190 protein-coding genes, 1 tRNA gene, 1 other RNA gene and 4 pseudogenes are annotated in these 210,973 nt (G+C 58.4%); 92 read left to right on the plus strand and 104 right to left on the minus strand.

Annotated features, from left to right (window positions below; genetic code table 11):
- Window positions 1–114: 114 nt before the first annotated feature.
- Window positions 115–1,200: a threonine-phosphate decarboxylase CobD gene (cobD, locus tag EDF75_RS18450; protein ID WP_133600441.1), complete on the minus strand. Its 1,086-nt coding sequence runs from the start codon at window positions 1,198–1,200 to the stop codon at window positions 115–117.
- 15 nt (window positions 1,201–1,215) lie between these two features.
- Window positions 1,216–2,469: an N-acetylmuramoyl-L-alanine amidase AmiC gene (gene amiC, locus EDF75_RS18455; RefSeq protein ID WP_133600442.1), complete on the minus strand. Its 1,254-nt coding sequence runs from the start codon at window positions 2,467–2,469 to the stop codon at window positions 1,216–1,218.
- Between the two features lie 229 nt (window positions 2,470–2,698).
- Here amiC and argA point away from each other — a divergent pair, with 229 nt between their 5' ends.
- Window positions 2,699–4,030 (plus strand): amino-acid N-acetyltransferase, encoded by a 1,332-nt coding sequence (gene argA / locus EDF75_RS18460; protein ID WP_041147023.1) that lies wholly within the window; start codon window positions 2,699–2,701, stop codon window positions 4,028–4,030.
- A 68-nt stretch (window positions 4,031–4,098) separates the two neighbouring features.
- Here argA and recD read toward each other — a convergent pair whose 3' ends face one another.
- From recD to rppH, 12 genes are all read right to left on the minus strand, one after another.
- Window positions 4,099–5,937, minus strand: a complete 1,839-nt coding sequence (recD, locus tag EDF75_RS18465; RefSeq protein WP_133600443.1) for an exodeoxyribonuclease V subunit alpha — start codon at window positions 5,935–5,937, stop codon at window positions 4,099–4,101.
- Window positions 5,934–9,479, minus strand: a complete 3,546-nt coding sequence (recB, locus tag EDF75_RS18470) for an exodeoxyribonuclease V subunit beta (RefSeq protein ID WP_133600444.1) — start codon at window positions 9,477–9,479, stop codon at window positions 5,934–5,936. The genes recD and recB overlap by 4 nt, the downstream gene beginning before the upstream one ends.
- Window positions 9,476–12,361: a pitrilysin gene (ptrA, locus tag EDF75_RS18475; RefSeq protein ID WP_133600445.1), complete on the minus strand. Its 2,886-nt coding sequence runs from the start codon at window positions 12,359–12,361 to the stop codon at window positions 9,476–9,478. Before ptrA ends, recB begins: the two co-directional genes overlap by 4 nt.
- A 127-nt stretch (window positions 12,362–12,488) precedes the next feature.
- Window positions 12,489–15,860: an exodeoxyribonuclease V subunit gamma gene (gene recC / locus EDF75_RS18480; protein ID WP_133600446.1), complete on the minus strand. Its 3,372-nt coding sequence runs from the start codon at window positions 15,858–15,860 to the stop codon at window positions 12,489–12,491.
- Between the two features lie 12 nt (window positions 15,861–15,872).
- Window positions 15,873–16,196 carry a prepilin-type N-terminal cleavage/methylation domain-containing protein gene (locus EDF75_RS18485; RefSeq protein ID WP_133600447.1) on the minus strand — a complete coding sequence of 108 codons (324 nt, stop codon included), beginning with the start codon at window positions 16,194–16,196 and terminating at the stop codon, window positions 15,873–15,875.
- Window positions 16,181–16,588: a DUF2509 family protein gene (locus EDF75_RS18490; protein WP_133600448.1), complete on the minus strand. Its 408-nt coding sequence runs from the start codon at window positions 16,586–16,588 to the stop codon at window positions 16,181–16,183. The genes EDF75_RS18485 and EDF75_RS18490 overlap by 16 nt, the downstream gene beginning before the upstream one ends.
- The gene (locus tag EDF75_RS18495; RefSeq protein ID WP_133600449.1) at window positions 16,585–17,148 is read right to left on the minus strand and encodes a prepilin peptidase-dependent protein; all 564 of its coding nucleotides are present in this window, start codon (window positions 17,146–17,148) and stop codon (window positions 16,585–16,587) included. Before EDF75_RS18495 ends, EDF75_RS18490 begins: the two co-directional genes overlap by 4 nt.
- Window positions 17,139–17,606, minus strand: coding sequence for a prepilin peptidase-dependent protein (locus EDF75_RS18500; protein ID WP_133600450.1), 468 nt, complete (start codon window positions 17,604–17,606; stop codon window positions 17,139–17,141). Before EDF75_RS18500 ends, EDF75_RS18495 begins: the two co-directional genes overlap by 10 nt.
- A 311-nt stretch (window positions 17,607–17,917) precedes the next feature.
- Window positions 17,918–18,712: a thymidylate synthase gene (gene thyA, locus EDF75_RS18505; protein WP_095098874.1), complete on the minus strand. Its 795-nt coding sequence runs from the start codon at window positions 18,710–18,712 to the stop codon at window positions 17,918–17,920.
- Between the two features lie 6 nt (window positions 18,713–18,718).
- Entirely contained in the window at window positions 18,719–19,594 is an 876-nt protein-coding gene (gene lgt / locus EDF75_RS18510; RefSeq protein ID WP_076945951.1) for a prolipoprotein diacylglyceryl transferase, read from the minus strand.
- A gap of 240 nt (window positions 19,595–19,834) precedes the next feature.
- Window positions 19,835–22,081 carry a phosphoenolpyruvate--protein phosphotransferase gene (gene ptsP, locus EDF75_RS18515; RefSeq protein ID WP_045857431.1) on the minus strand — a complete coding sequence of 749 codons (2,247 nt, stop codon included), beginning with the start codon at window positions 22,079–22,081 and terminating at the stop codon, window positions 19,835–19,837.
- A gap of 12 nt (window positions 22,082–22,093) precedes the next feature.
- Entirely contained in the window at window positions 22,094–22,624 is a 531-nt protein-coding gene (gene rppH / locus EDF75_RS18520) for an RNA pyrophosphohydrolase (RefSeq protein WP_041147036.1), read from the minus strand.
- Window positions 22,625–23,077: 453 nt separating this feature from the next.
- Between rppH and EDF75_RS27655 the strand changes: the two are divergent.
- The 5 genes and pseudogenes from EDF75_RS27655 to EDF75_RS18550 form a co-directional block, all read left to right on the plus strand.
- Window positions 23,078–23,218 (plus strand): annotated as a pseudogene (locus tag EDF75_RS27655) (hypothetical protein); the annotation flags it as partial.
- Window positions 23,219–23,306: 88 nt separating this feature from the next.
- Entirely contained in the window at window positions 23,307–24,002 is a 696-nt protein-coding gene (mutH, locus tag EDF75_RS18535) for a DNA mismatch repair endonuclease MutH (RefSeq protein ID WP_045857426.1), read from the plus strand.
- 63 nt (window positions 24,003–24,065) lie between these two features.
- Complete coding sequence (locus EDF75_RS18540; RefSeq protein ID WP_041147038.1) at window positions 24,066–24,779, plus strand: TerC family protein; 714 nt, start codon at window positions 24,066–24,068, stop codon at window positions 24,777–24,779.
- 125 nt (window positions 24,780–24,904) lie between these two features.
- Window positions 24,905–25,123: a YgdI/YgdR family lipoprotein gene (locus tag EDF75_RS18545; protein WP_004867116.1), complete on the plus strand. Its 219-nt coding sequence runs from the start codon at window positions 24,905–24,907 to the stop codon at window positions 25,121–25,123.
- 233 nt (window positions 25,124–25,356) lie between these two features.
- The gene (locus tag EDF75_RS18550; RefSeq protein WP_133600452.1) at window positions 25,357–26,397 is read left to right on the plus strand and encodes an NADP(H)-dependent aldo-keto reductase; all 1,041 of its coding nucleotides are present in this window, start codon (window positions 25,357–25,359) and stop codon (window positions 26,395–26,397) included.
- Window positions 26,398–26,455: 58 nt separating this feature from the next.
- Here EDF75_RS18550 and lplT read toward each other — a convergent pair whose 3' ends face one another.
- Together lplT and aas are read right to left on the minus strand one after the other, a co-directional pair.
- The gene (lplT, locus tag EDF75_RS18555; RefSeq protein WP_133600453.1) at window positions 26,456–27,649 is read right to left on the minus strand and encodes a lysophospholipid transporter LplT; all 1,194 of its coding nucleotides are present in this window, start codon (window positions 27,647–27,649) and stop codon (window positions 26,456–26,458) included.
- Complete coding sequence (gene aas, locus EDF75_RS18560) at window positions 27,642–29,801, minus strand: bifunctional acyl-ACP--phospholipid O-acyltransferase/long-chain-fatty-acid--ACP ligase (RefSeq protein WP_133600454.1); 2,160 nt, start codon at window positions 29,799–29,801, stop codon at window positions 27,642–27,644. The genes lplT and aas overlap by 8 nt, the downstream gene beginning before the upstream one ends.
- 770 nt (window positions 29,802–30,571) lie before the next feature.
- On the opposite strand from aas, the gene galR reads away from it, so the two are divergent.
- The gene (gene galR / locus EDF75_RS18575) at window positions 30,572–31,588 is read left to right on the plus strand and encodes an HTH-type transcriptional regulator GalR (protein ID WP_041147042.1); all 1,017 of its coding nucleotides are present in this window, start codon (window positions 30,572–30,574) and stop codon (window positions 31,586–31,588) included.
- On the opposite strand, the gene EDF75_RS18580 is transcribed toward galR, so the two are convergent.
- The 4 genes from EDF75_RS18580 to EDF75_RS18595 all read right to left on the minus strand — a co-directional run bounded on the left by EDF75_RS18580 (window position 31,549) and on the right by EDF75_RS18595 (window position 35,638).
- Window positions 31,549–32,028: a GNAT family N-acetyltransferase gene (locus tag EDF75_RS18580; RefSeq protein ID WP_133600456.1), complete on the minus strand. Its 480-nt coding sequence runs from the start codon at window positions 32,026–32,028 to the stop codon at window positions 31,549–31,551. The genes galR and EDF75_RS18580 overlap by 40 nt on opposite strands.
- Window positions 32,025–32,798: a GntR family transcriptional regulator gene (locus tag EDF75_RS18585; protein WP_041147044.1), complete on the minus strand. Its 774-nt coding sequence runs from the start codon at window positions 32,796–32,798 to the stop codon at window positions 32,025–32,027. Before EDF75_RS18585 ends, EDF75_RS18580 begins: the two co-directional genes overlap by 4 nt.
- A 67-nt stretch (window positions 32,799–32,865) precedes the next feature.
- On the minus strand, window positions 32,866–34,293 hold the full coding sequence (locus EDF75_RS18590; RefSeq protein WP_133600457.1) for a glycoside hydrolase family 1 protein: 1,428 nt from the start codon (window positions 34,291–34,293) through the stop codon (window positions 32,866–32,868).
- A 7-nt stretch (window positions 34,294–34,300) separates the two neighbouring features.
- Entirely contained in the window at window positions 34,301–35,638 is a 1,338-nt protein-coding gene (locus EDF75_RS18595) for a PTS sugar transporter subunit IIC (RefSeq protein ID WP_133600458.1), read from the minus strand.
- Window positions 35,639–35,950: 312 nt separating this feature from the next.
- Here EDF75_RS18595 and EDF75_RS18600 point away from each other — a divergent pair, with 312 nt between their 5' ends.
- Complete coding sequence (locus EDF75_RS18600) at window positions 35,951–36,949, plus strand: LacI family DNA-binding transcriptional regulator (RefSeq protein WP_166646214.1); 999 nt, start codon at window positions 35,951–35,953, stop codon at window positions 36,947–36,949.
- Between the two features lies 1 nt (window position 36,950).
- Here the strand turns inward: EDF75_RS18600 and lysA are convergent, their stop codons facing one another.
- On the minus strand, window positions 36,951–38,213 hold the full coding sequence (lysA, locus tag EDF75_RS18605) for a diaminopimelate decarboxylase (protein ID WP_133600460.1): 1,263 nt from the start codon (window positions 38,211–38,213) through the stop codon (window positions 36,951–36,953).
- 135 nt (window positions 38,214–38,348) lie between these two features.
- Between lysA and EDF75_RS18610 the strand changes: the two genes are divergently transcribed.
- Window positions 38,349–39,275: a LysR family transcriptional regulator gene (locus tag EDF75_RS18610; protein WP_133600579.1), complete on the plus strand. Its 927-nt coding sequence runs from the start codon at window positions 38,349–38,351 to the stop codon at window positions 39,273–39,275.
- Here the strand turns inward: EDF75_RS18610 and EDF75_RS18615 are convergent.
- A pseudogene (locus EDF75_RS18615) lies at window positions 39,262–39,357 on the minus strand (aspartate/glutamate racemase); the annotation flags it as partial. The gene EDF75_RS18610 and the pseudogene EDF75_RS18615 overlap by 14 nt on opposite strands.
- Before the next feature lie 147 nt (window positions 39,358–39,504).
- On the opposite strand from EDF75_RS18615, the gene EDF75_RS18620 reads away from it, so the two are divergent.
- From EDF75_RS18620 to EDF75_RS18640, 5 genes are all read left to right on the plus strand, one after another.
- Window positions 39,505–39,831, plus strand: a complete 327-nt coding sequence (locus EDF75_RS18620) for a cupin domain-containing protein (protein ID WP_133600461.1) — start codon at window positions 39,505–39,507, stop codon at window positions 39,829–39,831.
- Window positions 39,832–40,364: 533 nt separating this feature from the next.
- Window positions 40,365–41,255, plus strand: coding sequence for a carbohydrate ABC transporter permease (locus tag EDF75_RS18625; RefSeq protein WP_041147051.1), 891 nt, complete (start codon window positions 40,365–40,367; stop codon window positions 41,253–41,255).
- Window positions 41,248–42,150 carry a carbohydrate ABC transporter permease gene (locus EDF75_RS18630; protein WP_045857405.1) on the plus strand — a complete coding sequence of 301 codons (903 nt, stop codon included), beginning with the start codon at window positions 41,248–41,250 and terminating at the stop codon, window positions 42,148–42,150. The genes EDF75_RS18625 and EDF75_RS18630 overlap by 8 nt, the downstream gene beginning before the upstream one ends.
- A gap of 12 nt (window positions 42,151–42,162) precedes the next feature.
- Window positions 42,163–43,290: an ABC transporter ATP-binding protein gene (locus EDF75_RS18635; RefSeq protein WP_133600462.1), complete on the plus strand. Its 1,128-nt coding sequence runs from the start codon at window positions 42,163–42,165 to the stop codon at window positions 43,288–43,290.
- 16 nt (window positions 43,291–43,306) lie between these two features.
- Window positions 43,307–44,593 carry an ABC transporter substrate-binding protein gene (locus EDF75_RS18640; RefSeq protein ID WP_041147054.1) on the plus strand — a complete coding sequence of 429 codons (1,287 nt, stop codon included), beginning with the start codon at window positions 43,307–43,309 and terminating at the stop codon, window positions 44,591–44,593.
- Between the two features lie 117 nt (window positions 44,594–44,710).
- Here EDF75_RS18640 and EDF75_RS18645 read toward each other — a convergent pair whose 3' ends face one another.
- From EDF75_RS18645 to EDF75_RS18655, 3 genes are all read right to left on the minus strand, one after another.
- The gene (locus EDF75_RS18645; RefSeq protein WP_133600463.1) at window positions 44,711–46,054 is read right to left on the minus strand and encodes a carbohydrate porin; all 1,344 of its coding nucleotides are present in this window, start codon (window positions 46,052–46,054) and stop codon (window positions 44,711–44,713) included.
- Between the two features lie 251 nt (window positions 46,055–46,305).
- Window positions 46,306–47,739: a glycoside hydrolase family 32 protein gene (locus EDF75_RS18650; RefSeq protein WP_133600464.1), complete on the minus strand. Its 1,434-nt coding sequence runs from the start codon at window positions 47,737–47,739 to the stop codon at window positions 46,306–46,308.
- 18 nt (window positions 47,740–47,757) lie between these two features.
- Entirely contained in the window at window positions 47,758–48,999 is a 1,242-nt protein-coding gene (locus EDF75_RS18655) for an MFS transporter (RefSeq protein WP_045857395.1), read from the minus strand.
- 245 nt (window positions 49,000–49,244) lie between these two features.
- Here EDF75_RS18655 and EDF75_RS18660 point away from each other — a divergent pair, with 245 nt between their 5' ends.
- Window positions 49,245–50,240 (plus strand): LacI family DNA-binding transcriptional regulator, encoded by a 996-nt coding sequence (locus EDF75_RS18660; RefSeq protein WP_133600465.1) that lies wholly within the window; start codon window positions 49,245–49,247, stop codon window positions 50,238–50,240.
- Here the strand turns inward: EDF75_RS18660 and araE are convergent, their stop codons facing one another.
- Together araE and kduD are read right to left on the minus strand one after the other, a co-directional pair.
- Window positions 50,241–51,659 carry an arabinose-proton symporter AraE gene (araE, locus tag EDF75_RS18665; RefSeq protein ID WP_045857390.1) on the minus strand — a complete coding sequence of 473 codons (1,419 nt, stop codon included), beginning with the start codon at window positions 51,657–51,659 and terminating at the stop codon, window positions 50,241–50,243.
- A gap of 307 nt (window positions 51,660–51,966) precedes the next feature.
- Window positions 51,967–52,728 carry a 2-dehydro-3-deoxy-D-gluconate 5-dehydrogenase KduD gene (gene kduD, locus EDF75_RS18670; RefSeq protein ID WP_133600466.1) on the minus strand — a complete coding sequence of 254 codons (762 nt, stop codon included), beginning with the start codon at window positions 52,726–52,728 and terminating at the stop codon, window positions 51,967–51,969.
- A gap of 545 nt (window positions 52,729–53,273) precedes the next feature.
- On the opposite strand from kduD, the gene EDF75_RS18675 reads away from it, so the two are divergent.
- A complete protein-coding gene (locus EDF75_RS18675; protein WP_133600467.1) occupies window positions 53,274–54,449 on the plus strand; it encodes an oligogalacturonate lyase family protein in 1,176 nt (391 codons plus the stop codon).
- A gap of 213 nt (window positions 54,450–54,662) precedes the next feature.
- Here EDF75_RS18675 and EDF75_RS18680 read toward each other — a convergent pair whose 3' ends face one another.
- The 3 genes from EDF75_RS18680 to EDF75_RS18695 all read right to left on the minus strand — a co-directional run bounded on the left by EDF75_RS18680 (window position 54,663) and on the right by EDF75_RS18695 (window position 57,778).
- Window positions 54,663–55,358 carry an oligogalacturonate-specific porin KdgM family protein gene (locus EDF75_RS18680; protein ID WP_123708688.1) on the minus strand — a complete coding sequence of 232 codons (696 nt, stop codon included), beginning with the start codon at window positions 55,356–55,358 and terminating at the stop codon, window positions 54,663–54,665.
- A gap of 255 nt (window positions 55,359–55,613) precedes the next feature.
- On the minus strand, window positions 55,614–56,792 hold the full coding sequence (locus EDF75_RS18690; protein ID WP_133600469.1) for an acetyl-CoA C-acetyltransferase: 1,179 nt from the start codon (window positions 56,790–56,792) through the stop codon (window positions 55,614–55,616).
- Between the two features lie 116 nt (window positions 56,793–56,908).
- Window positions 56,909–57,778 (minus strand): LysR family transcriptional regulator, encoded by an 870-nt coding sequence (locus EDF75_RS18695; protein ID WP_133600470.1) that lies wholly within the window; start codon window positions 57,776–57,778, stop codon window positions 56,909–56,911.
- A 140-nt stretch (window positions 57,779–57,918) separates the two neighbouring features.
- Between EDF75_RS18695 and EDF75_RS18700 the strand changes: the two genes are divergently transcribed.
- The 6 genes from EDF75_RS18700 to mrkJ all read left to right on the plus strand — a co-directional run bounded on the left by EDF75_RS18700 (window position 57,919) and on the right by mrkJ (window position 63,304).
- Window positions 57,919–58,380, plus strand: coding sequence for a multidrug/biocide efflux PACE transporter (locus EDF75_RS18700; RefSeq protein WP_133600471.1), 462 nt, complete (start codon window positions 57,919–57,921; stop codon window positions 58,378–58,380).
- Window positions 58,381–58,515: 135 nt separating this feature from the next.
- Complete coding sequence (locus tag EDF75_RS18705; RefSeq protein ID WP_133600472.1) at window positions 58,516–59,745, plus strand: amino acid permease; 1,230 nt, start codon at window positions 58,516–58,518, stop codon at window positions 59,743–59,745.
- A 117-nt stretch (window positions 59,746–59,862) separates the two neighbouring features.
- Window positions 59,863–60,729 (plus strand): aldo/keto reductase family oxidoreductase, encoded by an 867-nt coding sequence (locus EDF75_RS18710; protein WP_133600473.1) that lies wholly within the window; start codon window positions 59,863–59,865, stop codon window positions 60,727–60,729.
- Between the two features lie 406 nt (window positions 60,730–61,135).
- Entirely contained in the window at window positions 61,136–61,840 is a 705-nt protein-coding gene (locus EDF75_RS18715; protein WP_133600474.1) for a flagellar brake protein, read from the plus strand.
- A 4-nt stretch (window positions 61,841–61,844) separates the two neighbouring features.
- Window positions 61,845–62,429 carry a LuxR C-terminal-related transcriptional regulator gene (locus tag EDF75_RS18720; RefSeq protein ID WP_166646210.1) on the plus strand — a complete coding sequence of 195 codons (585 nt, stop codon included), beginning with the start codon at window positions 61,845–61,847 and terminating at the stop codon, window positions 62,427–62,429.
- 158 nt (window positions 62,430–62,587) lie between these two features.
- A complete protein-coding gene (mrkJ, locus tag EDF75_RS18725; RefSeq protein WP_133600476.1) occupies window positions 62,588–63,304 on the plus strand; it encodes a cyclic-di-GMP phosphodiesterase MrkJ in 717 nt (238 codons plus the stop codon).
- An 89-nt stretch (window positions 63,305–63,393) separates the two neighbouring features.
- On the opposite strand, the gene EDF75_RS27125 is transcribed toward mrkJ, so the two are convergent.
- The 8 genes from EDF75_RS27125 to EDF75_RS18770 all read right to left on the minus strand — a co-directional run bounded on the left by EDF75_RS27125 (window position 63,394) and on the right by EDF75_RS18770 (window position 70,863).
- Complete coding sequence (locus tag EDF75_RS27125) at window positions 63,394–63,990, minus strand: fimbrial protein (protein ID WP_227544463.1); 597 nt, start codon at window positions 63,988–63,990, stop codon at window positions 63,394–63,396.
- Between the two features lie 68 nt (window positions 63,991–64,058).
- Window positions 64,059–65,054, minus strand: a complete 996-nt coding sequence (locus EDF75_RS18740; RefSeq protein WP_133600477.1) for a fimbrial protein — start codon at window positions 65,052–65,054, stop codon at window positions 64,059–64,061.
- Window positions 65,045–67,531, minus strand: a complete 2,487-nt coding sequence (locus EDF75_RS18745) for a fimbria/pilus outer membrane usher protein (RefSeq protein ID WP_076945915.1) — start codon at window positions 67,529–67,531, stop codon at window positions 65,045–65,047. Before EDF75_RS18745 ends, EDF75_RS18740 begins: the two co-directional genes overlap by 10 nt.
- A gap of 11 nt (window positions 67,532–67,542) precedes the next feature.
- A complete protein-coding gene (locus EDF75_RS18750; RefSeq protein WP_041147074.1) occupies window positions 67,543–68,244 on the minus strand; it encodes a fimbrial biogenesis chaperone in 702 nt (233 codons plus the stop codon).
- Window positions 68,245–68,338: 94 nt separating this feature from the next.
- Window positions 68,339–68,947 (minus strand): fimbrial protein, encoded by a 609-nt coding sequence (locus EDF75_RS18755; protein WP_076945914.1) that lies wholly within the window; start codon window positions 68,945–68,947, stop codon window positions 68,339–68,341.
- Between the two features lie 499 nt (window positions 68,948–69,446).
- On the minus strand, window positions 69,447–70,148 hold the full coding sequence (locus EDF75_RS18760) for an ArsR/SmtB family transcription factor (RefSeq protein ID WP_133600478.1): 702 nt from the start codon (window positions 70,146–70,148) through the stop codon (window positions 69,447–69,449).
- Window positions 70,149–70,154: 6 nt separating this feature from the next.
- A complete protein-coding gene (locus tag EDF75_RS18765; RefSeq protein WP_133600479.1) occupies window positions 70,155–70,544 on the minus strand; it encodes an amino acid-binding protein in 390 nt (129 codons plus the stop codon).
- Window positions 70,537–70,863 carry an antibiotic biosynthesis monooxygenase family protein gene (locus tag EDF75_RS18770; RefSeq protein WP_133600480.1) on the minus strand — a complete coding sequence of 109 codons (327 nt, stop codon included), beginning with the start codon at window positions 70,861–70,863 and terminating at the stop codon, window positions 70,537–70,539. The genes EDF75_RS18765 and EDF75_RS18770 overlap by 8 nt, the downstream gene beginning before the upstream one ends.
- 384 nt (window positions 70,864–71,247) lie before the next feature.
- Between EDF75_RS18770 and EDF75_RS18775 the strand changes: the two genes are divergently transcribed.
- Entirely contained in the window at window positions 71,248–71,460 is a 213-nt protein-coding gene (locus tag EDF75_RS18775) for a YdgH/BhsA/McbA-like domain containing protein (RefSeq protein WP_015585822.1), read from the plus strand.
- Between the two features lie 95 nt (window positions 71,461–71,555).
- Here EDF75_RS18775 and EDF75_RS18780 read toward each other — a convergent pair whose 3' ends face one another.
- Complete coding sequence (locus tag EDF75_RS18780) at window positions 71,556–72,428, minus strand: EamA family transporter (protein ID WP_133600481.1); 873 nt, start codon at window positions 72,426–72,428, stop codon at window positions 71,556–71,558.
- Window positions 72,429–72,509: 81 nt separating this feature from the next.
- Here EDF75_RS18780 and EDF75_RS18785 point away from each other — a divergent pair, with 81 nt between their 5' ends.
- On the plus strand, window positions 72,510–73,016 hold the full coding sequence (locus EDF75_RS18785) for a MarR family winged helix-turn-helix transcriptional regulator (protein WP_115191966.1): 507 nt from the start codon (window positions 72,510–72,512) through the stop codon (window positions 73,014–73,016).
- Here EDF75_RS18785 and EDF75_RS18790 read toward each other — a convergent pair.
- Window positions 73,013–73,969, minus strand: coding sequence for a nickel/cobalt transporter (locus EDF75_RS18790; RefSeq protein ID WP_133600581.1), 957 nt, complete (start codon window positions 73,967–73,969; stop codon window positions 73,013–73,015). The two genes, EDF75_RS18785 and EDF75_RS18790, sit on opposite strands and share 4 nt — an antisense overlap.
- 150 nt (window positions 73,970–74,119) lie before the next feature.
- Here EDF75_RS18790 and EDF75_RS18795 point away from each other — a divergent pair, with 150 nt between their 5' ends.
- The 12 genes from EDF75_RS18795 to EDF75_RS18850 all read left to right on the plus strand — a co-directional run bounded on the left by EDF75_RS18795 (window position 74,120) and on the right by EDF75_RS18850 (window position 84,195).
- Window positions 74,120–74,596, plus strand: a complete 477-nt coding sequence (locus EDF75_RS18795; RefSeq protein ID WP_133600482.1) for a MarR family winged helix-turn-helix transcriptional regulator — start codon at window positions 74,120–74,122, stop codon at window positions 74,594–74,596.
- Window positions 74,597–74,955: 359 nt separating this feature from the next.
- Window positions 74,956–76,101: an amidase gene (locus EDF75_RS18800; RefSeq protein WP_133600483.1), complete on the plus strand. Its 1,146-nt coding sequence runs from the start codon at window positions 74,956–74,958 to the stop codon at window positions 76,099–76,101.
- 131 nt (window positions 76,102–76,232) lie between these two features.
- Window positions 76,233–77,399, plus strand: a complete 1,167-nt coding sequence (locus EDF75_RS18805; RefSeq protein WP_133600484.1) for an acyl-CoA dehydrogenase family protein — start codon at window positions 76,233–76,235, stop codon at window positions 77,397–77,399.
- A 19-nt stretch (window positions 77,400–77,418) separates the two neighbouring features.
- Window positions 77,419–77,763 carry a hypothetical protein gene (locus EDF75_RS18810; protein WP_041147083.1) on the plus strand — a complete coding sequence of 115 codons (345 nt, stop codon included), beginning with the start codon at window positions 77,419–77,421 and terminating at the stop codon, window positions 77,761–77,763.
- Window positions 77,764–77,766: 3 nt separating this feature from the next.
- Window positions 77,767–78,294, plus strand: a complete 528-nt coding sequence (locus EDF75_RS18815; RefSeq protein WP_133600485.1) for a nuclear transport factor 2 family protein — start codon at window positions 77,767–77,769, stop codon at window positions 78,292–78,294.
- Between the two features lie 23 nt (window positions 78,295–78,317).
- Window positions 78,318–79,625: an aromatic ring-hydroxylating oxygenase subunit alpha gene (locus EDF75_RS18820; protein ID WP_208113325.1), complete on the plus strand. Its 1,308-nt coding sequence runs from the start codon at window positions 78,318–78,320 to the stop codon at window positions 79,623–79,625.
- Window positions 79,622–80,101 (plus strand): aromatic-ring-hydroxylating dioxygenase subunit beta, encoded by a 480-nt coding sequence (locus EDF75_RS18825; protein WP_133600486.1) that lies wholly within the window; start codon window positions 79,622–79,624, stop codon window positions 80,099–80,101. The genes EDF75_RS18820 and EDF75_RS18825 overlap by 4 nt, the downstream gene beginning before the upstream one ends.
- 7 nt (window positions 80,102–80,108) lie before the next feature.
- A complete protein-coding gene (locus tag EDF75_RS18830; protein WP_133600487.1) occupies window positions 80,109–80,849 on the plus strand; it encodes an SDR family NAD(P)-dependent oxidoreductase in 741 nt (246 codons plus the stop codon).
- 24 nt (window positions 80,850–80,873) lie between these two features.
- Window positions 80,874–81,842: a PDR/VanB family oxidoreductase gene (locus EDF75_RS18835; protein ID WP_133600488.1), complete on the plus strand. Its 969-nt coding sequence runs from the start codon at window positions 80,874–80,876 to the stop codon at window positions 81,840–81,842.
- An 11-nt stretch (window positions 81,843–81,853) separates the two neighbouring features.
- Window positions 81,854–82,360, plus strand: a complete 507-nt coding sequence (locus EDF75_RS18840; RefSeq protein ID WP_045857321.1) for a flavin reductase — start codon at window positions 81,854–81,856, stop codon at window positions 82,358–82,360.
- A 123-nt stretch (window positions 82,361–82,483) separates the two neighbouring features.
- A complete protein-coding gene (locus tag EDF75_RS18845) occupies window positions 82,484–83,749 on the plus strand; it encodes an MFS transporter (RefSeq protein ID WP_133600583.1) in 1,266 nt (421 codons plus the stop codon).
- 200 nt (window positions 83,750–83,949) lie between these two features.
- Window positions 83,950–84,195, plus strand: a complete 246-nt coding sequence (locus EDF75_RS18850) for a hypothetical protein (protein ID WP_076945902.1) — start codon at window positions 83,950–83,952, stop codon at window positions 84,193–84,195.
- Window positions 84,196–84,285: 90 nt separating this feature from the next.
- Here the strand turns inward: EDF75_RS18850 and EDF75_RS18855 are convergent, their stop codons facing one another.
- Window positions 84,286–84,759: an Lrp/AsnC family transcriptional regulator gene (locus EDF75_RS18855; RefSeq protein ID WP_166646211.1), complete on the minus strand. Its 474-nt coding sequence runs from the start codon at window positions 84,757–84,759 to the stop codon at window positions 84,286–84,288.
- Window positions 84,760–84,910: 151 nt separating this feature from the next.
- On the opposite strand from EDF75_RS18855, the gene EDF75_RS18860 reads away from it, so the two are divergent.
- Both EDF75_RS18860 and EDF75_RS18865 read left to right on the plus strand, forming a co-directional pair.
- Entirely contained in the window at window positions 84,911–85,522 is a 612-nt protein-coding gene (locus EDF75_RS18860) for a LysE family translocator (RefSeq protein WP_133600490.1), read from the plus strand.
- A gap of 937 nt (window positions 85,523–86,459) precedes the next feature.
- Window positions 86,460–87,065 (plus strand): tyrosine-type DNA invertase, encoded by a 606-nt coding sequence (locus tag EDF75_RS18865; protein WP_133600491.1) that lies wholly within the window; start codon window positions 86,460–86,462, stop codon window positions 87,063–87,065.
- Window positions 87,066–87,349: 284 nt separating this feature from the next.
- Here the strand turns inward: EDF75_RS18865 and EDF75_RS18870 are convergent, their stop codons facing one another.
- Window positions 87,350–87,535: a hypothetical protein gene (locus EDF75_RS18870; protein WP_133600492.1), complete on the minus strand. Its 186-nt coding sequence runs from the start codon at window positions 87,533–87,535 to the stop codon at window positions 87,350–87,352.
- Between the two features lie 179 nt (window positions 87,536–87,714).
- Here EDF75_RS18870 and fimE point away from each other — a divergent pair, with 179 nt between their 5' ends.
- The 12 genes from fimE (at window position 87,715) to EDF75_RS18930 (ending at window position 107,622) form a co-directional block, all read left to right on the plus strand.
- Entirely contained in the window at window positions 87,715–88,311 is a 597-nt protein-coding gene (fimE, locus tag EDF75_RS18875) for a type 1 fimbria switch DNA invertase FimE (protein WP_133600493.1), read from the plus strand.
- A gap of 495 nt (window positions 88,312–88,806) precedes the next feature.
- Window positions 88,807–89,355, plus strand: coding sequence for a type 1 fimbrial major subunit FimA (fimA, locus tag EDF75_RS18880; RefSeq protein WP_045857312.1), 549 nt, complete (start codon window positions 88,807–88,809; stop codon window positions 89,353–89,355).
- Window positions 89,356–89,425: 70 nt separating this feature from the next.
- Window positions 89,426–89,965, plus strand: coding sequence for a type 1 fimbrial minor subunit FimI (gene fimI / locus EDF75_RS18885; protein ID WP_045857310.1), 540 nt, complete (start codon window positions 89,426–89,428; stop codon window positions 89,963–89,965).
- A gap of 56 nt (window positions 89,966–90,021) precedes the next feature.
- A complete protein-coding gene (locus tag EDF75_RS18890) occupies window positions 90,022–90,726 on the plus strand; it encodes a fimbria/pilus periplasmic chaperone (protein WP_463671436.1) in 705 nt (234 codons plus the stop codon).
- Window positions 90,727–90,800: 74 nt separating this feature from the next.
- Window positions 90,801–93,437 (plus strand): fimbrial biogenesis usher protein, encoded by a 2,637-nt coding sequence (locus tag EDF75_RS18895; RefSeq protein ID WP_133600495.1) that lies wholly within the window; start codon window positions 90,801–90,803, stop codon window positions 93,435–93,437.
- Between the two features lie 13 nt (window positions 93,438–93,450).
- A complete protein-coding gene (gene fimF, locus EDF75_RS18900) occupies window positions 93,451–93,978 on the plus strand; it encodes a type 1 fimbrial adaptor subunit FimF (RefSeq protein WP_241782649.1) in 528 nt (175 codons plus the stop codon).
- Between the two features lie 12 nt (window positions 93,979–93,990).
- Window positions 93,991–94,494 carry a type 1 fimbrial minor subunit FimG gene (gene fimG / locus EDF75_RS18905; RefSeq protein WP_041147097.1) on the plus strand — a complete coding sequence of 168 codons (504 nt, stop codon included), beginning with the start codon at window positions 93,991–93,993 and terminating at the stop codon, window positions 94,492–94,494.
- A gap of 17 nt (window positions 94,495–94,511) precedes the next feature.
- Window positions 94,512–95,417 carry a fimbrial protein gene (locus tag EDF75_RS18910; RefSeq protein WP_133600497.1) on the plus strand — a complete coding sequence of 302 codons (906 nt, stop codon included), beginning with the start codon at window positions 94,512–94,514 and terminating at the stop codon, window positions 95,415–95,417.
- A complete protein-coding gene (locus EDF75_RS18915) occupies window positions 95,404–96,888 on the plus strand; it encodes an EAL domain-containing protein (protein WP_463671437.1) in 1,485 nt (494 codons plus the stop codon). Before EDF75_RS18910 ends, EDF75_RS18915 begins: the two co-directional genes overlap by 14 nt.
- Window positions 96,889–97,065: 177 nt before the next feature.
- Window positions 97,066–98,745 (plus strand): ShlB/FhaC/HecB family hemolysin secretion/activation protein, encoded by a 1,680-nt coding sequence (locus EDF75_RS18920; protein ID WP_208113322.1) that lies wholly within the window; start codon window positions 97,066–97,068, stop codon window positions 98,743–98,745.
- A complete protein-coding gene (locus EDF75_RS18925) occupies window positions 98,745–99,293 on the plus strand; it encodes a toxin-activating lysine-acyltransferase (protein WP_133600499.1) in 549 nt (182 codons plus the stop codon). The genes EDF75_RS18920 and EDF75_RS18925 overlap by 1 nt, the downstream gene beginning before the upstream one ends.
- Window positions 99,286–107,622: a hemagglutinin repeat-containing protein gene (locus tag EDF75_RS18930; RefSeq protein WP_133600500.1), complete on the plus strand. Its 8,337-nt coding sequence runs from the start codon at window positions 99,286–99,288 to the stop codon at window positions 107,620–107,622. Before EDF75_RS18925 ends, EDF75_RS18930 begins: the two co-directional genes overlap by 8 nt.
- 300 nt (window positions 107,623–107,922) lie before the next feature.
- Here EDF75_RS18930 and EDF75_RS18940 read toward each other — a convergent pair whose 3' ends face one another.
- Complete coding sequence (locus EDF75_RS18940; protein ID WP_133600502.1) at window positions 107,923–108,384, minus strand: SymE family type I addiction module toxin; 462 nt, start codon at window positions 108,382–108,384, stop codon at window positions 107,923–107,925.
- Between the two features lie 575 nt (window positions 108,385–108,959).
- Here EDF75_RS18940 and EDF75_RS18945 point away from each other — a divergent pair.
- From EDF75_RS18945 to EDF75_RS18955, 3 genes are all read left to right on the plus strand, one after another.
- Window positions 108,960–110,693: an ABC transporter ATP-binding protein gene (locus EDF75_RS18945; RefSeq protein WP_133600503.1), complete on the plus strand. Its 1,734-nt coding sequence runs from the start codon at window positions 108,960–108,962 to the stop codon at window positions 110,691–110,693.
- A gap of 197 nt (window positions 110,694–110,890) precedes the next feature.
- Window positions 110,891–111,436: a GNAT family N-acetyltransferase gene (locus tag EDF75_RS18950; RefSeq protein ID WP_133600504.1), complete on the plus strand. Its 546-nt coding sequence runs from the start codon at window positions 110,891–110,893 to the stop codon at window positions 111,434–111,436.
- A 157-nt stretch (window positions 111,437–111,593) separates the two neighbouring features.
- On the plus strand, window positions 111,594–111,998 hold the full coding sequence (locus EDF75_RS18955) for a nuclear transport factor 2 family protein (RefSeq protein WP_133600505.1): 405 nt from the start codon (window positions 111,594–111,596) through the stop codon (window positions 111,996–111,998).
- A 310-nt stretch (window positions 111,999–112,308) separates the two neighbouring features.
- Here the strand turns inward: EDF75_RS18955 and attM are convergent, their stop codons facing one another.
- Window positions 112,309–113,103 carry an AttM family quorum-quenching N-acyl homoserine lactonase gene (attM, locus tag EDF75_RS18960; protein ID WP_166646216.1) on the minus strand — a complete coding sequence of 265 codons (795 nt, stop codon included), beginning with the start codon at window positions 113,101–113,103 and terminating at the stop codon, window positions 112,309–112,311.
- 159 nt (window positions 113,104–113,262) lie between these two features.
- On the opposite strand from attM, the gene EDF75_RS18965 reads away from it, so the two are divergent.
- The gene (locus EDF75_RS18965) at window positions 113,263–114,147 is read left to right on the plus strand and encodes a LysR family transcriptional regulator (protein ID WP_076945878.1); all 885 of its coding nucleotides are present in this window, start codon (window positions 113,263–113,265) and stop codon (window positions 114,145–114,147) included.
- A 260-nt stretch (window positions 114,148–114,407) separates the two neighbouring features.
- Here the strand turns inward: EDF75_RS18965 and EDF75_RS18970 are convergent, their stop codons facing one another.
- A complete protein-coding gene (locus EDF75_RS18970; RefSeq protein ID WP_076945877.1) occupies window positions 114,408–115,319 on the minus strand; it encodes a LysR family transcriptional regulator in 912 nt (303 codons plus the stop codon).
- Window positions 115,320–115,431: 112 nt separating this feature from the next.
- On the opposite strand from EDF75_RS18970, the gene EDF75_RS18975 reads away from it, so the two are divergent.
- From EDF75_RS18975 to EDF75_RS18985, 3 genes are read left to right on the plus strand one after another with little or no spacing between them, the layout of a single operon-like run.
- Complete coding sequence (locus EDF75_RS18975; RefSeq protein WP_133600507.1) at window positions 115,432–115,878, plus strand: ester cyclase; 447 nt, start codon at window positions 115,432–115,434, stop codon at window positions 115,876–115,878.
- Window positions 115,879–115,901: 23 nt separating this feature from the next.
- Window positions 115,902–116,822, plus strand: a complete 921-nt coding sequence (locus tag EDF75_RS18980) for an NADP-dependent oxidoreductase (protein ID WP_133600508.1) — start codon at window positions 115,902–115,904, stop codon at window positions 116,820–116,822.
- Window positions 116,823–116,870: 48 nt separating this feature from the next.
- On the plus strand, window positions 116,871–117,797 hold the full coding sequence (locus EDF75_RS18985) for an SDR family NAD(P)-dependent oxidoreductase (RefSeq protein ID WP_133600509.1): 927 nt from the start codon (window positions 116,871–116,873) through the stop codon (window positions 117,795–117,797).
- Window positions 117,798–117,976: 179 nt separating this feature from the next.
- Here the strand turns inward: EDF75_RS18985 and EDF75_RS18990 are convergent, their stop codons facing one another.
- The 4 genes from EDF75_RS18990 to EDF75_RS19005 all read right to left on the minus strand — a co-directional run bounded on the left by EDF75_RS18990 (window position 117,977) and on the right by EDF75_RS19005 (window position 121,799).
- Window positions 117,977–119,050: an alpha/beta hydrolase gene (locus EDF75_RS18990; protein ID WP_133600510.1), complete on the minus strand. Its 1,074-nt coding sequence runs from the start codon at window positions 119,048–119,050 to the stop codon at window positions 117,977–117,979.
- 194 nt (window positions 119,051–119,244) lie between these two features.
- Window positions 119,245–119,880: a hypothetical protein gene (locus EDF75_RS18995; protein ID WP_133600511.1), complete on the minus strand. Its 636-nt coding sequence runs from the start codon at window positions 119,878–119,880 to the stop codon at window positions 119,245–119,247.
- Between the two features lie 166 nt (window positions 119,881–120,046).
- Complete coding sequence (locus EDF75_RS19000) at window positions 120,047–120,748, minus strand: NlpC/P60 family protein (protein ID WP_076945871.1); 702 nt, start codon at window positions 120,746–120,748, stop codon at window positions 120,047–120,049.
- 646 nt (window positions 120,749–121,394) lie between these two features.
- Window positions 121,395–121,799: a winged helix-turn-helix transcriptional regulator gene (locus tag EDF75_RS19005; protein WP_208113323.1), complete on the minus strand. Its 405-nt coding sequence runs from the start codon at window positions 121,797–121,799 to the stop codon at window positions 121,395–121,397.
- 31 nt (window positions 121,800–121,830) lie between these two features.
- Here EDF75_RS19005 and EDF75_RS19010 point away from each other — a divergent pair, with 31 nt between their 5' ends.
- The gene (locus EDF75_RS19010; protein WP_133600512.1) at window positions 121,831–122,640 is read left to right on the plus strand and encodes an SDR family NAD(P)-dependent oxidoreductase; all 810 of its coding nucleotides are present in this window, start codon (window positions 121,831–121,833) and stop codon (window positions 122,638–122,640) included.
- Between the two features lie 24 nt (window positions 122,641–122,664).
- Here the strand turns inward: EDF75_RS19010 and alaE are convergent, their stop codons facing one another.
- Entirely contained in the window at window positions 122,665–123,102 is a 438-nt protein-coding gene (gene alaE, locus EDF75_RS19015; protein WP_241722818.1) for an L-alanine exporter AlaE, read from the minus strand.
- A gap of 227 nt (window positions 123,103–123,329) precedes the next feature.
- On the minus strand, window positions 123,330–124,355 hold the full coding sequence (locus tag EDF75_RS19020) for an alcohol dehydrogenase catalytic domain-containing protein (protein ID WP_208113324.1): 1,026 nt from the start codon (window positions 124,353–124,355) through the stop codon (window positions 123,330–123,332).
- A 160-nt stretch (window positions 124,356–124,515) separates the two neighbouring features.
- Here EDF75_RS19020 and EDF75_RS19025 point away from each other — a divergent pair, with 160 nt between their 5' ends.
- On the plus strand, window positions 124,516–125,457 hold the full coding sequence (locus tag EDF75_RS19025; protein WP_208113326.1) for a LysR family transcriptional regulator: 942 nt from the start codon (window positions 124,516–124,518) through the stop codon (window positions 125,455–125,457).
- 187 nt (window positions 125,458–125,644) lie between these two features.
- Window positions 125,645–126,886 (plus strand): MFS transporter, encoded by a 1,242-nt coding sequence (locus EDF75_RS19030; protein ID WP_133600514.1) that lies wholly within the window; start codon window positions 125,645–125,647, stop codon window positions 126,884–126,886.
- A 195-nt stretch (window positions 126,887–127,081) separates the two neighbouring features.
- On the opposite strand, the gene EDF75_RS19035 is transcribed toward EDF75_RS19030, so the two are convergent.
- Entirely contained in the window at window positions 127,082–127,354 is a 273-nt protein-coding gene (locus EDF75_RS19035) for a GNAT family N-acetyltransferase (protein WP_041147122.1), read from the minus strand.
- A gap of 11 nt (window positions 127,355–127,365) precedes the next feature.
- Window positions 127,366–127,596: a 4Fe-4S mono-cluster protein YjdI gene (gene yjdI / locus EDF75_RS19040; RefSeq protein WP_041147123.1), complete on the minus strand. Its 231-nt coding sequence runs from the start codon at window positions 127,594–127,596 to the stop codon at window positions 127,366–127,368.
- Window positions 127,597–127,868: 272 nt separating this feature from the next.
- Here yjdI and EDF75_RS19045 point away from each other — a divergent pair, with 272 nt between their 5' ends.
- Genes EDF75_RS19045 through EDF75_RS19060 form a run of 4 tightly spaced genes read left to right on the plus strand, consistent with a single transcriptional unit; the run spans window position 127,869 to window position 132,589 of the window.
- The gene (locus EDF75_RS19045; RefSeq protein WP_133600515.1) at window positions 127,869–128,141 is read left to right on the plus strand and encodes a YtcA family lipoprotein; all 273 of its coding nucleotides are present in this window, start codon (window positions 127,869–127,871) and stop codon (window positions 128,139–128,141) included.
- A 6-nt stretch (window positions 128,142–128,147) separates the two neighbouring features.
- Window positions 128,148–129,176, plus strand: coding sequence for a multidrug transporter subunit MdtN (gene mdtN / locus EDF75_RS19050; protein ID WP_115191934.1), 1,029 nt, complete (start codon window positions 128,148–128,150; stop codon window positions 129,174–129,176).
- Between the two features lie 9 nt (window positions 129,177–129,185).
- Window positions 129,186–131,126 carry an FUSC family protein gene (locus EDF75_RS19055; RefSeq protein ID WP_133600516.1) on the plus strand — a complete coding sequence of 647 codons (1,941 nt, stop codon included), beginning with the start codon at window positions 129,186–129,188 and terminating at the stop codon, window positions 131,124–131,126.
- Window positions 131,123–132,589, plus strand: coding sequence for an MdtP family multidrug efflux transporter outer membrane subunit (locus EDF75_RS19060; RefSeq protein WP_133600517.1), 1,467 nt, complete (start codon window positions 131,123–131,125; stop codon window positions 132,587–132,589). The genes EDF75_RS19055 and EDF75_RS19060 overlap by 4 nt, the downstream gene beginning before the upstream one ends.
- A 57-nt stretch (window positions 132,590–132,646) precedes the next feature.
- Here the strand turns inward: EDF75_RS19060 and EDF75_RS19065 are convergent, their stop codons facing one another.
- Complete coding sequence (locus EDF75_RS19065) at window positions 132,647–135,388, minus strand: LuxR C-terminal-related transcriptional regulator (protein WP_133600518.1); 2,742 nt, start codon at window positions 135,386–135,388, stop codon at window positions 132,647–132,649.
- 275 nt (window positions 135,389–135,663) lie between these two features.
- Between EDF75_RS19065 and EDF75_RS19070 the strand changes: the two genes are divergently transcribed.
- The 3 genes and pseudogenes from EDF75_RS19070 to EDF75_RS19080 all read left to right on the plus strand — a co-directional run bounded on the left by EDF75_RS19070 (window position 135,664) and on the right by EDF75_RS19080 (window position 138,519).
- On the plus strand, window positions 135,664–136,443 hold the full coding sequence (locus EDF75_RS19070) for an acetoin reductase (protein WP_123708737.1): 780 nt from the start codon (window positions 135,664–135,666) through the stop codon (window positions 136,441–136,443).
- 238 nt (window positions 136,444–136,681) lie between these two features.
- Window positions 136,682–137,269: pseudogene (locus EDF75_RS19075) on the plus strand (TetR/AcrR family transcriptional regulator); the annotation flags it as partial.
- Window positions 137,185–138,519 carry a TCR/Tet family MFS transporter gene (locus EDF75_RS19080; protein WP_463671440.1) on the plus strand — a complete coding sequence of 445 codons (1,335 nt, stop codon included), beginning with the start codon at window positions 137,185–137,187 and terminating at the stop codon, window positions 138,517–138,519. The pseudogene EDF75_RS19075 and the gene EDF75_RS19080, both read left to right, overlap by 85 nt.
- A 63-nt stretch (window positions 138,520–138,582) precedes the next feature.
- Here the strand turns inward: EDF75_RS19080 and EDF75_RS19085 are convergent, their stop codons facing one another.
- The 7 genes from EDF75_RS19085 to EDF75_RS19115 form a co-directional block, all read right to left on the minus strand.
- Window positions 138,583–140,136, minus strand: a complete 1,554-nt coding sequence (locus EDF75_RS19085; protein ID WP_133600521.1) for a peptide MFS transporter — start codon at window positions 140,134–140,136, stop codon at window positions 138,583–138,585.
- A gap of 449 nt (window positions 140,137–140,585) precedes the next feature.
- Window positions 140,586–141,632 (minus strand): ferric ABC transporter ATP-binding protein, encoded by a 1,047-nt coding sequence (fbpC, locus tag EDF75_RS19090; protein ID WP_045857214.1) that lies wholly within the window; start codon window positions 141,630–141,632, stop codon window positions 140,586–140,588.
- A 4-nt stretch (window positions 141,633–141,636) separates the two neighbouring features.
- Window positions 141,637–143,715: an ABC transporter permease gene (locus tag EDF75_RS19095; RefSeq protein WP_133600522.1), complete on the minus strand. Its 2,079-nt coding sequence runs from the start codon at window positions 143,713–143,715 to the stop codon at window positions 141,637–141,639.
- Between the two features lie 60 nt (window positions 143,716–143,775).
- On the minus strand, window positions 143,776–144,807 hold the full coding sequence (locus EDF75_RS19100; protein ID WP_133600523.1) for an ABC transporter substrate-binding protein: 1,032 nt from the start codon (window positions 144,805–144,807) through the stop codon (window positions 143,776–143,778).
- An 11-nt stretch (window positions 144,808–144,818) separates the two neighbouring features.
- A complete protein-coding gene (gene uhpC / locus EDF75_RS19105) occupies window positions 144,819–146,120 on the minus strand; it encodes an MFS transporter family glucose-6-phosphate receptor UhpC (protein WP_133600524.1) in 1,302 nt (433 codons plus the stop codon).
- Between the two features lie 85 nt (window positions 146,121–146,205).
- Window positions 146,206–147,747, minus strand: a complete 1,542-nt coding sequence (locus tag EDF75_RS19110) for an MASE1 domain-containing sensor histidine kinase (RefSeq protein WP_133600525.1) — start codon at window positions 147,745–147,747, stop codon at window positions 146,206–146,208.
- Window positions 147,744–148,376: a response regulator transcription factor gene (locus EDF75_RS19115; protein WP_132512864.1), complete on the minus strand. Its 633-nt coding sequence runs from the start codon at window positions 148,374–148,376 to the stop codon at window positions 147,744–147,746. The genes EDF75_RS19110 and EDF75_RS19115 overlap by 4 nt, the downstream gene beginning before the upstream one ends.
- Before the next feature lie 203 nt (window positions 148,377–148,579).
- Between EDF75_RS19115 and EDF75_RS19120 the strand changes: the two genes are divergently transcribed.
- Window positions 148,580–149,158, plus strand: a complete 579-nt coding sequence (locus EDF75_RS19120) for a cytochrome b (RefSeq protein ID WP_133600526.1) — start codon at window positions 148,580–148,582, stop codon at window positions 149,156–149,158.
- 36 nt (window positions 149,159–149,194) lie between these two features.
- On the opposite strand, the gene EDF75_RS19125 is transcribed toward EDF75_RS19120, so the two are convergent.
- The gene (locus EDF75_RS19125) at window positions 149,195–149,773 is read right to left on the minus strand and encodes a YceI family protein (RefSeq protein WP_133600527.1); all 579 of its coding nucleotides are present in this window, start codon (window positions 149,771–149,773) and stop codon (window positions 149,195–149,197) included.
- A 164-nt stretch (window positions 149,774–149,937) separates the two neighbouring features.
- On the opposite strand from EDF75_RS19125, the gene EDF75_RS19130 reads away from it, so the two are divergent.
- A complete protein-coding gene (locus EDF75_RS19130) occupies window positions 149,938–150,357 on the plus strand; it encodes a GNAT family N-acetyltransferase (RefSeq protein ID WP_133600528.1) in 420 nt (139 codons plus the stop codon).
- 37 nt (window positions 150,358–150,394) lie between these two features.
- Here EDF75_RS19130 and EDF75_RS19135 read toward each other — a convergent pair whose 3' ends face one another.
- Window positions 150,395–151,129, minus strand: coding sequence for an SDR family oxidoreductase (locus EDF75_RS19135; RefSeq protein WP_133600529.1), 735 nt, complete (start codon window positions 151,127–151,129; stop codon window positions 150,395–150,397).
- 96 nt (window positions 151,130–151,225) lie between these two features.
- Here EDF75_RS19135 and EDF75_RS19140 point away from each other — a divergent pair, with 96 nt between their 5' ends.
- The 4 genes and pseudogenes from EDF75_RS19140 to bla form a co-directional block, all read left to right on the plus strand.
- Window positions 151,226–152,047, plus strand: coding sequence for a LysR family transcriptional regulator (locus tag EDF75_RS19140; RefSeq protein ID WP_133600530.1), 822 nt, complete (start codon window positions 151,226–151,228; stop codon window positions 152,045–152,047).
- A gap of 665 nt (window positions 152,048–152,712) precedes the next feature.
- Entirely contained in the window at window positions 152,713–153,003 is a 291-nt protein-coding gene (locus tag EDF75_RS19145) for a hypothetical protein (RefSeq protein WP_133600531.1), read from the plus strand.
- Complete coding sequence (locus EDF75_RS27660) at window positions 153,000–153,287, plus strand: E492 group microcin (protein WP_463671438.1); 288 nt, start codon at window positions 153,000–153,002, stop codon at window positions 153,285–153,287. The genes EDF75_RS19145 and EDF75_RS27660 overlap by 4 nt, the downstream gene beginning before the upstream one ends.
- A gap of 107 nt (window positions 153,288–153,394) precedes the next feature.
- A pseudogene (gene bla, locus EDF75_RS19150) lies at window positions 153,395–154,156 on the plus strand (subclass B3 metallo-beta-lactamase); the annotation flags it as partial.
- Window positions 154,157–154,237: 81 nt separating this feature from the next.
- On the opposite strand, the gene EDF75_RS19155 reads toward bla, so the two are convergent.
- Window positions 154,238–155,488: an MFS transporter gene (locus tag EDF75_RS19155; RefSeq protein ID WP_133600533.1), complete on the minus strand. Its 1,251-nt coding sequence runs from the start codon at window positions 155,486–155,488 to the stop codon at window positions 154,238–154,240.
- A 464-nt stretch (window positions 155,489–155,952) separates the two neighbouring features.
- Here EDF75_RS19155 and leuC point away from each other — a divergent pair, with 464 nt between their 5' ends.
- From leuC to EDF75_RS19180, 5 genes are all read left to right on the plus strand, one after another.
- On the plus strand, window positions 155,953–157,374 hold the full coding sequence (leuC, locus tag EDF75_RS19160) for a 3-isopropylmalate dehydratase large subunit (protein WP_133600534.1): 1,422 nt from the start codon (window positions 155,953–155,955) through the stop codon (window positions 157,372–157,374).
- 3 nt (window positions 157,375–157,377) lie between these two features.
- Window positions 157,378–157,986 (plus strand): 3-isopropylmalate dehydratase small subunit, encoded by a 609-nt coding sequence (leuD, locus tag EDF75_RS19165; protein WP_133600535.1) that lies wholly within the window; start codon window positions 157,378–157,380, stop codon window positions 157,984–157,986.
- 36 nt (window positions 157,987–158,022) lie between these two features.
- Window positions 158,023–158,898, plus strand: a complete 876-nt coding sequence (locus tag EDF75_RS19170) for a fumarylacetoacetate hydrolase family protein (protein WP_133600536.1) — start codon at window positions 158,023–158,025, stop codon at window positions 158,896–158,898.
- 23 nt (window positions 158,899–158,921) lie between these two features.
- Window positions 158,922–159,845, plus strand: a complete 924-nt coding sequence (locus EDF75_RS19175; RefSeq protein ID WP_133600537.1) for an alpha/beta fold hydrolase — start codon at window positions 158,922–158,924, stop codon at window positions 159,843–159,845.
- Between the two features lie 65 nt (window positions 159,846–159,910).
- Window positions 159,911–160,891, plus strand: a complete 981-nt coding sequence (locus EDF75_RS19180; protein WP_133600538.1) for a LysR substrate-binding domain-containing protein — start codon at window positions 159,911–159,913, stop codon at window positions 160,889–160,891.
- 26 nt (window positions 160,892–160,917) lie between these two features.
- On the opposite strand, the gene EDF75_RS19185 is transcribed toward EDF75_RS19180, so the two are convergent.
- From EDF75_RS19185 to EDF75_RS19220, 8 genes are all read right to left on the minus strand, one after another.
- A complete protein-coding gene (locus EDF75_RS19185; RefSeq protein ID WP_133600539.1) occupies window positions 160,918–161,715 on the minus strand; it encodes a transporter substrate-binding domain-containing protein in 798 nt (265 codons plus the stop codon).
- Window positions 161,716–161,757: 42 nt separating this feature from the next.
- Window positions 161,758–162,483, minus strand: a complete 726-nt coding sequence (locus tag EDF75_RS19190; RefSeq protein ID WP_045857196.1) for an amino acid ABC transporter ATP-binding protein — start codon at window positions 162,481–162,483, stop codon at window positions 161,758–161,760.
- Between the two features lie 10 nt (window positions 162,484–162,493).
- Window positions 162,494–163,186: an amino acid ABC transporter permease gene (locus EDF75_RS19195; RefSeq protein WP_133600540.1), complete on the minus strand. Its 693-nt coding sequence runs from the start codon at window positions 163,184–163,186 to the stop codon at window positions 162,494–162,496.
- A 12-nt stretch (window positions 163,187–163,198) separates the two neighbouring features.
- On the minus strand, window positions 163,199–163,876 hold the full coding sequence (locus EDF75_RS19200) for an amino acid ABC transporter permease (protein ID WP_123708752.1): 678 nt from the start codon (window positions 163,874–163,876) through the stop codon (window positions 163,199–163,201).
- 14 nt (window positions 163,877–163,890) lie between these two features.
- Window positions 163,891–164,799: an NAD(P)-dependent oxidoreductase gene (locus tag EDF75_RS19205; RefSeq protein WP_133600541.1), complete on the minus strand. Its 909-nt coding sequence runs from the start codon at window positions 164,797–164,799 to the stop codon at window positions 163,891–163,893.
- 21 nt (window positions 164,800–164,820) lie between these two features.
- Window positions 164,821–165,267 (minus strand): ribose 5-phosphate isomerase B, encoded by a 447-nt coding sequence (gene rpiB, locus EDF75_RS19210; RefSeq protein WP_045857187.1) that lies wholly within the window; start codon window positions 165,265–165,267, stop codon window positions 164,821–164,823.
- A gap of 14 nt (window positions 165,268–165,281) precedes the next feature.
- The gene (locus EDF75_RS19215) at window positions 165,282–166,034 is read right to left on the minus strand and encodes a FadR/GntR family transcriptional regulator (RefSeq protein WP_133600542.1); all 753 of its coding nucleotides are present in this window, start codon (window positions 166,032–166,034) and stop codon (window positions 165,282–165,284) included.
- A 360-nt stretch (window positions 166,035–166,394) separates the two neighbouring features.
- The gene (locus EDF75_RS19220; RefSeq protein WP_241722797.1) at window positions 166,395–167,174 is read right to left on the minus strand and encodes a helix-turn-helix transcriptional regulator; all 780 of its coding nucleotides are present in this window, start codon (window positions 167,172–167,174) and stop codon (window positions 166,395–166,397) included.
- Between the two features lie 14 nt (window positions 167,175–167,188).
- On the opposite strand from EDF75_RS19220, the gene EDF75_RS19225 reads away from it, so the two are divergent.
- The gene (locus EDF75_RS19225; RefSeq protein ID WP_133600543.1) at window positions 167,189–167,587 is read left to right on the plus strand and encodes a VOC family protein; all 399 of its coding nucleotides are present in this window, start codon (window positions 167,189–167,191) and stop codon (window positions 167,585–167,587) included.
- A gap of 98 nt (window positions 167,588–167,685) precedes the next feature.
- Here EDF75_RS19225 and EDF75_RS19230 read toward each other — a convergent pair whose 3' ends face one another.
- The 5 genes from EDF75_RS19230 to actS form a co-directional block, all read right to left on the minus strand.
- Window positions 167,686–168,561: an AraC family transcriptional regulator gene (locus EDF75_RS19230; RefSeq protein ID WP_133600544.1), complete on the minus strand. Its 876-nt coding sequence runs from the start codon at window positions 168,559–168,561 to the stop codon at window positions 167,686–167,688.
- Window positions 168,562–169,037: 476 nt separating this feature from the next.
- Window positions 169,038–169,367 (minus strand): DUF1493 family protein, encoded by a 330-nt coding sequence (locus tag EDF75_RS19235; RefSeq protein WP_133600545.1) that lies wholly within the window; start codon window positions 169,365–169,367, stop codon window positions 169,038–169,040.
- Window positions 169,361–169,819: an STM2901 family protein gene (locus tag EDF75_RS19240; RefSeq protein WP_041147136.1), complete on the minus strand. Its 459-nt coding sequence runs from the start codon at window positions 169,817–169,819 to the stop codon at window positions 169,361–169,363. Before EDF75_RS19240 ends, EDF75_RS19235 begins: the two co-directional genes overlap by 7 nt.
- 587 nt (window positions 169,820–170,406) lie before the next feature.
- Window positions 170,407–170,480 (minus strand) — tRNA-Gly (locus EDF75_RS19245).
- Window positions 170,481–170,560: 80 nt separating this feature from the next.
- Window positions 170,561–171,280 carry an amidase activator ActS gene (gene actS / locus EDF75_RS19250; RefSeq protein ID WP_133600546.1) on the minus strand — a complete coding sequence of 240 codons (720 nt, stop codon included), beginning with the start codon at window positions 171,278–171,280 and terminating at the stop codon, window positions 170,561–170,563.
- A 269-nt stretch (window positions 171,281–171,549) separates the two neighbouring features.
- Between actS and idi the strand changes: the two genes are divergently transcribed.
- Complete coding sequence (gene idi / locus EDF75_RS19255; protein ID WP_133600547.1) at window positions 171,550–172,095, plus strand: isopentenyl-diphosphate Delta-isomerase; 546 nt, start codon at window positions 171,550–171,552, stop codon at window positions 172,093–172,095.
- 126 nt (window positions 172,096–172,221) lie between these two features.
- Here the strand turns inward: idi and lysS are convergent, their stop codons facing one another.
- The 5 genes from lysS to xerD form a co-directional block, all read right to left on the minus strand.
- A complete protein-coding gene (lysS, locus tag EDF75_RS19260) occupies window positions 172,222–173,739 on the minus strand; it encodes a lysine--tRNA ligase (protein WP_041147139.1) in 1,518 nt (505 codons plus the stop codon).
- Window positions 173,740–173,748: 9 nt separating this feature from the next.
- Window positions 173,749–174,847, minus strand: a protein-coding gene (prfB, locus tag EDF75_RS19265; protein WP_115191916.1) for a peptide chain release factor 2 whose coding sequence is annotated in 2 segments (ribosomal slippage) — window positions 173,749–174,771 and window positions 174,773–174,847 — 1,098 coding nt in all. Because the reading frame shifts where the segments join, the coding sequence is not laid out codon by codon here.
- A 122-nt stretch (window positions 174,848–174,969) separates the two neighbouring features.
- Complete coding sequence (gene recJ / locus EDF75_RS19270; RefSeq protein ID WP_133600548.1) at window positions 174,970–176,703, minus strand: single-stranded-DNA-specific exonuclease RecJ; 1,734 nt, start codon at window positions 176,701–176,703, stop codon at window positions 174,970–174,972.
- 5 nt (window positions 176,704–176,708) lie between these two features.
- Window positions 176,709–177,422, minus strand: a complete 714-nt coding sequence (gene dsbC, locus EDF75_RS19275) for a bifunctional protein-disulfide isomerase/oxidoreductase DsbC (protein WP_045857161.1) — start codon at window positions 177,420–177,422, stop codon at window positions 176,709–176,711.
- 23 nt (window positions 177,423–177,445) lie between these two features.
- Window positions 177,446–178,342 carry a site-specific tyrosine recombinase XerD gene (gene xerD / locus EDF75_RS19280; RefSeq protein ID WP_133600549.1) on the minus strand — a complete coding sequence of 299 codons (897 nt, stop codon included), beginning with the start codon at window positions 178,340–178,342 and terminating at the stop codon, window positions 177,446–177,448.
- Window positions 178,343–178,500: 158 nt separating this feature from the next.
- On the opposite strand from xerD, the gene fldB reads away from it, so the two are divergent.
- Window positions 178,501–179,022, plus strand: coding sequence for a flavodoxin FldB (gene fldB, locus EDF75_RS19285; RefSeq protein WP_045857157.1), 522 nt, complete (start codon window positions 178,501–178,503; stop codon window positions 179,020–179,022).
- Window positions 179,023–179,052: 30 nt separating this feature from the next.
- Here the strand turns inward: fldB and EDF75_RS19290 are convergent, their stop codons facing one another.
- Both EDF75_RS19290 and sdhE read right to left on the minus strand, forming a co-directional pair.
- Window positions 179,053–179,463, minus strand: coding sequence for a protein YgfX (locus EDF75_RS19290; RefSeq protein ID WP_133600550.1), 411 nt, complete (start codon window positions 179,461–179,463; stop codon window positions 179,053–179,055).
- Window positions 179,444–179,710, minus strand: a complete 267-nt coding sequence (gene sdhE, locus EDF75_RS19295) for an FAD assembly factor SdhE (RefSeq protein WP_045857153.1) — start codon at window positions 179,708–179,710, stop codon at window positions 179,444–179,446. Before sdhE ends, EDF75_RS19290 begins: the two co-directional genes overlap by 20 nt.
- A 370-nt stretch (window positions 179,711–180,080) precedes the next feature.
- Here sdhE and ygfZ point away from each other — a divergent pair, with 370 nt between their 5' ends.
- Window positions 180,081–181,064 carry a tRNA-modifying protein YgfZ gene (gene ygfZ, locus EDF75_RS19300; RefSeq protein WP_133600551.1) on the plus strand — a complete coding sequence of 328 codons (984 nt, stop codon included), beginning with the start codon at window positions 180,081–180,083 and terminating at the stop codon, window positions 181,062–181,064.
- Window positions 181,065–181,170: 106 nt separating this feature from the next.
- Here ygfZ and trhA read toward each other — a convergent pair whose 3' ends face one another.
- Window positions 181,171–181,830, minus strand: coding sequence for a PAQR family membrane homeostasis protein TrhA (trhA, locus tag EDF75_RS19305; protein WP_133600552.1), 660 nt, complete (start codon window positions 181,828–181,830; stop codon window positions 181,171–181,173).
- A gap of 160 nt (window positions 181,831–181,990) precedes the next feature.
- Window positions 181,991–182,302, minus strand: a complete 312-nt coding sequence (gene yqfB, locus EDF75_RS19310; protein ID WP_133600553.1) for a N(4)-acetylcytidine aminohydrolase — start codon at window positions 182,300–182,302, stop codon at window positions 181,991–181,993.
- 49 nt (window positions 182,303–182,351) lie between these two features.
- On the opposite strand from yqfB, the gene EDF75_RS19315 reads away from it, so the two are divergent.
- From EDF75_RS19315 to EDF75_RS19340, 6 genes are all read left to right on the plus strand, one after another.
- A complete protein-coding gene (locus tag EDF75_RS19315; protein ID WP_045857150.1) occupies window positions 182,352–183,080 on the plus strand; it encodes a MurR/RpiR family transcriptional regulator in 729 nt (242 codons plus the stop codon).
- Between the two features lie 120 nt (window positions 183,081–183,200).
- Window positions 183,201–184,634 (plus strand): 6-phospho-beta-glucosidase, encoded by a 1,434-nt coding sequence (locus EDF75_RS19320; protein ID WP_133600554.1) that lies wholly within the window; start codon window positions 183,201–183,203, stop codon window positions 184,632–184,634.
- 137 nt (window positions 184,635–184,771) lie between these two features.
- Entirely contained in the window at window positions 184,772–185,131 is a 360-nt protein-coding gene (locus EDF75_RS19325) for a copper resistance protein (protein WP_133600555.1), read from the plus strand.
- Window positions 185,132–185,179: 48 nt separating this feature from the next.
- Window positions 185,180–187,189, plus strand: coding sequence for a cytochrome c biogenesis protein CcdA (locus tag EDF75_RS19330; protein WP_133600556.1), 2,010 nt, complete (start codon window positions 185,180–185,182; stop codon window positions 187,187–187,189).
- Between the two features lie 2 nt (window positions 187,190–187,191).
- Entirely contained in the window at window positions 187,192–187,803 is a 612-nt protein-coding gene (locus EDF75_RS19335; RefSeq protein ID WP_133600589.1) for a DsbA family protein, read from the plus strand.
- Window positions 187,793–188,293, plus strand: a complete 501-nt coding sequence (locus EDF75_RS19340; protein WP_133600557.1) for a protein disulfide oxidoreductase — start codon at window positions 187,793–187,795, stop codon at window positions 188,291–188,293. Before EDF75_RS19335 ends, EDF75_RS19340 begins: the two co-directional genes overlap by 11 nt.
- 50 nt (window positions 188,294–188,343) lie before the next feature.
- Here EDF75_RS19340 and EDF75_RS19345 read toward each other — a convergent pair whose 3' ends face one another.
- From EDF75_RS19345 to EDF75_RS19380, 8 genes are all read right to left on the minus strand, one after another.
- Window positions 188,344–189,087, minus strand: coding sequence for an SDR family oxidoreductase (locus EDF75_RS19345; protein WP_133600558.1), 744 nt, complete (start codon window positions 189,085–189,087; stop codon window positions 188,344–188,346).
- 60 nt (window positions 189,088–189,147) lie between these two features.
- A complete protein-coding gene (gene gcvP, locus EDF75_RS19350) occupies window positions 189,148–192,021 on the minus strand; it encodes an aminomethyl-transferring glycine dehydrogenase (protein ID WP_133600559.1) in 2,874 nt (957 codons plus the stop codon).
- A 174-nt stretch (window positions 192,022–192,195) separates the two neighbouring features.
- Window positions 192,196–192,585, minus strand: a complete 390-nt coding sequence (gene gcvH / locus EDF75_RS19355; protein ID WP_133600560.1) for a glycine cleavage system protein GcvH — start codon at window positions 192,583–192,585, stop codon at window positions 192,196–192,198.
- Window positions 192,586–192,608: 23 nt separating this feature from the next.
- A complete protein-coding gene (gene gcvT / locus EDF75_RS19360; protein ID WP_133600561.1) occupies window positions 192,609–193,703 on the minus strand; it encodes a glycine cleavage system aminomethyltransferase GcvT in 1,095 nt (364 codons plus the stop codon).
- A 421-nt stretch (window positions 193,704–194,124) separates the two neighbouring features.
- Complete coding sequence (gene ubiI / locus EDF75_RS19365) at window positions 194,125–195,327, minus strand: FAD-dependent 2-octaprenylphenol hydroxylase (RefSeq protein ID WP_133600562.1); 1,203 nt, start codon at window positions 195,325–195,327, stop codon at window positions 194,125–194,127.
- A gap of 10 nt (window positions 195,328–195,337) precedes the next feature.
- A complete protein-coding gene (gene ubiH, locus EDF75_RS19370; RefSeq protein WP_133600563.1) occupies window positions 195,338–196,516 on the minus strand; it encodes a 2-octaprenyl-6-methoxyphenyl hydroxylase in 1,179 nt (392 codons plus the stop codon).
- On the minus strand, window positions 196,513–197,829 hold the full coding sequence (gene pepP, locus EDF75_RS19375) for a Xaa-Pro aminopeptidase (RefSeq protein ID WP_133600564.1): 1,317 nt from the start codon (window positions 197,827–197,829) through the stop codon (window positions 196,513–196,515). The genes ubiH and pepP overlap by 4 nt, the downstream gene beginning before the upstream one ends.
- A 23-nt stretch (window positions 197,830–197,852) precedes the next feature.
- On the minus strand, window positions 197,853–198,431 hold the full coding sequence (locus tag EDF75_RS19380; protein ID WP_133600565.1) for a YecA/YgfB family protein: 579 nt from the start codon (window positions 198,429–198,431) through the stop codon (window positions 197,853–197,855).
- Between the two features lie 166 nt (window positions 198,432–198,597).
- Here EDF75_RS19380 and zapA point away from each other — a divergent pair, with 166 nt between their 5' ends.
- The 3 genes from zapA to EDF75_RS19395 all read left to right on the plus strand — a co-directional run bounded on the left by zapA (window position 198,598) and on the right by EDF75_RS19395 (window position 199,877).
- A complete protein-coding gene (zapA, locus tag EDF75_RS19385) occupies window positions 198,598–198,927 on the plus strand; it encodes a cell division protein ZapA (protein WP_041147162.1) in 330 nt (109 codons plus the stop codon).
- Between the two features lie 41 nt (window positions 198,928–198,968).
- Window positions 198,969–199,152, plus strand: a non-coding RNA gene (ssrS, locus tag EDF75_RS19390) — 6S RNA.
- Window positions 199,153–199,277: 125 nt separating this feature from the next.
- Window positions 199,278–199,877: a 5-formyltetrahydrofolate cyclo-ligase gene (locus tag EDF75_RS19395; protein ID WP_133600566.1), complete on the plus strand. Its 600-nt coding sequence runs from the start codon at window positions 199,278–199,280 to the stop codon at window positions 199,875–199,877.
- A gap of 1 nt (window position 199,878) precedes the next feature.
- On the opposite strand, the gene EDF75_RS19400 is transcribed toward EDF75_RS19395, so the two are convergent.
- The 3 genes from EDF75_RS19400 to rpiA all read right to left on the minus strand — a co-directional run bounded on the left by EDF75_RS19400 (window position 199,879) and on the right by rpiA (window position 202,689).
- Window positions 199,879–200,490 (minus strand): DUF2238 domain-containing protein, encoded by a 612-nt coding sequence (locus EDF75_RS19400; protein WP_133600567.1) that lies wholly within the window; start codon window positions 200,488–200,490, stop codon window positions 199,879–199,881.
- Window positions 200,491–200,527: 37 nt separating this feature from the next.
- Window positions 200,528–201,760: a phosphoglycerate dehydrogenase gene (serA, locus tag EDF75_RS19405; protein ID WP_133600568.1), complete on the minus strand. Its 1,233-nt coding sequence runs from the start codon at window positions 201,758–201,760 to the stop codon at window positions 200,528–200,530.
- Between the two features lie 269 nt (window positions 201,761–202,029).
- A complete protein-coding gene (gene rpiA / locus EDF75_RS19410; RefSeq protein WP_045857130.1) occupies window positions 202,030–202,689 on the minus strand; it encodes a ribose-5-phosphate isomerase RpiA in 660 nt (219 codons plus the stop codon).
- A gap of 167 nt (window positions 202,690–202,856) precedes the next feature.
- On the opposite strand from rpiA, the gene argP reads away from it, so the two are divergent.
- Window positions 202,857–203,750 (plus strand): DNA-binding transcriptional regulator ArgP, encoded by an 894-nt coding sequence (gene argP, locus EDF75_RS19415; protein ID WP_041147167.1) that lies wholly within the window; start codon window positions 202,857–202,859, stop codon window positions 203,748–203,750.
- Window positions 203,751–203,803: 53 nt separating this feature from the next.
- On the opposite strand, the gene EDF75_RS19420 is transcribed toward argP, so the two are convergent.
- The 7 genes from EDF75_RS19420 to EDF75_RS19450 all read right to left on the minus strand — a co-directional run.
- Window positions 203,804–204,562 carry an oxidative stress defense protein gene (locus EDF75_RS19420; protein ID WP_133600569.1) on the minus strand — a complete coding sequence of 253 codons (759 nt, stop codon included), beginning with the start codon at window positions 204,560–204,562 and terminating at the stop codon, window positions 203,804–203,806.
- A gap of 83 nt (window positions 204,563–204,645) precedes the next feature.
- Window positions 204,646–205,287 (minus strand): arginine exporter ArgO, encoded by a 642-nt coding sequence (gene argO / locus EDF75_RS19425; protein WP_045857126.1) that lies wholly within the window; start codon window positions 205,285–205,287, stop codon window positions 204,646–204,648.
- A 155-nt stretch (window positions 205,288–205,442) separates the two neighbouring features.
- Window positions 205,443–206,300 (minus strand): small-conductance mechanosensitive channel MscS, encoded by an 858-nt coding sequence (gene mscS / locus EDF75_RS19430; RefSeq protein WP_133600570.1) that lies wholly within the window; start codon window positions 206,298–206,300, stop codon window positions 205,443–205,445.
- Between the two features lie 188 nt (window positions 206,301–206,488).
- On the minus strand, window positions 206,489–207,568 hold the full coding sequence (gene fbaA / locus EDF75_RS19435; RefSeq protein WP_041147171.1) for a class II fructose-bisphosphate aldolase: 1,080 nt from the start codon (window positions 207,566–207,568) through the stop codon (window positions 206,489–206,491).
- Window positions 207,569–207,770: 202 nt separating this feature from the next.
- On the minus strand, window positions 207,771–208,934 hold the full coding sequence (gene pgk, locus EDF75_RS19440; RefSeq protein WP_041147172.1) for a phosphoglycerate kinase: 1,164 nt from the start codon (window positions 208,932–208,934) through the stop codon (window positions 207,771–207,773).
- Between the two features lie 48 nt (window positions 208,935–208,982).
- Window positions 208,983–210,002: an erythrose-4-phosphate dehydrogenase gene (gene epd / locus EDF75_RS19445; RefSeq protein WP_041147173.1), complete on the minus strand. Its 1,020-nt coding sequence runs from the start codon at window positions 210,000–210,002 to the stop codon at window positions 208,983–208,985.
- Between the two features lie 326 nt (window positions 210,003–210,328).
- Window positions 210,329–210,973 (minus strand): transketolase-like TK C-terminal-containing protein (locus EDF75_RS19450; RefSeq protein ID WP_279538258.1); only part of this gene is annotated, 645 nt, incomplete at its 5' end.

Raw genomic sequence — 210,973 nt, forward strand, 5'->3', positions numbered from 1 at the left:
TGGCTCCCGTCGCTGGCACCCGTTGGTTGATATCGCGAAAGCATCCTGAAGCTCTGCCGTTCGCGCAATAAGGAACGGCATTATGCCACACCGATGCGCCGGCGGCTTGCGAAGTCAGACGCCGACGGGCAGGATCTTCGCCAGCGCCGCAAGCAGCCGCTGATTCTCTTCCGCGCTGCGGATCGCCACGCGGAAATAGCCCGCCCCGAGGCCGGGGTAGTTGGCGCAGCTGCGAATCAAAATATGCTGCTGCAGCAGGGCATACTGCAGGTCGATACCCGGTATATCGGCGCGCAGAAACAGATAGTTTGCCTGGCCCGGATAGACCGTCAGGCCGGGAAGCTGGCGGAGCTGCTGGTAAAAACGTCGGCCTTCTTCCGCCAGCCAGCGCCAGGTCTTCTGCTGGTAGGCGCTATCCTGCAGAATAATTTCCCCTGCCAGCGCGGCAAACGCGTTTATTGACCACGGCATCTGCCGCTCGCGCATCCTGGCGACGGCGCGTTCATCGCCGTTGACCAGATAGCCCAGCCGCAGGCCGGGGATGGCATAGAACTTGGTCAGCGAGCGCAGTACCCAAATATGTGGGTTATCGCGCAGCAGAGGAATAAACCCCGGCTGGTCGGGAATGAAATCGATAAAGGCCTCATCGAGGATCAGCGCGATGTCTAGCGCCTTGCAGCGCGCGGCAATCGCCGCCAGCAGCTGGCTCTCCGGCAGCAGTCCGGTTGGGTTGTTGGGCGTACAGAGGAACAGGCAGTCGAGGTCCGGCATCAGGGCCGTGAGAAGGGCCTCGGTCAGCTGCCAGCCGTCCTCTTCACGCAGCGCGAACTCGCGGATCGCACAATCCACCGTGCTCAGCGCGCGGCGATATTCGGCAAAACCGGGCACCACAATCATCGCCTGACGCGGCTTCAGGCCGCTTACGACGGTGAAAATAGATTCGGTTTCGCCATTCCCCGCCACGATCCACGAGGCGGGAATATGGTGATGTTCCGCCAGGGCCTCGTGCAGCTGCTGATAGTCCACGTCGGGATAGCGCTCCGCGCGGTCAAGATTAGCGATCAGGGCGCGTTTGAGGCTTTCAGGCATGCCCAGCGGATTAATATTGGCGCTAAAATCGAGCAGCTGCTCGGGCTGAACGCCCAGCAGCGCCGCCGCCTCCCGCGTATTGCCGCCGTGGGCGCTCTTTAACAGGGCCATCTTCCGCTCCTTTTATCAGCCGAGCCTTGCCAGGGTTGCGCCATCGGCGAAGTAGGCCTTAATCCCCGCCAGTATCGACTCGGCAACCTGCTGCTGGAAGGCCGCCGTTTTCAGCTTCCGCTCCTCCGCCACGTTGCTGATAAACGCGGTTTCGACCAGGATCGACGGAATATCCGGCGCCTTCAGCACCGCGAAGCCCGCCTGCTCGACCTGGTTCTTATGCAGATCGTTAACCCTGCCCATTTTTTGCAGCACCGCTTTGCCAAACTTCAGGCTATCGGAGATGGTCAGCGACTGCACCATGTCGAACATCGTATGGTCGACGTAGCGGTCGCCGCTCTTGCTGACGCCCCCCACCAGGTCGGAGGCGTTCTGGGTTTGCGCCAGGTATTTAGCCGCGGTGCTGGTAGCGCCTTTGGTTGAGAGCGCAAACACCGACGAGCCGCGCGGCTGGCGGCTGGTAAAGGCATCGGCATGAATCGAGACGAACAGGTCGGCACGCTGCTTTTGCGCCTTGGCGACGCGCACCTTCAGGGGAATAAAGACATCTTCATTGCGGGTCATATAGGCCTTCATATTTCCCTCTTTTTCGATCAGCGCCCGCAGCCGACGGGCGATCTGCAGTACCACGTCTTTCTCGCGGGTGTGGTATTTGCCAACCGCACCGGAGTCTTCCCCGCCGTGTCCCGGGTCGAGCATAATCACAATCGGCCTGTCGCGTCCGGCCTTACCCGGCTTCGGCCCGCTTTCTGCCGGCGGCACCTGACGATCGAGATCGCCCTTATTGTAATCCTCCAGCAGCGCCAGCAGCGGATCCTGCACGTCGGTCGCCGTAGACGGATAGAGATCCATCACCAGACGCTCTTTAAAGCCGGCAACCGGCGCGAGGGCAAAGAGCTGCGGTTTCACGTTCTGCTTGAGCTCAAACACCATGCGCACCGTCTGCGGATCGAACTGGCCGACGCGGGCGGACTTAATATAGGGATCGTCGTCGCGAATGCTGGTTCCCATGCCCTTCAGCACGGAATTAAGGTTAACCCCTTCCAGATCGACCACCAGCCGCTCCGGATTGCTCAACGCAAACTGCCGATATTTCAGCACATGGTTGGATTCCACCGTCACGCGCGTATAGGTTGACGACGGCCAGACGCGCACCGCGACGACCTGTGCAACGGCAGCTAAACCAACCGGACTGACGCTCATTAACCACATCGCGCTCGCCCCCTGTAAAAAACGGCGACGGCTTAATCCTGACTTGTATCCCGGCATGCCACTCCCAAGCAATAAAAACGCATTCGTATCCAAAACAAACAGATTGACCAGAAACTTTAACGAAAGCCGTATAACCTGTCATCAATAAAAGGGTAAACAATCTTTGGTAGCACGCGTTAAGTCACAGTTCTTTCGCATATTCGTGACAAATTTTGGCTTGCGTTTACGCGCAAAACAGAATAAAAATACACTTATTACGAATAATCATGCATTGAGGGTTGTGGTCATGGTGAAGGAACGTCGCACCGAACTGGTAGAAGGATTCCGCCATTCAGTTCCCTATATTAACGCCCATCGGGGAAAAACCTTTGTCATCATGCTGGGCGGCGAAGCCATCGAGCATGAAAATTTCTCCAGCATAGTCAATGACATTGGGCTGTTACATAGCCTGGGCATTCGCCTGGTGGTGGTCTATGGGGCGCGTCCTCAGATAGACGCCAACCTGGCCGAGCATCATCACGAGCCGCTTTACCATAAGCAAACGCGCGTGACTGACGCCAAAACCCTCGAACTGGTTAAACAGGCCGCCGGCATGCTGCAGCTGGAAATTACCGCGCGCCTGTCGATGAGCCTCAACAACACCCCGCTGCAGGGCGCCCACATCAACGTCGTGAGCGGCAATTTCATTATTGCCCAACCGCTTGGCGTTGATGATGGCGTCGATTATTGCCACAGCGGGCGCATTCGTCGTATCGATGAAGAAGCGATCCACCGCCAGCTTGATAACGGCGCCATCGTGCTGATGGGCCCGGTTGCGGTATCGGTCACCGGCGAAAGCTTTAACCTGACTTCCGAAGAGATTGCCACCCAGCTGGCCATCAAGCTGAAAGCGGAAAAAATGATCGGCTTCTGCTCTTCGCAAGGGGTGTACAGCCAGGAGGGCGAGATCGTTCCCGAGCTGTTCCCGAACGAAGCCCAGGCGCGGGTTGAAGAGCTGGAAGCGGAAGAGGACTACAACTCCGGTACCGTGCGTTTCCTGCGCGGCGCGGTGAAAGCCTGCCGCAGCGGCGTGCGTCGCTGCCACCTGATCAGCTACCAGGAGGATGGTGCCCTGCTGCAGGAGCTGTTCTCGCGCGACGGTATCGGTACCCAGATCGTCATGGAGAGCGCCGAGCAGATCCGCCGCGCCACCATCAACGATATTGGCGGTATTCTTGAGCTGATAAGCCCGCTGGAGCAGCAGGGAATTCTGGTGCGCCGCTCCCGCGAGCAGCTGGAGATGGAAATAGATAAATTCACCATCATTCAGCGCGATAACACGACAATTGCCTGCGCCGCGCTCTATCCGTTCCCGGAAGAGAAAATCGGTGAAATGGCCTGCGTGGCGGTCCATCCGGACTACCGCAGCTCATCGCGCGGGGAAGTCCTGCTGAACCGCATCGCGACCCAGGCAAAACAGATGGGGCTAAGCAAACTGTTCGTGCTGACCACCCGCAGCATTCACTGGTTCCAGGAGCGCGGCTTTACGCCGGTGGATATCGACCTGCTGCCGGAAAGTAAGAAAGAGATGTACAACTATCAGCGCCGCTCCAAGGTGATGATGGCCGACCTTGGCTGAGCGAGCGCTCCCCTTCGCCGGCCAGGCGTAGCGCAGGCTGGCAAAGGGGAAGCGGCTGAACGCCGAGGCTACCCGCCGCTGGCGAAGATGTCCGCCAGCCCGCTGCGCCGTTCGGTGCGCGCCGCGATAGCCTGAGTCAGCACCTGCTCATCGGCGTAAATCGACAGCTGCCGTTTGGCGCGGGTTATCGCGGTATACACCAGCTCACGCGTCACCAGCGGCACGCTGCGGGAAGGCAAAATCAGGGCCGCGTGGTCAAACTCCGAGCCCTGGGATTTATGCACCGTCATCGCCCAGGCGGTATCGTGCTCCGGCAGGCGGCTGGGCTGCACCGACTTAATGCTGCCATCCGGCATCGGGAACCAGACGCGAAGCCCGTCTCCCCTTTCCAGCGCAATGCCAATATCCCCGTTAAACAGCCCCAGCGCGCTATCGTTGCGCGAGATCATCACCGGCCGGCCTTCATACCAGCGCGAATGCCGCGGCAGCGCAATCGCCCGCTTACGATTGAGCATCAGCTCCAGCTGTTCGTTCAGCCCGCTGACGCCGTAGGGCCCCTCGCGCAGGGCGCACAGCAGCCGGAACTCGCCGAAAGCGGCGATCGCCGCCTCCGGATCCGCCCGCTCACGCAGCAGCCGGAGATAGCGATCGTAGCCGGCCTGCGCCTGCGTCAGCATCGCCTCATACTCCTCGGTGGTGCTTAGCGGGCGCAGCACGATGTCGTCGAACGGCTGGCGCAGGGTCGTCTTGACCCCGTGCCGATCGCCGGCGTTCACCGCCCGGGCCAGGCTACCGATGCCGGAGTGGCTGCCAAAACGATAGCTTTTTTGCAGCAGGCACAGGCTGTCGCGCAGGGCGCCCGCCGCCTCGCCCTCGCCGGCAGGCACCGGCAGGCCGGTCAGCCGCTTTAGCTGCGCCGCGCGCTCGGCGGTATAGCCCGCACTCACCCAGGCGCAAATATCCCCCAGCACCGCACCGGCCTCCACCGACGCCAGCTGATCGCGGTCGCCGAGAAAAATCACCCGACCGTGCGCCGGCAGGGCGTCAATCAGGCGAGCCATCATCGGCAGGTCAATCATCGAAGCTTCATCCACCACCAGCACGTCGAGGTGCAGCGGGTTGCCGGCGTGATAGCGCATACGCTGGCTGCCCGGCTGCGCGCCCAGCAGGCGGTGCAGGGTGCTGGCCTCCGTCGGCAGCAGCGCCTTCTGCTCATCCGTCAGCGGCAGCTGGCGCAGTGCGCTGCCCAGCGACTCGGTCAGGCGCGCCGCGGCTTTGCCGGTGGGCGCCGCCAGGCGGATGCGGCAGCGGGGCGTATCCGTCGTCTGGATCAACGCCGCCAGCAGCCTGGCGACGGTAGTCGTTTTACCGGTGCCTGGACCGCCGGAAATAACCGAAATCCGCCGGGTCAGCGCCACCGCCGCCGCCACCTTCTGCCAGTCAATATCGTCCCCGGCGGGGAAGAGCGCATCCAGCGTCAACGCCAGGCGCGTTTCATCCACGCTCAGCACCTGATTAGCTTCGTTAAAAAAGCGCGCGACGGTCAGCTCGTTGCGCCACATGCGGTTAAGGTAAAGCCGTTCGCCGCAGAGGATCATTGGCGTCGGACGCTCCCCGCGGCTCACCGCCGCTGAAGAGAGCAGCAGCGCCGACCAGTCATCGGGCGCGCCGGCCTGCGCCAGCAGCTGCTCGCGCAGAGCGGCGACCTTTCCGCTCAGCACGTCGTCAGCGGCAAGGCGCGAGAGCGGCAGGCAGACGTGCCCTTCGCCGGCGTCGCGGCTCAGCACCGCCGCCGCCAGCTTCACCGCCGGGTGCGCATCCCGGGCGACCATCAGCGCAAACTGGACGTCAAGCGGACGTAATAAACGCTGGTTTGCTGCCTCAAGCAGCAGCTCATCCATGGTCATGAAGCGATCTCCTGAACTTCGCCGGCAAACAGGGCGTCCAGGCCGTCAATCAGCGGACGCTCAGGCCGCGTGGTAAATATCCCCTGCCCTCCGTCCTGCCCGTCCATTCCGCGTAAAAAGAGATAAATGACGCCACCAAAATGGCGCTCATAGTCGTAGTCAGCAACGCGATGGCGTAAATAGCGGTGCAGCGCCAGGCCGTAGAGCTGGTATTGTAAATCATAGCGGTGCGTGCACATCGCCTGCGCCATTGCCTGCCGGGTGTAGGCTTCGCGATCGTCCCCCAGCCAGTTGGATTTGTAATCCAGCAGGTAGTAGCGGCCGTTATGCCGAAACACGAGGTCAATAAACCCTTTCAGCATTCCGCGAACCTGACGGAAATCAAGCTCCGGGCACTGGGCCGAAAGCGGGTCGTAGCGGCGAGCCAACGCATCCAGGCGCCGCGCGTCCAGCGGGGCCTCAATGGGTAAATAAAACGCCATCTCAACCTGCTTGTCCGCCGCCGCGAGCTGATTCAGCGCGATATCGGCGCCCGGTAGCGGCGTGCGCAGCACATCATCCAGCCATTGGGTCAGCACCGGCGTCCAGTGCTCGGCAAATCCGCCGGACCGCAGCTTTTCCGCCATCCAGTCGGCGGGGACCGGTTGGGTAAAGTCGAGGTCTTCAAACAGGCCGTGCAAAAATGTCCCCGGCGACGCCCCGCGCGGGAACTGATGCGGGGTGAGCTGCGGCTCCTCCGCCACCTCCCCCACGCCGGCGGCGTCAACGTCAAGACGGGGCAGTAAATCCTGCGCCGGGCTGTGGCCATGCTGCTGTAGCCCGGAGTAGCTGGTGACCCGCCAGTCATCAACGATCGAACGTCCCAGCATCCGCGCCGACAGCGGCGGCAGCGCCTCCTGCGGCGCCTGCCAGGGCTGCCGATCGGCAACGCCGGGGGTTTGCAGCGCAATATCCGCGCAGCAGAACGCCTGCAGGCGGGCCGTCAGCCCCGCGGCGTCCATCGCTTCGCCTCCCTGCAGAAGGCGCCCCAGAGCGCTGTGGTGAAAATCGCTGTCGCCCGGCTTGTCGCTGCGTCGGGTGCTGAGCGGCGCCACGCCGAGGCTGCAGTGCCAGACCGCTCGCGTCAGGGCCACGTACAGCAGGCGTAAATCTTCCGCCAGACGCTCCGCCTCCGCCAGCTCGAGGCTCCCCTCATTCTGCTCAAGGTCAAGCACCGCCGCAAAAGAGTCGCGATCGTGATAAAACGCCTGATCCTGCTTGCGAAAGCGGGCGATAAACGGCAGCCACACCAGCGGGTATTCCAGCCCTTTCGATTTATGTACGGTGACGATCTGCACCAGATGCTTGTCGCTTTCCAGGCGCATCTGCTGGCTGGAGGCGTTGCTGTCCGGCTCGGCGATGCGCTGCGTCAGCCAACGCACTAACGCATGCTCGCTCTCCAGCTGGTTGGCCGCTTCCTGCAGCAGTTCACTGATATGCAGGATATCGGTTAAGCGCCGCTCGCCGCCGCTCGTCACCAGCAGGTTTTCGGCAATATGTCGGGCGGTCATCAGCGCTCTTAGCATCGGCATCACCCCGCGCTGACGCCAGATGTGGCGGTAGTCGCTAAACTCTTCCACCAGCGCATCCCACGCGCGCTCATCCTTGTTGAGGTTTTCAATATCGAGGGCGTTCAGGCCGAAAATCGAGGTCGCCAGCGCGCTGCGCAGCGTGTTTTCACGTTCGGGCGCCAGCGCCGCCTGGAGTACCCACAGCAGCTCCTGCGCTTCCGGCGTTTCAAATACGCTATCGCGGTTGGAGAGATAGACCGATGGAATGGCCAGCGCCTGTAGCGCATCGCGGATCAGCGACGCCTCCTGGCGATTACGCACCAGCACCGTGATATCGGAAGCCTGCACCGGCCGGGCGCGATCGTCGCGCCACAGCAGCGCCCGCCCCTGCTGGCCGGCGCTAAGCCAGTCGCGGATCTGCGCAGCGCAGAGCTGGGCCATAAAGGCTTGATAATCCCCCGCGCCCACCGCTTCGCCCGGCATCAGCCAGATGTTCATAGCCGGAACCGCATCGTCGTCAACGGTGAAGCGCAGATGCTGGTTTTTCGGCGCCGGCTTTACCGGCAGGAACGGGATTTCGCGGAACATAAACGGATTATCGCTGAGGCTGAACAGGCGATTGACGCTCTCCACCATTCCCGGAGCGGAGCGCCAGTTGGTATCCAGCGTGTAGTGCGCGGCAACGTCGCCGCGCGCCTTCATATAGGTAAAAATATCCGCGCCGCGAAAGGCGTAAATGGCCTGTTTAGGATCGCCGATAAGCAGCAGCGCCGTCTCCGGCTGCCGCCGCCAGATGCGGCGAAAAATGCGGTACTGCTGCGGGTCGGTATCCTGGAACTCATCGATCATCGCCACCGGAAAACGCTGCCGGATCGCGCTGGCCAGCGCTTCGCCGCTTTCGCTGCGTAGGGCATCATCGAGGCGGCTGAGCATGTCATCAAAACCGAGCTCGCCGCGGCGACGTTTTTCGCGCGCTACCGCTTCGCGGATCTCCACCATTGCCCGGGCGATCACCAGATCCGTCAGGGTCAGCGGCGCAGAGAGCAGCGCCTCAATCGCGCTAAACAGCGGGTGAAGCGGCGGTTCGCCATCCGCTTTGGTACGTTCGTGAAGGAACGGCTGGGAGAATTTCTCCAGCGCCTCCGGCAGCCGGTAGCTCAGGGTCTCTTCCTGCGCCCAGAGGCTGACTTTCTCTATCCACTTCCCCTGGTTACCGCGGTTGAATTTGCGCCGGTCGAGGCCGGAGTTTTCCAGCACGCTTTCAATCTCGCTCACCTGCTCCCGCCACTGCCGCTTCACCGCGTCAATGCGCTCGATGATTTGCTGATGGCGTTCGGCCAGCGTCTCCTCCTGTGCAGGCGGGGATTTAAGCTGCGGGGCTTCGCCCTGCAGCCAGCGGTCGAGGGATTTCAGCAGGTCGCGCGGGCCTTTCCAGGCTTCGTGGATAACCGCGGCTATTTCGCGCGGGAGCGGGTAGCAGTGGCGGCGCCAGAAATCGGCGCAGGCCTGATAGCGGAGCCGGGATTCGTCCTCGATCAGCTGCTGTTCAAAGAGCATGCCGGACTCAAACGCGTTGAGGCTGAGCATGCGCTGGCAGAAGCCGTGGATGGTGAACACCGCCGCTTCGTCCATCTGCCGCTCCGCCAGCATCAGCGTTTGTGCGGCCTGGTTTTTGTCCGGGATTTCCGCCAGCAGCGCGGCGTAGAGAGGGTCGGAGGCCGTTTCGCGCAGGCAGGCGATGCGCAGCCCGTGGATGTTGCTGCGGATACGGCCGCGCAGCTCCTCGGTCGCCGCCTCGGTGAAGGTCACCACCAGCAGCTCCTCCACGCTCACCGGCCGCGGAAAGGCGGATTCTCCGCCCAGCCCCAGCAGCAGCCGGAGGTACAGCGCCGCGATGGTAAAGGTTTTTCCGGTGCCCGCAGAGGCTTCTATCAGGCGCTCGCCCGTCAGGGGCAAGCGCAGGGGGTCAAGAGGCTCGGCGGTTTCGGTCATTCATTCTCTCGCATCAGGGGTAAGGATTTCTGCAATGCGCTGACGTTTTCCCAGACTTTGCCGCCCTGCGGCAGGGCGTAATCCGTTTTACCATTCTGGCTACCGGATACCTGGGATAATATCGCCATGCCCTGCGGATCCACCACCGTCTGATGGAAGAAGTCGGCAAGCTTTTGCGGCGTCAGCAGTTTAATCTGAGCCACTACTTTATCACGCGAATCGAAGCGCATATTACCGCGATCGAAATCTTTGCTCAGCTGCGAGGCTTCACCGCCCAGCGTTTGCGGCGCCTGCATCATCTGGGCAATCGTCGCCTGCTGAATTTGCGCAAACTCTTCCGGGGTCATCGCCCTCAGCTTTGCCTCCGCCGTCGGGAAGAAGGCCTGGAAACGCTGCCACAGGAAGGCGGGCTGCTTATCGCTGCTTTGCAGCAGGAAGCCAACGCCCCACTGGCGACCGACGTTCATCGAAAACGCGAACACCGCATAGCCCAGCTGTTCTTCAGTACGCAGCTGGTTATAGAACCACGGCTGGATAATTTGGCCCAGTAGGGAGCTGGCGGCGGAGCTGCTGTACTCATCGATATTGGGCGGCGCAAAGACCGCAGCCAGCGCCGAGTCGGTGCTGCTGCCGGTTTTTTCAAAAATAGCCAGCTGCCTGCTGTTCACCAGCACGTCTTTATTCCGGCACCATTCGTTGCCGTCTGACCCCAGCTGTTGCTGGATCTGGCGAGCCATATCGGTGGATTGCCCGGCGGTCAGGTTGCCAATCACCAGCAGCTCCGGACGCCCTTTCGCTTTCAGGTTGTCACGGTAGGCCAGAACCTCTTTGAGGGTGATTGACGGCAGCAGCGCCCGGCGCTCTTCACGCTGGAAGTAAGGCACCTGCGACACCATCTGGGCCGGCATAATCGCCTGATCGTACGCTTTGCCTTTATCCGCCGAGTCCATCATCTGCGCGTACCAGGATTTCGCCTGTTCCAGCTGCTCCTCGGTCGGGGCATAGCTGAAGTAGCCGTCCAGCAGCGCGGTGAACAGCTGCGGCAGCCGCTGGGTGTAGCCGTTGGCGTTGACCATCAGCCCGTTGTTGGCGCCGGTAGAGAAAGTGATGCCTCCCACCGCGGCCTGGTTGCTGAGCTGGTCGAGGGCAATCCCCGCCAGGTAGTCATTCAGCGCAAACATCACCTGGCTGCGGGCGCTGTCCATGGCCTGCGGATTACGCAGCACCAGCGACACGTCGGCCTTAGGCTCGCTGGCGAAGTACTGGCTCGGGGCGTAGACCACCCGCAGAGTCGGCTCATCGACGATCAGCTGCGGGTGCGGATAGGCTTTATCGCTTTTGATCAGCGTAAAATCGTCAGGAATATAGGGGTTCAGCGTCGGCAGCTTAAGGTCAATCGCGCTGGCTTTCTGCTGCCAGTCGGCGAAGGTCTGCGGGCTGATTTTATCGACCTGGTAAGGCGCATTGACGAAATAGGCCGTTTTGTTATGTGGCTCCTGCGGGCTGATGTACCACACGCGCGCGTTTTGCGGGGTCATCATCGCCAGGCGGTCTTTAATCGCCTGCGGATCGTAGCGATCGGCAATATTCACCACGTCGAGAGTATGCTCAACCGGCACGCGGATCATGGTGTCCGCCAGCCATTCAACGTAGTCCATATCGCGGTTGATTGAGGGATAGCGGAAGTCGAGCGCCAGGACATGCGCCAGCTCGTCGAAATAGCGCTTATCGATGCCCTGGGTACGCAGCAGGTTGAGGTAGCTGAAGATGGCCGCAGCAACCTCGTCGCGATGCGCCAGGCCCTTATCGGTCAGGGTTGCGGAAATGGCCAGCACCCCGCTGTTGCCGTTCACCACCGGATCGGAGTCCGCGCGGATACCTTCCACCAGCCCCTGCTGCTGCAGCCAGTCAGATAATGTCCCCGGACTGCGGTTGCCGATCATATAGGTCACCAGCTCGTCGGTCTTGCTGCGGAACTGCTCGCTGTTGTTATCGATGCGGAATTCAACGCGCAGCACCTTGCGAGGCATCGCCGGCACGTAGTGGATGATGATGCCCTTTTGCGCATCGGTCACCACCGGAACGGTAATTACCGGCCGGTCGATATTATGATTCGGCACCCGGCCGTAGGTTTTGGCGGCAATGCTCGCCAGCTCCGGCAGCGGCTTATTGCTGTAAATGACCGCCTTCATCAGGTTAGCGGAGTACCAGCTGTCGCGGAAGGTATGCAGCGCATCAAGCACCGGTTTTCCCGGCTTGTCGCTCAGCGTTTCAAGGTTACCGCCGGAAAAATGCGCCGCCGGATGCGCCGGGTTTATGGTTTCGGCGCTCACCTGAGCCATGCGCATCCCGTCACGGGTCCGCGCCATGGTCAGCTCGGCGTTGACCGCATTACGCTCACGATCGGCATATTTTTTATCCAGCAGCGGAGAGGCAATGGCATCCGCGAGGCGATCGACCGCCCCGTCCAGCGCGTCGTTCTCGACTTCCAGATAGAAGGCGGTGCGATACGGCGCGGTGCTGGCGTTGTGGCTGCCGCCGTGCATTTTCAGGAACTCTGCGAGGCTGTCGGGCTGCGGATAGTTCTTCGAGCCCATTAACGTCATGTGCTCGAGGAAGTGCGCCAGGCCCTGATGCGCTTCCGGGTCCTGCAGCGATCCCACCGGCACCACCAGCGCCGAGAGTGATTTTACCGCCTGCGGATCGGAGACCAGCAGAACGATCATGCCGTTATCGAGGTGAATCGCCTGATACTGACGCGGATCTTTTTCGCTTTTGCGGATGGTTTCCTGAACGGGCTGCCATCCGCTATCTGCCTGACTTAACGGCGCCCAAAGGGCAGCCAGCACTACAATAACCTTGAACCATAAACTACGGGGCATTCACGGACCTCATCATTAACAAACTTTTCGCTGTACAGAGCCAGCGTTGATAAAACATCAGTCCGTGATTCGTTGCGCATGATAATTGAAGAGCCGTCACCTGCGCAATTTTTATACTATTACAATTTTATTCGGACTGATGGAAACGAAATACCGGCAACAGATAACGCTGCGCCTGAGCAATGATTTCGTCATAGTACGCAGGCTCAAGGGTGCGCCACAGGCGCTGGTACCAGACATCGCTACCCTCACCGCTAATCACCATATTGCCTTCGTACGCCTGCATAAACTTGCTGCGCGCTTTTTGTTGCGTCTCGTCGTCCATTAACATGACATCCTTTTCAGCGTCATAACAGGCTTTTAGCCATGCCCCCGCGCTTTCAGGTAGCAGCAGCAGCGGTTTTGACATGCCCTGCAGATAGCCGTCAACCAGCTCATCAAGATAGGCCTTCGCCTGCTCCTGCGCCAGCGGCGGGAAACGCCATTCGCCTTCCTTGCGCACCAGCAGACGGCTGGTGCCGGTTCCGCCGCCAGCACAGTAGACAAGGTGCTCCAGCCAAAGTTGCATTCCCTGCGCCACGCTGAGCAGCGAAGGCCGCCAGCGCAGCAGACCGTCAGATTGTACCTGCTGCAGCCACCCGGTAATGTTGACGCCGTTACATTGCAGATCGATTTCCATGCTTTGTCCCGGCTGGCGGCTGGCGATCACCCGTTCCGCGAGATTCTGCATCTCCTGGCGCTGGGTCTCCCAGGCCAGTTCGCCAAAGGCGCCATAGGGCAGCTCGCCCGCCGCGCGGAAGCGGCGGTACATCACCGAGGCATCCTGCTGTTCAATGAGCGTATTCAGCAGCTGCTGGTTGAGCTGGTAGCGGCTCAGCCCTTCGAGGGTGAACGGCTCATCGTCCGGGATCTCGCTCTCCTCGGAGCGGAAGTTGACCCGCAGCCGCTGCTGGAAGAAGGCGCGAACCGGGTGCTGCCAGAAGCGCAGCAGCTGCTCAAACGGCAGGCTTTCGATTTCCGCCGCCGGCAGCGGCTGGATAAAGTCGCCGTGCGCCTCCCCCTGCTGGCTGGCGGCGGCCAGCCACTCCCGGGCGTAGCTTTGATCTTCGTCGTCGCGGAAGTTGGCCGTATCGAAGGGCATGCGGCTATGCAGATGGGTAATATGCGCTTTGACCCGCCGCTCGCTGGCGTCGCAGTCCAGCTCCTCATCGCCCGCCAGGCAGTGGCTCTGGCCGATATAATCCGCCAGCTCCTGTACCAGCACCGAAGGGTAGCGTTCGCTGTTGTCCTGGATTGAACGGCCGATATAGCTGATATAGAGCTTCTGCTCGGCCGACATCAGCGCTTCCAGGAACAGGTAGCGGTCATCATCGCGGCGGCTGCGGTCGCCGCGCTGCGGCTTCTGGCTCATTAAGTCAAAGCCTAGCGGCGCCAGGGCGCGGGGGTAAACGCCGTCATTCATCCCCAGCAGACAGACGACTTTGAACGGAATAGAGCGCATTGGCATCAGGGTACAGATGTTGACCGGCCCGGCGAGGAAACGCTGGCTGATGCGCTGCTGATCGAGGCGCTGCGCCAGCTCATCGCGCAGTAAAGAGAGCGGCACCGTCTGCGCATACTGCGCCTGGACGCCTTCGCCGATCGCCGCCTGCCACTGCTGTTCAATCAGCGCCAGCGCGGCTTCCGTTTCGCTATCGGGCAGGAAGAAGTCGTCGAGCAGATCGCGACAAACCGGCAGCCACTCCGCCAGCGGGCGCTCCTGCGCCAGGCCGCGCCGCCAGAGGTTGAGCTGCATCAGCAGCGACGCCAGGTTGCCCACCAGTTCGGCAATCAGCCCGCTGGACTCATCGTACGGCAGCACCGACTGCCATTCGCCCTGGCTGCTGTCCATCGCGTAGCCCAGCAGCATCCTCGTCAGGCCAAAGCGCCAGGTGTGCTGCCCGGTGGCGGGGAGATCCAGCTCGCGCACGTTATCGTCATCCATGCCCCAGCGCACGCCGGATTCGTTGACCCACTGACGCAGGTAGCGCAGCCCTTCTTCATCAATATTAAATCGTGCCGCCAGCACCGGAACATCCAGCAGAGCCAGCACGTCTTCGCTGGCAAAGCGGCTGTCGGGCAGGGAAAGGAGCGTAATGAAGGCCTGCAGCGCCGGGTGCGATTCACGGGCGCGGCGGTCCGAGATGGCCCACGGCAGCCAGCGCTCGCCGCTGGCGGCACCGAACACCGCCTGTATGTAGGGGCTGTAGCTGTCGATATCCGCCACCATCACGATAATGTCGCGCGGCGTGAGGTCGGGGTTCTCCTCCAGCATCGCCAGCAGCCGGTCATGCAGCACTTCCACCTCGCGCTGCGGGCTATGGCAAACGTGGATGCTGAGGCTGCGATCGTTCGGGGCCAGCAGGCGCTTGCTGCGGCTATGGGCAAACTCTTGCGCCGTACGCCCGGCCACCGCCGCGTTGCGCAGCTCGAGGATGTCAGACTGCAGGTTATGCAGCAGGTTATCCGGGGCGATATCCACGAATGCGTCCAGCTCTTCGTAACGCTCCAGACCGGCCAGCAGGTAGATGTAGTCCCGTCCCAGCTTGCCCCAGGAAGCCAGCAGCGGGTTGCCGACATCCTGCTCGCCGTCGTCGTTAAACAAGCCGGGAGCCTGCTCTGCATCGCGAAATAGCGGCAGCTCTCGCGGCTCGCGATGGTGACGGCGCTGGCGCGACATCAGCTTAGCCAGAAAAGCGGGATCTTTGATATCCCCCCAGTAGTAGCGGCACGGGTTGGTGAAAAGGACATAAACATCAACGTGTTTGCCGAGCGCCTGCAGCGCCTGCAGGTAGACCGGCGGCAGCGCTGAGATGCCGCATATAAAGACCCGCGACGGCAGCCCGGCCGGCGGCTCATCCGCGGCCTCAAGGGCGCTGATAAACCGCTGATACAGGTTGGCGCGGTGCCACTGCTGCTGCCCCAGCTCGGCGGTATGCTCGACTAACGCTTTCCACAGCGGCGCCTGCCACTGCTGGGCGTCTCCGAGGCCGTCAACGCGCTCGTCGGCTTCCCAGCGCATCAGCCATTCCGGACGATAGACCAGATACTGGTCGTAGAGATCCGCCACCCTGGCGGCCAGCTGAAATAGCTTACGCTTGTCGCTGTCGTCGCTGAGGTAGTGGCGCAGCAGGGTGAAGGCGTCGTCATCCAGGCGCTGCGGCAGCAGGGTCATCAGCTTCCAGCTCATGCTCTGTTTGCTAAACGCGCTTTCGCCGGGGATATCGGAGAGCACGCGCACAAACATATCCCAGATAAAGCTCGCCGGGAGAGGAAACTCGATGTTGGCGGCAATACCGAAGCGTTTTGCCAGCGTCATCTGCAGCCATTGCGCCATGCCGGTACTTTGCACCAGCACCATCTCCGGCTTGAAAGGGTCGTCCAGACGCTGGCGCTCGACGATAAACTCCATCAGCGCTTCAAGTACGTCCAGACGGTTTGAGTGGTACACCCTTAACATATTCGCTCCTGACTACTGGCTGACCGGGCAGTGCAGCCGGGTCATCTGTACCCGCTTTTCCAGCGGCATGGTGATCGTTACCCTGATGCTGACACATCTTGCTGTCGATGTCTGCAGGCGGGTGACGCTCCCGCCTGCCGGGGATTCTGGCGGCTTGAGCTGCCCATAGCGCCACGCGTCTCGCCACAGCTGGCGATACTGGTTTAGCTGAATAAAGCCGCCGGCCAGCCCCCGCTGGTAGCCGCTAAGGGCGGTAATAACCATCACCAGCAGCGCCGTTGCGAGGATCGTTTCCGGCAGGCTAAAGCCCCGCTGGCGGTTCAGGGTATCTGACATAGGCTCAGCTCCTTCAGCGGGCAAAAATCGCTCCAGCCGTGGGGCGAGAAGCGCACGCTTCCCTGTTCCACCCGGCCAGACTGCCACAGCAGCACGCGGCCGCTGGCGGCGATCAGCAGCGCCGACGCATCGCTAAATACCCGCAGACAGACGTGCCAGCCTTCGGCGCCCGACCGTCGACACGCCTGCGCCTCCTGCGCTGACCAGGTTAGCGTTTTCCCCCACTGCAGGGCCGAATGCGCGCCAGCGGTATCGCGCAGCGCCCGGGTTTCGCCGGCGGTTTGCGCCAGCAGCGAGCGCTGCTGCTGGTTGAGCCCCTGCAGCAGCAGGCTGCCCAGCGCCAGCAGGAGCAGCACCATCAGCAGCGAAGAGAGCCCGCGCTGGCGGTTCACAGGTTGTACCCCGTTACGCTGTATTCCGCCTGCGCCGCGATGCGGGGATCCCGCGCCGAACGCGCGGCCAGCACGATGCTAAGCTCCGGGGCAAAGCCGGTAATATCGAGGCGCTTAACCTGAAAGCGGGTCACCTCGATGGCGCTGGGGTTGGTCATGCGCTCCCAGCCTTGCTCGCCGCAGCTGGTCGCGCCGCGCCGCGTTTCGAGCGCGCCATTGCGTAACCGAAACCCCGTGGCATCGGACATCGCCTCCGGCGAGGTATTCCAGACGCCGTCGCTCGCGCTGTCCCAGCGGACAATGACGCAATCGCCGCTGCCGGCAATGTGCAGCGGCTGCCCAACGCAGCTGCCGCGACAGTAGCCGGCGCGCTGCAGGTGCTTCGCGACCGCGTACAGCCGCTGCCAGAGCTCGTTATCGAGGGCCTGCTGCTGCGTCTGCTTCAGCACCTGCCGCTGCAGCGCGGGCAGAAAGCGCGCGGTTCCGAGCAGCAAAACGGAGCCAATGGCCATCGCAATCAGCGTCTCCGGCAGCGAGAACCCTCGCGCGTCTACAGACATGATGCCGTCTCCATCCCGCGACAAAGGCGGATACGCCCCCAGTTAGAGACGATGATATTCCAGCCATCGCCGGCGCTTTGCAGACGGATATGCCCGGCCCAGGCGCTGTTGCGCAGGCCGTAAAAGCCCAGGCCCGGCGTGATATTAGCCAGCGAGACTTCTGGCCACTGCGGGCGCAGCGTAAAGGGCCCCTGCGCTGCGCAGTCGGCCGGGGTATCAGCGGCGCTCAGGCACCAGCCCAGCTCCGCCTGCCCAACGCTCAGCAGCCGATCGCGGTTGTGCCAGTTGGCGTCATCGCGCAGCAGCACCAGATAGTCGCGGACCTGAACGGCGGTTTGCCACAGGCGCTGCTGCTGCTGCCAGCTCTTCCAGCCGAACGTCCCGCTGGCACCGAGAATCATCACCAGCGCCAGCGTCGCCAGGGTTTCAATCAGGGTATAGCCACGTTGTCTGTTCATAGGGCGAGTATGGGTATGATCCGCCTCGGGTACGAGAGGCAAATCCGCGGTTAGCGCAGCGCGTCGAAGCGTATCGGGATATTTGCAGGAGGTTGCAGAAAATCAGGAAGCAGGCGAGCAAAAGCGGCGTTCAGCGGCGACGGCCGCCCCGAGAAATCAGGAACGCAACGCGCGTCATAGCGGACAGTTAAGAGCCGCTCCGCTCAGCCTTGATTATCGCGGCCGAGGGCAAAAAAAATGCCGGTCAGGGGTAACTGACCGGCATGGATGCGCCGGGCGTCGGCCCGGCTTACCGCGAGATAGCCGCAGAATTAAATTGCCACCGGCGCTTTAATTCCCGGGTGCGGATCGTAGCCTTCGATGTCAAAGTCTTCAAAGCGGTAGTCAAAAATCGACGCCGGTTTGCGCTTAATCACCAGCTTCGGCAGCGGACGCGGCTCGCGGCTCAGCTGCAGATCGGTCTGCTCAAGGTGGTTGCTGTAGAGGTGCGTATCCCCACCGGTCCAGACAAAATCACCCACTTCCAGGTCACACTGCTGCGCCACCATATGCACCAGCAGCGCGTAGCTGGCGATGTTGAACGGCAGGCCGAGGAACACGTCGCAGGAGCGCTGATAGAGCTGACAGGAGAGCTTGCCGTCCGCGACGTAGAACTGGAAGAACGCGTGGCACGGCGCCAGCGCCATTTTATCCAGCTCGCCGACGTTCCACGCCGAAACGATGATCCGGCGCGAGTCCGGGTCGTTTTTCAGCTGTTCCATCACGGTGCTAATCTGGTCGATATGGCGGCCGTCCGGCGCGGGCCAGGAGCGCCACTGTTTGCCGTATACCGGCCCCAGATCGCCATTTTCATCCGCCCATTCATCCCAGATGGTGACGTTGTTTTCGTGCAGATAGGCCACGTTGGTGTCACCCTGCAGGAACCACAGCAGTTCATGGATGATGGAGCGTAAATGACAGCGCTTGGTCGTCACCAGCGGGAATCCTTCCTGCAGGTTAAAACGCATCTGATGGCCGAAAATGGAAATCGTGCCGGTACCGGTGCGGTCATTTTTTTGCGTGCCCTCGGCGAGCACTTTCTGCATCAAATCAAGATACTGTTTCATGGTTCCTCAAGAAGTTTGTTGCTGCGGACGACGGCGGTACGCCCAGACCATCATAATGATACCCGCAAGCACCATTGGAATCGAAAGAATCTGCCCCATGCTGATGTACTGGACCCATTCGCCGGTGAACTGCTGATCCGGCTGGCGGAAGAATTCAACGATGATACGGAACAGACCGTAGCCGATCAGGAACAGGCCTGAGACCGAGCCGGTCGGGCGCGGTTTGCGGATAAACAGGTTCAGGATCAGGAACAGCACGATACCTTCCAGCGCCAGCTCGTACAGCTGCGAGGCGTGTCGCGGCAGGGCTCCGTAGGTGTCGAACAGCGATTGCCACTCCGGGTGCGAAGGCAGCAGCGCCATATCTTCCGCCCGCGAGCCGGGGAAGATCATCGTGTAGTGGAAGCTCGGATCGACGCGGCCCCACAGCTCGCCGTTAATGAAGTTGCCCAGACGACCGGCGCCGAGGCCAAACGGGATCAGCGGCGCAATGAAATCAGCAACCTGGAAGAAGGTGCGCTTAGTGCGTTTGGCGAAGATGATCATCACCAGAATCACCCCGATCAGGCCGCCGTGGAACGACATCCCGCCGTCCCAGACCCGGAACAGATAGAGCGGATCCTGCAAAAACACCGGCAGGTTGTAGAACAGGACGTAGCCGATACGCCCGCCGAGGAAGACCCCGAGGAACCCGGCATACAGCAGGTTTTCAACTTCGTTTTTAGTCCAGCCGCTGCCAGGACGATTGGCCCGACGGGTGGCTAACCACATCGCAAAAACAAACCCGACCAGGTACATCATGCCGTACCAGTGAAGGGCGACTGGCCCAACGGAAAATATTACCGGATCAAACTCCGGAAAATGCAGGTAGCCACTATTCATCTGTCACCATAAAGACTTGTTATTCCGCTGGAAGTGGACAGCGGTGATCTTGCGCACTCGCAGAAAACGGGCGCTCCAAAGGTTGCGAATGATAGCATAAGCGCCAGGCGCGATCCGCGCCGGGCATGTAAAAGATATGTATACGAATGCGAATAAGCGGCGGAGCATTCCCGGCAGGCGGCGCGCGGCGCCCCTTCGGGCCGGGAATGGCCGAACAGCGGCGCAGGCGCTATAGCATAACTAGCGGCCGCCGCGGATCAGGCCGCCCAGCCCTCGACGCTCCATAAAGGCCGCCACCTGATGGCGAACCTCCGTCGTCATCTGCGCCTCCAGGCTACGCCGTGAAAGCTCCTGGGCCTCTTCGATGTCAATGCGGCGCAGCAGGTATTTGACCCTTGCTACCGACCGGCCGTTCATCGACAGGTGGCGATAGCCAAGGCCAATCAGAATGGTGACGCACATTGGATCTCCGGCCATTTCGCCACAAAGCCGCAGGTCGATGCCGAAACGTTCGGCGTCGCGGGCAATCATCGCCAGCGCCCGCAGCACCGCAGGATGCAGGCTGTCGTACATATTCGCCACCCGGGTATTGTTGCGATCGACGGCGAGGATGTACTGCGTCAGGTCATTGGTGCCGACGGAGATAAAATCGACGCGGCTGGCGAGCTGCGCCAGCATGAAGACCATCGACGGCACTTCCAGCATCACGCCGATGCGCGGGCGCGGAATGGCGTAGCCAATCATCTCTTCAACTTCGCGGCTGGCGCGGTCGATCAAACGGCGCGCCTCGTCGACCTCATCGAGGCTGGTGATCATCGGCAGCAAAATGCTGAGGTTGCCGGTGGCGGCATTCGCGCGCAGCATCGCCCGCACCTGAATAAGGAAGATCTCCGGCTGATCGAGCGTGATGCGGATCCCGCGCCAGCCGAGGCACGGATTCTCTTCGCTGATCGGCATATAGGGCAGCTGCTTGTCGGCGCCGATGTCGAGGGTGCGCAGCGTAACCGGCTTCTCGTTAAACATCTGCAGCATGCCCTGATACTGGGCAACCTGCTCCTCTTCTGACGGAAAGCCGCTCTGCAGCATAAAGGGAATTTCGGTGCGGTACAGGCCGATACCGTCAATAAAGCCGCCGAGCTTCTCTTCATGGCCGAGGCTCAGGCCGGCGTTCAGCATGACCTTTACCCGCTCGCCGCTTTTCAGCTCTGAGGCGCGCTCAAGATCGTCTTCCGCCAGGCGGCTGAGCTCGTTCTCTTCGCTGATCAGGCGCTGATACTCTTTTAGCAGCGCCGGCTCCGGGTCGACCAGCAGCTCGCCGCGGTAGCCGTCCACCACCAGGGTGCGACCATGCAGCAGTGAAGGCTGAATATCGGCCCCCATCACCGTCGGGATCCCCAGCGCGCGCACCATGATGGCGGCATGTGAGTTTGCCGCCCCGTCGCGCACGACAACGCCTACCAGCCTGTCCTGAGGGACCTCCGCCAGCGTCGTCGCCGAGAGCTCGTCGGCAACCAGAACGATGCGCTCCGGCCAGGTGTTTGGCCCCTGGGTGGTGTCGTCAAGATGAAACAGCAGCCGCTGGCCGAGCGTGCGCAGATCGCCGGCCCGCTCTTTAAGATAGCCGTCGCTGAGCGCCGCAAACTGCTCGGCGAACTTCTCGATAATTTTTTTCACCGCCCATTCGGCGACGGCCCCTTTGTCGACTTCCGCAAAGAGTTCGCGGCGCAGGCGCGCGTCGGAGAGCAGGTGGGAATAGAGGTCGAAGATAGCCGACGTCTCTTTTTGCGCCCCGGCGGCGTAGCGCTTGCTGTAGCGACGAAACTCGCTGGCCGCCTCTTCCAGCGCGCCGGTCAGGCGCTCGCGTTCGGAAGCGGTGTCCAGCGTCGAGGCTTCGTACACCTGCTCCATCAGCGGCAGGCTGACGTCCATCCAGCCTTCGGCGATTGCCACCCCCGATGAGGCGGGCAGCGCGCGGATCCGCGTCTGGCGATACTGGCCAAATAGCGCGGTCAGCTGCGACTGGGAGAGAATGGCGGCCATCTGCGTCGCCAGGGTTACGAGGAAGGACTCCTCGCTTTCATCAAACTGACGCAGCTCGCGCTGCTGCACCACCAGCACGCCCAGCAGCTGCCGGCGCTGGATAATCGGCACGCCAAGAAAAGCGCGGAAGCGGTCCTCTTTTACGGCCGGAATGTATTTAAAGCTGGGGTGTTTATGCGCATCGGCAAGGTTGATGGGCTCCGCAAGGCGCCCGACGAGGCCGACGAGGCCTTCGTCAAAAGCGAGCGCAACGGTGCGCCCGCGAGGTTTTTTCAGCCCGCGAGTCGCCATCAGGTAATAGCAGCGTCTGTCGTGGTCGGCCAGATAAACCGAGCAGACTTCCGTTTCCATCGCTTTACAGATATCCGTGACCAGGATATCCAGCGCCTCGTTTAAACGCGGCGCACTCGCGACCTTCTCGACGATTTCTCGTAACCGAGTGAGCATAATGTGCGTGGCTTAACCTCTTTTACGTCGATATGCAGGCGCGCTTTGCGGCTTAGGTGCGGTTTCGGCCAGCGACATGGTGACGCTGGCGAACTCTTTCATCACCCGGCGGTAAACGTCGCGCTTAAACGATACCACCTGACGAACCGGATACCAGTAGCTTACCCAGCGCCAGCCGTCGAACTCGGGCGTGCTGCTGGTTTGCATATTGACTTCCGCATCGCTGCCGATCAACTGCAGAAGAAACCACTTCTGTTTCTGGCCGATACAAACCGGCTTCGTATCCCAACGCACCAAACGTTTAGGCAATTTGTAACGCAACCAGTTACGGGTAGAGGCCAGAATGCGGACATCTTTACGACTTAGCCCAACCTCTTCAAACAATTCCCGATACATTGCCTGCTCGGCTGATTCTCCTGGATTAATGCCCCCTTGCGGGAACTGCCACGAGTGCTGGCCATAGCGCCTGGCCCACATAACCTGGCCCTGGCGATTACAGATTACAATACCGACATTTGGGCGGTAGCCATCGTCATCAATCACCGGACTACCTCAAAATAATCTTCAATGTGAACGATTGTTTCACACTCGCCGGAAACGGTAAACCACTCTGTTGCCACAGGGCTCACGAATAACATTTGAATAACTCACAGTTATCAGCAGAGTTATAAACAGCGTTAGCTATCTCAGCGCTATTTTATTCACTTTTTCTGTGGATAGAGTTGTGAAGAAGTATGGAATTACCCAGGGAAAACCCGGAGTAGTCCGAAGCGCTTACCCGTAGACATATTTAATAATGGCATTATATTCATTAAGTTATAATGCATTATTTTCATAAATTACAGCATAACGTGATGATCATCACACATGCGATCCTGGAACTGATGAAAGATCGAACAATGTCGGTTTTATCCACAGATTACGCGAGCTCATCGGGCATATTTTGTCTAAAAATTCGATTTTCGTCGCACGTCAAGGCTGTAAATGGAAACAGTAGTGAGGCTTTTCCCCAGTTATCCCACTTTTCTGTGGATAACATGGTGTAAGATCCTGTTCATTGCCAGTGACCAGTTCTGGAAAACCCGCCGCGGTAATTTTTTTCGCGGCAAAAAAGCAAAAAAAAAGTCATATGAATCATCAAATTGTCATACTTACCCAGGAAAAGGTAAACTCTATCCACAACGCACAAAAATAGCGCTCATTTTTTAACCAGAGGTTTCATCTTATGCCAGCCCTTTCGCCCCTGCTTGCACCGCCGCAAACTCAACAGCAGCTTTTAGCCCAGGCCCAGCGGCTGGCCGGCTATTCGCTGGGCGAGCTGGCCGCGCTGGCGGGGATTCCGATTCCGCGCGATCTGAAGCGCGATAAAGGCTGGACGGGCATCCTGCTGGAGATTTGGCTGGGCGCCAGCGCCGGAAGTAAGCCCGAGCAGGATTTCGCCGCGCTGGGCGTCGAGCTGAAAACGATCCCCGTAGACGCTCAGGGACGGCCGCTGGAAACCACCTTTGTCTGCGTCGCTCCGCTCACCGGCAACAGCGGCGTCACCTGGGAGAGCAGCCACGTTCGCCATAAGCTCAAGCGCGTGCTGTGGGTGCCGGTAGAGGGCGATCGCGCGATCCCGCTCGCCCAGCGTCGGGTCGGGGCGCCGCTGCTTTGGACCCCCAGCGAAGAGGAGGATCGTCAGCTGCGGATGGACTGGGAAGAGTTAATGGATCTGATCGTGCTGGGCCAGGTCGAACGCATTACCGCCCGCCACGGCGAAGTGCTGCAGCTGCGCCCGAAAGCCGCCAACAGTAAAGCCTTAACCGAGGCTATTGGCGCGCACGGCGAACCGATCCTCACCCTGCCACGCGGTTTCTACCTGAAGAAAAACTTTACCGCCGCCCTGCTGGCCCGTCATTTTCTGCTTACCCACGATTAATTTTTTGTTCTGCCCTCCGGGTTGCATATAATTGCGACTTTCTTTTTTGCAGGACTTTGAACAATGTTATTTGCATGGATAACCGATCCTAACGCCTGGCTGGCGCTGGGTACGCTGACGCTGCTGGAAATCGTACTCGGGATCGATAATATTATTTTTCTCTCTCTGGTTGTTGCCAAACTGCCCACCGCCCAGCGCGCCCACGCGCGACGCATCGGGTTGATGGGCGCAATGCTGATGCGTCTTGGGCTGCTGGCCTCCATCGCCTGGGTCGTTAAGCTGACCAACCCGCTATTTAGCGCGTTCGGCCACGACATCTCCTTCCGCGATCTGATCCTGCTGCTCGGCGGGCTGTTCCTTATCTGGAAGGCCAGTAAAGAGATCCACGAATCGATCGAGGGCGAAGAGGAAGGGCCGAAGACCAACGTCCACTCGTTTATGGGCGCCATCGTGCAGATTATGCTGCTGGATATCATTTTCAGCCTCGATTCGGTGATCACCGCCGTTGGGCTCTCGGACCATCTGTTCATCATGATGGCCGCGGTGGTTATCGCGGTGCTGGTGATGATGTTTGCCGCCCGCTCGATTGGCGACTTTGTTGACCGCCATCCGTCGGTGAAAATGCTGGCGCTGGCGTTTTTGATTCTGGTTGGCTTCACCCTGATGCTCGAAAGCTTCGGTATCCATATCCCGAAAGGCTACATCTACTTTGCGATGTTCTTCTCGATTGCCGTCGAAAGCCTCAACCTGCTGCGTAATAAAAAAAATCCGCTGTAGCCCGCAAAAATGCAGCCCAAACCTGGGCTGCAATCTTTTTTAAGACTTTACTGCTTTTTATGTCTCACAAATCAGGCTATTAATACACTGGTGTGAGGTGCGACCATCAAGTAGAGGTGTTAACGATGAAAAAATGGGCAGTGTTGATTTCCGCCGTAGGACTGGCCTTCTCGGTTTCAGGTTGCAGCAGCGATTACGTTATGGCGACAAAAGACGGACGCATGATTTTGACCGACGGCAAGCCGGCGGTTGACGACGATACCGGTCTAATCAGCTACGAAGATCAGCAGGGTAATAAAATGCAGATCAATCGTGACGACGTTTCACAAATTATTAAGCGCTAAAGATTGCCGCGGCTAACCGTCTGCCGGCAATCGCCTGGCAACGCGTCCTCTGCAACAAATCACGGTATTGAGAAAAGAGTCGGGTAAACCTGATACGTCCGCTGCAGCAGCCTGCGGACCCCACCAGCCCGGCTTTTTTGATCTTTTTACTTCCTCTTTTTCCTCCCCTCTGCCATTTTGATACTCCTTTGTCGGGGAAAGCCTGACCTTGTCGATAAAAAAGGAAGCCGGCTATGCAGTATCACCGTATCCCACACAGTTCTCTCGAAATCAGCACGCTGGGGCTGGGCACTATGACCTTTGGTGAACAGAATAGCGAGGCCGACGCTCACCAACAGCTCGACTACGCTGTCAGCCAGGGCATCAACCTGATTGACGTTGCTGAAATGTATCCCGTCCCGCCGCGCCCGGAAACTCAGGGGCTGACGGAAACCTACGTCGGCAACTGGCTGGCGAAACACGGCAGCCGCGAAAAGCTGGTTATCGCCTCCAAAGTCAGCGGCCCTGCGCGTAACAACGACAGCAGCATCCGCCCGAACCACGTCCTGGATCGCAAAAATATCCGCGACGCGCTGCACGATAGCCTGAAGCGTCTGCAGACCGATTATCTCGATCTCTACCAGGTTCACTGGCCGCAGCGCCCGACCAACTGCTTCGGCAAGCTGGGCTACACCTGGACCAACTCCGCGCCGGTGGTCACCCTGCTGGACACCCTGGAAGCGCTAACCGAATTCCAGCGCGCCGGAAAAATCCGCTACATCGGCGTCTCCAACGAGACGGCGTTTGGCGTGATGCGCTATCTACACCTTGCGGATAAGCACGATCTGCCGCGCATCGTTACCATCCAGAACCCGTATAGCCTGGTGAACCGCAGCTATGAGGTTGCGCTGTCGGAAGTGAGTCAGTATGAAGGCGTGGAGCTGCTGGCCTACTCCTGCCTGGCGTTCGGCACGCTGACCGGGAAGTATCTCAACGGCGCGAAGCCGGCCGGGGCGCGCAACACGCTGTTCAGCCGCTTTACGCGCTACAGCGGCGAGCAGACGCAGCTGGCGGTCGCGGCATACGTCGATATCGCAAAACGGCATAACCTCGATCCGGCCCAAATGGCGCTGGCCTTCGTGCGCCGCCAGCCGTTTGTCGCCAGCACGCTGCTCGGCGCCACTTCGCTGGAACAGCTGAAGACCAACGTTGAAAGCCTGCATCTTGAGCTCAGCGAAGAGGTGCTGGCGGAGATTGAAGCGGTGCACCGGGTTTATACCTATCCGGCACCGTAAGCGGCCTCTCCGGGCTACGGCAGGGACAACGCCGTAGCCCATCTAAGCGCAGGACTCGCTAGCGCCGCCGTCCCCACAGCCACAGGGCGGCGATAGCCAGCGCGAACACCGCACCAAAGACCACCCCGATGCCAACCACCGGTATGCCCGCCTTGACCGCCATCGAGTAGAACCCCAGCATCAGCAGCATGGCGACGTTTTCGCCGAGGTTCTGCACCGCTATCGCGTTGCCCGCACCGACGGTATGCTTCCCACGCTCCTGCAGCAGGGCGTTAAGCGGCACGATAAAGAAGCCGCCAAACACGCCGAGCAGCAGCAGCAGGCCAAACGCCGGCAGAAGCGCATGCTGAAGGGTAAAGAAGATCACCGCGACGCCAATCAGAATCCCGGCAGGCATGCAGCGGGAGACCGTTTGCAGCGTCACCAGCTTCGCCGCCGCGCCCGCGCCCAGCACGATCCCCACCGCCACCATCGCATTCAGATAGGTTGGCATAGCGTTATTAGAAATCCCCAGCGCCACCGGTACCCACAGCACCAGCAGGAAGCGCAGCGTTACGCCGGCGCCCCAGAACAGGCTGGTTCCCACCAGCGAAAAGCGCGTCTCCCCGTTGCGCCACAGCGTTTTACAGGCGCTGAAGAAGCTGTGGGTCATCGGCGTAAAGCGCCAGGATTGTCCGGGACGGGCCGCCGGCAGCTTAGGGATCCACAGGTTCGCCACCACCGCGCCGCCGTAGACCAGCGCGCAGAGGGCCAGCGCCGCCAGCACGTGCCAGTCCGCGAGGATGCCGCCCGCCATCGAGCCCAGCAGGATCGCGGCGATGGTTGAGGACTCCATCAGGCCGTTGGCCTTCACCAGCTTATCGCCGGTGGTCAGCTCGCCGAGAATACCGTATTTCGCCGGGGAGTAGGCGGCCGCGCCGATCCCGACCAGGGTGTAGCCGAGAAACGGATTTACGCCAAAGCAGATACAGCCGGCGCCAACCAGCTTCATGCCGTTGGCGACCATCATCACCCGCCCCTTGGCGAAGCTGTCGGCAAACTGCCCGACAAATGGCGCAAAGAGAATGTAAGCGCCCACAAACAGCATCTGCATCACCGGCTGGCTCCACTCCGGGTAGAACTGCTGCTTCATCAGCGCGAGGGTCGCAAACAGCAGCGCGTTATCGCCAAATGCCGACAAAAACTGGGCGCAGATAACCGCCACCATCCCCTTCGAGTACAGCGAACTGTTAGTGTGTACTGACTCACTCATCAGAATGTTCCGTCTCTTCAACCATACTTTTAAGGGTGACAAAGTCCGGCTTGCCGCTGCCGAGAACCGGCAGCTGCTTCAGCCAGCGAATGTCGCGCGGAACCGCCAGCTCCGGCACGCCGTGCTCACGGGCGTAGCGCAGCAGCTTTTCGCGATTCAGTTCATTATCGGTGGTGAAAAGCACTAAGGCCTCGCCTTTGCTGGCATCCTGCCTGATGGCCGTCCCGTGCATCCGCTCGGGGGAGACCGCCAGCGCCATCTGCTCCACCATCTCCAGCGACACCATCTCGCCGGCAATTTTAGCAAAGCGCTTCGCGCGCCCCTGAATACGCACGTATCCCTGCTCGTCAAAGGCGACGATATCCCCGGTGTCGTACCAGCCGCTCTCTATTTCGCCATGCTGGTTTTCCGCCCCAGGCGCTTCCAGCACACCCGGGTTTTCCACCCGCAGATAGCCGTTCATAATGTTCGGCCCTTTCAGCTGCAGACGACCGCCCTGTTCAATGCCCGGCATCGCCAGCAGGCGCGCGTCCATTCCCGGCAGGATCCGCCCAACGGTGCCCACCTTCGCCGCCATCGGGACGTTAATCGACACCACCGGCGCGCACTCGGTTACGCCATAGCCTTCGAGGATGCGCAGGCCAAATTTGTCCTGCCACAGCTGCTTAGTACTGTCCTGAAGTTTTTCCGCTCCGGCTACCACGTAGCGTAGACGATAAAAATCATAGGGGTTGGCAAAGCGAGCATAGTTCCCGAGGAACGTTGAGGTGCCGAACAGCACCGTGCAGTTGCGGTCATACACCAGCTCCGGCACCACGCGGTAGTGCAGCGGGCTCGGGTAGAGGAACACTTCCGCTCCGGTAAACAGCGGCGTGAACAGGCCGACCGTCAGGCCAAAGGAGTGGAACAGCGGCAGCGCCGACATAAAGCGGTCGTTGGCGGTAAAATCGGCGATGGTTTTAATCTGCTCGACGTTGGCAAGGATGCTCTTGTGGCTATGCACCACGCCCTTCGGGTGGCCTTCCGAACCGGAGGTGAAGAGCACGATCGCCGCATCTTCCGGCTGCTGTCTGACCTGCGCCAGCTTCGGCATCAGCAGATGGCTGAAGATCCACAGCTTATCGGCGGCGGTGACGTCGCCTTTTAAATCCTCAAGAAATACCCAGCGCACCTGGGTCAGCTGCTCCGGCAGGTGCCAGAGCTTGCCCTTATCGAGGAAGGTGCGGGAGGTGAACACGGTTTTGATTTCAGCGGCGGTAATCGCGCTGCTCAGACCTTTTACCCCGGCGGTATAGTTCATCATCGCCGGAATACGCCCGCGCGCAATCGCGCCAAAAATCACCGCCGCGCTGATCCCGGCGTTCGGCAGCATCAGGCCGATTTTTTCGCCCTGCGCGCTGTATTTTTCCAGAATTCGCGCGACAAACAGCGTTTTGGTCAACAGTTTGCGGTAGGTATCCGGCTGGAAGTTAATATCTTCCACGCAGTTTTTCCGCGCGCCGAAACGGTCCTGCGCCGCCAGCAGAGACTCATACAGCGTTTCCCGCGGGCGCACCGCCATCCGCGCTTCCATCATTATCTGATGCAGCATTTCGCCGGCAATTTTGCGGCGATCGCGGGCCCGCGGCGCTTCCGGCATCGGCAGATGCGTCGGCGGCAGCAGGTGGAGGCGGATGCGCGGGAACGGGCGGCGTCTGACCAGCCCTTTCAGGCGGCTGAACGGCGTCAGCTCGGCGCCTTCGATACGCAGCGGAACAATGGTGGCCTGCGACTTCGCGGCAACGAACGCGGCCCCATCGTAGATTTTCATCAGCGATCCGCTCACCGAGATGCGCCCTTCCGGGAAGATAACCACCGGCCGCCCCTGCTCGATCAGGCGCACGAGGTGCTTAATCGACATCGGTTTGGTCGGATCGAGAGGAACAAAGTCGATAATCGGCGACAGCGCGCGCATAAACCAGCGCTGGCTGATGGAGGAGTACACCGCAAAGACCGGGCGAACGGGAAGAAACAGCGCCAGCAGGACCCCGTCAAGGAAGGAGACGTGGTTCGGGGTAATGAGGACCTTTTTGCCATGCAGAGCCTGCGTGTCACCGGTCAACCTGACCCGGTACATTCCTTTGAACAGCAGCCTGAAAAATGCCAAAAGCATAACAACTCCATCTGACCGGTTATTAAGTCATTGAAGGTTACACGAGAAGGCGGTTGAAAGCAGTGTGGGGGAGAATTTTCAGGATAAAAAAAACCTGCGCATCTGCGCAGGCCGGTGCAAGATAATCAGTACGAAAAGCGTACTTAAGAAACTCACCTATCAATACCTCTGGGATCCTGATTGTCCGTTTTTTTGGCCCCGCGACGCCAGCGTTAAAACGCAAGGGAATGAGCCTAAGTGCAACCAGTTATTACCATTTTCGCTAACTGTAACAGCGGCGGATAGAGGCGCGAAAACTGCCGATTTTTGATGACGGGCTGGCCGCAGAGAACATCATCGGGGCGTACGGAACAGCCGTGGACGGAACACGCCCCGGAACAGATCGAATGAAAAACGCCCCGCTGACGCCCGCCTGCCGGCGCCGGTTTGCCGCGGGCAAAAAAAAACCTGCGCATCTGCGCAGGCTGGTGTAATTAAAGTGGTCAACGTGAAGTCGACTCCACCTATCAATACCTCTGGGACAAGCAGAATATCAACGCAGTGAACGGAGAAACCAGCGAACATTCGCAACAGCTAATCGCAAAGTGTAACCAAAGGTGTGAATTTACCTCCTGCCGTTTCATTCGCCGCGCCGGCTGTGTGTAACTTTGTCACCAGCAAGGCAAACCTGCATCACATTTGCGTTAACCCGTTAGTCCTTATCCTTGAATCTGCCGAGCTTTCCCGTAACATAACCTCAATGTAAACGCTTACCCTATAAAAGGTCAGGTATGGCGACAATTAAGGATGTAGCCCGACTCGCTGGAGTGTCCGTCGCTACCGTATCCCGCGTTATCAACAACTCCCCGAAAGCCAGCGAGGCTTCCCGCCAGTCGGTCAGCACGGCGATGGAAGCGCTGAACTACCACCCGAACGCCAACGCCCGCGCGCTGGCGCAGCAGTCAACGGAAACCGTCGGCCTGGTGGTGGGCGACGTATCCGACCCCTTTTTCGGCGCCATGGTCAAAGCCGTCGAGCAGGTCGCCTACAATACCGGCAACTTTTTGCTGATTGGCAACGGCTACCACAGTATCCAAAAAGAGCGCCAGGCGATTGAACAGCTTATCCGCCACCGCTGCGCGGCGCTGGTGGTGCACGCAAAAATGATCCCCGATGACGAACTCGCCGGGCTGATGAAGCAAATTCCCGGCATGGTGCTTATCAACCGCATATTGTCCGGCTTCGAGCAGCGCTGCGTGGCGCTGGACGACCGCTACGGCGCCTGGCTGGCGACCCGCCATCTGATCCAGCAGGGCCATACCCGTATCGGCTATCTGTGCTCCAACCATGCGATTTCAGATGCCGAAGATCGTCTGCAGGGCTATTACGACGCGCTCAAAGAGAGCGGCATTGCCATCAACGATCGGCTGGTGACGTTTGCCGAGCCGGATGAAAGCGGCGGCGAACAGGCGATGACCGAACTGCTGGGACGCGGCAGGAATTTTACCGCCGTTGCCAGCTACAACGACTCAATGGCCGCAGGCGCGATGGGGGTGCTGAACGATAACGGCATCGACGTGCCGCGTGAGATTTCGCTGATTGGCTTTGATGACGTGCTGATATCCCGCTACGTTCGCCCGCGGCTGACCACGGTGCGCTACCCGATTGTCACCATGGCAACCCAGGCGGCGGAACTGGCGCTAGCGCTGGCGGACAGGCTCCCGCCGCCGGAAATCACCCACCTGTTCAGCCCGACGCTGGTTCGCCGTCACTCGGTGATCGCCCCGTCGGATAACGACAGGTCGTAGCGGTAGAGGTGCACGGCGGTGGCCGGATAATCGAGGCCCTCGCCGATATAGCGCCAGCCGAAGCGCTCATAAAAATCCCGGCATGCGGAGTAGAGATGCAGCTGCGGATAGCAGCTCCGGCGGGCATAGTCGATAACATGCTGCTGCAGTTTCCCCGCCAGCCCCTGCCCGCGCGCCTCTTCGGCAACGTACAGCGCCGCCATCCACGGAAACAGGTCCTGGCGGCTGATCAGATCGCAGCGCCAGAGCCCCACCGTTCCCAGCAGAAGCTCGCCCTCAACGGCAATAAAGGTCAGCGGCAGCGCCCCCGGCGTCTGGCTGTGGGCGACGATGCTGGCAAAAAACGCCCGCGGCAGCGTCTCGCCGCCAAAGGCCTGCCACAGCCACTCCGCTACCTGCGGCGCGTGCTGCGGCGCGGCGTAAAGAGGCAGGATGGTCATACCGGCTTTCCCTGAAAAATCGGCACCGACTCAAACAGGTAGCCGTCGAAGTCCGGCGCGTCTTCGTCCGACAGCTCCAGCAGGCTGTTTTTAACATTTTCCAGGTGCTGCCACATCGCCTGCCAGGCGCCCATCACGTCGCGACGGCGCAGCGCGGCGAGAATCGCCTGCCGTTCACCGAGCCACTTCAGGCGATAGGCGCGGCTGGCGATATGCGCGTTAAACTGCTGCCAGAGCGGGCTGCTGTCCATCTGCAGCCAGATACGCTCCACCGTTGCCAGCAGCATCTGGTTTTGCGTCGCCCCGGCCAGCACCAGGTGAAACATCCGCGCGTTATCCTGAGAGGCGTCGTTGCCGGCAATCGCCCGCTGCTCCTGCTCGATAATGCGCTTAAGGTTATCGATATCGGCGCGCGTCGCCATTTTTGCCGCAAAGGCGGCAATGTTGCTCTCCAGCAGCTGGCGGGCCTGCAGAATCTCAAACGGACCGACGTCGCTGCTCAGCATCTGCTCTTCCTCGCTATCATCCTCGTGGGGAATGCGCATCACGTAAACCCCCGAGCCCTGACGAATATCGACCGTGCCCTGCAGCTCCAGCATCAGCAGGGCTTCGCGGACGATGGTGCGGCTGACGCCGTAGGTTTCGGCGATATTGCGTTCCGGCGGCAGCCGCGACCCGATGGGATAACGCCCCTGCGCAATCTGGGCGCGCAAATCATCGCCAATTTCCTGGTAGGGTTTCTTTTCCGGCGGAATGATAGCCTTCTCCACAATATCACCTGTGCCTTATCTGCGAGTGAATCCATATCGGCGCTATCTTAGCAAAATTTACGCCGGGCTAGCGCAACTCATCGTCGATATCCAGCGTCAGCTCGCGGCTTTCGCGCAGCGTGCGAAACCAGCCGGCGGAAGCCTTCGGCCGCCGCGCCCGGCCGTTCTGCAGATCGATTTCAATCAGCCCGTAGCGATTTTTAAAGGCGTTCATCGGCGACACGTTGTCGGTAAACGCCCACAGCATGTAGCCGTGACAGTTGGCACCCGCCTCCCGCGCGAGCAGCGTCTGCCAGAGATGCTCGCTGATAAAGCGAATGCGGTACTCGTCGACAATGGTGCCTTCGTCGTTGCGAAACTGGCCTTCGTTTTCGACGCCCATACCGCTTTCGGCGACAAACCACGGAATATTGCGGTAATCATTTTTAATCCGCATCGCCATATCAAAAACGATACGCGGATAGATTTCCCAGCCGCGGGAGGCGTTCATTCGCCGCCCGGGCAGCTCGAAGGGTTCGTAATACCAGGCCGGATGAAACGGCGTCTGCGGGTGCCAGGCGCGCGACGGCGCCTTCACCCGGTGCGGGTAGTAGAGGTTAATGCCCAGCTCATCCACGGTATTGTCGCGGATAATCGCCAGCTCTTCGGTGCTGTAGTCCCAGGCGACGTCGTGCTGCGCCAGCAGCGCAAACAGCGCTGGCGGGTATTCGCCGTGGACCAGCGGGTCGAGGAAGATGCGGTTATAGAACAGATCGTAAACCTCGGCGGCGCGCACGTCGTGAGCGGCCGTTGAGCGCGGATAGGTTACCTCAGGATTGAGAATGCAGCCCACCGTCCCGCGATAGCCCTTATCGCGAAAGAGCCTGACCACCTTCGCCGTCGCCAGCACCTTGTGGTGGTTCCACTGCATCCACGTGCCGGTATTCTGCTCGTAGGGCCAGCGCAGCGCGTCAAGGTAGACGCGGGTTTGCACGACAATCGGTTCATTGAAGGTAAACCAGCGCGTGACCTTGTGGTGATAGCGGGCGAACACCTTCTCCGCGTAGCGGACGAACAGCTCGACGACCTTTTTGGCCGCCCAGCCGCCGTACTGCTCCAGCAGGTAGCCCGGCAGCTCGTAGTGTTCAAGGCAGATGATCGGCTCGATGCCGTTAGCCAGCAGCTCGTCGAACAGCTGGTCATAGTAGGCCGCATACTCCTCATCAACCGTGACGTTTTCATAGTCGGTCAGAAAGCGCGACCAGTTGATTGAGGTGCGGTAGTGGGTCAGCCCCGCCAGCTTCATCAGCTGGACGTCCTCGCGAAAGCGGTTGATAAAATCGGTGGCCACCGCCGGGCCGTAGCCGTTATGCCAGACGTGGCGGTCGCGTTTGTACCAGAGATCGGGCCAGGAGTCCTGCCCCTCTTTCTTGCCGCTCCAGCCCTCGGTCTGCCAGGCGGAGGCCGCCGCGCCAAGGATAAAATCGTCGGGAATCGCAATCCTTTTTGTACTCATCATATCCTCAGGCGTTATCGGTTATTTGCGCGTTTTCCGCCTGCCGCTGCGCGGTTTCCAGACGGCGGGAGGCAATCTTCACAAACGGCAGGTAAATCAGTACCGCGGTGATGATACAAACCAGCTGGGTCACCACCGCCCCCATCGAACCGGCGGTAGAGAGCCAGGCGTTAATCAGCGGCGGCGTGGTCCAGGGCACCATCACCACCGCTTTTCCGGCAAATCCGGCCGCGGTGGCGAAGTAGCCGATGCTGCCGGTCACCAGCGGCGTGATGATAAAGGGGATCGCGAGGATCGGATTGAGCATGATCGGCATACCGAAAATCACCGGTTCGTTAATATTGAACAGCCCCGGGCCGATCGACAGCTTGGCGATCTCTTTCATCTCTTTACGCTTGCTGGCGATCATTACCGCAATCAGCAGGCCGATGGTCAGCCCCGAGCCGCCGATGCTCATATAGACGTCCCAGAACGGCATGGTGATGATGTTCGGCACCTCTTTTCCCTGCTCAAAGGCGCTCATATTGACGGTAATCGCCCCCAGCAGCAGCGGCTCGCGGATCGGTTTGATCATCTGATTGCCGTGAATACCGATAACCCAGAACAGCTGGGCGACGAACATCAGCAGCAGGATCCCCGGCAGGCTTTGCACCACGCGCTCCAGCGGCTGCTGCACCACCAGGTAGACCGCGTCATACAGATACATGCCGGTCAGCTGATGGAAAATAAAGCCAAAGGTGGCGATGGCGGTGGTGGTAAAAATCGCCGGGATCAGCGCCGAAAACGACGCCGCCACGTTCGGCGGCACGGTATCCGGCATCTTTATCTTCAGCCCCTTGCGCGTCTCCAGCCAGCAGTAAATCTCGACCGACAGAATGGCGATAAACATGCCGAGGAACAGGCTGCGGGTGTCCGAGAACTGGCGCAGCAGCACGTCTTTGACCACGTGCATCTGGCCGTCAACCATCATCTCGACGGTGGTTGGGGTGACGCAGATAAAGCAAATGACCGCCAGCAGGCCGGGGAACAGGCTCTTGATACCGTTAATGCGCCCCAGCTCGATGCCGATCAGAAAAACGGCGCCAATATTGAGGAAGTTGAGGGTCGCATAGTTTATCGCGCTGGTAATCGGCTTGAGCGCGGCGAGAAACGACAGCGACTGAAAGCTGGCCAGTCCGTTCTTCGGATCCAGCACCATATTTGAGATCAGCACCGAAAAGGCGCCAACGATGATCACCGGCATCAGGGTAATAAAGGCGGATTTTATCGCCATGATGTAGCGGTAGCTGTTGAATTTCGTGGCGAAACTCCCCAGTGAGTCGATCAGTTTTTCCTGCAATGCCATAGAGGATACCTCAGGTTTAAGGGCTTTTTGCGCGCCAGGTGTACAGCCGAACACCTTTTGGCATACCAAAAAATAGTCACTGGCGGCAAAAAGTTCTGTGATTGAGATCTCAACGCCCACTTTGGCATTCCAAATTTTATAGTCTCGTTATATTGGCATACCGCATTAGCGGCATCGCTTTCACCGCGGCGCAGTTCCTGCAAAAAGCGTGATCCCGATAGTTCTTTGCGCGGCGTAGAGGTCATATCCCCCTGAATGTCTGTGATAAACTGCAAAACACCACGTGATATCAGGAATCGATGAATGGCTACAATGCTGGATGTCTCAATTCGCGCAGGCGTCTCTAAAGCGACGGTTTCCCGCGTGTTGAACGGCACAGGTCAGGTAAAAGAGAGTACCCGTCAGCAGGTATTCAAAGCGATGGAGGAGCTGGGGTATCGGCCGAACTTTCTCGCCCGTTCGCTGGCCAACCGCACGAGTAACAGCATCGGACTGGTGGTTTCCACCTTCGACGGCTTCTACTTTGGCCGTCTGCTGCAGCAGGCCTCGCGCCAGACCGAAGCCTGGGGAAAGCAGCTGATTGTCACCGACGGCCACGATGCGCCGGAGCGCGAAGAAGAAGCGGTGCAGATGCTTGCCGATCGCCAGTGCGACGCCATCATCCTTTATACCCGTCATATGAGCGAAAAGAAGATCATGTCGCTTATCGACTCCATCGAGATGCCGCTGGTGGTGATTAACCGCGACGTCAGCCTCGCGCGCGAGCGCTGCGTTTTCTTCGAGCAGGAGGATGCCGCATTCCAGGCGGTGAACTATCTGATTGCCCAGGGCCATCGCGAGATCGCCTGCCTGACGGTCCCCATGCACACGCCAACGGGCAAGGCACGCCTGCAGGGCTACCGTAAGGCGCTGAAAAAAAATGGCATTGCGTGGGATGAGGGAAGAGTAAAATACGGCGATTCGACGATGACCCGCGGCTACGAGCTGTGCCGGGAGCTGCTGGAGGAAAAAACGCCGTTCAGCGCGCTTTTTTCCTGCAACGATGATATGGCGCTCGGCGCCTCAAAAGCGCTGCATCAGGCCGGGCTGCGGATCCCGCAGGACGTTTCGCTATTTGGTTTTGATGACGCCCCCAGCGCGAAGTGGCTGGAGCCGGGCCTGTCGACGGTCTATCTGCCCATCGACAATATGATCACCACCGCCATCGATCAGGCGATCAAGCTTGCCAACCATCAGCCGATCGAAACGATCCCGCCGTTTACCGGCACGCTGGTGCTGCGCGAGTCGGTCACGACGGGTCCCTGGTTTTAGATCAGATTTGCTCTAAGACCAGCAGCTCCTGAATGGTCTGGCGGCGGCGAATCAGCCGCGCGCTGCCGTTATCGAACAGCACTTCCGGCAGCAGCGGTCGGCTGTTGTAGTTTGAGGACATCGACGCACCGTAGGCGCCGGTATCGTGCAGCACCAGGTAATCTCCCGGCGCCACGTCAGGCAGCAGGCGCGTTTCCACCTTCCCCCCTTCCTGCTGGGTAAAGACATCCCCGGATTCGCACAGCGGTCCGGCGACCACGGTTTCAATCATCGGCGCCGCGCTAAGATCGCGGCCGTCCGCCGCCAGGGCGCTGATGTGGTGGTAGCTGCCGTACATCGACGGACGCATCAGGTCGTTAAAACCGGCGTCAATCAGCACAAAGTGACGGCTGCCCATCTCCTTCACGCTGCGCACCTGGGAGACCAGCACGCCGGATTCCGCCACCAGGAAGCGACCCGGCTCGATCTCCAGTTTCACCGGATGGCCAAGATGCTTCGCCACCTGCTCGCGGGCGGCGTTCCACAGGCCGTAATAGTGATCGGTATCGATCGCCTCTTCGCCTTCGCGATACGGGATCGACAGGCCGCCGCCGGCGGAGATCGCCTGCAGATCCTGACCAAACTCGATCACCTGACGCACCATCGCGCCGCACACCTGCTCGAGGTGAGCATAATCCACCCCTGAGCCAATGTGCATGTGAATCCCCACCAGCTGCAGCTGATAGCGACGCATCACCTCCAGCGCCGCCGGCAGGTGGCTATACCAGATACCGTGCTTGCTGTTTTCGCCGCCGGTGTTGGTTTTCTGGCTATGGCCGTGACCGAACCCCGGATTGACCCGCAGCCACACGCGATGGCCCGGCGAGACTTCGCCCAGCTGGCTCAGCATATCCACCGACCCGGCGTTGACCGGGATCTGCAGCTCCTTCACCCGCTCCAGCGTTGCGTCGTCGATCAGATCGGCGGTAAAGACGATATCTTCCGGATGCTGCTGCGGATCGTAACCCGCCGCCAGCGCGCGCTCAATCTCGCCAAGCGATACGGAATCGACCTTCACGCCCTGCTCGCGCATCAGGCGCAGGATATGAATGTTTGAGCAGGCCTTCTGCGCAAAGCGCACCACGTCAAACTTGCCGAGCTGGGCAATCTGGCGGCGAATAATCTGCGCGTCGTAGACCCATACCGGGCAGCCAAACTCGGCGGGCAGGCGCAGCAGGTTATCTGCTGTCAGGTCGGTATCGGTGGCGTAAAGCGAGCGTGGCATGGTGAACTCCGGCGTTGTTGGCGTTGTGCGTGTTTTTTTATGATTACGCCATAGCCCGAAGGGAATAAAAAATATCGTTTTGTCGTGAGTCTATGCAAAAATGATATGGAAACCTCACGCCATCCGAGAGCCGCCATGCCCGCCGTCAATTTGCGCCATATCGAAATCTTCCACGCGGTGATGACCACCGGTAACCTGACCGAAGCCGCCCGCATGCTGCATACCTCGCAGCCGACGGTCAGCCGGGAGCTGGCGCGCTTTGAAAAGGTGCTGGGGCTGAAGCTTTTTGAGCGCGCTCGCGGCCGCCTGCAGCCCACGGTCCAGGGGCTGCGGCTGTTTGAAGAGGTGCAGCGGTCGTGGTACGGGCTGGACAGGATCGTCAGCGCGGCGGAAAGCCTGCGTGAGTTTCGCCAGGGCGAGCTGTCGGTGGTGTGCCTGCCGGTATTCTCCCAGTCGTTTTTACCGCTGCTGCTGCAGCCGTTTCTGGCGCGCTACCCGGAGGTCAGCCTGCAGATCGTTCCCCAGGAGTCGCCCCTGCTGGAGGAGTGGCTCTCCGCCCAGCGCCACGATCTTGGCCTGACCGAAACCCTGCATACGCCCGCCGGCACCGAGCGCACGCCGCTGCTGACGCTGAATGAGGTCTGCGTCCTGCCGCAGGACCATCCGCTCGCCGCGAAGCAGGTTCTGACTCCCGCCGATTTCCACGCTGAAAACTACATCAGCCTGTCGCGGACCGACAGCTATCGCCAGCTGCTTGACGCCCTGTTCCTTGAACATCAGGTCAAGCGGCGAATGGTGGTCGAAACGCACAGCGCCGCGTCGATTTGCGCGATGGTGCGCGCGGGCGTCGGCATCTCGGTAGTTAATCCGCTCACCGCCCTCGACTATGCCGAAAGCGGCGTCGCGGTGCGCCGCTTCAGCATCGATGTGCCCTTTACCGTCAGCATGATCCGCCCGCTGCACCGCCCCGGTTCGGCGCTGGTCGACGCCTTTATTCACCACTTGCAGCACAGCCTGGCGCAGATCCAGCGCCCGCTCGATAGGGTGCTTAAGAAAGCATAAACTCCACCGCGTCCGCGGCGTGAATGGCCGCGGTATCAAATACCGGCAGCGGGCTGCTTTCTACGGGCACCAGCAGGCCAATCGTTTTCATTATTCGCTCCTTTTATGGTTTCCCCCGGTGAAGCAAACTTGTGATCGGCTTTCCACTTCTCTCGCCGATCGTTTCTTTTTAGAAAATTGTGCGATAAATTAAATGAAACATTGTTTCACTTAACAACAGGACCCGCGGATGTTTATTTTTCATAAAGAGACCACGCTCGACGATCTGGGCAACGGCGTGACCCGACGCATTCTGGCGCACGGCGGCAAAATGATGGCGGTTGAGGTTAACTTTGACGTCGGCGCCATTGGTCCGATGCATAACCACCCCCACGAGCAGCTGACCTACGTGCTTTCAGGTGAGTTCGAATTCACCATCGGTGATGAGAAACGCGTGGTCAGCGCCGGCGACACGCTCTACAAGCAGCCGCATATTATGCATGGCTGCGTGTGCCTGAAGGCGGGAACCCTGCTGGATACCTTTACGCCCGTTCGTCAGGATTTTCTGCAAAACTAATCTTCCCCGGGCGCGGTAGCGGAAGAGCGGGCATGCCCCCCTCTCTTTCCACCGTGCCCCCCACACGCCCATTATTATTTGTTAAAAAATATGTACAAAGACAATCATTAGCCGGGCAATAAAATACCGCACATCTGCGCCAGTTCACCTTTCCGGCATATCTCCCCAGCCCTTACCAGCCTTACAAAACGCCCGCCATATCATTTTTTGAAACATCGTTTCGACTCCGATCACATTTCCACTATGAATCGAATGACTCTGTAATAAATCGCAATAAAATAAATTTAAAACGGCGTTTTATAAAATTAAAGGCGCCGGGCATAGCAAAGCCGAACCGGTGCACGCTCAGCAGGGAGCTGCGGGTGACAAACCATGACAAAAACAGGGTTCAACAAGGAAGGAAGCGCCAGCACAGACACCAGCAACAGATTAACTTTTCCGGCTGCTTTTCAGCGCGGATAGCGCACACAGCGTGAAGTACACCGGGTATAAACCGAATCCGTTTTACAAACTCGTAAGCCAGGTAGGTATGTATGAATGAAAACAAGCTGCTGGGATTGGCATGGATATCGCCCTATATCATCGGGCTGATAATCTTTACCGCCTTTCCCTTTGTTTCATCTTTCTTCCTCAGTTTCACTGAGTACGACTTGATGAGTCCGCCGGTATTTAACGGCATTGAAAACTATCGCTACATGCTGACCGAAGATTCCCTCTTCTGGAAGTCAATGGGCGTCACCTTCGCCTATGTCTTTTTAACCATTCCGCTGAAGCTGGCCTTTGCGCTGGGCATCGCGTTTGTTCTCAACTTTAAGCTGCGCGGCATCGGTTTCTTCCGTACCGCCTATTACATTCCGTCGATTCTCGGCAGCTCCGTCGCCATCGCCGTACTGTGGCGCGCGCTGTTCGCTATCGACGGCCTGCTGAACAGCTTTATCGGCGTGCTGGGCTTCGACCCGGTTAACTGGCTCGGCGAGCCGTCGCTGGCGCTGATGTCGGTGACCCTGCTGCGCGTCTGGCAGTTCGGTTCGGCAATGGTGATTTTCCTCGCGGCGCTGCAGAACGTTCCGCAATCGCAGTACGAAGCGGCGATGATCGACGGCGCCTCGAAGTGGCAGATGTTTATGAAGGTGACGGTGCCGCTGATTACGCCGGTGATCTTCTTCAACTTCATTATGCAAACCACCCAGGCGTTCCAGGAGTTTACCGGACCGTACGTGATAACCGGCGGCGGCCCAACCTACTCCACCTATCTGTTCTCACTCTATATCTACGACACCGCCTTTAAGTACTTCGATATGGGCTACGGCGCGGCGCTGGCATGGGTGCTGTTCCTGGTCGTCGCGGTGTTTGCCGCCATTGCCTTTAAGTCTTCGAAATATTGGGTGTTCTACTCCGCCGATAAGGGAGGCAAAAATGGCTGATATCCAACAAATTTCCGCGGCCCGGGACATCGCAGAGCGCGAGGTTGCCAGAACGCTGCGGCGGGAAAAAATGAACGCCAGCATCCGCTATGTGATCCTGCTGTTCGTTGGCCTGCTGATGCTCTATCCGCTGGTGTGGATGTTCTCGGCGTCGTTCAAACCGAACCACGAGATCTTCACCACCCTCAGCCTGTGGCCCGCTCACGCGACCTGGGACGGGTTTATCAACGGCTGGAAGACCGGGACGGAATACAACTTCGGTCACTACATGCTGAATACCTTCAAATACGTGATTCCGAAGGTGATCCTGACCATTATCTCCTCCACCATCGTGGCCTACGGCTTTGCCCGCTTCGAGATCCCGTGGAAGAAATTCTGGTTCGCCACCCTCATCACCACCATGCTGCTGCCGAGCACCGTCCTGCTCATCCCGCAGTACCTGATGTTCCGCGAAATGGGGATGCTGAACAGCTATCTGCCGCTGTACCTGCCGCTGGCCTTCGCCACCCAGGGGTTCTTCGTCTTCATGCTGATTCAGTTCCTGCGCGGCGTGCCGCGCGATATGGAAGAGGCGGCGCAGATTGACGGCTGCAACTCCTTCCAGGTGCTGTGGTACGTGGTGGTGCCGATTTTAAAACCGGCGATTATCTCGGTCGCGCTGTTCCAGTTTATGTGGTCAATGAACGACTTTATTGGTCCGCTGATTTACGTCTATAGCGTCGATAAGTATCCGATCGCGCTGGCGCTGAAAATGTCCATCGACGTCACGGAAGGCGCTCCGTGGAACGAAATTCTGGCAATGGCGAGCATCTCCATTCTGCCATCCATCATCGTATTCTTCCTGGCTCAACGCTACTTCGTACAGGGCGTCACCAGCAGCGGAATTAAAGGTTAAGAGGGAAATATCATGGCTGAAGTTATTTTCAAAAAACTGGAAAAGGTCTACTCCAACGGCTTCAAAGCGGTACATGCTATCGACCTGAAAATCGCTGACGGGGAGTTTATGGTGATCGTCGGGCCATCCGGCTGCGCCAAATCCACCACCCTGCGCATGCTGGCGGGTCTCGAAACCATCAGCGGCGGCGAAGTGCGCATCGGGGAGAAAATCGTTAACAACCTCGCGCCAAAAGCGCGCGGGATTGCGATGGTGTTCCAGAACTACGCGCTCTATCCGCATATGACGGTGCGCGAAAACCTCGCCTTTGGCCTCAAGCTGAGCAAGCTGCCAAAGGATCAGATTGAAAGCCAGGTTAACGAAGCGGCAAAAATCCTCGAGCTGGAAGAGCTGCTCGACCGTCTGCCGCGCCAGCTCTCCGGCGGCCAGGCCCAGCGCGTGGCGGTTGGCCGGGCGATTGTTAAAAAGCCGGACGTGTTCCTGTTCGATGAGCCGCTCTCTAACCTCGACGCCAAGCTGCGCGCCTCAATGCGCATCCGGATCTCCGATCTGCACAAGCAGCTGAAGAAATCCGGCAAACCGGCGACCACCGTCTACGTCACCCACGATCAGACCGAAGCCATGACCATGGGCGACCGTATCTGCGTGATGAAGCTGGGCCACATCATGCAGGTTGATACCCCGGACAATCTGTACCACAAGCCAAAAAATATGTTTGTCGCGGGCTTTATCGGCGCGCCGGAGATGAACATCCGTCCCTGCAAGCTGGTTGAGCGCGACGGCCGCCTGCATATGCACGTCGGTGACGATCTGCTGCCCCTCAACGATACCCTGCAGAGCAAAGCCGAAGGCTATAAGGACCAGCCGCTGTTCTACGGCGTGCGCCCGGAGTTCGTCTCTATCTCAGACCAGCCGTTCGCCGAAGGCTGCGGTTCCGGTGAGATGGTGCGCGTGGAAAATATGGGCCACGAGTTCTTTGTCTATATGAAGGTTGCCGATTATGAGCTGACCGCCCGCGTCCCTTCCGACGAAGCGAGGCCGATGATCGAAAAAGGGCTGCATCGTAAGGTCTATTACCGGTTCGATCTCAACAAATGCCACCTCTTTGATGCGGCGACCGAACAGAACATCTCTCTGTAATCACTGGAGTATTAAAATGAAAAAAGTGCTCTTAAGCGCCGCAATCTCCGCCACTCTGGGCCTGACCGCGCTACCTTCTCTGGCACAGGATGTCGACCTGCGCATGTCCTGGTGGGGCGGCAACGGCCGCCATCAGGTGACCCTGAAAGCGCTGGAAGAATTTCATAAGCAGAACCCGGATATTAACGTCAAAGCGGAATACACCGGCTGGGACGGCCACCTTTCGCGCCTGACCACGCAAATCGCCGGCGGCACCGAGCCTGACGTGATGCAAACCAACTGGAACTGGCTGCCTATTTTCTCGAAAAACGGCGACGGCTTTTACGACCTGAATAAGATGAAGGACGTCATCGATCTCAGCCAGTTTGACGCGAAGGAGCTGCAGTCCACCACCGTGAACGGCAAGCTCAACGGCATTCCCATTTCCGTGACCGCCCGCGTGTTCTACTTTAACGACGAAACCTGGAAAAAAGCCGGCGTTGCCTACCCAAAAACCTGGGATGAGCTGATGGCGGCGGGCAAAGCCTTTGAAAGCAAGCTCGGCAAGCAGTACTACCCGGTGGTGCTGGAGCACCAGGACACCCTGGCGCTGCTGAACTCTTACATGATTCAGAAGTACAACCAGCCAGCTATCGACGATAAAACCAAGAAATTCTCCTACAGCAAAGAGCAGTGGGTCGAGTTTTTCCAGATGTATAAAAAGCTTATCGACAGCCACGTCATGCCGGACACCAAATACTACGCCTCGTTTGGCAAAAGCAATATGTACGAGATGAAGCCGTGGATCCAGGGCGAGTGGGCGGGGACCTACATGTGGAACTCCACCATCAACAAATACTCCGACAACCTGAAGCCGCCGGCGAAGCTGGAGCTGGGGGAATACCCGATGCTGCCGGGCGCCACCGACGCCGGCCTGTTCTTTAAGCCCGCGCAGATGCTCTCGATCGGTAAATCAACGAAAAACCCGGAAGCGGCGGCGAAGGTGATTAACTTCCTGCTGAACAGCAAAGCCGGGGTCGATACCTTAGGACTCGAGCGCGGCGTGCCGCTGAGTAAAGTGGCGGTGCAGTACCTGACCGAAGACGGCACGATCAAGGCCGACGATCCGGCGGTTTCCGGGCTGAAGCTGGCGCAGTCCCTGCCGGCGAAGCTCTCCGTGTCGCCCTACTTCGACGACCCGCAGATCGTAGCCCAGTTCGGCACCTCTCTGCAGTACATCGATTACGGACAGAAATCCGTAGAAGAGACGGCTGCGGACTTCCAGCGCCAGTCGGACCGCATTCTCAAGCGCGCCATGCGCTAATTCAGCCCTGCCAAACCTCCCCCGCGGCTCCCGCTGCGGGGGATTTTTAGCCACCAGCCCATCATGAAAGGCAAAATCATCCCGCCGGGCTTTGCGACCGGGCGACCTGCTTTACCCTCAGAAGAGATATTTGAAGCGCACGCGCGCGCCGTAGCGTTCGTCCGGGCCCGCGCTTTTCTCCGCCGATGAATCCAGCCACGAGGCGTAGGCGCCGAGGTAAATGTTAAAATTCGCCATATCCATGATATTCGGCAGCAGCCACGAGGCGTGCAGCGTGTGGATGTCATAGCGCCCCGGGGCGAGTACCGCGCACTCGTTGTCGCATTCTGCGCTCACGCCCGCCAGATTAAACTGGTCGATTTTGTTATGCGCATAGATGTAGCCCAGCTCCACGCGATGCCATAGCGCGTTGATGCCGGCGCTGAAGTCCTGCTCATCCGTGGCGTCGAGATAGGCGGTACTCAGATTCACCACCGCGCCATCCTGCGGGTCGGCCTTCAGCGTGTTCCAGCTCATGGTCATGCCGTAGCCGGTACGGCTCGACTGGTCGACCCAGCGGCCGCGCGGGTCCTGATAGCCGTAGGCATTATTGACGAGGTTACTCTCCATCGCCGCCGCCACCGACCACTCGCCGGATTGCCACGCCACTACCGGACGCACGTAGGCGACGTTTTTCTGGTTATCCAGCGCGTTGCCGTGATAGTTGCGATCGACGAAGAGCGTGCTGCCGTCCTCCACCAGCGTATTCACCTCGAAGTACCAGCTGCCGAGATTTTTGCTCAGCAGGAAGTTGCCGCCGCTGCTGCTGCGTCCGCGCCCCTCTTTCATCATATAGATATAGCCGTAGCCGTCGCTGTAAAGATCGTTCGCCGTATTGCCGGAATATTCAATAAAGGTATCCTGATTTAGCGGGAACATATCGTAGGCTTCAAAGCGCCCAATTTTAATTTTCCAGTCATCCTGCTGGCCAAAGAAAAAGGCCGCATCGTCCAGATTCATCTTGCCATTAATATCCGCCAGCGGCTGTACGCTGAAGCCGGCATACTTGCCATCGGCCCCTTTCCGCAGGCCATCAAAGCCGATAAGAATACGTCCGTTAATATCCCAGCGCTCTTTTCCCCCCGGCGCCCAGCTTTTATTCGCAGTGGTTCTCACCGAGGTCAGGCTACCGGTACGGCTGGCGCCATCCATATTAAACTCAACGTCGCCATAAAACTTTAATTCGCCATAATCATTGACCTGCAGCGCGGGTTTAGCCGCCGCGTTGCTGGCCGCTACCGCCGGCGTCTCCTGACGCTTTAGCGCCCGAATCTCCGCCTCGGCGCTGGTTGCCCGCTGCTCGGTCTCCTGCAGTCGCTGCTCCATTTGCGCCAGCCGTTCTTCGAGTGTTAATGGTTCCTGCGCATTAGCCAGAGGGGTAAATAAAGACGTCAGAAAGCACCCGACCCAGATTTTATTCATCGGTAAACCCTTTTATTATTTAATTAAATGAAATCTTTATTTATACCCTAAATAATTCGAGCGGCATCAAGGCGGCAAGAGAGCGAGTTCCCAGGCGCTTACTAAAGTAAGTGACCAGGGTGAGAGTGCAGCCAGCGCGTATGCAGCCTGAAGTATGACGGGTATACAGGTAAAGCACGACGATGATGACAATAATAACCCGCCCATCGTCGCAGACGGGTTATTAACGGCATAATAAAACGGTAACGATATTATTCGAGCTGCCAGGCCCCGGCCTCAGATAAGCTGGCCGATCCGCTCCAGGCAAATAAGGTTAATTCACGGCGAGCGGCATCCGGATAAATACGGCTGCTGAGGCAGGCTTCGCCCTCGTTAACGAAGACCTCGACGGAAGAGCTGTCGAAAAATATCCGTAGCCTGAGCGGCGCCTCGGCGGTTAACGGCACGCTGCGCGCGCCGCACAGGCCATGCTGCGGATAGTGACGCTCCAGCACCAGGCGCTGCATCTGCGCATCAACGTAGACCCGCAGGCCGTCGCCGAAGCTGAGGCCATACTGCTCAGCGCTGCAGCTGGCGCTATCCCAGTGCAGGATAACCTCCATCGCCTCGCAGTTTTCCACCAGCATGGTCTGCTGATTTTTCAAGGTGCTTACCGGCCACGGGAACCACGCTCCGCGCAGGCTTTCTACCTCTTTCGCCGGGCGCATCTGCAGCCGGCTGTCGGCGCTCAGGCTCAGCTCGCGCGGCAGCGAGAGCATCCCCGCCCAGCCGTCCTGCTGCTCCGGCAGCGGCGACTCCCACATATCCAGCCAGCCGATAACGATCCGCCGACCGTCCGGCGTCAGGAAGCTCTGCGGCGCATAAAAATCATGCCCGCTGTCCATCTCCACAAACTCGCCTTCACGCACAAAGGTGCCGCCCGGCTGCCAGTCGCCGAGCAGATAGCCGCTCTGGAACAGGTTCCGATTCTGATAGCCCTGCGCCGCCATGCCCTGCGGAGAAAACATCAGCACGCGCCTGTCGTTGAGGGCAAAAAAGTCCGGGCACTCCCACATATAGCCCATCTCTTTTTCCGCCTCATCAAGCACGCCCGCGTCCTGCCACTGGCGCAGGTCGGCCGAACGGTAGAGGCGCACCTGGCCGACGTCGCCGAGGCGCGCGCCGACGATCATGTACCAGCTATCGCCCTCGCGCCACACCTTAGGATCGCGGAAATGGTGCAGCCCCGGCGGGGTATCGAGGACGATCCCCTGGCGCTCAAAGTGGATGCCGTCGCGGCTGGTCGCCAGGCACTGCACCTGATACAGGTTGGCCTCATCGTTCGGGTCACCGTGGAATTTATGCCCGGTATAAATCAGCGCCAGCGTATCGCCGTCGACCACCGCGGAGCCGGAGAAGCAGCCGTCCTTATCCTCCGGGCCTTCCGGCGCCAGCGCCACCGGCAGATGCTCCCAGTGCACCAAATCTTTACTGCGCGCATGACCCCAGTGCATCGGCCCCCACTGCGTCGAGTAGGGATGGTGCTGGTAAAAGGCGTGATACCAGCCGTCGAACCACACCAGGCCGTTAGGATCGTTGATCCAGCCCGCGCGGGCGGCAAGATGGTAGCGCGGGTACCAGCGCAGGTTCAGCGCATCGCTTTTCGCCTGCAGTTCCTGTTCGGCGTTGCTAATTGAGTAGGTCATAGTCTTCACTCTTGTCATTCAAATAACGGAAGGTTGCGGCATCAGCGGGTCGGATGGTGACTTAGCCGAGCGCAGCAAGAAGATGGAGATAAAGGTGGTGAAGAACACCAGCAGGCCCATAATCAAATAGGACCGGGCAAAGCCGTATATCTCGTAGCTATAGCCCGCCAGCGGCGACAGCACGGTAGCAATAACCGAGCTGGTGCAGGCAAAGCCCACCAGATAGAGCGTCGATGAGAGGCGCTTATCAAAGTTTAAGCTGTTGTATTTAAAGATAGATACCAGCAGGATCGGCAGCTCCACCGCGTGCAGCAGCTTGGTGATAGAGATGAGCAGCGGCCCCTCTACCAGCCCGGAGGCCACCATCCGCAGCGCCATCACCATACCGGCGAAAATCAGGCCATTTTTAGCGCCAATGCGGTTAACCAGCCAGGGCGCGCAGAACATCCCCGCCGCCTCAAGAAACACCTGGAAAGAGTTCAGGTAGCCGTACATGGCGTTGCCCTCCTGCAGGGTGGCGAACTGCGAGGAGAAGTAGACCGGGAACTGCTGGTCGTAGACGCCGTAAATACAGGTGCCGACGACGAAAAACACCAGCGCCCAGAAGCGGCGCAGGGTGAGCAGACGCAGCGCGTCCTCCAGCGTCACCTTGCCGCCCGCCACCGCTTCCTCCATCGCCTGCGGCGCAGAGGAGACCCGCAGCCGCGCCAGCAGGACGAAGAATACCAGGCCGGAGCAGCTGGCGACGGCAAAGTTCAGCTTCGGGTTGATGTTAAACAGCAGGCCGGCAAAAAAGGTCGCCACCGCCCAGCCCAGCGATCCCCACATCCGCGCTTTGCCGAACTCAAACTGGCTCTGGCGCGCCACGCGCTCGGTGTAGGACTCGAGCACGCCGATACCGCCGTTGAAGGTCAGGCCGATGTAGATCCCGCCAAAAATACTGCCGAGAAAAATGTTAATGCCCAGCAGGTAGCCAAACAGCAGATAGGCCGGCCCGGAGAGGATCAGCAGCGCGGTGATATACCAGAGCAGGTTTTTACGCAGGCCGAGCTTATCCTGAATAAAGCCGTAGCAAATTTGGGCAAACAGCGCTGAAACGGAGAGAACCGCGTAGATGATGCCGGTATCCCCCGCCTTCAGGCCGACCTCCTGATGGAGCCAGATAGAGAGCAAAGAGCCGGACGAAGACCAGGTCACGAAAAAGAAGAACAGTAAGGCGCTGAGTATCGGATAGCTGTGAGAGTGATGTGCTTTCATCATGACGTTCTCTGTTGGAGTAATGCGCAGATGGTAACGTTAACAAAACCTAAAACTCATGCCCTTTTGCTGAGATACATGATGTTAATCACATAAGTTAACGTTAACATAATGGAGATGCGATCGCGATCAAATATTCCTCGCCATCGCTGCGGCGCATCCTGCGATAGAATATCGCACATGATCCTTTTACATCAGCGACTTAGTTATATAGCCTGTTGCCTGGCGACAGCGTTGGAGTAGTAAATATGGCATCCTTGAAAGATGTGGCAAAACTGGCAAACGTCTCTCTGATGACGGTCTCACGGGCGCTGAATAGCCCGGAGCGCCTGAAGCCAGAGACTCTGGCTCGCGTTCAGGCCGCCATTGAACAGACCAACTACGTCCCCGATCTCTCCGCCAAAAAAATACGTGGCGCCCACGCCACGCCAAACACCATCGGAGTTCTGGCGCTGGATACCGTCACCACCCCCTTCTCGGTGGAAATTACGCTCTCAATCGAAGAAACCGCGCGGGCGCACGGCTGGAACAGCTTCGTGGTCAACATGTTCTCCGACGATAGCCCGGACACCATCGTCGACCTGCTGCTCTCCCACCGGCCGGACGGGATTATCTACACCACCATGGGGCTGCGCCAGGTGCCGCTCCCGGCCAAGCTGCTGACCCTCCCCTGCGTGCTGGCCAACTGCGAAAGCCTCCACGACCCGGTGGCCAGCTATATTCCGGACGACGAGCAGGGTCAGTATGCGGCGGTGCAGGCCCTGCTGGCGGCAGGCTATCGCCGTCCGCTGTGCCTGCATCTGCCGGCGAAGCATCTGGCGACCGTGCGCCGGCGCCAGGGGCTGGAGCGCGCCTGTCGGGAAGCGGGTCTCGATCCGCATACGCTCGAACACGGCTATATGGAGTATGGCGATGAGCACTATCGCGACATCCCGGCGATGCTGCTGGCAAACATTCGTGCGGGTAAGCCGCAGTTCGACTCGGTGATTTGCGGTAACGATCGCATCGCTTTTATGGTTTATCAGACGCTGCTGGCGCAGGGCCTGCGCATTCCGCAGGACGTGGCGGTGGTCGGTTACGATAATATGGTCGGCATTGGCGATCTGTTTTTACCGCCGCTCTCAACGGTGCAGCTTCCGCATTATGAAATAGGGCGCCTGAGCGCCCTGCATATTATTAACGGCGACAGCCATCGGGATATGGTGCGGGTTGCCAGCCCCTGGCTGCCGAGGGAGTCGCTGTAATCAGTTGCCGATATCGCGCAGCTTCTTGCCGGACATCAGATTGCGCTCGATGTGCTCAAGGGTGACGTTTTTGGTTTCCGGGATCAGCCAGAAGGTCACCCCGATAAAGGCGACGTTGAGCGCGGTATAGAGCCAGAAGGTGCCGGCGGCGCCGATCGCGTCGAGCAGCGTCAGGAAGGTCGCGCCGATAATCATATTCGACACCCAGTTGGTGGTGGTGGAACAGGTGATGCCGAAGTCGCGGCACTTCAGCGGCTGAATTTCCGAGCACAGGATCCACACCACCGGGGCGGCGCTCATCGCGTAGCCGGCAATACACATCATGGTCATGCCGACGGAAAGCCAGGACAGGCCGCTTGAGGCGGTGCCGTTATCAAACTGCATCAGGCAGTAGCCGAGCACCAGCGTGCCCAGCGCCATCACGCTAAAGCCAATTTTCAGCGCCGGTTTACGCCCGGCTTTATCCACGGTAAACACCGCAATAAAGGTGGCAAACATAAAGGTCAGGCCGACGACGAGGGTCGCCATCATCTGCTGCTCGGTGGTGGTGAAGCCCGCCATTTTAAAAATACGCGGCGCGTAGTACATGATGATATTCATCCCGGTGAACTGCTGCATCGCCTGCAGCAGCATGCCGAGGAACACCGCCCGACGGACGTTGCGGTTGATCTTAAACAGCGCCCAGCCGCCCTGCTTGAGCTTCAGGCTTTCGCGAATTTCATTGAGCTCGTCCCGGGCTTTTTCCGAGGTATCGCGCAGCATGCGCAGCACCTCTTCCGCCTCGACGTGGCGCCCCTTCTCCGCCAGCCAGCGCGGGCTGTTGGGCAGGAACACGACCAGAATAATCAGCAGGACCGCAGGCAGCGCCAGCACTCCCAGCATGGCGCGCCAGTTGCCGCTGTAGCTAAACGCCGTATCGGATAAAAACGCCATCACGATACCCAGCGTCACCATCAGCTGATACATGCTTATCATCTTACCGCGGACATTTTCACTTGCCATTTCAGAGAGATAAAGCGGCGCGGTGTAGGAGGCGATCCCGACGGCAACGCCGAGGAGAACCCTCGCCAGCAGCAGGACCTCCACGCTGTTGGCAAAGGCGGAGCCGATGGATCCGGCAACAAACAGTATCGCCCCGACCATCAGGCTGTATTTACGCCCGAGGCGGAAAGAGAGCCAGCCGTTGAACAACGCGCCGACGGCGGCGCCCAGCATCATGCTGCTCACCACCCACTCCTGCAGGCGGCTGGATAAGGCAAAATGATCGGTAATAAAGGGCAACGCCCCGGCAATCACCCCGATATCGAGGCCAAACAGGAGCCCGGCCACCGCGGCGGCAATGGAGACAAACTGGTTCATGCGCCGGGTATCGCGCTGCGTACGCGGCATTAACGTAGAGTCATTATTAATTGAGGTCATTTTTCCCTGCCAGAACATAGTAAGACGTGATGAGAAAGTACGGGATCGGCGGGGCAATGTGTCAGGGTGGAGATGCCAAAGATATGGACTAATTAGCTACTAGACATCGTTTTGTGATGGACATTCAACTTTCATAGCGATGCAAAAAATTATCACCCGCAGATAAAAACCCAATATTCATGCGATTAATCGCCACTCTATAACCAATTGATATGGATTATTTTCATTTATCGATATGGACAATTAATGTTCACGCATAAAAAAACCTGCCGTCTGTGGCAGGTTTTTTATTCGGCAAAGCGGGAAATTAGCGCGCCAGCCAGCCACCGTCCACCGCCACGGTATAGCCGTTGATGTAGTCGGACGCGCTGGAGGAGAGGAACACCACCGGCCCCATCAAATCGCTCGGCAAACCCCAGCGGCCCGCAGGAATACGCTCAAGAATTTCGGCACTGCGCTGCTCGTCGGCGCGCAGCTGCTGGGTATTGTTGGTCGCCATATAGCCCGGCGCGATAGCGTTAACGTTGATGTTGTGCTGCGCCCACTCGTTCGCCAGCAGGCGGGTCACGCCCATCACGCCGCTTTTTGAGGCGGTGTAGGAAGGCACGCGAATACCGCCCTGGAAAGAGAGCATGGAGGCAATGTTGATGATTTTGCCGCCGTTGCCCTGGGCAATGAAGTGCTTCGCTGCCGCCTGAGACATAAAGAACACGCTCTTGATGTTCAGATCCATCACGTCATCCCAGTCCTTTTCGCTGAACTCAAGGGCATCCTGACGGCGGATCAGGCCGGCGTTGTTGACCAGAATATCGATATGGTCAAATTCAGCGACGGCGCGCTCCAGCAGCTGCGGGATCCCCTCAATCTGGCGCAGGTCGGCGGTCAGGCTGAGAAAACGACGACCCAGCGCGGTGACGCGCTCAATCGTCTCCGTTGGCTCAACGATATTGATACCGACAATATCGCAGCCCGCTTCCGCCAGCCCTACCGCCATGCCCTGGCCCAGCCCGGTGTCACATCCGGTCACAACGGCCACTTTACCCTGGAGAGAGAATGTATCGAGTATCATACCTGGTTCCTTTATCTTTCAGATAGCCCGTACTACACAGGCGAGGTTCTATAGGTTCGACCGGCTGTTTGCGCTGGCCATTATGGTTAGAAGAACTCTCTGGGGCTGGCCCATCATAAAAATAAAACAGAGTTCCGTTTTGCAAGTGGACCCATCTTATCTCCGGGCAAGGTCATTTTCAATTATTATTAAAACATCGTTTCAATTTTTAGCAAAGCAAATGGTAAAAATGCAAATCAGATCACGAAGCGCTGACCCGACCTGAAACAATAAAGAATGAAATTCATTTAAATACAAAGCATTATAGAAACTTAGAAAATTATCATCAGATCGCAGAAAGTCGGCATAAAAACAAAGTTCCCTCCTCATGCCGCTGCCTGGAGGCAAAAAAGTGCGATCCAGAGCAGGAAGTTATTGCGAACTGCGCTCGCCATCACAAATAATGAAACGATGTTTTGATAAATTAACACCTATCTTTTAAATCAAACTCATCTGCTCACACGCCCTCAGGGAGGCGGCAGCGCAGGAAGGAAAAGGAGCACATCATGGCTAAAGGCATGCGGGTAAAACTCAACTATGAAGTCAGCCGCGATCCCGATACCGGGGCAGAGGTCACCCGCTTAACCCCTCCGGAAGTGACCTGCCATCGTAACTATTTCTATCAGAAATGCTTTTTCAACGACGGTAGCCACCTGCTGTTCGCCGGTGAATTCGACGGGTACTGGAACTACTACCTGCTGGATATCGCCGCGGCCGAAGCCGTCCAGCTCACCGAAGGAGCCGGCGACAACACCTTCGGCGGCTTCCTCTCGCCGGACGATACCTCCCTCTATTACGTTAAAAACGACCGCACGCTGCTGGAAGTTAACCTCACCACCCTGCAGGAGCGCGAAGTCTATCGCGTTGCCGACGAGTGGGTGGGCTACGGAACCTGGGTCGCTAACAGCGACTGCAGCAAGCTGGTCGGCATTGAGATCGCCAAAAGCGACTGGACGCCGCTCAACGACTGGCAGACCTTCCACGACTTCTTCCATAAGGGCCCGCGCTGCCGCCTGCTGGGCGTCGATTTGCAAACCGGTGAAAGCCGCACCATCCATGAAGAGAAAAACTGGCTGGGCCATCCTATTTATCGGCCGTTTGATGACAACACCGTCGCCTTCTGCCACGAAGGCCCGCACGATCTGGTTGATGCCCGCATGTGGATGGTGAATGAAGACGGCAGCAGCGTACGTAAAGTCAAAGAGCATGCCGAGGGCGAAAGCTGCACCCACGAGTTCTGGGTGCCGGACGGCTCGGCGCTGATGTACGTCTCCTACCTGAAGGGCCAGCAGGGACGCACCGTTTACCGCTTTAACCCGGATAGCGGCGTGAACGAAGCGCTGATGCAAATGCCCGCCTGTTCGCATCTGATGAGTAATTTTGACGGCACGCTGCTGGTGGGCGACGGTTCCGGCACCCCGGTAGACGTGAAGGATACCAGCGGCTATACCATCGATAACGACCCCTATCTGTACGTTTTCGACGTGGCGAAGCGGGCCTTCTTCCGCGTTGCGCGCCACGATACGTCGTGGGCAACCATCGCCAACAGCCGCCAGGTGACCCATCCGCACCCCTCCTTTACGCCGGACGATAGCGCGATCCTGTTTAGCTCCGATAAGGACGGTAAACCGGCTATCTATATCGCGAAGATCCCCGAGCAGCGCGAGATGCTGCAGGCATAACCTGTTGTAACCTGAGTTTGATTGAGTACTTCTGTAACTGGCCTTGCCCTCCTTTTGGAGGGCTTTTTTTTGGCCCGCAGCCGGCCACATTCAGGCGCACGGGAGCAGCGAAGAGTACGCCCTCGCGCGTCATAATCAACGGAGGACGGCGGCTGATTAACGGCAAAACCCCGGCTAACTGCGCCGGGGTAAACGATGAGGCTGTTGTTTATATCAGAAGGTGTACGCCACGCCTACGCGGAAGCGGGTCTGGCGGTCGCTGCGGTCGTTAACGCCAACGTTACCCACCTCGCCGTAGGGCGCCCAGTTCTTATCCAGCTTATAGGCCAGCTTGACGTTATATTCCTGGGAGTAGGGTTTATTGTCATTACGGTTTACGCCTTCGCTACTGCGGGCATAAACGTAGTTCAGCTCGGTACGCCAGTCGCCCAGCACGAAGCCCGCCCACGCATCGCCGCGGTTAACTTTATCGTCCTCTTTGCCCGCGCTTGCCGGGTAGCGGGTGTAGTCGTAACGGTAGCGGGCAGCAACGTAGAAACCGTTATCGAAGCTGTACTGCACGCGCAGGTTCGGCTTATAGATTGAGCGGCTGTCGTTACTTTCAATATTGAAGCCCGGCGTGACGGAGAAATTCTTGTTCGCCTTCCACTGCCAGCTGATGGTTTCTTCATGCCCGTTGCCCACAAAGTCTGAATAAGGCTGATCGGTGTTATCCCCTCCTGACTTCCACTTTGCCTCGACGGAGAAACCAAAGCCGTTGGCGAACCGGTGCGACACGGAGACGCGGTCGGCGTTGGTTTTATCGGTTTTACCGCCGTCGATGAATTCATGACGCAAATCCACCGTGACGGCCGAAGCAGAAAAAGACGCGGCGCAGAGAGCAGCAAGGGCCAGAGATCGTGCAAACATAGGGTACCCCTCAAAATTAAAATTATGTTTCTATTTTATGAAACTGCATTTTATTTTTTAAGAGATGATGTTTTAGTGATCGAGATCGTAATTATTTGTTTCAAAAAACATGGCACATAAAGACGTGACAAAGCTCAACAAATAGGGCCGTTATTCGCCCTTTTTGCTGAGATCTATCGCGGAAATCATGCTTAGCACAAATAAAAAAGCCCCCTGATGACAGGAGGCTAAGAAGGGGAAACGCTTTTTTGGCCGCTACTCTCGTTCCACCGCCAGCGCGACGCCCTGGCCGCCGCCGATGCACAGCGTGGCCAGCCCTTTACGGGCGTCCCGTTTGATCATTTCATGGACCAGCGAAACTAAAATGCGGCAGCCGGAGGCGCCGATAGGGTGGCCGAGGGCAATGGCGCCGCCGTTGACGTTGACCCGCCGCTCGTCCCACTCCAGCACCCTGCCCACCGAAATAGCCTGCGCGGCAAACGCCTCGTTGGCTTCAATAAGGTCAACCTCGTCCAGCCGCCAGCCCGCTCTTTCCAGACAGCGGCGGGTCGCATGTACCGGCGCAATTCCCATTAGCGCCGGATCGACGCCAACGCTTGCGAACGCGCGGATCCGCGCGAGGATCGGCAGGCCAAGCTCCAGCGCCTTCGTCTCGCTCATCATCATCACCGCCGCCGCGCCGTCATTAATGGTTGAGGCATTGCCCGCGGTCACCGAACCCAGGCGGTCGAAGGTCGGCGGCAGACAGGCCAGGCCTTCGGCGCTGGCGTCAACCCGCGGCTGCTCATCGGTATCCACCCGCCGCGGCGCGCCGTTCTGTTCGGTCATTACCGGGACAATCTCGTCGCGAAAGCGGCCGGAGTCGATCGCCCGCCGCGCCTTGTGCTGCGAGCTCAGCGCCCAGGCGTCCTGCAGCTCGCGGCTGATGCCGTACTCCCGCGCCAGGTTTTCCGCCGTCACGCCCATATGATAATCATTGAACGCGTCCCACAGGCCATCGTGAACCAGGCTGTCGATCAGCTGGCTGTTTCCCAGCTGGGCCCCGGTGCGGCTGTCGGTCAACACGTGCGGCGCGCGGCTCATATTCTCCTGGCCGCCGGCAATCACCACGTCCGCCTCGCCGCACTGAATAGCCTGCGTAGCGAGATGCAGCGCCTTCAGCCCGGAACCGCAGACGTCGTTAATGGTGATCGCCGAAACGGTGTTCGGCAGCCCGCCGCGGATCGCCGACTGGCGCGCAGGGTTCTGCCCGGTGCCGGCGGTTAAAACCTGCCCGAGGATCACTTCATCAATAGCGTGGGGATCGATTCCGGCGCGTTCGACCAAAGCCTTAACCACCAGACTCCCCAGCTCCACCGCCGAGTGGCGCGATAGCGTCCCCTGGAAGCAGCCAATAGGCGTCCGCAGCGCGCCGACGATCACGACATCTTTCATCCTCTACCTCTGCCTGCCTCTGTGCAAAGAAACAACAACATAGTAGAGAATTGTTATCAAAAAATTTCGCAAATGTTTAAAAAAAGTGAGGTAAATCACAAAGATTTGCGGCGATTTTACTGCCCCTGGCGCTGCAAATGCTGGCGCAGCCAGCTCCCCGCCTCTCCCGGCGGCGCCCGTTTATTCCATAATAAATCTACGGATATCATCCGCGGCCAGCCCGCAATGTCGAGCGGTACCAGCGTTCCGACGCCGGCAAACTCCTCAACCAGCGCGCAGGGCAAAATGCACCAGCCCAGCCCCTGCACCGCCATGCTGAGCAGCAGCAGATAGTTGGGTGCCGACCACACCTGTCCCTGAGCAGGGTCGGCCCTGCTTTCCAGATAGGTGCTCAGCCGCAGCTCGCGCCAGCTGTGCAGCTCATCCCAGACGACCCTCTCCTGCGCCGCCAGCGGATGCCGGGGCGCCACGTAAATCGCCATCGCGGTCTGTAGCGGCAGGCGCGTACAGCCGATTTCCGGAGGATAGCTATCCCTGGCCTCAATCAGCCCCACCTGTGCGCGCTCCTTTTGCAGCAGGTCGACAACGTCCTCATCCTCGCCGATCAGGCACTCAAATTCAGTATGCGGAAAGCGGCGGTCGAACTGCTCCAGCAGATCTTCAAGGACATCGGGATGCAGCGTATCGGAGAGCACAAAAGTGAGCCGGGCCTCCGTTTCACCGGAGAGAGAAATAGCCAGCTCATCGAGCCGGTCGCTTGCCGCCAGAATCGCCTTCACGTAGCCCAGCACCTGCTCGCCCTGCGGCGTCAGCACCGGCTGGCGGGCGGTACGATCGAACAGCGTCACCCCGAGGTCGGCTTCGAGGTTTGAGATAGCGGTGCTGACGGTGGACTGGCTTTTGCGCAGGCGGCGCGCGGCGGCAGAAAACGAGCCGCAGGCCACGGCTTCGACAAACGCGGTAAGAGCTTCGGGAGAATAGCGCATGAACTATCTACTTTATCGATGGATACTATCTTTTGTTTATCATATTTATCCATAAAATGCGGAGTAGTTTCTGACAACGCGTTCAGCCTGCATCGCTAATACACGGCTGTGAACGACGGCTTTACCCGGAGGTAAATACCATGCAACAGAGCAACCTGCAGCGTAAGTCGCTGACGGAACGTATTATTCACGCGGTCAGCTTTGAGGGCCTCGCCACGCTGATCCTCGCCCCCACCGCGGCATGGCTGATGCAGCGCTCGGTGGTCGAAATGGGCGGCCTGAGCATTCTGCTCGCCAGCCTGGCGATGGTCTGGAACCTGATTTATAACGCGCTCTTTGACCGTATCTGGCCGGTTTCCCGCGTGATAAGAACCCTGAAGGTTCGCGCCCTGCACGCCATCGGTTTTGAGAGCGGATTTATCATTATCGGCGTCACCGCCGTCGCGCTGCTCCTCGGCGTCTCGCTGATGCAGGCGTTTATGCTGGAAATCGGCTTTATGCTGTTCTTCCTGCCCTACACCATGCTGTTCAACTGGGCCTGGGATACGCTGCGCGTGCGGGTACTGAGGTACCGTCAAACGCAGATCCCTACGCGTAGCTAAACGCAGGCGGAGCGCCGGGGAAGTTCCCGGCGATCCTCGCTGCTGCCCGCCATCTAAAACTATCGCCACGACCAAAACGCAGATGTGGTAAATTACACTCCTTTTTTTTGGTTTTACGGTTGATAAATTCACACAATGTCTAAAATTTGGTCTAAAGAAGAAACTCTCTGGAGTTTTGCCTTATATGGCACTGCCGTAGGCGCTGGCACTCTGTTTTTGCCGATCCAGCTAGGGTCCGCCGGCGCCGTTGTTCTGCTCATCACCGCGCTGGTCGCATGGCCGTTAACCTACTGGCCTCACAGGGCGCTGAGCCAGTTTATCCTCTCCGCTAAGGTTGCGCCCGGCGCTGGCATCACCGGCGCGGTCAACCACTATTACGGCAAGAAGGTCGGGAATCTGATCACCGGGCTCTACTTCCTCGCCTTTTTTGTGGTGGTCCTGATTTACGCCGTGGCGATCACCAACTCTCTCGCCGAACAGCTGGCGCGACATATGCCGATCACCCCCGGCGTCCGCGCGCTGCTCAGCCTCGCCGTGGTGCTGGTGCTGAACCTGATCTTCCTGATGGGTCGTCACATCACCATTAAGGTGATGGGTTTTCTGGTGTTCCCGCTGATCGCCTGCTTCCTGTTCCTCTCTATCTACCTGATTGGCGACTGGCAGCCCGAGCACCTCACCAGCCAGATGCAGCTGAACTCGCATACGCTCCACCAGGTCTGGATCTCAATACCCGTGATGGTTTTCGCTTTTAGCCATACGCCGATTATTTCAACTTTTGCTATCGACCAGCAGGAGAAATACGGCGAGCAGGCGATGGGTAAATGCAAAAAAATCATGAAAGTGGCCTACACCATCATCTGCGCCAGCGTGCTGTTTTTTGTCGTTAGCTGCCTGCTGGCGATACCGGCTACCTATATTGAAAGCGCGCGTGATGAAGGCGTCACCATCCTCTCCGCGCTGTCGATGATGCCCGGCTCCCCGGCCTGGCTGGCGGTAACCGGGATCGTCGTGGCGGTGGTGGCGATGTCAAAATCCTTCCTCGGGACCTACTTCGGGGTGATTGAGGGTGCCAGCGAAATCGTGAAAACCTCGCTGGGGCAGATGGGAATTCGCAAAAGCCGCGCCTTCAACCGCGCGATGTCGATCCTGCTGGTTTCGGCGCTGACCTTCGCGGTGTGCTTTATTAACCCCAACGCCATCTCGATGATATACGCCATCAGCGGACCGCTGATCGCCATGATCCTGTTCATCATGCCGACCCTATCGACGTACATCATCCCGGCCCTCAAGCCGTACCGATCGCCGGGTAATTTCATCACCCTGATCGTCGGCCTGCTGTGCGTGTCGGTGATGTTCTTTAGCTAATCCTCCCCCTGCGGCAACGGCCACCGCCGTTGCCGCACGTTCTGCTAATATTCCCGCCGCTGCAAATCCCCTGACCGGTTTACACTTAGAACTTGCACATTATCAGGGGGAGTTTCCATGTCCAACGTACGGCTATCCGGAACCGGCACCTTAGGCGACCGTCAGGTTTATCGCCTGGGATACGGGGCAATGCAGCTGGCAGGCCCCGGCGTATTCGGTCCGCCAGCCGATCCTGAAAACGCCGTTCGCGTACTGCAGGCGGCGGTGGACGCGGGGGTCAACCATATCGATACCTCGGATTTTTACGGTCCGCATATCACCAACCAGCTGATCCGCAAGGCGCTGCATCCCTATTCTGACGATCTCTGTATCGTGACTAAAGTCAGCGCCCGCCGCGATGAAAAAGGGAACTGGCTCCCGGCCATGTCGCCGGCGGAGTTGACCCAGGCGGTTGAGGATAATCTGCGCAACCTCAATCTCGACGTGCTGGAGGTCGTCAACCTGCGCAGCATGCTGAGCCCCCACGGCCCGGCCGAAGGATCGCTGGAGGGCCCGCTAACGACGCTGCTTGAGCTAAAGGAGCGAGGGCTAATCCGCCACATTGGACTCAGTAATGTTACCGCCACGCAGGTCGCTGACGCGCAAAAGATGACGCCGGTTGCCTGCGTGCAGAACCAATATAACGTCGCCAATCGCCAGGACGACGAGCTCATTGACACGCTGGCCGCGCAGAATATTGCCTACGTTCCCTTCTTCCCGCTTGGGGGCTTTACGCCGCTTCAGGCGCAGGAGCTGAACGATATCGCCGCCGAACTTGCGGCGACGCCAATGCAGGTCGCCCTCGCCTGGCTGCTGCAGCGTTCAGCCAATATCCTGCTTATCCCCGGGACCTCATCGCTCCAGCATCTTGAAGAAAACCTTGCCGCCGCCACCTTAACTCTTCCCGCCTCTGCGCTCAGCACCTTAGATAACCTCAAAGTCTGAGCCGCTCCCCCTCTCCCCGGCGCGTCTAAGCGCATGGCGACAGGGGGGGATTCTGCCGCTAATATTTGCCTGGAATTAACTCAACGCTGCTGGCACTATAGATCCCACAAATGGGTATTTGCCCCAGCCGTCCTTTCGCAAGTAACCCTATACAAAGCATCATTTTATACTATTTAGACCGGCCTCCTTATTGGAGGCCGCGCTCGTTTGTATCTATCTTCATGTTTTGAACTCTTAATTACAGGAAAAACAACTGCCAATTCGACGTTTATACAAATCAATTTAGCCCAAAAGATAGCTAATAACATCAAACGCTCATTAAAACATCTGATTAACACAATCAGAATGTTGTCATTGCTATAAAAAAAATCCACACACACAATATAAAAATTAACAAGGACTTCACATGACAGAGGGAACAATAAAGACCAGCAAGTATGAGATCATTGCTATTTTCAGGGAGGAACTCAGAAAACAGTCTGAGATAGAGATTTTCTATAATAACAAAAACTTCATTACGCAGCTGGCACGTGTTGATTTTTCAGAATTTCACATCGTCACCCACAGCAGGATCCCTCCGGGGCACAAGTTCAAATTTGTTCTGCATAGCGATTCAGGGAAGATAGAGTTCTGTTCAACGCTAAAGAAACATTCGGGGAGCGGCAGCGCTAAAAGTAATAAAGTCTCATTTACCTTGCCTGAATGTATTCAGGTGGTCCAAAGGCGGCGCGACCCGCGGTTTCGACTACAGCATAAGCATGATTTTTTTTGTCATGGCCGCCATAAGAATGGTGAGAATTACATGTTTGAAATTAAAGACATTTCAGATGGCGGCTGCGCGCTGATGGCCAAAAACCCGAATCTTAAATTTCTCACCCACAATTCAATCCTCAAAAATTCGATTATATCTGCCGCCGAATATGGGGAAATCACCGTCGATCTGGTGGTTAAAAACGTCGTGTTGGTGACCCTCGATGAGGATGACGAACAGGGGGAAAGCTATCATCAGGTTTCTTGTCAATTTAAGTTCCGGCACCACGATGATAAGAGAAAAATTGAGAAAATGATGCTTGATTTGATTCTGGAAGCGAAAAGAAAAAAGAGAGTCTGAGCCCTTGGAGAGTATATTGCTATACACCGATGATAACCTCATCGGTCAATCAATACAGCGTTACATGATTGATAACGATAAAAACATTACCACCTCAAGCTATCAGAATATCATGCAGGGGGAGGCGCTCCCTCAGGCTAAAATCGTTATTTTCAACGTCATTCATAAGGATATTTCTGCTGCTGACACGGTGCATCTACTTAACAAACTGCGCTTCTGCCTGGCGCGCTGCGTCCGGCTGGTGCTGATCGTCAGGAGCGATATCGCCGGGCTGTGTCGGGAGCTTATCTTCCTGGAGAATCTGATAGTTTTAACTGAAAAATCATCACTTAGCGATTTCTACGACATCACAAAAGTGCCGACCTCCGCCACGGATTACCGGTTTCTGTTAACGCATAAAAAGCTCTCGGTCAGAGAGATTCAGGTGCTGGAGCTGATTATGGCCAGCTATAACAACAAGCGAATCGCCGCGGTGCTTAACATTGACCATAAAACGGTACACAGCCATCGAATTCACATCATGAAGAAGCTCGGCATGGGCAGTTCGCGGATTATGAATAAAAAAATAGTCAACATGTATCAGTGCTAGAGGATTTTTTTACCCGGTTCTGAAAAAAAGCGAGTGACCAATCAAAATACTGTCATCAATTGGTCACTTGCTTTTAATAAAAATTCACAACAGCATGAAGGTCACTTATAATAATCCTACCCTGCAGTGCACGCTTGCTAAATTTCCGACACGAGAAAATGAACGCTAATATATTTTCAGATCACAATTTATCACGTGGCGATATCTCTGTTCGTTATGTTTTTCAGAAAATGTTCTCGCCGCAGGACCAGCTGGTTGCCGTTGAATGCCTGAGCCGCTTCGATCATATTCCCGTGGCGCCCGAATTTTTCTTCCGCCACGCCAACAAAACGCTGCGCGAAAGTATTTTCATGGAGCAGCTGGCGCTGATTGAGAAGCATAAGGCATGGTTTATTAAAAATAATATCTCTGCCACCATCAACGTTGACGACCATATCCTCAGCATAATACGCCAGCCGCAGATCGATGCCTATATCGAGCGCCTCGGCTGCGTGCATTTTGAAGTGACGGAAAATTCCAATAACCTGCTTAATAATGCACTTAGCGCCTGGCAAAGTACGCAAACCAGCACCCTCTGGCTGGATGATTTTGGCGCGGGCAATGCGGGCATTAACGCCATTCGCGGATATCATTTCGATTATGTAAAAATTGATAAAAACTTTTTCTGGCACTTAATGAAAAAAGAGTCCGGACGCCCGCTAATGGATGCGCTGGTGACATTCCTTTCCCATAATAACCATAACGTTATTATCGAAGGCGTTGAGAGCGAGGCGCATAAAAAGTGGTTGCAGGGAATGTCGTGGTTCGCCATTCAGGGCCACTACTGGAAAGAAGTCAGCATTGAACAGCTGGTCGAAGAAGATAAAGTGATTTAAAAAATGCCGGGCTCGCCGGCATTTTTTTCGTTTTCACAAGGTCATTAACTTAGCGAAAAGTGCGCTTTTGCTTCCCGTCGCGCAGGCCCTTAATTATATACCAGCTCCCAGGTTGCCCAGCTGGTCATCGGGCCGGAGGTGGCTTTTTCCGGCGCCGGCGAGACGTAACCGATATAATAGGTAAATACGCCGCCATCTACCGCTTTTTCTTTAATCTGCACCCGGTTTTGCAGCGGGTCTGCAGGGACAATTTTATTGCTCTTATCCAGCGTATTGTTGTCATTGGTCGACAGCGCCAGATAGATGTTACGCGCGCCGTCCGGCAGCGTATTCGCCAGATAGCCCGCATTTTCATTGTTGACGGTATTGACCATAAATCCGTCGATCCAGCGAACGTTCACCGAACGGACTTCGCTTTGGTCCGCCGCGCCGCCGTCATGGCGCAGCTGGCAGTTCGACAGCTCCAGGGTAAAAGGCTGCGCTTTCATAAAGGCCCCGGCCCCGCGATCGTGCACCTCCGCCAGGCTCACCGGCGCCAGCCAGACGCTGCCGCTGCCGGCATTATGGCCGCCGTTAAGCGCCACGCTGCAGGAGATATCCGTTACCCGGCCGGCAAAATCCACGCGCCCGTTATCGTAGTTGGTCATAAAACCCGCGGCGGAAGAGGCAACAAGAAGGCCGCTCATCGCCAGCAGGCCGGCAAGTCGTTTGCCGCCGTTCTTATATCCATTTTCCTTCATACCCGCCTCCCGAATTAATCGTACGTCAGGTTAAAGATCATGTGAGACTCAACCTCGCCGGTGCTGGTGGCCGCCGCGTACTGATAAAAACGCGCAAGGAAAGGTATCGTGATGTAGCGCGTTTCCTGGTTACTTAAGGTCCCGACGTTGTAATTCTTATTGAACTCAACCGGTACGCCGCCTTTCAGCACCTGAATCCCAATCCCTTTGGCCATCGCGCTGCCCGCTTTTTCATTCAGCAGCGCGCCACGGGTGAGGGGCGTGCCGGTCGCAAGGGTACCGGAGAAAGAGGCCTCAATATTGGCATAGCCGGTGGTGCTTAGCCCGCCGCTACACTGAAGCTCAATATTAAAATTTTTGCCGCCGGCGTAGGTGCCGACGCCGTTCAGATCGCTGCGCTTAATGGTCCCGACGTCAACGTTCATATTCTTACCGCTGAGTACCGTACAGGACGGCGAGACCACGGTAATCGCATTGGCGCTGAGGTAGGTTTCCAGAATCGGGTTGTTGCCCCGCTCCCAGTCGTAGGAGGTATATTTCCCCGCCGCCAGAGTACCGCTGCCGGTAGTCGCGGCGGTTTTAATAATCTCCAGCGTAAAGCGGGAGCCTTCCAGCGAGTAGTTGGTGGTCCGGTTGATGGTGGATGAGAAAACGTCGGGATAGGTGATGTTCACCGTCGCGCCGCCGCGGCTAAAGCGCATGCCGATACCGGGCACGTTGGTGGAGTAGACCTTATTCCCCAGATCGGTCGAACCGGTAGAGACGATCTTCGCCGCAAAGCGGTTGGTGCCGGCCGTACAGCTGTAGCTGGCCCCGCCCGGCGCGCTCATCGTCCAGTCCCGGGAGACAATCACCGAGCCCACCGGCAGATCGGGTGGAACCACAACCCTGCCGACGACCATATCCAGGTTCACCGTCGGCTGCGACAGCCGCGAGCAGGCGGCCCAGGCGGAGGTGGTCCCCAGCGCCATCAGGCCAATAAAAAGCGTCAGTTGTTTACTCAGCGACATACCCTTTCCTTTGATTTTGCCTTGCCCAGTTCCACCGTGCACTGTCCGCCGCTCCACTTAACGGTCGCGTGCTGAACGCTGGCGTCACTGATAAACATCATGCTGCCCTGGCCGACAACGCCAATCTCTTTGCCGCTCGGGTCGAAAATGCTGGCCGCGAACGGCAGCGGCTGGCTATTCGCCTGGCGTGCCATAATCGTCACGTTGTTCTGCACCGTGGTGCCAAACGACACCTTCACGACGCTGCCTTCCCACGGCACCACCTGGGCCACGGTACGATCGAAGGCGATATCGTCATGGCTGCCCTTCGGATCGATCTCGATGGAGTTAATCCGGTACGGGCGCAGATACGGCAGGATGGCGTAGCCGTTGCCGTCGACGCGGGTGCCCGGCGAGCCAGGCAGCATCGCGCCTGCGGCATCTTTCGCTTCGATAAGCGCCATCGTGCTGCCGCTTTCCGGCGAGAACACCACGCCGTGGCGATGGGCAATCAGCGTCCCGCTGGCGCCGAGGCCGCTCTGGCGATACCCCTCGCCCTGGCTATAGCTGCCGTTCAGCGTGGTCCACGGCGTGCGGTAGCTTCCGTTCAGCGCGACATCGTGCTGGCCGCCGGTGGCGGTGGTGGTCGAGACGCCGTAGTTGAGGTTGTTCTCGCTATCCAGCGAACCGTTGATGCCGATCTGCGAACTGCTAAAGCGCGAGTTATTAAACGAGGTATTCGACGTCAGGTTGGCGGTGCGGTTCTCGCCAAACCACAGCGGATAGCTGAAGTTAAGCGAGACGCGGTCGTCGCGATTGTGGCCGGAACTGTCCGGCGTATAAACGCGCTGCGCGCTGGCGGACCACGAGAGACGGCCGAACATATTGTTGTAGCTGAGCTGATACTGCTTCTCGGTGCCCGAACGGTTCCAGTAATCGGAGATCCGGCCGCTGAGATAAAAGCCGCCCCAGCCGTCCGGCAGGTTCTGGTTAACGGTGAAGGTCATGCCGTTTTTCTGCCGCCACAGGGTGTAGCTGCTGTTGCGGTTCTTCTCCTGGTCGACGGCGTACAGCGCGTCGTTCAGGTTGTAGTAGCCTTTGGTGGAGTAGCGATAGGCCGCCAGCACGATGCTGGTCTGGGTATCGGTAAACATGCGGTTAAAGGTGGCGCGGTAGCTCTGGCCGCTCTCGTCGAGGGTGTCGCTCTTCAGCCGGGACTGGGTGATATCTAACGACAGCGCGCCGATGCCGGTGTTCATCCCGGTCCCCAGCAGGAACGCCTGGTAATCGTCAAAGCCCGTGACGCCGGTATAGCCGGTAAAAACGTTATTCAGGCCGTGCTGCCAGGTCGCCTGGTAGAGCATCGGCTTATTCCGCAGCCCGCTGTCATCGACCTTACCGGCCGACAGCGCATAGCGGGTCATCCCCGGACGCAGCAGCTGCGCCACCGAGGCATAGGGAACGCTAAACACCTGCACCGAACCGTCGGCCTCTTTGACCGAAACTTCAAGGTCGTTACCGTAGCCGGAGGGGTAGACGTCCTGCAGGGTAAACGGGCCCGGCGGTACCGAGGTCTGATAGATAATGTTGCTGCCCTGACGCACCGTTACCAGGGCGTTGCTCTGCGCCACGCCGCGAATTTCCGGCGCATAGGAGCGCATTCCGTCAGGGAACATGTTGTCATCGGTCGCCAGGTTGACCCCGCGCAAGCCAATGGTGTCGAAGAATTCGCCGTTGGTAAAAATCTGTCCGCCGCTGACGATCGAGTTGATCTGCGGGATCGGCCGCTGGAGATAGGTCTGGTTGCTGTTCCAGTGCGCTTTGCCCTGCTGCTGCTGCCAGTTCAGGTTACCGACGTGCTTGAGCAGCCAGCCGTCCCAGGAGAGACCGGCGTTAAGCCCCAGATAGGCGCTGCTGTTATCGGAGCCGTTATTCCCCGAGGTGTGGCTGGTCCAGGTGTTGGCCATCCAGCCGAGGTTCAGCGCCGCAATGCCTTTATCCCAGAACTCCGGGCTGACATAGTTTTTCAGGCGCTGATCTTCGTAGATTTGCGGCACGGAAATTTCCAGCCGCAGGGAGGACTGAATCAGGTTGTCTTTAACGTTTTCTTCGTTACGCCACTCTTTCAGACGCCCGCAGTAGCCTTCCTGCTTCCCCAGCTGGGGGTTGAGCTTTTCCGCGGCAATGCCGTAGCGTTCAAGCATCTCTTTGGTGTAGCAGATCCCCATGTTGCCGTCTTTATCGCGGGTGACCTGCAGCTCGTAGCGCCCTTTCCACTCGCTGTTGGTATAGACGTCGAGGGAATAGGTGCCCTCAGAGATGGCGCTGGCGGAGAAGCGTGACAGATCGACCTTTTCTCGGCTGCCAACGATAAAACCGTCGTTAAACTGGTATACCGTTCCCGGGCTTTCCTGTCCGCTGGAAAATGGCGGAAAGCAGAGCAGCGCCATAGCGATCGCCGAACTTAACCTTCCCGGGCAGATGGTCCTCTGCTTCATGATAGTGTCCCTTATTTAACGGCTACTTTCACTGCCACATCTGCGCCATAGTCATTGATGTTATTAATCGTCAGGGTCTCGCCTCTGCTCACGGCAGAAGAGAGGGCTACGGTCTGACTGGACTGTGGAGCGAGCATCACCGTTTTGCCGTTCAGGGCCTTGCCGCCGTCGCGGGAAATACGGCTTACGGTGAGATAAAATGGCGTAGGGTTGCTGACCGACAGGCTGCTGCCGCTGGCCGAAAGCGCTAATTTCTCCGGCGCAGCGTCGCGATTGCCCAGTCCGGTCGGGCGGTAGATAAACTTAAAGCGCGAACGAATCGCCAGCTGCAGGATATTCTGTCCTTCATTTTTTTGATTAGCCTCTACCGGCGGTATTTCCAGCAGATTAAGCCACCACAGCGTCTCTTTATCTTTGGCAAGCCCGGCGCTGCTGCCAAGCTTAATACGTAAGGTCTGCCCGCTTTTAGCATCCACGCGGGATATTGGCGGAGTAATAATAAATGGCGTAGTAATCGTATCCGGCGTGGCGTCGGCGTTGCCGTTATCCAGCCAGGCCTGCGCCAGCGCCGGGCGATCGGCGGTATTCGAAAGCTGTACCGTTATTTCTTTTTCATTTCCGGGATAAATAAAGCGGGTGCCGTTAACAATAATATTATTGGCGTGGGCCGCAAAACTAAAAATGAAACAGAAACAAAGGGCAATACGCTTCATGCTGACCTCAGACGGGAAAAATAAGCGGCAGCGGCTGCCGCTTTATCAATGCATATAACCGCCTCAATTAAGGCGGTTTATTTTCAGACGATAATTACTGGTAGGTAATTTCGTAAGTCGCGTAGCTGTTAACCACGCCGGTAGTTACGGTAGCCGGGGTGCTGGTAGCATAGCCAACGAAGTAGGTGAAGCGCGCGCCATCCTGAACGGCAGAAGCATCGCCAGTTGCTTTAGGCTGAGTGCTGTCGCCCGGGATGATTTTGTTGTTCAGAGTAGTGGCATCGTCTGTAGACAGAACCAGCTGGATGTTTTGTGCACCGGCAGCTTCGGTGTTAGCCAGGTAGCCAACCTGTTTGCCAGCAGCGCCAGCCAGCAGGTTACCGCCGGTCCAGTTCACGCCCAGTTTAGACACGTCGTCTTGTTTGGTGCCGTCGGCAGCCTGGCAATCAGATACGTCAATGGTGAAAGATTTCGGTTTCAGGTAGGTGTCTGCACCCGCCGCTTTCACTTCAGTTAAGGTTACCGGAGAGAGGTAAACGTTAGCATCGCTGCCCTGACCGTTTACAGAAACAGTACAAGATACGTCGGTAACTTTACCGAAGAAATTAACCTGGCCACCGCCAACAGTGGTATCAGCCGCATTTGCCGCTGCCATACCGAAAAATGCCGTTGCCATTGCTGCAGAGAGAAGAACCTTTTTCATTGCCATTTCCTTGTCAGAGTGAGTTTTGTATCAATAAACCAACAGTAAATCTGCAGACGATAAGAAGCGTTATGCGATGCCCACCGCTGCAACTGTGAATAGAAACTTCGACTGACCGGAAGCCGCAATATTTAAGGCGTCAGGACGCGAATTCAAATAATGAATTCGATAATGCTGTCGGCGTCAAAGAATGCTATTTTTCGCTGATAAATATACATTTGCTTATAACTTGTTACATCACGCTGACGATAGCTATCGCCTATCAATTATAGTCAAACAATAACCACAAACGATAATTAAGTTATTTACTTCAGAAGAGATAAGGCGCAAGGGATATATCTATGGAGGTAAATATCATGACAAATATTGCTATTTGATGACCATCGGGAACAATCTGAATAATAGCGAGGATAAGGTCACGGGAATAGCGCCGGGCGGTCCAATAAAAAACGTTCAGCCGCCGATTTGGGCTGGCGGCCGGGCCCGACGCCCTGCGGTCCTACAGCGGCAGCTGGAAGTGCCGGGCCAGGGCGCGCTTTCCTTCCGCGCTGACGGAAACCTCGCGAAAGCCCGGCGTCAGCACAAACCAGCCCTGCTGCTGACCATGCTGCAGGAGTGCGGCGCCGACGATCCCCCCGGCGTGAAAGCGCCTTTCGCTCCAGTCCAGGCAGGCGCAGCACGCTTTGCGTCGGCCATCGCCGGTTAAGGCAATCCCCAGACGGCAAAAGTGTGCTTCCCCCGCAGGCGTTACCGCCGAACCGTCGGGCGTAATCCAGGCCTCGCGCAGTAAAAATTGATAAATGGCCACCGCCAGCTCGCCGGCGAGATGATCGTAGCAGGTCCTTGCGTGGCGTAAATTAACCGGCGTTCGGGTGGTTAGCGTCAGCGCGCCCTTCCCGGCCATGGTCATCATATTCTCCACCAGGCCGGCGACGTCCGCCCCCGCCAGCCGGTAGTAGCGGTGCCGCCCCTGCGCCAGGCAAACCAGCAGGCGGCCGTTCACCAGGCGGCTCAGGTGCGCGCTGGCGGTAGAGGCGGAAATGCCCGCCGCCGTAGCCAGCTCCGTCGCCGTCCAGGCCCGGCCGTCCATCAGGGCGCAGAGCATTTTCACCCGCGAACTGTCGGCCATGGCGGAAGCGATGGCCGCCACGGCGACGGCCAACGACTCATCATCGGTAATAACTGCGGCAGGTTTGAGCATATGGCCTCACGCGTGAGTGGCCCAGCGGCGCGTCGCCTCCTGCGCCAGCGGGAAATTATCGGTAACCAGAATCAGGCGATTATCATGGTCGCTGTACTGGGTCAAAATATTAACCCCCTGCGCGGCCAGCGCGCGGGCGATGGCGCCCAGCTCTCCGGGCTGTTCCTGCTTGAGGCGGCGAATAAGCGGCTGAGTGACCGCCGCCACCGGGATCCCGGCCTGCTCCAGCGCCGCTCTGGCGCGCTCGCCGTCGGCCACCAAAAAATGGGCGTGGCACCGGTCGTCGACGGTGAAAACGCCGCCGCCCTCCAGGCCCACGCCGCCGTTGCCGAGGGTCTGCCCCAGCAGCGCCAGCGCGCCCGGACGATTGGGCAGGATCACATAAATATCATACATGACCGCGATCCTCGCCTCTTTCCGCGCCGTATTCGCGCATCAGCCGGGTAATGCGAATCTGATAGTCGGCAAAGATACTCTCTTTTCCCTCCCGCTGAGCCTCCCGGTGGGCGAGGTTATTTTTCCACGCCAGCACCGCCTGCTCGTCGCGCCACCAGGAAAGCGACAGGATCTTCCCCGGCGTCGTCAGGCTCTGAAAACGCTCAATGCTGATAAAACCATCGATGGTGCTGAGCAGCGGCTTAAGCTCCGCCGCGAGCGCCAGATAGCGCGCCTGGCCTTCCGGCGCCACCTCGGCTTCAAAGAGTACGGCAATCATTGTGTCATCCTTATTTATTCAGCGGTGCCGCCACTCTATGCCCCCCGCCCCGCAGATGCTTCGTCAACGGACGAAGTATTGCCCGCGCCGCATTGGTTAAAAAACCACCAACACATTCACCAAAACAATAGCCAAAGCCCTCAGGAAAAAAATCTCCGCGCCGTCGGCGTCTTTTTTTCCGCAGCAATAAATCTCAGCCATCTTCGCCAACAAGCTGTTTTTATTGATTAATCGACATTGAAACGTCACCCGATCGTCATCTTAATGGCACAAAAGTGTGATCTAAATCGCACTTTTTGCAACGCGCGTTATAGTTAGCAGACTTATTATAAACCCATCGAAAGCGCAGCGCTTTCCACCTGTAAAGTTAAAAGGAAAAACACCATGAAAAACGTAAAATTACTTGCCGCCGCCGGTATGCTGTCCCTGGTTTCTTTTGCTAGCTTCGCTCAGCACCCGGTCAGCGTGACCGCAGATACTCTGGACAGCGCGGAAGCGAAAATCGCCACCATCGCTAAAGATCAGGGCGCGTCTTACCACATTACCGAAGCCTACACCGGTAACCAGGTTCATATGACCGCCGAGCTGTCCAAATAAGAGAATGGTTGCAGAGGGAGCTGCCGGACCGGCCGCCTGAAGGCGGCCCGTTTGGCTCCCGCCGCGCAATAACCATGCAGCAATGTCGGGCCCCTTTATGGGGCCTTTTTTGTTAGCGCGCGCTGAATAGACAGCACGCTGAGCAGCACCACGACCAGCCCCACCAGCGCCAGCCCCTGAATCTTCTGCCCGAGAATAATCCAGCCCAGCAGCACCGCGGTCACCGGACTGAGCAGGCTCAGCGCCGAGACCGCCACCGGCGAGAGGCGGCTAATCCCGCGGAACCACAGACCGTACGCCAGCATCGCCCCCGCCACGCATAGCCACAGATAGCCCGCCGCCTGGGTCAGGGTCACCTGCTGTAAAGGAGGATCGACCAGCAGCGCAATCGGCGCCAGCACCACACCGCCAATCAGCAGCTGCCAGCCCGTCAGCGCCGCCACCGGCAGCGATATCGCCCAGCGTCGGGAGAGCCAGGTTCCCAGCGCCATGCTGACCGCCCCTAAAAACGCCGCGCCGATGCCCAGCGGATCCAGCACCGTCTGCGGCGAGAGCAGCAGCAGCGCCATGCCGATAACGCCGGTACAGGCCGAGGCAACCGCCATCCACGGCGATCGCTGCCTGTCCACGGACCAGGCCAGCAGCATCACCAGCAGCGGCTGAATGGCGCCGATCACCGCCGCCAGCCCGCCGGGCAAGCGATAGGCGGCAATAAACAGCAGCGCCTGGAAGGCGCCAATATTGAGGATCCCGGTGACCACCAGCTTCCACCACTCGCTGCGCAGAGGAAAGCGGCGGCACCAGATTAACAGGGCGATCCCCGCCGGGAGCACCCGCAGCAGCGCCGCAATAAACGGCCTGTCCGCCGGTAATAGCTGCGAGGTCACAATATAGGTCGTCCCCCAGATGGCCGGGGCCAGGGCGGTCAACAGCAGGTCAAAAATGGGCGAACGCGAGAGAAAGGTCATGATTTTATCTTCACATCAAGGTAAATTAGTCAGCCAAGTATGTATCGATAGATATCTTGATATCAAGGTAACCAGGCACAAATGGACAAATCACCGCAAACAGACGCCGTAGACCGCATTCTTGAACAGTGGAAGCGGGAGCGTCCCGATCTTGACTGTAGCCCGATGGGGCCGATTGGCCGCCTGAAGCGCTGCGCCATGCTGCTGGAACCGCGCGTCGAGGCGGCGTTTATCCGCCACGATCTGGTGCGCTGGGAATTTGACATGCTGGCGACCCTGCGCCGGGCGGGAGAGCCGTTTACCCTCTCGCCGACCCAGCTTTTTTCGACGCTGATGATCACCTCCGGCACCATGACCCACCGCCTGAAGGCGCTGGAGAAACGGGGGTTCATATGCCGGCTGGCGAATCCGCAGGATGCGCGGAGCATGCTGGTGGCCCTGACCCCGGAAGGGCGAGAACGCATCGATCGCGCGGTTGAAACGCACGTCGAGAACGAACGCCAGCTGCTGGCGGGCCTCACTGCGGAGCAGCGCCAGCGGCTGAACGACGCGCTGGCGGGGCTGATGCGCCTGCTGGAAGAGGACTAGCAGCCGGCGGCGATATAGTCGCCGTTGGCGCTGATCGGGATCACCGTCAGGAACAGCACGCAGGCAAACAGAATCAGGATGATGCCGCCGGCAATCCTCACCGCCGGAACCAGCAGCCTGAGGCGCCCGCCGCTGCCGGCAAACAGGCCGACCGCCCGCTCGCGGGCGTAGCGCACCGCCAGCGACAGGCCGAGGATCGACAGAGCCGTCCCCAGCGACATGGCCATCACCGCGGCAATTCCCCAGCTGACGATCCCCAGGGCGTTGGCAAACAGCAGGATCATAATCGCCCCGCTGCAGGGCCTCGCGCCGATGGCCAGCACCACCCCGAGCCGGGTTTTCCAGTCCACCTGCGCCAGCCCGCGCCCGACGCCGTGGTGGCCGCAGCCGCAGTTTGGGCTATGGTCATGCAATGGCGTCAGCGAACCGATCGCTATCTTTCGCGGCCGCAGGTTTTTAAGCGTTTGATAGATAATAAATACGCCGAAGGCACCAACCATCAGCGCGCTGATTTTTTCGACGTACCAGCGGCTGGTGCTGAGATCGCCGGAGGCAAGATTGAGCCCTATCGCCAGAATAAACACGAACAGGATGGCGCATGCGCCCTGCATCAGGCTGCCGAGAAACGGCACCACCCGCGCCGCCAGCGGGCTCTCCTTATTGGTGCTGAGATAGGTGGTTACGATAAATTTTCCGTGCCCCGGCCCCACGGCATGCAGCACGCCGTAGAGGAACGCCCCGCCGAGCAGCCATACGCCGCCGCTGTACTGGTGGTTGTTGAGCTGCAAAAGATACATCACCAGATAGCGGTGGAGCGTGATTTGCGTTGCCAGGCACCACTGAATAAACGCGCCCCAGTGCGCATGGAGCCCCCAGCCGCACCACAGTAACGCCAGCGCGGGCAGACCCAGCGCCAGCAGGCGCCAGTCGCGCGCGAGAATGCGAGTTGTCATCATTTTTCGCCATCAAGTGAATCTGAATTTTCCGCCCGGCGGGAGAGGCTCTTCCTCCGCCAGCGCGCTGAATAACGGGGATATTGCGTTTTGCAATACCCGCTAAATACGCATAACATCTGCCCCAATATATCGTCGTCAGGCAAGGAGATGCTTGTGGAACACAATACCGCTTCCGAGCGACCAGACAGCCACGAAAGCCGCTTCCATAAAGAAGAGTTTCCCTTCTTCTGGGTGGTCAACGTCTATGCAAAGTATACCCAGCAGATGGAAGTCGAATTAAAAAAAATCGACATCGACCTCTCGCGCTTTCGGGTGCTGATGCTGGTTCATCAGTACCACCGGGCCAGCATCTCCCGCATCACTGAATACGCCGTCAGCAAAATGCCCACCGTCACCAAAATTGTCGGCCGCCTGCGCGACGATGGTCTGCTGACCACCCACGTCAGCGCCAGCGACGGGCGCGTCACCGAAGCGGAGCTCACCCCCGCCGGCGAGGCCAAGGTGGCGCAGGCGCAGATCCTGAGCAAAAAGGTCTTCACCAAAGCGTTCAAAGGGATTACCCCGGCGCAGGAGAAGAAAATGAACCACGTGCTCTCCCTGCTTCTGCACAACCTCGACGATTAATTCCCTTTCCGACGTGGCGACAATAACCACTCTAAGCCAATGGCTATTATCGCCTGCCCGCCTTACCCCTCGTTTTTCGCACGCTTTTTTATCATTTTTTTAACTTATATTTTGCGCTTTATTTTGTGACCCGCATCAAGAGAATAAAATATAACCGCAATTTAATTCCAATAAAAATCAATGTATTAAAAAATATTTTTTGTTTATAAAATGTTCTTATAGCTAAAAACGATGTGAAAAGTACGTTACAAATTACTTGAAGTTTCAAGTTTTAATGACAAGATTACCTCAGGTCCAGCGCGGCGTATTTTTCATACAGCCGACGCATTTCAGGTTATCGCTAAACGGGAACGTGAACCATGGCTAAGCAACATTGCACGGGTATTACCGAATCTCGTTCCGGGTTTATCTCTCGCTTTACGCTGGGCGCCGGGGAGCTGACGTTTGCGGCCAAAGATACGCTTGATATCGCCGGCCACCCAACCCGCGCCGGTAGCCCGGTGATGCAGGCCGCCCTGCCGGCGAGCAGGCACGCCGCGGTGATTCAGCGGCTGCTGGAGAACGGCTGTCGCCTGCTGGGCAAAACCACGCTCCACGAGCTGGCTTTTGGCGTTACCGGCATTAATGCGTGGAGCGGGACACCGCTTAACCCGCACTACCCGGCGCTGATCCCCGGCGGGTCGTCCAGCGGATCGGCCACCGTGGTCGCCGCAGGCGAAGTCGATTTTGCTCTCGGCACCGACACCGGCGGCTCGGTACGGATGCCCGCCGCCTGCTGCGGCGTGGTCGGCCTGAAGCCAACGTGGGGACGCGTGAGCCGCGAAGGGGTTATCCCTGCCCACAGCTCGCTGGACTGCGTCGGCTTCTTCGCCCGGGAGGTCGCCACCCTGCGTTCGGCTCTTGAGAAGGCGCTGGGGGAAACGGCGGCGCAGTTCCCGGCACGGCGCGGCGAGGCCGGCTTTATCTCCGGCCTCGCCAGCGCGGAGATTGACCGGCTGATCCTCGCGCGTCTGGCGCAGGCGGGCGTAGCGCCGTCGGCGGTGACCCTGGCGGGATTCAGCGAGGCGCACGAGGCCGGGCTGACGATCATCAGCCAGGAAAACTGGCAGGCGTTTCACGCCATCGTTGATGCCCCGGAGCTGGCGGCGGACGTTGCGCTGCGCATCCGCGCCGGGGCGGATATTAGCCCGGCTCAGCGGCAGGCGGCCGAGCAGGTGCGGGCGGCGTTCACCCGCGCCGTCGACGCGCAGCTGGCCAGGACGCCGTTTATCTTACTGCCGACCCTGCCGGCGCTGCCGCCCACCCTGCAAGAGGCGGCCGATCCGCTCAGGGTGGTCAACCTGACCCGGCTGGTGCGCCCGTTTAATTTAAGCGGCCATCCGGCGCTGACCCTGCCGGTTGGTGAAATAGGCCAGCGCCCCGTCGCCCTGCAGATAGTCGGCGGGAAAAATAGAGAGTTCGCTTTACTCAGCTTTGCCGAATCGCTGCTGGCAAAACTGAAATAAAATTCAGACCCCAGGCAAAATATAATAATAGTCCAAAAGGATCCCCGGAGCTTATTCAGCCAGCGGCGGGGATAGCCGAATAACGGCGGATATAAAAGTTTATTCTCTTTAACTGGAAGAGGCAAAGTCGCATGTTACATTCATCTGCAATATCACGTGCGGAAAAGACGCTGCACGCCACGAATAGTGAATTAAGCGAACTTCTCGGCGATTTAAAAAAGCGCAGCGAGGAATTTGAACAGCAGAAATATATCTCCCACGATATTATTTCGCGCTTTAAAAAGATTGGCGTTTACCGCGCGCTGGTGCCAAAACGCTACGGCGGCGACGAAATATCGCCGGCGGAATTCTGCCAGCTGGTGGAAACCATCGCCACCGCCGACGGCTCCGCCGGCTGGGTCGCCAGCTTCGGCATGAACCCGTTTTATCTCGGCGGCCTGCCGCTCGCTACCCTCGATGAGATCTACCGCCGCGGCGCGGACGTGGTCTTTGCCGGCGGCATTTTTCCACCGCAGAAGGCCGCCACCCTCGACGACGGCTTTCGCGTCAGCGGCCGCTGGAGCTTCGCCAGCGGCTGTACCGGGGCGGAGCTGATTGGCGTCGGCATCCTTCCGGACGACGGGTCGGCCCGCCCGCTGCCGCGCATTGCGGTGCTGCCCGCGGACCGCTTCACCATCGACCCGGTGTGGAATAGCGTCGGCCTGGCGGGCACCGGCAGCCATGACGTGATCCTCAGCGACGCCTTTGTCCCGGCGGAGTGGACCTTTATCCGCGGCGGCGCGCTCAATCTCGACGGGGCGCTGTACCGCTACCCGGTGCTGTCGCTGGCCACCCAGGTGCTGTCCGTCGTCGCGCTGGGGATCGCCCGCGCCGCGCTGAGCGAAGTCTACGCCATCGCCGAGCGGCAAAGCTCGGTTACCGGCGCGCCCTGCCTCGCCGACCGCCAGTTTGCGCAGATGGAAATCGCCCACTGCGAGGCGGAGCTGCGCTCGGCGCGCTGCTGGTTCTACGACGCCATTGACGACGTCTGGCAGGCCATCCTGCGCGGCGATGAGCCCGGCGAAGCGGCCATCAACGCGCTGCGCCTCTCCTCCACGCATATTACCCGCGTCTCCTCCTCGGTCACCACCCGCGCGCTGAAGCTGGCCGGGATGCCGGGGATCGCCATGCGCAGCCCGCTGCAGCGCTACGCCCGCGACTCGATGGTCATCACCCAGCACGCCTTTATGGGCGAGCTGACCTATATCAATGCCGGCAACATGTTCTTCGGCCACCCGCCGCTGCCCGGCTACCTGTAACCCTATAAGGAGACTCACCATGATCCGCGTTTTATTCTGCATCGGCGTAAACCAGAACTTTTTTGACGCAACCCCGGAGGTAGGCAAGCAGGTGTGGGCCGCCTTCGGCGAAATGATGAACGGCATCGCCAACGTCGACGGCGTCACGGTCATCGGCAATATGGATGATGACCGGACGATGGTCGGGCCCTCAACCGGCTGGCCGTGGACCACCTACGTGCTGGCCGACGCGCGGGATTTCGAGGCCGTTACCGCCGCCTGCAATCTGTTTCGCAGCGTGCAGGTCGGCGGCGGCCCGGACCGGCTGTGGAAATATTGCAAAGTCGAAGCCCGTACCGGGCGAGAACTAATTATCCAGGCCTAGCCGATGAATAATATAAACACCCTGCTGCAGCGGCTGAATAAGCTCGAAGCCGCCGACCAAATCCGCAAACTCATCAGTCAATATATGCATTTATGCGATGACCTGAGCCATCCGGATATTGCCAGGAAGATCGCCGACTTATTTAGCGAAGAGGCGGTTTGGGAAGGCGTTGGCGATTTATATCAAAGCAAGCTGGGGCGCTATTGCGGACGTCAGGAAATAGCCGAAATGATGGCGCGCTATATTAGCGAGCCCTCCCACTTCGCAATTAACGTCCACTACCTGACCGCGGAATATATCGATATTGACGCCGAGAATAGCGCCAGCGGACGCTGGAAAATGCTGCAGGCTTCCACCTTTCGCGCCGGCGGCTCGCATTTAAACAGCGCCGAGCTGGTGATTCGCTTTAAAAAAACGGATGGGCGCTGGCTGATCGCGCATTTCACCACCCGAAACCTGTTCAGCCGCCCGGTTGACGGCTGGCACTCGCCCGCCGATCTGCCCGTACCCGCCAGAGAAGCACAACAATAACGCCTGGAGATTGAGCAATGTCGATACCCGAAACGATCCCTGTTAAGAACCTCCTGCCCGGTGACTGCCCGGCCGCGCTGGGCGCGCTGGTGCAGTCAGACCGCGTGCATACCTCGCTGTACACCTCCAGCGACATCTTTGCCCTCGAGATTGAAAAGATCTTTAACCGCACCTGGGTGTGGGTGGCCCATGAAAGCGAAGTCCCCGACGCGGGAAGCTTTAAGTCCGCCATGGTCGGCACCCAGCCGGTTATCGTGGTGCGCGATCGCAAAGGCGGGATTAACGTCCTGCTTAACCGCTGCCGCCACCGCGCCGCCACCGTCTGCGAACACCGCAGCGGCAAAACCAACGGCTTTACCTGCCCGTACCACGGCTGGGGCTACGGTCTGGACGGCGCCCTGCGCGGCGTTCCGCATCCGGAAAGCTACGGCGACACCCTCGAAAAGGACCAGCTTGGGATGGTGCGCCTGCGCACGGAGAGCTACGCCGGCATGATCTTCGCCAGCTTCAACCAGCAGATAGAGCCGCTGACCGACTTCCTCGGCCCGGCGATGAAGTGGATGGATCTGTTTATGAAACAGGGCGCCGGCTACCCGCTGCAGGCTACCACCGCCCACCGCTTCCGCTTTCCGGGCAACTGGAAAATCCAGCTGGAAAACACCACCGACGGCTACCACTTCCCCATCGTGCACAAGTCGTTCCTCAGCTCGGTCGATAAGCAAACGGAAGAGATGCTCAACTTCGTCGATGGCAAAGGTTTCGTCGAGGATCTCGGCAACGGCCACAGCGTGATGGTGATGATCCCTGAGCTTATCGATCTCGACGAAAATCTCGATGCGCCGATCCCCGAGCGCTTCCTCGAGCTGGCGCAGGGGCTGCGCGACGAGGGGCATGAAGAGCAGCAGGTCCGGCGGATCGTCCGCGCGGTCGGCGGCAGCGGCTTCAACCTCAACCTGTTCCCCAACGTCGCCTGCTCAATGGCCTTCTTCCGCGTGCTGCAGCCGCTGTCGGTTGAGGAAACTGAAATTCACCACGTGGTGCTGACCATGAAGGGCGGCCCGGCTATCGCTAACCAGGCCCGCCTGCGGATGCATGAGCACTTCCAGGGACCGATGGGCTTCGGCACGCCGGATGACTCCGAAGCCTGGGAGCGCGTGCAGCGCGGCGGCGGCGCCGGCGGCGATCTGTGGATCATGCTTAACCGCGGCCTGCCGGGAGAAACCCGCACCGCCGACGGCCTGCGCGGCGACGTCAGCGCCGAAACCGGCATGCGTGCCGCCTATCAGCAGTGGAAACGCCACATGAACGCAGAGAACAGGGGGCAAAAATGAACCCACAGCCGATCCTCAACGCCGCCGTTCACTTTATTAATCTCGAAGCGGACCTCCTCGATCAGGGCGAATTCCGCGAGTGGCTGACGCTTTGGCAGCCGCAGGGGATGTATATCATTCCCGTCGACCAGCAGGCTACCGACTTTGCCAACACCCTGAACTACGCCTACGACAACCAGGCCATGCGCGAAAAGCGCGTGAACCGCCTGTACAGCGGGGAGTCTATCTCCACCACGCCGCGGGCGCGCACCGTCCGCATGACCGGCCGCCATCGTCTGCTATCCGCCGACGAGGAGCGCGTGGAGATCCGCTGCGCCCAGTTCCTCTATGAATACCGCAAAGGCAACGAACAGCACTATGTTGCCGACCTGAGCTACGTCCTTAAGCCGCAGGGCGAGAGGTTCCTGATCGCGCAAAAGGTGGTCCGCCTGATTAACGGTGACGACTTCCTGCACAGCATTGGCTACATCCTGTGAGGTCCCTATGAAACGAAGCGTACTCGTGACCGGCGCCGCCAGCGGCCTCGGCCAGATCATCAGCCGCCACCTGTGGCAGCAGGGCTATCAGGTCGCCATGGCGGATCTCAGCCTCGAGGCCGCGCGCGCTAGCGCGCAGGAGATTGACAGCGGCGAAGAGCGTCTGCTGCCGCTGGCGCTGGATATTCGCCAGCCCGCGCAGTTCAGCGCCGCGCTGGAGCAGATCGGCGCTCGCTTTGGCGAACTGGACGTGCTGGTGAATAACGCCGCGCTCACCCTAACCACGCCGATCATGGAGATCTCGGTGGAGGAGTTCGACAGGGTGACAAGCACCAACCTGCGCGGCACCTTCCTCGGCTGCCAGATCCTCGGCCGCTACTTTAGCCAGCGCAAAAGGGGCAGCATTATCAACCTCGCCTCCCTCGCCGGGCAAAACGGCGGCACCGCCTCCGGCGCCCACTACGCGGCCTCGAAGGGCGGCATTTTGACCCTGACCAAAGTCTTCGCCCGCGCCCTGAGCGCCGACGGGGTTAGCGTTAACGCCATCGCTCCCGGCCCGCTGGATCTCCCCTCGGTGCACGCCGCGGTAGGGGCCGACAAAATGCCGGCGCTGCTGGAGATGATCCCGATGAAGCGCCTCGGCGATCCGCTGCTGGTGGCCCGCGCGGTCGAGCTGCTGGCGGCCCCGTCCGCCACCTTTATTACCGGGGCGACCTGGGACATCAACGGCGGCATTTACATGCGCTAGGCCCCGCGAGGGGGGAGAAGACAGATGGCTGAAACACTGATCGTCCGCGTCGCAGAACGCGAAATGCAGGGCACCGACGTCGCGGTGCTGACGCTGGCCTCCGTCGACGGGGCCGCCCTGCCGTCGTTTAGCGCCGGGGCGCATATCGACCTTCACCTCGGCTACGGGGTGGTGCGTCAGTACTCGCTGTGCGGCAGCGCCCATCACCCGCAGCAGTACCGCCTGGGGATCCTCAAGGATCGGGCATCGCGCGGCGGGTCGCTGGCCGCCCATCGGCTGGCGGTGGGTGAGACGGTGGTCATTAGCCCGCCGCGCAACCTGTTTGCGCTCGATATGGAGGCCGAACACAGCCTGCTGATCGGCGGCGGGATCGGCATCACCCCCATGCTGGCGATGGCGGATACGCTGTTCCGCGCCGGGAAATCCTTTGAGATCCACTACTGCGGCCACAGCCGGGAGAGCATGGCGTTTCTGCACGAGCTGGCGGACTGCCATTTCAGCGCCCACGTCCGGCTGCATATCAGCGATGAGGGGCACAAGGTGCGTCCCGCCGAGGTGCTGGCCGGGCACCATCGGGCGGGACACCTCTACGTCTGCGGTCCGGAAGGCTTTATGACGTGGATAGCCGATGCCGCGCGGGGCTGCGGATTTAGCGCCGGACAGCTGCATCAGGAGTATTTCAACCGCGAAGTCGAAACCGGCGGCGAGCGCTTTGAGGTCGAGGTGCCGGAGCTGGGCATCACCGTCAGCGTCGCCGAGGAGCAGACCATCGTCGCCGCTCTGCAAGAGGCGGGGATTAAGGTCAAAGTCTCCTGCGAGCAGGGGGTCTGCGGCACCTGCCTCGCCAACGTCTGCGGCGGCGTGCCGGATCACCGCGACGAGTATTTAACCGCTGAAGAACGCGAAGATAATGACCAGATCCTGCTGTGCTGCTCGCGGGCCAAAAGCCCGCGTCTGGTTATCGAAGGCTTCGAATACGTCAAACTGAAATAACGGATACCGCTATGAACCTGACATCTGATTTCCGTAACGCCATGGCGCAGCTGGGCAGCGCTATTACCATTATCACCACCGACGGCCCGGCGGGACGCTTTGGCTTTACCGCCTCCGCCGTCTGCAGCGTCACCGATTCTCCGCCCACCCTGCTGGTGTGCATGAACCGCTCCTCCTTCGCCCATAGCAAATTCAAAGAGAACGGCGTTCTGTGCGTCAACGTGCTCTCCGCAAGGCACCAGGCGCTTTCCGCAATCTTCGCCAACAGCCAGCTGCGTTCGGAGGAGCGTTTTCAGCACGAGCAGTGGCTGGCGCTGGAAACCGGCTCGCCGGCGCTGGCCTCCGCCGTCGCCAGCGTCGACTGCACGATTAGCGCCAGCCATGAGGTCGGCAGCCACAGCGTGTTTTACTGCGAGGTCCGACAGATTCGCCAGGACCAGCCCGGCGACGGCCTGGTGTGGTTTAACCGCCGATTTCATACCCTTAGCGCCGAGGCCCTCAGCCAGGCTGCACCATAACTAAAAAAAAGCCCATCGCGACCTTTACCCGGCGCCCGCTCGTTGGCGCTCACTTTCACCTGTAGTGGAGTTCACGCAATGTCCGGAGCTGCGAACGATATGACGCCAGGCAAGCCGCAATCAATGCGCAAACTGATTATTGGCTCTTTTCTCGGTAACTCACTGGAGTGGTACGATTTCTTTCTCTACGGTACGGCGGCGGCGCTGGTTTTCGGCCCGCTGTTCTTTCCGGCAACCGACGATCCTTTGCTCGGCGCGTTTCTGGCGCTATCCGGCTTTGCCATCGGCTTTATCGCCCGACCGCTGGGCGGCATCGCCTTCGGGCATCTGGGCGATAAGTACAGCCGAAAAATGACCCTGATTATCACCCTGACGCTGATGGGCGCGAGCACCTTTCTGATCGGCCTGCTGCCAACCTACGAGCATATCGGCATTCTGGCGCCGATTGCCCTGATCAGCCTGCGCTTCGTGCAGGGCGTGGCTTCCGGTGGGGAATGGGGCGGCGGCGTGCTGATGCTGAGCGAGAACGCGCCGGAAAGCCAGAAGGGCTACTACACCGCCTGGAGCCAGGTGGGGGTTTCCGGCGGCTTTGTGCTCTCTTCCCTCGCCTTCTACCTGGTACAGCTGCTGCCCCAGGAGGACGTGCTGGCCTGGGCATGGCGTATTCCGTTCCTGCTGAGCCTGTTTATTTTCCTCGTTGGGGTCTATATCCGGCGCAACATCGAGGAAAACGCCGAGTTCGTTGCCCGTAAAGCGCAGCCGGCGGAGCAGCCTCTGCCGGTGCTGGCCGCCTTTAAGCATCACCCAAAAGCCATTTTACAGGCCATCGGCCTGCGTCTGGCGGAGAACGGCGCGGTCTACATCTTTTTCACCTTCTCGGTGGTCTACTGCAAACATATCGGCATCGATACCAGCCAGACCATTGCCGCCGTCACCATCGCCATGGCGGTGGAGATCGCCACCATCCTCGGCTGGGGCTGGCTGTCGGACCGCATCGGGCGCAAAAAAGTCTACTATGCCGGCGTGATCGGGATGGCGCTGGTCGCCTTCCCCTTCTTCTGGCTGCTGCAAATGCACAGCTTCCCGGCGATCCTGCTGGCGATGCTGCTGGCGCTGCCGGTCTGCCACGGAGCGATGATCGCCGCCCAGCCGTGCATGATGGTGGAGCTCTTTCCGGTGGAGGTGCGCTATACCGGCCTGGCGCTGGGGCATGAAATCGGTGCGGTGATCTCCGGCGGCATTAGCCCGATGCTGGCGGTCGCCTTCCTGATGACGTGGGACAGCTACGTGCCGATCGCTCTGATGCTGCTCACCTTTGCCCTGCTGGCGCTGCTGGCCCTGATGAGCATCCGCCAGCCCGGCGCGCGCCACCAGCAGCAGACGGCATAGCGAAATTCTCGTTCGGCGTCACAGGCTTAGCGGCCGTTGACGCCACCTTCGCCCCCCTGAGGGTCCGTTCAAATTTAATTTTAAACAAACCAGTTGATAATAAAGCACTTTTTACGACAGCGAAAAAATATTCCCCGGCCACAATAGCGGTTAAATATTATTCATATGTCGGTTTGTTTTTTTATTTGAAGGGCTAGTTTATGAAAAAAATCATTCTCTCTCTGGTCACCGCCGCGCTGCTGCTGCCCGCGCTCTCCGCCCACGCAACCTACCGCAGCGATAACCGCCAGGACGCGCGCGATATCCGCCAGGACTCGCGCCAGGACGGGCGAGAGACCAAACAGCAGTGCGTAAGAGACGACAACAAAAGCAACGCCGGCTGCCGCCAGGATAAGCGCGAGAACCGTCGCGACGGCCGCCACGATGCGCGCAACGAGAAGTGGTAGGCTAAGCCCCGCCCGACGGGCGCAACCGCGCGCCCGTTGATCTCTTCGCAGCATCCCCCTCTCCTCTGACTCATCGCGGCTGCAACGGCGCTATCGCGACGAGTTCAGGCTCTCCAGCGGAAAAGGACGATCCTGCACCACGGTTTTCATTACCAGGGTCGATCGCAGGTGCTGAACGCCGGGCATCGCGGAGAGCTTGTCATCATACAGTTTCTGAAACGCCGGCAGATCGCGGGTCACCACGTGCATCAAATAATCCGGATCGCCGAACAGGCGCTGCGCCAGCACGATCTGCGGGATCTCTTCGACCGCCTCTTCAAAGGCGCTCACCGCTCGCCTGTCCCCCTCTTTTAAGGTGGCAAAGACGATCGCCGTAAAGTTAAAGCCCATTTTTACCGGATCGAGGCTGGCGCGATAGCCGGCGATGGTCCCGTCCTGCTCCAGCGCGCGCAGCCGCCGATGGCACGGCGAGAGGCTGAGATTGACCCGCTCCGCCAGTTCAGTTATCGAGAGCCGGCCGTCGGCCTGCAGCTCGGCAAGAATTTTTCGATCTATGCTGTCCATTTGGAAGATTTTCACTTTTAAAGGGAGTTTTAAGCATAACATTGAAAGCTCATTGCGCATCATTCCCGATATTCTTGCGGGTAACTTTTCGCAAGAGTTTGAGCGCAATCGCCATGCACAATGGATCCAACCACGGTGGGGAGAGCCCGCTATGGAAATGAGTTTTATCGCGAGCTTCTGGCTGGTCTCTTTTCTGCTGATCGTCACGCCGGGAGCCGACTGGGCCTACGCTATCAGCGCCGGGATCGACGGGCGACGGGTGGTTCCTGCCGTGGCCGGACTGATGTCCGGGCATCTGCTGGCCACCCTCGTGGTGGTCGCCGGGGTTGGGGTGCTGATCGCCGGGCATCCGCTGGCGCTGTCGGCCATCACGCTGCTGGGTGCGGGCTATCTACTGTGGCTCGGTATCGGCATTTTACGCCATCCGTCGGCGCCGTCGGCCGCCGAGCGGCGGACGGATAGCTGGCAGGGCTGGGCAATAAAAGGCCTTTGCATTAGCGGCCTGAATCCAAAAGTCTTTCTTTTGTTCCTCGCCCTGCTGCCGCAGTTTACCGATCCGCACGGCAGCTGGTCGGTGGCAATGCAGATGTCGGCGCTGGGCTGCCTGCACCTGATAACCTGCACGGTTATCTATTTGCTGGTCGGCTACGGCTCGAAAACGGTATTAGGCGCTCGCCCCCAGGCGGCACAAAGGGTCAGCGTCATTTCCGGCATGATCATGGTGATAATTGCCCTGATCTTATTCTACGAGCAGCTAAAATAATCGTTCTGCGCGGGTGGAAAAGAAGCAATATTGCCCCGAGCGTTTAATCCCTGAGGCCGCGGCGTAAATTTATCGCGCAGCGGCCAGCGCTATTTCCGCCAGCCTCCCGGGGTGCTTCTCGCATCATGAAATACCCGGCGAAACGGATCAAAAAAGCGCGTTTCAGGCGTGAATAATCGTCACCGCAAAAACCCGATAAAACCAGCTCGCTTATTCAGGCGTAAAACAGCGGGCCCAAACCACTCCAGATAACTCCAAAAAATTCCAAACAAACCGTAAACAAGATGAGCGACTGGCTCAGCGACGCCGGGGGAGTTTCCTCCTCACCGGCGTAAATAATTGACCGCCGGTGTCACACATATCGCTTTACTTATTATTACTATTCTCCACCTGAAATTTGCAGTATGGTTTAGGCGCTGTTGTAGTGATGCAGTCAATGCTATCCGGCGCGGATATCGTTCTTCGCAAGCTGCGGAACATTTACGCAATATTCATCTGCGGTACGCGGCCTGAACTCTCCGTCATGGAATGATGGCACGCCCGCCGGGAGTTTAATTATTACAGTACTATGAGTCAGGAGAGCCCCGGGCCCATAGCCTATGCCTCTATATTTATGGCGCGCATAATCAGGAGAAAAGCAGGATGAAGCGGACGCTGAAACCACCAGGAAAAACGTATTATTTCAAAGAGATAAAAACACCATCCGTCACTCTTTATGAAGCCATCGCGCCCCGAACGCGGAGATACTTTTTGCTTCATTCATTATCTCAAACGTAATGACCTGACCCGGCAGAAATATATGCTGGAATACTTTCCCTGCGCCCTAAAAGTACAGCGAAAGGTGAAATTAACGATTAAACATTACAGTCGGATGTAAAACCTGGCCTGCTGACGATGGCCAGAACGTAATGTATGCCTGCAATTAAAAGGGATGATAATGAAAAACAATACCGATATCAAAAAAAGGAACTTCCTGACTCAAGCCGAAATAGAGTCGCTGTTGAAAGCAGCCAATACGGGAGCGCACGCCGCGCGTAACTACTGCCTGACCTTATTGTGTTTTATTCACGGCCTGCGCGCCAGTGAAATATGCCGTCTGCAAATATCCGATATCGACCTCCGTTCAAAATGTATTTATATTCATCGTCTGAAAAAAGGATTTTCTACTACCCACCCGTTACTGAATAAAGAGATTCAGGCATTAAAAAACTGGCTGGAGATCCGTAGCAGCTATCCCGATAGCGACAGCGAATGGCTATTTTTGTCACGTAAAGGTAATCCCCTTTCGCGCCAGCAGTTTTACCAAATTATTTCGTCATCCGGAGACCATGCCGGACTGTCGCTGGAAATACATCCGCACATGCTCCGCCACTCCTGTGGATTTGCGTTAGCCAACATGGGAATCGATACGCGATTAATCCAGGACTATCTCGGACATCGTAATATCCGCCATACCGTCTGGTACACCGCCAGTAACGCCGGGCGTTTTTACGGTATCTGGGACAACGCCAAAGAGAAGCAGCGCGTTAGCCTTATCCAGTAATCTCAGCCAACGCCACGGAGGGCGTTGTCGTGCGCCGCCGCCGCGGGAAACATTAATAAAGATTAACCATGCGTTAATTGCGATTAATGTTCCCGCAAGTTCTTATTTCAGCAATAAACAAGCAAATCGCGATATCCCTGGATATATTCCGGATATCCATTGGCTATTTATAACCGGGCGAAATTATTGCCATCCGTTGGATTCCAGCGGCGCGAAACCACCGCCGCGCCGGCGCGATAGTCGCTGAGTTTATTCGCTACGCTGGCCCCGAAGAGCCCGGAAACTCAGGACATTGCGCGGGCGCTGGCGGGGGCTACGCGGGAAAATAAAATAGCCTGGCGCACGCGTTTTAAACGCTTGCGCATTATTTTTTCATCTATAATATCGCCAGCCATAGCTTTTTCCCGTTTGATTTTATGAACCTGGCAACGATTGCCGGCGACGCTATTGTGGTATTGAATAAAATCCATAAAAATAAGAATTATCGCGTGGCGCTATTTTCGCTATGTGTAAATGTAATGTGATCGCCTATTTGAACTTAAATACCTTCATATAATACGGTTTTAACATCGTGGATTATTTTTTCATCAGCCTGAACGTTTTTTCAGGCTGAGGCCTTGGTGTAAATAAAATACAGGAGCAATATATTGTGAATCGACGTCGTTTTCTTACCGGCAAAGAAGTTCAGGCTATGATGCTGGCCGTTCGCCACGGGCCCACCGGCGAACGTGATTATTGTCTTATCCTGCTGGCGTTTCGCCACGGCATGCGCATCAGTGAATTACTCAACCTGCACTACCGCGATCTTGACCTCAGCGAGGGGCGCATCAACGTCCGCCGGCTGAAGAACGGATTTTCCACCGTCCACCCGCTGCGCTTTGACGAGCTGGAGGCCATTGAGCGCTGGACCCGGGTCCGTGCCGGCTGGAAGGCCGCGCAAAGCACCGACGCTATTTTTATCTCCCGCCGCGGCACCCAGCTCTCGCGCCAGCAGGCGTATCGTATTATCCGCAGCGCCGGCGAAGAGGCCGGAACCGCCACCCACACCCATCCGCATATGCTGCGCCACGCCTGCGGCTACGAGCTCGCCGAAAGAGGGACAGATACGCGTTTGATTCAGGATTATCTGGGACATCGCAATATTCGCCATACGGTACGCTATACCGCCAGCAACGCGGCGCGTTTTGCCGGACTATGGGAAAGAAATAATTTGCTGGATAAAAATATCCCTGAGCAGGATAAATAAATTATTACTTTGATAAATAAGATAAATTTCGTGAATGAACAGGTCAATTGGGGCCAAACTGTTTATATCATAAAAATGTTTTGTAATCTTTTGCAACTGGCAAGTGCATATATTTCCAAAAATAATAAATATCTAATTGATTAAAAACACTTTTTACTCCGACATTTATTTACTTTCATTTCCATCCGATTCGTAACCTCGCCTTGTCCTCTCCGCTGACTCAGCCACTCCGTTTACGCTACTAAAAATAAAAATCCAGCATAAAAAACCACAAAAAATATAACTAAAGAACTTTAAGTTCAATATTGCGCCTTAACACCCCGCATTTCAGCACTTTAACCCAACGAGTCAAAATGGCCCCAATTGACTCATCGTTGGGGCAAAAACTGAGCAGAGCCGGCAGTCGGACCATTCGGCTGACATATGGAATGCCTGGAAGGCACAAAGACTGCCAATTTCGGTTCGTAATATCGACATTGTTTAAAGGAAAACAACATGAAAATCAAAACACTGGCAATCGTTGTTCTGTCAGCCCTGTCCCTGAGCTCCGCGGCGGCTTTGGCCGATACCACCACGGTAAACGGCGGGACAGTGCATTTTAAAGGGGAAGTGGTCAACGCAGCCTGTGCAGTAGACGCCGGCTCTATCGATCAAACCGTACAGCTGGGCCAGGTGCGTTCAGCCAAGCTCGCTACCGCGGGCAGCACCAGCTCCGCCGTTGGTTTCAACATCCAGCTGGACGACTGCGATACGACCGTTGCGACTAAAGCCTCCGTGGCCTTCTCCGGCACCGCGGTCGATAGCACCAACACCACCGTACTGGCGCTGCAAAACTCTGCAGCCGGCGGCGCAACTAACGTTGGCGTCCAGATCCTCGACAGCACCGGCACCGCGCTGGCGCTCGACGGCGCAACCTTCGGTGCTGCCACCACGCTGAACGATGGCACCAACATCATTCCGTTCCAGGCTCGCTACTACGCGACCGGCGCAGCAACTGCCGGTACCGCTAACGCCGACGCGACCTTCAAAGTTCAGTACGAGTAATTCACCATCAGGCACGGATGCTCGTCGGGCCAGGACGGCCCGTTATCCATACAGGACTGGGGTAATCACGATGCAAGGAATGAAATCAGGTCTGCTGATCGTTTTGCTGCCGCCGCTGGCGCTGGCCGGTAACCAGTGGAACGTCACCCTGCCCGGCGGCAGCATGCGTTTCCAGGGCGTGATCATCGCCGAATCCTGCCGCGTGGAAGCGGGAGATCGTCAGCTAACGGTCGAGATGGGGCAAATCAGCAGCAATCGGTTTCATTCAGTTGGCGAAGATACTAACCCCGTTCCTTTCGCGATCCATCTGCAGGATTGCAGCACCGCGGTCAGCCAGCGGGTGGGAGTGACCTTTCACGGCGTTGCTGACGGCAAAAATCCGGACGTGCTCTCGGTGGGCGAAGGCCCCGGCATCGCAACCGGCGTCGGCGTGGCGCTGTTTGACGGCGAGGACCATCCGATCCCGCTCAATAGCCCACCGGCGGCCTGGTCACGGCTGTATACCGGACCAACCACGCTACATTTTGTCGCCAAATATCGGGCGACCGGACGTCAGGTGACCGGCGGAGCCGCGAACGCTCAGGCCTGGTTTGCTTTGACCTATCAGTAACCAGCCAGCAGGCATACCGGATACGGGAATCAACGGTGAGTATAAAAGGGGAAAACGTGAGAAAGAGACTGGGGATGACGCGAAGCCTGGTGGCGGGATTGTTGATGATCGCCACCGCCGGGTTTAGCACCGCTGCCGATGCGGGCGTGGCGCTGGGAGCCACCCGGGTTATCTATCCTGCCGGGCAAAAGCAGGTCCAGCTGGCGGTAACCAATAACGATGACAACAGCACCTATCTGATTCAGTCGTGGGTAGAAAATGCCGACGGTCAGAAGGACGGACGGTTTGTGATCACCCCGCCGCTGTTCGCCATGCAGGGTAAAAAAGAGAACACCCTGCGGATCATTGACGCCACCAACAATCAGCTGCCGCAGGATCGCGAAAGCCTGTTCTGGATGAACGTTAAGGCGATCCCGTCGATGGATAAATCGAAGCTCAGCGACAATACCCTGCAACTGGCGATTATCAGCCGCATCAAGCTCTACTATCGCCCGGCTAAGCTGGCGCTCTCGCCGGACCAGGCGACGGAGAAGCTGCGCTTTCGCCGCAGCGCGAACACCCTCACGCTGATTAACCCTACTCCCTACTACCTGACGGTGACCGAACTCAACGCCGGAACCCGGGTGCTGGAAAACGCGCTGGTTCCGCCAATGGGCGAAGCCTCGGTGAAGCTACCGCCGGGCGCAGGCAGCGAGATCTCCTGGCGGACGATTAACGACTACGGCGCGCTGACCCCGCGGATGAAGGGCGTCGCGCAATAGCTACGGGGAAACCAGCGTTATCCCCTGAAATATAATAAGAACTGACAGCCGGGCGACTTCGGACCGGAGGGATTATGTCACATCTGAAATATGGACCGAACCGTTTGGTTTCTCCCCGCACCCGGCGTCATGCCCCGCGTTTTGCGGGGCCGCAGGTGCAGTTCCCGCTGCTGCTTGCGCTGGCTACCCTGGCCTTTTCCGCGCGGGCGGAGCTCTATTTTAACCCGCGTTTTTTAGCCGACGATCCGGCGGCGGTGGCGGACCTCTCGAACTTCGAGAAGGGACAGGAGGTGCCGCCCGGCACCTATCGGGTCGATATCTACCTGAACAACGGCTTTATGACCACCCGCGACGTGACCTTTAAGGCCGGGGAGGAGGATCATCGCCTCGCGCCCTGCCTGACCCGCGGGCAGCTGGCGAGCATGGGCGTTAACACGCCCGCCGTGGCGGGAATGGAGGCGCTGGACGCCGACGCCTGCGTCCCCCTCGCCGCCATGATCAAAGAGTCCACCAGCCGCTTCGACGTCGGCCAGCAGCGCCTGTACCTGACCGTTCCCCAGGCCTTTATGGGCAACCGCGCGCGCGGCTATATTCCCCCGGAACTGTGGGATGACGGAATTAACGCCGGGCTGCTGAACTACAACTTCACCGGCAACAACGTGCACAACGATATTGGCGGCAGCAGCAACTATGCCTACCTTAATCTGCAAAGCGGCCTCAACCTCGGCGCCTGGCGCCTGCGCGATAATACCACCTGGAGCTACAGCAGCGGCGGCGGTTCATCGAGCAACGAAAATAAGTGGCAGCACGTCAACAGCTGGCTGGAGCGGGACATTACCCCCCTGCGCTCGCGCCTGACGCTCGGCGACAGCTACACCAACGGCGACGTGTTCGACGGCATCAACTTCCGCGGCGCCCAGCTGGCCTCTGACGACAATATGCTGCCGGACAGCCAGAAAGGCTTCGCCCCGGTCATTCACGGGATTGCCCGGGGAACGGCGCAGGTCTCGATCAGGCAAAACGGCTACGAAATTTATCAAAGCACGGTGCCGCCGGGACCGTTCACCATCAACGATCTCTATGCCGCAGGTAACGGCGGCGATCTGCAGGTCACCATCAAAGAGACCGACGGCACCCGCCAGGTCTTCACCGTGCCGTGGTCAACGGTGCCGGTGCTGCAGCGCGAGGGCCATTCGCGCTTCGCCCTGACGGCGGGGGAATACCGCAGCGGCAACGACCAGCAGGAGAAGCCGAAATTCTTCCAGGGAACGCTGCTCCACGGCCTGCCGGCGGGCTGGACGCTGTACGGCGGCTCCCAGCTGGCCGACCGCTACCGCGCCTTTAACCTCGGCGTCGGCAAAAACATGGGCGAGTTCGGCGCCGTGTCGCTGGACGTGACTCAGGCAAACGCCACCCTGCCGGACGACAGCAACCATCAGGGGCAGTCGCTGCGTTTTCTCTATAACAAATCGCTTAACGAAATCGGCACCAATATTCAGCTGGTCGGCTACCGCTACTCCACGCGGGGCTACTACAGCTTTGCCGATACCACCTATAGCCGGATGAGCGGCTACGACGTCGAGACCCAGGACGGCGTTATCCAGGTGAAGCCCAAATTCACCGACTACTACAACCTCGCCTACAGCAAGCGCGGCCGGGTGCAGGCCAGCGTCACCCAGCAGCTGGGACGCACCGCCACGCTCTATATGAGCGGCAGCCATCAGACCTACTGGTCAACCGGCAAGGCGGACCAGCAGCTGCAGGCCGGGCTCAACGCCGCGGTGGACGATATCAACTGGACGCTGAGCTACAGCCTGACCAAAAACGCCTGGCAGCAGGGGCGCGACCAGATGCTGGCGGTCAACGTCAACATTCCGTTCAGCCACTGGCTGCGATCGGACAGCAAATCAGCGTGGCGCCACGCCAGCGCCAGCTACAGCATGTCGCACGACCTCGACGGCCGGATGACCAACCTCGCCGGGCTCTACGGCACGCTGCTGGAGGATAACAACCTCAGCTACAGCGTGCAGACCGGCTACGCCGGAGGCGGCGCCGGCAGCAGCGGCGGCACGGGCTATACCGCCCTGAACTACCGCGGCGGCTACGGCAACGCCAACGTCGGCTACAGCCGCAGCGACGGCTTTAAGCAGCTCTACTACGGCGTCAGCGGCGGCGTGCTGGCCCACGCCAACGGCGTGACCTTAAGCCAGCCGCTGAACGACACGGTGGTGCTTATCAAAGCGCCCGGCGCGGAGAAGGTGAAGGTGGAGAATCAGACCGGCGTGCGCACCGACTGGCGCGGCTACGCGGTGCTGCCTTACGCCACCGAGTACCGGGAGAACCGGGTGGCGCTGGATACCAACACCCTCGCCGACAACGTCGATCTTGACGACGCCGTGGTCAGCGTGGTGCCCACCCATGGCGCGATCGTGCGCGCCGACTTTAAGGCCCACGTCGGGATGAAATTGCTGATGACCCTCACCCGCAACGGCAAGCCGGTGCCGTTCGGCGCCATGGTGACCTCGGCGAGCAATCAGAGCGGCAGCATTGTCGCCGATAACGGCCAGGTCTACCTCAGCGGGATGCCGCTGGCCGGCCGGGTACAGGTGAAGTGGGGAGACGGGCCGGATGCCGGCTGCGTGGCCGAGTATCGCCTGCCGCCGGAGAGCCAGCAGCAGTCGCTTAGCCAGCTCTCCGCGGTGTGCCGCTAAGGAAAGGATCATGATGACAAAATCGTTCTATTTGCTGCTGGCCGTGCTGTCGCTTGCCGTCGCCAACGCGTGCGCCGCCGACAGCACCATCTCCATCAGCGGCTACGTGCGGGATAACGCCTGCGCGGTGGCGGGAGAATCAAAGGATTTTACCGTCGACCTGCTGGATAACGCCGCCAAACAGTTTCATACCGTCGGCGCCACCACGCCCGCGGTGCCGTTTCGCATCGTCCTGTCGCCCTGCGGCAGTTCGGTTACCGCGGTAAAGGTGGGCTTCACCGGGGTGGCGGATAGCCTCAACACCGGCCTGTTAAAGCTGGACAGCGGCGCGTCGGCCGCGGCGGGGATGGGGGTGCAGATCCTCGATACGCAGCAGGCGATGCTGCCGCTGAACGCCGCCTCCTCGGCGATAGCCTGGACCACCCTGACCCCGGGGCAGACCAATATTCTGAACTTTTACGCCCGCCTGATGGCGACCCAGGTCCCGGTCACCGCCGGGCACGTTAACGCCACAGCGACCTTTACGCTGGAATTTCAGTAACCGGAGGCTGAGATGAAATGGACTCCCCCAGGCTGGCTGGTAGCCGGCGCGCTGCTCATGGCCGCCTCCTCGCTACAGGCCGCCGACGTCACCATCACCGTGAACGGCAAGGTGGTGGCCAAACCGTGCACGGTGTCGACCACCAACGCCACCGTCGAACTCGGCGATCTCTACACCTTCAGCCTGGTCTCGGCGGGGGCCGCTTCGGCGTGGCACAGCGTGGCGCTCGATTTAAGCAACTGCCCGATTGGCACCTCGCGGGTGGTCGCCACCTTCAGCGGCACCGCGGACGGCACCGGCTATTACAAAAACCAGGGCACCGCCGGCAATATCCAGCTCGAGCTACAGGACAGCGGCGGCACCACGCTGAACAACGGCGCCACTCAATCGGTGCAGGTCGATGACGCCACCCAGTCCGCCCGTTTCCCGCTGCAGGTCAGGGCGCTGACGGTGAACGGCGGCGCCACCCAGGGAACCATTCAGGCGGTGATTAACGTCACCTACACCTACGCCTGAATCAGGAGAGTACGTTTATGAAAAAAATAGTCACCCTGCTGGCCGCGCTGGCGATGATGGGCTGGTCGATTGACGCCTGGTCCTTCGCCTGTAAAACCGCCAGCGGACAAACGATCCCCATCGGCGGCGGCAGCGCCAACGTCTACGTGAATCTCTCTCCCGCAGTGAGCGTCGGGCAAAACCTGGTGGTCGACCTCTCGACGCAGATTTTCTGCCATAACGACTATCCGCAGACCATCACCGACTACGTGACCCTGCAGCGCGGCTCCGCCTACGGCGGCGTGCTGTCGAGCTTCTCCGGTACCGTAAAGTACAACGGCAGCTCCTATCCGTTCCCGACCACCACGGAAACCTCGCGGGTGATTTACGACTCGACCACCGATAAGCCGTGGCCAACCGTGCTCTACCTGACGCCGGTCAGCACCGCCGGCGGGATCGCCATTACCTCCGGCTCGCTGATCGCCGTGCTGATCCTCCATCAGACCAACAACTACAACAGCGATTCCTACCAGTTCGTCTGGAACATTTATGCCAATAACGACGTGGTGGTGCCGACCGGCGGCTGCGACGTCTCCGCCCGCGACGTGACGGTGACCCTGCCGGACTATCCCGGCTCGATGGCGGTGCCGCTGACGGTGCACTGCGCGCAGAACCAGACGCTGGGCTACTACCTGTCGGGCACCACCACCGGCTCCGGCAACGCCATTTTCACCAATACCGCCTCCGCCTCGCCGGCGCAGGGGATCGGCGTGCAGCTGACCCGCGGCGGTACGGCGGTATCCGCCAACAGCCCGGTATCGCTGGGTACGGTCGGCACGTCGCCGGTGAGCCTCGGGCTGACGGCCGAGTACGCGCGCACCAGCGGACAGGTCACCGCCGGCAACGTGCAGTCGATTATTGGGGTGACGTTTGTCTACCAGTAGGGCGCCGGTCCCGCCGCCCGCCCCGGCGGGGGAGTGCATACTCTCGCCCTGTTCGATGGCGGCGGAAGGACTGTCTTCGCTGATCGGCGCGGGCGGGCGGCGGCCGACGTTTTTATCCCCTCAGGCCCATGACGCGCCGTCGCTGCCCGACCCGGCGACCTTCCGGCGGATCGTGGTGTTTCTGCCCGACGACCCCTTCTGGCTGCTGTTCACCCTGCGCCAGGCGGCGCTGCTGCTCGACCGCAGCGCCGACGCGCTGCCGATGCTGATCCTCAGCCGCAGCCCCGCCGGCTGGCTGTGGCAAACGCTGCTGCACCTGGTAGGCAACCGCCGCCGCCTTGCCGCCGTCAAAACCGTCGCCTCCGACCTGCCCTGCCGGCAGCTGGCCTCGCTGCTGGGCCAGGCTGCGCCGGACTACCCTTCGCTGGAGATGCTGGCCTGTGAGGAGGCGGCCGCGCGCGGCATTCCCCCGACGGGCCTGAGCAAGCCCGAATTCAACGCCGCGCTGGACTGGCTGCGCGGATACAGCATCACTCGCCAGGCCGAGCTGCGGGGCGTGAGCCATAAAACCCTCTATAACCAGAGACTGTCAGGACTAAAAAAGATGGTGGAACATCATCCGCATCTGGCCACCCGCTTCCCCGGAGGCCAGGCAAAAGGGCACAAAGCGCAGGCTTTCGCCACGCTTTCGGCGTTTGAGCGCGAGTTCGTGCACGCGATCCACTGTCGGCAGGTGTTTCCGGTATTCCAGCCCATTACCGATGGCCGGCTGATGCTCAAGGGGATTGAGGTGCTGTCGCGCTGGCGGCGCAGCGGCAGCGTGCTGCTGCCCGGCGAGTTTCTGCCGCTGGTGCGCGCGGAATATGCCTGGCTACTGTTAACGGCCTTTGCGCTGCGGGAAGCGGTTCAGGGGATCAACCAGCATCGCGGGGAGTACTACTTCTCGGTAAACGTCCCGCCGGTCATCGCCGGTCATGACAATCTCATGCGGATGATGGAGGCGGCCCGCCAGCAGCTGCTTGAACCACGCTGGGCGGAGAGGCTGGTACTGGAATTTGCCGAAACCGTCGATCTCAACCGCCAGGGGAAGATCGGCAGCAATATCGTGAAATTACAGCAGCAGGGCTTTCGCATTATGCTCGACGACTGCTTTTCACAAAGCAGCGTGATGTTTCCGGTCCGCGCGGTGCGCTTTAGCGAGTACAAGCTCGACATGAGCATCGTGAATGATTTCCAGCACGACGCCCACGCGCTGGCGCTGGTAAAAAGCCTGATCTACTACTGCCAGCTAACCGGCAGCCGCTGCGTTGCCGAGGGGGTGGATAGCCTGGAAAAGCTGAATATGCTGAAGGCGCTGGGGATCGACAGGTTTCAGGGCTATCTGATCTCGCCCCCGGTCAGTCGCGAAAACCTCGAGGATATTATTCAACGCTTTTCGCCGGGACGCTGCGCCGCCCCCGCGGCCGGATAGAACTCGCTTCCTGCTGAAAACACGGCAGTTTATGTCAATCTCCCTCTCTTTTCCCCTCTGCGTCTCAACGGGGACGCACGCTTTTTTCGGAATATGCCAGGTTCCCTTTCCTTGACAAAAATTGAACAATTTTACACAAACTCACATTTTGTTCATTTTCACATTGCAAGGATGCCAATGAACCGCAAAGCCATTCTTTGCCGGGCGATCGCCTCAGCGATAGGCCTATTTTTTCTCCTGCCGGCCCGCGCCGCAGGCCCGGACGATCAGTTTATCATTCAGCAGCAGCGTCAGAAGGCGCTGGAGCAGCAGCTGACCCCGCCGACGCCCGACGTGCGCCTCTCCGAGCCCGCTTCCGGCTTCGGCCGCATTCCCTTCCCGCCGGAAACGCCCTGCTTTCCCATCCACCGCGTGGCGCTGAGCGGCCAGCAGGCGCTCCCCCGCTGGCTGCCGCTGCAGCGCATCGCCGACCAGGCGCAGGGGCGCTGTCTCGGAGGGAAAGGGATTAACCTGCTGATGAGCACCCTGCAAAACCGGCTGGTCGATCGCGGCTGGATCACCACCCGCGTGCTGGCCCCTGCGCAGGATTTGAAAAGCGGTACGCTGAAGCTGGCGATTGTGCCGGGCTACGTGCGTCACGTACGGCTGACGCCGCAGAGCGACGACTATATCCGGCTGTATAGCGCCTTTCCGGCCCATGAGGGCAATCTGCTCGACCTGCGCGATATCGAACAGGGGCTGGAAAATCTCCAGCGTCTGCCTACCGTCGAGGCGAGCATGGAAATTGTCCCCGGCGACAATCCCGGCGAGAGCGATATCGTCATTACGCGTAAGCAGGCGAAGATGTGGCGCCTGGGGCTGTCGCTGGACGACTCGGGCACCGAAACCACCGGTCGCTATCAGGGCGGCGTAACGCTGTCGCTGGATAACCCCTTCTCGCTCAGCGACTTGCTCTACCTCTCCGCCAGCCACGATCTGGACGATAGCGGCGGCAAGAGCAGCCGCAACTACATTGCCCACTACTCCGTGCCCTACGGCTACTGGATGCTGGGGGTCACCGGCAGCGACTACGACTATCACCAGACGGTGGCCGGGCTGAACGGCGACTATCGCTACAGCGGCAAAAGTAAAAATCTCGACGTGCAGCTCAGCCGGGTTCTGCACCGCAGCGGGACGCAGAAAACGACCTTCACCTACGACGTGCTGGCCCGCGAAACCCGCAACTTCATCGACGATACCGAAGTCGGCGTCCAGCGTCGCCAGACGGCAGCCTGGCGCGTGGGGCTGCAGCATCGCCACTATATCGGCCAGGCCACCCTCGATCTCGGCGCCAGCTACCAGCGCGGCACCCGCTGGTTTGGCGCACGCCCCGCGCCGGAAGAGTACGTCGGCGATGCCACCGCGCTGAGCAAAATCACCCAGCTCAACGCCCAGCTCGACCTGCCCTTTACCCTCGGGAGCCAGAATTTCCGCTACAACGTGCAGTATCTGCGCCAGCTCAGCAACACCCCGCTGACGCCGCAGGATCAGTTCGCCATTGGCAACCGCTGGACGGTACGCGGATTCGACGGCGAGCGCACCCTTAGCGCCAGCCACGGCTGGTACGTCCGCAACGATCTGGCCTGGCGCACCCCGCTGGAGAGCCAGGAGCTCTATCTCGGCGCGGACTACGGTGAAGTCGGCGGCTATAGCGCTGATTACCTTATCGGCCAGCACCTGGCGGGCGGCGTTATCGGCCTTCGCGGCAGCGCCTTCAATACCGGCTATGACCTGTTCGCCGGAACGCCATTCTCGAAGCCGGATGGGTTCCACACCAGCGCCGTCACTCTTGGCTTCAACCTGAACTGGAGCTGGTGATGCGCACTGGACAATACGAGATTAAGGCGCCGCTGATCTTCGGCGGTACCGACAACGAGGCCGAAGTGCTGGGGGCCAGCGTCTGGCTATGGATGCATTCGCCGATGCACCGTGACGCCCCGCTGCACGCCCTGCCCACGCTGCTGATGCCGATCATCAAGCGCCGTCAGTATGTGCTGGTTATCCAAAACGAGCGGCCGGTGTTTTTTCTCAGTTGGGCGTGGCTTAACCGGGAGTCGGAGGCCCGCTACCTCACCCGTCCGGCGATTGAGATGCGCGAGGCGGACTGGGACAGCGGCGACCGGATGTGGTTTTGCGACTGGATCGCGCCGTTCGGCCATACCGCCGCCATGAACGCCCTGATGCGCCAGGACGTCTTTGCCGACCACTGCGTTCGCGCGCTCTATCACCGCGGCGAGCAGCGCGGCAAGCGGGTGGTGATGTTCCACGGCCGCCGCGTCAGCCGCGAACAGGCCAGGCTCTGGCGGCTGACCCACCCGCTCGCCGTCAACCTGCCGGAAGCGTTTAAAGGACTAAACCATGAATAAGAACCTCTACCGTATTGTGTTCAACAAAGCGCGCGGCATGCTGATGGTGGTGGCGGACATCGCCCGCTCCGGCCGCGCCGGCTCCGCACGTTCTTCCGCGCCGGGAAGCCTTCCGCGCCGGCTGTACGGTAAAATCAGCGCCATCAGCTTCAGCCTGTGGTTGGCGATGGGCGTTATTCATCCGGCGCAGGCCAATATCGTCGCCGACGCCGGAGCGCCGAAAAACCAGCAGCCGACGGTGATGCCGAGCGCCAACGGCACGCCGCAGGTCAATATTCAGACCCCGTCGGCCGCCGGGGTATCGCGCAACACCTACAGCCAGTTCGACGTCAACCAGCAGGGGGCGATCCTCAATAACTCGCATAAGAACGTGCAGACCCAGCTGGGCGGCATGGTGGCGGGGAACCCCTGGCTGGCGAAAGGGGAAGCGAAGGTCATTCTGAACGAGGTGAATTCGCGCGACCCCAGCCGGCTGAACGGGATGATTGAAGTGGCCGGCAAAAAGGCCCAGGTGGTGATCGCCAACCCGTCCGGCATTACCTGTAACGGCTGCGGCTTTATCAACGCCAACCGCGCCACCCTGACCACCGGCCAGGCGCAGCTTAACAACGGCAATCTCACCGGCTATCAGGTCGAACGCGGCGAAGTGACCATCGAAGGCGCCGGGATGGAGAGCTCGGGGGCCGATTACACCGATATTATCGCCCGTTCGGTAAAGGTTAACGCCGGGCTGTGGGCCAAAGATCTGCGGGTCACCACCGGGCGCAACCGGGTGGATGCCGCCCACCAGCGCATCGAAAAAACCGGCGACGATCCGGCAACCCGCCCGCAGCTGGCGGTGGATGTCGCCAGCCTCGGCGGCATGTATGCGGGTAAAATCCGTATGGTCGGCACCGAGAGCGGCGTCGGGGTGCGCAACGCCGGCGCCATTGGCGCCCAGGCCGGGAGCGTAAGCCTGAGCGCCGACGGCCGCATTGAAAACAGCGGCACGCTGCGCGCCAGCGAAAACGCCACCGTCCGCACCGCCGGCGAGTTCAGCAACGGCGGCGCGCTGACCGCCAGCCAGAACGTGGACATTCAGGCGGCCAGCCTCACCGGCAGCCGCGGCAGCGTGCTGGCCGCCGGGGTACAAAATGATGGCAAGCTGGCGGAGAGCGGCGACCTGCGGCTGCACGCCGACGGCCAGCTGAGCGTCCACGGCCAGACGCTGGCCGGCGGGAACCTGCGCGCCAGCGGCCAGGGGGTGGACATCAGCGGCAGCCAGACCCAGGGCCAGCGGGTCGAGCTGGACAGCGGCGCGGGCCACCTGCTGACGCAAAACGCCGGGGTCAACGCCCGGGATCTGACCCTGCGCAGCGGCCAAACGCTCAACAACGACGGCGGCACGCTCAGCGCCGACGCGATAACCCTCTCCGCGCAGCATCTTTCGAACCGCAAAGGCAAGCTGGTGCAGACCGGCGGCGGCGCCCTGGCGGTCAATCTGCCTGGCGATATCGATAACCGGGAGGGGGAGATTGCCGCCAACGGCAATATTCAGCTCGCGGCGCACGCCGTCGATAACCAGGGCGGGAAAGTGCTGGCGGCGCAGGGCGGCAGCCTGACGGCACACGCCGGGACGACGCTGGATAACCGCAAAGGCACCCTCGCCGCGGCGGGCGATACCCGGCTCGACGCCGGCATTCTCAATAATAACGAGGGGCTGATTTCCGCCGCTACCGGCAGCGGCGAGATCCGCAGCACGCAGGCGGTTAGCAACGGCAAAGGGCGCATCGAAGCGGCCAAAACCCAGACCATCAGCGCCGCCGGGCTGGATAACCAGCAGGGGGTTATCGTCGCCGACCGGGCCACGCTGGCGCTCGCCGACGGCACCTTCAACAACCGGTTCGGATCGCTGTATTCGCACGGCGCGCTGGCTATTCACAGCGGCGCGCTCAATAACCAGTCCGGCTACCTCGCCAGCGGCGGGACGCTCACCTTCAAAGGGGGAGCTGTTGATAACCGTGCCGGTCAGTTCGCCGCGGAGCAGGCCCTGAACGCCAGCTTCGGCTCCTTCCTGAACCACGAGGGCAGCCTGAAGGCGCTGGGCGCGATGACGCTGCGCGGCGGCACGCTGGACAACGCCCGGGGGATCGTCGGCGCGGGCGGCGCGCTCGACGTTGGCGTCACCAGCCTCGACAACCGCCAGGGCACCCTGTTCAGCAGCGCGGATGCCCTGCTCCACGCCGACCGGCTGGACAACCAGGGCGGCCAGCTGGCGGCGCAGCGGACGCTGAGCGTTAGCGGCGGGCAGCTGATCAACGATAGCGATGGCCTGATCCAGAGCGGCGAGGGCCTGACGCTCGCCGCGGACGACATCAGCAACCGCAGCGGCAGCATCATCAGCAGCGCAGCCGCCACCCTGCGCAGCCGGCACCTGCACAACGGCGGGGGAGAGATCCAGAGCGTCGGCGACCTGCTGATCGACAGCGCCCACGGCATCGTGGATAACGTTTCCGGGCTGATGCGCAGCGGCGCGACGCTAACGCTCACGGCCGCCAGGCTTATCAACCACAATACCCCTGGCGACAATCAGGGGCTGGAGGCGCAGAACATCGCCCTGGCAACCGAGACGATCGATAACCAGAGCGGGATGATCCTGGCCGATAAATCGCTGACGGTACGCAACGACGGCGAGCTCAACAACCGCAGCGGCGGGCTGGCGGCCTCCGGGACGGTGGATATTCGCGGCGACGGGCTGGCGCTGCTAAACCAGGGCGGCACGGTGAAAGCCGGCGAGATGCTGCGCATCGACGCGGACGGTCTCGACGGCGGCGGCCAGCTGCTGTCGCTCGGCGATATGGCGCTGAGCAGCCGCCGGTCGCTGAATAACAGCGGGACGATGGTGGCCAACGGCAGCTTCACGCTCACCTCCGCGGGGGATATCACCAACGGCGGTAAGCTGCTGGCGGGCAGCAGGCTCGATCTCACCGGCCGCAGCCTGAACAACGGGTCCAGCGGCGAAATTAACGCCGGGCAAAACACGCTTAACGTCAGCGACACGCTGTTCAACGCCGGGCTGATCGACGGCGGCTATACGCGGATTAACGCCGGAACCCTCACCAACAGCGGCAGCGGGCGCATCTACGGCAACGCCGTTGGCGTCAATGCCGTCACCTTCAACAACCTGGCGGAAAACGGCACGGCGGCGACCCTTGCCGGGCGCGAGCGCGTCGATCTCGGGGTACAGACCCTGAACAATCGCGACCACGGGCTGATCTACAGCGGCGGCGATCTGCTGATTGGCGGCGCGCTGGGAGATAACGGCGCCGCGATCGGCCGGGCGGGAACGATCGATAACCACAGCGCGACGATCGAATCCGCAGGAAATATGACGATCGCCGCCGGGCAGATCAACAACATCAACGATCGCTTCGCCACCGGGATCGTCACCGTTGCTCAGGAGCAGGTAACCGAATATCAGCACACCGGCTCCCCCAACCGCTGGAACGCCGCGGACGACGGCGTGTTTGTCGACGGTAATTCCGCCGACGGCCTGCGCAATCTGAATACTCCGGACGACACCGGCAGCAATAACGATAGCTTCAACCAGTTCGACTATACCCGCACGGTGGAAGAGACGCGGATCCTCGAATCCGACCCGGCGAAGATCCTCGCCGGCGGCAATATAACGCTCACCGGCGACCGCCTGCTGAACGATAAGAGCCAGGTCATCGCCGGCGGCACCCTGGCGATCGCCGGCCTGCGGGAGGTGAAAAACGACGACGTAACGGGCGAGCGGCGGACCACCGACGTCGGTACCGCCACCCACTACTACCGCATTCGCCACAAAGGGGGCGACGAGCAGGGCCGCGACCGTACCGCCTGGACGCCGCCGAGCGAAATTCAGAGCATCTCCCTGAAGCCGGGGCAGCTTATCAGCGGCGGCAGCGTCGAGGGCACGCCGCTCACCCTCGCGCCGCTGACCCCGCAGGGCACGGCGGCGGCGATCGGCGTGGCGGGCGCCGTCGCCGGTCAGCACACCGTTTCGCCCGGCGAGCCGGTCACGCCTCCGGCGGGCCAGCAGTTTGAGGTCACGCCCGCGGAAGGGGCGATTCGCATCGTCGGCCCGAACACCACCCTGCCGGATAACAGCTTGTTTACGGTCAACCCGGCCGCCGACGTGCCGTATCTGGTGGAGACCGATCCGCGCTTCACCAACCAGAAGCAGTGGCTCGGCAGCGACTACATGCAGCAGGCGCTGGCCGGCAACGGCGACACGACGCTGAAACGGCTGGGAGACGGCTACTACGAGCAGCGGCTGATCCGCGAGCAGGTGGTTGCCCTGACCGGCCAGCGCTACCTTGACGGCTACACCAGCGACGAAGAGCAGTTTAAAGCCTTGATGGATCAGGGCATTACCTTCGGGAAGCAGTACGCGCTGAAGAGCGGCGTGGCGCTGACCCCCGAGCAGATGGCGCTGCTGACCGGGGATATCGTCTGGCTGGTGAACACCACGGTGAAAATGCCGGACGGCTCGCTGCAGAGCGTGCTGGTGCCGCAGGTCTACGCCAAAGTGAAACCGGGCGACATCGACGGCTCCGGCGCGCTGCTCGCCGGGAATAACGTCAGCATCAGGCTCAACGGCGACCTCTTCAACAGCGGCACCCTTAACGGCCGCCGCGTCCTGCAGCTTGACGCCGACAATATCACCAACCGGGCGGGCACCCTGACCGGCGACGACGTGCGCCTGAGCGCCCGCAACGATATCAATAACATCGGCGGCATCATCCAGGGCGACAGCAGCCTGCAGGCGGTGGCCGGACGGGACATCAACGCCACCACCACCCTCGCCGACGCCCGGAGCGTCAGCGGCGATAACCGCTTCAGCCGCACCACCATCGACAGCGTCTCCGGCATTTATGTCCAGGGCGATGACGGCAGTCTGACGCTGCACTCCGGCCGCGATATCACCCTCAGCGGCGCGCAGGTGGTCGCCAGCGGCGAACGCGGCGAAGTCCAGCTGGTCGCCGGGCGCGATATCCAGCTCAACGACGTCACCACCGCCTGGCACGATAATCTGGTGTGGGATGCCGACAACGCCCTCAGCCAGAGCCAGAGCAGCAGCACCGGCAGCGAAGTGACCGGCAAAGGCAGCGTCACCCTCAGCGCCGGAAACGACCTCAGCGCCCGCGGCGCCCTCCTCTCCTCCGGCGCGGCGCTGAACCTCGGGGCGGGCAACAACGTCACCCTCGCGGCGGGCGAAAACAGCCAGACGCTGGACGAGCGCCACAAGGTCACCGGCAGCAGCGGCTGGCTGTCCAAAACCACCACCCGCACCGAGGACAGCGTCTCGCGGCAGACGGCCCAGGGCAGCGAGCTGAACGGCGACAGCGTCAGCATCACCGCCGGCAACGACCTCACCGTGCGCGGCAGCAGCGTGGCCGGCAGCGGCGACGTGGCCCTGCGGGCGGGCAACGACCTGCGGATCGATACCCAGGATGAGTACAACAGCGAGCAGCACCTGAAGCAGGAGAAAAAATCAGGGCTGATGAGCTCCGGCGGGATCGGCTTCAGCTACGGCACCCAGAGCGTGAAAACCACCGATACCGGGGCGGATGTTATCCGGGCGGGCAGCACCGTCGGCAGCGTAAACGGCGACCTGACGCTGCGCGCGGGCGACAACCTGACGGTCAACGGCTCCGACCTGATCGCCGGCCAGGACATGGCCCTGAGCGGCAAAAACGTCGCCATTACCGCCGCCGAAAACCAGAGTCAGCAGACCCACGTGGTCGAACAGAAAACCTCCGGCCTGACTCTGGCCCTCTCCGGCGCGGCGGGCAGCGCCCTCAACAGCGTGGTGCAGGCCACCCAGGACGCCAAATCTGCGGGCAGCAGCCGCCTGCAGGCCCTGCAGGGCGTGAAGGCGGCCCTCTCCGGCGTGCAGGCCGGCCAGGCCGCCCGTCTGGATGCGGCGCAGGGCAACGATCCGGCCAACAACAATACCGTTGGCGTCAGCCTCTCTTACGGCAGCCAGTCGTCGAAATCGACCCAGCACAGCGAGCAGACCACCGCCCAGGGCAGCAGCCTGACGGCGGGGCGCGACCTCAGCATCACCGCCCGCGAAGGCGACCTGAACGCGGTCGGCAGCCAGCTGAAGGCGGGCAACGACGTGGCCCTCTCCGCCAGCCGCGACCTGAACCTGATCTCCGCTGAAAATACCTCACTGCTTGAAGGCAAAAACGAAAGCAAAGGCGGCACGGTCGGCGTCGGGATTGGCGTGGGCTCCGGCGGCTGGGGGATCAGCGTCTCCGCCAGCGTCAACAAGGGCAAAGGCAGCGAAAGCGGCAACGGCACCACCCACAGCGAAACCACCGTCGATGCCGGCAATAATCTCATCCTCAACAGCGGACGCGACACCACCCTTACCGGCACCCAGGTCAGCGGCGACACGGTTATCGCCGATATCGGCCGCAACCTGACCCTCACCTCCGAGCAGGACAGCGACCGCTACGACTCGAAACAGCAGAACGCCAGCGCCGGGGGCAGCTTCACCTTCGGCTCCATGAGCGGCTCCGCCAGCGTCAACCTCAGCAAGGACAAGATGCACAGCAACTACGATTCCGTGGTGGAGCAGACGGGCATCTTTGCCGGCAAAGGCGGGTATGACATCACCGTCGGCGAGCATACTCAGCTGGATGGCGCGGTGATTGGCAGCACTGCCACCGCAGATAAAAACCGCCTCGACACCGGCACGCTGGGCTGGGGCGATATCGACAACCGCGCCGATTTTAAAACCGAGCACCAGAGCGTCGGGTTCAGCAGCGGCGGCAGCATCGGCAGCCAGTTTGCGGGGAACATGGCCAACGGCTTGCTGACCGGCGGGAACAACGAAGGCCACGACAGCAGCACCACCCACGCGGCGGTGAGCGATGGCGACATCATCGTACGGGATAAGGATAAACAACAGCAGGACGTGGCGAACCTCAGCCGCGACGTGGAGCATGCCAACCAGACCCTGTCGCCGATATTTGATAAGGAGAAGGAGCAGCAGCGCCTGCAGCAGACCCAGCTGATCGGCGAGATTGGCAACCAGGTGGCGGATATTGCGCGCACCGAGGGACAGATTAACGCCATCAACGCAGGCAAGGCCGAGCTGGCGAAGGACAAGATCAACGAGCCGGAAAAAGGCGCCAGCAAGGAGGACTGGGTGCAATATAACGCTCTGCTGGCCGCGACCGACGGCTATAAGGCCGCGCAGCAGCAATGGGGTACCGGGAGCAGCGTCCAGCAGGCGATTCAGGCGGCGACCGCCGCCGTGCAGGGGCTGGCGGGCAGCGACCTGAAGGCCGCTCTGGCAGGCGGCGCGGCGCCGTATGTGGCGGAGGTTATTAAGCAATACTCACCGAATGAAACCAGCCGGGTAATGGCTCATGCCGTCATGGCCGGGGTTGCGGCTGAATTACAGGGAAACAGTGCAGCAGCAGGCGCTGCGGGTGCCGCAACGGCGGCTATCGGAACATCAGTGATAGCGAAAGCGCTATATGGTACAGATGATTTCAGCAAACTGAGCGAAACACAAAAACAAACGGTGTCTGCGCTAAGCACGCTGGCAAGCGGTCTGGCGGGCGGGCTCGCCGGGGGAGATACAAGCGGTGCAGTGGCAGGCGGCCAGGCTGGTAAGAACACATCAGAGAACAATGATATGTTCAGCCTGCCATCCGGGCTGAATGACTATGGCGCTGCAGCAGCTTCCTGGAATCAATATGCAGTAGATAAAAACCTGACGCCGGAGCAGACACAGGCTGGACTGGATAAACTGGCTAAAGGTGACCTGCCTGAAGGTGCTAACATCACAAAAGTGATTGTGGATGGCTATAAGGATGGGGTACTGATTGCGGGAGCCGCGTATTTAGGGCCTGCGGCGTCGGTTGGTAAAGTTGTAGGTGGTTCTGTCATTGGTGCCATAGCTAACGGCTCTTACCAGTGGTTCGATATGAGTCAGTCCGGAAATGAAAATAAATCGTATGACTATGCGGGTACCGGTGTGGCTGCAATAACTGGTGGCCTTGCACCCGGGCGAAGTATCTGGCAGAACGTGGGTATAGCTACTGGTGGTACGATATTTACTGACGGGCCGAATATTGGAACAGCCGCCAGTTCTGCTGCTGGTGCTTTATTCGGTGGTGCTGTCGGTGAATATGCACCCAGCGTTGTAACTAAAGCTATAGGGGATAGCTCTATACCAGGCCCTGTTTATGATTTTATCGGCGGCGTAACATCTGAGTTTGTTAATGGGTTTATAAAAGATATGAATACCCCCCCCCAGACAACAGAGGAGAAAAAACAGTGAAGCACGTATTTTCGTATGTGGTTTTATTCTTTTATTGGTCAGTTGCGCTCAGTGTTTTTTTATTATGTATCGGAGGGGTCATTTCCACTATCCATTACATATCTGATGGCGTATTTATTTTCCCTGAGAACCAGATCAAGCGCGCTATTGCATTTGGTTGCATGTGCGGAATTGCCATAACTGTTATAACATTGATCTATAGATTAATAGATAAATTTAACACTCGTAAATCGCCTCCATCAGATCAAGGTTGATTTTCACAAAAATCCCGGCCGCCGAGCCGGGATTTTACTTTAAAATTCAGTCACGGCTTCGCTTCAGGCAATCATAGCGGGGCTTCTCCCGCCGGATGACCGGCAGGTCACCGGTATCGTTAAGCGCACCAGGGAACGTCTTGATCCACAAGTCCATTTTCTTCTTGCTGAAATGAGCCGTGCTTAGCCCTTCAGCACAACCGAACAGCTCCCGGCTGTTCTGGGCGGTGATCACAATACAATCTGGCATCACTCTGATTTTTACCGGCATACCCGGCGTAAATCCGGCCTGCGAAAGCCAGTCACCCTGGAGCGGGATATAGTCATGTCGCATACGGTCGTAAAACTCCGTGCGGCTAAGCGGTTGTGGTGACTCCATTGTGGATTTATTCTGCGAGTGCTTAACGGATTTTTTACGTAGCAGCTCGCAATTTTCGCTACTGGTTTCTGATTCATCAGATTCTATTTTGGAAATAGCACTTTCTGGCTTAAAATTCTGCTCAGCCATATTCAACTCCGCGTTAGTTGTCTGTGGTTAGCGGTAAGAAGGTGGTGGTACACCTTCTTACCGCGCTCTTTAAAACCTTCCTGTTTATTCCATCCTTCCGTTATGACAAGCAAAATTTTATCTGGCTTCATTATATCGCACTGAATAAAAACACAGTATATATTGAATAGACATTATTGATTATTGCGAAGTGGATTCAGGAAATAATATAATTTTATGTAACGTTGCATTATTAATTAGAGTACGCAATTTTTCTGCCATCAGTAGCGGCATTGATGGTATCTATCCCCTGCCCTCCGTCAAAAATGGCGGACCGCCGAACACCTCCTCCCATACCCTAGATACGGGGGCGAGTCAGAGTACAGGCAACGAGGTGAACGGTAACACTAAAGGGCAGTTATGAGCGAGGAGCAGAAGTTCGCAACTCCAACAACGACATAACTAACATCGGGGTATCTTCACCAACAGGGAGCAGATCAACTCAACAAACTCATTAATGCAATTGACATCCATTCTCATCTATTATTATCTGCACATCGCACGATCCATGGCTGCTGCAACAAGGGAGGTCGTCAGTGCTACTGGCTATCAGGTACGTCTTTGCTTCATGTCCCCTTCGTATTACCGCGCTCATCGCCGTTGTATTGCTTCAGGGGCTGATACCGGCCCTCAACGTCTTTATGACCGGCCAGATCATCAATACGCTGCATGCAGCGCAAACCACCGACGGCGAGCTGATGCTGAACGTCGCAGTTTGGTGTGTCTCACTCCTCGGCATGCAGCTGATGCAGCCCCTGGTCAATCTTGTTCAGGGGGATGTCACAGAGATTTCAACCAATTACTTCAGCGCTAAGATCATGCGCCGCATGAATGACTCCTTTTCCCTGAGCCTGTTTGATAACAAGGCGCGTTACGAGCAGCTGGAATATTTGAAAAAAGAAGCCGCCTATCGGCCGCTTAATTTCATCATCTGTATCATTTACGTCATCCGGGCAATCATCATGGCCGGCAGTTTGCTGCTGGTTCTGCTCAACTATTCAGGAGCAGGAGCGGCGATTTGCGCGCTCTCCGCCATACCGATGATCGTTATCAATATACGTATTCAGCAGAGATACGTGCGGGACTTATTCCTCACCTCTAAAGATGCGATTGCGATGCGCTACGTATATGGCGTTAGCATGGACAAGAGTTTTTTGCAGGAGATCCGGCTGTACGGCCTTGGAAAATATCTGCTGAATAAATTTAACGTATCTGCCCGCCATACCTACTCACGGATGCACAAACAGCGCATTCGCGCGCTCATCGCGCCCGTGCCAGCTATGGTGCTGAGCCTGGCGATGCTGTTCGGCGGAGTAACGCTGTTTTTAAGCAACTTGCGCACCAGCGATATTGCCGTGGGCGCGCTGGTGATGGTGTTCCAGTCTATTGTGATGATGAAATCGCACCTCGACGAGATAGCCAACTATGGTTCAAATCTCGTCAGCATGAGCAGTTTTTTCACTCACTATCATTCGTTTATGACGGATAAGATCGAACCGGTGAAAAACGGCCATCTTACCCTACCCGCCGAAACGCCCTTTGCACTCAGCATTCAAAACCTCCGGTTTCAGTATGAGGGGCGTAATCATCCCGCTCTGAATGGGGTTAACCTTGAAATTGCCCCCGGCGAGAAGGTCGCCATTCTCGGTGATAACGGCAGCGGCAAAACAACGCTGGTTAAAATGATTCTGCGCATGTACGCCTTCAGTGAGGGGGCGGTGTCGGTGTCAGGCGTGCCGATCGACAGGCTGGATATTGAAAGCTATCGGAATCAGATCGCCACCGTGTTCCAGGATTACGGAAAATATGAGTTCACGGTGGGCGAAAACATTGCCCTGAATCATTACGACGCTGAGACCCCATCACCCGCGGTTGATGAATTGCTGAAACAGGTAGGGTTCCCGTATGACCAGCACACCCGGCTGGGCAAGCAGTTCGGCGGCGATGAGCTCTCCACGGGACAGTGGCAACGGCTGGCGATTGCGCGAGCGCTATACCGAAAGGCCAGTTTGTTTATTTTTGATGAGTTCTCTTCATCGCTCGATCCCGAAACCGAGCATCGGCTATTTAATGACATTCTCGCCCTCAACACGACGGTCCTCGCCGTGACGCACAGGCTCGGTAACATCAAAGAATTCGACCGGATTATCGTGATGTCTGCCGGAAAGGTCATCGAAAATGGCGACTTCACCGCGCTAATGAGCCAACGAGGAAAATTTTACGACATGTGGCATGCGCAGTTTAAATCGGTGATGGCTCAGGCGGTTTAATTCTACGGGAGTCGTACGCGGGTACTTTGTACGTTGCTGCAGATGTCACTCCGCCAAAGCTAACATTATTATCCCCTGGCGTATGGCGGACATACCGGAAATCGAGCAAGGCGATGGCTTCGCAGCCGAAGTGTGCTTAAATCAACCTGCGGCGCCATCGAAGCCAATACGTTGAAATCAGCAATCTGGAGGTAAGTTTGCAGCTTGAAACCAGGCGTTTACGTCTTAGACCGGTAGTTGCATCAGATGTAGCCGATCTATTCAGGATATATGGCGACCCTGCCACGAACCAATTCAATCCGGCTGGACCTTATCCAGATATTCAACATGCGCAGGCGGTTTTGCATCGATGGATAGACCATTGGGTCGCCAATGGTTTTGGTAACTGGGCAATATCCCTTCTCGACAGCCCTGAAGATATCATTGGCTTCGGTGGGCTGAGTATCCTCAGCTATGCCGATAAGCCGTTCAATAATCTGGGGTATCGGTTTGCAACTGAAGCATGGGGAAAAGGACTGGCGACGGAGTTTGCTGAATATGCCGTAAGGTATGGGTTTGAGGTAATTAAACTTGCAGAAGTTAATGCTGTTGTAAGAGCAAACCATCTGGCATCGCAAAAGGTTCTGCAAAAGGCAGGTCTGAGCTACATCAGAGATATAGATGATGTCAAAGACGCCCCTCCCAGCATGCTATATGCTCTTCTTTTTGATGACTGGCATATAAGTAAAAGCATGCCAGGTTGATAAACTGACAGACCGTATTGTGAATGCAGCTATAAGAATAAGTCACTTGCCAATTGCTCTCAATTACATCACTTAGCGGCACTGCAGGATAAGGCGATTTTTAAGACAATCAATTAATCTAAAGCCCCTTAACGACGATGACTGAGATTAGCAAACTATGACAATTCAAACACCGCAGGCAGTAACGGAAGCTTTTTTTCATCGTATAGCCACCGCAGAAGATGTGAATGAAATAGCTGAATTGGTTAGTGAAAATGTAGACTGGCTGGTCGCCGGGAATACTCAGGTAGTCCCCTGGATTGGCCGCAAACACGGCAGAAAGGGTGTAGCCGAATTCTATGCGCAAATCCGCTCACAGATTTCATCAGAACATTTTGAAATCAAAGATATCCTTATCAAAGATAAGCATGTAGTGGCTATCGGCGAGCTTGCATCACGCGTTAAAAAAACGAACAAGCTGATTGAAACCGAGTTTGCACTCGATATGCACATTGAAAATGGTCTTATTACCCGTTTTCGCATGTTCGAGGATAGCTACGCAGTTTCCGAAGCCTGTCTTTGATTTGTAGATATCCTTGTTCCCTTCAGACATCCATTCAAACGAGCGTGCAGCGAACTTTTTCGTTATTGAGAGTTCGCTGACTTAATACCGCATTCAATACTGGCCTGACCCTTGTTCAATTATACCTGCTTACATCCGCTCCGGGTACGAAGCGGATGTGAGTGCTGTTGGTCAGTTGAGAGCGAGGAGCGGAAGTTGGAAATTGAGTTGCCTCGGATATTGCTAGCATTGCCGTCTGTTAGTAAACGGAGAGTAGGTCACGTTTTGCCATTCCGATCGGTCCGTTTTTAAAGAATGAATGAGCAATGATTCAACTGTACCAGGCTGGAGCAAGCCTGATTTTTTCCCATTCTTCAGGGTCATGACCGGGTATTAATATCGCGTTATATCGCTCGGTAAGCTGGCGTAGCTTTTGGACAGACTGAGCGACATCAGTGGCTGACGTCATCAGGCCAGGGAGCGCCCTCTCATGGTAATGATCTAAGGTGTAAGCCGCGTCAATCGCTAGCGTAAAATTTGTACCGCTGGGTAATCTGATAAGAAAAGATTGATGCCCGGGTGAATGCCCTGGCGTGAAAATGCACTGTAACGTGCCATCACCGTAAAGGTCATAGTTATCCTCAGACAACCCGTTTAGAAAAAGCCAGTTGAGTTCAGGATGATCGTAATCGAATCGGCAATAAGCTCCAGATGTAAACCAGTCAGGAGCAAAGGCATATTCATACTCTCGCCTCTGAACCACATGAGTGGCATGTGGGAAACGACCAATCGCGCCGGTATGATCAGAGTGCAAATGGGACAGTACCACGTAGCGGATATCTTCTGGGGCGACGCCAATCCTTTTAAGCTGTTCCAGGCAGCCCTGCTCTTCTGACATCACCGGTTTAAACTGCTCTATAGCACTTCCCCAATAGGCACAGGGGTCTTTCAATCCTTCGACAGCCAGACCACCGTCAATCAGGGTAAAACCATCCGAATGTGTCAGAAGGAACCAAGGGACCGGAATTTCATAACTCTCTCCCACTCCCTGATTCATCCGAATATGGTGATATTTACAATGCTGCGTTCCTGACTGGAACATGAAAAGTTTGATATCTGACATAATTATCTTCCACTAATAAATCAACAAAATAGATTCATATTTTGCTTAACTCTTATTTGAGCGTTGAGTTTTCATCATCTCGCAGAAGAACAGTAGATGCCTGTATCGAATTACTTTTATCGGTAAAACCAATATAATCGCTAAATGGATCTCTTCTCAGCAATGCGCATATTCATCAGGGTGGTTGAACGGGGCAGCATGTCGGCTGCAGCCCGCGATCTCGGCATTGGCCAACCCGCCGTCAGTGAAAGAATAGAAAAACTGGAAGCACATCTTGGTACGCGTTTGCTAAGGCGCAACACGCGGAGCATGTCTCTGACGCAGAGCGGTAATTTGTTTTATGAGAGAAGCAAAGCGGCGATTCAGGCGGCAGAGCACGCTCTTTCTGTGAATGAAGAAAATCAGGGGCTGCAAGGCAAAATCCGTATTGCGGCGCCTTATTCTGCCGGTGAAAGCTTACTGATGCCTGCACTGTTACAGCTTCAGAACGAACATCCGGGGCTGCAGGTCGATGTCATTTTTAACGACCGTGTCATCGATCCTGTCACTGAGGGTGTGGATTTATCATTGAGGCTAGGAGAGGTCTCAGAAGGATTTTTTGTCGCACGTCCACTTGGTAGCGTACGCAGAGTGTTACTGGCCTCCCCTGCTTTGCTGGCTAAAATGGGTTATCCGCACTCTCCAGATGCGCTGGCTGATTATCCATTTGCCGCTGTTTCTGGCGTATTTGCCAGTCATCGCATTCCATTGCTCACCTCTGAAACCCAACTCATTAATGTTCCCGTCAACGTTAAATTTCAGTCCACGCACTGGCGAAGTGTCCTCTCCTATTTATTAGCTGGACACGCCATTGGTGTTTTGCAATTTCCGGTTTGCATAAACGAAATCGAAAAGGGAGCGCTAATCCCCCTTTTAAACCACTACCAGATCCCGCCTTTTAGTGCCTGGTTGCTCCATCCACCGGCGGGCATGATGTCATATGAAACGCGAATTTGCGCATCTCTGCTGGAGGGTTATCTCAGAGAGTCTCTGCTTGAGTTGATGTGATACGAATAACGTCCGCTTCTGGCGCATAGGTGACCGTCATATTACGTTCAACTCAGATCATCAACGGCTTCAGTCCCCTTCCCTCCTGCGTCATATTTGCCACAAAAAGTCATTGCCTCATCCATGACTAACCTACTAATAAATATTCAAAATATGAACCCGGCAAACTCTATGCGTGGCAGAGCAGGAGCATTGTCGATGCCAAACGGCCTCCTGCCCTGGCTGACGCTACCGTCCGAACTCGAATACTGGCCGGGTAGCTACAGCGCCAACGCGATGGATTCGATCAGCGTCCGCAGCCACTTCTGCGCCTGGTGGCCATCGCTTCGACGATGCCAGATCAGATGAAAAACGATCTCGGGCAAAGCAACCGGCGGCGGGAAAAAGGCCAGCTGTCTTCCAGCCGGAGATTGAAGCGCGACCCGCTTCATGACGGTTGCCGTCATACCGGTGCGGGCCACGATGGCCGGTAGGGCGAACATGTGAGGAAGCGTTAGCGCGAGCGTGCGCCGCTGGCCCAGCTGGGCCAGTGCCTGATCCACGAGACCATGTCGCTGACCCTCCGGCGAGGCGAGCGCATGGGGAAGTGACAAATAGGTCTTCATATTCATACCGCGTCTTGCTGCGGGATGCTTACTTGCGATGATGGTGACGAATTCGTCACGCAGGATCGGCCGCGTCAGGATGCGGCCATCGGAATGCGTAGGCGGCACGCCAATGGCAGCATCGATCGCTCCGGCATCAAGCAGGTCCACCGCATGGTCACGGTCGTTAAAGGCATGCACATTGACCGAAATACCGGGCGCCTGTTCTGCGAGCGCCTCTAACAATGCGGGCAGCACCACGAACGCCGGATAGTCTGGCAGACCCAGGTTGACCGTCAGCTTTGCTTCCGCCGGAACGAAATCCGGCTTCCTGACCAGAGTGGCTTCGAGCTGCCGCAATGCCTGTGAAATGGGCTCGGCCAACTCGCGCGCGCGCGGCGTCGGCAGCAGGCCTTCGGCGCTGCGCAAAAACAACGGATCGCCTAACAGCTTTCGTAGCCTGGACAGGGCTGCGCTCATGGCTGGTTGACTCACCCCAACCCGGGTGGCGGCTCGCGTCACATTACATTCGCTCATCAGCGCGTCAAAGGCGGCGAGCAGATTCAAATCAATGCCATGAAAATCCATAAATCAAATAATCCATTATACCGTTTATTTGTTAGACGGATTTTATCATCGAGCAGATACTCTCGTCACTCTTAAGCAATCGCACGTAACCGCAACCCAACCAAGGTGACCCATGAATACAGAGAGTCCTGAACTCACCGAACGCCTGCGCATTGAGCGCCTGGCCGTAGAAACGCTCTATCGCGCCTTCAGCGAAAAGAATCCCGACCTGGTTGATACCGTACTGGCGCCGCAGTGGGACGACATCCCGCTTGCGCCGAATCAAGGCCCTGGGCCGGAAGGTATCAAGCCAATCATCCGCAGCTTCGGCGAGGCTTTTCCCGATGTACATATTGCCATCCACGACATGATTCAGGTGCCCGGCCGGATCGGCGTGCGTGCAGAGATCGGCGGTACGCATCAGGGAGAATTTTTCGGCATCGCCCCGACTGGCAAGAAGATAAGTTTTCGACTGCATGAATTTCACACGCTGAGCGACGGCCTTGTCACCACCACCTGGCATATGGAGGACTGGTTCGGCCTGTTCATTCAGCTCGGCCAGTTCCCGGCTCAATCCTGATCGTATTGAAGACGAGGTTCATCATGAAAGCAGCGTTAATCAAGCGTTTTGGCGGCCCGGATGTCGTCAGCATCGGCGAAGCACGCGTACGCGATCTGCAGCCGGATGAGGTTATGGTTCGCATTGAGGCGACAGGCATCAATCCGCTGGACGTAAAAATTATTGCAGGCTACCTGCAACAGGTTTTCCCGATCGATTTTCCCTACGTACCAGGCACCGATTTTAGCGGCGTCATCGAAGCCATCGGTGCACGGGTCACGCAGCTGCAGCCGGGAAATCGCGTGTTTGGTCGCAGCATGCCTGACTCCGGCGGCGCAATTGCGCAGCACATTGTCATAACTGCTGCCGACCTGTGCATCATGCCAGCGGCCATGAGCTTCGAGCAGGCGGCCGCTCTCCCGACCGCGTTCGGTACGGCCCGTCAGGCGCTCTTTGATGTTGGCCGCCTGCAGCGTGGACAGCGCGTGCTGATCCATGCCGCAGCGGGTGGCGTGGGCAGCATGGCAATTCAGCAAGCACATCTGGCCGGCGCATACGCGATCGGCACCACCTCGGGTGCAAACGTCGAGCTGGTGAAAAGCCTGGGAGCGGACGAAGTCATCGACTACCGCACGCAAGACTTTTCGTCATTGCGCGACATCGATCTTGTCCTCGACACCTTAGGCGGAGAGACGCTTGAAAAATCATGGTCGGTACTGCGTCAAGGCGGCCGTATCGTGAGCTTAGTGGCGTTCGACATTCAAGGCAGAGACGGGATGGCAGGCGAGTCCGTGTTTTTCACCAGCGCCACGCCTTATCTTCCGGAAGCGAGCAATCAGTTTCAGGCCGGCCATCTCCAGATTGTGACCGATACGATTTTCCCGCTGGAAGACGCTCGGGCTGCGCTGGAAAAAGTAGCGACAGGCCACGTGCGCGGGAAAGCGTTAATCAGGACGCGCAGCTAAACCCGAACTCCCTCGGACATTCGATACTACCCAAGCAGGAGCTACCCCATGACACAAGAAATAGAAAACTCGCAGCAGGTCGTGCTGGTGACTGGTGCCGGCTCTGGCATCGGTCGCGCGATTGCCCTGTCGCTTGCACGTGCAGGTCATCAGGTTTACGCCAGTATGCGTGAGATTCGGCAAAAGAATCGCGAACGTGCCGATGCGCTATTGGAACTTGCGCAAGAGGAGAACCTTTCACTGGATGTGGTTGAGCTTGACGTTCTGTCCGAGGTTGCCTGTCAGGCGGCGGTCAACCAAATTCTCGCAAGGGAAGAGCGAATCGACGTGGTGGTAAACAATGCCGGGATGTTGATGACAGGTATTGCCGAAGCGTTCTCGGTACAACAGTTTGCGCGTATTATCGACACTAACGCCCTCTCCTGGCTGCGCGTTAATCGCGCAGTTTTACCGGCAATGCGCCGGCAAGGATACGGTCTTCTGATGTACGTGGGGAGTACGACTACCCGCCTGCATGAACCTTTCCTTGGCCCCTATATTGCCAGCAAAGTTGCGGGTGATGCGATAGCCGAGATCATGGGTATGGAGGTGCGCCCCATGGGCATTGAGAGCGTCATCCTGGTTCCGGGTGCGTTTACGTCGGGAACCGAGCACTTCGAGCATTCCAGTGCCCCCGAATACCTCTCAATCGAGCAGCAGTATAAAGATTTGCCGAATCGAATAACGAGCCTGGGCGATCGGCTTAGTGCGATTGATGCGGCCAACGGAGGAGCATTGAATGTCTCGGCGGTAGGTCAAACCGCTGTCGATGTGCTGGCTCTACCCCGCGGCAAACGTCCATTCCGCGCGGTTATTGACGGCCAGCGTAAGGGTACGGAAGCGGTGGATGCGGTTTACCATGAGAAACAGGCGGCCTTCCTGCGTCAAATGGGGCTAGAAGATTTGACTCCACCCGCGCCATCAGGCGCAGTTTAATAACCCACAAACCAATATCTGAGGCTCGATTATGATTGTGAGAATGCTACTGCTGCCCAAATACTTCCATGCAATTTCACCATATATTATTTCAAGCACGTAAAGGCGAACGTGATGTTCGTGACAGGGGTCATGAACATACGCCATTAAAAACACTTAATAGCCGGTTAGATCAGTAATCACTTCAACCTATAGCTATTAATTCCCGCATTGAAAAGTAAATCATTATAGACGCTAAAACCGTTGAAAGTTTTATTAAAAAAATTAAACACCACGTTGTTTGGCCCTTCTACAGGAGTGCCTTCAAAATAGGCATGACTGTCCCCGACAATTCCAGTAAAATTTATATAAACACCTTGCCTGGAATCCAGGTTGTGCAGATAATGACCAAGGCGAGGTAACTGTTCCTCCCCTACTTTAGCGCGAGACCAGCGTAATGCTTTATCATCCTCATTTAATGTAATATACACCGATTTACGGCATGGTATTTTATCAACCCAATCCTTATGCCCTTCATTATTAGTATCAGCAGCAACCAGAATGACATTATCAAAAAGTAATTCATGAGCTTCTGAACTTTTTGGGAAAAGAGTATACTGGTAAAGATAATTCCCCATGCTATGAACCATCATGTTAACTGAGATCGTACAGTTATTTTCTTGTAACTCCATTGTTAACTCATTGCGTTTTTCCGCAGATATTTTATTACCTAATTTTTTATCTACTTTTTTATTGATTTCAACTTTTACTTTTTCAACATGTTCTCTAAATAAATAAGACATTCTTCCGAGGGCGCGCTCCAGCGCTCCGGTCGAAGCTCGAGCATCTTTCTTGTCACTCATATAAGATGTGGTTCCCCAAACCCCACCCCCATTAGCAGGCCAGGAAAATGCCAGGACTTCTACACTGTATAATTGTTCCAGTCGGTTAGCTCTTTCCAAGACCTCCTCCATGTTATTGTTATATCCATGAACAAAGAAAAGTAGATTTTTCTTCTCGGCCTGTAATTTTTTAAATAAAATACTGGCTACGTAATCACTGGCGAAATACACCCTACCGGTTTCATTAAGCTCTGCATCTGTTTTCATTTTTTCCGTTGCTTTATCCGGAAGGATATTAACCGTCCAATTATCACCATTCTTCTCTACAGATACTAAACGCAACTCGTTTGGTCCCGATTCATTGGGGGTCTGGCCAAAGGCCTTAGTACCTTTACCGCTGACATTAAGTTTTCTATTGGTTACAATAAACATGTTATATATCCTTACTGATTAATCATCATTAATGAATAAATTACACAATACTGTAATTACATATTCTAACTGGCAGATAAAGCAGAGGTATAATAACTGCGCACCAACCTCACAGCGATCCTAAGAATTACGCTCCCCGGTTGGCTATATAATAATCCAGAAGCAATTCAAAAGCTTTACATTTTTGCAACGTGTTATTTAGAGAATGTTCTACTCAGTGCTTTAAGATCCCTAATTCTATCCAGCTGATCGTGCCAGTATGAGCTTCCTGCAGCGGCGCCCAAACCACCAACTAAAATGTTAAAAAGTGAGTTATTTAATTCTGATGTTACACTTTTAACTCCCTGAGAAGAAGGTGTATTGGTAAGTATTTCTAAAATATAAAAATGAGTTTTCCATACAATTAAACAACCAATAATGGCAGAAAGGGTTCGCAGTATAAATATTCTGGTACTTTCACTTGCCTCTAGCCGTTTCTTAATTTCAGCCGTTATTATCCCTAGCTCTGCCGTGACTTTTTCTTTATTGTTTACATTATGCGAAAGTTCGACATCCAGTTTTTTAAGTTGATCTATTTCAGTTTTTACCTTACCCCCTAACTGCTGTGCTGCACTTTTAACCAGCGCTATTTTTGAATTCAATCCTGCGTTATCAGAGCTTATGTCATTCGATAATTTAAGGACATCTTCCACGGAGTATTTGCCCTTTAAAAAGGTAATCCCGACAGACTCCAGCATGCCTCGAAACATTTCAAGGATAGCTTCAACCGCGGTTGCCAGAACAAGAAACATGAAAAAGAGCATACCGAGTACTGTCAGGGACGCTTCCATTACACACCTCGCTTAACAATTCTGTATTAATAACGGAATTACAACACCAGGAGTATCAGACAAATTCTCATCAAACATTCAGATTTAACGTTAAAATAGTTATAAACACGATGGCAGTTTTTTATTTAAGGGTTGTTATCTTTTAATTAAAAACAAAAATTATGTTCTACAACTCATCCCAGGACAGAGTCCCATCGCCCACTGCAGGTATGACAGGTTGTAGAGGTAATGCGACTACGGATGGCCAAAAACTGCCAAGCAAACGTGTTTTGGCAATGTTAGCAAAGCATACCTTATCGCTTTGGTTCCCCCCGATGATACGATAAGCCGCCGTATTCTCACCCATATAGAGGCCTACATGCCCTTTTTGTCCGCCATCACCTTGCCGTGAAAAAACCATGACAGCACCTAGCGTAGGCGTTGTGTTGACGCCAAATTTTAGCCAGTTTCTTGCTTTCAGTGGATTCGCTGGTAATGGCTCATCTGGTAGAGTGGTATTAATGCAATGTGCAATGAATAAACCACACCATGGAACTTCATCACCGTTATATGGAAGATTTAGGTCATTAGCCCATTCAAGTATCTGGACATTCGAACCAGGCCCGGGCTTTTCTGTTACACCAAATAAACGGATTGCTTCAGTTAACCAGACAAGCTCAACCGGGATAATCGTGCTTGACGGAGCAAGGGCTATTCCGGCGAACAGCTTTGATAACGTTTTGGGACCGGGAATACCATCCACCTGTAAGCCATTTTGCTCCTGAAAAATTTTAACCGCCTTGATGGTTTTTTTTCCATAGAATCCGTCAACGGGTCCGGGATCAATACCAATTTGTTTAAGGCGCTCTTGAATTTTATCTATTTTCATTCTGCAACCCTCTCAGAAAGAGTTATGAATAAAATAATGTATTGATATTTGTAAATACTGTAACAAACAGTTAAACACTACAACAAAAAAAATAAAACAGCCAAAGCCATACAAGTGACATTTTATTTTCAATATTAATTTAAATATCATAAGGTTATCATTCATGACACAGATAAAACTGTACGGGAAATCATTTAAAAAGAGTCATATATATTCCAATCCCTTTGCTTTTTAGTGGAAATTAATTATTAACTGGAACTGGCAAGGCGGCACGGCGATTAACCGGGCATTACCGGGGTACCCTGGAACCTTACTGCCCGGCCGCGTTTCATTCTACTGCCCTTGAAACGACCTGAAACTGAGTCCGTTACAGAATGATAATGCAGGAGCGATGCCTTTCTTCTGTTTCGGCATTCTCTGACTATTTTTGCAATGACGGCAGTACCTTAGCGTTTTTCCCCGTAAAGAGGCTTGCAAAATAGGCTGCTCTTGTTCAGAGCCTCTTGCCGTAACCTGCCGCAGAAAGACTCCACCGTTGGATTATTCGTGGGTATTCAGAGTCGTGAAAAGTCTATGCAGATCCCCCCCGTTCATACATCCACTTATCCAGCATTTTTTCTGCAAATTCAGAGCCGCTATCCTCCCGCTAAGCATTATCCGTCTTTTCAAGATAATGCCGCGAAAACTCTCTCATCGAAATCAGCACCGGCAGTAGAGCCATCCCCGCAGCGGTCACGCCATATTCAACGCGCGGGGGCTGTTCGCCAAAATCGGTCCTGAAGATGAGCCCGTCGCTTTCCAGCTTGCGCAGATGCTGAGTCAGCACCTTATGGGATATTTCAGGCATGCTTTTTAAGAACTGCGAGTGACGCATTCCGGGCTCGGCGCAGAGCCTGAAGAAGATCGGCAGCGTCCATTTTGCGGAAATTAATTTAACCACCCGGGTCACGTGGGCAACGGAGCCCTCTGGCCCCAGACAGCGTTCTCTTTCTTCATACTCTACAGGCACTTTTAGGTGCCTAATTGATTCGTTCATCGGTTTGTCTTCCAATGGGCTGCAATAGGGTTACAGGAGAAAAGCTATGGACCTGAAGCTTAAAGGTAAAACCGCGCTGGTAACGGGCAGCAGCAAAGGTATCGGTGAGGCTATCGCCAGAGCGCTTGCCGGTGAGGGGGCTACCGTCATTATACACGGCCGCGATCGGTCAAAAGCGGAAAGCGTCGCGAACGATATTAAAAATCAGGGCGGGCAGGCCTACTTTGTCAGCGGTGATTTGACGAGTGATGACGATGTCAGGCTTCTTTTCGATCGGGTAAATTCCTTCCCGAAAACGGTAGATATTCTGGTCAATAACGCCGGTGGTTCCGGACCCGCTGAAGAGTGGACGTCAACCCGCCCGCAAACATGGGCTGAGGGATATGATAAAAACGTCCTCTCCGCCCTGCGGGTCATCAACCATTTTCTTCCGGGGATGCGCGCTCAGGCGTGGGGAAGAGTCATTAATATTTCGAGCATGGCGGCGCTGATGCCGCCGGACAAGCGGCCAGATTATGCTGCGGCGAAGGCCGGAATGCTTGCCATGACCTCATCCCTGTCAAAGGCGGTTGCGCAAGAAGGCATCACGGTGAATACCGTTTCACCCGGCACCATTCATAGCCCCAGCCTGGACAAAGCTTTCCGGCAAACGGCTAAAAATGTCGGCCTGTCTGACAATGCGCGATGGGAAGAAGTTGAGCGCTCGGTGCTTCCCATGTTCGCCCAGGTTCCGATGGGCCGCGTGGGAACGCTTGAGGAAATAGCCGATGCCGTCACATTTCTTGCCAGCCCCCGGGCAAGCTACATTACCGGAACGAATTTAAGACTTGATGGCGGCATGTGGCCCGGACTCTAAAGGTACCGCGGGTCACAGCCCCGCTCAGCTGTTCAACGACATCGGCTTGCTGCCTCCGGGAGGCAGGCCGAATAACTTACGCACCCAGTTAAGAAACGCGCCGTAAGGCCGCCCCAGGCAAAGCATCATCAGCGCGGCGCCGAGAGTGCCTCGCACCAGCCCGCTTCCCGAAGCGCCGCTGAAGGCAATAATCAGCGCATAGATCGGCACCTGGAAACTGACCAAAGCCGCGCTGTCCCAGAGCAGTTGAGACACCCGACCGGGGCCGGCACGCCGCATCAGCCAATCCCGCCAGATGCCGTAGGGCCTTGCGACCGGAATCATCAGCGCCGCTCCCAGCAGGCGGGCGTGGAGAACCTGTTCCCAGGTCATACCGGCTATCACGCGTTCGTTAATAATGCCGGTTGTCGTGAAGAAGAGGATCAGCGCTGCGGTATCTGCAATAAATGCGGTCCGACGCATCGACCGTTCCGGGGGTTGAGGCAAATTACATTTCCTGTCGTGGTGGAGTGATTAAACGCCTTCTCATTCACCGAGAAGCCTAAAACTATAGCATACGGGCATAATCCGTGACCCGCCCTGCTATCCGCTGCCCCGCTTGCCCCATTCCCCTTACAGGTTTCCCCTACCTCGGCCCCGGAGCGGCCGCCCGCGGGGGCAATAATGCCCCCTTTTCAGCTCCTCCCCTATTACCGCGCGGGCGTAAACACGCCCCGGAAGCGCATCTTGCCGGAGGCCAGGCGCTCGTAGGCTTCCGCAGCCTGATCCAGCGAAAATGTCTCCACGATCGGCTTCACTTTGCCTTGTGCCGCCAGATCGAGCACTTCACTCAGATAGTGCTGCCCGCCGTGCGTTGAGCCGATGACGCGCTGGCGCATCATATGAAACGGCACGCCTTCGGAGGAGATCGAGAACGGCCGGTTAAAATCAAGCCCGCAAAGCACCACCCTGCCGTCGGCCCGCAGCCCGGTGAGCGCATCCTCAGCCGCGTTGAAGTGGTTGGTGGTGACCAGCAGCACGTCCGCGCCGCCCATTTCCCTCAGCGCTTTGCCGTTCGCCACCACATGGTCGGCCCCCAGCTGGCGGGCCAGCGCATGCTTATCCGCTGAATGGGTAACGGCAATAGTTTCAAACCCGCAGGCGCGGGAGAGCTGCAGCGCGACATGCCCCAGCCCGCCGATGCCGACAATCGCCACCTTCTCACGGGGCTGCGGCGCGGCATCGCGTAAACCGCTCCAGGTGGTATAGCCTGCGCACATCATGGGCGCCGCATCGACGTAATCCAGCCCGTCGGGCAGAAGCACGGTTCCTTCAGCCGCAATCGTAATATACTCCGCGTGGCCTCCCTGCGCGGCAAAGCCGGTGGTACGCGGCTGAACGCAGTTCATCGCCGTCTGGCCCGTCAACGGCCGGTTCTCACGACAGTATGGACAGCGGCCGCAGGACGATTGCACCCAGGTGGTTCCCACGCGATCCCCCACCACGCGCGTGTGGACCCCGGCCCCAACTTCGACAACCTCCCCGACAACTTCATGACCCGGCGTTTGCGGGTAAATGTCGCCCCCATACCCCTGTGTCGCCCACACGTCGGTGTAGCACATGCCTGAAGCATGCACTTTTACCAGCACCTGCCCGGGCTCAACCTTAGGAACAGGGAGCACCTGGACTTCCCACGGTCGGTTGGCACCGGTCATAACAATCGCTTTCATTTTCATTTGGTTATCCTTATTTCACTTGTCGTAATGAGGGAAGCAGGCGGGTGCGCGGTTACCGTCAATGGGAAACGCAAAGTTAGCGAAGCATGTTGAGTTCCTGCTATTTCGAGTCTATGGTTCGTGGATTATCAAAACAATCCACGCAATTTTTGATGTGATGATGAAAGACATTCACCAATTGAAGGGCGCTGATTTTTCAGCCTTTACCGCTTTTCTGGCCGTCGCGGTTAACCGCAGCTTTCGTGCGGCGGCGATCCAGCTGAACATGACGCCGTCGGCAATCAGCCATTCGATCAAGGTCCTTGAAAAGCGGCTGAACGTCCGGCTTTTTCACCGGACCACGCGCAGCGTCTCTCTGACCGAGGCGGGAGAGCGCCTGGTTGCCAAATTGCGTCCGGCAATGGATGCGATTGGAGATGCGCTGCAGGAACTCGATGCACATGACCAGACGCCCGCTGGAACGGTGCGGATTAACACCAGCGAGGGCGCCATTCGCCTGGTCCTGAAGCCCATCCTGGCCGGCTTTCTGGCGCGCTATCCCGGCATTCACCTCGATATCGTTAGCGACGGCAGGCTCAGCGATATCGTTGCCGACGGTTTCGATGTCGGCATCCGCCTGGCCGAGGCGGTGCCAAAGGATATGGTGGCGATTTCGCTTATGGGGCCGGTCCGCTTCGCCGCAATCGCCTCGCCCGATTATTTCAAGCGCCGCGGGCGCCCCGCCGTTCCGCAGGATCTTTATCACCACGATTGCATACGCTTTCGCTTTGACAGCGGGGCGATCTATCGCTGGGAGTTTGAACATAAAGGATTCATTGAAAAGATTAACGTCACGGGGCCGCTGACGTTGAGCGATCAGCCGATAATGGTGGAGGCGGCGATCGATGGAATCGGGATCGCCTTTGTACCCGATCACCTTGCCATGGAGGCATTGCGCGACGGCCGTCTTGAACGGGTTTTAGAGGAGTGGTGTCCGGCGTATCCCGGGCTTTGTCTTTACTATTCCGGCCATCGTCACGTTTCACCCGCCCTGCGAGCGCTGATCGATGAACTGACCCGGCGCGCTAAGCCCGAGCCGCCGGGCAAGACGGCGAATACTTAGACGCGCATACTTAATCCCATTTAAGATAATTAATCGCATGCTCAGCGCACGCCTCGCCACTGCCCGAACGGCCAGGATGTCGCACTCTGCAATGTGCAAAAAAAGATAAGAAGCGCCCGTTACGGGCGCCTCACCAGGCCGGTACAAAGATGCTGGCCGGAATATTGGCTTTGAATGGGATAAGACTATGGGTTCACAGGTATCCGCAGCGGACGATTCTCTCCTGCGGCACGGGTCGTTCGTCACCTTTTGGCTGGCGCGCACCTGTTCATCGTTTGGCTTTCAGATGTTTTCGGTTGCCGTTAGCTGGCAAATTTACGCCATCACCCACAGCGCGATGGCGCTGGGGATGATCGGCCTGATGCAGTTCCTCCCCTCAGTGCTGCTGGCCCTGCCCGCCGGACACCTCGCGGATCAGTTCGATCGCCGGCGCATCGTGCTGCTAGGCCAATTCATCGAATGGGCGGCGCTGCTCGGGCTGGTGGCGCTGACGCTGCTGCACTGGGCGGACAAAATTGAGATTTGGGGGCTGGTCTTCTTAATCTCAGTGGCAAAAGCGCTGGAGTGGCCGGCGATCACCTCGATGCTGCCGGCGCTGGTGCCGCCGCCGATCCTCGCCCGCGCGATGGCGGCCAGCTCCGTCGGGGGACAGGCGGCGGTAATTATCGGCCCAACCCTGGGCGGCCTGCTGTACGTCGCCGGTCCGGAAGTGGTCTACGGCGTCTCCGCCCTGTTCTATCTGTTCTCGATTGTGCTGGTGAGCCGGCTGCGCTACGAGCGGCCGCCGCAAACCCGCCTGCCGATGAATCTTAAGAACCTGTTTGCCGGCGTCCATTTTATCCGCGAGAGAAAAGACGTCCTGGGTGTGATCTCGCTCGATCTGTTTGCCGTACTCCTCGGCGGGGCGACGGCGCTGCTGCCGATCTTCGCCCAGGATATTCTGCACACCGGCCCCTGGGGCCTGGGGATGCTGCGCGGTGCGCCATCGGTCGGCGCGCTGCTGGTGGGCGTCTGGCTCAGCCGCAACAAGCTGGAGAAGAACGTGGGCCTGATCATGTTCGCCTCGGTGGCCGGCTTTGGTCTGGCGACGCTGCTGTTTGCGCTCTCGACGAAGCTGTGGCTCTCCCTGCTGGCGCTGGCCGCGCTCGGCGGGTTCGATATGGTGAGCATGGTCATTCGCGGCGCGCTGGTGCAGCTCGATACGCCGGATGATATGCGCGGCCGGGTGAACGCGGTGAACGCCATCTTCATCAATACCTCGAACCAGCTCGGCGAGTTTGAGTCCGGCCTGCTGGCGGCGTGGATGGGCGCGGTACCGGCCGCGGCGCTCGGCGGGATCGGCACGCTGGTGGTGGTGGCGATATGGATGACCATTTTCCCGCACCTGCGCAAACGGCAGAGGCTGGAAAATGAAGGCACCCACGGATAGCAAAGGTGCGAGGTACTTTATGCGCACAGCCGCAAACGTGCTGCCGAAATAATACTGACGCGCGCGGCTTCGGCAAAAAATCTGGCTAAGCTCTTTCTCAACGAAATAAGCGCCAGAAAAGAGATCCCGGATGCGGCAAGCGCGTCTGCGGTTATCCCCTAAAATTTAGCGCCGGCGAAAGCCGGCGCATTTATATCAGGCGCGGATATCATCGTATTCGCGGGTATTATCAAACTCGTGTTTAGCAAACGGACATAGCGGGATAATTTTACGCTGCTCGCCGCGCATTTTTTCCACCACCTTCGCCACCAGCTTTTTACCCACGCCCTGCCCTTTCAGGCTCTCGTCGACGTCGGTATGTTCAATAATGCTGAGATGCTCCCCGGTGGGGACAAAGACAATTTCGGCGACCTGATTGCCCTCGGCGTCATTGACGTAAAACTTGTTGTGGCCTTCCAGTATTTCCATCACGTCCTCACTTATTTTTGGCGATACTTCAGGGCGCCGCTCGGGCAGGTATCGATGACGCGCACGACCGTGGCGGCATCCACCTCGTCCGGCACGATCCACGGCTTACGTTTCAGATTGAAGAGCTTCGCGCTACCGCGTACGCAATTCCCCGAGTGCTGGCAGATTTCCGTATTGAAGTAGACATCGATTTTCTCTCCCCTGTAGGCGCGAAACCCCGCGTCCAGTAGTTCCTTATCCATGACATTGCCCCATTGTTTTTATTGTTCAGACCCTAAGCATAGTCCTGGCGGGGGGCGCTGACTACGGGCAGCGGCAGAAACCCTTTACCCCTATTTTCTCGGCCGCTACCGCGGTTGATGCAAAATAAATGCGTTTATATTCATCCACTATGTAAAACCTAAGCTCAACCGGCGCCAGGAATATAGGTTTTTAGTCTGCCAGGCGGCTTTTAATTACCCTTCAGGCCGATTAAACTCATTTCACAATGATATGAGCGCGCAGGTATCCTCCCTTGAATCGTATAGCGAAGCTGGCTCCGCCGGCACTATTATTAACCGCGCCTTTAATTTCCGGCTGCTCTTTATCACCGGCGATCCCGGTATTAGGCGCCGCATTTCCCGGCTGGTTCTTCTGTTTATTGGGCGGCGTATTTTTACTCATTCCCTGCCATATCCTGATCGTTCGCCGGGGCTGGCAGCCGCGATTTTCGCCGCTGGTCTTCAGCTACCTGGCGCTGATGTTCCTGTTCGCCACGATCCTGTGGTTCCTCTTCTTCGTTAACTAAGCCGCTATGACAAACTCCAGCCCAAGCGTATTACGGAAAAAGTGGCCCCTGCTGGCCCTCGTCCTCGCCGCGATCGTGGCGCTTATTGTGGTTATCTGGCAGCTCCAGACCTCGCCGGCCACCAACGACGCCTACGTCTATACCGACACCATTGACGTGGTGCCGGAGGTGAGCGGGCGGATCGTCGAGATGCCGATCCGCGACAACCAGCGGGTGAAAAAAGGCGATCTGCTGTTCCGCATCGATCCGCGCCCCTACCAGGCGATGCTCGACGACGCCAAAGCCCGGCTGACGACACTGGATGCGCAAATCATGCTGACCCAGCGCACGGTTAAGGCCCAGGAGTACAACGCCCAGTCGGTGGCCGCCGCCGTCGAACGCGCCAGGGCGCTGGTTAAGCAGACCACCTCTTCCCGCACCCGCCTCGAGCCGCTGGTGCCGCAGGGCTTTGCCTCGCAGGAAGATCTCGACCAGGCAAGAACCGCGGAAAAGGCCGCCCGCGCCGAGCTGCAGGCGACGCTGCTGCAGGCGAAGCAGGCCTCCGCCGCCGTCTCCGGCGTAGACGCGATGGTTGCCCAGCGGGCGGGGATCCTGGCGCAGATTGCGCTGGCGGAGCTGCATCTTGAATTCACCGAAGTCCACGCCCCCTTCAACGGCGTGGTGGTGGCGCTGAAAACCACCGTCGGCCAGTACGCCTCGGCGCTCAAGCCGGTGTTTACCCTAATGGATGACGACCGCTGGTACGTGATCGCCAACTTCCGCGAAACCGATCTTAAAAACGTCCGTCCGGGGGTTCCGGCGCGGGTTACCGTGATGACCAACCACGACAGAACCTTCTCCGGGGTGGTGGATTCCGTGGGCTCCGGGGTGCTGCCCGAAGGCGGGAGCGTGATTGAAGGCCTGCCGATCATCCAGAAGAGCATCAACTGGGTCCACGTTTCCCAGCGCTTCCCGGTGAAGATCGCCGTCAAAGATCCCGACCCTGAACTGTTCCGCATGGGCGCCTCCGCCAGCGCCGTGCTGCAGCCGCAGTAAGGGGACGGCATGCAGAACTTCTGGTCGTTCCTGAACCGGGAACTCCGCGATGTGCCGGGCCGGGCCAACTATACCCTGCGCCTGACGCTGAGCTGCGCGGTGCTGATCGTCCTGTTTATGACGCTGCAGATCCCCTTTCTGGCCGTCGCGCTGATCGTGGTGTTTTACGTCAGCCAGCCTAACGTGCTGATGATTAAGCTGGTGAGCGTGGTGTTTTTTATCACCGTCAGCGTGGCGCTGGGCTGCGTGCTGCTGATCATCAAATGGACCTATGATTATCCGCTGATCCGCCTGGTGGCCTCAGTGCTGCTGTTTTTCGGCGCGATCTACCTGATGCGGGTGCTGGGCAAGCTGGGGCTGGCCTTCTTCGTGGTGGCGCTGGTGGTGATCTACGCGCAAACCTTCCCGTCGATGACCAGTCAGAGCGAGATCCTGGTGCGCCTGCTGCTGTGGCTGTGGGTGGTTATTAACACCGCCATCGTGGTCACCCTGCTGGTTAACGCCTGTTTTCAGCAGGCGTTTCCCGGCTACCAGCTCAAGGCGCGGATCGTCGTCCTGCTGCGCCAGGTTGCGCAGCTCCTCGTGCAGCCGGGGCCGCTGAAAAACCAGCCGACGTTTAAAGAGATCGCCGAAAACTTTGCCCAGCTAAACTCGCTCTATAAGCAGGCCACCCGCTCCAGTCCGGAAATTGCCGCCGACCCGCAGGGGTGGCAATCGCTGATGGCCGCCGCGCTTCATTGCTATCACCTTGCCGCACTGCTTCAGCCGGGAGATGACCATCCCGCGGAGCGCCAGCAGCTCTCCGCCGCGCTCTCGGCATTGGCGGAGAACCTGCGCGCCGACACCCTGCCCGCGCGGCCGGAGATCGTCGCCCGGGATAGCGCCAACGGCGTGATCCTGCAGGAGATGGCCGCCACCCTGGGCAAGCTGGCCCGCGGCGAAGCGGTTGCGCTACCGGCCGGGGAAGAGGAAAAGGCCCCGCTGCTGCTGCCCGATGCCTGGAGCAATCCGGCCTACCTGCACTTCGCCCTCAAAACGCTGCTGGCGACCCTGCTGTGCTACGTTTTTTATACCGCCGCCGACTGGCAGGGTATTCATACTATTATGCTGAGCTGCGTGATTGTCGCCCAGCCGGGGCTAGGGGCGACCCTGCAGAAGACCTGGCTGCGCATCGGCGGCGCCCTGCTCGCCACCCTGCTGGCGCTGCTGATGATCGTCTACGTTCAGCCGCATACCGAATCCATCGTCGGGCTGCTGGCGATGACTCTCCCGGTGATGGCGCTGTCGGCGTGGATTGCCGCCGGCTCGGAGCGCATCGCCTACGCCGGGATCCAGATTGGCTTTACCTTTTCGCTGGCCTTCCTCAACTGGTTCGGGCCGCTGGCCAATCTCACCGAGCTGCGCGATCGGGTTATCGGCATCCTGCTCGGGGTGCTGGTCTCTTCGATCGTCCACCTCTACCTGTGGCCGGATAGCGAAGCCGTGCAGCTAAAATCTCGCCTGGCGCGGCTCTACCGGCAGATCGCCGGCTACCTACGCGCCGGGGATGATGAGGTCAAGCTGGTGCCCCTGTTCCACTCCCTGAACGGCGCCGAAACCCTGATGCATCGGGTGGCGGCCGAGCCGCTCAACGCCTGGGCCCACCCGCATCCGGAGGCCAAAACCTGGCCGGTCAAAGCGACCTGGCTCCAGGCCCAGGAGATCGTGCGCTTAAGCGAAGGCTACCGGCTGTACGCCGCGCCGGGGGATGATTTTCTCCCGCGCAGCGCCGCGCAGCTTCAGGCCTACGCCGAGGATATCGAACGCCAGCAGGCCGCGCCGGAGACGCCCCGCGGGCTGCATCCGGATCCGAACAACCCCTTTGGTCCGCCGCTGGCGACGCTACTGACGACGTTACCGACGTGGTCGTCCGCACCTTCAGATCTTTCGCGACAGGCAGATAAGTCATGAGAAAAATGGACACCGCAGCACGCTACCTGCGCTACTCACCCCTCGCCTTCGTCCTGCTCGCCGGGTGCGCGCTGATTCAGGACGATCCTTCTCAGGTCAGGATCGTCAACCCGCAGCAGGCGGAGCTCGCGCAGGTGATTCATCTGGCGAACAGCGGCTGGCCGACGGCCAGATGGTGGGAAGGCTATGACGACGCCCAGCTCAACATGCTGGTGAACCGCGCCCTGCAGAACTCCCCGACCATGCAGGCCGCCCGGCTGCGCATTTCGCAATCGCAGTCAACGGTAGAGCTGGCGCAGTCGGCAATGGGCGTGCAGGCCACCGCGGTGGCGGCGCAAAACCGCATGCGGGTGACCAATAAGCAGTTCACCTGGCCCTACTCCTACTCTCTGCCGGTCGATAAAAACGGTCCCTGGTACACCCTGAATACGGTAGGCGTCGGCGCCACGCTGAATATCGATCTCTGGGGCGCCGACCGCGCCCACGTCGCGGCGGCCATCGGCGAGAAGAACGCGCGCCAGGCGGAAACCGCCGGTATCGAGCTGGATCTTGCCAGCAGCGTGGCGCAGCTGTACTTCGCGATGCAGGCAACCTTCCAGAAAATTGCGCTGCTCGACCAGCTGGAAGAGATTGCCCGCCTGTCGGTACAGGCGCACGAGCACCGCACCCGTCGGGGCGTGGAGGATAGCGTCGATATCGCCAACGCCCAGGCCGAGCTGCTGGCGGCGCAGCAGCAGACGATTACCGCTAAAGGCACCCTGACCCAGTATCGCGAAACCCTGCGCGCGCTGATCGGCGCCGACGCCCGCAGCATGCCGGAGATCCACCCGGTGCCGCTGCCGACGCTGCAGGAAACGCTTCCCGATTCGCTCTCCTTCGAGCTGCTGGCCCGCCGCCCTGACCTGCAGGCGCTGCGCGGCTACGTCACCGCCTCGCTAAGCCAGGTCGATGCGGCGAAGGCGGCGTTCTACCCGCACTTCGATATCAAGGCCTTCTGGGGATATAACGCGCTGAGCGTCGGGGATCTGTTTAAATCATCGTTCCAGCAGATTAACCTGCTGCCCGGCCTCTACCTGCCGATCTTCGACGGCGGCCGCCTGAACGCCAACTTGCGCTCGGTGCGCACCGCCAGCAATATCCTGATCAAGCAGTACAACCAGGCCGCGCTCGACGCCGTTCGCGACGTGGCAATAAGCTCCAGCCAGCTCAACGATCTCAACCAGCAGGTGGCGCTCCAGCAGCTGAAGGTGACCGCCGCCATGGCCACTACCCACAGCGCCAGCGCGCACTATCAGCGCGGGCTGATCAGCTACTACGCCGCCCAGGAAGCGCGTCGGCCGGCCATCGCCCAGCGGCTGATGCTGCTGGATATTCAGGCCCAGCGCCTGAGCACCGACGTTACGCTGATCAAAGCGCTGGGCGGCGACTATCGCAGCCCGCTGGCGGAAGTTGGCGAGAAGTAATACCAGAAGCAATAAAGGCGGGGCGGCGAACCCGGCCCCGCAGAAGTGACGGCGCGCCTAGCTTAGCAGCCGCCACTCGCGCGCCTGGTTGAGCGCCTGGATGCGGCCGCTGACCTGCAGCTTTTCGTACAGCTGCTTGAGGTGCCATTTGACGGTCTCCGCCGAAATCCCCAGCTCCCGCGCCATCCCCTTATTCGAGTAGCCCTCGGCAATCAGGCGCAGGGTTTGCCGCTCCCGCTCGGTTAGGCGTACGTCCGGCGGCGCGGCGCATCCGGCGCTGAGCGGGATCCCGGCAGCGGCAAACTGCGCCAGCAGCTGCGTCAGGTCGGCGCTGAACTCTGCCCCCGCCGCGCCGCGTTTAGCGATCAGCTGCAGCAACGACGCCAGATCCGGGCCGCCGTCCAGCAGGCTGCGCAGCAGCTTCTGGCGTATTGCCCGCCGCAGCGCCGGAACGCCGACCGCCACGGCCTGCTCCAGGGCATTCGCCTGCCACAGGGCCCGGGCCTGCAGCAGCCGCAGGCGCACGGAGAACAGCCACTCCCCGCAGCGCTCCTGCTCGGCCGCCAGCGTATCGAGCCGCTGCGCCGCCGCCGCCGCCTCCCCTTTCGCCATCAGCACCCGGCTGTGGCTTAGGGCCAGGGAGGCGTGCGCCACGTCGCTTTTGTCCGCGTCGCCGGCCAGCGCCTGCAGCCGGGAGAGCAGCGCTTCGGCGGCGGAGGTGTCGCCGTCCTGCAGCAGCTGGCTGAGGCGCTCGGCCAGCAGCGGCGCCTGCGCCCGCAGCCAGCCGCGCTGGACCGCCAGACCTTCGGCATGCAGCAGCAGGGACTCGGCGTCCTCCGGGCGGGCCTCGAGGCGCGCCCGCCTCGCCAGCACGATGTAGCAGCGGCTAAAGCCGTCCGGCGGGCAAAAATCATCGATGGTCTCCAGACGCAGCGTCAGCAGCGCGTCAATGCGCTGCGTTTCCCCCTGCTCCCAGGCGATTTCGGCGAGGATCGGTGCCAGCGTCGCGCCGCTGCTGGAGCGGGCGCCGGTCTGCCGTTCCGCAGCCTCCAGCGCCCGGCTGGCCTGACGCCCGGCCTCCGCCAGGTTGCCCTGGCGCAGGTAGCCCTGGGCCATGACGAAGGCCCGGTATACGCCGACGAACAGGTTGCGGCTGGCCTCGCGCGTACCCGATACCCGCTGCTGCACGTCGAGGGCCTGCTGCGGCCGGGAGCTGGCGAGATGACAGTAGCTGAGAATGTTGCACACCAGGCCATCGACCCATACGTCGCCGCAGGGCACCTCCCGCAGCAGCGGCTCGACGATGGCAATGCTCTGCGGGATATTCTCGGCAAAGGCTTCGCAAATCGCCCGCACCACCCGCAGCTTGACCCACGAGCTGTGGGCTAATGCTTCGCCGCTGGCCGCCGCCAGGGTTTCGAGCGCGTCCAGCAGCTGGCGGGCATCCTGAAAGCGAAAGCGGTGCGCCAGCGCCCAGGCGAGGTTAATCTGCAGATCGATGCGCGAAGGGTCGGGATCCGCCGGCAGGTAGCGGATCCAGCGCACCATCGTGTCGATGTCCCCCTCTTCCGCCAGCGACTGCGCCCCGGCCTCCGCGTGCCCGGCGCCGCCCTTACCGGCGGCGAGGGCGTGGCGGATCGCCTCCGCCCACAGCTGCTGCCCGGCAAACCAGGCGCCGGCGCGCTCGTGCAGCCGGCGAATATCCCCCTCGCCGCCGTGCTGCAGGCGAGAGAGCAGCGCGTCGCGCATCAGCGGATGGTAGCGAAACCACAGCCCGCCCTCGTCGAGGGCGGAAAGAAACAGGTTGCGCTGCGCAATCCATGCCAGCATCGCCTCGCCGTTAGCTTTGCCGGTGACGGCGTCGCACAGCGCCGGATGCAGGCGGTTAAGCACCGACGTTTGCAGGAGAAAGTCGAGCACCTCGGCGGGCAAGGGGGCAAAAATGACTTCGTCAAGATAGCGGGAAATTGAGCGCGAGCCGGCGTTCAGCCCGCCCGCCGCCGGGTGGGAGTGCGCGGGGCCGCTGGATAAGGTAGCCATTTTCATCCCCGCGACCCAGCCCTCCGTCAGGGCCAGCAGCCGGGGGATCTCCTGCTGGCTGAACCCCGGCGCCGGCGCAGCGGAAAAATAGGCGCGGGCTTCGCCGACGTTAAAGCGCAGCTCGCTATCGTCCACCTCCACCAGCTGATCCTGCATCTGCAGCCGGCCAAGCGAAAGAGTCGGCTGGCAGCGGCTGCCGATAATCAGGTGCAGAGCGGCCGGGGCGTGGTTAAGCAGCCAGCTGAGCCCGGCGTGGATCGCCGGGTGGGAGATATTCTGGTAGTCGTCAATGATGAGGTACAGCGGGTGCGGGCAGCGGTGCAGCTGGTTCACCAGCTCCGCCAGAAACAGCGTGAGATCGGCCGCCGGGCCGTCATCCGCCTGGCGGAGGAAGGCCGGGCTCCACCCTTGCCACAGGGGCGCCAGCGCCGCCTGAAGATAGCGCATAAATAGCGCCGGGGGGCCGTCGTCTTCATCCATGCTCAGCCAGGCCAGGGCGTCACCCTGCTGCCGGCGATGGTGGTACCACTGGGCCAGCAGGGTCGTTTTGCCAAACCCGGCCGGGGCGCACACCAGCGTCAGCGCGCTGCCGGTGGCGGCGTCCAGGCGCCGCAGCAGGCGGTCGCGCAGCTGCAGCGAACCGGGTGAGCGAGGCGGCGTAAAGCGGGTGGCGATAAGCGGCAGCTGGCGCGTAAAGCCCAGAGGCTCTTCGGAAACACATTCACTCAGTGGGTCATCCGTTGCGGGCAAAAATTCCATCGTGCCGTTACCTTTTCAGCCAGTCCATTCCCCGAGTGTACCCAAGGAGAGGCGGTTGAACCAAGGCATCGCTGCGATATCCGAGCGCGCTCCAGCTTTTCATCACTGCGCCCCATTTCCCCCCCAGCTGGGGGGTAGGCCACGCCTATCCGCCGCTATAGAGTAATGCCATTCTCTGCCGCTGATGCTCCCCTGGCCCGCTGCGCCCTTCCCGCACCGGGCCCACAGCGCATCGGGCAGCCGTGGTTTATTAATCAGCTCAAGGTGAGTACAGAATGGCTATCGAAAATAAAGTGGCGTTGGTCACCGGCGCGGGTCAGGGCATTGGCCGCGGGATTGCTTTACGTCTGGCGAAAGATGGCGCATCGCTGATGCTCGTCGACGTCAACCCGGAAGGGATTGCCGCCGTCGCCGCTGAGGTTGAGGCCCTGGGCCGCAAGGCGGCCACCTTCGTCGCCAATATCGCCGACCGCGAGCAGGTTTACGCCGCGATTGACGAAGCGGAAAAGCAGCTGGGCGGCTTCGATATTATCGTGAACAACGCCGGGATTGCTCAGGTGCAGGCGCTGGCAGACGTCACCCCGGAAGAGGTCGATCGCATCATGCGCATCAACGTCCAGGGCACGCTGTGGGGCATTCAGGCCGCGGCGAAAAAATTCATCGACCGTCAGCAGAAAGGTAAAATCATCAACGCCTGCTCTATTGCCGGGCACGATGGGTTCGCTCTGCTGGGGATCTACTCCGCCACCAAATTTGCCGTCCGCGCGCTGACCCAGGCGGCGGCCAAAGAGTACGCCAGCCGCGGCATCACGGTAAACGCCTACTGTCCGGGGATTGTCGGTACCGGCATGTGGACCGAGATCGACAAGCGTTTCTCCGAGATCACCGGCGCGCCGGTGGGTGAAACCTACAAGAAATACGTGGAGGGCATCGCGCTGGGCCGTGCCGAAACGCCGGACGACGTGGCAAGCCTGGTCTCCTATCTCGCCGGCCCGGATTCTGACTACGTTACCGGTCAGGCGATCCTGATCGACGGCGGCATCGTCTACCGCTAAATCCTGACGCCGGGCCGCGTTCAGCGCGCGGTTCGGTTCGACTCGCCCTCTCCTTCAGTCCGCACGCCTTTTGCCGTCTTAATTTCCCGCTGAATTTCTGCTTAACCTTTTACTTCATTCGCTTCACTTCACCCGCACGCCCTCCGGTGATGCATCATAGCGCTGGACTTAATTTTATATTGATCATAATATTTTACCCGACATAAAATTATCGACATCAGCACCACGGAGCGAATACGTGAATACCCACCAGCATGCCGAGGGGCTGCGCGAGCAGAAAAAGCGCCTTACGCGCCAGCAGCTCTCCAACACCGCCACCGAACTGTTTATTCAGCACGGTTTTGATAACGTCACCATTGCCGATATTGCCGCCGCGGCCGGCGTGTCGAAAATGACCGTGTTTAACTATTTCCCGCGTAAAGAGGAGCTCTACTTCGATCGCATCGACGAAGTCCACCAGCTGCTGCGGCAGGCGTTCGATCGGCATCCCCAGCGGGCGCCGGTCGCGGTGCTGGAAGCGCTGGCCGAAGAGCTGATGAACCAGCAGCATCCGCTGGTGAGAATGGATCGTCGGGTGGCGGCGTTCTGGCAGGGCGTTGAGGCCAGCCCGTCTCTGCAGGCCTACGCCCTTGAGCAGTTTGCCCTTCTGACCCGGGCGCTGGGCGCCATGCTCGCGTCGCGCCTTCAGCGGCCGGCGTACGATCCGCTGGCGCAGCTGATCGCCAGCATCGTGCTCAACGGCTGGCGCATTGCCTACGGCGACGCGCTGCGCCTGCAGCAGGAGCAGCCCGCCGACGTCGTACGCGAGCGCTTTCTCGCGCTCCTCGAGCGCGGCTTTCACGCCGCCCGCGCCGCCGCGCAGGATACCCCCTATGCGTAGCATCCCGCGTTGAGCCGATCATGAACAGAACCCTGAGCGTCATTTTTATCACCATCTGGCTCGATGCCGTCGGCATCGGGCTGATCTTTCCGCTGCTGCCGCAGCTGCTTAAAGAGGTGGTCCATACCGGCGATATCGCCCCCTACATCGGCGTTCTGGCGGCGCTGTACGCCCTGATGCAGTTTATTTTCGCGCCCCTGCTCGGCGCGCTCAGCGATAACTTCGGCCGCCGCCCGATACTGCTGATTTCGCTGGCCGGGGCGGCGATCAACTACCTGCTGATGGCCTTTTCCAGCCATCTGTGGCCGCTGCTGCTCGGGCGAGCCATCGCCGGCCTCACCAGCGCCAACCTTTCGGTGGCGATGGCGTGGCTGACGGACGTGACGCCGGCGGAAAAGCGCGCCGGCCGCTTCGGGCTGTTCAACGCCACCTTCGGCGCGGGATTTATCATCGGCCCGGTGCTCGGCGGCGTGCTCGGCGATTACGCCCTGCGCCTGCCATTCATCGTCGCCGCGGTGCTGAACGGCGCGAATTTCCTGCTGGCGCTGCTGGCCCTGAAGGAGTCGCGCCGGCCGGCGAAGCGCAAAATGGCGCTCGCCGAGCTCAATCCCCTGCGGCCCATGCGCTGGCTATTCTCAGTCAAAGGGCTGCTCACCATCGCGCTGGTGTTCTTCTTCTTAAGCGCCACCGGGGAGGTCTACGGCACCTGCTGGACGCTGTGGGGACAGGATATGTTTCACTGGAACGGGCTGTGGGTCGGCCTGTCGCTGGGCGCGTTCGGCGTGTGCCAGATGCTGGCGCAGGCCTTTCTGCCCGGCCCGGCAACCCGCAGGCTCGGCGAGCGCGGGGCCATTCTCTGCGGCATCGCCAGCGCCAGCGCGGCGCTGATTATCCTGTCGCTGGCCCAGCAGGGCTGGATCGTCTTTGCGGTGATGCCGCTGATCGCCCTCGGCGGGATCGGCACGCCCGCCCTGCAGGCGCTGGCCACCCGCCAGGTCAACGACGACCGGCAGGGGCAGCTGCAGGGCGTACTGGCCTCCACCGTCAGCCTGGCGTCGATCGTCGCGCCGCTGGCCTTTTCGTCGCTCTATTTCGCCCTCAGGACGCGGTGGCCCGGGGCGATCTGGCTGTCGGTGGTGGTGCTGTACGCCGTTGCCGTGCCGCTCATTTACCGCTGCACGCGCCGGAAGCCGTAGCTCGCAGACGAAAAAAAACCGGCGCATCAGGCGCCGGTTTGCCGGATATCGTTTCTTTTACCGTCAGGCGTTAGTCGCCGGTTTCTGAGCGGTTTTAGTCTGGGTATTTTCCAGCATCCGGCGTACCGGAACGATCAGCACGCAGAGTACGGCGGCGCAGATCAGCAGCGCAATCGAGCAGCGGGCGAAGAGATCCGGCAGCATATCCAGCTGATCGGCCTTGACGTGGCCGCCAATCAGGCCGGCGGCCAGGTTACCCAGCGCGCTGGCGCAGAACCACAGCCCCATCATCTGGCCGCGCATTCTTTCCGGCGCCAGCAGGGTCATGGTCGCCAGGCCAATCGGGCTCAGGCACAGCTCGCCCAGCGTCAGCATCAGAATACTGCCCACCAGCCACAGCGGCGATACGCCCGCTCCGCTGCTGCTCAGCACGTTCTCAGCGGCCAGCATCATCAGACCGAAGCCGCCGGCGGCGCAGAGAATGCCGATAACGAACTTGGTGATGCTGCTCAGGCGGACGTTTTTACGCGCCATCGCCGGCCATGCCCAGCTGAATACCGGCGCCAGCAGAATGATAAACAGGGCGTTAATCGACTGGAACCATACCGCCGGAATTTCGAAGCTGCCGATGGTGCGGTTGGTGTAGTCGTTGGCAAACAGGTTAAACGACGTCGGCTTCTGCTCGAAGGCCGACCAGAAGAAGGCGGCGGAGACCAGCAGAATAAAGCACACCAGCAGGCGAGCGCGCTCTTTGCGGGTCAGGCCGGCTAAGGCGAACAGATAGATAAAGTACAGCGCCACCGACGCCGCAATGACGTACACCAGGGTGCTGGCGACCGCCACGGGGTTAATCACGATAACGCCCTGAGCAATCAGGACAATCACCGCCGCAACCCCGACCGCCAGCGCCAGCAGCCAGGCGCCGACGCCGTTTTTCTTCGCCACCGGGCTATTCCATGTGGAGTCGAGGCCCACTTCGCTGTCGTAGCGCTTCATGGCCGGAACGGCGAACAGGCGGAAGATAACCAGCGCCACCAGCATCCCGATACCGCCGATACCAAAGCCCCAGTGCCAGCCGTGGGATTTGATAAGCCAGCCGGAGATCAGCGGGGCAATAAACGAGCCCATGTTGATGCCCATATAGAACAGCGAGAACCCGCCGTCGCGGCGCGCGTCGCCCTTCTTATACAGCGTGCCGACCATCACCGAGATACAGGTCTTAAACAGGCCGGAACCGAGCACGATAAACATCAGCCCGATAAAGAACAGGGTGTCGCCCATCCACGCAGAGAGGGCAATCGACAGATGGCCGAGCGCAATCAGAATCGAGCCGTACCAGACGGCCTTTTGCTGACCCAGCCAGTTATCCGCCAGCCAGCCGCCCGGCAGCGCCGCGAGGTACATGCTGCCGGCGAAGATGCCGACGATCGCCGACGCGTTTTCGCGCGCCAGCCCCATGCCGCCGTCATAGACGGTGGCGGCCATAAACAGGATTAAAAGCGGGCGAATGCCGTAAAAAGAGAATCGCTCCCACATTTCGGTAAAAAACAGCGACCCTAGCGGATAGGGGTGACCAAAGAAGGTCCGAGTTTCGTTTTTATTAACAGAGGAATGCATAACTTCTCCCAATAAGGTGCGCCGAAGCGCTTGTAAATCGCGGAAAGCGCGTTGACCATTTTTTCATTTGGCCAATCATTTACTTAAAATTTAATATTATTTAACCATTTGATAACCGGATGGTGGTTTTGTCTAGCCCCTTACCCAGACTTTTTAGATGAAAAGTCGACAAACGTCTACTTTTATAGATTTTAAGTTGGTTGGGCCGTGAATACTGTTGACATTGCCATGCCGGGAATTTCTACAATTTTATTGTTTATAAACATAACGTTAATGAATATCCATTCAGTATAAATGGATAGCCAGCGGCGGCGGGATAGCGTGATTAAAACCGGGATAAATGTAGGGTTGGCAGGGTCTACGGCGGGAAATGAGGATAAACAGGGCTCTTGATTTTGCGCGGTCGTCAAACGGCAGCGGCCCCCTGCGGCTAAGCAGGGGGCGGACTCCTATGCGGCATCCTGTAACATAAACATCCCGTAGGGATGAATCTGCAGGTAGTAGCTCTCCCCGACGTCGGGCTGCAGGCGGGTGGCGTTGATTTGCAGCAAAATCTGCTGGCCGTGCCACTCAACGATCGCCTCATACTGCGGCCCCATATAGGCCACGTGGCGGATGACGCAGCGCTGGCTCTCAAGCCCCTGCTGGCTGAGGGTAATCGCCTCCGGGCGGACGCCGACGGTGCCGCTTCCGCTGGCGGTAAAGTGCGGCGGACGCGGCAGACGATAGCCGTGGATCTCCACGCTCTCGGCGCTGAAGCTGGCCGGGAACAGGTTCGCGTCGCCCATAAAGCTGGCCATAAAGCGTGAAGCCGGCTGACGATACAGATCCTGCGGCGAGCCAATCTGCATGATGCTGCCTTTGTTCATCACCAGCACCGTATCGGAGACCGCAAAGGCCTCGCTCTGATCGTGGGTGACGTACAGCGAAGTAATATTGAACTGCTTTTGCAGCTCGCGGATCTTATCCCGCATGCTGCGGCGCAGGTTGGCGTCAAGGTTGCTCAGCGGCTCGTCGAACAGCAGCACCTTCGGCTTGAGGATCAGCGCCCTGGCCAGCGCCACGCGCTGCTGCTGCCCGCCAGAGATCTGATCGACAAAGCGATCCTCATAGCCCTCCAGGTCGACCATCGCCAGCGCCTCCTTCACCCGCGCTTTTGTCTCGCTGCGCGATACGCCGAGCATCTTCAGGCCGTAGCCGACGTTTTCCCCCAGCGACATATGGGGAAACAGCGCGTAGGACTGGAACACCATGCAGATATCGCGCTGCTGGATGGAGCGGTGGGTAACGTCTTCGCCATCGATAAAAATCTGCCCGCTGGTGGGCTTTTCCAGCCCGGCCACCAGCCGCAGCACCGTGGTTTTCCCGCAGCCGGACGGGCCGAGCAGCGTCACCATCTGCCCCTGCGGAATGGCAAGGTTAATGGTTTCGATAACGGTGTTATCGCCAAAGCGCTTGCCGACGTTGCGCAGCTCAACGAAATGTTTTTGAGTCATAGAATTACGCCTGATTTTTGGCTTTTGAGCGGGAGATTCGCGCCTCGCCGATCAGCCAGTCAAAGAGGAAAATAATCGCCAGCATCACGACTATCAGAATGGAGCCGTAGGCGATCGCCACGCCGTATTCGCCGTCTTCTACCCGGTTGAGAATGTAGGCCGTTGCCACCCGGGTATCCGGCGTGACGAGGAAGACAATCGCGCTGACGGTGGTAATGGCGCGCACGAAGCTGTAAATCAGCGCCGACAAAATAGCCGGGCGCAGCAGCGGCAGCAGGATATGGGTAATGGTGCGTAGGCTCCCGGCGCGCAGGCTCAGCGAGGCCTCATCCAGCGATTTATCGATCTGGCCCAGGCCGGCAATGCCCGCGCGAATGCCGACCGGCACGTTGCGCATCACCATCGACATAATCACAATCGCCGCCGTGCCGGTGAGGTAAACCGGCGCGCTGTTGAAGGCCAGGATGTACGACACCCCCGCCACGGTGCCGGGAACCGCGAAGCACAGCATGGTGGTAAATTCGATGGTCTTTTTGCCCCTGAACTGCTGGCGCACGACGACCCAGGCGATCAGCAGGCCAAAACCGGCGGTGATCGGCGCCGCAATCCCGGCATACAGCAGGGTATCAAGCAGCGAAGGCCACGCGCCGTCGCTCATTCCCTGGCCAAACAGCTTAATAAAGTTATCCAGCGTCAGGGTATAGTCCACGCCCCAGTTGACGGTGAAGCTGCCGTAGAAAATGCTGCCGTAGAGCAGGGCGTTGAAGGCAATCCAGATTGCCAGCAGGGCCACCACGCCCCGCACCAGCATCGCCGGCAGCGGCTGCACGTCGCCGCGGTAGGACTTGCCGGAAACGGTCACGTAGGAGCGCTTGCCAATCCACATATACTGCACGCAGAACACCAGCAGCGAGAACAGCAGCAGGAATGCGCCAAGGGTGCTGGCGGCCTGATAATCCAGCTGCGAGCCGGTAATGTAGAAGTAGATCTGCGTCGCCAGCACGTCGAAGTTGCCGCCCAGCACCAGCGGGTTGCTGAAGTCGGCCAGCGACTGCACGATAACGATCAGGAAGGCGTTCGCCAGCGCCGGCTTGAGCAGCGGGACGAATACGCCGTTAAAGGTTTGCCAGCGGCTGGCGCGCAGGGTATACGACGCCTCCTCGAGCGAGGGGTGAATGGTCTTGATGGCGCCGTCGAGGATCATAAACGCCATCGGGGTAAAGGCCAGCACCTGCGCCAGCCAGATGCCGGTAAAACCGTACAGCCAGTTGGTGTTGGTCAGCCCGAACCAGGTCACCATAAATTCGGTCACGTAGCCGGAGCGCCCCATCATCAGCGTCACGCCAAGCCCCACCACGAACGGCGGCGTGACGATCGGCAGAATCGAGAAGATGCGCCCGATGATAGCGCTGCGCTTCGCGATGCGGGTGGTGTAAATCGCCAGCACCAGGCCGAAGAAGGTGCAGCCGATCCCGACGGCAATCGACAGCAGGATCGAGTTGATAATGACCTGCACGATATGCGCCTGGGAGAGGACGCTGAGGAAGGCCAGCGGCGCGAACTCCCCGGCGGCGTTGGTGAACATCGGGATAAAAATGGCGATGCTCGGCCAGACGATAAAAATGCCGATCAGCGCGATGATGGTAATCAGCGAGCCGATGACAAAGCGATCGCCGCCCAGCCACTCGAGGCGCGTCAGCGCCAGGGTCATGATGGCGCCCAGCGCCACGAACAGCACGATGGCGGCATAGCCTAAACCCCGGCCCTCTACGCTGGCGCTGATGACGATAAAGGCCATGCACAGCAGCGCCCAGCCGGCGTCAAAATAGTGGCGGGCCCGCTGTTCGCGGCGCGCTTCGCTCAGCGGGCGAACCAGCAGCAGGCTCGGCAGCAGGTACCACAGCCAGCTAACGTTGATCTGCGACCAGCCGTAGGCGGCGAGGATCTCGTCGCGCGTCGACTCCAGCAGGCCATAATCCAGGCTCCAGCCCGGCAGCAGGGCAAACGCCAGCCAGCCGAGTAAAACCCACAGGAATACCGCATCCCGTTTTTTCGCGGGATGAAGAGCTAATGTGTGTGACATAAGTTTTCCGGGTGCTGTTGGCCCGGCGGGAACGCCGGGCGATAACCACTTGTCGCGGGCTTATTTACCCATCTTCACGTCGGCAACCCATTTGTTAATGAGCGCTTTGCGGACTTCCGTTGAGCCGTACTTATCCATGTCATAGCTGATAAGCTTGAGGTCATCGAGCTTCAGCGAGTTTGGCGAGGTCTCCGCCGTGGTGTTGGTGAGGATTTGATAGGATTTGCCCTTCTTCCACGCCAGCTCCTGGGCATCCTTCGACAGCACCCAGTCAACGAACAGCTTCGCGTTATCTGCGTTGCGCGCGCCTTTCAGAATGCTGACGCCGCCAATCTCATAGCCGGTGCCCTCGCACGGGGAGATCAGCTCCAGCGGCGCGCCCTGCTCTTTTTCCAGCGAGTAGTCGTGGAGGAAGCCGATGCCGATCGCCGTTTCGCCGCGGGCGGCGTTACGCGCCGGGGCGATGCCGGATTTGGTGTACTGGGAAACGTTGGCGTTGAGCTGCTTCAGATAATCAAACGCCTGATCTTCCCCCCACAGCTGGACGAAGGTCGCCAGCGCGGTGTAGGCGGTGCCCGAGCTCTGCGGATCGGCAATCTGGATCTCGCCCTTGTATTCCGCTTTGGTCAGATCCTTCCAGCATTTCGGCACCGGCAGATTTTTCTCTTTCAGCCGCTGCGTGTTGACGCCGAAGCCGAGGATCCCGACGTAAACCGCCGAGGAGAGGTTGCCTTTCACCTTCGCCGGATCGCGGAATTTCTCCATGATCTGCGCGAGGTTCGGAGATTTATACGGCTGCAGCAGCCCCATTTCACCGGCCTGCGACTGCGGATCGAGGGTGCCGCCGTACCAGACGTCGGCCTGCGGGTTTTTCTTCTCCGCGTCCACCTTCGCCAGGGTACTGCCGGAGCCGTTGCGGATAAACGAGGTTTTAACGTCGTACTTGTCGCCGAACGCTTTGGTTTCGGCTTCGCACATTTCGTTGGTGGCGCTGCAGTAGACCACCAGACGGCCTTTTGCCTGCGCCGCACCGGTGAGGGCAGCGAGCGCGAGTCCGGAAGCAATGAGGGTAGAGAGAAGCGTTGTTTTCATTATTCAGCCCTTCAGGATGTTGTGTGATTGCGTGAAACGGTGACGCCCGACATCAGCAGGGGCATCAGTAATAAACCCATCAGTACGGCGGCCAGCGAGAGCAAGCTGAACATCCCCGACCAGCCGTAGCGTTCAATGACCTGCGACAGCGGCCAGCCGGCGAGCGCGGCCCCCAGATAGGCAAACACGCCGAGAAAGCCGCTGATCGACCCCGCCGCCTGCTTGTGCCCGCACTCGACGGCGGCAAGGCCAATGAGCATCTGCGGACCAAAGACAAAAAAACCGACGCTGAAAAAGCACATCGCCAGCAGCGCGTAGTGATGCACCGGCGCCAGCCACAGCGCGGCGACCGAGACCATGAGCCCCAGCGTGAACAGCAGGAGCATCGGCGCGCGCTGGCCGCTGAACAGCAGGTCCGATCCCCAGCCGGCGAACAGCGCCCCGAGCAGGCCGCCGGCCTCAAACAGCATGACCGTGGCGTTGGCGCTCAGCAGGTTGACGCCGTGGCTCTCCGCCAGCCAGATGTTGCCCCAGTCGTTAAGCGCGATGCGGATCAGATACACCAGCACGTATGAGGCGCCCAGCAGCCAGATCATCGGGTTCTGCAGCATGGTGGTGCGCAGCATCTGCCACAGCCCCATCGGCGGGCTCTGCAGCTCCTGGCGCAGCTCCAGCGGATCGTTGCGCCACTCGCCCACCGTCGGCAGCCCCTCCTCCTGCGGCGTGCCCCGCAGCTGGGTGGTCAGCCAGATACCGAGCACGATGCTGACGATCCCCGGTGCCAGCATCGCCGCCCGCCAGCCCCAAAAGTGGGCGGCGAAGGCGCAAATCAGCGGCACTATCGCCCCGCCGATATTGATGGAGGTGTTCCAGCATCCCCACCAAAAGCCGCGTTCGTTGCGCGAGTACCAGTGGGTGAGCAGCCGGGCGCAGGGCGGCCATCCCCATCCCTGGAAAAAGCCGTTTAGCGTCCAAATAAACAGCAGCACCGGCAGGGAGTGGCTAAACACGAACAGCACGTTCAGCACGCCGGTCGCCAGCAGGCCAATCCCCATAAACGCCCGCTGTCCGTGGCCGTCATGCCACAATCCGGCGGCAAATTTTGACAGGCCGTAGCTCAGATAGAACAGCGAACCGATCAGCCCGATGTCGCTTTTGCTCAGCCCCATGTCCAGCTGCAAAACCGGCAGCACGTAGTTGATGCTTTTGCGCGTCAGGTAGAACGCGGCGTAGCCAATGACCATGCACAGCAGCAGCCTCGGGCGCTGGGTCCGGTAGCGTTGAGCGATCTGTGCAGCAGACAGTGCGGGCATGGCGTTCTCCGTTTAGGCTGACGATATAAAAGCGCGGGGCAAAATGAATGAGAGAAAGTCCGGTGCGGCTAAGACTTTTTCCTGGTTAGCGAAGTGTTTGTGACGAAAATGTGGGCAGGTTAACAATTACGCGCGTGCCGCCGCGTGATTCCAGGGTCAGCTCCCCGCCGAGGGCGTGGACACGCTCGCGGATGCCCTGCATGCCAAAGCCCGGCGTGTTCTGCGGGCCGAGGCCGCTGCCGTTGTCCCGCACCTCGAGGTACAGGCCGTCTCCCTGCTGGCAAAGCAGGATCGCCACCTCGCTGGCGCCGGCGTGCTTGCTGACGTTATTGAGCAGCTCCTGCAGCAGGCGGTAGAGGGTAAAGACCAGGATTTCGTTGGCCGGCGGGGCCGCCAGCCGGTAGTCAAAGCGGCAGTTAATCCCGCGCTCGGCAAAGGCGAACTCTTTCACCAGATGGTGCAGCGCCTCCCTGAGCGACAGCTCGTCCAGCGCCGGGGGGCGCAGCTGGCGCAGCATCTGGCGGGTGGAGTGGTGAATGCGCTGAGCCAGGGCGTTGATTTGCCCGGCAGCCTCAATCGCCAGGGCGGTGCCGCCGGCCCGCTTGACCAGCTGCGACTGGATCTGAATGGCGGTGATGTTCTGCCCGATTTCATCATGCAGCTCGCGGGCGAGATGCTTGCGGGTATCCTCCTCCGTGTGGATCAGCTTTTCCGTCAGCTCGCGCCGCGTCTGCAGCTCCTGTTCGAGCCGGCGGCGATAGCGATCGAGATTGAGCGCCAGGTGCTGCTGGCGGCTGATGGCGATACCCAGGCCGATCCCGAGCAGCGACTGGGTGGCGAGGAAAATCTCAAGCTCCAGCAGATCCGTAAAGCCGCCACCCACCTGGCGCGCGATGGCGATCATCATGCTGCCGAGCAGGCCGGACAGCACCCCGCCCTGCCAGCCAAACTTCCACGCCATCACCACGTTAGGCAAAAACACCACGATCAGCAGCAGCCGCTCCAGCGCCGGGGAGAGCACCATCTGGGTGCCGATGCCGATGATAAAAAACAGGCTGCACCAGATAATCAGCGAGGCGCGCAGCGGCGGGTTGCTGGTATCCAGCCCCAGCAGCTGGTAGCGATGCTGCTGGCGCAAAAACTCGAACATCAGATAGACAAACGGTGCCAGCAGCACGCCGCCGGTAAACGAGGCCAGCCCGAGCAGCGTCGCGGGGCTCTGCAAAAAGGCGATCAGGGCCAGGGTCTGGAGCAACGCGTTGGCGCTGACCGCCGCAATCAGCAGCGACAGCCGCTGCCAGTAGAGCGGAAAGCGGTACCAGAAACGCTGCGCCATATACGCCGACAGCATGCCCACCAGCGGAACGATCGCGATCGCGTAGCCGGTCAGCAGCTGTTCGCTGCGCAGCCAGGCGATCGCCGCCAGCGGCGGCAGGACCACCGCCGGCCAAAAGCGGCGCGGCAGCAGGATCAGCAGCGCCAGATAGACGCCCTGCGGCAGAAACAGCACCGCCTGCTGGCCGTTGTGGGTCAAATAAAAGCTGAGCGTCCACAGCATCAGCCAGCCGCTTCCCCAGGCCAGGGTGATAAACAGCATCAGGACCAGATGACGGGAGGCGCGTTTCATCCATGGCCCGTCAGCAGCTGATTATCGAGGGCGAAATGCACCAGCTCAATGGTGCTGCCGCACTGCAGCTTGCCCAGTACGTTAGCCCGGTGCACGTGGACGGTTTTATGGCTCAGCGCCAGGCTGAAGGCGATCGCCTTCACGCTCTCCCCTTTCACCAGCAGCTCGAATATCTCCCGCTCGCGCGGGGTCAGGACGTCGAGCGCTTTCGGCGAGGATTCGCCGCCGCGCAGCGCTTTGAGGGCATCAACGCACAGATAGTGGCCGCCCATCCCCACCGAACGTACCGCCTGCACCAGCTCCTCCGGGCCGCAGCGCTTGGTCAGATAGCCGCTCGCGCCGGCGTCGATGGCGCTCTGCACAAAAGCCGGCGTGTCGTAGATGCTGAGAATGATGGCGCGAAACCCCGGCTGCCGCTGGCGCAGACGTTTGAGCAGGCTCAGGCCGTTCTCGTCGGGCATGGCGACGTCGAGCACCGCAACGTCAATGTCGCTGCGCATCAGCGCGGGCCAGGCCTCGGCGGCGCTGCTGTACTGCCCCGCCACGATAAGATCGTCTTCCAGATTTAATAGCTGGGCAAAACCGGAGCGAACGACCACATGGTCATCCACCAGGGCGACTCTGATCATGATGCAATACTCTTGGCGGAAGGTCGTTTTATGATGCCTGTTACCGCGGCGCAGGCAATGTCGCAGCCGCCGTTATGTAACGAATGTAACAAAATTGCAATAAACCGGCCGCTGCGGGCGATCGGCCGATAAAAAATTTTCCGAATAGATGCTCCCCCTGACGCGTTTACCCATCACCAACACCGCTGATGGAGTCCCTTGTTATGACACAACTATCCCCCACCGCCCGGCGCCAGCGCTATGACGGCTTGACGCTGACGCTGCACTGGCTCACTGCCGCCTGCGTCATCTTTCTCTTTTCCAGCGCCCACATCTGGGCGTGGCTGGAACGCGGTACGCCGTTGCGAAAAGAGCTGCAGGCCCTGCATATCTCGTGCGGCATCGTGCTGGCGCTGACGATCGTCGTGCGCCTGCTGTGGCGCATTATCAGCCAGCGCTCCCCGCGCTACGCCCTGCCTCCCGCCCCCCTTTCGCGCCCGACGAAGCTTGCCGCACACGCCGTCCACGGGACGCTGTACCTGTTGCTGTTTTCCCAGGCCGCGCTGGGCTTTCTGTTTCGCTGGGCGCAGCAGGAGCCGTTCCGCTTTTTTGGCGGGCCCGATCTCTCCGGCTGGGTAAGCATCGATCCCGCGCTCAGGCATAGCCTCGGGGAGTGGCACAACAACGTGGCGTGGGCGCTGATTATTCTCGCCTGCGCCCACGCCCTGGCGGCGCTTGCCCACCACTACCTGTTTCGCGATGGCGTGCTGTCCCGGATGCTGCCCGGTCGCACCGGCCGTTAATCCCTGCCCTCCCGCGCGAATAGCGCGCGGGGGAGTTTAGGCCCGATGCCGGACTTTAGCCTCGATGGCGATATCAATGGTGACGGTATCCCCCACCAGCGCCGCCAGGCTGTCCATATTAAAAGCCGCACGTGAGATGGCGGTCGTGGCATGCAGCGACAGCACCTCCCGGCCGACGGGGCCGTTCGTCGGATCTTCGAGAGCCGCCTCGAGAATGACCGGACGCAGGATATTTTTGACGCCGAGATAGCCGAAAACCCGAAAGCGTCCGCCCCCCAGCGCCACCACGCGGCTGCTGGTAAAGCGGATCGCCGGATAGCGATCGGCATCGAAAAAGAGACGGCCCTTCATTTGCCAGGTCAGCAGGCTATTGGACGCCGCGAGGGTGGCGACCGGGATGTTGACGCTCAGGCGATCGTCCATGTCATTAGCCGTATCCAGCGTCAGCTCCCCCGTTACGCCGGCAAGGTGCGCCTGCGAGGTGCCGCCGAAAGCCTGCCATGAGAGCCCAATTGCGGTGTCGGGCGTGCTGATGCCGTAGCTAACCGGCATCGCGCACAGCGGCGCCGGGCCGATCAGGAGCCCGAAGGCGATAGCGGAAACAGTGCGCGTCATAGTGGGTTATCCTCAGTGTCGATAACCGGTAAACGCGCCTGGCCCCGTTTTTATTCATCGCTATTTTTGCCGGCGGATCGGGCGTTTGCCGGCGACGCACGTAGCGGTTGAGCGAACGCGTGGTTGATGGTAAACAGGGGAACGCCCACTATCGAGATCGGTACATGTCAGCAGCCTACGCTATTGTGGAAACCGTTCCTCCGGCAGAGGATTTTTGTCGCCTGCGCGTTATCTCCGGCTTAACGCCCCGCCCTCTTGAGGCGGCTAAACGCGCGCTGCCCCGCAGCTGCCACGGCGTATACGTGGAGCGTTCCGGGCTGATTGTCGGCATGGGGCGCATCGTTGGCGACGGCGCGCTTAACTTCGAGATCGTCGATATTGCCGTCGATCCGGCGCATCAGGGAAAGGGGTTGGGACGAAAAATCATGGAGCACCTGATGGCCTGGCTTGAGCTGCATGCGCCGGCGGGCGCCTACGTAAGCCTGGTCGCCGACGTCCCCGAGCTGTATAAAAAATTTGGCTTTAAGCTGGTGCGCCCGGAGAGCGAAGGCATGGCGCTGGTGTGGGGATCGCAAGAGCGGTGAAGGGAGGAGTCATCCCCCCTTCTTTTAGCAGGAACCGCTACGCGCCCTGGCGGGTTGCCGCGAGGACAATTTCGCGAATGCAGACGTACTGCGGCTGGGAGTAGGCGTACGCGATAGCGTGGGCGACGTCTTCCGGACTGAGGACTTTGCCGCCCATATCCTGCTTCCACGCCTGGTAACCGGCCTTGATGTCGTCGCTGGAGGTGTGGCTCAGCAGCTCGGTCTCGACCGCGCCGGGCGCAATCACCACCACCCGCACGTTGTGCGGCGACAGCTCTTCACGCAGGTTTTCCGACAGGCCGTGGACGGCAAACTTGGTGCCGACGTACACCACGTGGTTGGGGAAGGTCTTACGCCCGGCGATGGAGCTGATGTTAATGATGGTGCCGGCCTTGCGCTCAATCATCCCTTTGGTGACGGCGTGAACGCCGTTCAGCAGGCCCTTGACGTTCACGTCCAGCATCTGCTCCCATTCATCGGGATCCTGCTGATCAATGTTACCCAGCAGCATCACGCCGGCGTTGTTCACCATCGCATCTACCGGCCCAAACTGCTGCTCCGCTTCGGCAATCGCCGCGGCGACCGCCCGGCGGTCGGTGACGTCCACCGCGCGGCACAGGGCGTTCGGCAGATTCAGCGCCGTCATACGCTCGACGCGACGGGCCAGCAGTAACAGCGCATGCCCGCGCTCTGAGAGCAGTTTAGCGGTCGCCAGGCCAATGCCGGAGCTTGCTCCGGTAATCACAACTAAAGGTTTTGCTGCAGCGTTCATGGAGTCACCTCATAAATAAAATTGATGGCGCTACTTTAAATCCGCATAGATATGGTGAAAAATGGTTTATTTTTCTCACAGCCATAAAAAATAACTATGGATAAACGACAGCTCGGCGCCTTCATCTGCGTGTTTGAAGAGCGAAATATTACCCGCGCGGCCGAACAGCTAAGTCTGACACAGCCGGCGCTATCCGCCACCATCAAGGCCCTGGAAGAGGAGCTGGGAACGCGGCTTTTCGTGCGCAAGCCGCGAGGGGTGGAGGTGACCGAGGACGCGAGGGCGCTCTACCCTCACGCCTGCCGGATGATCCAGGATATGGCCGCGCTAAGCACCCGCTTTCGCAAGCGCCAGCACAAGCTGCCGCTGAGTATTGGCGTTGAGCAGGATATCGCGTCTCCCTGCCTCGAGCCGCTGCTGCAGAAGATCCGCCTTGAGATGCCGGACACGCTGGTCACGCTCGATCCGGGCTGCACGGGCGATATTCGCCTCGGCTGCGAAAGCCTGCGCTGTGAGGATGAGCTTTTTATGCCGCTGTTCGAAGAGCGCTACGTGCTGGCCTACCCCGCCGCTCACCCGCTGGGCCAGCTGGCGGAGCTGACGTCGGAACAGCTCTGCAGCCAGCCGTGGGTGATGTATCCGGCTCACGACTCCCATCAGCGATTCCTGCCGTTTTACGGCGCCTCGGCCGGCGCCCCCAGCGCCAACGCCGGAAGCTTTAGCCTGGCGCTGGATCTGGTAGAGGCGGGGTTCGGGCTGGCGATCGCCCCCCGGTCGCTGGTTGAATCGCGCTGCGAGCTGAGCTCGCGCCAGCTGCCCGGCTATCCGCTGCTGCGCCGGGTCGGCATCTGCTACGCCATGCAGGCGGCAGAGATAACCGCCGTGGAGCAGCTGCTGAATAACATAAGCCGGCCGTAGATCGGCTTATTCGTCGCCGTGGCATAATTCAGTTTGGATGGGGCGGCGAATCAGAATCGCTGAACGTTGGCGACTAACAGATTAATTTATTGATTAAAGATGGAACCAGGCTGAGTTCAGGAGAGCTGAACCTGAACTGACACCACCGATACAAGACGCTATCTGAATTTGGACAAGCAATAGTACAGGTGAGGCGGAATTGGCGTCATCAGACTCTCTGTGGGGTCACTTGTATTCAATGAATTTTGTATTTTAGCTTTTGTAGCTACATCCACGATCATCATAGCTTTCCATTTTTACGGATTTACCTTTTCCAAATCATTAATTATTCATATACATTCTTTCCATATAAAAAAGACGACACATTTAATCATGTAATCTTAGTTATATGGATTCCAAAAAAAATAATAACTATAATTTTAACGTTGAATTAACCTTGACTATCTTCGACGGACATGGCACTGTTAATCCACCAAGTGAATAAGAATCACTTAGATTAAGGTGAATATAAGGATACTTTTCGTATGGATAGCACATCATCTTTTCACTAATATTATTGAACTGTTCCCATGCCGTGGTTATTGAATAATAAATGTAATCCAGCCATATCTAAAATACTGTAAACCTATGTTAGTTGTCAGGCTAACCAATGCAAATGATGATTAATGGAGCTAATCAAATTGAATTTTGTCATGAAGATAATTCTTATCGTCATTTTCATCCTGATTATCAGTGCGGTCTATAAAAAAGCACAGAAAAAAGGCTTACGCGCGTATCACATCGTCGTGCTGTTCTTGACATCTCCCCTTACCGTTTTTTTAGATTACTGTCTGCAGCGCCAGGCGCTACTTCTGGATACGCCCGCAGTCAAAACAACAGCAATTTATGGCCTCCCGCTGGCGTTTATTTTTTCGTTTATTTTGTATATCATATCTCGCAAGAAGAGATTTAAATGAGAGCCTTAACGGAAGTTGAATTATCATTTATTCACGGGGCTGACGGCAACGGCTCTTATAATCCGATCCCGCTCATTGTCGGTAGTATAAGTACAATAGCAAAATTACCCACACCAGTATCATTAGCCGTGGGAATTGGAACCGAAATCGCTATTCAGGCCTCGCCGCATATGCCGGTTAACGTTCCAGTTCCGAAGATCCCAATGGGGCCGACATGGAATGGCAGCGGCGGCGGTCGCCCTTCCCCTTCGGCGTCACTTTCAACACCCGATTCATCAAATTAAAAAACGCAAGCTTATTAGGATGAGCCTGTGTAAGCACACCCGTTTTAGTTCCATGCATTTTTTGAGATTTCCGGGGTTTCAGCCATCAGCCAGCGGACTGGACGCAGCCGGTCGCACCGTTTCCCGTGACCGATAATATTTTTTATATCGGCACCCACGGCCTGACGTCATGGCTGATTGTTTCAGGCCAACAGGCGATCGTGCTCGATCCAGGACTGGAGCAGAACGCTTCGCTGATCGGAAAAAATATCCGCGCGCTGGGGTTCACGCTGCAGGACGTCAAGCTGCTGATAAACAGCCATGCGCACTTTGACCATGCCGCGGGCCTGGCCTCGCTGAAAAAAGCGACCGGCGCGCGTCTCTACGCCATGGAAGGCGACGTGTCCGCGCTGGAAAAGGGGCGGCACGAAGGCGATAACATCTACGGCAACGCCGCCTTCCCGCCCGTCATGGTGGACCGCGTGCTCCATGATGGCGATGCGGTCACGCTCGGAAAAATCAGGCTGACGGCCGTACTGACGGCGGGTCATTCGAAAGGCTGCACTACCTGGCTTATGCGCTCAACCCTTGCCGGAAAGCCGGTCAACGTCGTCTTCCCCTGCAGCATCAGCGTGGCGGGCAATACGTTAATCAATAACCGTACCTATCCCGGCATTGCGGCGGACTACCGGCGCAGCTTTGCGCGACTGCGCGGCCTCAGCGCGGATATCGTGCTGCCGAATCACCCCGAGGTGACGCAGGTTATGCTGCGCGAGGAGCGGGTCAAAGAGGGCGACAAGCGGGCCTTTATCGATCCTGGCCTGCTCAAACGCGTCGTAGATGCAGCTGAAATAAAATTTAATGATGCGCTTAATCACCCGGCCCGGTAAGTCACGATGAGCCGTGCTCTCTACGGCTAAAACATCCGGCCCGCCGCCGAACTTAACGCGGAGGCGGGTCAGATGGTGTGCTTAACGATCGGCGTCGATCCCGATATTAAACATCTCCCGCGCCTCCACTGCTCTTTGCTTATTCGGCAGCCGATGCAGAATCCGGCTCAGCAGCAGCCCAATCGCCAGCAGGGAAATCACGGCGAGCGCCAGCCCGTTCCATCCCGCTTTGGCAAAGACGAAGCCGTTGAGGTAGCCCAGCACCGCGCCGCCCGCGTAATAGCAGAAGAGATAAAATGCCGTTGCCTGTCCTTTAGCGTGGGAGGCGTGCCCGCTCACCCAGGAGAGAATGGTTGAGTGCGAGGTAAAGAAGGCCACCGAGAGGACAACCACCCCGAAAATAAAGACCGCCGCGGTGGTGGCAAAAATGCTGATGGCCGCGCCGGTAATCATCACCAGCAGCAGCATGCTGAGCATATTCATGGCGCCGAACCGCACGGCCAGCCTGGCGGTCGTCGGCGCGGAGAAGAAGGTTAGCGCGAAGCTTACGGGGATCAGCCCGATATGGGTAAATGACAGATTGAACGGTTCGCGGTGCAGATAGAAGGCGACGAAGTTAAAAATAGAGGTAAAGGAGCCGAAGAGAATAAAGCCGATAACGTAGGCCAGGGAGATATTTCGGTTTTTAAAATGTTCAATACCGCCTTTTAACATCTGCGTCAGGTTTAGCGCGGTGCTCGGGGTAAAGTTTTTCGACGCCGGAAGGAAATAGAGGACGTAAAGCGCCATAAAGATCAGCAAGCCGCCAAACAGCATGAAAATAACGTTCAGCGAAACCTGTTCCATCATCAGCGTGGCGAAAACCCTGCCGGACATGCTGCCCAGCGAGTTACCAAAAATAAAATAGCCGGTGACGACGCCCGCCAGAGCGGGAGAGACCTCTTCGCAAATATAAACGGTGACCGCCGCCGTGATACCGCTGACGGCAAGGCCAAGCAGAGCGCGATAGAGCACCAGCTCCGGCCAGGCGCTGACGGTAGTGCACATCAGCGTCAAAATGCCGCCTAACAGCAGTGAAACGACGATAGTTTGCTTGCGTCCAAAGCGATCGGAAAGGCTGCCGGTAAACAGCATCGCCAGGGCCAGACAGCCGACCTCAGCAGAAAGGATCAGGCCAACCTGATTAAGCGGAATATGGTAAACCTCCGCCAGCTTGGGCAGCAGCGCCTGGATAGAGTACAGAGAGGCAAGCTCCGCCAGCCCGGCCAGCGGCAGCGTGAGCAGTATGGGTAAATAATGTCTAAGTCCGATGTTATTCGGTGCTGGCTTCATTTTTATTCCTCACATTATTTCTTTAGATAATTTCTGCGCTGCGCGCGTTCTGCCAAAAAGCGTTAGCGCACCATCAGGTAGTCCATTCAAATAACCATGGAATTTATACATTAATTATTATCTCGCGATACTCACCAGGCGTAATAGATTGAATTATGAATCGTGCATCTTATTTATTTCCAATGATCTTGTGCGCAGCGGACTGAAAATTAACTCTTGCATTATTATTTTTTGTCACTTTTCAAGCTATCGCGATCACACTTTTGCAAATAGCCCATAAGCCAACCACGCAGAGATAAAAAGGTTATTAATATCATTAAATTACATAAAACACGTTTCGTGTCCTTTAGCCTCATGGTTGTACTTCATGCTTTTACTTAAGCTTTTTCTCTGTGGTTGCTAATATTCTGCTGACGTGAGCAACGCCTTTTATTATTGCTGTATATAAGCAAGGTGATCCAACCATGAAACCTAAAACGCTGTACGATAAAATAATCGACGCACATATTATTCGACAATTAGACCAACAGGGTAATGTGCTGCTTTATATCGATCGCTCTATTTTGAACGAGTATACCAGCCCGCAGGCGTTCAGCGGGTTACGCGAAGCGAAGCGCCAGGTCTGGCAGCCCAAAAGTATTTTACTTAACGTCGATCACGTTAACCCGACGCGCCCCGAACGCACCACCGAGATGACCGATCCGGGCGGTGAGCTCCAGGTTCGCTATTTTGAATCGAACAGCCGGGATTTTGGCCTCGAGCTTTTTGGCGTGATGGATGAGCGCCAGGGTATCGAACACGTTGTCGCCCATGAACAGGGAATGGTGCTGCCGGGCATGGTGATCGCCGCCGGTGACAGCCACACCACGACCTACGGCGCTTTTGGCGCATTCGGCTTCGGCATTGGCACCTCTGAAATTGAGCATATGCTGGCGACGCAAACGCTGGCCTATAAAAAGCTGAAAACGCTGCGCGTCCGGGTGGACGGCGAGCTGCCGTTTGCCGCGACGGCAAAAGATATCGTCATGCTGCTTATCGCCCAAATCGGCGCCGATGGCGCGACGGGCTACGCAATCGAGTTTTGCGGCGAAGCGATTGATGCGCTGAGCGTCGAAGGGCGCATGACCGTCTGCAATATGGCGGTTGAAGCGGGGGCGCGCGGCGCGTTTATGGCGCCGGACGAGAAGGTATTTGCCTACATCAGGCCCGCGCCGCGCGTGCCGCAGGGCAAAATGTGGCAGCAGGCGCTGGCCCACTGGCGCACGCTGCGCAGCGACGAAGGCGCGGTCTTTGATAAAGAAGTGGCGCTTGATTGCGCAAACCTGACGCCGCGCGTCACCTGGGGGACCAGCCCTGACCAGGGCGGCTGTATTACCGATCGCGTTCCCAATCCTGCCGATGAGCAGGACCCGTCCAGGCGGCGTGACATGCAACACGCACTGGCCTACATGGGGCTTGAGCCCGGCACGCCGATAAGCGGGATTCCTATCTCCCACGCCTTTATCGGCTCCTGCACCAACGGACGTATAGAAGATCTACGCGCCGTCGCGCAGGTGCTGCGCGATAGAAAAATTGCGCCGGGGGTCAGGGGAATTATCGTCCCAGGCTCAACCCAGGTACGCGCCCGCGCCGAGCGTGAAGGGCTGGCAAAAATCTTTATTGCCGCCGGCTTTGAGTGGCGCCAGTCCGGATGCTCCATGTGCCTTGCGATGAACGAGGACGTGCTGATGCCGGGCGATCGCTGCGCGTCGAGCACCAACCGCAACTTTGCCGGTCGCCAGGGCGCGGGGGCAAGAACCCATCTGATGAGTCCGGCAATGGTGGCCGCCGCCGCGGTAGCCGGTCACCTGGTCGACGTGCGCCAGTTTTTGCAGCAGGAACAATAGACTATGGAACCTTTCAACAGCGTTACCGGCATCGCCGCACCGATGATGGCGGCCAACATTGATACCGACGTCATCATGCCCAAGCAGTTCCTTAAGGGCATCGATCGCAGCGGGCTGGATAAGGGCGCCTTTTACGACCAGCGATGGTTAGACAGCGGCGAGCCCAACCCCGACTTTATTCTCAACCGCCCCGAGTGGCGCGGCGCGACGTTTCTGATCGTTGGCCCTAACTTTGGCTGCGGCTCCAGCCGCGAACACGCGGTTTGGGGGCTACGCCAGCTCGGTATTCGGGCGCTTATCGGCACCAGCTTCGCCGGTATTTTTAACGACAACTGCCAGCGCAACGGCGTGCTGACCCTGACGCTTTCAGCAGCGGATATCGACCTGCTGGCCCGGGCGGCAGGCGATCCGGCAGGTAATCGCATCACCGTTGATTTGCAGCAGCAGCGCATTCAGGCCGGGGAAACGGGCTTCTCCTTTGCCGTGGATGAACTGAAAAAACAGATGCTGCTGCAAGGCCACGATGCGATTAGCTACACGTTGCAGTATCAGCAGGAGATACGTGACTTTGAGGAGCGCTACTTCACCACCCACCCGTGGCTTGTGGCGTAGAACGAAAGAACGACTCTGAGGAGTGAGCAGAACATTATGAAACTGGTCAGTTTTATGCATCATGGCGGCAAGAATGGCCGCGATAAAAGCTACGGCATCTGGAGCGAAAACGGCGTTATCGATCTGGGGAAACGGATAGGCGCGCGCTACCCGACCATCAAATCCCTGCTGGCCGGCGAAGCTCTGGCCGAAGCCGCCGCCTACGAACAGCAGCCGCCGGACTACGCGCTGGAGGAGATTCGCTATCTTCCGGTTATCGAAGATCCGAACAAAATCATCTGCGTGGGCATGAACTACGCCGACAAGCGCCTTGAGTTTGACGAAAAGAACAACGAACCCACGCTGTTTATTCGCTTTGCCGATTCGCAGACCGGGCACAACGGCACGCTGCTCAAACCGGGGGCCAGCGCCGAGTTTGACTATGAGGGCGAGCTTGCGGTGATTATCGGTAAAAGCTGCTTTCACGCGAGCGCCGAACGGGCGCTGGAGTACGTGGGAGGCTACAGCTGCTACATGGATGGCTCCGTGCGCGACTGGCAGCATACCTGGTATACCGCCGGTAAAAACTGGCCGCAGACCGGCTCTTTTGGCCCCTACTTAACCACCCAGGATGAGATTGTCGATCCGCAGGCGCTGGCCATCCACACCTGGCTGAACGGGCAGATGGTGCAGAACGATAACACCCGCAATATGGTACATAAGATCGCCCAGCTTATTTGCTACATCAGCGCTTTTACCCGCCTGATGCCCGGAGATGTGATCATTACCGGATCGCCTGGCGGCGTGGGTAAAAAGCGCGTTCCCCCGCTATTCTTACGCCAGGGGGACCGCATTGAGGTGGAGATTGAGGGGCTTGGCCGTCTGAGCAATACGGTAAGCGAGGCGCGTCAGGCGGTTGAGAGACCGGCATGAGCGGAGAAAACATAAGGAGCTTGATGATGATAGATACCGCTGAAGGCATTAAGGATAAAGGCGAGTCCGCCTTTATTCCCGGCTTTCGCCTGCTGGACGTTGAGCTGGGCAACGGCATCCGCCTGCGCGCCGCGGTTGGCGGCCAGGGTGAGCCGGTGCTGATGCTGCACGGACACCCGCAAAACCACGTCACCTGGCGCAAGATTGCCCCCACGCTTGCCCGGCACTTTACCGTCATCATGCCCGATATTCGGGGATACGGTGACAGCAGCAAGCCGCCGAGCGACCCCGAGCACCGCGCCTACTCCAAGCGCGAGATGGCAAAGGACATCGTTTTGCTGATGGCGCGGCTGGGCTTTAACGACGGATTCGCCTTCGTTGGCCACGATCGCGGCGCTCGCGTCGGGCATCGCCTGGCGCTGGACTATCCGCAGCAGGTTAAGCGCAGCGTCTTTATTGATATTGCGCCAACGGCCACCATGTATGAGCGTACGGATAAGGCGTTTGCCACGCGCTATTTCTGGTGGTTCTTCCTGATCCAGCCCGCGCCGCTGCCGGAGAAGCTGGTGGCCTCCGATCCGGCCTTCTTCCTGCAAAAGCACATCAACGGCCAGTTGAAAACGCCAGGCGCCACGGAGCCGGAGGTGTTTGCCGAGTATCTGCGCTGCTATCAGAACCCGGAAACGCTGCGCGCGGTTTGCGAAGATTACCGGGCGGCGGCTACGATAGACCTGGCGGACGATGAGGCCGATAAGCACCTGCGTATCAGCAGCCCGCTTTTGGCCCTGTGGGGCGCAAAAGGCACCGTAGGCCAGCTTTATGATGTAACATCAACGTGGCAGGAAAAGGCGTTGAACGTGAGCGGCGTGCCGATGCCTTGCGGACACAGCCCTCAGGAGGAGTGCCCGGAAGAGATGCTCAGGGTCATCATGCCCTTCCTTTCCTGAAGGCTCCGCGCCACCCACGAGGCTCGATAGCGGGCCTCCTTTTTTATTCTCCGGATGGCACGCACATGAGCACTCATGACAAGCAGCGGGCGCAGTGGCCGCTTATTGAAGATCTGAACGTTTTTCTGACCGTGGTGCGCAAGGAGAGCTTTGCCAACGCGGCGGCCGAGCTTGGGCTATCGCCCTCCTACGTTAGCAAGCGTATCGGCCTGCTTGAAAAAAGCCTCGGCATGCGCCTGTTCCATCGCAGCGCCCGCGCTATCCGGCTTACCGCCGACGGGCACAAGGCGCTGAGCGGCGCGATCTCCGTGCTGGACAGCATGGGCGAGTTCGTTGCGGGGCTTGCCGCCTGGCGCGACGCCATCGAGGGAAATATCCACATTAGCTGCTCGTTTGGGTTCGGTTCAACGCACATGGCGGACGCGCTCTCCGCGCTGGCGGAGCGCTACCCGGCGCTCAACGTTAAGCTCACGCTGACCGACCGGGTGGTTGACCTGATTGAAGAGGGGGTGGATCTCGAGATCCACGTCGGCGACGATATTAAAGATCTCTACATTACCCGCAGGCTCTCGCTCAATCGACGGGTGCTGTGCGCCGCACCGCAGTATCTTGCCGGGCACGGCACGCCGGCTCAGATAAGCGATCTCAAGCAGCATAAGTGTCTGGTTATCCAGGAGCGTAGCGCGCAGTTCGGCGTCTGGCCGCTCACCAACGGACGCGACAGCACGCAGCTGCATATCGGCAGCCAGCTCTCCTCCAACAGCGGCAGCGTGGTGCTAAGCTGGGCGCTTAACGGCCACGGAATTATTCTTCGCTCCCTGTGGGAGGTTCAGCGCTATCTGGCGAGCGGCGAGCTGGTGCAAATCCTCCCGCCGTGGCATCAGAGCGCCAACATCTGGGCGGTTTACTCCAACCGCACTTCGGGTTCGGCAAAGCTGAAGGTATGCATCGATTTCCTGATGGACTATTTTCAGCAAAATCCTCCCGTCGGCGACGCGCTGTGGGGAAAAATAACCTCTGAGGATGGGGAGAGCCGGCTTGTTTAACGAAGGGCCGGCAGGGACGCGATAAGCTATTTACGGTTTATTATTTCCGCCGGGATAGCTTCACCGTGGTATTTTTCGTAAATGGCATTTAGTTTTCCATTTTTAAGATTGGTGACAATCCATTCATTTAATTTTTCTTTCAACTCGGGCTCACCTTTTTTAACCCCGATAGCTAAATCAAATACCGTTAGGGTTAATTTGGGTTCAAAGCTTAATTTAGGATTCTGTTTTTTAATCTGGTTAACCAGCGTGGCGGAAGTGGCGACCGCATAAGCCTGACCGCTAACGGCGGCGGTGACTAAGGTTGCGTCATCATCATAGCGCTGGATGCTATAGCCCTTTTTCATCGCATCCTGACTCAGCATTGAGTCCTGAGTGGTGCCGCGCGTAACGGTAATAGCGTGCCCTTTTAAATCGGCCCAGTCGCTGACTTTGGTGGCGGCAGGCGCGGCAATAACGGAGCGCAGCCCGGCATAGGCGCGGGTAAAATCAATCACCTGCGCACGCTGCGGCGTGACGGATAGGGTTGAAATGACGATATCTGCCTTACCGGTTTGCAGGTTCGGAATACGCGTCGGTCCGGTTGTTTCAATAAACTTCAGCTTTAAGCCCCAATCCTTCGCCAGCAGTTCAGCGGTTTCGACATCGGAGCCGACCGGTTTCATCGCCGCATCGAGCATGCCTGAAGGCGGCAGTGACATATCGGTGGCAACGCGCAGCTCGCCGCGCTGTTGGATATCTTCCAGCGCATTTGCCGAGGCCGGCTGGACGATGAGCGCGGTTACCATGCCGGCGAGTAGAGCAATCGATTTTGCGTATTTCATTATTATTCTCCTGATGAGGATGGGTACAGGGTATCGGGTGAATTACAGATCGTTGGCAATAAACTCCTTTAAGGCCTCGGTTTCCGGCGCTTTCAAAATGGCGGCGCTACCGCTTTCATGCACTTTTCCCTGATGCATAAAGATCACTTTATCGGCGACTTTGCGGGCGAAATTCATTTCATGCGTCACCATGATCATCGTCATGCCGCTGCCCGCCAGCCGCTCAATCACGCGCAGCACTTCGCCGGTTAATTTAGGATCCAGCGCCGAGGTGACTTCATCAAAAAGCATCACTTTTGGTTTCATCGCCAAAGAGCGGGCGATAGCGGCGCGCTGCTGCTGCCCGCCGGAGAGCTGCTCAGGGTAGCTGTCCACTTTATCCGCGAGCCCGACCTGCTCCAGAACGGAGAGCGCCAGCCTTCTGGCTTCCGCCTTCGGCATTTTTTTCACCGCCACCGGACCAAGCGTAATGTTCTGCTCAATGGTGAGATGGGGAAACAGGTTGTAGCTCTGAAAGACAATGCCAACGTCCTGGCGTAGCTTACGCAGGTCGACTTTGGGATCCTCCACTTTATAGCCGCATACTTCGATGCTGCCGCCGTTGATGGTTTCTAACCGATCGATACAGCGCAGCGCCGTGCTTTTGCCCGAGCCGCTGGCGCCAATCAGCGCCACGACCTGGCCCTGATTCACGGAAAACGAGACGTCTTTCAGCACTGAATTTTGACCAAAACTCTTCTGTACGTTGCTTAAGGTAATGATTGACATAACTTTATCCTTATCCTCGGTTAACGCGTGCCGTCATGGCCTGCAGGCGCTTTGCCTGCTTCTGCGGTGCTCCGCGCTCCAGCCGGCGGCTTAGCGCTGAAACCGGAAAACACAGGCAGAAGTAAATGCCGGCAACGATCAGATAGATAACGAAGGGCTGAAAAATCGAGTTGTTGATGAGCTGGCCAGCGCGCGCCAGCTCGACAAAACCCACCACCGACGCCAACGAGGTGTTTTTGATTATCTGCACCGAGAATCCCACGGTAGGCGGCGTTGCCAGCTTGATTGCCTGCGGCATAATCACTTTGAACATGCGCTGAGTGCGCGACAGCGCCAGGCATTCGGCCGCCTCCCACTGCGCGCGCGGAACCGCTTGTATACAGCCGCGCCAGATCTCACCGAGATAGGCGCTGGCATAAATGGTGAGAGAGATGCCGGCGGCCAGCAGAGGCGCAATCGAATAGCCGAGTTGCGGCAGGCCGAAGTAGACCATAAACATGATGATCAGCAGCGGCGTGCCCTGAATCAGCTGCACCCACGCGCTAACCAGAAGCCGCAGCGGCTTCACTGGCGCAATGCGACCCAGCGCAATAAGGAACCCCACCAGACCGCCGCCGCCGAAGGCCATGAGCGACAAAATCACCGTCCACAGCGCGCCATCAAGCAGAAACTGCAGATGAGCAAAGTTAAGCGAAATATTCATCAACGGCTCTCCTTAAATCGACGTGCCGAGACGGCGGCGGCGCGGGAAAATTACCTGACCAAATAGCCAGAATATCACCCGCATCAGCAGCGATAGCGCGATGTAAATACAGGCCACGATGAAGAACGTTTCAAAGGGGCGATAGGTTTCTGACTGGATAAAATTGGCGGTTGCCGTGAGCTCTTCCGCGGAAATTTGCGATGTCACCGACGATGCCAGCATCAGCAAAATAAACTGGCTGGTGAGCGAGGGGTAAACGCGCTCAATCGCCGGGCGCAGCGCCACGTGCCAGTATTGCTGCCAGCGGTTCAGCCCCAGCGTTTCGGCGGCTTCCCACTGGCCTTTGTGAATCGACTCGAAGCCGGCGCGCATAATCTCCGCCGTATACGCCCCGACGTTGATGGTGAGCGCAATGACTGAAACCGTGAAAGCGCTGAATGAGAAGCCCAGACTGGAGAGACCAAAATAGACCAGGAAGATCTGCACCAGAAAAGGCGTATTGCGAATCGACTCGACATAAACGCCCGTCAGGCGCGCCAACCAAACCGACTCCGAACGACGCGCCGCCGCGCACAGCGTGCCTATCAGAAAACCGGTTAACGTCGTCACCAAAGCCAGTTTGGCGGTGAGTAGCGCGCCGCTCCACAGAAGCTGCCACTGCGCGAGAATTGCTGTGAAATCGAGCATCATAAGGTCAACCCCGGTTATTTTGTTACGCTGTTTTGCTGGCCGGTCAGGCGGTCATAAACTTTAAAGAGCGCCTGATTGCCGTTGGCACCTTCGCCATAGGCCTGCGCGTTTTGATACTGTGAAGCGACCAGCGCGGTGGCGGGGAGCGGGACCGGATGCTTCTGCGCGGCCTCCAGCACAAGACGCAGATCCTTCATCATCAGGTCGATGCGAAATCCTGCGGAGACGTCACCCTCAATCATTGCGCCACCCAGTTTGTCGAGCATCCAGGATGCCGCCGACCCGCCCATCAGCACCTCGCGCATCTGCGGAAGATTGATATCCCAGGCGCGCGCCAGCGCTAACGCTTCGCAAATTGCCTGGATGTTGATGCCACAAATCAGCTGGTTACATAGCTTTACCGTCTGCCCCGCGCCGGATGCGCCAACGTGATTGAGCGTGGTGCCCATGGCGCGCAAATAAGGCGTTGCCTGGGCAAAACCCTCGGCGCTGCCGCCCACCATGATCGTCAGATTGCCGTTTTTTGCGCCAACCGGGCCGCCGGAAACCGGCGCATCCAGCATCGTGACGCCAATGGTTGCCAGCGATTCGCTTAGCTGGCGCGTCGCGGCGGGTGCGATAGTGCTCATATCAACAAACAGTTTCCCACGCGGCGGGTTGCTCAGCAGTCCGCCGGCGCCGCGCACTATTTCTTCAACCTGCGGGGTGTCGGGCAGCATGGAGATGACGATATCGGCATCAATGATAGCGCTGGAAAGATCGCTGACGACGTCCACGCCGTACGGGCGTAGCGCATCGCCTGCCGCGGCGACAACATCAAACGCGCGAACGGTAAAGCCCGCCTGTGCCAGATTACGCGCCATCTCGCGGCCCATGACGCCAAGTCCAATAAACCCGACAATGCCGGAAGTGCTGTTACTCATCGTTATGCTCCAGGTTGATGGTTAGTTAAGTTGTTCCAGTTGAGCGAGCTTCGCGACGCGACGAACAAAGTCGTCGTCATGCACAAACTTCGCTTCGAGGAAGGCAAGAATCAGATCGCGAGCGAGCCACGGCCCGACAATTTGCGCCCCCACGCACATGACGTTGACGTCGTCATGCTCCACCGACTGGTGCGCGGAGTGCACGTCGTGGCAGACCGCCGCGCGGATCCCTTTAACTTTATTAGCGGCAATAACCGCCCCGACGCCGGTGCCGCAGACCAGAATGCCGCGCCGATCCGCGCTGCCGCGCACCTTGCTGCATAACGCCAGGGCGATATCCGGAAAATCAACCGGTTCGGGGTCGTGGCTGCCAACATCGTCAATCTGATATCCGGCCTGATGCAGCCACTGCTTAAGCTCCTGCTTGAGGTGAAATCCTGCGTGGTCACTGCCAATCACAATCTGCATCTGCTGTTTTCCTTTTACGGAGTAGTGAAGGTCGATGAACCGCTGCTGGCCTTGAGGATGGTGGCGCGGCGGCGAAAATCTGAGCCAATCTCGAAGTGGCGGCCAAGTAACTCATCGGCTTTATTTTCATCACGTTCGACGATGGCGGAAAAAATGGCGCGGTGATGGTTAATGAGGAACTCTTCAATACCCTCGACCTGAATGATCTGCTCGCGGCGGTCAAGGTGTGAACGGCGCATCAGCATGCTGATGGACTGATAAATATTGATAAGCGTGGGCGAACCGGATGCGGTGACGATGCTTTCGTGAAACCTGAAATCCGCTAAGGCGCCGAGCTCCGGGGTGCGAATGGTCTCAATGATTTCGCCAAGACAGGCGGCCAGGCGATCGTAGTCACTTTGCGTTGCGCGGCGACAGGCTAAGCGAACGGCCTGACGCTCAATCGCGATTCGTGCCTGCATGACGTCATCTACCACGTTGGGCTGGTGGGCAAGTACAAAAGTAAAGAATTCACCGAGAATGGAGACATCAGGTTTGGTTATCACGGTACCAACGCCGTGGCGGATCTCCACCGCCCCGACCATGGCGAGCGCCCGCAGCGCCTCGCGCAGTACCGGCCGACTGACGCCTAACTTTGCCGAAAGCTCGCGCTCCGGCAGAAGGCTGTCTCCGGCTTTCAGTTCGCCGTTGAGTAGCTGATCCCGCAAAAATTTTACAACTCGGTCGTAGCCGCTGCCGGTTTCTGTCTTTTCACGCCTGATTTCCATGTGATCTCACCAGTGGTCTGTAGTGGTAATACCAATGGTAGATGTGTTGATGAAATATTAACGTGATATTGATCGTTTATTGATCGATTGTTTTTGTGATGTAACCGGCAATGAGCGGAGAAAGGCGAACGGGCCAGGGAACGTTGGCCCTGTTGCGGCAGGCAGAGGAGAAGCGGAGAGCTAGCGGAGAGGCTGCAGATAGCGTGCGTCGAAACTTAGCTGAACCGGGAAAAGGGCTCGGCGGAGCCGTCGCCCGGGCCTATCGGGAAGGATGAGAGATATTTGCGAACGGAGGTCGGCCTGATTTTTTCAGACGGCGAGTAAGCCTCCTACCCTCGAATAGCCGGGGGTGCCTGTACATTACTCTGCATTGAGCTGTCTCATCTCATTATCCCGCCAGCGTTCCCAACGGTTCCTGAGCTCACTCCTGCTGGTGCCAATATCTTCATTCAATATCGTCACCTGGCGTATGCGCTCAGCCCGGAAGTGACGAAAGCCGCCGCGTAGCTCGCACCAGCTAATGAGGAGACAGCAGTTCTGGTCATAGCCCAACACCACCGGCCAAACGGTTCTTTGAGTGATGTCACCGGAGCTGGAGCAGTAATCCAGCAACAGCTTTTTTCCTTCCCGAATGGCGATGCGTATATTCCGCGTATCGGGTTTGAACCTGTCAGACTCATCCGGCTTTATCCCTACTGCCGAATAAGATAAACAACCGAGCAGCCGCGCGGGAACTACCGAGGCGATTTTTGCCAGCACGTCGCTGGCGTTATTCGCCAGCGTCGCATCCGGTAAGCTCCGCACCAGTTCCGCGCCAAGAAAGATGGCTTCCAGCTCCTCGGCCGTAAACATCAAAAGAGGCATGTTGTAGTCTGAACTTAAAATATAGCCAGCCCCCGCCTCCCCTTCTACCGGCACCCTTTGCCCGGCGAGATCCGCCATATCCCGGTAAATGGTTCGCTTTGAGACTTCAAGCTCTTCGGCCAGTTTCGCCGCGGTGACCGGAAGCGTCGAACGCCTGAGTATCTGGAGAATCTGGAACAACCTGTCTGCACGCCGCATTTTTTCATCCTGTTGCCACCACGCTGTCAGCATACCTGAGTGAAGATATTTTTCAGAGGCCGCGCTATTCGCCGCCATAATGGAGCATCACTATGAAATTTGTCTCTGTCCGCCTGATTGCGCAAAACATCAAAGACGTTGTGCAATTTTATGAATTAGTTACCCGCAGCAAGGCCGACTGGTTAGCCCCGGTTTTTGCCGAAATCGTCACGCCGGTAGCCGTTATAGCCATAGGTAGCGTTGAGACGGTGGCGCTGTTTAAAGAGGGCAGCGCCCAGCCCGCATTGAATCGCTCGATAATTTTGGAGTTCAGGGTAGAAGATGTCGATGCCGAATTTAATCGCTTAAAAGAGCACGTCGAAGTGGTTCATCCCCCGAAAGATTTACCCTGGGGAAACAGGACGGCACAGTTTCGCGATCCTGAAGGCACGTTGATCTCACTTTATACTCCGGTAACGGAAGCGGCGAAAACGCGCTTTAATCGGGGATAAGAGGAAGGCAACCGATAAGAAGCTCTCCCGGTCAAAAGCAAGATGGGAGAGCTGCTCGGGAAAGTCTCACTCCTGCGGCGACGGTAAGTAGGATCGGCTTATTTCAGCGGCAAATAGATATCCGTGAGCAATTCATGTTCCGCCACCTCATGCACAAAGTTGTGGTAGTGAAAGAAGAGCGGGAAATCGCGCAGCTCTTCTCCGCTGCCGGGCAGCCAGTCGCGATACAGGGCCTGCGCCAGCCCGGTTAACGCATCGTGCGATCCCTGATGGCGCAGCACCGCGCATCGGCCCGCGGGGATGTCGCTATTAACCACCCCGAAGCGATTGTCTTCGGCAATCGGTGAGGTTACCGTTCCGCAAATATGGAACGCAAATTCATCCGACGGCGTTGTAGCCGGATCGTCCGGAGCAAGACCGTACGTCTGGCTGCTGGCAACGGGCGAATAGCCCGTGGTTTTTCGCCATTCAATAAAGCGGGCCGCAGTTTCGTTTATGAGCTCCGGCTGCCCATAATGAGTCAGCATGGCGACTGATGTCGCGGGAAAATTGACGATCTTGACCTGGCCTTGCATCGTTTGTCTCCTGGCTTTATAGGGTTCGGATATGCGCTTATGCCAATCGACCCAAGGAGGCTGCTGGCGAAATTGCGTCGGTGATAGACCGAACATTTGTCTGAAAGCGCGACTAAATGATTCAGAGTGCTGAAAACCGGCGTCGAACGCGATATCGGTGATTTTCTCTAACGGATTAAAAGCCAGCCGATAAGAGGCGCGTTTTAAGCGCATCATCTGGATGTAACGACCAGGGGGCATCCCACAATAGCTGCAAAACTGACGATGGAAATGAAATGGCGAGAAGTGAGCCACTTCGCTGAGTTTTTCCAGTAACAGCGCGTCGTCGAGATGGCGGTCAATATAATCAAAGACCCGTTTAAAACGTCTGGCGTAACTATCGGTTTTGTTATCGCACATGGCTTCCTCCGTGCCTCTTAATATGCGCAAAGGCGATTTGATTTGCCTGACCGATCTTGCGCAAAATAACAAAACCGCAAAAGAAACCCGTCCCAAGGTGCGGCCTTAGCTGCCGCAGACGCATGCCCTCACTGAGCAGAATCATCAATGATGGCGCCGGGATGCGTCAAAAAATGGAGTATGTCGATCCAGAACAGGAGGTTGGCAATGCGCCGTTTTATTATCGAGTTCGGTGGCCGCCTGAGCGATCGTCTTTAATACGGTGGCAGTTACACAGAATTATTTACAGGGTTATACGAGGAGGAGCGCAACGCACTCTTTCTTTATGCCGTTGGGCGTTCATTCCAGGCGTCTTAGACCGCGAAGTTCGACACCCCTTCACGATACTGAACATCGGAACCGCCACGGATTACCGCTCCGCCATCATCTTTTAAAATTAGGTGAACAGGTACAGCCATTTATTAAGCTCCTTGCAATTAGTCGTACAACCATTTCCCGGCTTTAGCCGATTGAATAAACATGTCTATCGTGAAATCAGGAACATCTACAGGATCAGGCTTCTTGAATGGATTCCAGGAATGCTTAACTTCGGGGTAGTAGGCTTCAAGATGGAAATTAGACATATCTACGCCAAACTCTTTTGCAAAATCTTCATTCAATTCTTCTACTTCGTCCTGATCTAATCGCACATCAAAGTGAATGCTTGATTCTGCCGTGAATGTGTCATACTTCTGTTTCCTAAACGGGTAATAACTGCTGTGTCTGGTGATTAAAGCAATTACACGCTGTTCAATGTTATCTACCATAACTTATCGTTGCCTCTCGCTATGGTGTTGTATTCCTTAACTGAGTTGTAAGCTATCTGTGACACGTCAGCCAACAATACAACCTCGCCAACTAAGGGAATAGTTCGCCCTACCCACGTTGTTATACTTCTCACCATCCTAAGCTCTACAGTCCAAGGCGTGTAACCACCTATCCACGTAGGAAGTTTTATCCCCCACGGGAAGAACCTCTTTGCGAAAGTCTTACGGATCGCTTTGGATAATTTGGATGTACCTTTGATAGCCGTACCCGGTTTTGTGCGTGTTGCCTGGTCATTTATACCGGCATAGAGGCCGTAAGCGGCGGCAATATCTTTGATCCCGAACTGATCAGCAGTGTTGAAAATAAACACCATAAAAAACAGTTCAGAGGCGGTAAGATTCGATTTTCCCGCATAGAAGTACGTTCCGTTTAGCTCTTCTACTGTATCCATCAGTAACCTTATAGTTCCTATTGGTTTGCTTACTTATCGTACTCCTACGCAATCAGAGAGGAGAAAGATTTCTTCCGGGAAATTTCTGATTTTTAGGCATAGCAAACCTAATGTCCGTTGGTGGTAAGACAACGCGCGGAGCCGTTAGGCGACTACATCAGGGTATGTCAGACAGTGAAATTTATCAGGATGATCATCTACCCGAAGGAGCGGGGCCGAACTGCTGGGAGAGCTTGCATGTGGTGTGCAAGTACCAAAGCCACCATAAACCTGTTTATTCCCTGTAACATCATCTTGACGTGTGGCATGTGGGAACATCGGCAAAAATGCGCTTCACTGTAAGGTGATGAGAATCAATTCCCGGATCAGGCTTTGCCTTCACGTCCTGCTATCGCGGTGTGAGGTTTGAACTGCCGCCGCCGGATAGTTATATTCTCATTTCCATAGTAACTATCCGTGACAACTAACAGTATAATCCCCGTTGGTACTTCGTCGTTCATTGGTAGAACGATCGCGACAACTTATTTAATGTAACTTGTTGAAAGAAAAATGAGTTTTATCTAGGTTTTGTCACAAGAGGAGAGTACTGGAGCGGGCGAAGGGAATCGAACCCTCGTATAGAGCTTGGGAAGCTCTCGTTCTACCATTGAACTACGCCCGCAAAGAGGTGCGAGGGTCATTATAGACCTTACGCACCGTCTGACAAGACTGAACCATGCTAACTGCTGATAAAATAACCCGTTAGCACTTAGGCTTACCGCCCTGCGGCGGCAAATAGCGCTGCGGATCGATGGCCGTGGCCCGGTAGCGTATCTGGAAGTGCAGGCGCACGGAGTCGGCATCGGTGCTGCCCATCGTGGCGATCTGCTGGCCTATCTTCACGCTCTGGCCGTTGTTGACCATCATTTTATCGTTATGCGCGTAGGCGCTGATGTAGTCATCGCTGTGCTTAATCATGATCAGATTACCGTAGCCGCGCAGCTGGTTGCCGACGTACACCACCTTCCCCGCTCCGGCCGCATACACCGGCTGGCCGCGCGTACCGGCGATATCAATCCCCTTATTGCCGCCATCGTTTGAGGAATAAGGCAGGATGACCTTACCGCTGGTCGGCCAGCGCCAGCAGCGCTGCCCCACCGGCGGCCACGACACCGGCGGCAGGGCGGCCGGCGGCTTAGCCGCGGCGGTGCGGGTCGCGCTGCTTTTCTTCGCGCTCTTGCCGCCGCTCGTCCCCGAGGCGCTGTTCAGCTTCAGGCGCTGTCCCACTTCGATGGTATAGGGCGGCGAAAGATTATTCAGCCGGGCCAAATCTTTAACGCTGGTGCCGGTGGTGCGGGAAATACGGTACAGCGTATCACCGCGCTTAACGGTATAGGCGGAACCAGAATCAGATGAACTGGAGCATCCGGCAATCACCAGGCTGCTAACCAACATCATCGTGATATAAAAGCGTTTTCTCATCAGGCGTCCTGCACTCAACACAAACTCTCACCTCGTCAGAATGGACGAATATCATACCAGCCCATAGCCGGATCCCCAATCGATACGCCTCTTATCCTTAAGGATTAAACGCCCCGCTGAAAGCCGCCAATATCGCGCCCTGCCGCTGCCCTCCTGGCTCCTGGGCTTGTTTTGGTAATGCCTTTCCTCCGCGAATGGTCTACCCTAACGGCCTGAGTACATGGCCCGGCGGGTTTGTACCGGGTCATTTATTATTTTCAGGAGTCGTTATGACCGGGGAACACGTCATTTTGCTGGACGAGCAGGATAAGCCTGCCGGCATGCTGGAAAAGTATGCCGCCCACACCTTCGATACCCCACTGCACCTCGCGTTTTCCTGCTGGCTGTTTGACGAACGGGGCCAGCTGCTGGTCACCCGGCGTTCGCTGGAGAAGAAAGCCTGGCCGGGAGTATGGACTAATTCGGTCTGCGGACACCCTCAGGAGGGCGAAACCTTCGAGCAGGCCGTCACGCGGCGCAGCCGCTTTGAGCTCGGCGCTGAAATCACCGCTATCGCGCCGATCGCCCCGCGGTTCCGCTACCGGGCCGTGGCCCCCAACGGCATCGTCGAGAACGAAGTCTGCCCGGTATACGCCGCGCGCGTCACCGGCCCGCTGCGGCCGAATAGCGATGAGGTCATGGATTATCAATGGTGCCAGTTGAGGGACCTGCTCAACGCGCTGGCAATAACGCCGTGGGCCTTCAGCCCGTGGATGGTGCTGGAGGCCACGGATGCGGGCGCGGCGCTGCAGAAATACGCCGCGTCACTGCGCTGATGACGGCCGCCCTGCCGTACGCCAGCGCCTCCTCATGCGGCCATCGCAGAGGATCGCGGCGGCAGCCATAAAAAAACCCCGGCACGCAGGCCGGGGCTTTATCGTTCGCGGTGGTCGCGGTCGGTCTTATTTAACCGGGCGCATCGCCGGGAACAGGATCACGTCGCGGATGGTGTGGCTGTTGGTAAACAGCATCACCATACGGTCGATACCAATGCCCAGGCCAGCGGTCGGCGGCAGGCCGTGCTCCAGTGCGGTCACGTAGTCTTCGTCGTAGAACATCGCTTCATCGTCACCGGCGGCCTTAGCGTTCACTTGGTCGAGGAAGCGCTGCGCCTGATCTTCAGCATCGTTCAGCTCGCTGAAGCCGTTACCGATTTCACGTCCGCCGATGAAGAACTCAAAGCGGTCGGTGATTTCCGGGTTGTCGTCGTTACGACGCGCCAGCGGAGAAACCTCAGCCGGGTACTCGGTGATGAAGGTCGGCTGAATCAGGTGCGCTTCCGCCACTTCTTCAAAGATCTCGGTCACAACGCGGCCCAGACCCCAGCTCTTCTCAACCTTGACGCCGACGGCGGCAGCAATCGCTTTCGCAGAGTCGAAGTTATCGAGATCCGCCATCTCGGTTTCCGGACGGTATTTCTTGATAGCCTCACGCATGGTCAGCTTTTCAAACGGCTTGCCGAAGTCAAAGGTCTGATCGCCATAAGGCACCGCGGTGTTGCCGAGAATATCCTGCGCCAGGGTGCGGAACAGGGATTCGGTCAGCTCGATCAGGTCCTTATAGTCCGCATACGCCATATAGAGTTCCATCATGGTGAACTCTGGGTTGTGGCGGACGGAGATGCCTTCGTTACGGAAGTTACGGTTGATCTCGAACACGCGCTCGAAGCCGCCGACAACCAGACGCTTGAGGTACAGCTCCGGCGCGATACGCAGGTACATGTCCAGATCCAGCGCGTTGTGATGGGTGATGAACGGACGGGCGGAGGCGCCGCCAGGGATCACCTGCATCATCGGGGTTTCAACTTCCATAAAGCCGCGGCCGACCATGAACTGGCGAATGCCGGCCAGGATCTGCGAGCGCACTTTAAAGGTGTTGCGGGATTCGTCGTTGGAGATCAGATCCAGGTAGCGCTGGCGATAGCGCGCTTCCTGATCCTGCAGGCCGTGGAACTTGTCCGGCAGCGGGCGCAGGGCTTTGGTCAGCAGACGCAGCTCGGTGCAGTGAATAGAGAGCTCGCCGGTTTTGGTTTTGAACAGCTTGCCGCGCGCCGCGAGGATATCGCCGAGGTCCCACTTCTTGAACTGCTCGTTGTAGACGCCTTCCGGCAGATCGTCACGCGCAACGTACAGCTGAATGCGGCCGCCGACGTCCTGCAGGGTGACGAATGAGGCTTTACCCATGATACGACGGGTCATCATGCGGCCAGCCACGGAGACTTCAACGTTCAGCGCTTCCAGCTCTTCGTTTTCTTTTGCATCGAAGTCAGCGTGCAGTTGGTCAGAGGTATGGTCACGACGGAAATCGTTCGGGAACGGGATACCCTGCTCGCGCAGCGCAGCCAGCTTTTCACGACGGCTTTTCAGTTCATTATTAAGGTCAATTGCCGCGTCAGCGCCCTGTGCTTGTTGTTCAGACATGTTGGTTCCTCATAACCCTGCTTTCAGACTTGCTTCGATAAATTGATCCAGGCTGCCATCAAGCACCGCCTGAGTGTTGCGGGTTTCCACCCCGGTGCGCAGATCTTTAATGCGGGAATCATCCAGCACGTAAGAACGGATCTGGCTGCCCCAGCCGATGTCTGATTTGGTATCTTCCATCGCCTGCTTCTCGGCATTTTTCTTCTGCATCTCCAGTTCATAAAGCTTGGCTTTCATCTGCTTCATGGCCTGGTCTTTGTTTTTGTGCTGCGAACGGTCGTTCTGGCACTGCGTCACTAACCCGCTTGGAATGTGGGTAATACGCACCGCGGATTCGGTACGGTTAACGTGCTGACCGCCCGCGCCGGAGGCACGGTAAACGTCAATACGCAGGTCCGCCGGGTTGATCTCGATGTCGATATCGTCATCGACTTCCGGGTAAACGAACGCGGAGCTGAAGGAGGTATGACGACGGCCGCCGGAGTCGAACGGGCTCTTACGCACCAGGCGGTGGACGCCGGTTTCGGTACGCAGCCAGCCGTAGGCGTAATCGCCGATAATCTTGATGGTCACGGACTTGATGCCCGCCACTTCACCTTCAGACTCTTCGATAATTTCGGTCTTAAAGCCGCGCGCTTCGGCCCAGCGCAGATACATGCGCGTCAGCATGCTGGCCCAGTCCTGCGCTTCGGTGCCGCCGGAGCCGGCCTGAATATCGAGGTAGCAATCGGCGCTGTCGTACTCGCCGGAGAACATGCGGCGGAATTCAAGCTGAGCCAGCTTCTCGTCGAGCACATCCAGCTCGGCGACGGCTTCGTTGAAGGTCTCTTCGTCTTCGGCTTCAACGGCCAGCTCCAGCAGGCCGGAAACGTCTTCCAGACCCTGGGACATCTGATCGAGGGTGTCAACGATGGCTTCCAGTGAAGAACGCTCTTTGCCCAGCGCCTGTGCGCGCTCGGGCTCGTTCCACACGTCCGGCTGTTCCAGCTCGGCGTTTACTTCTTCCAGACGCTCTTTCTTGGCATCATAGTCAAAGATACCCCCTGAGAACGTCGGAGCGCTCCGTGAGGTCCTGAATACGGTTTTTTACCGGATTTATTTCAAACATGATCGATTTTCTTTTAATGGATTGGTCAAAATGCGGTGATAAGAGCGGAATTGTACCGGATCCCCGCACTCTTTTATAGCCACTTCAGCCCTCAGGCGGCCTCTTTGTTGCCGGTTTTTTCGTCACACCGGCCAAAGATGGTCGATGATAAGCTGCAGGCTGCGGTTGCCGCGAAACTCGTTGATATCGAGCTTATAGGCGAGGGTCACTTCGCGCACGCCGTTGTCCGGCCACATCGAGGTATCGACGTTAAAGGCAATCCCGTCCAGCAGCGGGCCGCCGCCAACCGGCTCGACCATCACCTTGAGGTGCCGCTCGCCCACCAAACGCTGCTGCAGCAGGCGGAAGCGGCCGTCGAATAGCGGCTCAGGGAACATCTGCCCCCACGGCCCGGCGTCGCGCAGCATCTGCGCCACCTCCATGCTCATCTCCCCGGCGTCCAGCGGACCATCGGAAACCACTTCCCCCTGCAGCAGCGCGGGATCCAGCCACTCGGTCACCAGCTCGCCGAAGCGCTGCTGGAACTCCTCGAAGCGGGCCTCTTCCAGCGACAGTCCTGCCGCCATCGCGTGGCCGCCAAACTTGAGGATCAGCCCCGGGTTGAGCGTGTCGAGACGCTCCAGCGCATCGCGCATGTGCAGCCCCTGAATAGAGCGGCCGGAACCTTTTAACAGCCCGTCGCCCGTCGGCGCGAAGGCGATAACCGGACGGTGAAAACGCTCTTTGATTCGCGAGGCCAGAATGCCGACCACGCCCTGATGCCACTGCGGGTGATACATCGCCAGCCCGCCCGGCAGCGCTTCGCTGCTGCGTTCAAGCTGCTGGCACAGGGTGAGCGCTTCCGCCTGCATCCCCTGCTCTATCTCTTTGCGCGTCTGGTTCAGGGCATCCAGCTCGTTGGCCAGCACCCGCGCCTCGCCGGCGTTATCGCACAGCAGCAGCGCCACGCCGACCGACATATCGTCCAGCCTTCCCGCCGCGTTCAGCCGCGGGCCAAGGGCAAAGCCGAGATCGCTGGCCGCCAGCTTCTGCGGGTCGCGGTTGGCAATCTCCAGCAACGCCTTAATTCCCGGGCGGCACTTGCCCGCCCGAATGCGGCTCAGCCCCTGCCAGGTGAGTATGCGGTTATTGGCATCCAGCGGCACCACGTCGGCCACCGTTCCTAGCGCCACCAGGTCCAGCAGCTCCGCGAGGTTAGGCGCGGCAATTCCCCGCGTTTCGAACCAGTTTTTATCGCGCAGGAAGGTGCGCAGCGCCAGCATCAGGTAAAACGCCACCCCGACTCCGGCCAGCGATTTTGACGGGAAGCCGCAGTCGCGCAGGTTCGGGTTGACGATAGCCTCCGCCGCCGGCAGCGTATCGCCCGGCAGGTGGTGATCGGTGACGACCACCGGGATCCCCAGATCGTGCGCGCGATCGACGCCGCTATGCGAAGAGATGCCGTTATCGACGGTCATGATCATCTGCGCGCCGCGGGCGTGGGCCTGATCGACCACTTCCGGGCTCAGACCGTAGCCATCTTCAAAACGGTTCGGTACCAGATAGGAGACGTTGCCGTAGCCCAGCGCGCGCAGCGCCAGCACGCTCAGGGCGGTGCTGGTGGCGCCATCGGCGTCAAAATCGCCGACGATTACAATATGCAAATCCTGCTGGAAGGCGTCGTAGAGCATCTCCACGGCTCTATCGATGCCGTTGAGCTGCGCCCACGGCAGCATGCCCTTAACGCCGCGCTCCAGTTCCTGCGCGCTGCGTACGCCGCGGCTCGCGTAGAGCCGCTGCAGCAGCGGCGAAAGGTCGGCGGGAAGCTCCGCGCCATCAACCGCCTCACGGCGGCGCAGTTGTGTCTGTTGTTTCACGCGAATTATTTACCGCTGGTTTGTTTTTGATGCTCATCGAGGAAGGCTTTCAGCTCTTTCGGTCCCTGATAGCCCGGCAGCACGTAGCCGTTGCTCAATACCATTGCCGGCGTGCCGTTGACGCCGAACTGCACGCCGAGCGTGTAGTGCTTGCTGATATCAACGTTGCAGCTGGCCGGCTGTACGCCTTTGCCGCCCATCGCATCATCCAGGGCTTTGTTGCGATCTTTGGCGCACCAGATGGCCTGCATATCCTGCTCGGTCTGGCTCTGCAGCCCCTGGCGCGGGAAGGCCAGATAGCGCACGGTGATGCCCAGCGCGTTGTAGTCGCTCATCTCTTCATGCAGCTTGTGGCAGTAGCCGCAGGTGATGTCGGTAAAGACGGTGATGACGTGCTTTTCCTGCGGCGCCTTGTAGACGATCATCTCTTTTTCCAGCGCGTTGAGCTTACCCACCAGCAGCGAGTTAGTGACGTTAACCGGCTGGGCGCCGCTGACGTCGTACATCGGCCCCTGAATAACGTGCTTACCGTCGTCGGTCACGTACAGCACGCCGCCGTCGGTCAGTACGGTGCTCATACCGCTAACCGGCGAAGGCTGAATGTCGGTGCTCTGCACGCCCAGCTTGGCCAGCGACTGCTTAATCGTCGCGCTGTCGGCGTGCGCCGCGCCGGAGAGCGTTGCCGCCAGCAGGGTGAACATCAGTAAACCTTTTTTCATACTCAATCCTTTTTATTCAGCACTCACGCCCGCGGGTGGTGCTGTTGATGAAGTTGTCGCAGACGCTCGGTCGCCACGTGGGTGTAGATCTGCGTCGTCGAGAGATCGCTGTGTCCTAACAGCATCTGCACCACGCGCAGATCGGCGCCATGATTTAGTAGATGCGTCGCAAACGCGTGGCGTAAAACGTGCGGGGAGAGCTTCGCGCTATCGATCCCCGCCAGCACCGCGTAGTGCTTAATGCGATGCCAGAACGTCTGCCGGGTCATTTGCTGCGCGCGCTGGCTGGGAAAGAGCACGTCGGAGGCGACGCCGTTCAGCAGCCAGGGGCGGCCGTACTCAAGGTAGTTCTCAACCCACAGCACCGCCTCTTCGCCAAGCGGTACCAGCCGCTCTTTGTTGCCTTTACCCACCACGCGCAGCACGCCCTGACGCAGGCTGATATCGCTCATCGTCAGGCCCACCAGCTCCGATACGCGCAGGCCGGTGGCATACAGAACCTCCAGCATCGCCTTGTCGCGCAGCTCCAGGGGCTGCTCCACCAGCGGCGCCTGCAGCAGGCGGTCCACCTGCGCTTCGCTGAGATCTTTCGGCAGGCGCTGCGGCAGCTTTGGCGACGCCAGCAGCGCGCTGGGATCGTCGGTGCGGATTTTTTCCCGATACAGATGCTGGAAAAAGCGGCGCACCGCACTCAGCAGCCGCGCGGTGCTGGTGGCCTTGTAGCCGCCGGTTTGCCTTTCGGCCAGCAGGGACTGGAGATCCTCCCCGCTGACGCTGCCGAGCGCCAGCCCGCGGTGGTGCAGCCACTCCACGACCATCGTCAGGTCCCTGCGGTAGGCGCTCAGCGTATTTTCCGCCAGGTTGCGCTCCAGCCACAGGGCATCAAGAAACTGCTCGATTTGTGCCAGATCCTGTTCCACATCGGCCTCTTTGCTCGTTAAATCGTCCCCAGTATACCCAAATAAGCCGCACGACTGGACAAAAACGGCGGCAACGGGCTGCCTGAAGTATGACGGGTATCATCACCTTTCTGGTAGACTAGCCGCAAAGTCACAGCATGAATTGAGATGTTTACGCCATGAACATAGGCCTTTTTTACGGTTCCAGCACCTGCTACACCGAAATGGCTGCGGAGAAAATCCGCGATATTATCGGTCCTGAATTAGTGACCTTGCACAATCTGAAAGATGACTCCCCTGAGCTGATGACCGGCTACGACGTGCTGATCCTCGGCATCCCGACCTGGGATTTCGGCGAGATTCAGGAAGACTGGGAGGCTATCTGGCCGCAGCTCGAGACGCTGGATCTGCAGGATAAGATAGTGGCGCTGTACGGCATGGGCGATCAGCTGGGCTACGGCGAGTGGTTCCTCGACGCGCTGGGCATGCTGCACGACAGGCTGGCAACCCGGGGCGTGAAGTTTATCGGCTACTGGCCGACCGAAGGCTATGAGTTCACCAGCCGGAAGCCGATCGTCGCCGATGGCCAACTGTTCGTTGGCCTCGCGCTCGATGAAACAAACCAGTATGACCTAAGCGACGATCGTATCCAGAGCTGGTGCGAGCAAATCCTTGGGGAGATGGCCGAACAGTTCGCCTAAGCTTGGGCTAGAGCCTGACGCTCCAGGCTCTTAGTCCTGCGCCGGTTTGTTCAGCACCAGCCGACGCAAATCGCGCCACTCCTTCGCATCCATGCTATCAGCCGCCACCCACAGGTGCTGGCTGCGACGCGTTTGCGTATGGCGCAGACGCAGCAGCATCCCGCTGTTAATGACCCACGGCATGCCGACGATTTCCCACTCCGCTTTTTGCCAGCGCAGTCGGGAATCGGTCAGCAGCTTTATTTCTCCCTGGCAGGCGTGGATCCGCCGCTGGCTGCGTACGCAGTCAAACACCACCAGAGAGAGCAGCAGTAGCCATAACGGGGTGTAGCTGAGCGGCCAGGGCATCAGCAGGACGATGGCCGCCACGACGCCGTGGAGCAACAGCGAGAACCACTGCGAACGCCAGGAAATGCGTAAATCAGATTGCCACAGGACCACGTTCCCGATTCCGAGTCTGGATTAATTTTACCATCCGCTGCAGCTGCGCGTCGGAGGGTTCGCCGTGGTTCATCAACCAGTTGAACAGATCCGGGTCGTCGTTTTCTAACAACCGGATGAACAACTGCTTGTCTTCATCGCTGAGCGTATCGTACTCATACTCGAAAAACGGCATGATGGAGATGTCGAGTTCACGCATACCCCGGCGGCATGCCCAGTGGATGCGGGCTTTGTTAGTAATGTCCATGTTATCCTTCCAGCGTAAAGGGATATACCCGTCATACTTCAAGTTGCATGTGCGTTAGCCGCGTTCGTTCCCCCCAGTCACTTACCCGAGTAAGCTCCTGGGGACTCGCTCACTTGCCGCCTTCCTGCAGCTCGAATTATTTAGGCTATAGGTTAGTTTAACCCGTTTTTAGCACTTACTTTACAGCATTATCGAGAAGCGCGAGCAGCATTCCACAAAAAACCATAAATTTATTATGGTTTTATCCATTTCCTGCGTTCGCCGGTCTGCGCCCTTAGGGCACAAATGGCCTGCCGAAAGCGCTTGCATTGCACCATAGCTCTTTTACCATTAGTCATTCACTCTGCGTTAAGCTATTCAGGACATGACTATGGCTTTTACACCTTTTCCTCCACGTCAGCCCTCCTCTTCCGCGCGGCTGCCGTTAACGCTGATGACCCTCGACGACTGGGCGCTGGCGACAATCATCGGTCAGGATGCGGAGAAATATCTGCAGGGACAGATCACCGCTGACGTCAGCGCGCTGGCTGACGATCGCCACCTGCTGGCCGCGCACTGTGACGCCAAGGGCAAAATGTGGAGCAACCTGCGCGTGTTTCGCCGCGACGGCGGCTTCGCGTGGATTGAGCGCCGCAGCCTGCGCGACGCGCAGCTGACCGAACTGAAAAAATACGCGGTGTTCTCTAAGGTGACCATCGCCGCGAACGATGAACTCGTCCTGCTGGGCGTCGCCGGCTTCCAGGCCCGCGCCGCGCTGGCACCGCTGTTCAGCGAGCTGCCAAATGCCGACAAGCAGGTAGTGACCGACGGCGCGACTAGCCTGCTGTGGTTTGAACATCCGGCAGAGCGCTTCCTGCTGGTGACCGACGCTGAAACCGCCGCCCGGGTGACCGAAGCCCTGCGCAGCGATGCCCAGCTGAATAATAGCCAGCAGTGGCTGGCGCTGAATATTGAAGCGGGTTTGCCGGTCATCGATAGCGCCAACAGCGCGCAGTTTCTGCCGCAGGCCACCAACCTGCAGGCGCTGGGCGGCATCAGCTTTAAAAAAGGCTGCTATACCGGGCAGGAGATGGTCGCACGGGCAAAATTCCGCGGAGCCAACAAGCGGGCGCTGTGGTCTCTGACCGGGAAAGCCAGCCGCGTTCCGCAGGCCGGGGAAGATCTTGAGCTGCAGATGGGTGAGAACTGGCGCCGTACCGGCACCGTGCTGGCCGCCGTACAGCTAGATGATGGTCACCTGCTGGTGCAGGTGGTGATGAATAACGACATGGAGGCGGACAGCGTGTTCCGCGTTCGCGATGATGCCGGCACGTTAAGCATCGCCCCGCTGCCGTACTCGCTGGAAGAAGAGTAGCTCTCCGCGTGCGGATAATGGCGCAGCGCTCTGCCCTTAGACGGCGCTGACGCTGCTATCCACGCCAGCTAACCCGCGCGACAGGCCATCGTCGCGCGCCGGTTATTTAAACCTGCCCAACGTATAGATAGATCGCCAGGAAGTGACAAACGCTGCCGCCGAGCACGAAGCCGTGCCAGATAGCGTGGTTGTACGGTATCCGCTTGCAGACGTAGAAGATAACCCCCAGCGAATAGACAATCCCCCCGATCGCCAGCAGCGTTACCCCGCCAGCCGCCAGCTTAATCGCCAGCTGATAGACCACGATGAGCGACAGCCAGCCCATCGTCAGATAGGTCACCAGCGACAGAACTTTAAAGCGGTGCGCGATGGTCAGCTTAAATAGGATCCCCAGCAGCGCCAGGCTCCAGATAACGATCATCAGGCCGCGCGCAAGCGGCGAGTTGAGCCCCACCAGCAGAAAAGGGGTATAGGTACCCGCAATCAGCAGATAGATGGCGCAGTGGTCGAATTTTTTCAGCCATAGCTTAGCCCGCTGATGCGGAACGGCGTGATAGAGCGTAGAGGCGAGGAACAGCAGGATCATGCTGCCGCCGTAGAGGCTGTAGCTGGTAATCGCCATGGCGTCGGCGTTAGCGTTCACCGCCTGCACCAGCAGCAGCACCAGGCCGACGATACCGAACACCAGCCCGATCCCGTGACTGATGCTGTTGGCAATTTCCTCTGCCAGAGAATATCCCTGGGTGATTAATGGTTTGCGAACCATATTTGACTCCAAAAACGTGAAATCTTTCAACGCCCACCTAGAGTAACTGAGAATGATTCCAGTGAACACCTGTTAGCTAAAATAAAACGATGAATATTTGTAAGCATTTTAAAATCATAATGTTACATTTAAATTTCACCTAACAGTCGTTCACTATTTTTCAAAGCAGTTTGAATTCAATGACATAAAACTGCTCTTCGTCCGGGTAGATCTCCGTGATGACCTGCCGCAGCTGCGCAAGGGTCATATTTTCCTGCTGCGCGTGCCGTTCGCTCAGCGTGGCGAGGGTTACCGTCGAGGTCGCGACCACGCTAATCGTGCAAAAATAGCCGTCATCTTCATAGCGCCCGACGCGCAGCACGTCGCCGGCCTTAAAATGCGACTCCGCGGCGTTGCGGATGGTGATCGTTTTGCGGCCGCTGAGGATATCGTCCTGGAAGCGCTGAAAAAAGGTTATGTCATTCGGCTGCATGATATCATTCCGTCCTGGTCATTCTGAATTGTGAGTTATTACCGTGAGTATGTTCTCCCACGCCGCTATTGCCAGTCTCAATAATCTTGAGATGATGGTCTACCACTACGTCATTAAGAATCGTGACAAAGTGATGTATATGACCATCCGCGAGCTGTCGGAAGCCGCCGGCGTTTCCACCACCACCGTGCTGCGCTTCTGCCGCAAGCTGCAGTGTGAGGGATACTCAGAGTTTCGCGTACGCTTTAAATTATATCTCGAGCAGAACCAGCCTCAACAGGCAAATATCGGCGCCAGCGAAATAATGAGCTTTTTTAAAAGCGTCAATAACGATGAATTTGATGACTTACTCGAGCGCGCGGTGGATATTATCCTCGCCTCGGAGCGTATTATTTTCGTCGGTGCCGGAACCTCCGGCGCGCTGGCGAAATATGGCGCACGGTTCTTCTCCAACGTCGGGAAATTCAGTAATCATATCGACGATCCCTATTTCCCGGTGACGAACGATATGGCCCGCAACGCGCTGGCGATCGTCCTCTCCGTTTCCGGTGAAACCGAAGAGATCCTGCGCTTTGCCGGCCAGTTCAGCCTCCATCGCTGCAAGGTGATGTCGATAACCAGCCACGAACACTCGCGGCTGGCGAAGCTGGCTGATTTCAACCTCTCCTGGCACATACCGCAAACGCGCATCGGCGGCGTCTACGATATTACGACGCAAATCCCGGTAATTTATATTCTTGAAAGCCTCGGGCGTAAATTAGCCCGTAAAATAGCCTGAAAATAACACCCTGTTTTTTCGATGTAACATATTCCAGCTGCGGGAAATTGTTATATCGTGACATTTATATGCCCTTTGCTAGACTCGAAAACAACGAAACATCAGACGAGATTAGCAACCATGAAAAAAATACCTTTAGCGAAAGATTTTTTATGGGGCGGCGCGGTCGCGGCGCACCAGGTGGAAGGCGGCTGGAATAAAGGCGGCAAAGGCCCGAGCATTTGCGACGTGCTGACCGGCGGCGCCCACGGCGTACCGCGCGAGATTACCCACCAGGTAGAGCCGGGTAAATATTACCCGAACCACGAAGCCATTGATTTCCACGGCCGCTACAAAGAAGACATCAAGCTGTTCGCCGAGATGGGCTTCAAATGTTTCCGCACCTCCATCGCCTGGACCCGCATCTTCCCGCTCGGCGACGAAGCTCAGCCGAACGAAGAGGGGCTGAAGTTCTACGACGACATGTTCGATGAGCTGCTGAAATACAACATCGAACCGGTTATCACCCTCTCCCACTTTGAAATGCCTCTGCACCTCGTGCAGCAGTACGGCGGCTGGACTAACCGTAAAGTTGTCGATTTCTTCGTGCGCTTTGCCGAAGTGGTCTTCGAGCGCTATAAGCACAAAGTGAAGTACTGGATGACCTTTAACGAGATCAACAACCAGCGTAACTGGCGTGCGCCGCTGTTCGGCTACTGCTGCTCCGGCGTGGTCTATACCGAGCATGAAAACCCGGAAGAGACCATGTACCAGGTGCTGCACCATCAGTTCGTGGCCAGCGCGCTGGCGGTGAAGGCGGCGCGCAGCATCAACCCCGAGATGCAGGTTGGCTGCATGCTGGCGATGGTCGCCCTCTACCCGTTCTCCTGCAAGCCAGAAGACGTGATGTTCGCTCAGGAGTCGATGCGTGAACGCTACGTCTTCACCGACGTGCAGCTGCGCGGCTACTACCCGACCTACGTGCTGAACGAGTGGGAGCGACGCGGCTTTAGCATCAGGATGGAAGAGGGTGACGAGCAGATCCTGCGTGAAGGCACCTGCGACTACCTCGGCTTCAGCTACTACATGACCAACGCCGTGAAGGCCGAAGGCGGCAGCGGCGATGCCATTTCCGGCTTTGAAGGCAGTGTACCGAACCCGCACGTTAAGGCTTCCGACTGGGGCTGGCAGATTGACCCGGTGGGCCTGCGCTACGCGTTGTGCGAGCTGTACGAACGCTATCAGAAACCGCTGTTCATCGTAGAAAACGGCTTTGGCGCCTATGACAAAGTCGAAGAAGACGGCAGCATCAATGACGACTATCGCATCGACTACCTGCGCGCCCACGTTGAAGAGATGATCAAAGCGGTCACTTACGATGGCGTCGAGCTGATGGGCTACACCCCGTGGGGCTGCATCGATTGCGTCTCCTTCACCACCGGCCAGTACAGCAAGCGCTACGGCTTTATCTACGTCAATAAGCACGATGACGGCACCGGCGATATGTCCCGTTCGCGTAAAAAGAGCTTCGACTGGTATAAAGAAGTGATTGCCAGCAACGGCGAAAACCTCTGATTTCTCACCCTGCTGCCCTCTCCTCTCCCCTCGTCGGGGAGAGGAAGAATCCCCCGCCCGGACACTTCTTTACAGCTTTCACATTGCCAAAACGCGTTCGCCCGCTAAGATAGGCCACGTGAATATTTGAGGCGATCATGATTAAGCGACAGCGAAAAGCCATTCTTCTTGTAGTCCTTGCCTGTCTGGTGGTGCTGGTATGCACCGCGCAGCGTATGGCGGGGCTGCACGCGCTGGTCATGAACGCCGCCGCCGTCACGCAGTCCGCCCAGCAGGGTTCGGACAGCGCCGAAGCGCCGGTCACCCCCTGCGAGCTGAGCGCAAAGTCGCTGCTGGCCTCACCGCCGGTGCTGTTTGAAGGGGCTCTGTTCGCTTTCGCCCTCCTGTTGACGGTGCTGGCGGCGGTGCCGCCGCGCATCGAGCGGCTGTGGCCTCCCCGCGTTATCTCCCCGCCCCGGCTACGGGTGCATCTGCGGCTATGCGTCTTCCGTGAATGAGAATTTCCCTGACAGTTCAGGTTAATCAATCATTTACGGAGAAAATTTATGCTTATGGTATTCAGGCGACTGCTGGTCTGCCTGCTTTGGCTATGGCTGCCCGCAAGCCAGGCCGCCGACAGCGGCTGGCTGCGCGCCGCCGATAATCAGCACGCCAGCGTCAGGCTGCGCGCGCAAAACGAGGGCAGCGGCGCCACCCGCCTGCTGCTGGACGTGGCTCTGGAAAAGGGCTGGAAAACCTACTGGCGCTCGCCGGGTGAAGGCGGGATCGCGCCCGCCATCGCCTGGCATCAGCCGCTGGAGGTGAGCTGGCGCTGGCCGGTGCCGCAGCGTTTTGAGGTCGCCGGTATTTCGACCCAGGGCTATCACGGCAGCGTCAGCTTCCCGATGGCGATCCGCGGCCAGATCCCCGCGACGCTGAGCGGCGTGCTGACGCTCTCCACCTGCAGCAACGTCTGCATTCTGACCGACTATCCCTTTTCGCTGGATATGGCCGCCCCTGCGGGGAGCGACTTTGGCTACGATTACGCCCGCGCGATGGGCTCGCTGCCGCTGCCCGACGGGCTGACGACGCACCTCTCCGCCGGCTACAGCAGCGGCAGGCTCACGGTGACCGCCGTTCGTGAAGCCGGCTGGCAGCAGCCCTCCCTGTTTATCGATAGCATGGATGACGTCGATTTCGCTAAACCCACCTTTACCATCAAGGGCGACACCCTCACCGCCACGCTGCCGGTGACCGACGGCTGGGGCGAGGCGGCGCCGGACCTGCGCAATAGGCGCCTCTCTCTGGTGCTGGCCGACGGCGGCCAGGCGCAGGAGAGCGCGCTCGTCATCGGCGCAGCCTCCCCGGCTCCCGCTACGTCGTGGTGGTGGGCGCTGCTGATGGCGCTGGCCGGCGGGCTGATCCTCAACGTCATGCCCTGCGTTCTGCCGGTGCTGGCGATGAAGCTCGGCTCGCTGGTGCAAACCGACGTTCACCAGCGCGGCGCGGTACGGCGGCAGTTCCTCGCGTCGGTTAGCGGCATCGTCACCTCTTTCCTCGCCCTGGCGCTGATGATGACGCTGCTGCGCCTCGGTAATCAGGCCTTAGGCTGGGGGATCCAGTTCCAGAATCCGTGGTTTATCGGCGTCATGGCGCTGGTGATGGTCCTGTTCAGCGCCAGCCTGCTGGGGCTGCTTGAGATCCGCCTCTCCTCTCGCGCCAGCACCTTCCTCGCCACCCGCGGCGGCAACGGCCTGATGGGGCATTTCTCCCAGGGCGCGCTGGCCACGCTGCTGGCAACCCCGTGCACCGCGCCTTTTCTCGGCACCGCGGTTTCGGTGGCGCTGGTCGCGCCGCTGCCTCTGCTGTGGGGCATCTTCTTCACCATGGGATTAGGCATGAGCCTGCCGTGGCTGCTGGTTGCCGCCTGGCCCGGGCTGGCCCTGCGCCTGCCGCGTCCCGGCCGCTGGATGAACGCCGTGCGGGTCGCGCTCGGGCTGATGATGCTCGGCTCGTCGCTGTGGCTGATGAGCCTGCTGACGGTGCACACAGGCCGCACGCCGGTGCTCGCGCTGACGGTGATTTTAGCGGTCGTACTGCTGATGGCGACGGCCTGGCGCTACCGCTGGCGTACGGCGCTGCGTGCCGGCGTGCTGGCCGTGGCCGTCGCGGCGGCGGTCGCCTTCGTTTTTCCGCAGGACGGTCAAGGGCCCCGGCGTGATCGGGTGAAGTGGCAGCCGCTCAGCGAGCAGGCCATTACCGCCGCCCTTGCTGACCATAAGCGGGTCTTTATCGACGTAACCGCCGACTGGTGCGTGACCTGCAAAGCGAATAAATACAACGTGCTGCTGCGGGATGATGTGCAGGACGCGCTCTCCGCGCCCGACGTGGTGGCGCTGCGCGGCGACTGGAGCCGGCCGTCGGAAACCATCAGCCGCTTTCTGAACGCTCGCGGCAGCGCCGCAGTCCCCTTCAACCAAATTTACGGACCGGATTTAGCCCAGGGCCAGATACTCCCCGCGCTGTTAAATCGTGAAGCACTGCTCGCCGCGCTCTCCGCCGCCAAAGGACAATAATGATGAGAACGATTACCGCCCTCCTGTTGCTGTGTATTTCAGCTTTCGCCTCCGCCGCTCCGGCGCCGCAGGCTGAATCATCCTCCGACGCTCAGCTGGCAAACCTGCTGTTTAACGATCCCAATAGCCCGCGCATCGGGGCCAAAGAGCCGCGTTTGACCATCGTGTCGTTTACCGACTACAACTGCCCCTACTGCAAGCAGTTCGATCCGCTGCTGGAAAAAATCGTCCACGATAATTCCGACGTCCTGCTGATCGTCAAGCTGCTGCCGTTTAAGGGACAAAGCTCGGTCAACGCCGCCAAAGCCGCGCTTTCAACCTGGCGTCAGCAGCCGGACAAATTCTGGGCGCTGCACCAGCGGCTGATGGCGAAAAAGGGGTATCACGATGATGCCAGCATTCTCGCCGCCCGGCAGAAGACCGCTACCGATGGCGTACAGATGGATGATAAGACGATGGAGTCGTTGAAGATGAACCTGATTTTGTCCCAGGTGCTGAACGTTCAGGGGACCCCGGCAACCATCGTTGGCGACCAGATGGTGGCGGGGGCCATTTCGTATGCCGACCTGGAGGGGCTGGTGAAAGAGCAGCTGGCGCAATCCCATGAGCAGTAAACTGCGCCGCTGGCTGCGCGAACTGATGATTCTGCTGCTGCTCGCGGCGGCGACTATCGGCGGGATGGATTATCTGCGCCGACCCGCGCTGCCGCAGAGTTTTACCAGCACGCCGCTGCAGACGGTTGACGGCCGGACGGTCGATCTGCGCGCTATGAGCGAGGAGCGCCCGCTGCTGCTCTACGTCTGGGCCACGTGGTGCGGCATCTGTCGCTACACCACGCCGTCCGTCGCCGCGCTGGCTGCCGATGGCGGCAACGTGATGACGGTAGCGCTGCGCTCCGGCGATGACCTGGCGCTGGAGAAGTGGCTGGCGCGCAAAAAAATAGCGCTGCCGACGGTTAACGATCCCGACGGGCGGCTTTCAGGCCAGTGGGACGTGCAGGTGACGCCCACCCTGGTGGTGATTTCCCGCGGCGAGGTGAAATCCGTGACCACCGGCTGGACCAGCGGCTGGGGGATGCGCCTGCGGCTGTGGCTGGCGTCATAGCTCCGTGAACCCGGGCAGGACGACGCCCGGGGTTTCGCACCGGCCGGAGGCTATTTTCCTCCGGCCAGCTCGAGGAAGCTGCCGGTGACGTAGGAGGCTTTGTCGCTCAACAGCCAGGCGATCGCCTGGGCGACCTCTTCCGGCTGCCCGCCGCGCTGCATCGGCAGCATCGACTTCACGCGATCGACTCGTCCTGGCTCTCCGCCAGACGCATGCATTTCGGTATAAATCAGGCCCGGACGCACGCAGTTGACGCGAATCCCCTGCGCCGCTACCTCAAGCGCCAGCCCCGTCGTCAGCGTATCAACCGCTCCTTTGGAAGCTGCATAATCGACATACTCGAACGGCGCACCCAGGCGCGATGCAGCGGAAGAGACGTTCACAATCGCCCCGCCTTTCCCGCCGTGCTTGTGAGACATCCGCTTTACCGCCTCGCGACAGCAGAGGAAATAGCCGGTGACGTTGGTGCTCAGCACCCGGTTAATCCGCTCGGCGCTCAGCTCTTCGACAGCGCTCTGGGTAAACAGAATGCCGGCATTATTGACCAGCGCGCTCAGGGGTTCGCCAAGGCGGTCGATGCCGGCAAACATCGCCATCACCTGCGCTTCGTCGCTGATATCCGCGCGCAGCGCGATAGCCTTGCCGCCCCGGGCAATAATGTCATTCACCACTTCCGTCGCCGCGCTCACGTTGTGATGGTAATTCACCGCCACGGTATAGCCTTCCTGCGCCAGCAGCAGCGCCGTCGCCCTGCCAATTCCGCGGCTCGCGCCGCTAATCAATGCCACCGCCATCGCATTCTCCCAAAAAATAAAGGCGCCGCAGCGCCTTTAAAAGATAGTCTAATCAGCTAATTACTGATATTCGCTCATCGGTACGCAGGAGCAGAACAGGTTACGGTCGCCGTAAACATCGTCCAGACGCTTCACCGTCGGCCAGTATTTATTCGCCAGGCCTGCCGGGAACACCGCCAGCTCGCGGGTGTACGGATGGCTCCACTCAGCAACCAGCTCGCCCTGGGTGTGCGGCGCGTTCACCAGCGGGTTATCCGCCAGCGGCCACTCGCCCGCTTTCACGCGATCGATTTCGCCGCGGATCGCCAGCATCGCCTCGATAAAGCGGTCCAGCTCAACCTTGCTTTCCGATTCGGTCGGCTCAACCATCAGCGTACCGGCAACCGGGAAGGACATCGTCGGCGCGTGGAAACCAAAGTCGATCAGACGCTTGGCAATGTCCAGCTCGCTGATGCCGGTCTCTTCCTTCAGCGGACGAATATCCAGAATGCATTCGTGCGCCACGCGGCCGTCGCGGCCGGTATAGAGCACCGGGAAAGCCTCTTTCAGGCGCGTCGCAATGTAGTTGGCGTTGAGGATAGCCACCTGGCTGGCCTGCTTCAGCCCTTCCGCGCCCATCATGCGGATATACATCCAGCTGATAGGTAAAATAGAGGCGCTGCCGAACGGTGCCGCGGAAACCGCGCCCTGACGGGTCAGCATGCCTTCGATTTGCACCACGCTGTGGCCCGGAACGAACGGGGCCAGGTGCGCCTTCACGCCGATTGGGCCCATGCCAGGGCCGCCGCCGCCGTGCGGAATGCAGAAGGTTTTATGCAGGTTAAGGTGCGACACGTCCGCGCCGATAAAGCCCGGAGAGGTGATCCCCACCTGCGCATTCATGTTCGCGCCGTCGAGGTAAACCTGGCCGCCGAACTGATGCACAATCTCGCACACTTCGCGGATGGTCTCTTCATACACGCCGTGCGTCGACGGGTAGGTCACCATGATGCAGGAGAGGTTTTCCCCCGCCTGCTCTGCCTTAAGGCGCAGATCGGCGAGATCGATGTTGCCGTTTTTATCGCAGGCCACGACCACCACCTGCATCCCTGCCATCTGCGCGGATGCCGGGTTGGTACCATGTGCCGAGCTTGGGATCAGGCAGATATCGCGATGGCCTTCATTGCGGCTCTCGTGGTAATGACGGATAGCCAGCAGGCCCGCGTATTCCCCCTGGGCGCCGGAGTTCGGCTGCATGCACACGGCGTCGTAGCCGGTCAGCTTCACCAGCCAGTCGGAGAGCTGGGCGATCATCTGATGATAACCTTCCGCCTGCTCTGCCGGGCAGAACGGGTGCAGCTCGGCAAACTCAGGCCAGGTGATCGGGATCATTTCCGCCGCGGCGTTGAGCTTCATGGTGCAGGATCCCAGCGGGATCATCGCCTGATTCAGCGCCAGATCTTTACGCTCCAGCGAGTGCATGTAGCGCATCATCTCGGTTTCGCTGTGGTAGCGATTGAATACCGGGTGGGTCAGGATCGCATCGTCGCGCAGCATGCTGGCCGGGATCGAACGGCTATCGAGCGCCACGTCTTTGTCCAGGGTATCGATATCCAGCCCGTGCGCCTCGCCCAGGATCGCGCGGAACAGGTTCAGCACGTCTTCGCGGGTGGTCGCTTCATCGAGGGTGATACCGACCGCGTTGTGAATGTCGCTGCGCAGGTTAATTTCCAGCGCCTCGGCGCGCGCCAGCACCGCCGCTTTATCGGCAACGTCGACGCAGAGGGTGTCAAAGTAGTGCGCGTGGCGCAGCTTGAGCCCTTTCTTCTGCAGGCCGTCGGCGAGAATATCCGTCAGGCGATGGATGCGGCTGGCGATGCGCTTCAGGCCAGCGGGTCCGTGGAAGACCGCGTACAGGCTGGCGATATTGGCCAGCAGCACCTGGGAAGTACAAATATTGGAGTTCGCTTTCTCGCGGCGGATATGCTGCTCGCGGGTCTGCATCGCCATGCGCAGCGCGGTGTTGCCGGCAGCATCTTTCGATACGCCGATAATACGGCCGGGCATGGAGCGTTTGAATTCATCTTTTGCCGCGAAGAAGGCCGCGTGCGGGCCGCCGTAGCCCATCGGCACGCCGAAACGCTGGGCGGAACCGAAGACGATATCGGCGCCCTGCTTGCCCGGCGCGGTCAGCAGCACCAGGGTCATAAAGTCGGCCGCCACGCTCACCACGACCTTGCGCGCTTTAAGCTCGGCAATCAGGCCTGAGTAATCGTGCACTTCGCCGGTCGTACCGACCTGCTGCAGCAGCACGCCGAAAACGTCCTGATGATCGAGCGCTTTGTCCGCATCATCGACGATGACGTCAAAGCCGAAGGTTTCCGCGCGGGTGCGGACCACGTCCAGGGTTTGCGGGTGCACGTCGGCGGCCACAAAGAAGCGGTTCGCGTTCTTGAGCTTGCTGACGCGCTTCGCCATCGCCATCGCTTCCGCGCCGGCGGTTGCTTCATCCAGCAGCGAGGCAGAGGCGATATCCAGTCCGGTCAGATCGAGCGTAACCTGCTGGAAGTTGAGCAGCGATTCGAGGCGACCCTGCGATACTTCCGGTTGATAAGGGGTATACGCGGTATACCAGCCCGGGTTTTCCAGCATATTGCGCTGAATAACCGGCGGCAGCTGCACGGCGGTGTAGCCCATGCCGATGTAAGACTTAAAGCGCTTGTTACGCCCGGCGATCGCCTTCAGTTCCGCGAGGGCGGCGAATTCCGTCGTCGCATCGCCGACCTGCGGCGGCGTCGCCAGCTGAATATCCTGCGGCACAATCTGGCCAATCAGGGCGTTAAGCGAATCGGCGCCAACGGTATTCAGCATCTCCTGCTGTTGCTGAGCATCCGGACCGATGTGACGTTCAATAAAGGCGCCGCGGTTTTCAAGCTGACCTAAAGTCTGAGTCATGAGCGATGGTTCCTGAAACGTGCAGTGAATCGTAATTGTCTGACTGGTTTACCCGCTGGAGCACGAATGCTCGCCGGGCTTTAATACGTAAAACCGTTCACGCGGCTGGCAGCGACGCCAGCGGGCGGGTTAGCCGGGAAGCTAACGCGCCCGTCGCGTGAAGGATGGACGTAGCTACTCGTCTTCTAACAGCGCGGCGTAGGCCGTCGCGTCCAGCAGCGCCGCGACCTGAGCTTCATCGCTGGCTTTGATTTTGAAAATCCAGCCAGCGGCGTACGGTTCGCTGTTAATCAGCTCCGGGGAGTCGTTCAGCTCTTCGTTCACCGCCACGATCTCGCCGCTAATCGGGGCATAAATATCCGAGGCCGCTTTTACCGACTCCGCAACGGCGCAGTCATCGCCGGCTTCAACCGCCGCGCCGACTTCCGGCAGATCGACGAAAACCATATCGCCAAGCAGCTCCTGCGCGTGTTCGGTGATGCCAACGGTATAGGTGCCGTCAGCCTCTTTGCTCAGCCACTCATGTTCTTTACTGTATTTCAGTTCTGCTGGTACGTTGCTCATCAATTCATCTCCAAAAGGGGGAATCACGCAACGGCTTTGCCGTTACGCACAAAAACGGGTTTAGTCACTTTTACCGGCATTTCGCGGTTACGGATTTGTACGACAGCCGTTTCACCGATGCCCGCCGGCACGCGTGCCAGTGCAATACTGTAGCCCAGCGTCGGGGAGAACGTCCCGCTGGTGATAATGCCCTCTTGCTGATTACCGTCAGCATCGGTAAAGCGCACCGGCAAACCGCCGCGCAGTACGCCCTTCTCGGTCATCACCAGACCAACCAGCTGCTCGGTGCCTTTTTCGCGCTGCAGCTCCAGCGCTTCGCGACCGATAAAGCGGCGATCGGCAGGTTCCCAGGCGATGGTCCAGCCCATATTCGCCGCCAGCGGGGAGACGCCTTCGTCCATCTCCTGGCCGTACAGATTCATCCCGGCTTCCAGGCGCAGCGTATCGCGAGCGCCGAGACCGCAGGGCTTCACGCCCGCGTCCAGCAGGCTGCGCCAGAAATCGGCGGCCTGCTCTTTCGGCAGCGCAATCTCGTAGCCCGCTTCGCCGGTATAGCCGGTGGTGGCGATAAATAAATCCCCCGCCTGCACGCCAAAGAACGGCTTCATGCCGGCAACGGCCTGGCGCTGCTGCTCGCTAAACAGGGTGGCGGCTTTCTCTTTCGCCTGCGGGCCCTGGACGGCGATCAGCGCCAGATCGTCGCGCACGGTTATCTCCAGGCCATAGGGTTCAGCCTGCTGGCCGATCCAGGCGAGGTCTTTTTCGCGCGTCGCGGAGTTAACAACAAGGCGGAAATAGTCTTCCGTCAGGAAATAGACAATCAGGTCATCGATAACGCCCGCCGAAGCGGTCAGCATTCCGCTGTATAGCGCTTTGCCCGGGACGGTGAGCTTCGCCACATCGTTAGCCAGCAGATAGCGCAGGAACTCGCGCACCCGGCTCCCGCGGAAGTCGACGATGGTCATGTGCGAGACGTCGAACATGCCGGCATCGCTGCGCACCGCGTGGTGTTCATCAATCTGGGAACCGTAATGCAGCGGCATCATCCAGCCATGGAAGTCCACCATGCGGGCACCGCACAGCGTGTGTTGTTCATACAACGGAGTCTGTTGAGCCATCTTTTCCTCGTCGAATAAAACGGAACCAGCTACTTTTTTGCGGCGATTTCGCCCCGCGAAATCCGGCGTCGAGGCCCTTCGCTGGCGCCGACGCAAACGTTATCTTTTGCCTGAACTTACCACCGAAACCGGCACTAAACCATAAGGTAAATCAGGACATCACATTAGCTTATGACCAAAACTCGCCGAAAATCCTACAGAATTATTGACTGGAAAAAAGCGATTAATGCCACATAAAATTAACATAACCGCCGAACAAAGCAGGTCATGATGGTATTTTATGCGAAAAAATGGGCCTATTTTCTTTAACAAAAAAAGAGAGGCATTAATAAAACTAATGCGAAAAAATGGGTGAGATTAGATTATTTCAAATGAGAGGGGAAAACCCGGCGCGAGGCCGGGTGAGAGAAGTGTGACGAGCTTAACGTAACCAGCCAGGAAGGTCGTTTAGCCCCATCGCCTGACGAATCAGCTGCGGCTTGACGCCCGGCAGCGTATCGGCAAGCTTGAGGCCGATATCGCGCAGCAGCTTCTTCGCCGGATGGCTGCCGGCAAACATTTCGCGAAAGCCCTGCATTCCCGCCAGCATCAGCGCGGCGCTGTGCTTGCGGCTGCGCTCATAGCGGCGGAGGTACAGATGCTGGCCGATATCCTTGCCCTGAGCGTGCAGGCGCCTGAGCTCATCGATAAGCTCTGCGGCATCCATAAAGCCCAGGTTCACCCCCTGCCCGGCCAGCGGGTGGATGGTGTGGGCGGCATCGCCAACCAGCGCCAGACGATGGGCGGCAAACTGCCGCGCGTAGCGGCCGGTCAGCGGGAAAACTTCTCGCTCGCTCTCAATCTGGCACAGGCCAAGGCGGTTATCGAAGGCGATATTCAGCGCCTGATTAAACGTCGCCTCGTCCGCCTGCTGCATCTGCTCCGCTTCCTGCGGCGATAGCGACCAGACGATCGAGCACAGGTGCGGGTCGCTGAGCGGCAGGAAGGCGAGGATACCGTCGCCGTGGAAGGCCTGGCGCGCGATGGCCCGATGCGGCTCCGCGGTGCGGATGGTGGCCACCAGCGCGTGATGGCGATAGTCCCAGAAGGTCAGCGGAATATCGGCCTTGTTGCGCAACCACGAGTTGGCGCCGTCGGCGCCGACCACCAGCCGGGCGGTGAGCATGCTGCCGTCCTGCAGGCTGAGAAACGCCTCGTTCTCCCCCCATGCGACCTGCTGCAGCTGCGCCGGGGCCAGCAGCGTGACGTCAGAGCAGCGCTGCGCCTTTTGCCACAGCGCGTGGTGAACGACTGCGTTTTCAATAATGTGTCCGAGGTGGCTGAAGCCCAGGCTTTGGTCATCGAAGCTGATGTGGCCAAAGCTGTCTTTATCCCACACTTCCATTCCGTGATAGCAGCTGGCGCGGCGGGCGATAATGGCTGGCCAGACGTCAAGCTTGCTCAGGAGCTTCTCGCTGGCGGCGTTAATCGCCGAGACCCGCAGCGCTGGCCGCGCATCGGCGCTCAGCGGCTGTGGCTCAGCCTGCTCAAGAACGGCGACGCGCAGCCCGCTGCCCTGCAATCCGCAGGCAACCGCCAGCCCCACCATGCCACCGCCCACAATGGCAACATCAACACTTTGCACGTTCAACTCCTTAACGGGGGACCCAACCGAGGGTACGCTGCGCCAGCGCATCGCGCGCCGGAGTAAATAATTCCATCGCCATCAGGCCGAGGTTGCGCCCCGCAACCAGCGGCGCCCAACGGTTGGCAAACAGATGAACCAGGCCATCGGTCACGCCGATAGTCGCGGACTTATCGTCCGCTCTCCGCGCCTGATACTGCTCAAGCAAGGCGTAATCGCCGGGATCGCGCCCGCTGGTACCGGCCTCGGCCACAATTTCAGCCAGGCTCATCACATCGCGCAGGCCGAGGTTAAACCCCTGCCCGGCAATGGGATGCAGCGTCTGCGCCGCGTTGCCGACCAGCGCCAGGCGATGGGAAACGGCGCGGCTGGCGGTGGTTAACGCCAGCGGATAAACGCTGCGCGCCCCGGCGTGGGTAATCCGCCCCAGCCGCCAGCCAAACGCCTGCTGCAGCTCTTGGCAAAAACGTTCGTCCGACCAGCTCAGGACGTCGTCATAGCGGGAGTGAGGGTGGCACCACACCAGCGAACAGCGGCCCTGCGACATCGGCAGCATCGCCAGGGGACCGTGCTCGGTAAACCGCTCAAAGGCGCGCCCCTCGTGGGGCAAAGCGGTGCTGACGTTGGCAATAATCGCCAGCTGTTGGTAGGGCTGCTGCTGCCAGCTGATACCGCAGCGGGCGCCGATGGTCGAGCGCGATCCGTCCGCTGCCACCAGCAGCCTGCCGTCGATCGTTTCGCCGCTGTCCAGGGTGATGCTGACGCCCTCCTCCCAGCGGCTGACGTTCTCTACTTTTGCCGGACAGTGCAGGCTAATACCCGGCGCCTCGCGCAGTTGCGCAAACAGGCGCTGGCCGATGTCGTGCAGCTCAACGACCTGGCCCAGCGCCGCCAGGCTATAGTCCTGAGCGTCCAGCGTGACGAACCCCGCGTGGCCGCGGTCGCTGACGTGCACGCGCTGGATCGGCGTCGCGCAGTCGGCGATCTCCTGCCAGATACCGACGCGCGCCAGCTGCTGGCAGGTGCCTGCCGCCAGCGCAATCGCCCTGGCGTCAAATCCTGGATGCTTCGATGATTCCGGCGCCGCCGCTTCTACCAGATGGACCGGCAGCGCGCCGTCGGTCAGCCGGGAGATAGCCAGGGCCAGGGTCGCGCCGGTCATTCCGCCGCCAACGATCAGCACGCTCATGATCGCTGTGCCGCGGCCATCAGCGCTTCGATGTCGTCCGCGCGTTTCACCACCCCGGCGGTGAGATTTTCATTGCCGTCAGCGGTTATCACAATATCGTCTTCGATGCGGATACCAATACCGCGATACTGCGACGGCACGTCGGCATCGGTGGCGATGTACAGGCCGGGCTCAACGGTCAGCACCATGCCCGGCTCGAGAACCCGCGAACGCTCGGCGTCGTAGCGGCCGACATCATGCACGTCCAGCCCCAGCCAGTGGCTCAGGCCGTGCATAAAGAACGGGCGGTGCGCATTACTGGCGAGCAGCTCTTCAACGTCCCCTTTAAGGATGCCGAGGCGCACCAGGCCAACGATCATTATCCGCACAACTTCGTGATTAACCTCCTGAATAGAGGTGCCAGGGCGGTAGAGCGTCAGCGCGGTTTCCAGCGATTCGAGGACAATGTCATAAATCTCGCGCTGGGCCGGGCTAAATTTGCCGTTAACCGGGAAGGTGCGGGTAATATCGCCCGCATAGCCGCGGTATTCGCAGCCGGCATCGATCAGCACCAGATCGCCATCGCGCAGCTCGCACTCGTTTTCGGTGTAATGCAGAATGCAGCCGTTGTCGCCGCCGCCAACGATGGTGTTATAGGAAGGGAAGCGGGCGCCGTGGCGGTTGAATTCGTGGAGGATTTCGCCTTCCAGCTGGTATTCGAACATCCCCGGCTGGCACTTTTCCATCGCCCGGGTGTGGGCCAGGGCGGAGATCTCTCCGGCGCGGCGCAGCACCTCAAGCTCTTCTGGCGATTTGAACAGGCGCATCTCATGCACTATCGGCCGCCAGTCGATGACGGAATTTGGCGCCTGCAGGTTCTGGCGCGAGCCCTTACGCAGCTTCTCCAGCGCAGTGAAGACGATTTTATCGGCGTAGGCATATTCGCCCTGCGCAAAATAGATGGCGTCAAGGCCGTTCAGCAGCTGGAACAGCTGCTGGTTAATTTCGCTGAACGCCAGGGCGCGGTCGACGCCGAGCTTCGCGGGCGCGGCGTCCTGCCCGAGGCGACGACCGAACCAGATTTCTGCCGTCAGATCGCGGACGCGGTTAAACAGCACGCTGTGGTTATGGGTTTCGTCGCTTTTAATCAGCACCAGCAAGGCTTCAGGCTCATTGAAGCCGGTGAAGTACCAAAAATCGCTATTCTGCCGGTAGGGATATTCTGAATCTGCGCTGCGTACCGCTTCCGGTGCGGCGAAAATAAGCGCCGCGCTGCCCGGCAGCATCTGCGCTAACAGCGCCTGGCGACGAGAAAGAAATTCCTGCTGTGTCATGACGCCCCCTCAACAAATCGTAATTAGTGTAGTGTCGGCTTGCGTACTTCTGGTGCGGTTGGCTGCTGGCGCGAGAAGTTTTCGTGGCACAGCAGCGCGGCAACGCGTACGTACTCGATAATCTCTTCTAACGACATCTCCAGCTCTTCCTGGTCTTCGTCTTCGTCGTAGCCCAGCTGCGCAATGTTGCGCAGATCGTCGATGGCTTCGCCGGTTTCATCTTTGACCTTATCCAGCTTCGGCTGAGTCACACCAAGGCCTAGCAGGAAGTGGTTAACCCAACCGGCCAGCGCATCGGCGCGTTCAAACACGGTCACGCTATCCCCTTCCGGCAGATAGAGCTGGAACAGAAAGCCATCGTCTTCCAGCGAGTCGCTGGTCGCGGAATGCATGTTGCGCAGAGACTGCGCCAGCTCGTGGCCAAACGCGAGACCTTCGTTCGTCAGGTCGTGCACCAGCGGCTGCCAGCTGCTGTCTTTATTACCACCGCACAGGATCCCGCTGATCAAACCGTGCATTTCGGCCGGGGTTAAGCCCACGCCCTGTTGGTTCAGTAACTGGTCTACGGCGTTGTAACCAGGCATTTCGTTCTGTATAGACATGCGCATTCGTCATCGTTGGGAGGAATATTCATGATATGCTACCACTTTGGACCCTGGTGAACCAGAATAGGGCTTGTACCTTCGCATCAGGGTAGCTATAGTGTCGCCCCTTCGTAGCCCCGGGTATGGGCGTGAAGGCCGCGCAGTCAATCAGCAGGAAGGTGGCATGTCTGCACAACCCGTCGATCTCCAAATTTTTGGCCGTTCACTTCGCGTGAATTGCCCGCCTGAACAAAGGGATGCCTTGAGTCAGGCAGCTGACGACCTGAATCAGCGGTTGCAAGATTTAAAAGAACGCACTAGAGTCACAAATACTGAGCAGCTGGTCTTCATCGCCGCGTTGAACATCAGCTATGAGTTAACTCAGGAAAAAGCGAAAACCCGCGACTACGCCTCCAGTATGGAACAGCGTATTCGGATGCTTCAGCAGACCATCGAACAAGCGTTGCTTGAGCAAGGTCGCATAAGCGAAAGAACCGGGCCAAAGTTTGAATAACACTTTGCAATTAACTGTGTTAGAGTAATCGCAAGAACAAAATTTCTCTGAGATGTTTGCAAGCGGGCCAGTCCCCTGAGCCGATATTTCATACCACAAGAATGTGGCGCTCCACGGTTGGTGAGCATGCTCGGTTCGTCCGAGAAGCCTTAAAACTGTGACGACGCATTCACCTTGAACCAAGGGTTCAAGGGTTACAGCCTGCGGCGGCATCTCGGAGATTCCCTTCTTTTAGCGCTTCATTTCGCACCACTTCAGATTCAGCATTACACCTACTCTGTATTACACTACGCCTACATGCATAACCGGCTCACGTCGTGACGTGATAATGCCAGATCAGGCGATCTTTCATGACCCAAATTTCTGATACCCGCTCAATCCGACAGCAGATTCGCCAGCACATCCGCCAGCTTCGACGCGCGCTGACGCCTGAACAGCAGGCCAGTTTTGCCGCGCTGGGTGCGAACCGCATGATGGCCTATCCGCCGGTGACCCTCGCGCGAACCGTGGCGCTGTTTCTTTCCTTCGACGGCGAGCTGGATACCCAGCCGCTGATTGAGCAGCTGTGGCGGGCGGGAAAACGCGTCTATCTCCCCGTGCTCCACCCTTTCAGCCCGGGAAACCTGCTGTTTTTACACTACCATCCGCAAAGCGAACTGGTGATAAACCGCCTGAAAATTCACCAGCCAAAGCTCGACGTGCGCGACGTGCTGCCGCTGTCCCAGCTGGACGTGCTGATTACGCCGCTGGTGGCCTTCGATGCGCTCGGCCAGCGTCTGGGAATGGGCGGGGGATTTTACGACAGGACGCTACAAAACTGGCGCCAGTATCCTCTGCAGCCCGTCGGCTACGCCCACGATTGCCAGCAGGTTGACCTACTGCCGACTGAGCAGTGGGATATCCCGCTGCCCGCGGTGATCACGCCCTCGAAGCTGTGGCAGTGGGCGTAGGTTATTGGTAGCCGAGCGTCTTCAGCTGCCGGTTATGCCGGCCGCCTAGCAGGAAGAGAGTCGCCAAGGCCCCCAGCAGCGCGCAGAACATATCCGACTGGGTGTCCCACGGGTCGCCCTGGGTGCCGAGGAAATCGTCCGCCCCCTGCCCCATCGCCAGCGCCGCCCACCATTCAATCAGCTCGTAGGTCGCGCTGATGGCCAGCGCGATGCAGCAGACCAGAAATGACAGCATCTTGCGCCCTCGGACGTAGCCGCCGCGAATAAGAATTTCCCGCGCCGCCAGCGCCGGCACCAGCCCCTGAAAAAAGTGGCCGAGCTTATCGTACGGATTGCGGCTTAGGTTCAGCCACGCCTGCACGTCAAAACCAATCGGTACTTTGGCGTAGGTATACATCCCACCGACCATCAGAATGATGGCGTGAAAGAAGATAAGCGTGTACAGAAGCGGGGTGAGCGGATAGCGCGAACGCGTCGCCAGCAGCAGCGGAACGATAATAATGACCGGCGTCACTTCCATCAGCCACGTCAGGCGATCGTGAGTCCCCCATCCCGTCCATGCAAGGATCAGCAGCAGGAGGAGAACGCCGGTATTCAGTAGTGATTTATGCATAGGTTAAAGGGATCCCCGCAGGGATCCTCGATGTGGATCAGAACAACAGACGCGCGCGGATGGTGCCCGGAATCGCCTTCATCGCCTGCAGCGCCTGCTGCGCTACATCCTCTTCGGCTTCAATATCGATAACCACGTAGCCCATCTGCGGGGTGGTTTGTAGATACTGCGCCGCGATGTTGATGCTCTGAGCGGCAAAGATCTGGTTGATGGCGGTCAGCACGCCGGGACGGTTTTCGTGGATATGCAGCAAACGGCGGCCGCCGTGCAGCGGCAGCGACACTTCCGGGAAGTTAACCGCGGAAAGGGTTGAGCCGTTGTCGGAGTACTTCGCCAGCTTGCCCGCCACTTCCAGACCGATATTTTCCTGCGCTTCCTGGGTAGAGCCGCCGATATGCGGCGTCAGGATCACGTTGTCAAACTCGCACAGCGGCGAGGTGAACGGATCGCTGTTGGTGGCCGGTTCGGTCGGGAAGACGTCAATGGCCGCGCCCGCCAGGTGCTTGCTCGCCAGCGCATCGCAGAGCGCCGGGATATCGACCACGGTACCGCGAGAGGCGTTGATCAGCAGCGCGCCAGGCTTCATCAGCGCCAGCTCTTCCGCGCCCATCATATTTTTGGTGGAGGCATTTTCCGGCACGTGCAGGCTCACCACGTCGCTCATGTTCAGCAGGTCGGAGAGATGCTGCACCTGGGTGGCGTTACCGAGCGTAAGTTTACTTTCAATATCATAGAAATAGACGTGCATCCCCAGCGATTCGGCCAGAATGCCCAGCTGCGTGCCGATATGGCCGTAGCCGATAATACCCAGCTTTTTGCCGCGCGCTTCAAAGCTGCCGACCGCCAGTTTGTTCCACACGCCGCGGTGCGCTTTGGCGTTCGCTTCAGGGACGCCGCGCAGCATCAGCAGCAGCTCGCCAATGACCAGTTCGGCAACGGAGCGGGTGTTAGAAAACGGGGCGTTAAAGACCGGGATGCCGCGTTTTGCCGCCGCGTCCAAATCGACCTGGTTAGTACCGATGCAGAAGCAGCCAACGGCGACCAGCTTTTCTGCGGCAGCGAAAATTTCTTCCGTCAGGTGAGTACGGGAGCGCAGGCCAATGAAATGGGCATCACGGATTGATGCTTTCAGCGCTTCGCTATCGAGCGCGCCTTTGTGAAATTCAATGTTGGTATAGCCTGCAGCGCGGAGGTTATCCACCGCCTTTTGATGCACACCTTCAACCAGCAGAAACTTAATCTTGTCTTTTTCCAGTGATACCTTAGCCATTTCCCCGTCCTGTTTTTGTCTTATCTGATGTCGTGTGGAACGACACTTCATCCCAGCAACATATCAAAAAAAACTATCGCAGCAATATGAACGTTTGCGTCGACGTCCTGAAGAAATATCACACAGAGGGAAATAGCAGGACAAAAAACCAGAAAGGGAAAGAAAGGTAGATTGTTACTCAGGCTAGTTGCATAAATGTGACAGAAGTCACCAAATTCAGCCTGGAGAAAAAATATTTGCGAGGGAGCGATTCGCTCCCTCCGAACGGATTATTTTACGATGGTTTTAACGCCATCGGCGGTGCCGATCAGCGCGACATCGGCGCCACGGTTGGCGAACAGCCCCACCGTCACGACGCCAGGAATACCGTTAATGGCATTTTCCAGCGCGATAGCGTCGAGGATCTCGAGGCCGAAAACGTCGAGGATAACGTTACCGTTATCGGTAATCACGCCCTGACGGTACTCCGGACGGCCGCCGAGCTTCACCAGCTCACGCGCCACGGCGCTACGGGCCATAGGAATAACTTCTACCGGCAGCGGGAATTTACCGAGGATATCGACCTGCTTGGAGGCATCGGCGATACAGATAAACTTGTCCGCAACCGAGGCGATAATCTTCTCGCGGGTGAGCGCCGCGCCGCCGCCTTTAATCATCTGCATATGGCCGTTGATCTCATCCGCACCGTCCACGTAAATACCTAAACGGTCGACGCTATTGAGATCGAAAACCGGAATGCCCAGGCTCTTCAGCTTTTCGGTGGAGGCATCGGAGCTGGAAACGGCCCCCTCAATCTGCCCTTTCATTGTGCCCAGCGCATCAATAAAATGCGCGGCCGTGGAGCCGGTGCCGACACCCACGATGGTGCCCGGCTGAACATACTGCAATGCCGCCCAGCCTACTGCTTTTTTCAGTTCATCTTGCGTCATGATTATGGTCCGAGATGTGAATACCTGAGGCGCATTATAGAACATCGGGGGTGTTATTGTCCCTGCGACGGGGATCACACATCTGAGCAGACTATTTTCGTCTTCATCAAAAAGAAATTTATGTCATAGTGCAAGTTAATGAAAAGTTATGGGGGTACGCCAGAACAATGAAACGACCGGACTACAGAACACTACAAGCGCTGGACGCGGTGATAAGAGAACGTGGGTTTGAGCGCGCCGCGCAGAAGCTATGCATTACACAGTCCGCCGTCTCTCAGCGTATTAAACAGCTGGAAAACATGTTCGGCCAGCCGCTGCTGGTGCGTACCGTACCGCCGCGTCCTACCGAGCAAGGGCAGAAGCTGCTGGCCCTGCTGCGCCAGGTTGAGCTGCTGGAAGAGGAGTGGCTGGGCGATGAGCAAACCGGCTCGACGCCGCTGCTGCTGTCGCTGGCGGTGAACGCCGACAGCCTGGCGACCTGGCTGCTGCCGGCGCTCTCCAGCGTGCTTTCCGACTCCCCTATTCGCCTGAATCTGCAGGTGGAAGACGAAACCCGAACCCAGGAGCGCCTGCGCCGCGGCGAGGTGGTCGGGGCGGTCAGTATCCAGCCGCAGGCGCTGCCAAGCTGCCTGGTCGATCAGCTCGGAGCGCTGGACTACCTGTTTGTCGCTTCAAAAGAGTTTGCGCAACGCTATTTTCCCAACGGCGTAACCCGCTCGGCGCTGCTCAAAGCGCCGGTAGTCGCCTTCGATCATCTCGACGACATGCATCAGGCGTTTTTGCAGCAGAACTTCGATCTGCCGCCGGGCAGCGTGCCTTGCCATATCGTTAACTCATCGGAAGCCTTTGTGCAGCTCGCCCGTCAGGGCACCACCTGCTGTATGATCCCGCATCTGCAGATCGAAAAAGAGCTGAACAGCGGCGAGCTTATCGATTTAACGCCGGGCCTGTTCCAGCGCCGGATGCTCTACTGGCATCGCTTCGCGCCGGAAAGCCGGATGATGCGCCGGGTCACCGATGCGCTAATTGCTTACGGGCACAAGGTGCTGCGCCAGGACTAAACCTCGGGCATAAAAAAAGCCCCTTCAGCTGAAGGGGCTTTTTTGCATCTGGCTTACTGCGCCGCGGCGGCCGGTTTCTCCGGCGCCGCCGGCTGAGCCGGCTGGGTTGGCTGCAGCTCAAAGACCACATCCACCTGATCGTCAAACTGAATTGTCGCCTGCTCGTAGGTTTCCTGGGCGGAAACCGGCGCGGCATCGGCGGCTTTCATCATGCGCACCATCGGGCTCGGCTGATAGTTCGAGACGTGGTAGCGAATGCTATAAACCGGACCCAGCTTGCCGTGGAAGCCGGCAGCCAGCTCCTGCGCCTGGTGCACGGCGTCATCGATGGCCGCCTTACGCGCCTTATCTTTATAGGCATCCGGTTGCGCAACGCCCAGCGATACCGAGCGAACTTCGTTCAGGCCGGCCTTCAGCGCGCCGTCCAGCAGGCCGTTAAGCTTGTCCAGCTGGCGCAGCGTCACTTCGACGGTGCGCACAGCACGGTAGCCTTTCAGGATGCTTTTGCCATTCTGGTAATCATAGTCAGGCTGGGTGCGCAGGTTCGCGGAGTTGATATCCTTTTTGGCGATGCCGTTCTTTTCCAGGAAAGAGAGGTATTGCGCAACGCGATCGTCGGCCTGCTTTTTCGCCGATGCGGCGTCTTTCGCGGCCACGTTGACTTCAATTGCCAGGGTCGCAATATCGGGCGCCGCAGCAACGCTGGCGGTACCCGAGGTCACAATGTGGGGGCCATTTGGCAATTCATTTGCCTGAGCTGCCATTGAGCTGAATCCGATTGCTGCCGCCAGGGCCATGAGCTTTAACTTCACTGTCGTTTCTCCATCTACATTGGTCGCCCATATACGGACGCATGCCGGCAAGCTTAACGCGTATAAGCGAAAAGTCCATCGGACTAAGCCTGGTTGAGCAGCGCCTGTACGTGTAAAAAGCCGTCTTTCGCCAGCTGGACGGCGATCAGCCACATCACCAGGCCAACCAGCACGTTAATGATCCGCTGCGCCCGGGCAGTGCGCAAACGCGGCGCCAGCCAGGCCGCCAGCAGGGCCAGGCCGAAGAACCACAGGAACGAGGCGCTGATGGTGCCGAGCGCAAACCAGCGCTTCGGCTCAACCGCCAGCTGCCCGCCCAGGCTGCCGAGCACCACGAAGGTATCGAGGTAAACGTGCGGATTCAGCCAGGTGACCGCCAGCATGGTGACAATAATTTTCCACCGCCCCTGCTTCATCACCTCCGCGCTCGCCAGTTCCAGATTGTCGCTAAAAGCCGTTTTCAGCGCGCCGAAACCGTACCACAGCAGGAAGGCCACGCCGCCCCAGGTGACCAGCGCCAGCAGCCACGGCGACTGCATCAGCAGCGCGCTGCCGCCAAAAATACCGGCGCAGATCAGCAGCAGATCGCTAATCGCGCACAGCAGCGCGATCATCAGATGATACTGGCGGCGAATCCCCTGATTCATCACAAACGCATTCTGCGGGCCAAGCGGCAAAATCATAGCCGCTCCCAGGGCAAGCCCCTGAAAGTAATACGATAACATAGTGGTTTTTCCGATGAGGTCGTTAATGCAGGTGAATATAGCGCGAACAAATCATTAGAGGAAATTGATAATATTAATCATTAATAAGCGATGCTAATAACGATGTTCTGCTAAAGGCCAGCGGGCGCTGGCCTTTATCGACTACGGGCGCTGAACTACTCCGCCTGCTCCTGCGGACGGATCACGTGCACGTCCATCTGCGGGTACGGGAAGCTGATACCGTTGGCATCAAAGTCGCGCTTGATACGCTCCAGAACATCCCAGTAAACGCTTTGCAGATCGCTGCTCTGGCTCCAGACGCGGATCACGTAGTTAACCGACGACGCGCCCAGCTCATTCAGGCGTACGGTCCTTTCACGATCTTTCAGGATACGATCGTCTGATTCGATAATATTGGTCAGCAGCTGCTTCACCTTATCGATATCGGCATCGTAGGCAACGCCAATAATAAATTCGTTGCGGCGAACCGGTTCACGCGAAAAGTTAATGATGTTACCGGCGATGATTTTACCGTTCGGGATCACCACGATTTTGCCATCGGCCGTACGCATGGTGGTGGAGAAAATCTGCACGTTCAGCACGGTACCGGCCACGCCGCCGAGATCGACGTATTCACCCGCGCGGAACGGGCGGAACATCACCAGCAGCACGCCGGCGGCAAGGTTAGACAGCGAGCCCTGCAGCGCCAGACCAACGGCTAAACCAGCGGCACCGAGTACGGCAATCACCGACGCCGTCTGCACGCCGACGCGGCCCAGGGCGGCAATCAGGGTAAAGGCGATAACGGCGTAGCGCACCAGCGCGGAAAGAAAATCGGCAACGGTGGCATCAATCTTACGCGCCAGCATCAGACGATTAACCGTGTTCGACACCATGCGCGCCACGATCATCCCGACGATAATAATCGCGATCGCCGCGACGATATTGACGACATAGCTCAGGAGCAGCTCCTGATTACGCACCAGCCACGAGCTGGCGTTGTGTATGCTATCGGCAACGTTCAAATCTTCCATTTAACATTCCTTATAAATACCCGGGCGGGAAATAAAAAAACCAGGCCTGCAAAACGGCAGGTAGGTTAAGGGTAAACAATAAGCGCCTGTTTTGCCAAGTCGATCACAGTTTCCCCCGGTATATCCTTTCGCCTGGAAACGAAAAAGCCCGCAGTTAAGCGGGCTTCAGGGCAAGAAACAGAATTTTCTTACAGAACGTCGATCGCGTTCAGCTCTTTAAATGCCTGCTCCAGACGAGTCACCATGGACGTCTGAGCAGCGCGCAGCCATACGCGCGGATCGTAGTATTTCTTGTTCGGCTGGTCTTCGCCTTTCGGGTTGCCCAGCTGGCCCTGCAGGTAAGCTTCGTTAGTTTTGTAGTACTGCAGGATACCGTCCCAGGTTGCCCATTGGGTGTCGGTATCGATGTTCATTTTGATCACGCCGTAGCTTACGGAGTCTTTGATTTCCTGAGCAGAAGAACCGGAACCGCCGTGGAAGACGAAGTTCAGGCTGTTGTGCGGCAGGTTATGTTTCTTAGAAACATATTCCTGAGAGTCGCGCAGGATAGTCGGGGTCAGAACCACGTTGCCCGGCTTGTACACGCCGTGTACGTTACCGAAGGAAGCAGCGATGGTGAAACGCGGGCTGATCTTGCTCAGTTCAGTGTACGCGTAATCAACGTCTTCCGGCTGGGTGTACAGCGCAGAAGCGTCCATGTGGCTGTTGTCCACGCCGTCTTCTTCGCCACCGGTGCAGCCCAGTTCGATTTCCAGAGTCATGTCCATTTTGGCCATGCGCGCCAGATACTTAGAGCAGATCTCGATGTTTTCGTGCAGGGACTCTTCGGACAGGTCAATCATGTGGGAAGAGAACAGCGGTTTGCCGTGAGCGGCGAAGTGTTTTTCACCGGCGTCCAGCAGGCCGTCGATCCACGGCAGCAGTTTCTTAGCGCAGTGGTCGGTATGCAGAATAACCGGCACGCCGTAGTGTTCAGCCATCTGGTGAACGTGATGTGCACCGGAGATAGCGCCGAGAATTGCCGCACCCTGAGGAACGTCGGTTTTAACCGCTTTGCCAGCGATGAACGCCGCGCCGCCGTTAGAGAACTGAACGATAACCGGAGATTTAGCTTTTGCAGCTGCTTCCAGAACGGCGTTGATGGAGTCAGTACCCACACAGTTAACCGCTGGCAGTGCGAAGTTATTCTCTTTAGCTACCTGGAACACTTTCTGAACGTCATCACCAGTGATCACGCCAGGTTTTACAAAATCAAAAATTTTAGACATGTTACGTAGTCCTGTATCTTCGGCCGTTTCTGCTCGTCACAATTCGTGCTGCCGATGCGTTGGCTTTCCTCGCTTACCGCCGCCGCTCACTTGCGTAAGCCGTCGGGGTTCGCCGCGTCGCTGCCTTCCGGCAGCGCGAATTATTTAGAGCGACAATTGAATAGAATTTGAAAAACAGGCGGTGTTACCCGCCTGTACAAACTTACTTCTTAGCGCGCTCTTCGAGCATTGCTACTGCTGGCAGTACTTTGCCTTCCACGAATTCGAGGAACGCGCCGCCGCCAGTAGAGATGTAGGAAATTTTGTCCGAGATGCCAAACAGGTCAATTGCAGCCAGGGTATCGCCGCCGCCTGCAATGGAGAACGCTTCGCTGTCGGCGATGGCGTTAGCCACGATTTCAGTGCCTTTACGGAAGTTCGGGAACTCAAACACGCCGACCGGGCCGTTCCACAGAATGGTTTTGGCGTTTTTCAGGATATCAGCCAGCTTCTGCGCGGAAACGTCGCCGAGGTCCAGAATCTGCTCTTCATCTTTGATGTCGTTAACAGATTTCAGGGTTGCGGTCGCCGTTTCGGAGAATTCAGTCGCCACGCGAACGTCGGTCGGAACCGGGATGTCGCAGGTCGTCAGCAGGCGCTTGGCTTCGTCAACCAGGTCAGCTTCGTACAGGGATTTGCCCACGTTGTGGCCCTGAGCGGCGACGAAGGTGTTGGCAATGCCGCCGCCGACAATCAGCTGGTCAGCGATTTTAGACAGCGAGTCCAGAACGGTCAGCTTAGTGGAAACTTTAGAACCACCGACGATGGCAACCATCGGGCGAGCCGGCTCTTTCAGCGCTTTACCCAGCGCGTCCAGCTCTTCAGCCAGCAGAGGACCGGCGCAGGCTACGTCGGCAAATTTACCGATACCGTGGGTAGAAGCCTGGGCACGGTGGGCGGTACCGAAGGCATCCATAACGAATACGTCGCACAGCGCGGCGTATTTTTTAGACAGCGCTTCGTCGTCTTTCTTTTCGCCTTTGTTGAAGCGAACGTTTTCCAGAACAACCAGTTCACCGGCGGCAACTTCAACGCCGTCCAGGTAATCTTTAACCAGGCGAACCGGGTTGGACAGTTTGTCTTTCAGGTAATTAACAACCGGCAGCAGAGAGAATTCTTCGTTGTACTCGCCTTCGGTCGGACGACCCAGGTGAGAAGTGACCATCACTTTAGCGCCCTGCTTCAGAGCCAGCTCAATGGTCGGCAGAGAAGCACGAATACGCGCGTCGCTGGTTACTTTACCGTCTTTAACTGGTACGTTCAGATCGGCACGGATAAAAACGCGTTTACCAGCCAGATCCAGATCGGTCATCTTAATTACAGACATGGTGAATCCTCTCGTTGATTCATAAAGTTTTGCAAGCGCTCACGCACTTTACCTGAAACCTTGAGCGGCCATCGCTAACGTCGTATCGAGCATCCGGTTAGCAAAGCCCCATTCGTTATCGCACCAGACCAACGTTTTGATCAAATGCGCCCCACTCACCCGCGTCTGGGTGCCATCAACGATGGCGCTGTGCGGATCGTGGTTAAAATCTGTCGAGACTAACGGTAATTCCGTATAGTCAACTATACCATGAAATGTTCCCTGCGCTGCTTTTTGCAGCAACTGGTTGACTTCACTAGCCTTTACCGGTTTTTTCACCGTCACGCTCAGGTCGATCGCCGTCACATTTATCGTCGGTACGCGAACCGCAATCGCTTCAAAACGGTCGTTAAACTGAGGGAAAATACGTGCGATCCCCGCCGCAAGTTTAGTATCAACCGGAATAATTGACTGACTGGCCGCACGCGTACGGCGTAAATCCGGATGATAGGCGTCTATAACCTGCTGATCGTGCATGGCGGAGTGGATCGTTGTTACCGTCCCTGACTCAATGCCATAGGCATCATCTAACAGCTTAATGACCGGAATAATGCAGTTGGTGGTGCAGGAGGCGTTGGAGACAATACGGTGCTCTGCACGTAGCTCATCATGGTTAACGCCGAACACGACGGTGGCATCGAGATCGTTACCGCCGGGATGCGAAAAGATAACCTTCTTCGCGCCAGCCTGAAGATGGGCTTCGCCATGCTCACGGCTGCCGTAAACCCCGGTACAATCAAGTACGATATCCACCGCCAGCTCTTGCCAGGGTAGCGCCTCTATTGAAGCTTCGTGCAGCAGGCGAATGACGTCATCGCCAACGTAAAGCTGCTCCCGCTCCTGGCGAACGTCCCAGGCAAAGCGCCCATGGCTGGTGTCATATTTCAATAAGTGCGCAATGCCCGCAGCATCCGCCAGCTCGTTGATTGCCACCACGGTAATTTCCGCACGACGCCCGGATTCATATAAAGCACGAACCACGTTGCGTCCTATGCGACCGAAGCCATTAATCGCAATGCGTATGGTCATAGGTCTCCTGCAAGGTTATCCCTGATGTGAGGTGGCTGACAGAGTAATCCAGCAACGCCCGGAGGGAAACCTTACCCGTCGCAAACTGCGACTGATTGATTAATTGTCGAACATTTAGACGACTGAAACGCTTCAGCTAGAATAAGCCAAACGCGGAATAAAAGGAATGCTTGTCCAGCACGAGAAGCCTGTAATCTGACCTACATCACATTTTCACTGGAATAATATGCAGCTTCATGACGAGCATCGGGAATAACAGCAACAAAAAAGCCGGGCGTTAGCCCGGCTTATTCTTATACTCGCCTCGCGGCGCGCGTTGCTCAGAACTACAGCAGCGCTTTCGCCTTAGCGACCACGTTCTCAACGGTGAAGCCGAACTCTTCGAACAGCAGCTCAGCCGGCGCAGACTCGCCGAAGCTGGTCATGCCGACGATGGCGCCGTTCAGCCCCACGTATTTGAACCAGTAGTCGGCGATACCCGCTTCCACCGCCACGCGAGCCGAAACCGCTTTCGGCAGCACCGATTCACGGTACGCCGCATCCTGCTTGTCGAACGCGTCGGTGGACGGCATGGAAACTACCCGCGCCTTCACCCCTTCCGCAGACAGCTGGTCCCACGCGGCAACCGCCAGCTCAACTTCTGAACCGGTGGCGATGAAGATCAGCTCCGGCTGGCCGGCGCAATCTTTCAGCACGTAGCCGCCGCGGGCAACGTTCGCCAGCTGCTCCGCCGTACGCTCCTGCTGCGCCAGGTTCTGACGCGACAGGATCAGCGCCGTCGGGCCGTCGTGACGCTCAACGCCGTATTTCCACGCAATCGCCGATTCCACCTGGTCACACGGACGCCATGTGCTCATGTTCGGCGTCACGCGCAGGGAAGCCACCTGCTCAACCGGCTGGTGCGTCGGGCCGTCTTCGCCCAGACCGATGGAGTCGTGGGTGTAGACCATCACCTGACGCTGCTTCATCAG

The sequence above is a fragment of the Klebsiella sp. BIGb0149 genome, from assembly GCF_004362605.1.
Classification (GTDB): domain Bacteria; phylum Pseudomonadota; class Gammaproteobacteria; order Enterobacterales; family Enterobacteriaceae; genus Klebsiella; species Klebsiella terrigena.

Excerpts from the sequence above, each read along its gene's own strand:
- EDF75_RS18865 (WP_133600491.1), top strand. The coding sequence starts at position 86,460 with ATGAAAAACAATACCGATATCAAAAAAAGGAACTTCCTGACTCAAGCC.
- EDF75_RS19185 (WP_133600539.1), bottom strand. The coding sequence starts at position 161,715 with ATGAAATACGCAAAATCGATTGCTCTACTCGCCGGCATGGTAACCGCG.
- EDF75_RS18845 (WP_133600583.1), top strand. The coding sequence starts at position 82,484 with ATGCGCAAACTGATTATTGGCTCTTTTCTCGGTAACTCACTGGAGTGG.
- EDF75_RS19065 (WP_133600518.1), bottom strand. The coding sequence starts at position 135,388 with ATGGAATTTTTGCCCGCAACGGATGACCCACTGAGTGAATGTGTTTCC.
- EDF75_RS18825 (WP_133600486.1), top strand. The coding sequence starts at position 79,622 with ATGAACCCACAGCCGATCCTCAACGCCGCCGTTCACTTTATTAATCTC.
- uhpC (WP_133600524.1), bottom strand. The coding sequence starts at position 146,120 with ATGCCCGCACTGTCTGCTGCACAGATCGCTCAACGCTACCGGACCCAG.
- EDF75_RS18975 (WP_133600507.1), top strand. The coding sequence starts at position 115,432 with ATGAATACAGAGAGTCCTGAACTCACCGAACGCCTGCGCATTGAGCGC.
- EDF75_RS18745 (WP_076945915.1), bottom strand. The coding sequence starts at position 67,531 with ATGAAGCAGAGGACCATCTGCCCGGGAAGGTTAAGTTCGGCGATCGCT.
- EDF75_RS19070 (WP_123708737.1), top strand. The coding sequence starts at position 135,664 with ATGGCTATCGAAAATAAAGTGGCGTTGGTCACCGGCGCGGGTCAGGGC.
- fimG (WP_041147097.1), top strand. The coding sequence starts at position 93,991 with ATGAAATGGACTCCCCCAGGCTGGCTGGTAGCCGGCGCGCTGCTCATG.
- EDF75_RS19100 (WP_133600523.1), bottom strand. The coding sequence starts at position 144,807 with ATGAAAACAACGCTTCTCTCTACCCTCATTGCTTCCGGACTCGCGCTC.
- EDF75_RS18645 (WP_133600463.1), bottom strand. The coding sequence starts at position 46,054 with ATGAATAAAATCTGGGTCGGGTGCTTTCTGACGTCTTTATTTACCCCT.
- argO (WP_045857126.1), bottom strand. The coding sequence starts at position 205,287 with ATGTTATCGTATTACTTTCAGGGGCTTGCCCTGGGAGCGGCTATGATT.
- fbpC (WP_045857214.1), bottom strand. The coding sequence starts at position 141,632 with ATGACTCAAAAACATTTCGTTGAGCTGCGCAACGTCGGCAAGCGCTTT.
- EDF75_RS19325 (WP_133600555.1), top strand. The coding sequence starts at position 184,772 with ATGATTAAGCGACAGCGAAAAGCCATTCTTCTTGTAGTCCTTGCCTGT.
- EDF75_RS18770 (WP_133600480.1), bottom strand. The coding sequence starts at position 70,863 with ATGATTGCCGTACTCTTTGAAGCCGAGGTGGCGCCGGAAGGCCAGGCG.
- EDF75_RS18485 (WP_133600447.1), bottom strand. The coding sequence starts at position 16,196 with ATGTCAGATACCCTGAACCGCCAGCGGGGCTTTAGCCTGCCGGAAACG.
- EDF75_RS19380 (WP_133600565.1), bottom strand. The coding sequence starts at position 198,431 with ATGTCTATACAGAACGAAATGCCTGGTTACAACGCCGTAGACCAGTTA.
- dsbC (WP_045857161.1), bottom strand. The coding sequence starts at position 177,422 with ATGAAAAAAGGTTTACTGATGTTCACCCTGCTGGCGGCAACGCTCTCC.
- yjdI (WP_041147123.1), bottom strand. The coding sequence starts at position 127,596 with ATGGATAAGGAACTACTGGACGCGGGGTTTCGCGCCTACAGGGGAGAG.
- yqfB (WP_133600553.1), bottom strand. The coding sequence starts at position 182,302 with ATGCAGCCGAATGACATAACCTTTTTTCAGCGCTTCCAGGACGATATC.
- mutH (WP_045857426.1), top strand. The coding sequence starts at position 23,307 with ATGCCAGCCCTTTCGCCCCTGCTTGCACCGCCGCAAACTCAACAGCAG.
- argP (WP_041147167.1), top strand. The coding sequence starts at position 202,857 with ATGAAACGACCGGACTACAGAACACTACAAGCGCTGGACGCGGTGATA.
- EDF75_RS18705 (WP_133600472.1), top strand. The coding sequence starts at position 58,516 with ATGTCTAAAATTTGGTCTAAAGAAGAAACTCTCTGGAGTTTTGCCTTA.
- ptrA (WP_133600445.1), bottom strand. The coding sequence starts at position 12,361 with ATGCCCCGTAGTTTATGGTTCAAGGTTATTGTAGTGCTGGCTGCCCTT.
- mscS (WP_133600570.1), bottom strand. The coding sequence starts at position 206,300 with ATGGAAGATTTGAACGTTGCCGATAGCATACACAACGCCAGCTCGTGG.
- EDF75_RS19020 (WP_208113324.1), bottom strand. The coding sequence starts at position 124,355 with ATGAAAATGAAAGCGATTGTTATGACCGGTGCCAACCGACCGTGGGAA.
- ptsP (WP_045857431.1), bottom strand. The coding sequence starts at position 22,081 with ATGCTCACTCGGTTACGAGAAATCGTCGAGAAGGTCGCGAGTGCGCCG.
- EDF75_RS19235 (WP_133600545.1), bottom strand. The coding sequence starts at position 169,367 with ATGGTAGATAACATTGAACAGCGTGTAATTGCTTTAATCACCAGACAC.
- EDF75_RS18835 (WP_133600488.1), top strand. The coding sequence starts at position 80,874 with ATGGCTGAAACACTGATCGTCCGCGTCGCAGAACGCGAAATGCAGGGC.
- EDF75_RS18840 (WP_045857321.1), top strand. The coding sequence starts at position 81,854 with ATGAACCTGACATCTGATTTCCGTAACGCCATGGCGCAGCTGGGCAGC.
- fldB (WP_045857157.1), top strand. The coding sequence starts at position 178,501 with ATGAACATAGGCCTTTTTTACGGTTCCAGCACCTGCTACACCGAAATG.
- EDF75_RS18650 (WP_133600464.1), bottom strand. The coding sequence starts at position 47,739 with ATGACCTACTCAATTAGCAACGCCGAACAGGAACTGCAGGCGAAAAGC.
- EDF75_RS18600 (WP_166646214.1), top strand. The coding sequence starts at position 35,951 with ATGCTGGATGTCTCAATTCGCGCAGGCGTCTCTAAAGCGACGGTTTCC.
- EDF75_RS19085 (WP_133600521.1), bottom strand. The coding sequence starts at position 140,136 with ATGCATTCCTCTGTTAATAAAAACGAAACTCGGACCTTCTTTGGTCAC.
- EDF75_RS19240 (WP_041147136.1), bottom strand. The coding sequence starts at position 169,819 with ATGGATACAGTAGAAGAGCTAAACGGAACGTACTTCTATGCGGGAAAA.
- EDF75_RS19095 (WP_133600522.1), bottom strand. The coding sequence starts at position 143,715 with ATGTCACACACATTAGCTCTTCATCCCGCGAAAAAACGGGATGCGGTA.
- EDF75_RS18815 (WP_133600485.1), top strand. The coding sequence starts at position 77,767 with ATGAATAATATAAACACCCTGCTGCAGCGGCTGAATAAGCTCGAAGCC.
- idi (WP_133600547.1), top strand. The coding sequence starts at position 171,550 with ATGACCGGGGAACACGTCATTTTGCTGGACGAGCAGGATAAGCCTGCC.
- EDF75_RS19320 (WP_133600554.1), top strand. The coding sequence starts at position 183,201 with ATGAAAAAAATACCTTTAGCGAAAGATTTTTTATGGGGCGGCGCGGTC.
- pepP (WP_133600564.1), bottom strand. The coding sequence starts at position 197,829 with ATGACACAGCAGGAATTTCTTTCTCGTCGCCAGGCGCTGTTAGCGCAG.
- EDF75_RS18610 (WP_133600579.1), top strand. The coding sequence starts at position 38,349 with ATGCCCGCCGTCAATTTGCGCCATATCGAAATCTTCCACGCGGTGATG.
- EDF75_RS18620 (WP_133600461.1), top strand. The coding sequence starts at position 39,505 with ATGTTTATTTTTCATAAAGAGACCACGCTCGACGATCTGGGCAACGGC.
- EDF75_RS19315 (WP_045857150.1), top strand. The coding sequence starts at position 182,352 with ATGTTCTCCCACGCCGCTATTGCCAGTCTCAATAATCTTGAGATGATG.
- EDF75_RS18930 (WP_133600500.1), top strand. The coding sequence starts at position 99,286 with ATGAATAAGAACCTCTACCGTATTGTGTTCAACAAAGCGCGCGGCATG.
- EDF75_RS19200 (WP_123708752.1), bottom strand. The coding sequence starts at position 163,876 with ATGATGCTCGATTTCACAGCAATTCTCGCGCAGTGGCAGCTTCTGTGG.
- fimA (WP_045857312.1), top strand. The coding sequence starts at position 88,807 with ATGAAAATCAAAACACTGGCAATCGTTGTTCTGTCAGCCCTGTCCCTG.
- EDF75_RS18690 (WP_133600469.1), bottom strand. The coding sequence starts at position 56,792 with ATGAAAGATGTCGTGATCGTCGGCGCGCTGCGGACGCCTATTGGCTGC.
- EDF75_RS19155 (WP_133600533.1), bottom strand. The coding sequence starts at position 155,488 with ATGAAGCCAGCACCGAATAACATCGGACTTAGACATTATTTACCCATA.
- EDF75_RS18655 (WP_045857395.1), bottom strand. The coding sequence starts at position 48,999 with ATGATGAAAGCACATCACTCTCACAGCTATCCGATACTCAGCGCCTTA.
- EDF75_RS18680 (WP_123708688.1), bottom strand. The coding sequence starts at position 55,358 with ATGTTTGCACGATCTCTGGCCCTTGCTGCTCTCTGCGCCGCGTCTTTT.
- EDF75_RS18805 (WP_133600484.1), top strand. The coding sequence starts at position 76,233 with ATGTTACATTCATCTGCAATATCACGTGCGGAAAAGACGCTGCACGCC.
- kduD (WP_133600466.1), bottom strand. The coding sequence starts at position 52,728 with ATGATACTCGATACATTCTCTCTCCAGGGTAAAGTGGCCGTTGTGACC.
- EDF75_RS19170 (WP_133600536.1), top strand. The coding sequence starts at position 158,023 with ATGAAACTGGTCAGTTTTATGCATCATGGCGGCAAGAATGGCCGCGAT.
- EDF75_RS18780 (WP_133600481.1), bottom strand. The coding sequence starts at position 72,428 with ATGACCTTTCTCTCGCGTTCGCCCATTTTTGACCTGCTGTTGACCGCC.
- aas (WP_133600454.1), bottom strand. The coding sequence starts at position 29,801 with ATGCTTTTGGCATTTTTCAGGCTGCTGTTCAAAGGAATGTACCGGGTC.
- EDF75_RS18710 (WP_133600473.1), top strand. The coding sequence starts at position 59,863 with ATGTCCAACGTACGGCTATCCGGAACCGGCACCTTAGGCGACCGTCAG.
- araE (WP_045857390.1), bottom strand. The coding sequence starts at position 51,659 with ATGACCTCAATTAATAATGACTCTACGTTAATGCCGCGTACGCAGCGC.
- EDF75_RS18635 (WP_133600462.1), top strand. The coding sequence starts at position 42,163 with ATGGCTGAAGTTATTTTCAAAAAACTGGAAAAGGTCTACTCCAACGGC.
- EDF75_RS18850 (WP_076945902.1), top strand. The coding sequence starts at position 83,950 with ATGAAAAAAATCATTCTCTCTCTGGTCACCGCCGCGCTGCTGCTGCCC.
- EDF75_RS19025 (WP_208113326.1), top strand. The coding sequence starts at position 124,516 with ATGAAAGACATTCACCAATTGAAGGGCGCTGATTTTTCAGCCTTTACC.
- EDF75_RS18795 (WP_133600482.1), top strand. The coding sequence starts at position 74,120 with ATGCTTGTGGAACACAATACCGCTTCCGAGCGACCAGACAGCCACGAA.
- lgt (WP_076945951.1), bottom strand. The coding sequence starts at position 19,594 with ATGAATAGTGGCTACCTGCATTTTCCGGAGTTTGATCCGGTAATATTT.
- EDF75_RS19110 (WP_133600525.1), bottom strand. The coding sequence starts at position 147,747 with ATGAAACGCGCCTCCCGTCATCTGGTCCTGATGCTGTTTATCACCCTG.
- galR (WP_041147042.1), top strand. The coding sequence starts at position 30,572 with ATGGCGACAATTAAGGATGTAGCCCGACTCGCTGGAGTGTCCGTCGCT.
- rpiB (WP_045857187.1), bottom strand. The coding sequence starts at position 165,267 with ATGCAGATTGTGATTGGCAGTGACCACGCAGGATTTCACCTCAAGCAG.
- EDF75_RS19400 (WP_133600567.1), bottom strand. The coding sequence starts at position 200,490 with ATGCATAAATCACTACTGAATACCGGCGTTCTCCTCCTGCTGCTGATC.
- actS (WP_133600546.1), bottom strand. The coding sequence starts at position 171,280 with ATGAGAAAACGCTTTTATATCACGATGATGTTGGTTAGCAGCCTGGTG.
- fimI (WP_045857310.1), top strand. The coding sequence starts at position 89,426 with ATGCAAGGAATGAAATCAGGTCTGCTGATCGTTTTGCTGCCGCCGCTG.
- ygfZ (WP_133600551.1), top strand. The coding sequence starts at position 180,081 with ATGGCTTTTACACCTTTTCCTCCACGTCAGCCCTCCTCTTCCGCGCGG.
- EDF75_RS18970 (WP_076945877.1), bottom strand. The coding sequence starts at position 115,319 with ATGGATTTTCATGGCATTGATTTGAATCTGCTCGCCGCCTTTGACGCG.
- EDF75_RS19230 (WP_133600544.1), bottom strand. The coding sequence starts at position 168,561 with ATGTGCGATAACAAAACCGATAGTTACGCCAGACGTTTTAAACGGGTC.
- lysS (WP_041147139.1), bottom strand. The coding sequence starts at position 173,739 with ATGTCTGAACAACAAGCACAGGGCGCTGACGCGGCAATTGACCTTAAT.
- EDF75_RS19125 (WP_133600527.1), bottom strand. The coding sequence starts at position 149,773 with ATGACGCGCACTGTTTCCGCTATCGCCTTCGGGCTCCTGATCGGCCCG.
- EDF75_RS19330 (WP_133600556.1), top strand. The coding sequence starts at position 185,180 with ATGCTTATGGTATTCAGGCGACTGCTGGTCTGCCTGCTTTGGCTATGG.
- recB (WP_133600444.1), bottom strand. The coding sequence starts at position 9,479 with ATGACCGAAACCGCCGAGCCTCTTGACCCCCTGCGCTTGCCCCTGACG.
- EDF75_RS19010 (WP_133600512.1), top strand. The coding sequence starts at position 121,831 with ATGGACCTGAAGCTTAAAGGTAAAACCGCGCTGGTAACGGGCAGCAGC.
- EDF75_RS18750 (WP_041147074.1), bottom strand. The coding sequence starts at position 68,244 with ATGAAGCGTATTGCCCTTTGTTTCTGTTTCATTTTTAGTTTTGCGGCC.
- EDF75_RS19395 (WP_133600566.1), top strand. The coding sequence starts at position 199,278 with ATGACCCAAATTTCTGATACCCGCTCAATCCGACAGCAGATTCGCCAG.
- EDF75_RS18985 (WP_133600509.1), top strand. The coding sequence starts at position 116,871 with ATGACACAAGAAATAGAAAACTCGCAGCAGGTCGTGCTGGTGACTGGT.
- recD (WP_133600443.1), bottom strand. The coding sequence starts at position 5,937 with ATGACCATGGATGAGCTGCTGCTTGAGGCAGCAAACCAGCGTTTATTA.
- lysA (WP_133600460.1), bottom strand. The coding sequence starts at position 38,213 with ATGCCACGCTCGCTTTACGCCACCGATACCGACCTGACAGCAGATAAC.
- lplT (WP_133600453.1), bottom strand. The coding sequence starts at position 27,649 with ATGAGTGAGTCAGTACACACTAACAGTTCGCTGTACTCGAAGGGGATG.
- EDF75_RS18595 (WP_133600458.1), bottom strand. The coding sequence starts at position 35,638 with ATGGCATTGCAGGAAAAACTGATCGACTCACTGGGGAGTTTCGCCACG.
- alaE (WP_241722818.1), bottom strand. The coding sequence starts at position 123,102 with ATGCGTCGGACCGCATTTATTGCAGATACCGCAGCGCTGATCCTCTTC.
- EDF75_RS18640 (WP_041147054.1), top strand. The coding sequence starts at position 43,307 with ATGAAAAAAGTGCTCTTAAGCGCCGCAATCTCCGCCACTCTGGGCCTG.
- EDF75_RS19030 (WP_133600514.1), top strand. The coding sequence starts at position 125,645 with ATGGGTTCACAGGTATCCGCAGCGGACGATTCTCTCCTGCGGCACGGG.
- EDF75_RS18810 (WP_041147083.1), top strand. The coding sequence starts at position 77,419 with ATGATCCGCGTTTTATTCTGCATCGGCGTAAACCAGAACTTTTTTGAC.
- gcvP (WP_133600559.1), bottom strand. The coding sequence starts at position 192,021 with ATGACTCAGACTTTAGGTCAGCTTGAAAACCGCGGCGCCTTTATTGAA.
- gcvH (WP_133600560.1), bottom strand. The coding sequence starts at position 192,585 with ATGAGCAACGTACCAGCAGAACTGAAATACAGTAAAGAACATGAGTGG.
- EDF75_RS19135 (WP_133600529.1), bottom strand. The coding sequence starts at position 151,129 with ATGAACGCTGCAGCAAAACCTTTAGTTGTGATTACCGGAGCAAGCTCC.
- EDF75_RS18495 (WP_133600449.1), bottom strand. The coding sequence starts at position 17,148 with ATGTCTGTAGACGCGCGAGGGTTCTCGCTGCCGGAGACGCTGATTGCG.
- EDF75_RS19055 (WP_133600516.1), top strand. The coding sequence starts at position 129,186 with ATGCAGAACTTCTGGTCGTTCCTGAACCGGGAACTCCGCGATGTGCCG.
- EDF75_RS18700 (WP_133600471.1), top strand. The coding sequence starts at position 57,919 with ATGCAACAGAGCAACCTGCAGCGTAAGTCGCTGACGGAACGTATTATT.
- EDF75_RS18955 (WP_133600505.1), top strand. The coding sequence starts at position 111,594 with ATGACAATTCAAACACCGCAGGCAGTAACGGAAGCTTTTTTTCATCGT.
- EDF75_RS18755 (WP_076945914.1), bottom strand. The coding sequence starts at position 68,947 with ATGAAAAAGGTTCTTCTCTCTGCAGCAATGGCAACGGCATTTTTCGGT.
- EDF75_RS18790 (WP_133600581.1), bottom strand. The coding sequence starts at position 73,969 with ATGACAACTCGCATTCTCGCGCGCGACTGGCGCCTGCTGGCGCTGGGT.
- leuD (WP_133600535.1), top strand. The coding sequence starts at position 157,378 with ATGGAACCTTTCAACAGCGTTACCGGCATCGCCGCACCGATGATGGCG.
- EDF75_RS18630 (WP_045857405.1), top strand. The coding sequence starts at position 41,248 with ATGGCTGATATCCAACAAATTTCCGCGGCCCGGGACATCGCAGAGCGC.
- EDF75_RS18765 (WP_133600479.1), bottom strand. The coding sequence starts at position 70,544 with ATGTATGATATTTATGTGATCCTGCCCAATCGTCCGGGCGCGCTGGCG.
- EDF75_RS18910 (WP_133600497.1), top strand. The coding sequence starts at position 94,512 with ATGAAAAAAATAGTCACCCTGCTGGCCGCGCTGGCGATGATGGGCTGG.
- fimF (WP_241782649.1), top strand. The coding sequence starts at position 93,451 with ATGACAAAATCGTTCTATTTGCTGCTGGCCGTGCTGTCGCTTGCCGTC.
- EDF75_RS19220 (WP_241722797.1), bottom strand. The coding sequence starts at position 167,174 with ATGGCGGCGAATAGCGCGGCCTCTGAAAAATATCTTCACTCAGGTATG.
- EDF75_RS18550 (WP_133600452.1), top strand. The coding sequence starts at position 25,357 with ATGCAGTATCACCGTATCCCACACAGTTCTCTCGAAATCAGCACGCTG.
- EDF75_RS19205 (WP_133600541.1), bottom strand. The coding sequence starts at position 164,799 with ATGAGTAACAGCACTTCCGGCATTGTCGGGTTTATTGGACTTGGCGTC.
- EDF75_RS18625 (WP_041147051.1), top strand. The coding sequence starts at position 40,365 with ATGAATGAAAACAAGCTGCTGGGATTGGCATGGATATCGCCCTATATC.
- EDF75_RS18800 (WP_133600483.1), top strand. The coding sequence starts at position 74,956 with ATGGCTAAGCAACATTGCACGGGTATTACCGAATCTCGTTCCGGGTTT.
- EDF75_RS18860 (WP_133600490.1), top strand. The coding sequence starts at position 84,911 with ATGGAAATGAGTTTTATCGCGAGCTTCTGGCTGGTCTCTTTTCTGCTG.
- EDF75_RS19225 (WP_133600543.1), top strand. The coding sequence starts at position 167,189 with ATGAAATTTGTCTCTGTCCGCCTGATTGCGCAAAACATCAAAGACGTT.
- EDF75_RS19130 (WP_133600528.1), top strand. The coding sequence starts at position 149,938 with ATGTCAGCAGCCTACGCTATTGTGGAAACCGTTCCTCCGGCAGAGGAT.
- EDF75_RS18540 (WP_041147038.1), top strand. The coding sequence starts at position 24,066 with ATGTTATTTGCATGGATAACCGATCCTAACGCCTGGCTGGCGCTGGGT.
- mrkJ (WP_133600476.1), top strand. The coding sequence starts at position 62,588 with ATGAACGCTAATATATTTTCAGATCACAATTTATCACGTGGCGATATC.
- EDF75_RS19340 (WP_133600557.1), top strand. The coding sequence starts at position 187,793 with ATGAGCAGTAAACTGCGCCGCTGGCTGCGCGAACTGATGATTCTGCTG.
- EDF75_RS27125 (WP_227544463.1), bottom strand. The coding sequence starts at position 63,990 with ATGAGCGGCCTTCTTGTTGCCTCTTCCGCCGCGGGTTTTATGACCAAC.
- epd (WP_041147173.1), bottom strand. The coding sequence starts at position 210,002 with ATGACCATACGCATTGCGATTAATGGCTTCGGTCGCATAGGACGCAAC.
- leuC (WP_133600534.1), top strand. The coding sequence starts at position 155,953 with ATGAAACCTAAAACGCTGTACGATAAAATAATCGACGCACATATTATT.
- EDF75_RS18580 (WP_133600456.1), bottom strand. The coding sequence starts at position 32,028 with ATGACCATCCTGCCTCTTTACGCCGCGCCGCAGCACGCGCCGCAGGTA.
- trhA (WP_133600552.1), bottom strand. The coding sequence starts at position 181,830 with ATGGTTCGCAAACCATTAATCACCCAGGGATATTCTCTGGCAGAGGAA.
- EDF75_RS19335 (WP_133600589.1), top strand. The coding sequence starts at position 187,192 with ATGAGAACGATTACCGCCCTCCTGTTGCTGTGTATTTCAGCTTTCGCC.
- EDF75_RS19190 (WP_045857196.1), bottom strand. The coding sequence starts at position 162,483 with ATGTCAATCATTACCTTAAGCAACGTACAGAAGAGTTTTGGTCAAAAT.
- EDF75_RS18545 (WP_004867116.1), top strand. The coding sequence starts at position 24,905 with ATGAAAAAATGGGCAGTGTTGATTTCCGCCGTAGGACTGGCCTTCTCG.
- EDF75_RS18715 (WP_133600474.1), top strand. The coding sequence starts at position 61,136 with ATGACAGAGGGAACAATAAAGACCAGCAAGTATGAGATCATTGCTATT.
- amiC (WP_133600442.1), bottom strand. The coding sequence starts at position 2,469 with ATGCCGGGATACAAGTCAGGATTAAGCCGTCGCCGTTTTTTACAGGGG.
- mdtN (WP_115191934.1), top strand. The coding sequence starts at position 128,148 with ATGACAAACTCCAGCCCAAGCGTATTACGGAAAAAGTGGCCCCTGCTG.
- EDF75_RS18695 (WP_133600470.1), bottom strand. The coding sequence starts at position 57,778 with ATGCGCTATTCTCCCGAAGCTCTTACCGCGTTTGTCGAAGCCGTGGCC.
- EDF75_RS18830 (WP_133600487.1), top strand. The coding sequence starts at position 80,109 with ATGAAACGAAGCGTACTCGTGACCGGCGCCGCCAGCGGCCTCGGCCAG.
- EDF75_RS18855 (WP_166646211.1), bottom strand. The coding sequence starts at position 84,759 with ATGGACAGCATAGATCGAAAAATTCTTGCCGAGCTGCAGGCCGACGGC.
- EDF75_RS18500 (WP_133600450.1), bottom strand. The coding sequence starts at position 17,606 with ATGAACAGACAACGTGGCTATACCCTGATTGAAACCCTGGCGACGCTG.
- EDF75_RS18990 (WP_133600510.1), bottom strand. The coding sequence starts at position 119,050 with ATGTTTATTGTAACCAATAGAAAACTTAATGTCAGCGGTAAAGGTACT.
- EDF75_RS18940 (WP_133600502.1), bottom strand. The coding sequence starts at position 108,384 with ATGGCTGAGCAGAATTTTAAGCCAGAAAGTGCTATTTCCAAAATAGAA.
- pgk (WP_041147172.1), bottom strand. The coding sequence starts at position 208,934 with ATGTCTGTAATTAAGATGACCGATCTGGATCTGGCTGGTAAACGCGTT.
- EDF75_RS18760 (WP_133600478.1), bottom strand. The coding sequence starts at position 70,148 with ATGCTCAAACCTGCCGCAGTTATTACCGATGATGAGTCGTTGGCCGTC.
- EDF75_RS19195 (WP_133600540.1), bottom strand. The coding sequence starts at position 163,186 with ATGAATATTTCGCTTAACTTTGCTCATCTGCAGTTTCTGCTTGATGGC.
- EDF75_RS19120 (WP_133600526.1), top strand. The coding sequence starts at position 148,580 with ATGACACAACTATCCCCCACCGCCCGGCGCCAGCGCTATGACGGCTTG.
- ubiH (WP_133600563.1), bottom strand. The coding sequence starts at position 196,516 with ATGAGCGTGCTGATCGTTGGCGGCGGAATGACCGGCGCGACCCTGGCC.
- EDF75_RS27660 (WP_463671438.1), top strand. The coding sequence starts at position 153,000 with ATGAGAGCCTTAACGGAAGTTGAATTATCATTTATTCACGGGGCTGAC.
- rpiA (WP_045857130.1), bottom strand. The coding sequence starts at position 202,689 with ATGACGCAAGATGAACTGAAAAAAGCAGTAGGCTGGGCGGCATTGCAG.
- EDF75_RS18785 (WP_115191966.1), top strand. The coding sequence starts at position 72,510 with ATGGACAAATCACCGCAAACAGACGCCGTAGACCGCATTCTTGAACAG.
- EDF75_RS18590 (WP_133600457.1), bottom strand. The coding sequence starts at position 34,293 with ATGAGTACAAAAAGGATTGCGATTCCCGACGATTTTATCCTTGGCGCG.
- serA (WP_133600568.1), bottom strand. The coding sequence starts at position 201,760 with ATGGCTAAGGTATCACTGGAAAAAGACAAGATTAAGTTTCTGCTGGTT.
- EDF75_RS18895 (WP_133600495.1), top strand. The coding sequence starts at position 90,801 with ATGTCACATCTGAAATATGGACCGAACCGTTTGGTTTCTCCCCGCACC.
- EDF75_RS18870 (WP_133600492.1), bottom strand. The coding sequence starts at position 87,535 with ATGGATTTTATTCAATACCACAATAGCGTCGCCGGCAATCGTTGCCAG.
- sdhE (WP_045857153.1), bottom strand. The coding sequence starts at position 179,710 with ATGGACATTACTAACAAAGCCCGCATCCACTGGGCATGCCGCCGGGGT.
- thyA (WP_095098874.1), bottom strand. The coding sequence starts at position 18,712 with ATGAAACAGTATCTTGATTTGATGCAGAAAGTGCTCGCCGAGGGCACG.
- EDF75_RS19000 (WP_076945871.1), bottom strand. The coding sequence starts at position 120,748 with ATGAAAATAGATAAAATTCAAGAGCGCCTTAAACAAATTGGTATTGAT.
- EDF75_RS19175 (WP_133600537.1), top strand. The coding sequence starts at position 158,922 with ATGATGATAGATACCGCTGAAGGCATTAAGGATAAAGGCGAGTCCGCC.
- EDF75_RS18775 (WP_015585822.1), top strand. The coding sequence starts at position 71,248 with ATGAAAAACGTAAAATTACTTGCCGCCGCCGGTATGCTGTCCCTGGTT.
- EDF75_RS19145 (WP_133600531.1), top strand. The coding sequence starts at position 152,713 with ATGGAGCTAATCAAATTGAATTTTGTCATGAAGATAATTCTTATCGTC.
- EDF75_RS19215 (WP_133600542.1), bottom strand. The coding sequence starts at position 166,034 with ATGGAAATCAGGCGTGAAAAGACAGAAACCGGCAGCGGCTACGACCGA.
- EDF75_RS19035 (WP_041147122.1), bottom strand. The coding sequence starts at position 127,354 with ATGGAAATACTGGAAGGCCACAACAAGTTTTACGTCAATGACGCCGAG.
- EDF75_RS19060 (WP_133600517.1), top strand. The coding sequence starts at position 131,123 with ATGAGAAAAATGGACACCGCAGCACGCTACCTGCGCTACTCACCCCTC.
- EDF75_RS18660 (WP_133600465.1), top strand. The coding sequence starts at position 49,245 with ATGGCATCCTTGAAAGATGTGGCAAAACTGGCAAACGTCTCTCTGATG.
- EDF75_RS18965 (WP_076945878.1), top strand. The coding sequence starts at position 113,263 with ATGCGCATATTCATCAGGGTGGTTGAACGGGGCAGCATGTCGGCTGCA.
- recC (WP_133600446.1), bottom strand. The coding sequence starts at position 15,860 with ATGTTAAGGGTGTACCACTCAAACCGTCTGGACGTACTTGAAGCGCTG.
- gcvT (WP_133600561.1), bottom strand. The coding sequence starts at position 193,703 with ATGGCTCAACAGACTCCGTTGTATGAACAACACACGCTGTGCGGTGCC.
- zapA (WP_041147162.1), top strand. The coding sequence starts at position 198,598 with ATGTCTGCACAACCCGTCGATCTCCAAATTTTTGGCCGTTCACTTCGC.
- argA (WP_041147023.1), top strand. The coding sequence starts at position 2,699 with ATGGTGAAGGAACGTCGCACCGAACTGGTAGAAGGATTCCGCCATTCA.
- EDF75_RS19115 (WP_132512864.1), bottom strand. The coding sequence starts at position 148,376 with ATGATCAGAGTCGCCCTGGTGGATGACCATGTGGTCGTTCGCTCCGGT.
- cobD (WP_133600441.1), bottom strand. The coding sequence starts at position 1,200 with ATGGCCCTGTTAAAGAGCGCCCACGGCGGCAATACGCGGGAGGCGGCG.
- EDF75_RS18740 (WP_133600477.1), bottom strand. The coding sequence starts at position 65,054 with ATGTCGCTGAGTAAACAACTGACGCTTTTTATTGGCCTGATGGCGCTG.
- fbaA (WP_041147171.1), bottom strand. The coding sequence starts at position 207,568 with ATGTCTAAAATTTTTGATTTTGTAAAACCTGGCGTGATCACTGGTGAT.
- EDF75_RS18925 (WP_133600499.1), top strand. The coding sequence starts at position 98,745 with ATGCGCACTGGACAATACGAGATTAAGGCGCCGCTGATCTTCGGCGGT.
- EDF75_RS19180 (WP_133600538.1), top strand. The coding sequence starts at position 159,911 with ATGAGCACTCATGACAAGCAGCGGGCGCAGTGGCCGCTTATTGAAGAT.
- EDF75_RS18920 (WP_208113322.1), top strand. The coding sequence starts at position 97,066 with ATGAACCGCAAAGCCATTCTTTGCCGGGCGATCGCCTCAGCGATAGGC.
- EDF75_RS19345 (WP_133600558.1), bottom strand. The coding sequence starts at position 189,087 with ATGGCGGTGGCATTGATTAGCGGCGCGAGCCGCGGAATTGGCAGGGCG.
- EDF75_RS18675 (WP_133600467.1), top strand. The coding sequence starts at position 53,274 with ATGGCTAAAGGCATGCGGGTAAAACTCAACTATGAAGTCAGCCGCGAT.
- EDF75_RS19140 (WP_133600530.1), top strand. The coding sequence starts at position 151,226 with ATGGATAAACGACAGCTCGGCGCCTTCATCTGCGTGTTTGAAGAGCGA.
- EDF75_RS18995 (WP_133600511.1), bottom strand. The coding sequence starts at position 119,880 with ATGGAAGCGTCCCTGACAGTACTCGGTATGCTCTTTTTCATGTTTCTT.
- EDF75_RS18980 (WP_133600508.1), top strand. The coding sequence starts at position 115,902 with ATGAAAGCAGCGTTAATCAAGCGTTTTGGCGGCCCGGATGTCGTCAGC.